227 protein-coding genes, 1 tRNA gene, 1 other RNA gene, 1 pseudogene, 2 riboswitches and 2 other annotated features (2 of these 234 only partly in view) are annotated in these 230,686 nt (G+C 42.0%); of the genes and pseudogenes, 53 read left to right on the forward strand and 177 right to left on the reverse strand.

Annotation, left to right across the window (positions count from 1 at the left end; all coding sequences use genetic code 11):
• Positions 1-825 carry the start of a VanW family protein gene (locus tag OW255_RS12385; RefSeq protein WP_268114267.1) on the reverse strand. 891 nt of this gene lie to the left of the window's left edge, so the window shows 825 of its 1,716 coding nt (coding positions 1-825); it begins with the start codon at positions 823-825; its stop codon lies beyond the left edge, outside the window.
• Between the two features lie 181 nt (positions 826-1,006).
• Here OW255_RS12385 and OW255_RS12390 point away from each other — a divergent pair, with 181 nt between their 5' ends.
• Positions 1,007-1,864: a PHP domain-containing protein gene (locus OW255_RS12390; RefSeq protein ID WP_268114268.1), complete on the forward strand. Its 858-nt coding sequence runs from the start codon at positions 1,007-1,009 to the stop codon at positions 1,862-1,864.
• Here OW255_RS12390 and hemB read toward each other — a convergent pair whose 3' ends face one another.
• Complete coding sequence (hemB, locus tag OW255_RS12395; RefSeq protein ID WP_268114269.1) at positions 1,865-2,848, reverse strand: porphobilinogen synthase; 984 nt, start codon at positions 2,846-2,848, stop codon at positions 1,865-1,867.
• A gap of 131 nt (positions 2,849-2,979) precedes the next feature.
• On the opposite strand from hemB, the gene OW255_RS12400 reads away from it, so the two are divergent.
• Together OW255_RS12400 and OW255_RS12405 are read left to right on the forward strand one after the other, a co-directional pair.
• A complete protein-coding gene (locus OW255_RS12400; RefSeq protein ID WP_024835624.1) occupies positions 2,980-3,234 on the forward strand; it encodes a hypothetical protein in 255 nt (84 codons plus the stop codon).
• 103 nt (positions 3,235-3,337) lie between these two features.
• Positions 3,338-3,574: a hypothetical protein gene (locus OW255_RS12405; protein ID WP_024835623.1), complete on the forward strand. Its 237-nt coding sequence runs from the start codon at positions 3,338-3,340 to the stop codon at positions 3,572-3,574.
• 55 nt (positions 3,575-3,629) lie between these two features.
• On the opposite strand, the gene OW255_RS12410 is transcribed toward OW255_RS12405, so the two are convergent.
• Positions 3,630-4,778 carry an AI-2E family transporter gene (locus OW255_RS12410; protein WP_268114270.1) on the reverse strand — a complete coding sequence of 383 codons (1,149 nt, stop codon included), beginning with the start codon at positions 4,776-4,778 and terminating at the stop codon, positions 3,630-3,632.
• Positions 4,765-5,943 carry an alanyl-tRNA editing protein gene (locus OW255_RS12415; RefSeq protein WP_268114271.1) on the reverse strand — a complete coding sequence of 393 codons (1,179 nt, stop codon included), beginning with the start codon at positions 5,941-5,943 and terminating at the stop codon, positions 4,765-4,767. The genes OW255_RS12410 and OW255_RS12415 overlap by 14 nt, the downstream gene beginning before the upstream one ends.
• Positions 5,944-6,097: 154 nt before the next feature.
• Here OW255_RS12415 and OW255_RS12420 point away from each other — a divergent pair, with 154 nt between their 5' ends.
• Entirely contained in the window at positions 6,098-6,337 is a 240-nt protein-coding gene (locus OW255_RS12420) for a hypothetical protein (protein ID WP_024835620.1), read from the forward strand.
• A gap of 56 nt (positions 6,338-6,393) precedes the next feature.
• Here OW255_RS12420 and OW255_RS12425 read toward each other — a convergent pair whose 3' ends face one another.
• Positions 6,394-6,543 (reverse strand): hypothetical protein, encoded by a 150-nt coding sequence (locus OW255_RS12425; protein WP_166429789.1) that lies wholly within the window; start codon positions 6,541-6,543, stop codon positions 6,394-6,396.
• Positions 6,544-6,619: 76 nt separating this feature from the next.
• Between OW255_RS12425 and OW255_RS12430 the strand changes: the two genes are divergently transcribed.
• Both OW255_RS12430 and OW255_RS12435 read left to right on the forward strand, forming a co-directional pair.
• Positions 6,620-7,180 (forward strand): hypothetical protein, encoded by a 561-nt coding sequence (locus OW255_RS12430; protein WP_024835619.1) that lies wholly within the window; start codon positions 6,620-6,622, stop codon positions 7,178-7,180.
• A gap of 50 nt (positions 7,181-7,230) precedes the next feature.
• Positions 7,231-7,518 (forward strand): hypothetical protein, encoded by a 288-nt coding sequence (locus OW255_RS12435; RefSeq protein ID WP_024835618.1) that lies wholly within the window; start codon positions 7,231-7,233, stop codon positions 7,516-7,518.
• Between the two features lie 54 nt (positions 7,519-7,572).
• On the opposite strand, the gene OW255_RS12440 is transcribed toward OW255_RS12435, so the two are convergent.
• From OW255_RS12440 to OW255_RS12470, 7 genes are all read right to left on the reverse strand, one after another.
• On the reverse strand, positions 7,573-8,199 hold the full coding sequence (locus tag OW255_RS12440; RefSeq protein WP_024835617.1) for a DedA family protein: 627 nt from the start codon (positions 8,197-8,199) through the stop codon (positions 7,573-7,575).
• A 176-nt stretch (positions 8,200-8,375) separates the two neighbouring features.
• Positions 8,376-8,633, reverse strand: coding sequence for a hypothetical protein (locus tag OW255_RS12445; RefSeq protein ID WP_024835616.1), 258 nt, complete (start codon positions 8,631-8,633; stop codon positions 8,376-8,378).
• Between the two features lie 254 nt (positions 8,634-8,887).
• Positions 8,888-11,302, reverse strand: coding sequence for a leucine--tRNA ligase (gene leuS / locus OW255_RS12450; protein WP_268114272.1), 2,415 nt, complete (start codon positions 11,300-11,302; stop codon positions 8,888-8,890).
• 90 nt (positions 11,303-11,392) lie between these two features.
• Positions 11,393-11,641, reverse strand: a binding site (T-box leader).
• A 52-nt stretch (positions 11,642-11,693) separates the two neighbouring features.
• Entirely contained in the window at positions 11,694-12,611 is a 918-nt protein-coding gene (locus OW255_RS12455; protein ID WP_268114273.1) for a CPBP family intramembrane glutamic endopeptidase, read from the reverse strand.
• 150 nt (positions 12,612-12,761) lie between these two features.
• The gene (locus OW255_RS12460; RefSeq protein WP_024835613.1) at positions 12,762-14,864 is read right to left on the reverse strand and encodes an elongation factor G; all 2,103 of its coding nucleotides are present in this window, start codon (positions 14,862-14,864) and stop codon (positions 12,762-12,764) included.
• 155 nt (positions 14,865-15,019) lie between these two features.
• Complete coding sequence (locus tag OW255_RS12465; RefSeq protein WP_268114274.1) at positions 15,020-15,412, reverse strand: hypothetical protein; 393 nt, start codon at positions 15,410-15,412, stop codon at positions 15,020-15,022.
• Positions 15,413-15,455: 43 nt separating this feature from the next.
• Positions 15,456-16,436, reverse strand: a complete 981-nt coding sequence (locus tag OW255_RS12470) for a reverse transcriptase family protein (protein WP_268114275.1) — start codon at positions 16,434-16,436, stop codon at positions 15,456-15,458.
• A gap of 411 nt (positions 16,437-16,847) precedes the next feature.
• On the opposite strand from OW255_RS12470, the gene aroF reads away from it, so the two are divergent.
• The 3 genes from aroF to aroA are packed head-to-tail and all read left to right on the forward strand — an operon-like array spanning position 16,848 to position 20,249.
• Positions 16,848-17,864: a 3-deoxy-7-phosphoheptulonate synthase gene (gene aroF, locus OW255_RS12475; protein ID WP_024835610.1), complete on the forward strand. Its 1,017-nt coding sequence runs from the start codon at positions 16,848-16,850 to the stop codon at positions 17,862-17,864.
• Entirely contained in the window at positions 17,861-18,958 is a 1,098-nt protein-coding gene (locus OW255_RS12480; protein ID WP_268114276.1) for a prephenate dehydrogenase, read from the forward strand. Before aroF ends, OW255_RS12480 begins: the two co-directional genes overlap by 4 nt.
• A 13-nt stretch (positions 18,959-18,971) precedes the next feature.
• Positions 18,972-20,249, forward strand: a complete 1,278-nt coding sequence (aroA, locus tag OW255_RS12485; RefSeq protein ID WP_268114277.1) for a 3-phosphoshikimate 1-carboxyvinyltransferase — start codon at positions 18,972-18,974, stop codon at positions 20,247-20,249.
• A gap of 174 nt (positions 20,250-20,423) precedes the next feature.
• Here aroA and OW255_RS12490 read toward each other — a convergent pair whose 3' ends face one another.
• Positions 20,424-20,936, reverse strand: coding sequence for a cysteine hydrolase family protein (locus OW255_RS12490; protein ID WP_268114278.1), 513 nt, complete (start codon positions 20,934-20,936; stop codon positions 20,424-20,426).
• A 200-nt stretch (positions 20,937-21,136) separates the two neighbouring features.
• Positions 21,137-21,382: a binding site (T-box leader), on the forward strand.
• 94 nt (positions 21,383-21,476) lie between these two features.
• Here OW255_RS12490 and OW255_RS12495 point away from each other — a divergent pair.
• Genes OW255_RS12495 through OW255_RS12505 form a run of 3 tightly spaced genes read left to right on the forward strand, consistent with a single transcriptional unit; the run spans position 21,477 to position 24,181 of the window.
• A complete protein-coding gene (locus OW255_RS12495) occupies positions 21,477-22,490 on the forward strand; it encodes an ABC transporter substrate-binding protein (RefSeq protein ID WP_024835606.1) in 1,014 nt (337 codons plus the stop codon).
• A gap of 40 nt (positions 22,491-22,530) precedes the next feature.
• Positions 22,531-23,415 carry an ABC transporter permease gene (locus OW255_RS12500; protein ID WP_035317574.1) on the forward strand — a complete coding sequence of 295 codons (885 nt, stop codon included), beginning with the start codon at positions 22,531-22,533 and terminating at the stop codon, positions 23,413-23,415.
• Entirely contained in the window at positions 23,408-24,181 is a 774-nt protein-coding gene (locus tag OW255_RS12505) for an ABC transporter ATP-binding protein (protein ID WP_024835604.1), read from the forward strand. The genes OW255_RS12500 and OW255_RS12505 overlap by 8 nt, the downstream gene beginning before the upstream one ends.
• Before the next feature lie 123 nt (positions 24,182-24,304).
• On the opposite strand, the gene OW255_RS12510 is transcribed toward OW255_RS12505, so the two are convergent.
• The 9 genes from OW255_RS12510 to OW255_RS12550 all read right to left on the reverse strand — a co-directional run bounded on the left by OW255_RS12510 (position 24,305) and on the right by OW255_RS12550 (position 34,540).
• Positions 24,305-26,251: a glycoside hydrolase family 127 protein gene (locus OW255_RS12510; RefSeq protein WP_268114279.1), complete on the reverse strand. Its 1,947-nt coding sequence runs from the start codon at positions 26,249-26,251 to the stop codon at positions 24,305-24,307.
• Positions 26,252-26,281: 30 nt separating this feature from the next.
• Positions 26,282-27,313, reverse strand: a complete 1,032-nt coding sequence (locus tag OW255_RS12515; RefSeq protein WP_268114280.1) for a LacI family DNA-binding transcriptional regulator — start codon at positions 27,311-27,313, stop codon at positions 26,282-26,284.
• Positions 27,314-27,346: 33 nt separating this feature from the next.
• Positions 27,347-28,198, reverse strand: a complete 852-nt coding sequence (locus OW255_RS12520; protein ID WP_268114281.1) for a carbohydrate ABC transporter permease — start codon at positions 28,196-28,198, stop codon at positions 27,347-27,349.
• Between the two features lie 12 nt (positions 28,199-28,210).
• Positions 28,211-29,131 carry a carbohydrate ABC transporter permease gene (locus OW255_RS12525; protein ID WP_268114282.1) on the reverse strand — a complete coding sequence of 307 codons (921 nt, stop codon included), beginning with the start codon at positions 29,129-29,131 and terminating at the stop codon, positions 28,211-28,213.
• A 22-nt stretch (positions 29,132-29,153) separates the two neighbouring features.
• The gene (locus tag OW255_RS12530) at positions 29,154-30,437 is read right to left on the reverse strand and encodes an ABC transporter substrate-binding protein (RefSeq protein WP_268114283.1); all 1,284 of its coding nucleotides are present in this window, start codon (positions 30,435-30,437) and stop codon (positions 29,154-29,156) included.
• Between the two features lie 392 nt (positions 30,438-30,829).
• Positions 30,830-31,855 (reverse strand): sugar kinase, encoded by a 1,026-nt coding sequence (locus OW255_RS12535; RefSeq protein ID WP_035317851.1) that lies wholly within the window; start codon positions 31,853-31,855, stop codon positions 30,830-30,832.
• Positions 31,856-31,952: 97 nt separating this feature from the next.
• On the reverse strand, positions 31,953-32,984 hold the full coding sequence (locus OW255_RS12540; RefSeq protein WP_024835597.1) for a sugar kinase: 1,032 nt from the start codon (positions 32,982-32,984) through the stop codon (positions 31,953-31,955).
• Positions 32,985-33,018: 34 nt separating this feature from the next.
• Positions 33,019-33,669 carry a bifunctional 2-keto-4-hydroxyglutarate aldolase/2-keto-3-deoxy-6-phosphogluconate aldolase gene (locus tag OW255_RS12545; protein WP_024835596.1) on the reverse strand — a complete coding sequence of 217 codons (651 nt, stop codon included), beginning with the start codon at positions 33,667-33,669 and terminating at the stop codon, positions 33,019-33,021.
• Positions 33,670-33,778: 109 nt separating this feature from the next.
• Complete coding sequence (locus OW255_RS12550) at positions 33,779-34,540, reverse strand: IclR family transcriptional regulator (RefSeq protein WP_024835595.1); 762 nt, start codon at positions 34,538-34,540, stop codon at positions 33,779-33,781.
• 214 nt (positions 34,541-34,754) lie between these two features.
• Between OW255_RS12550 and OW255_RS12555 the strand changes: the two genes are divergently transcribed.
• Entirely contained in the window at positions 34,755-35,756 is a 1,002-nt protein-coding gene (locus OW255_RS12555; RefSeq protein WP_024835594.1) for a LacI family DNA-binding transcriptional regulator, read from the forward strand.
• Between the two features lie 27 nt (positions 35,757-35,783).
• Positions 35,784-37,181 carry a glucuronate isomerase gene (gene uxaC / locus OW255_RS12560; protein WP_024835593.1) on the forward strand — a complete coding sequence of 466 codons (1,398 nt, stop codon included), beginning with the start codon at positions 35,784-35,786 and terminating at the stop codon, positions 37,179-37,181.
• A 61-nt stretch (positions 37,182-37,242) separates the two neighbouring features.
• Here uxaC and OW255_RS12565 read toward each other — a convergent pair.
• The 13 genes and pseudogenes from OW255_RS12565 to OW255_RS12625 all read right to left on the reverse strand — a co-directional run.
• A pseudogene (locus OW255_RS12565) lies at positions 37,243-37,512 on the reverse strand ((Fe-S)-binding protein); the annotation flags it as partial.
• Between the two features lie 18 nt (positions 37,513-37,530).
• Positions 37,531-38,106 (reverse strand): electron transport complex protein RnfA, encoded by a 576-nt coding sequence (locus OW255_RS12570; protein ID WP_268114284.1) that lies wholly within the window; start codon positions 38,104-38,106, stop codon positions 37,531-37,533.
• 11 nt (positions 38,107-38,117) lie between these two features.
• Positions 38,118-38,822 carry an electron transport complex subunit RsxE gene (gene rsxE, locus OW255_RS12575; RefSeq protein WP_024835590.1) on the reverse strand — a complete coding sequence of 235 codons (705 nt, stop codon included), beginning with the start codon at positions 38,820-38,822 and terminating at the stop codon, positions 38,118-38,120.
• An 11-nt stretch (positions 38,823-38,833) separates the two neighbouring features.
• Positions 38,834-39,448 carry an RnfABCDGE type electron transport complex subunit G gene (locus OW255_RS12580; protein ID WP_268114285.1) on the reverse strand — a complete coding sequence of 205 codons (615 nt, stop codon included), beginning with the start codon at positions 39,446-39,448 and terminating at the stop codon, positions 38,834-38,836.
• 1 nt (position 39,449) lies between these two features.
• Positions 39,450-40,373, reverse strand: a complete 924-nt coding sequence (locus tag OW255_RS12585; RefSeq protein ID WP_268114286.1) for an RnfABCDGE type electron transport complex subunit D — start codon at positions 40,371-40,373, stop codon at positions 39,450-39,452.
• Positions 40,370-41,707: an electron transport complex subunit RsxC gene (gene rsxC / locus OW255_RS12590; RefSeq protein ID WP_268114287.1), complete on the reverse strand. Its 1,338-nt coding sequence runs from the start codon at positions 41,705-41,707 to the stop codon at positions 40,370-40,372. Before rsxC ends, OW255_RS12585 begins: the two co-directional genes overlap by 4 nt.
• Before the next feature lie 373 nt (positions 41,708-42,080).
• Positions 42,081-43,943, reverse strand: coding sequence for an ABC transporter ATP-binding protein (locus OW255_RS12595; protein WP_268114288.1), 1,863 nt, complete (start codon positions 43,941-43,943; stop codon positions 42,081-42,083).
• Positions 43,944-45,683, reverse strand: a complete 1,740-nt coding sequence (locus OW255_RS12600; RefSeq protein ID WP_024835585.1) for an ABC transporter ATP-binding protein — start codon at positions 45,681-45,683, stop codon at positions 43,944-43,946.
• A 4-nt stretch (positions 45,684-45,687) separates the two neighbouring features.
• On the reverse strand, positions 45,688-46,191 hold the full coding sequence (locus OW255_RS12605) for a MarR family winged helix-turn-helix transcriptional regulator (protein WP_024835584.1): 504 nt from the start codon (positions 46,189-46,191) through the stop codon (positions 45,688-45,690).
• Positions 46,192-46,542: 351 nt separating this feature from the next.
• The gene (locus tag OW255_RS12610; RefSeq protein WP_024835582.1) at positions 46,543-46,752 is read right to left on the reverse strand and encodes a hypothetical protein; all 210 of its coding nucleotides are present in this window, start codon (positions 46,750-46,752) and stop codon (positions 46,543-46,545) included.
• Positions 46,745-47,305 carry a hypothetical protein gene (locus tag OW255_RS12615; RefSeq protein WP_197029645.1) on the reverse strand — a complete coding sequence of 187 codons (561 nt, stop codon included), beginning with the start codon at positions 47,303-47,305 and terminating at the stop codon, positions 46,745-46,747. The genes OW255_RS12610 and OW255_RS12615 overlap by 8 nt, the downstream gene beginning before the upstream one ends.
• Before the next feature lie 277 nt (positions 47,306-47,582).
• Positions 47,583-48,155 carry a thymidine kinase gene (locus tag OW255_RS12620; RefSeq protein ID WP_268114289.1) on the reverse strand — a complete coding sequence of 191 codons (573 nt, stop codon included), beginning with the start codon at positions 48,153-48,155 and terminating at the stop codon, positions 47,583-47,585.
• A 71-nt stretch (positions 48,156-48,226) separates the two neighbouring features.
• Positions 48,227-48,715 carry a hypothetical protein gene (locus OW255_RS12625; RefSeq protein ID WP_268114290.1) on the reverse strand — a complete coding sequence of 163 codons (489 nt, stop codon included), beginning with the start codon at positions 48,713-48,715 and terminating at the stop codon, positions 48,227-48,229.
• 137 nt (positions 48,716-48,852) lie between these two features.
• Between OW255_RS12625 and OW255_RS12630 the strand changes: the two genes are divergently transcribed.
• Both OW255_RS12630 and OW255_RS12635 read left to right on the forward strand, forming a co-directional pair.
• On the forward strand, positions 48,853-49,455 hold the full coding sequence (locus OW255_RS12630; protein ID WP_268114291.1) for a DUF2238 domain-containing protein: 603 nt from the start codon (positions 48,853-48,855) through the stop codon (positions 49,453-49,455).
• A 166-nt stretch (positions 49,456-49,621) separates the two neighbouring features.
• Complete coding sequence (locus tag OW255_RS12635) at positions 49,622-49,822, forward strand: cold-shock protein (protein ID WP_024835577.1); 201 nt, start codon at positions 49,622-49,624, stop codon at positions 49,820-49,822.
• A 240-nt stretch (positions 49,823-50,062) separates the two neighbouring features.
• Here OW255_RS12635 and OW255_RS12640 read toward each other — a convergent pair whose 3' ends face one another.
• The 9 genes from OW255_RS12640 to OW255_RS12680 form a co-directional block, all read right to left on the reverse strand.
• Positions 50,063-50,761: a class I SAM-dependent methyltransferase gene (locus OW255_RS12640; protein WP_268114292.1), complete on the reverse strand. Its 699-nt coding sequence runs from the start codon at positions 50,759-50,761 to the stop codon at positions 50,063-50,065.
• 277 nt (positions 50,762-51,038) lie between these two features.
• Positions 51,039-52,493, reverse strand: coding sequence for a serine hydrolase domain-containing protein (locus OW255_RS12645; protein ID WP_268114293.1), 1,455 nt, complete (start codon positions 52,491-52,493; stop codon positions 51,039-51,041).
• Positions 52,494-52,513: 20 nt separating this feature from the next.
• Positions 52,514-53,041 carry a GNAT family N-acetyltransferase gene (locus OW255_RS12650; RefSeq protein ID WP_268114294.1) on the reverse strand — a complete coding sequence of 176 codons (528 nt, stop codon included), beginning with the start codon at positions 53,039-53,041 and terminating at the stop codon, positions 52,514-52,516.
• A gap of 282 nt (positions 53,042-53,323) precedes the next feature.
• Positions 53,324-53,719 (reverse strand): RidA family protein, encoded by a 396-nt coding sequence (locus OW255_RS12655; protein ID WP_024835572.1) that lies wholly within the window; start codon positions 53,717-53,719, stop codon positions 53,324-53,326.
• Positions 53,720-53,954: 235 nt separating this feature from the next.
• Entirely contained in the window at positions 53,955-54,593 is a 639-nt protein-coding gene (locus OW255_RS12660) for a hypothetical protein (RefSeq protein ID WP_268114295.1), read from the reverse strand.
• A 175-nt stretch (positions 54,594-54,768) separates the two neighbouring features.
• Positions 54,769-55,110, reverse strand: a transfer-messenger RNA (tmRNA) gene (gene ssrA, locus OW255_RS12665).
• A gap of 88 nt (positions 55,111-55,198) precedes the next feature.
• Complete coding sequence (locus tag OW255_RS12670; protein ID WP_024835570.1) at positions 55,199-56,242, reverse strand: ribonucleotide-diphosphate reductase subunit beta; 1,044 nt, start codon at positions 56,240-56,242, stop codon at positions 55,199-55,201.
• A 52-nt stretch (positions 56,243-56,294) separates the two neighbouring features.
• Positions 56,295-58,553, reverse strand: a complete 2,259-nt coding sequence (locus tag OW255_RS12675) for a ribonucleoside-diphosphate reductase subunit alpha (RefSeq protein WP_268114296.1) — start codon at positions 58,551-58,553, stop codon at positions 56,295-56,297.
• A 103-nt stretch (positions 58,554-58,656) separates the two neighbouring features.
• The gene (locus OW255_RS12680) at positions 58,657-59,604 is read right to left on the reverse strand and encodes a tRNA dihydrouridine synthase (RefSeq protein ID WP_268114297.1); all 948 of its coding nucleotides are present in this window, start codon (positions 59,602-59,604) and stop codon (positions 58,657-58,659) included.
• A gap of 141 nt (positions 59,605-59,745) precedes the next feature.
• Between OW255_RS12680 and OW255_RS12685 the strand changes: the two genes are divergently transcribed.
• Entirely contained in the window at positions 59,746-60,663 is a 918-nt protein-coding gene (locus OW255_RS12685) for an N-acetylmuramoyl-L-alanine amidase family protein (RefSeq protein WP_268114298.1), read from the forward strand.
• Positions 60,664-60,753: 90 nt separating this feature from the next.
• Complete coding sequence (locus OW255_RS12690; protein WP_268114299.1) at positions 60,754-62,427, forward strand: S8 family peptidase; 1,674 nt, start codon at positions 60,754-60,756, stop codon at positions 62,425-62,427.
• 64 nt (positions 62,428-62,491) lie between these two features.
• Here OW255_RS12690 and rd read toward each other — a convergent pair whose 3' ends face one another.
• From rd to OW255_RS12725, 7 genes are all read right to left on the reverse strand, one after another.
• Positions 62,492-62,653: a rubredoxin gene (gene rd / locus OW255_RS12695; RefSeq protein WP_024835565.1), complete on the reverse strand. Its 162-nt coding sequence runs from the start codon at positions 62,651-62,653 to the stop codon at positions 62,492-62,494.
• Positions 62,654-62,747: 94 nt separating this feature from the next.
• Positions 62,748-63,092, reverse strand: a complete 345-nt coding sequence (locus OW255_RS12700; protein WP_268114300.1) for a cupin domain-containing protein — start codon at positions 63,090-63,092, stop codon at positions 62,748-62,750.
• A gap of 10 nt (positions 63,093-63,102) precedes the next feature.
• Positions 63,103-63,444 carry an arsenate reductase family protein gene (locus OW255_RS12705; RefSeq protein WP_024835563.1) on the reverse strand — a complete coding sequence of 114 codons (342 nt, stop codon included), beginning with the start codon at positions 63,442-63,444 and terminating at the stop codon, positions 63,103-63,105.
• Positions 63,445-63,508: 64 nt separating this feature from the next.
• The gene (locus OW255_RS12710) at positions 63,509-65,131 is read right to left on the reverse strand and encodes a mannitol dehydrogenase family protein (RefSeq protein ID WP_024835562.1); all 1,623 of its coding nucleotides are present in this window, start codon (positions 65,129-65,131) and stop codon (positions 63,509-63,511) included.
• Between the two features lie 12 nt (positions 65,132-65,143).
• Positions 65,144-66,226: a mannonate dehydratase gene (gene uxuA / locus OW255_RS12715; RefSeq protein WP_268114301.1), complete on the reverse strand. Its 1,083-nt coding sequence runs from the start codon at positions 66,224-66,226 to the stop codon at positions 65,144-65,146.
• Between the two features lie 198 nt (positions 66,227-66,424).
• Complete coding sequence (locus tag OW255_RS12720; protein WP_268114302.1) at positions 66,425-67,099, reverse strand: GntR family transcriptional regulator; 675 nt, start codon at positions 67,097-67,099, stop codon at positions 66,425-66,427.
• A gap of 136 nt (positions 67,100-67,235) precedes the next feature.
• The gene (locus OW255_RS12725; RefSeq protein WP_268114303.1) at positions 67,236-68,354 is read right to left on the reverse strand and encodes a 5-methyltetrahydropteroyltriglutamate--homocysteine S-methyltransferase; all 1,119 of its coding nucleotides are present in this window, start codon (positions 68,352-68,354) and stop codon (positions 67,236-67,238) included.
• A gap of 148 nt (positions 68,355-68,502) precedes the next feature.
• Here OW255_RS12725 and OW255_RS12730 point away from each other — a divergent pair, with 148 nt between their 5' ends.
• A complete protein-coding gene (locus OW255_RS12730; protein WP_268114304.1) occupies positions 68,503-69,432 on the forward strand; it encodes a LysR family transcriptional regulator in 930 nt (309 codons plus the stop codon).
• A gap of 43 nt (positions 69,433-69,475) precedes the next feature.
• Here the strand turns inward: OW255_RS12730 and OW255_RS12735 are convergent, their stop codons facing one another.
• The 18 genes from OW255_RS12735 to OW255_RS12820 all read right to left on the reverse strand — a co-directional run bounded on the left by OW255_RS12735 (position 69,476) and on the right by OW255_RS12820 (position 86,490).
• Positions 69,476-69,907: a BMC domain-containing protein gene (locus OW255_RS12735; protein WP_024835557.1), complete on the reverse strand. Its 432-nt coding sequence runs from the start codon at positions 69,905-69,907 to the stop codon at positions 69,476-69,478.
• A 33-nt stretch (positions 69,908-69,940) separates the two neighbouring features.
• Positions 69,941-70,438 carry a EutP/PduV family microcompartment system protein gene (locus OW255_RS12740; protein WP_024835556.1) on the reverse strand — a complete coding sequence of 166 codons (498 nt, stop codon included), beginning with the start codon at positions 70,436-70,438 and terminating at the stop codon, positions 69,941-69,943.
• 4 nt (positions 70,439-70,442) lie between these two features.
• Positions 70,443-70,808, reverse strand: a complete 366-nt coding sequence (locus OW255_RS12745; RefSeq protein ID WP_024835555.1) for a BMC domain-containing protein — start codon at positions 70,806-70,808, stop codon at positions 70,443-70,445.
• 265 nt (positions 70,809-71,073) lie between these two features.
• Positions 71,074-72,948: a DUF4914 family protein gene (locus OW255_RS12750; protein WP_024835554.1), complete on the reverse strand. Its 1,875-nt coding sequence runs from the start codon at positions 72,946-72,948 to the stop codon at positions 71,074-71,076.
• 778 nt (positions 72,949-73,726) lie between these two features.
• On the reverse strand, positions 73,727-75,001 hold the full coding sequence (gene purD, locus OW255_RS12755) for a phosphoribosylamine--glycine ligase (protein WP_268114305.1): 1,275 nt from the start codon (positions 74,999-75,001) through the stop codon (positions 73,727-73,729).
• Positions 74,998-75,600: a phosphoribosylglycinamide formyltransferase gene (gene purN, locus OW255_RS12760; protein WP_268114306.1), complete on the reverse strand. Its 603-nt coding sequence runs from the start codon at positions 75,598-75,600 to the stop codon at positions 74,998-75,000. The genes purD and purN overlap by 4 nt, the downstream gene beginning before the upstream one ends.
• Positions 75,594-76,619, reverse strand: coding sequence for a phosphoribosylformylglycinamidine cyclo-ligase (gene purM, locus OW255_RS12765; RefSeq protein ID WP_024835551.1), 1,026 nt, complete (start codon positions 76,617-76,619; stop codon positions 75,594-75,596). Before purM ends, purN begins: the two co-directional genes overlap by 7 nt.
• Before the next feature lie 26 nt (positions 76,620-76,645).
• Positions 76,646-77,164: a 5-(carboxyamino)imidazole ribonucleotide mutase gene (gene purE, locus OW255_RS12770; RefSeq protein WP_024835550.1), complete on the reverse strand. Its 519-nt coding sequence runs from the start codon at positions 77,162-77,164 to the stop codon at positions 76,646-76,648.
• A gap of 237 nt (positions 77,165-77,401) precedes the next feature.
• The gene (locus tag OW255_RS12775; protein WP_268114307.1) at positions 77,402-79,213 is read right to left on the reverse strand and encodes a methyl-accepting chemotaxis protein; all 1,812 of its coding nucleotides are present in this window, start codon (positions 79,211-79,213) and stop codon (positions 77,402-77,404) included.
• Between the two features lie 129 nt (positions 79,214-79,342).
• Positions 79,343-81,427, reverse strand: a complete 2,085-nt coding sequence (locus OW255_RS12780) for an aminopeptidase (RefSeq protein ID WP_024835548.1) — start codon at positions 81,425-81,427, stop codon at positions 79,343-79,345.
• Positions 81,428-81,431: 4 nt separating this feature from the next.
• Positions 81,432-81,752, reverse strand: a complete 321-nt coding sequence (locus OW255_RS12785) for a hypothetical protein (protein WP_024835547.1) — start codon at positions 81,750-81,752, stop codon at positions 81,432-81,434.
• A complete protein-coding gene (locus tag OW255_RS12790) occupies positions 81,721-82,212 on the reverse strand; it encodes a VanZ family protein (protein ID WP_024835546.1) in 492 nt (163 codons plus the stop codon). The genes OW255_RS12785 and OW255_RS12790 overlap by 32 nt, the downstream gene beginning before the upstream one ends.
• Positions 82,213-82,290: 78 nt before the next feature.
• Positions 82,291-82,440, reverse strand: a complete 150-nt coding sequence (locus OW255_RS12795; RefSeq protein WP_024835545.1) for a hypothetical protein — start codon at positions 82,438-82,440, stop codon at positions 82,291-82,293.
• Positions 82,441-82,452: 12 nt separating this feature from the next.
• Positions 82,453-83,127, reverse strand: a complete 675-nt coding sequence (gene pyrE / locus OW255_RS12800; protein ID WP_024835544.1) for an orotate phosphoribosyltransferase — start codon at positions 83,125-83,127, stop codon at positions 82,453-82,455.
• A gap of 45 nt (positions 83,128-83,172) precedes the next feature.
• Positions 83,173-84,075 (reverse strand): dihydroorotate dehydrogenase, encoded by a 903-nt coding sequence (locus OW255_RS12805; RefSeq protein ID WP_024835374.1) that lies wholly within the window; start codon positions 84,073-84,075, stop codon positions 83,173-83,175.
• A complete protein-coding gene (locus OW255_RS12810) occupies positions 84,076-84,852 on the reverse strand; it encodes a dihydroorotate dehydrogenase electron transfer subunit (protein WP_024835373.1) in 777 nt (258 codons plus the stop codon).
• A gap of 9 nt (positions 84,853-84,861) precedes the next feature.
• The gene (gene pyrF / locus OW255_RS12815) at positions 84,862-85,779 is read right to left on the reverse strand and encodes an orotidine-5'-phosphate decarboxylase (RefSeq protein WP_024835372.1); all 918 of its coding nucleotides are present in this window, start codon (positions 85,777-85,779) and stop codon (positions 84,862-84,864) included.
• Positions 85,780-85,833: 54 nt separating this feature from the next.
• On the reverse strand, positions 85,834-86,490 hold the full coding sequence (locus tag OW255_RS12820) for a YkgJ family cysteine cluster protein (RefSeq protein WP_024835371.1): 657 nt from the start codon (positions 86,488-86,490) through the stop codon (positions 85,834-85,836).
• 199 nt (positions 86,491-86,689) lie between these two features.
• Between OW255_RS12820 and OW255_RS12825 the strand changes: the two genes are divergently transcribed.
• Complete coding sequence (locus tag OW255_RS12825; protein WP_024835370.1) at positions 86,690-87,103, forward strand: Hsp20/alpha crystallin family protein; 414 nt, start codon at positions 86,690-86,692, stop codon at positions 87,101-87,103.
• A gap of 63 nt (positions 87,104-87,166) precedes the next feature.
• Here the strand turns inward: OW255_RS12825 and OW255_RS12830 are convergent, their stop codons facing one another.
• Positions 87,167-87,940 (reverse strand): nitroreductase family protein, encoded by a 774-nt coding sequence (locus OW255_RS12830; RefSeq protein ID WP_024835369.1) that lies wholly within the window; start codon positions 87,938-87,940, stop codon positions 87,167-87,169.
• A 34-nt stretch (positions 87,941-87,974) separates the two neighbouring features.
• Complete coding sequence (gene pepF / locus OW255_RS12835) at positions 87,975-89,759, reverse strand: oligoendopeptidase F (RefSeq protein ID WP_024835368.1); 1,785 nt, start codon at positions 89,757-89,759, stop codon at positions 87,975-87,977.
• Positions 89,760-89,898: 139 nt separating this feature from the next.
• On the opposite strand from pepF, the gene OW255_RS12840 reads away from it, so the two are divergent.
• Entirely contained in the window at positions 89,899-90,666 is a 768-nt protein-coding gene (locus OW255_RS12840) for a GNAT family N-acetyltransferase (protein WP_024835367.1), read from the forward strand.
• A gap of 2 nt (positions 90,667-90,668) precedes the next feature.
• Here the strand turns inward: OW255_RS12840 and OW255_RS12845 are convergent, their stop codons facing one another.
• A complete protein-coding gene (locus OW255_RS12845; RefSeq protein WP_024835366.1) occupies positions 90,669-91,304 on the reverse strand; it encodes a GNAT family N-acetyltransferase in 636 nt (211 codons plus the stop codon).
• Positions 91,305-91,491: 187 nt separating this feature from the next.
• Between OW255_RS12845 and OW255_RS20845 the strand changes: the two genes are divergently transcribed.
• The gene (locus OW255_RS20845) at positions 91,492-92,271 is read left to right on the forward strand and encodes a PocR ligand-binding domain-containing protein (protein WP_081752265.1); all 780 of its coding nucleotides are present in this window, start codon (positions 91,492-91,494) and stop codon (positions 92,269-92,271) included.
• A gap of 44 nt (positions 92,272-92,315) precedes the next feature.
• Here the strand turns inward: OW255_RS20845 and OW255_RS12860 are convergent, their stop codons facing one another.
• The 6 genes from OW255_RS12860 to OW255_RS12885 all read right to left on the reverse strand — a co-directional run bounded on the left by OW255_RS12860 (position 92,316) and on the right by OW255_RS12885 (position 98,639).
• Positions 92,316-93,044, reverse strand: a complete 729-nt coding sequence (locus tag OW255_RS12860) for a YebC/PmpR family DNA-binding transcriptional regulator (protein ID WP_024835364.1) — start codon at positions 93,042-93,044, stop codon at positions 92,316-92,318.
• 162 nt (positions 93,045-93,206) lie between these two features.
• Complete coding sequence (locus OW255_RS12865) at positions 93,207-94,613, reverse strand: hemolysin family protein (RefSeq protein ID WP_024835363.1); 1,407 nt, start codon at positions 94,611-94,613, stop codon at positions 93,207-93,209.
• 94 nt (positions 94,614-94,707) lie between these two features.
• Positions 94,708-95,055: a type II toxin-antitoxin system PemK/MazF family toxin gene (locus OW255_RS12870; RefSeq protein WP_024835362.1), complete on the reverse strand. Its 348-nt coding sequence runs from the start codon at positions 95,053-95,055 to the stop codon at positions 94,708-94,710.
• 115 nt (positions 95,056-95,170) lie between these two features.
• Positions 95,171-96,358, reverse strand: coding sequence for an alanine racemase (alr, locus tag OW255_RS12875; protein WP_024835361.1), 1,188 nt, complete (start codon positions 96,356-96,358; stop codon positions 95,171-95,173).
• A 7-nt stretch (positions 96,359-96,365) separates the two neighbouring features.
• Positions 96,366-97,889: a bifunctional ADP-dependent NAD(P)H-hydrate dehydratase/NAD(P)H-hydrate epimerase gene (locus tag OW255_RS12880; RefSeq protein ID WP_024835360.1), complete on the reverse strand. Its 1,524-nt coding sequence runs from the start codon at positions 97,887-97,889 to the stop codon at positions 96,366-96,368.
• A 93-nt stretch (positions 97,890-97,982) separates the two neighbouring features.
• Complete coding sequence (locus OW255_RS12885; RefSeq protein ID WP_024835359.1) at positions 97,983-98,639, reverse strand: redox-sensing transcriptional repressor Rex; 657 nt, start codon at positions 98,637-98,639, stop codon at positions 97,983-97,985.
• A gap of 155 nt (positions 98,640-98,794) precedes the next feature.
• Between OW255_RS12885 and OW255_RS12890 the strand changes: the two genes are divergently transcribed.
• On the forward strand, positions 98,795-100,708 hold the full coding sequence (locus OW255_RS12890) for an ABC-F family ATP-binding cassette domain-containing protein (RefSeq protein ID WP_024835358.1): 1,914 nt from the start codon (positions 98,795-98,797) through the stop codon (positions 100,706-100,708).
• 41 nt (positions 100,709-100,749) lie between these two features.
• Here the strand turns inward: OW255_RS12890 and OW255_RS12895 are convergent, their stop codons facing one another.
• The 3 genes from OW255_RS12895 to OW255_RS12905 form a co-directional block, all read right to left on the reverse strand.
• The gene (locus tag OW255_RS12895; RefSeq protein WP_024835357.1) at positions 100,750-101,490 is read right to left on the reverse strand and encodes an NADPH-dependent oxidoreductase; all 741 of its coding nucleotides are present in this window, start codon (positions 101,488-101,490) and stop codon (positions 100,750-100,752) included.
• A gap of 32 nt (positions 101,491-101,522) precedes the next feature.
• Positions 101,523-101,888, reverse strand: coding sequence for a DUF1304 domain-containing protein (locus tag OW255_RS12900; protein ID WP_024835356.1), 366 nt, complete (start codon positions 101,886-101,888; stop codon positions 101,523-101,525).
• A gap of 140 nt (positions 101,889-102,028) precedes the next feature.
• A complete protein-coding gene (locus OW255_RS12905; RefSeq protein ID WP_024835355.1) occupies positions 102,029-103,105 on the reverse strand; it encodes an N-acetylmuramoyl-L-alanine amidase family protein in 1,077 nt (358 codons plus the stop codon).
• Positions 103,106-103,290: 185 nt separating this feature from the next.
• On the opposite strand from OW255_RS12905, the gene OW255_RS12910 reads away from it, so the two are divergent.
• Entirely contained in the window at positions 103,291-103,524 is a 234-nt protein-coding gene (locus tag OW255_RS12910) for a hypothetical protein (RefSeq protein WP_024835354.1), read from the forward strand.
• 166 nt (positions 103,525-103,690) lie between these two features.
• Here OW255_RS12910 and OW255_RS12915 read toward each other — a convergent pair whose 3' ends face one another.
• From OW255_RS12915 to OW255_RS12985, 15 genes are all read right to left on the reverse strand, one after another.
• Positions 103,691-104,251, reverse strand: a complete 561-nt coding sequence (locus OW255_RS12915) for a divalent metal cation transporter (RefSeq protein ID WP_051464593.1) — start codon at positions 104,249-104,251, stop codon at positions 103,691-103,693.
• Positions 104,163-104,576: a divalent metal cation transporter gene (locus OW255_RS12920; RefSeq protein WP_197029641.1), complete on the reverse strand. Its 414-nt coding sequence runs from the start codon at positions 104,574-104,576 to the stop codon at positions 104,163-104,165. Before OW255_RS12920 ends, OW255_RS12915 begins: the two co-directional genes overlap by 89 nt.
• A gap of 264 nt (positions 104,577-104,840) precedes the next feature.
• Positions 104,841-106,118: an adenylosuccinate synthase gene (locus tag OW255_RS12925; protein ID WP_024835353.1), complete on the reverse strand. Its 1,278-nt coding sequence runs from the start codon at positions 106,116-106,118 to the stop codon at positions 104,841-104,843.
• A gap of 100 nt (positions 106,119-106,218) precedes the next feature.
• On the reverse strand, positions 106,219-107,112 hold the full coding sequence (locus OW255_RS12930) for a LysR family transcriptional regulator (protein WP_268114308.1): 894 nt from the start codon (positions 107,110-107,112) through the stop codon (positions 106,219-106,221).
• A 65-nt stretch (positions 107,113-107,177) separates the two neighbouring features.
• A complete protein-coding gene (gene purB, locus OW255_RS12935; RefSeq protein WP_268114309.1) occupies positions 107,178-108,608 on the reverse strand; it encodes an adenylosuccinate lyase in 1,431 nt (476 codons plus the stop codon).
• Positions 108,609-108,690: 82 nt separating this feature from the next.
• Complete coding sequence (gene purF / locus OW255_RS12940) at positions 108,691-110,133, reverse strand: amidophosphoribosyltransferase (protein ID WP_024835350.1); 1,443 nt, start codon at positions 110,131-110,133, stop codon at positions 108,691-108,693.
• A 25-nt stretch (positions 110,134-110,158) separates the two neighbouring features.
• Complete coding sequence (gene purC / locus OW255_RS12945) at positions 110,159-110,866, reverse strand: phosphoribosylaminoimidazolesuccinocarboxamide synthase (RefSeq protein ID WP_024835349.1); 708 nt, start codon at positions 110,864-110,866, stop codon at positions 110,159-110,161.
• A gap of 146 nt (positions 110,867-111,012) precedes the next feature.
• Positions 111,013-111,375 carry a hypothetical protein gene (locus tag OW255_RS12950; protein ID WP_268114310.1) on the reverse strand — a complete coding sequence of 121 codons (363 nt, stop codon included), beginning with the start codon at positions 111,373-111,375 and terminating at the stop codon, positions 111,013-111,015.
• A gap of 174 nt (positions 111,376-111,549) precedes the next feature.
• Positions 111,550-111,858: a hypothetical protein gene (locus tag OW255_RS12955; RefSeq protein ID WP_024835347.1), complete on the reverse strand. Its 309-nt coding sequence runs from the start codon at positions 111,856-111,858 to the stop codon at positions 111,550-111,552.
• A 76-nt stretch (positions 111,859-111,934) separates the two neighbouring features.
• A complete protein-coding gene (gene dapB, locus OW255_RS12960) occupies positions 111,935-112,693 on the reverse strand; it encodes a 4-hydroxy-tetrahydrodipicolinate reductase (protein WP_024835346.1) in 759 nt (252 codons plus the stop codon).
• Positions 112,694-112,722: 29 nt separating this feature from the next.
• Positions 112,723-113,607 (reverse strand): 4-hydroxy-tetrahydrodipicolinate synthase, encoded by an 885-nt coding sequence (gene dapA, locus OW255_RS12965; protein ID WP_024835345.1) that lies wholly within the window; start codon positions 113,605-113,607, stop codon positions 112,723-112,725.
• A 197-nt stretch (positions 113,608-113,804) separates the two neighbouring features.
• Positions 113,805-113,980, reverse strand: a riboswitch (Lysine riboswitch).
• 20 nt (positions 113,981-114,000) lie between these two features.
• Entirely contained in the window at positions 114,001-114,507 is a 507-nt protein-coding gene (locus tag OW255_RS12970) for a cob(I)yrinic acid a,c-diamide adenosyltransferase (protein ID WP_024835344.1), read from the reverse strand.
• 127 nt (positions 114,508-114,634) lie between these two features.
• On the reverse strand, positions 114,635-115,261 hold the full coding sequence (locus OW255_RS12975; protein WP_024835343.1) for a single-stranded DNA-binding protein: 627 nt from the start codon (positions 115,259-115,261) through the stop codon (positions 114,635-114,637).
• Positions 115,262-115,463: 202 nt separating this feature from the next.
• On the reverse strand, positions 115,464-117,305 hold the full coding sequence (gene typA / locus OW255_RS12980) for a translational GTPase TypA (RefSeq protein ID WP_024835342.1): 1,842 nt from the start codon (positions 117,303-117,305) through the stop codon (positions 115,464-115,466).
• A gap of 223 nt (positions 117,306-117,528) precedes the next feature.
• Positions 117,529-118,185 carry a YigZ family protein gene (locus OW255_RS12985; protein WP_024835341.1) on the reverse strand — a complete coding sequence of 219 codons (657 nt, stop codon included), beginning with the start codon at positions 118,183-118,185 and terminating at the stop codon, positions 117,529-117,531.
• 173 nt (positions 118,186-118,358) lie between these two features.
• On the opposite strand from OW255_RS12985, the gene OW255_RS12990 reads away from it, so the two are divergent.
• Positions 118,359-121,010, forward strand: coding sequence for a transglycosylase domain-containing protein (locus OW255_RS12990; protein WP_268114311.1), 2,652 nt, complete (start codon positions 118,359-118,361; stop codon positions 121,008-121,010).
• 67 nt (positions 121,011-121,077) lie between these two features.
• Here the strand turns inward: OW255_RS12990 and spoVAE are convergent, their stop codons facing one another.
• The 13 genes from spoVAE to OW255_RS13055 form a co-directional block, all read right to left on the reverse strand.
• Positions 121,078-121,434 carry a stage V sporulation protein AE gene (gene spoVAE, locus OW255_RS12995; RefSeq protein WP_024835339.1) on the reverse strand — a complete coding sequence of 119 codons (357 nt, stop codon included), beginning with the start codon at positions 121,432-121,434 and terminating at the stop codon, positions 121,078-121,080.
• Positions 121,435-121,457: 23 nt separating this feature from the next.
• Positions 121,458-122,474: a stage V sporulation protein AD gene (spoVAD, locus tag OW255_RS13000; RefSeq protein WP_024835338.1), complete on the reverse strand. Its 1,017-nt coding sequence runs from the start codon at positions 122,472-122,474 to the stop codon at positions 121,458-121,460.
• 31 nt (positions 122,475-122,505) lie between these two features.
• Positions 122,506-122,958, reverse strand: a complete 453-nt coding sequence (locus tag OW255_RS13005; RefSeq protein WP_024835337.1) for a SpoVA/SpoVAEb family sporulation membrane protein — start codon at positions 122,956-122,958, stop codon at positions 122,506-122,508.
• A 31-nt stretch (positions 122,959-122,989) separates the two neighbouring features.
• Positions 122,990-123,418 carry a stage V sporulation protein AB gene (locus tag OW255_RS13010; protein WP_024835336.1) on the reverse strand — a complete coding sequence of 143 codons (429 nt, stop codon included), beginning with the start codon at positions 123,416-123,418 and terminating at the stop codon, positions 122,990-122,992.
• On the reverse strand, positions 123,405-124,031 hold the full coding sequence (locus OW255_RS13015) for a stage V sporulation protein AA (protein ID WP_024835335.1): 627 nt from the start codon (positions 124,029-124,031) through the stop codon (positions 123,405-123,407). Before OW255_RS13015 ends, OW255_RS13010 begins: the two co-directional genes overlap by 14 nt.
• Positions 124,028-124,189, reverse strand: coding sequence for a hypothetical protein (locus tag OW255_RS13020; RefSeq protein ID WP_166429786.1), 162 nt, complete (start codon positions 124,187-124,189; stop codon positions 124,028-124,030). The genes OW255_RS13015 and OW255_RS13020 overlap by 4 nt, the downstream gene beginning before the upstream one ends.
• Positions 124,190-124,252: 63 nt before the next feature.
• Entirely contained in the window at positions 124,253-124,966 is a 714-nt protein-coding gene (gene sigF / locus OW255_RS13025) for an RNA polymerase sporulation sigma factor SigF (protein WP_024835334.1), read from the reverse strand.
• Positions 124,967-124,971: 5 nt separating this feature from the next.
• Positions 124,972-125,406 carry an anti-sigma F factor gene (gene spoIIAB, locus OW255_RS13030; protein ID WP_024835333.1) on the reverse strand — a complete coding sequence of 145 codons (435 nt, stop codon included), beginning with the start codon at positions 125,404-125,406 and terminating at the stop codon, positions 124,972-124,974.
• A gap of 10 nt (positions 125,407-125,416) precedes the next feature.
• A complete protein-coding gene (locus OW255_RS13035) occupies positions 125,417-125,758 on the reverse strand; it encodes an STAS domain-containing protein (protein WP_024835332.1) in 342 nt (113 codons plus the stop codon).
• A gap of 100 nt (positions 125,759-125,858) precedes the next feature.
• Positions 125,859-127,175 carry a tetratricopeptide repeat protein gene (locus tag OW255_RS13040; RefSeq protein ID WP_268114312.1) on the reverse strand — a complete coding sequence of 439 codons (1,317 nt, stop codon included), beginning with the start codon at positions 127,173-127,175 and terminating at the stop codon, positions 125,859-125,861.
• A gap of 11 nt (positions 127,176-127,186) precedes the next feature.
• Positions 127,187-127,327 carry a hypothetical protein gene (locus tag OW255_RS13045; protein ID WP_166429785.1) on the reverse strand — a complete coding sequence of 47 codons (141 nt, stop codon included), beginning with the start codon at positions 127,325-127,327 and terminating at the stop codon, positions 127,187-127,189.
• A complete protein-coding gene (locus OW255_RS13050) occupies positions 127,314-128,645 on the reverse strand; it encodes a bifunctional folylpolyglutamate synthase/dihydrofolate synthase (protein WP_035317559.1) in 1,332 nt (443 codons plus the stop codon). The genes OW255_RS13045 and OW255_RS13050 overlap by 14 nt, the downstream gene beginning before the upstream one ends.
• Positions 128,646-128,901: 256 nt before the next feature.
• Positions 128,902-129,285, reverse strand: a complete 384-nt coding sequence (locus tag OW255_RS13055; RefSeq protein WP_024835329.1) for a RidA family protein — start codon at positions 129,283-129,285, stop codon at positions 128,902-128,904.
• 181 nt (positions 129,286-129,466) lie between these two features.
• On the opposite strand from OW255_RS13055, the gene OW255_RS13060 reads away from it, so the two are divergent.
• Entirely contained in the window at positions 129,467-130,081 is a 615-nt protein-coding gene (locus OW255_RS13060; protein WP_024835328.1) for a DUF1836 domain-containing protein, read from the forward strand.
• 42 nt (positions 130,082-130,123) lie between these two features.
• Here OW255_RS13060 and OW255_RS13065 read toward each other — a convergent pair whose 3' ends face one another.
• Entirely contained in the window at positions 130,124-130,423 is a 300-nt protein-coding gene (locus OW255_RS13065) for a YerC/YecD family TrpR-related protein (RefSeq protein WP_024835327.1), read from the reverse strand.
• Positions 130,424-130,506: 83 nt separating this feature from the next.
• On the reverse strand, positions 130,507-131,316 hold the full coding sequence (locus OW255_RS13070; RefSeq protein ID WP_024835326.1) for a Cof-type HAD-IIB family hydrolase: 810 nt from the start codon (positions 131,314-131,316) through the stop codon (positions 130,507-130,509).
• Between the two features lie 151 nt (positions 131,317-131,467).
• Between OW255_RS13070 and OW255_RS13075 the strand changes: the two genes are divergently transcribed.
• The 3 genes from OW255_RS13075 (at position 131,468) to OW255_RS13085 (ending at position 134,506) form a co-directional block, all read left to right on the forward strand.
• On the forward strand, positions 131,468-131,599 hold the full coding sequence (locus OW255_RS13075; RefSeq protein WP_268114313.1) for a hypothetical protein: 132 nt from the start codon (positions 131,468-131,470) through the stop codon (positions 131,597-131,599).
• Positions 131,600-131,672: 73 nt separating this feature from the next.
• Complete coding sequence (locus tag OW255_RS13080; RefSeq protein ID WP_024835325.1) at positions 131,673-132,680, forward strand: ABC transporter substrate-binding protein; 1,008 nt, start codon at positions 131,673-131,675, stop codon at positions 132,678-132,680.
• Positions 132,681-132,823: 143 nt separating this feature from the next.
• Entirely contained in the window at positions 132,824-134,506 is a 1,683-nt protein-coding gene (locus OW255_RS13085) for a flavin monoamine oxidase family protein (RefSeq protein ID WP_268114314.1), read from the forward strand.
• A 70-nt stretch (positions 134,507-134,576) separates the two neighbouring features.
• Here OW255_RS13085 and OW255_RS13090 read toward each other — a convergent pair whose 3' ends face one another.
• Positions 134,577-135,812: an L-lactate MFS transporter gene (locus OW255_RS13090; RefSeq protein ID WP_024835323.1), complete on the reverse strand. Its 1,236-nt coding sequence runs from the start codon at positions 135,810-135,812 to the stop codon at positions 134,577-134,579.
• A gap of 219 nt (positions 135,813-136,031) precedes the next feature.
• Between OW255_RS13090 and OW255_RS13095 the strand changes: the two genes are divergently transcribed.
• The 10 genes from OW255_RS13095 (at position 136,032) to OW255_RS13140 (ending at position 148,462) form a co-directional block, all read left to right on the forward strand.
• Positions 136,032-136,979: a 2-hydroxyacid dehydrogenase gene (locus OW255_RS13095; RefSeq protein WP_024835322.1), complete on the forward strand. Its 948-nt coding sequence runs from the start codon at positions 136,032-136,034 to the stop codon at positions 136,977-136,979.
• Between the two features lie 336 nt (positions 136,980-137,315).
• On the forward strand, positions 137,316-138,062 hold the full coding sequence (locus tag OW255_RS13100) for an OB-fold protein (protein ID WP_024835321.1): 747 nt from the start codon (positions 137,316-137,318) through the stop codon (positions 138,060-138,062).
• A 124-nt stretch (positions 138,063-138,186) separates the two neighbouring features.
• Positions 138,187-138,885, forward strand: a complete 699-nt coding sequence (locus tag OW255_RS13105) for a flavodoxin family protein (protein WP_024835320.1) — start codon at positions 138,187-138,189, stop codon at positions 138,883-138,885.
• 95 nt (positions 138,886-138,980) lie between these two features.
• Complete coding sequence (locus tag OW255_RS13110) at positions 138,981-140,654, forward strand: S8 family peptidase (protein ID WP_024835319.1); 1,674 nt, start codon at positions 138,981-138,983, stop codon at positions 140,652-140,654.
• Between the two features lie 91 nt (positions 140,655-140,745).
• Positions 140,746-142,422, forward strand: a complete 1,677-nt coding sequence (locus OW255_RS13115) for a S8 family peptidase (protein ID WP_268114315.1) — start codon at positions 140,746-140,748, stop codon at positions 142,420-142,422.
• A gap of 65 nt (positions 142,423-142,487) precedes the next feature.
• Positions 142,488-142,931 (forward strand): DUF6512 family protein, encoded by a 444-nt coding sequence (locus OW255_RS13120; RefSeq protein ID WP_268116608.1) that lies wholly within the window; start codon positions 142,488-142,490, stop codon positions 142,929-142,931.
• A 108-nt stretch (positions 142,932-143,039) separates the two neighbouring features.
• Positions 143,040-144,035: an SPL family radical SAM protein gene (locus OW255_RS13125; protein WP_024835316.1), complete on the forward strand. Its 996-nt coding sequence runs from the start codon at positions 143,040-143,042 to the stop codon at positions 144,033-144,035.
• 313 nt (positions 144,036-144,348) lie between these two features.
• Positions 144,349-146,574, forward strand: a complete 2,226-nt coding sequence (locus OW255_RS13130; RefSeq protein WP_268114316.1) for a methyl-accepting chemotaxis protein — start codon at positions 144,349-144,351, stop codon at positions 146,572-146,574.
• A gap of 170 nt (positions 146,575-146,744) precedes the next feature.
• Entirely contained in the window at positions 146,745-148,001 is a 1,257-nt protein-coding gene (locus OW255_RS13135) for an Nramp family divalent metal transporter (protein ID WP_024835314.1), read from the forward strand.
• A 71-nt stretch (positions 148,002-148,072) separates the two neighbouring features.
• A complete protein-coding gene (locus OW255_RS13140) occupies positions 148,073-148,462 on the forward strand; it encodes a DUF6483 family protein (protein WP_024835313.1) in 390 nt (129 codons plus the stop codon).
• Between the two features lie 65 nt (positions 148,463-148,527).
• On the opposite strand, the gene OW255_RS13145 is transcribed toward OW255_RS13140, so the two are convergent.
• The 9 genes from OW255_RS13145 to OW255_RS13185 all read right to left on the reverse strand — a co-directional run bounded on the left by OW255_RS13145 (position 148,528) and on the right by OW255_RS13185 (position 157,805).
• Positions 148,528-148,725, reverse strand: coding sequence for a DUF1858 domain-containing protein (locus OW255_RS13145; protein ID WP_024835312.1), 198 nt, complete (start codon positions 148,723-148,725; stop codon positions 148,528-148,530).
• On the reverse strand, positions 148,726-151,143 hold the full coding sequence (lon, locus tag OW255_RS13150) for an endopeptidase La (protein ID WP_268114317.1): 2,418 nt from the start codon (positions 151,141-151,143) through the stop codon (positions 148,726-148,728).
• Between the two features lie 107 nt (positions 151,144-151,250).
• The gene (locus OW255_RS13155; RefSeq protein ID WP_024835310.1) at positions 151,251-151,814 is read right to left on the reverse strand and encodes a TetR/AcrR family transcriptional regulator; all 564 of its coding nucleotides are present in this window, start codon (positions 151,812-151,814) and stop codon (positions 151,251-151,253) included.
• 217 nt (positions 151,815-152,031) lie between these two features.
• Positions 152,032-152,727 (reverse strand): tryptophan synthase subunit alpha, encoded by a 696-nt coding sequence (locus OW255_RS13160; protein ID WP_024835309.1) that lies wholly within the window; start codon positions 152,725-152,727, stop codon positions 152,032-152,034.
• On the reverse strand, positions 152,727-154,007 hold the full coding sequence (locus OW255_RS13165) for a PTS ascorbate transporter subunit IIC (RefSeq protein WP_024835308.1): 1,281 nt from the start codon (positions 154,005-154,007) through the stop codon (positions 152,727-152,729). The genes OW255_RS13160 and OW255_RS13165 overlap by 1 nt, the downstream gene beginning before the upstream one ends.
• Positions 154,008-154,050: 43 nt before the next feature.
• Positions 154,051-154,326: a PTS sugar transporter subunit IIB gene (locus tag OW255_RS13170; RefSeq protein ID WP_024835307.1), complete on the reverse strand. Its 276-nt coding sequence runs from the start codon at positions 154,324-154,326 to the stop codon at positions 154,051-154,053.
• Complete coding sequence (locus OW255_RS13175) at positions 154,323-156,356, reverse strand: BglG family transcription antiterminator (protein ID WP_268114318.1); 2,034 nt, start codon at positions 156,354-156,356, stop codon at positions 154,323-154,325. Before OW255_RS13175 ends, OW255_RS13170 begins: the two co-directional genes overlap by 4 nt.
• 134 nt (positions 156,357-156,490) lie before the next feature.
• Positions 156,491-156,784: a DUF4491 family protein gene (locus OW255_RS13180; RefSeq protein ID WP_024835305.1), complete on the reverse strand. Its 294-nt coding sequence runs from the start codon at positions 156,782-156,784 to the stop codon at positions 156,491-156,493.
• Between the two features lie 232 nt (positions 156,785-157,016).
• A complete protein-coding gene (locus tag OW255_RS13185) occupies positions 157,017-157,805 on the reverse strand; it encodes a hypothetical protein (RefSeq protein ID WP_268114319.1) in 789 nt (262 codons plus the stop codon).
• 262 nt (positions 157,806-158,067) lie between these two features.
• On the opposite strand from OW255_RS13185, the gene OW255_RS13190 reads away from it, so the two are divergent.
• Positions 158,068-158,754 carry a response regulator transcription factor gene (locus OW255_RS13190; protein ID WP_268114320.1) on the forward strand — a complete coding sequence of 229 codons (687 nt, stop codon included), beginning with the start codon at positions 158,068-158,070 and terminating at the stop codon, positions 158,752-158,754.
• Between the two features lie 124 nt (positions 158,755-158,878).
• Entirely contained in the window at positions 158,879-160,030 is a 1,152-nt protein-coding gene (locus tag OW255_RS13195; RefSeq protein WP_268114321.1) for a sensor histidine kinase, read from the forward strand.
• A gap of 51 nt (positions 160,031-160,081) precedes the next feature.
• Here the strand turns inward: OW255_RS13195 and OW255_RS13200 are convergent, their stop codons facing one another.
• The 6 genes from OW255_RS13200 to nirJ2 form a co-directional block, all read right to left on the reverse strand.
• Positions 160,082-160,927, reverse strand: a complete 846-nt coding sequence (locus OW255_RS13200) for a 2-oxoacid:ferredoxin oxidoreductase subunit beta (protein WP_024835301.1) — start codon at positions 160,925-160,927, stop codon at positions 160,082-160,084.
• Complete coding sequence (locus OW255_RS13205) at positions 160,924-162,591, reverse strand: 2-oxoacid:acceptor oxidoreductase subunit alpha (RefSeq protein WP_024835300.1); 1,668 nt, start codon at positions 162,589-162,591, stop codon at positions 160,924-160,926. The genes OW255_RS13200 and OW255_RS13205 overlap by 4 nt, the downstream gene beginning before the upstream one ends.
• Before the next feature lie 141 nt (positions 162,592-162,732).
• Entirely contained in the window at positions 162,733-163,497 is a 765-nt protein-coding gene (locus OW255_RS13210; protein WP_024835299.1) for an ABC transporter ATP-binding protein, read from the reverse strand.
• A 14-nt stretch (positions 163,498-163,511) separates the two neighbouring features.
• The gene (locus OW255_RS13215) at positions 163,512-164,537 is read right to left on the reverse strand and encodes a FecCD family ABC transporter permease (protein ID WP_024835298.1); all 1,026 of its coding nucleotides are present in this window, start codon (positions 164,535-164,537) and stop codon (positions 163,512-163,514) included.
• Positions 164,497-165,441, reverse strand: coding sequence for an ABC transporter substrate-binding protein (locus OW255_RS13220; RefSeq protein ID WP_268116609.1), 945 nt, complete (start codon positions 165,439-165,441; stop codon positions 164,497-164,499). The genes OW255_RS13215 and OW255_RS13220 overlap by 41 nt, the downstream gene beginning before the upstream one ends.
• Positions 165,442-165,443: 2 nt before the next feature.
• Positions 165,444-166,454, reverse strand: coding sequence for a putative heme d1 biosynthesis radical SAM protein NirJ2 (gene nirJ2 / locus OW255_RS13225; RefSeq protein ID WP_024835296.1), 1,011 nt, complete (start codon positions 166,452-166,454; stop codon positions 165,444-165,446).
• 203 nt (positions 166,455-166,657) lie between these two features.
• Between nirJ2 and OW255_RS13230 the strand changes: the two genes are divergently transcribed.
• Complete coding sequence (locus tag OW255_RS13230) at positions 166,658-167,074, forward strand: winged helix-turn-helix transcriptional regulator (RefSeq protein ID WP_331485625.1); 417 nt, start codon at positions 166,658-166,660, stop codon at positions 167,072-167,074.
• Positions 167,075-167,150: 76 nt separating this feature from the next.
• Here the strand turns inward: OW255_RS13230 and OW255_RS13235 are convergent, their stop codons facing one another.
• Positions 167,151-168,614, reverse strand: coding sequence for an NADP-dependent glyceraldehyde-3-phosphate dehydrogenase (locus tag OW255_RS13235; RefSeq protein ID WP_024835294.1), 1,464 nt, complete (start codon positions 168,612-168,614; stop codon positions 167,151-167,153).
• A 558-nt stretch (positions 168,615-169,172) separates the two neighbouring features.
• Between OW255_RS13235 and citC the strand changes: the two genes are divergently transcribed.
• Positions 169,173-170,219, forward strand: coding sequence for a [citrate (pro-3S)-lyase] ligase (citC, locus tag OW255_RS13240; RefSeq protein WP_024835293.1), 1,047 nt, complete (start codon positions 169,173-169,175; stop codon positions 170,217-170,219).
• 49 nt (positions 170,220-170,268) lie between these two features.
• On the opposite strand, the gene OW255_RS13245 is transcribed toward citC, so the two are convergent.
• Complete coding sequence (locus OW255_RS13245; protein WP_024835292.1) at positions 170,269-170,871, reverse strand: FMN-dependent NADH-azoreductase; 603 nt, start codon at positions 170,869-170,871, stop codon at positions 170,269-170,271.
• Positions 170,872-171,239: 368 nt separating this feature from the next.
• Between OW255_RS13245 and OW255_RS13250 the strand changes: the two genes are divergently transcribed.
• Positions 171,240-171,386 (forward strand): FeoB-associated Cys-rich membrane protein, encoded by a 147-nt coding sequence (locus tag OW255_RS13250; protein ID WP_081752261.1) that lies wholly within the window; start codon positions 171,240-171,242, stop codon positions 171,384-171,386.
• Between the two features lie 68 nt (positions 171,387-171,454).
• Here the strand turns inward: OW255_RS13250 and OW255_RS13255 are convergent, their stop codons facing one another.
• The 3 genes from OW255_RS13255 to OW255_RS13265 all read right to left on the reverse strand — a co-directional run bounded on the left by OW255_RS13255 (position 171,455) and on the right by OW255_RS13265 (position 174,371).
• The gene (locus OW255_RS13255; protein ID WP_268114322.1) at positions 171,455-171,994 is read right to left on the reverse strand and encodes a flavin reductase family protein; all 540 of its coding nucleotides are present in this window, start codon (positions 171,992-171,994) and stop codon (positions 171,455-171,457) included.
• Between the two features lie 124 nt (positions 171,995-172,118).
• The gene (hcp, locus tag OW255_RS13260) at positions 172,119-173,756 is read right to left on the reverse strand and encodes a hydroxylamine reductase (protein WP_334308242.1); all 1,638 of its coding nucleotides are present in this window, start codon (positions 173,754-173,756) and stop codon (positions 172,119-172,121) included.
• 183 nt (positions 173,757-173,939) lie between these two features.
• Positions 173,940-174,371: a DUF488 domain-containing protein gene (locus OW255_RS13265; RefSeq protein ID WP_024835289.1), complete on the reverse strand. Its 432-nt coding sequence runs from the start codon at positions 174,369-174,371 to the stop codon at positions 173,940-173,942.
• A 92-nt stretch (positions 174,372-174,463) separates the two neighbouring features.
• On the opposite strand from OW255_RS13265, the gene OW255_RS13270 reads away from it, so the two are divergent.
• A complete protein-coding gene (locus OW255_RS13270) occupies positions 174,464-175,891 on the forward strand; it encodes an amino acid permease (protein WP_024835288.1) in 1,428 nt (475 codons plus the stop codon).
• Positions 175,892-175,899: 8 nt separating this feature from the next.
• Here OW255_RS13270 and OW255_RS13275 read toward each other — a convergent pair whose 3' ends face one another.
• The 23 genes from OW255_RS13275 to OW255_RS13385 all read right to left on the reverse strand — a co-directional run bounded on the left by OW255_RS13275 (position 175,900) and on the right by OW255_RS13385 (position 198,827).
• On the reverse strand, positions 175,900-176,595 hold the full coding sequence (locus OW255_RS13275) for a GntR family transcriptional regulator (protein WP_024835287.1): 696 nt from the start codon (positions 176,593-176,595) through the stop codon (positions 175,900-175,902).
• 67 nt (positions 176,596-176,662) lie between these two features.
• Complete coding sequence (locus OW255_RS13280; RefSeq protein ID WP_024835286.1) at positions 176,663-177,574, reverse strand: selenium metabolism-associated LysR family transcriptional regulator; 912 nt, start codon at positions 177,572-177,574, stop codon at positions 176,663-176,665.
• Positions 177,575-177,616: 42 nt separating this feature from the next.
• A complete protein-coding gene (locus OW255_RS13285) occupies positions 177,617-179,074 on the reverse strand; it encodes a BCCT family transporter (protein WP_024835285.1) in 1,458 nt (485 codons plus the stop codon).
• A 120-nt stretch (positions 179,075-179,194) separates the two neighbouring features.
• Positions 179,195-180,613: a betaine reductase selenoprotein B gene (gene grdH, locus OW255_RS13290; protein WP_465245366.1), complete on the reverse strand. Its 1,419-nt coding sequence runs from the start codon at positions 180,611-180,613 to the stop codon at positions 179,195-179,197.
• Positions 180,528-181,853, reverse strand: coding sequence for a glycine/sarcosine/betaine reductase component B subunit (locus OW255_RS13295; protein WP_024835282.1), 1,326 nt, complete (start codon positions 181,851-181,853; stop codon positions 180,528-180,530). Before OW255_RS13295 ends, grdH begins: the two co-directional genes overlap by 86 nt.
• 59 nt (positions 181,854-181,912) lie before the next feature.
• A complete protein-coding gene (gene selA / locus OW255_RS13300) occupies positions 181,913-183,292 on the reverse strand; it encodes an L-seryl-tRNA(Sec) selenium transferase (RefSeq protein WP_024835281.1) in 1,380 nt (459 codons plus the stop codon).
• 26 nt (positions 183,293-183,318) lie between these two features.
• Complete coding sequence (gene grdD, locus OW255_RS13305; protein WP_024835280.1) at positions 183,319-184,479, reverse strand: glycine/sarcosine/betaine reductase complex component C subunit alpha; 1,161 nt, start codon at positions 184,477-184,479, stop codon at positions 183,319-183,321.
• Between the two features lie 4 nt (positions 184,480-184,483).
• Positions 184,484-186,022, reverse strand: coding sequence for a glycine/sarcosine/betaine reductase complex component C subunit beta (gene grdC, locus OW255_RS13310; RefSeq protein WP_024835279.1), 1,539 nt, complete (start codon positions 186,020-186,022; stop codon positions 184,484-184,486).
• An 84-nt stretch (positions 186,023-186,106) separates the two neighbouring features.
• The gene (grdA, locus tag OW255_RS13315) at positions 186,107-186,577 is read right to left on the reverse strand and encodes a glycine/sarcosine/betaine reductase complex selenoprotein A (RefSeq protein ID WP_242842174.1); all 471 of its coding nucleotides are present in this window, start codon (positions 186,575-186,577) and stop codon (positions 186,107-186,109) included.
• Between the two features lie 110 nt (positions 186,578-186,687).
• A complete protein-coding gene (gene trxA, locus OW255_RS13320) occupies positions 186,688-187,014 on the reverse strand; it encodes a thioredoxin TrxA (protein WP_024835277.1) in 327 nt (108 codons plus the stop codon).
• A gap of 14 nt (positions 187,015-187,028) precedes the next feature.
• Entirely contained in the window at positions 187,029-187,958 is a 930-nt protein-coding gene (trxB, locus tag OW255_RS13325) for a thioredoxin-disulfide reductase (RefSeq protein ID WP_024835276.1), read from the reverse strand.
• Positions 187,959-187,988: 30 nt separating this feature from the next.
• Complete coding sequence (gene selB, locus OW255_RS13330) at positions 187,989-189,854, reverse strand: selenocysteine-specific translation elongation factor (RefSeq protein WP_024835275.1); 1,866 nt, start codon at positions 189,852-189,854, stop codon at positions 187,989-187,991.
• Positions 189,855-189,894: 40 nt separating this feature from the next.
• Positions 189,895-189,990: transfer RNA gene (locus OW255_RS13335), tRNA-Sec, on the reverse strand.
• A gap of 112 nt (positions 189,991-190,102) precedes the next feature.
• Positions 190,103-190,366: a putative Se/S carrier protein gene (locus OW255_RS13340; RefSeq protein ID WP_024835274.1), complete on the reverse strand. Its 264-nt coding sequence runs from the start codon at positions 190,364-190,366 to the stop codon at positions 190,103-190,105.
• Between the two features lie 36 nt (positions 190,367-190,402).
• Positions 190,403-191,023, reverse strand: coding sequence for a sulfurtransferase-like selenium metabolism protein YedF (gene yedF / locus OW255_RS13345; RefSeq protein WP_024835273.1), 621 nt, complete (start codon positions 191,021-191,023; stop codon positions 190,403-190,405).
• A 20-nt stretch (positions 191,024-191,043) separates the two neighbouring features.
• Positions 191,044-192,147 carry an aminotransferase class V-fold PLP-dependent enzyme gene (locus OW255_RS13350; RefSeq protein ID WP_024835272.1) on the reverse strand — a complete coding sequence of 368 codons (1,104 nt, stop codon included), beginning with the start codon at positions 192,145-192,147 and terminating at the stop codon, positions 191,044-191,046.
• Between the two features lie 65 nt (positions 192,148-192,212).
• Entirely contained in the window at positions 192,213-193,121 is a 909-nt protein-coding gene (locus OW255_RS13355) for a selenium metabolism-associated LysR family transcriptional regulator (protein ID WP_024835271.1), read from the reverse strand.
• A gap of 47 nt (positions 193,122-193,168) precedes the next feature.
• On the reverse strand, positions 193,169-194,200 hold the full coding sequence (gene selD / locus OW255_RS13360; protein ID WP_268114323.1) for a selenide, water dikinase SelD: 1,032 nt from the start codon (positions 194,198-194,200) through the stop codon (positions 193,169-193,171).
• Positions 194,201-194,553: 353 nt separating this feature from the next.
• A complete protein-coding gene (locus OW255_RS13365) occupies positions 194,554-195,309 on the reverse strand; it encodes an acyl-CoA dehydratase activase (protein WP_024835269.1) in 756 nt (251 codons plus the stop codon).
• A 3-nt stretch (positions 195,310-195,312) separates the two neighbouring features.
• Positions 195,313-196,467 (reverse strand): double-cubane-cluster-containing anaerobic reductase, encoded by a 1,155-nt coding sequence (locus tag OW255_RS13370; protein WP_268116610.1) that lies wholly within the window; start codon positions 196,465-196,467, stop codon positions 195,313-195,315.
• Positions 196,468-196,521: 54 nt separating this feature from the next.
• On the reverse strand, positions 196,522-197,259 hold the full coding sequence (locus OW255_RS13375) for an amino acid ABC transporter ATP-binding protein (RefSeq protein WP_024835267.1): 738 nt from the start codon (positions 197,257-197,259) through the stop codon (positions 196,522-196,524).
• Between the two features lie 20 nt (positions 197,260-197,279).
• Positions 197,280-198,137: a transporter substrate-binding domain-containing protein gene (locus OW255_RS13380; protein ID WP_024835266.1), complete on the reverse strand. Its 858-nt coding sequence runs from the start codon at positions 198,135-198,137 to the stop codon at positions 197,280-197,282.
• Positions 198,138-198,164: 27 nt separating this feature from the next.
• Positions 198,165-198,827, reverse strand: a complete 663-nt coding sequence (locus tag OW255_RS13385) for an amino acid ABC transporter permease (protein ID WP_024835265.1) — start codon at positions 198,825-198,827, stop codon at positions 198,165-198,167.
• Positions 198,828-199,174: 347 nt separating this feature from the next.
• On the opposite strand from OW255_RS13385, the gene OW255_RS13390 reads away from it, so the two are divergent.
• From OW255_RS13390 to OW255_RS13410, 5 genes are read left to right on the forward strand one after another with little or no spacing between them, the layout of a single operon-like run.
• Positions 199,175-199,843: a metal-dependent transcriptional regulator gene (locus tag OW255_RS13390; protein WP_024835264.1), complete on the forward strand. Its 669-nt coding sequence runs from the start codon at positions 199,175-199,177 to the stop codon at positions 199,841-199,843.
• 14 nt (positions 199,844-199,857) lie between these two features.
• Entirely contained in the window at positions 199,858-200,790 is a 933-nt protein-coding gene (locus tag OW255_RS13395) for a metal ABC transporter solute-binding protein, Zn/Mn family (protein WP_024835263.1), read from the forward strand.
• Between the two features lie 24 nt (positions 200,791-200,814).
• A complete protein-coding gene (locus OW255_RS13400; protein ID WP_024835262.1) occupies positions 200,815-201,573 on the forward strand; it encodes a metal ABC transporter ATP-binding protein in 759 nt (252 codons plus the stop codon).
• A 14-nt stretch (positions 201,574-201,587) separates the two neighbouring features.
• Entirely contained in the window at positions 201,588-202,511 is a 924-nt protein-coding gene (locus OW255_RS13405) for a metal ABC transporter permease (protein WP_024835261.1), read from the forward strand.
• A complete protein-coding gene (locus tag OW255_RS13410; protein ID WP_024835260.1) occupies positions 202,495-203,613 on the forward strand; it encodes a metal ABC transporter permease in 1,119 nt (372 codons plus the stop codon). The genes OW255_RS13405 and OW255_RS13410 overlap by 17 nt, the downstream gene beginning before the upstream one ends.
• A 53-nt stretch (positions 203,614-203,666) precedes the next feature.
• Here the strand turns inward: OW255_RS13410 and OW255_RS13415 are convergent, their stop codons facing one another.
• From OW255_RS13415 to OW255_RS13460, 10 genes are all read right to left on the reverse strand, one after another.
• A complete protein-coding gene (locus OW255_RS13415; protein WP_024835259.1) occupies positions 203,667-204,683 on the reverse strand; it encodes an AI-2E family transporter in 1,017 nt (338 codons plus the stop codon).
• Between the two features lie 142 nt (positions 204,684-204,825).
• Positions 204,826-205,845, reverse strand: a complete 1,020-nt coding sequence (locus tag OW255_RS13420) for a GDSL-type esterase/lipase family protein (protein ID WP_024835258.1) — start codon at positions 205,843-205,845, stop codon at positions 204,826-204,828.
• A 27-nt stretch (positions 205,846-205,872) separates the two neighbouring features.
• Complete coding sequence (locus OW255_RS13425; RefSeq protein WP_024835257.1) at positions 205,873-207,267, reverse strand: MBOAT family O-acyltransferase; 1,395 nt, start codon at positions 207,265-207,267, stop codon at positions 205,873-205,875.
• Between the two features lie 211 nt (positions 207,268-207,478).
• On the reverse strand, positions 207,479-208,870 hold the full coding sequence (locus tag OW255_RS13430) for an alanine/glycine:cation symporter family protein (RefSeq protein WP_026890027.1): 1,392 nt from the start codon (positions 208,868-208,870) through the stop codon (positions 207,479-207,481).
• Positions 208,871-209,014: 144 nt separating this feature from the next.
• Positions 209,015-209,111: riboswitch (glycine riboswitch) on the reverse strand.
• A 162-nt stretch (positions 209,112-209,273) separates the two neighbouring features.
• The gene (locus OW255_RS13435; RefSeq protein WP_268114324.1) at positions 209,274-209,999 is read right to left on the reverse strand and encodes an aminoglycoside phosphotransferase family protein; all 726 of its coding nucleotides are present in this window, start codon (positions 209,997-209,999) and stop codon (positions 209,274-209,276) included.
• A 166-nt stretch (positions 210,000-210,165) separates the two neighbouring features.
• Complete coding sequence (locus OW255_RS13440; protein WP_268114325.1) at positions 210,166-212,301, reverse strand: glycoside hydrolase family 95 protein; 2,136 nt, start codon at positions 212,299-212,301, stop codon at positions 210,166-210,168.
• A gap of 169 nt (positions 212,302-212,470) precedes the next feature.
• Entirely contained in the window at positions 212,471-213,916 is a 1,446-nt protein-coding gene (locus OW255_RS13445; protein ID WP_268114326.1) for a glycoside hydrolase family 1 protein, read from the reverse strand.
• Positions 213,917-213,928: 12 nt separating this feature from the next.
• Positions 213,929-215,755, reverse strand: coding sequence for a beta-glucoside-specific PTS transporter subunit IIABC (locus OW255_RS13450; protein WP_268114327.1), 1,827 nt, complete (start codon positions 215,753-215,755; stop codon positions 213,929-213,931).
• Between the two features lie 68 nt (positions 215,756-215,823).
• Positions 215,824-216,666 (reverse strand): BglG family transcription antiterminator LicT, encoded by an 843-nt coding sequence (licT, locus tag OW255_RS13455; protein ID WP_268114328.1) that lies wholly within the window; start codon positions 216,664-216,666, stop codon positions 215,824-215,826.
• Between the two features lie 234 nt (positions 216,667-216,900).
• Positions 216,901-217,203, reverse strand: coding sequence for a DUF3892 domain-containing protein (locus OW255_RS13460; protein ID WP_024835250.1), 303 nt, complete (start codon positions 217,201-217,203; stop codon positions 216,901-216,903).
• Between the two features lie 195 nt (positions 217,204-217,398).
• Between OW255_RS13460 and OW255_RS13465 the strand changes: the two genes are divergently transcribed.
• On the forward strand, positions 217,399-218,121 hold the full coding sequence (locus OW255_RS13465; protein WP_268114329.1) for a ferric reductase-like transmembrane domain-containing protein: 723 nt from the start codon (positions 217,399-217,401) through the stop codon (positions 218,119-218,121).
• Between the two features lie 224 nt (positions 218,122-218,345).
• Here OW255_RS13465 and OW255_RS13470 read toward each other — a convergent pair whose 3' ends face one another.
• From OW255_RS13470 to OW255_RS13495, 6 genes are all read right to left on the reverse strand, one after another.
• Positions 218,346-218,561 (reverse strand): hypothetical protein, encoded by a 216-nt coding sequence (locus OW255_RS13470; RefSeq protein WP_024835248.1) that lies wholly within the window; start codon positions 218,559-218,561, stop codon positions 218,346-218,348.
• Positions 218,562-218,630: 69 nt separating this feature from the next.
• Positions 218,631-219,083 carry a MarR family winged helix-turn-helix transcriptional regulator gene (locus tag OW255_RS13475; RefSeq protein ID WP_268114330.1) on the reverse strand — a complete coding sequence of 151 codons (453 nt, stop codon included), beginning with the start codon at positions 219,081-219,083 and terminating at the stop codon, positions 218,631-218,633.
• Entirely contained in the window at positions 219,076-220,110 is a 1,035-nt protein-coding gene (locus OW255_RS13480; protein ID WP_268114331.1) for a methyltransferase, read from the reverse strand. Before OW255_RS13480 ends, OW255_RS13475 begins: the two co-directional genes overlap by 8 nt.
• A 293-nt stretch (positions 220,111-220,403) precedes the next feature.
• Positions 220,404-220,886 carry a flavodoxin family protein gene (locus OW255_RS13485; protein WP_268114332.1) on the reverse strand — a complete coding sequence of 161 codons (483 nt, stop codon included), beginning with the start codon at positions 220,884-220,886 and terminating at the stop codon, positions 220,404-220,406.
• Between the two features lies 1 nt (position 220,887).
• Entirely contained in the window at positions 220,888-221,643 is a 756-nt protein-coding gene (locus tag OW255_RS13490; protein WP_268114333.1) for a 4Fe-4S binding protein, read from the reverse strand.
• Complete coding sequence (locus OW255_RS13495) at positions 221,624-222,205, reverse strand: PadR family transcriptional regulator (RefSeq protein WP_268114334.1); 582 nt, start codon at positions 222,203-222,205, stop codon at positions 221,624-221,626. Before OW255_RS13495 ends, OW255_RS13490 begins: the two co-directional genes overlap by 20 nt.
• Before the next feature lie 430 nt (positions 222,206-222,635).
• Between OW255_RS13495 and OW255_RS13500 the strand changes: the two genes are divergently transcribed.
• Together OW255_RS13500 and OW255_RS13505 are read left to right on the forward strand one after the other, a co-directional pair.
• Positions 222,636-223,205, forward strand: a complete 570-nt coding sequence (locus tag OW255_RS13500) for a 5S rRNA E-loop-binding protein (RefSeq protein ID WP_024835242.1) — start codon at positions 222,636-222,638, stop codon at positions 223,203-223,205.
• Positions 223,206-223,306: 101 nt separating this feature from the next.
• Positions 223,307-224,170, forward strand: coding sequence for a sigma-70 family RNA polymerase sigma factor (locus OW255_RS13505; RefSeq protein WP_268114335.1), 864 nt, complete (start codon positions 223,307-223,309; stop codon positions 224,168-224,170).
• Here OW255_RS13505 and OW255_RS13510 read toward each other — a convergent pair.
• The 6 genes from OW255_RS13510 to OW255_RS13535 all read right to left on the reverse strand — a co-directional run.
• Positions 224,165-225,226, reverse strand: a complete 1,062-nt coding sequence (locus tag OW255_RS13510; protein ID WP_268114336.1) for a bifunctional transcriptional activator/DNA repair enzyme AdaA — start codon at positions 225,224-225,226, stop codon at positions 224,165-224,167. The genes OW255_RS13505 and OW255_RS13510 overlap by 6 nt on opposite strands.
• A 204-nt stretch (positions 225,227-225,430) precedes the next feature.
• Positions 225,431-226,141, reverse strand: a complete 711-nt coding sequence (locus OW255_RS13515) for an MBL fold metallo-hydrolase (protein WP_268114337.1) — start codon at positions 226,139-226,141, stop codon at positions 225,431-225,433.
• Positions 226,142-226,152: 11 nt separating this feature from the next.
• Complete coding sequence (locus OW255_RS13520) at positions 226,153-226,425, reverse strand: HPr family phosphocarrier protein (RefSeq protein WP_024835238.1); 273 nt, start codon at positions 226,423-226,425, stop codon at positions 226,153-226,155.
• Positions 226,426-226,528: 103 nt separating this feature from the next.
• Positions 226,529-229,171: a glycoside hydrolase family 127 protein gene (locus OW255_RS13525; protein WP_268114338.1), complete on the reverse strand. Its 2,643-nt coding sequence runs from the start codon at positions 229,169-229,171 to the stop codon at positions 226,529-226,531.
• A gap of 113 nt (positions 229,172-229,284) precedes the next feature.
• Entirely contained in the window at positions 229,285-230,199 is a 915-nt protein-coding gene (locus OW255_RS13530; protein ID WP_268114339.1) for a non-reducing end alpha-L-arabinofuranosidase family hydrolase, read from the reverse strand.
• A 369-nt stretch (positions 230,200-230,568) separates the two neighbouring features.
• A protein-coding gene (locus tag OW255_RS13535) for an AI-2E family transporter (RefSeq protein WP_268114340.1) crosses the window boundary here: on the reverse strand, positions 230,569-230,686 show its end. Its footprint extends 956 nt past the window's final position; 118 of the gene's 1,074 nt are visible here — the last part of the coding sequence; its start codon lies beyond the right edge, outside the window; it ends in the stop codon at positions 230,569-230,571.

Raw genomic sequence — 230,686 nt, forward strand, 5'->3', positions numbered from 1 at the left:
ACTGTTTGATGTGGTTGTGGTTGTATAGGTTCCAATCACCTTATAAAGCTGCTTCGCCTGAGCTTCTGTGATCTTAGGCGCTACTTCCTTGCCAGTGGCAGGAATGTCAGCCTTGAAATTCTTTGTCTTAAGCTGTGTAAGTATGTCAGATGTCAGCTTATCCTGATCAATGACAACTCCATTCTGCTCTCCGGCATAGACAAATTCTCCGGTTTTCTTGTCGAATCCGGATATGGAACCGTTTTTCGCCGCTACATCCCATTTTTCAGCAATGGCCTTAACCTCTGCTTTTACCTCTTCATCCATTCCTTCAAGGCTTAAAGTATAGCTTTCTTTTGGTTCCTTCGTGTATATCTCTTCCAGCAGAGTTTCAACCTTGCTGTCTAAAAGATTCTTTAATTGATACTCTTCTTCTTTATAAGTAACCTTCATCTGCCACGGATACTTTTTTTCTATAGCCTCACGAGCCTCTTCCCTGGACATACCGGTGATTGAAATATCATCCACTTTTACGTCCTTTTTCAGTTCCGTTTCAGAAACCGTTGATGAGATTACCTCTGTATCCTTGGTCTTTTGTCCGACCACCTTAACAGCTGCCATAACCCCCATCACTGAGGCAACCGCAATAATAATCCCCAACAGCACTTTTGTAACGCCGTATTGGGGCCCTCTTCTTCTTTTCTTTCCACGTCTCGGCTGATAAGAACTGTTCTGCCGGTAGGACTGACCGGTTCTGCGGCTTGTCCCCTGCGTGTTTCTTCTGCCTTCGTTTTGGGAGGAACTGGTTCTTCCCCCGCCTCTTTGTCTGTTATCCACCTGACTCATTAATTTCACCTTTTTACATGATTATGTATCTTTACATTGAGTAGTATACCATACTTTGTGGGAAATGCTATTACGATTTTATGAATTTTCTTAATTAGTTTTCGTGTTTTTTCTACATTTTACAGAACGTAAAAAACATGTTACTATAGTGTTACCAAACTATTTCATTTTGGAGGTTTTTATGAATCTTGTCGATTTACACGTTCATTCCAATGCCTCGGATGGCACCCTAACTCCCACCGAGGTGGTGTCACTTGCCGTCAAAAAAAAGCTGAGTGCCATCGCTCTCACAGATCACGATACCATTAACGGTCTTTTGGAGGCAATGGAAGCTTCTCACGGACAGCCTGTTGAGATTATTCCAGGCATCGAGCTTTCCTGCGTCTATAAGGGACAGGAAATTCATATTCTGGGACTTTTTGTAGATTTTTCTGATCCAGATTTTACGTTAAAGATTCATGGGCTTAAAAATATCCGGGACAAAAGGAACCAGGAAATGATCCGCCGCTTTCAGGATTCTGATATGATGATCACGTTAGAAGAAGTGACCGCCGGGAATCCAGAGACAGTCATAACCCGTGCCCATTTTGCCCGGGTGCTCTATGAAAAAGGATACGTAACATCTATGGATCAGGCATTTAAAAAATATCTGACCTACGGCAGCCGCTTCTGCCCCAGAAAGGAAGACATCACTCCAGAGCATGCCATGAAGATTTTGACGGATAATCATGCCTTTCCGGTTCTGGCCCACCCTTACCAATACCATCTGGGAGATAAAAAAACAGAGGAACTGGTAAGCGATTTAAAAAACCTGGGGCTCCTTGGCCTGGAGGTCTACCACTCTTCCAATAATACCTACGAAAGCAGCAAATTAAAAAAGCTTTCAAAGCAATACGGTCTCTTTCCTACCGGCGGTTCTGATTTTCACGGCACCAACAAGCCAGACATTGACTTAGGCTGTGGACGTGGAGGACTTCGTATCTCTCACCTTTTGCTGGAAGACATCAAAAAGTACCGTCTGGAGAGCATGGGGCTTTAATCAGCCGATTTTTCCTTCTTCCATATAATGAGCCAGCTCCATAGCAAAATAGGTAATTAAAATATCTGCGCCTGCCCGGAAGATGCTGACAGCAGATTCACAGATTATCTTTTCTTCGTCAATAAAGCCTGCCTTGGAAGCTGCCTTAATCATGGCATATTCACCGCTGACACTGTAGGCAGCTACTGGTACTTCATGACGGTCTGATACTTCTCTTATAATATCCAGGTAAGAAAGGGCTGGCTTTACCATGATAATGTCAGCTCCTTCTGAAACATCAAGATCCGTTTCCCTTAAGGCTTCTTTCCGGTTATGGTAATCCATCTGGTAGCTCTTCCGGTCTCCAAAGGAGGGAGCCGATCCGGCAGCATCACGGAATGGTCCGTAAAAAGCCGAAGCGTATTTGGCTGAATAGGCCATGATTGGCACATTGGAAAATCCGGCTTCATCAAGAGCCTCTCTCATGGAACCAATCCTTCCATCCATCATATCCGATGGGGCAACCATATGGGCTCCTGCCGCCGCATGAGAGACTGCAATGCGGTTTAAGTACTCCAGAGTCTTATCGTTATCCACACTCTCTCCGCAGAGAATCCCGCAGTGGCCATGAGACGTATATTCGCACATGCAGACATCCGTAACGATGTATACGGAAGGATAATTATCTCTGATCGCGCGAATCGCTCTCTGGACAATTCCCTGATCATCAAACGCCTGGCTTCCGCATGCATCCTTCTTTGCCGGAATACCAAACAGCATCAGCTTTTCCACACCAGCTGAAACCAGCTGATCCATAATGAGGGGAAGTTTGTCCACACTATAGCGGAACTGTCCTTCCATAGAGGATATCTCCTCTGCAATTCCTTCACCATCTATCACGAACAGAGGATATATCAGAGACTGTTTGGAAACTCTGGTTTCCCTGACCATTCTTCTCAAAGTATCAGATGTCCGCAGCCTTCTTGGCCTGTATAATAAATCCATTTATCTTACCTCCCTTTTATTCCTGTCCTATTATACACCCTCTTTTAGAAGATTCAAGTAATTCTTGCAGTCATATGAAAAATTGCTTATAATGGTATTTGTATAATACGAATCAGAAATGAGGTACCATTATGGAAGAATTTTATCAGGCGATTGAAGATACGATCCGCATGACAGGTTATAACGGCCCGGTAAACGGGGAAGAGATTTACAATGAGATCAGCGATGAAATAGAGGACAAGGAACCTGGCGCTTATGTATTCATGTCCAAAAAAACAGATGATGTGTTTTATGAATACAAAATACAGATATTTGAAGACCAGTTCAACTTAAGCGCAGTTGATATTCATACACCCACCCAGGTTTATCACGCAGACTTTGATTAAGACCTTTCTAACAGCAACTTCATATTGTACTTTTTGGAAAACATTGGTATAATGAAAGCGTAATAACATTAAGATTTTACCCCTAGCCCAAGGAGGGATCTATATGAAAGTTCATAATATTAAAGATGTTGAAAAGTTTTTCAGTGTCATTGAGCAGTGCAAGGGAACAGTAGAATTGGTTTCCGCGGAAGGGGACCGAATCAATTTAAAATCCAAACTAAGCCAGTATCTTTCTATGGCTACTATTTTTTCCAACGGCTTCATTGATGAGCTTGAACTGGTTGCTCATGAACCTGAGGATGTGGAACGGTTAATTAAATACATGTATCAAGGAATCTAACAATAAGAATCCCTGGAGCTTTTGAGGCTAAGCCGCCGAAGCTCCAGGGATTCTTTTATGGTTTTATGAGTTTTTTCGTTTTAGCCTGATTTCCTTTGCTTAATCTGTGATTCACAGCTTCCCGCAAAAGAGTATACACAACAGAAGTTATAGGAATAAATATGAGCATTCCCACGATTCCCATGGTGCTGCCTCCAATGGTTACTGCGACCAGCACCCAAATAGATGGAAGTCCCACAGAATTTCCCACAACATGAGGATAAATTAAGTTTCCTTCGATCTGTTGAAGAACGAAAAATATAATGACAAAAACAAGTGCATTGATAGGCTGAACCATCAGCATAAGGAATGCTCCGATTACACAACCAATAAAGGCGCCAAACATAGGGATCAGTGCCGTAAATGCAATTAATACGCCAATTAAAAGGGCATATGGAAGCCGGAAAATGGATAATGTCAAAAAGAACATACTTCCAAGAATCACAGCCTCCAGGCACTGTCCCGCAAAAAAGTTGGCAAAGGTCGTATGAACCAAATCCAAAATTTCCAGGGTACGCACTGTCAATGCTTCCGGCAGATAGGCCTTCATCAGCTTTTTAAACTGGCGTGATAGATTTTCCTTCTGAAGAAGAATATAAATAGCAAAAACAAAACCAATGAAGAATGTGGTCACACCGCTGATAATTGAGATCGCAGCTGAAAAGGTAGAGGACAGAACCGTTCCTGCTCCATTGGACAAGAAACCAACAATTTGTTCTATAAAAGTTTTCCAGTCGATCTGTATATTGTTAATGTAATCAGCAATCTGCGGGAACTGTACAAACAGGCTTTCAGCCTCAGTCTTGATACCTGTCAAAAACGATGGCAGGCTATTTTGCAGAATCACAAGTGTATCAATCAGCTGCGGCATCACAACAAAGGTAACAAGAACTACGATTCCTACCACAAATACGATTGATATGATGAGACTTAATGGCCTTAAGAGCTTACTGTCTCTCTTAAGAGGAATTACCCCTTCAATCGTCCGCATGGGAAGGTTAATGATAAACGCCATTACGCCACCCAGTAAAAAAGGTGTGAAAAACCGAAAGATTCTGACAGCGAAACTGAAAACGCTCCGATAGTTAAATCCTATGACAACGGCTGCCACTGCAAAAACGATCAGCCAGCGAAGCTTCTTGATAGTACTATCATTTAATTCCATCCTTGTCTCCTTTTAATTCATTCTCAAATATTTCCCGGATGTCAGCAAGGGAGGCCTGAAAGGTCCCCTGGGCCATAAGTGCATTTCCTCCACCCCGTCCGTTGCATTTATGATTCATTGCTTTTGAAAGGGAGCGCATATCCCTGCAGCTGCTTCCTGCTGCATACTGATATGCATCATCGTCTCCAGAACACAAAAGAACTACACTTCCTTTTTTCTCTTCATACAGCATGGTACATAGCTGCCTGAGCTGAATCGGGGTCAAGCCCTTTTCATAAACAAAAAGCGGCTCATCAGATTCCGGGTACTCCAACACCTTCTTTTCAAAAAGCTCTTTAAAGAGGCGGCCGATGGTACCCTCCTTTTTCATGCTCTCTTCTTTCAGCTTGTCCACAGCTTCTATAATTTCATCAGGCTTAGTGGATAAAAGAACAGAGATACCGGATACGGATTTCATTTTATTACGGTAATCAAGAAGAGCCAGCTTTCCGCATCGCAGTGTCATTCTTACTCCGCCTTTGTAATTCATAAGACCTGTCACCTTAATGACCCCGATCTCTCCTGTGTACATAACATGAGTTCCACAGCAGGCACAAACATCTCCCTCTTTTATTTCTATGATACGAACCTGACCGCTTAATTCTTTTTTACTGCGGTAATCCAAAGAGGCCAGCTCATCCTTTGATGGACAGGTTTCCACCACTGGTATGTTTCTCCAGATTAAGTCATTGGCTTCCTCTTCTATGGCTTCTGCCTGTTCCCAGGTAAGGACTCCGTTAAAATCTACGGTTATCTCATCCTTCCCCATATGGAATCCTACATTATCATAGCCATAATGCTTATGTACAATGCCGGACAGGATATGCTCCCCGGTATGATTCTGCATATGGCAGAATCTCCGCTCCCAGTCTATGGTTCCTGTTACGTCACTTCCCGGTAATAACTGCATATCTGTAATATGAACGATACCTTCCGCTCTCTCCCGTACATCAAGCACCTTTGCCTCACCAAGTGTTCCTGTATCCGCTGGCTGTCCGCCGCCTTCCGGATAGAAGGCTGTCCGGTTCAGTACTATTTCATACGTTTTGTCCTTTCCTGGTTTACAGTCCAGGACTCTGGCTTCAAATATCTTTACATATGGGGTTTCATAAAACAATTTTTCCATCTTCTGCACCTCATTTTCCTGTTGTTACTAATTATACACAACAATGGGATAAGTTCAATCATATGAAATATAAATTTTTTCGAAAAATGTGGAAACAGTGGCAAGCTAATATTCATACACTTACATTGTAAACAAAATATTTGGAGGAACCAATATGAGTGATCTGGCAGCAACTAACTGTGGATGCGGATGCGACAACGGAGGATGTAATAGTGGATGTGGCTTTAATATTATTTGGCTTATCCTGATCCTTTGCTGCTGCGGCGGCAACAACAACGGTTGTGGTAATGGTTGCGGTGGTAACGATGGATGTGGTAGTTGGATTTGGATCATCCTTCTCCTTTGCTGCTGCGGCGGTAATGGTTTTGGTGGCGGCAATAACTTCTGCTGCTAAAAACGAACATAAAACATGGGCCCGATTCTTTATGGATCGGGCCCTGTTTTCATCCTTTAGCGGCTTTGGCTGTTTTCCTGGCCTGGCCTCATATACGGGCCCTGGTTGCCGCTTCCCTTTACGGGATTACGTGTCTGTTTTCTCTTCATACACTCATCATCAATTTCGTATACCGAATTACCATCTATAATTAATCGGCTTCTCATATCTACATCACTCTCCTGTAATACTAATATATGCAGCTGCATATATTGTCAACAAGAAAATCAAGGATCTTATGCTATGAACAACGAACAAAATATGCGCGCTAATGATCTGGACTCCCGCATCGAAAATAATCATCTTCAAATGATGAAGGCTGCCCTTCCTTTCATGAATGTTCCACAACAGCGTTTCATCTCTTACTTTGTTAAATTTAATGAGCTGCAGCGTACCATTAACTTATTTGAAGATGAGGAAGTCGCTACCATGGGAATCTGCTCTGCAGGAGACCGTCAATCACCGGACTCTCCCATTGAAATGTTAAATACGATAAAGCCCTTTGCAAGCCAGAGTGAGCAAGACCAAATTGACCTGATCTTAAACTTTTTCCAGGGATTTCGAATTGCAGGGGCTTACCAGGATTTTGTCCCCACTTCCAGCGTCCCGGTACAGGCACAGGCGCAGTCACAGACACCGAACCAATCCGATGGACAAAACAAGAACCAGAATCCCAGACGACAGAACAACAATCCATTAGGCAGAATGTCTTTCGATCAGCTAAAGAATTTTATTCCTCCAGAACAGCAATCCAGGTTTGAAACCATGCAGCTGATGATGTCCGCCATGCAGCAGATGAATTAACCGTTACCAGATAAACCGATATATCCACACAGAAAGGAAGAATGCAATCCATGAACGCAAACTGGAAACAGGACCCAAGGCTTAAAAAGATGAATCCCCAGAAAATTGCTTTACTAAATGAATTTGCCAACCGGGTAGAAAAAACTCCAAAAGACCAGCTTATGACAACCCTTCTGTCATTGAATGCAGAAGCCAGCCAGAGAGGCATTCAGTTTAATGATGAGGAGACAGATCTTCTTATCTCTATTATGAGTGCCAACATGACCCCCAATGAACGGAGCCGCATGGAAACTCTGCGCATGCTTTCAAAAAATTTAATGAACCGGAATAAAAAATAAAACAAAGGACATTATGCATGATTATAACCTCAGGCATGATGTCCTTAATTTCCTTTATTCTTCTACCTTCGTCTCTTTGATCCGTTTTTTTAGGAACAGAAGGAATGCCGCTCCGCATACACAAAGTACACCTGCACCAATGATAGAGGTCGCAAATCCCAGTTTATGTACGATTGCTTCCCAGTTGTTTCCTGCCGCCGCTCCCAGATTTACCAAAATCAGATTCCAGATGAGGGAACCTATGAAGGTAAATGCAATGAATACTGGCAGGTTCATTTTAGATGTACCGGCTGGCAGTGAGATCAGGCATCTTAAGACCGGAACGCATCTGCAAAACAACACGGAATACTTCCCCTTTTTCTGAAACCATTCAGAGGATTTATAAATATCATCTTTTTTAAATCCAAGAAACCTTCCTACTCTGGTATCTACCAGAGCAGCCAGCCTATCTTCTGAGATAAAGCGGCCGATGCCATAAAGCCCAAGGGAACCTACCACAGACAGGATCGTAGCGTCTAAAATGACACCAGGTACTGTCATGGCTGACTGAGTCGTCATAAGCCCTGCAAAGGTAAGCACAAGTTCCGAAGGAACAAAAGGGAAAATGTTTTCCAGTACTACAAAAACCATGATCGCAAGATATCCATAATGATTCATGGCCTGAACAATAAATTGATCCATTTGAATGCCTTTCTATGAATAAGGACATTATCAGCCATATTTCTATGACATAATGTCCTTATTGAATGTTATTTGATGAAATGCAAGTAAACATTTCAAACGATATTCCAAGTATATGCTACCGGGAATCAATAGTCAAGGCTTAATGGATCGATATGGCAATGATACCCTATCCCTTAATTCTCATTTAACAGGCCAAACAGCTCCTTCTCATCGCAATACATACCGCTTCTGGAAAAATCATCAACCAATTTATTTATCATATAAAGCTGAGCTTCTTTATCCCATTTGCTAAGTTCATTTCTTATCATGTCAAGTCCGCCTTGCTTTGCTCTGTAACGATCCTTTAGACACTCAAAATAGTATTCGTATTGATTGACAAAATATTTATTACTTACATCCTTCATCTTCTCCAAGTCCTGTAATGTTTTCATTCGTACCCTCCCACATGTTTACATATTAAATGAAATCAAACGTATGTTATCCGGATTTTAATGCAATCCTTGACAGCCAGTTCAATTATACTTCCTATCTTATTTTCATGCAATAATTTCCTAAAAAATGCCAAAAATTTTACAGTACCCCTTGAGACTCAAAGAAAAATAAGGCAAAAAACAAGGACATCTTAAGCCATATGCTTACAGCTTAAAATGTCCTTATCTCATAAATGACGTTCTATCTCTGATGATTATTTACAAACAATATTGATGATTCTGCCTGGAACGTAAATTTCTTTCACAATGGTTCCTGTCATCTTATCAGCGATTAATTCCTTGCCTGCTAAAATTGCATCTTCCTTTGATACGTCAGCCGGAAGCGTTACTAAGGCTCTTGTCTTACCATTTACCTGTACTGCGATTTCAACTTCATCATCTTTCATGGCTTCCTGGTCACATTCCGGCCACTGAGCATGGAAAACAGAATCGGTTCCGCCAAGCTGTCTCCATAATTCTTCTCCGATATGAGGTGCAAATGGAGCAAGAAGAACCACAAAGGTCTTAAGAGACTCTTTATCAATGCCACCCGTTTTCTTCGCAAGCTCGATAAATTTGTTGTTGTATTCCATAAATCCGGATATGACTGTATTTAAGTTAAACTGGTTAAATCTCTGGTCAATATCAAAGATCAGCTTATTGCGAAGGCGGATCATCTCTCTGGTTGGCTCTACATCCTTTGTACTGCTTTCAGAAACCAGATTCCAGAAACGATTTAAGAAACGGCTCACACCCTCGATACCTCTGTCATCCCATTCTGCATCAAGCTCTGGCGGACCAACGAAAAGCTCATACATACGAAGGGAGTCACAGCCATAATCACGAACCAGCTCATCAGGAGAAACCACATTTCCCTTTGACTTGCTCATCTTAATGCCGTTCTTACCGGTAATCATACCCTGGTTGAACAGCTTTACAAACGGCTCATCAAAATCTACCACTCCGATGTCATTTAAGAATTTAGTGTAGAAACGGGAATACAGAAGATGAAGCACAGCATGCTCCACTCCACCAATATACATATCTACTGGAAGGTATTTGTCTGCTCTTTCTCTGGATACCAGCTCCTTGTCGTTGTGGCTGTCTACGTAGCGAAGGAAATACCAGGAAGAACCAGCCCACTGAGGCATGGTATTGGTCTCTCTTTTTGCTGCGCCGCCGCACTGAGGACAAGTGGTATTTACCCACTCCTCAATATCTGCCAGAGGTGATTCACCAGTTCCGGTAGGCTGATAGCTTTCTACCTCTGGTAAGGTAAGGGGAAGCTGATCTTCCGGCACCGGCACATTGCCGCAGTGCGGGCAGTGAATGATGGGAATTGGCTCGCCCCAGTAACGCTGTCTGGAGAATACCCAGTCACGAAGCTTGAAGTTTACGGTTTTCTTGCCAAGGCCTCTTTTTTCGATCATGGCAGGAGCTTCTTTTTTAAGAACAGAAGATTCCATTCCATTCCATTCTCCGGAATTGATCATGATTCCGCTGGCATCGGTATAAGCTTCTGTCATGTTTTCGATTTCTTCACCGTCTTTTGCAATGACCTGAACAATAGGAATCTCAAATTTCTTTGCAAATTCAAAATCTCTGTCATCATGAGCCGGTACACACATAATAGCGCCGGTACCATAATCAGCAAGGACGTAATCAGAAAGCCAGATTGGCACCTTGGCACCGTTTAAAGGATTGATGGCATAGCTGCCTGTAAAGACGCCTGTCTTTTCTTTGTCCTGAAGACGGTCTACGTTGGATTTCATGGAAGAATCATAAATATATGCTTCTACCGCTTCCCTTTTCTCTGGAGTGGCAAGGGAAGCAGCAAGTGCATGCTCTGGTGCCAATACCATAAAGGTAGCACCAAATAAGGTATCAGGTCTTGTGGTATATACGGTAATGGCGTCCTCTTTTCCCTCTACCTTGAAATCGATTTCAGCACCATAGGATTTGCCGATCCAGTCAGACTGCATCTTTTTAACCTTATCAGGCCAGTCAAGCTTATCTAAGTCATTTAACAATCTGTCTGCATAAGCAGTGATCTTTAACATCCACTGTCTTAAGTTCTTCTTCGTTACAGCCGTTCCGCATCGTTCACAGCTGCCGTTTACTACTTCTTCGTTGGCAAGACCTGTCTTACAGGAAGGACACCAGTTGATCGGGAATTCCTTTTCATAAGCCAGTCCTTTTTTAAACATCTGAACAAAGATCCACTGGGTCCACTTATAGAATCCCGGATCCGTCGTATTCACTTCCATATCCCAGTCATACACTGCTGCAATTTCATTGATCTGGCGTTTGATATTGGAAACGTTTTCTGCTGTAGACTTTGCTGGATGGACTCCCATCTTAATCGCATAATTTTCCGCAGGAAGTCCAAAGGCATCCCAGCCCATGGGATGAATGACATAATGTCCTTTTAAAATCTGATAACGGCTCCATACATCAGAGATTACATATCCTCTCCAGTGACCTACGTGAAGGCCGCTGCCTGACGGATACGGAAACATATCCAGACAATAATATTTCGGTTTTTTTCCATCATTCACATTAATAGGGGCTTTTGCCCAGTTTTCCCGCCATTTCTTTTCAATGGCGCTATGGTTGTAAGATGCTGCCATAACATTTCCTCCTTTTAACAAGGGATAACCCTTTCATCTGATGCCTGGGGAACCAATAAAAAAAGCGCCTCAGGCCATCTAAAAATCAGCCATAGAGACGCAGGTTCATCCGCGTGGTACCACTCTATTTCATACAATACTCGTATGCTCTCAAACGGATATGAGCTTCATATCCTCCCGCTATAACGGTCGGGTGTCCGGCAATACCTACACAAAAAATGTTTTTCCTTCAGTATGCTACTCAAAGGCGAGTTCGGCTGTCCTCCCCAACCGGCTCTCACCTGCCGCCGGCTCTCTGCATGTTTCAGACCGCTTACTATTCCTAATCACTGTATTTATGCTAACTGTAAATGTAACATAATTGGAGAATTGTGTCAACCGAATTTTACCGTTACCCTGATATCTGCGAAAGAACAAAGGTTACAGTAGAAATCAGAAAAAAGAAAATCATTCCGAAATTTAAGAATAAGATTCGAACACTCCCCTTCCCCCAGGTCTCGTAAGGTCCTGACTGAAAGATAAGATTTTTACGGTTCTGGAAGAATACTACGATTCCGGCAGCTACTGCCATAAGCATGATAAGAGAATAAAAAGCAATCAGCCATGGAACCTCCTGAACCTTTAACCCAACGATGGAACCAATAAAATTGATTGCCATATGAAAAAGGATTGTATAACGGAGTCTTCCCGTCCGTATATAAATATATGCAAATACAATGCCAAGAAAAAATGCATAAAAGAACTGATAAAAATTGCCATGGCTCAGTCCAAAGATAAACGCTGATACGAGTATGGCTGCTTTGTCACCATATAACCGAATCCGGTCAATTAAAATCTTACGGAACAGAATTTCTTCAAATACAGGTGCCATCACTACCATAACGGCAAAAATAGCCCAGCCGCTTAAACCGTTTAAGATCTCCTCCACAGGATTTATCATGGGCCTTCCCTGCAGAACTGAAATAACCTTCATCAATGCCAGCCCAATGAGATTCCCAAGATATAAGGCGCTTATACAGATCAAAAAGCCTGCAAGCAGCATTTTCCGGCTGGCTCTTTCTGAATTCGCTCTTTGAGCCACAGGCATATCCCGGATGATCAGGTACGATATGGCACCTCCCACCACATAATTAGCCAAAGAACTAAAGAATACGTACCAGTTACCCAAGGGAATATTAATTCCAAATATTTGCAATACCCCTACGACGGTTCCAAAACCAAGCTGTAACAAAAGAGTTGTGGCTATGAATGCTCCGTACCCGATGCCGATTCTGGAAAATGCTTTTACTATCATTTTTTTGTTTTCCAATTTTGCTTCTACCTCCTGCTAATTAAAAATAGTTTATCACAGCCAAGGAAAAAGCGCAATTCTGCAGAGGAATCAAAATCTATAAAGTACAGCAGGAGGCGGCATAAATATGCCGCCTCCTAATTAAATAATTCTTAGGATTTTATTGATTTATACCGTTCCCTTATCAACCTTTGCTGCCCGCTCTTCCACCTCTTTCTTCTGGATATCACCAGGCGCAAGTTCGTAACGGCTGAATTCATATTCGAAGGTACCCATTCCGCCGGTCATGGACCGAAGGTCTGTATTATAACCAAACATCTCGGAAACCGGTATATCCGCTTCGATGATCTGTTTTCCGTGATGATCGGAATTCATGCCAAGCACACGGCCTCTTCTGCGGTTTAAATCTCCCATAACGTCTCCTGTAAATTTATCAGGAACTCTTACTTTCAGGGAAGCGATGGGTTCTAACAGAACAGGATTTGCATCCATAAAGCCTTTTTTAAAGGCCATGGTTGCCGCCATCTTAAAGGCCAGCTCTGAGGAGTCTACAGGATGATAGGAACCATCAAGAAGCGTTGCCTTGATGCCAACCACCGGATACGCTGCCAGCGGGCCTTTTTGCACGCATTCTGCCACGCCCTTTTCAACAGCCGGGAAATAGTTTCTCGGCACCGCTCCGCCAAAGACTGTCTCTTCAAAGATATATGGCTTTTCCAGATCACCGGAGGGTTCAAAGGACATCTTAACATCTCCATACTGTCCATGTCCTCCGGACTGCTTTTTATATTTCCCCTGAACTTCCACTTTTTTACGTATGGTCTCCCGGTACGCAAATTTAGGCTTGCTCAGTTCAATCTCTACTTTATAACGGTTTAACAGCTTGCTTACTGCTACTTCAAGCTGCTGGTCTCCGATGGCATATATAAGGGACTGACGGTTCTCTGTATCATTAACCACCTTTAAGGTCCAGTCTTCCTCTGTGAGCTTTGATAGGGCGTTGGATACCTTATCATCATCACCCTTTGTTTTCGTCTTGTAACGCATATAAGTATAAGGAGTTGAAATCTCTGGCTTATGGTATACAATAGGCGCAGAACGAAGTGCTATGGTATCTCCTGTCTGAGTCACATTAAGCTTAGAAACGGCTCCGATGTCTCCTGCTTTTAACTCAGAAACTTCAATGGCTTCCTTTCCTCTTAACACATACAGTTTTCCGATCTTCTCCTCAGAATCCTTGTTGACGTTAAATATAACGGAATCAGGTTTTAATGTGCCGGTACAGATTTTAAGAAGAGAGTATTTACCGATAAAAGGATCCACAATGGTCTTAAATACCCGTGCCGATAAGGATACGTTGTCATTGTACTTGGCCGTGAACCGTTCTCCTGTGGAAATATCCACGCCAATGCATTCGTAGTGATCCGGCGATGGGAAGTATTTGTCAATTGCCTGAAGCACCATCTTGGCTCCCTGGGCGTAAAGACCTGATCCTAACATGACCGGAACAATATTACCTTCTGTCACATGCTCTCTCAATGCAGATGAAATCTCATCCAGTGTGAATTCATCTCCTGTAAAATAACGCTCCATGTATTCTTCGCTTGTTTCAGCCACCGCTTCCATAAGAGCTTCACGGGCTATTCCCAAGTTCTTCTGACTGTATTCCGGAATCTCACATTCCACATAGTCACTGTTGGTCGTGAACCGTCTTCCGGCCATTTTTACCACATTGACAAAACCTATGAACTTTTCATTTTCACGAATGGGAAGATGGAACGGTGCTATCTTCCTTCCAAATTCCTTTTCCAGCTTTAGTAACAGTTCCCTGAAACTCGCCTGGTCGTCATCCATATTGGTTACAAAGAAAAGCCTTGGAAGCTTGTACTTCTCACACATCTCCCATGCCTTATATGTACCAACTTCGATTCCTGCTTTGCAGTTTACTACAATCACGGCTGCATCCGCCACACTGATGGCCTCTTCAACCTCTCCAACAAAATCAAAATACCCGGGAGTATCAAGTAAGTTGACCTTTATTGGCCCATCTTCTCCTTCATACTCCAAAGGAATCAGAGAAGTGGAGATAGAAAACTGTCTCTTTGTCTCTTCTTTGTCATAATCGCTGATGGTATTACCGTCGACGATTTTACCCATTCTGCCGATGGCTCCGGTCACGAACGCCATTGCTTCTGCCAGGGTGGTTTTACCGGCTCCCCCGTGCCCGAGTAAGGCGACGTTACGGATCTGTTTGGTTCCATACACGTTCATAAACATTCCTCCTGTTCCGTATTTAAGTCTATGATAATATTTTACTAAAAATGTCGTATAATTGCAAGCATGTCATGCAATTTGTACAATTATTTTTCGACATTTTTCTTTTTATACAAAAGAAAAGAGGGCTCAGCCCTCTTTCTCCGTCAATCCTATTCATAAAAGCTTTTATCCAGCTTTCCACTTGATTCAAAATAATAGTATGTCTGCCCTACATAAGCTGGGCCCGTGACCATATGGCCGTCCTTCTCAAAATAATACCAGTCATTGCCCACCTGCTGCCACCCGGTTACCATATAACCGTCCTGATCAAAATAATACCATATATTATCCACTGCACTAAAACAACCTTTTGCATAGGAACCGTCACTGTTTTTAAGTTTCCAGCCGTCCTGTTCCTGCTGCCACTCACACCACGAAACTACAGAGTCTGTCTGAGCCATTGCCTCAATCTGTACAGGGGACCCAGGAATCCATATCATGGCTCCAATAAAGAGCGCACAGCGTGTCCCGTAGGCGGCCAGTCTTTTCCATCGTGTTCTCATATCTTCCCTCCACCTGTTTTTTCTATTATACCAGACAAGCCTCTTATGTTTCAAGTATACTTTGTATTTTTCCCTTTGCTTTTGCAAACCATATATCATCAGGATTGATATAGAGAAGATACTGGATCTTTCCAAGAAGGGAACGAAGATACCGGCGCTCTCTTTCCTCATCCGGTTCCTCTCTTCCTGTCACTGCAATATGGGATTTGGCTCCATATTTTAAGCAGTAAAATACTTCCTGGCGCAGTTTTCTCCGGTATTCCGGAGAGACCTTAGGTTTTCGATTGACTACAATACCAGTAACCGTCTGTCTCCTTCCCCAGGAAATAATTCTTGTCTTTCCCTGATTTAAGGAAAAGCCCATATCGTTTAAAAAACCAGATACCTTCCGTATCACCGGACCTGGCTGAAAATCTCCTGAGAATGTCATATCATCACAGTATCTGGTATAAGAAATATTCCTTTTTTTGCACCACACCTTCATATAATCATCAAACGGTCTCATAACAAGATTGGATATTGCAGGGGAAGAAGGTGCCCCCTGTGGCAGATAATCCCGATAACAGCACAGAGCCGTAAGCATAGTTCCCACGGATGGTGGAAAATACCGGCCTGAAAATGCACTGTTTAAGACCATGGGGAAGGTAATGCTTCCAAAAAAGTCTTCAATATCCATTTTTAGCACCAATTTCTTTCCTGTATGGACTGATGCATTGGTAAGAACTGAAGTGCCCTTTCGGTAGGCAGCCGCACAGGAAGACACTTCAAATTCGGATAGCACATGTTTTGTTATGTTTCTCTGAATCATTTTTAATAGATCATCTGGTACAAGAAGCTTGCGCTTTGTTCCATCGCTTTTTGGTATCAGTACGGTATGATAATGACGCTCCGTATGATTGCTTATGGCATAGAGGCAGCCAATCGCCTTTTCATCCGGCCAATCCTCGCTAAGAAGTTTAAAAGACAATAGCATGTCCCGGCAATGCTCCGGCGTACTATATTTCCAAAGTTCTGTCCCATACATAGACCAATTCCTCCGCTTCGTCAGTCAACCAGAAGTATATCAGCAGAAGCAATACTAAAATGATACCGTAAGATGCGAAGACGTACGCACGCATGTGTCCCGCACATGCGCATGCACATGCAATGTGCGGTGGTACTTCGCAGCAGCTTGCGGTCTATTATGATCCTATGATGATCCGGACAGCGACTCGCTGCCCGGCCGAATGCTTAATCCGGAAAAACTATTGCTTCTGCTGTTATGTGAAATATTTTATCACAGGATAAAATTTTAATCCATCCTTTTCATGGTAAATGCCCATAAAACGCCAATATACGTTAAAGTGTTAAACTTTAAAGTATAAAAGCGTTGACAACAAGAACCCTATCGGATACAATGGGGATTAAATATTTGAAAAAAGGGAGAACATAGTTTATGATAATCATTATGAAGCCTAATGCTTCCGAGGAAGCTGTACTTAAAATCAAGCAAATCATTGAGGAAAATGGCCTTCAGGCACATTTGTCCAAAGGGACTCAGGTTACCATCGTAGGTGTTGTTGGTGACAAATCAAAGCTGCAAAGTGCAAATATTGAACTGATAGAAGGTGTTGATAAAATCGTATCAGTGACAGAAACTTACAAACTAGTAAACAAAAAGTTCCATCCCGACGATTCCGTGATTTCTGTTGGTACAGCAAAAATCGGACCGGGACATTTTACCATGATGGCAGGACCATGTGCCATTGAAAACCATGACATGCTCATGGAGACTGCTTTCGCTGTAAAAAAAGCTGGCGCCCAGTTTTTAAGAGGCGGTGCATACAAGCCAAGAACCTCACCTTACGCATTCCAGGGCCTGGAAGAAGAAGGCTTAAAGTTCATGAAGGAAGCAAGGGAAGCGACGGGACTTAATATTATTTGCGAAGCTACCAGTTTACGTGCACTGGAAACTGCAGTAAAATATGTTGATATGGTACAAATTGGAGCCCGGAACATGCAGAACTTTGAGCTTTTAAAAGAAGCAGGCAAGGCCGGTGTTCCTGTTCTTTTAAAAAGAGGATTATGTGCCACCATCGATGAATGGCTGAATGCAGCGGAGTACATTGCTTCTGAGGGAAATCCTAATATCGTTCTCTGCGAACGAGGCATCCGTACTTATGAGACTGCTACCAGAAACACGCTGGACATCAGTGCAGTACCAGTCATAAGGTCCAAGAGCCATTTACCAGTTATTATCGATCCAAGCCATGCCACAGGCGTACGTGCTTACATTGAGCCTATTTCAAAGGCATCACTGGCAGTTGGTGCTGACGGACTTATCGTAGAGGTTCATCCTTGCCCAGCCTGCGCATTGTCAGACGGTCCTCAGTCTCTGACCTTTGAACAGTTCGATCATCTTATGGATGAGCTTAAGCCTTATGCAGAACTTTCCGGGAGGAATATGAAATGAGTGAAGCTTCCATTGCCTTTATCGGGCTTGGTCTGATTGGTGGCTCCATTGCCAGGGGGATCAAGCGTATGAATCCTGATACTAAAATCATGGCATATATGCGATCCAAATCCAGGCTTTTAAAGGCCAGAGAAGAAGGAATCGTAGATGTCATCTTAGATGGAATCGGGGAAGAACTGAATGAATGTGATTTGATTTTTCTTTGTGCTCCTGTGGAATTCAATGCAGATTACTTAGATAAGATTAAGCCCTTTCTTAAGCCAGGGGCCATTATAACCGATGTTGGCAGCACCAAGACGGATATTCACGAAGCGGTTATTCGTCTTGGCCTGGAGCACTGCTTCATCGGAGGGCACCCAATGGCAGGCTCTGAAAAGACAGGATTTGAAAATTCCTCCGTCCATCTTCTTGAAAATGCTTATTATATCATTACTCCTACTGCCCTCTCCACAGAAGATCAGATCAATCGAATGGTGGATATCGGGAATGCCATCGGTTCCATTCCACTGGTACTGGATTATAAGGAGCACGACTTTGTGGTGGCGGCCATCAGCCATCTGCCTCATATTGTAGCTTCCAGTCTGGTCAATCTGGTGAAGGATTCCGATAACAGCCAGGAGCTGATGAAGCGCCTTTCTGCCGGCGGTTTCAAGGATATTACCCGAATCGCATCTTCTTCCCCAGAGATGTGGGAGCAGATCTGCATGACCAACAGTGGGAACCTTTCCCTCATCCTGAAACGCTACATTGATTCTCTAAATGATATCGTAAAGGTGCTGGAGGATAAGGATAATCAGTATATCCATCGGCTGTTTGAGACTTCCAGAGATTACAGGGATTCCTTTTCAGAAAAAGCCAGAGGTCTTATTGAACCTGATTATACCTTTACAGTCAACATGGCGGATGAGGTGGGAGCTATTTCCACACTTGCCGTTATTTTAGCAGCTAAGGGCATCAGCATAAGGAACATCGGCATTAACCATAACAGAGAGCACGGAGAAGGCACTCTAAGAATTGCATTTTACGATAAAGAAGCCATGGACAACGCTTGGAAGCAGTTGGAACGATATCATTATGACTTAATACCGAACTAAGAGAGGTTACTTTATGAAATTTACAAAAGCCTCCCCATTAAAGGGAGAAATAACCATTCCAGGAGATAAATCCATATCTCACCGCAGCGTTATGTTTGGCTCCATTGCAAAAGGAACCACAGAAATCACCCATTTTCTATCTGGCGCTGATTGTCTCTCCACCATCTCCTGCTTTCAAAAAATGGGTGTTTCCATAGAGATAAGCGGAGATTCCGTGATTGTAGAAGGAAGGGGCCTCAGAGGGTTAAGAAAGCCTTCCGACACTCTTGACTGCGGCAACAGCGGTACCACTACCCGTCTCATTTCCGGCATTCTGGCTGCCCAGGATTTTGATGTTACACTGACCGGAGACGAATCCATAAGGAAACGGCCTATGAAGCGGATTATGGAGCCCCTTTCTCTCATGGGAGCCCATATAACAAGTATTAATAATAATGGTTGTGCCCCTCTTTCCTTAAGCGGAACGAAGCTTCACGGCATTCACTATACCAGCCAGGTGGCTTCTGCCCAGATAAAATCATCTATTTTATTAGCCGGCTTATATGCAGAAGGAGAAACAAAGGTTACGGAGCCTTATATTTCCAGAAACCATTCCGAAATCATGTTAAAATACTTCGGTGCAGATGTGAGAACAGAAGGAACCACAGCCTGTATTGCTCCGCCTGAGGAATTATTCGGAAATAAAATCAATGTGCCGGGTGACATCTCTTCTGCTGCTTTCTTTATTGCAGCAGGACTTATGGTTCCAGGCTCTGAAATCCTCATCCGAAATACAGGCATCAATCCCACCAGAGACGGCATCCTTTCTGTATGCCGGGATATGGGCGCCGACATCACGCTGTTAAATGAAAACACGGATTCCGGCGAGCCAACTGCCGATATTCTTGTTAAATACTCTTCTCTTCATGGCACAACTATTGAAGGAGCTATCATACCAAGGCTTATCGATGAGCTGCCTATGATCGCTGCCATGGCTTGCTTTGCAGAGGGAGAAACCATTATAAAGGATGCCGCAGAATTAAAAGTAAAGGAATCCAACCGGATTGAAGTCATGGTCAGGAATCTTACTGCCATGGGAGCTGATGTTACCGAGACAGAGGATGGCATGATCATTCGTGGCGGCAAGCCCCTCCACGGGGCCGTCATCGACAGCCAGCTGGATCACAGGATTGCCATGACCTTTGCAGTTACCGGATTATGTGCAGGCGGTGAAACAGAGATTCTGGGGTCAGAATGCGTTAATATATCATATCCTGGCTTTTATAATGATCTGGAAATGCTGAGACGTTAAAACACAACCTAGGAATGTAATATTGCGATACCTCTACTATGATAACAAACAAAACCAATGGTGCTTAATAAATAAGATACGCATGGATTTGAGTTTACCCTATTGGAAACTCAAATCCATGCGTATCTTTCTTTGCCAATATTTAACTAGGGTGTGTTTTAAAAATGCACGTAATCAGACTACCTCTATGTGACATACCTTCATAGCATTTAACGCATTCTCATGGCTTTGCGGGGTCACTCCTGCGCAACAGGAGGAATCCACACGAATAGGGGTCTCCGGTGAAAATGCCTTAAGGAGAAGCGCATTGGAAATGACACAAATATCGGTACAAAGCCCCACAAGCTCTATGGATTCATAATTCCTGCCTTTGATATATGCGCTTAATTCGTCACTCCCGAACGTTCTTTTTTCAAATCGCTTTCCTTCATAATCCTTCAGAGAGCTATGAAGTTCCCATCCTTCGCTTCCCCTGATGCAGTGTAGAACCGGCAGTTTTTTCCCTTCCTGTGTATCTAAGTAGTTTTCTTCATGAGTATCCAGGGTAAAAACCACATCGTCAGCCGTCGCCATATATTCTTCTATTTTTTCCTTTACCCTGGGGACAATGGACAAAGCTTCCCGGGTACCTAGAGAACCATCGATAAAATCCTTTTGCATATCCACTACAACCAGCAATCGTTTCATAAGCAAAAACCTCCAGTCACAATTTATATTTCTTTATCTTAAGCATGAAACATTCCATGTTATGTGCGTATATTATAACAAATTCCTTATGTATCATGCAAGTCTTCTAAGGGCTTCCAGATATGGAAAATTACTTATTGAGGTTTTTTCAAATACATATTGACAAAATGACTTTAACGCATTAAGATAGTGACTAATAAAACAAACCGTTGAAAAAGAGAAGTAAGCTTTCCCTGCGATATTTCAGAGAGCCGCCGTTGGTGCGAGTGCGGTATAAAGCGGATAGCCGAATGGACTTTTGAGGGCGGCCCTGAACCTAATTGTTTGTAGGGGCTGACGGATTCCACAACCGTTATTACTGGTGGCATATATGTTAGTATATGAAAAGTGGGCTTTTTTTAAAGTCAATTTGAGTGGCACCGCGGATTGTATAATTCGTCTCAAGTATGTAGAACTACGTACTTGGGGCTTTTTTTATTTCCAGGAAACTTAATATTCATTGACTCTCTCAACGTAAATCAATTTAGGAGGACATATTTTATGAAAAAATCTGTTAAACTGTTAGTAATCACAGCGATTGCTGCCGCTGCACTCTCTGCCTGTTCCAAGGCTCCTGCAAAAGACTCAGCCTCTTCTAACGAAGGAAACTATACCATTGGTATCGCTCAGTTTGCAGAGCACGGTTCTCTTGATAACTGCCGGGAAGGCTTTATCCAGGGCTTAAAGGAAGAAGGAATCGAGGACGGCAAAAACCTTACCATTATGTACGAAAATGCTCAGGCAGATGGAGGTACCGGAAGCCAGATCATCAATAACTTTATTGCAAAGAAAACAGATCTTATCTGTGCCATTGCAACTCCTATGGCACAGGCTGCTTACAGCGGTGCAAAAAAGACTGACATTCCAGTCATCTACACTGCTGTCACTGATCCAGTTGCCGCAGCACTGGCGAAGGAAGACGGAAGCTCTGTGGGAGAAGTAACAGGAACCAGCGATAAGCTTCCAGTGGAAAAACAGCTTGAGATGATCCGCAAAATTCTTCCTGACGCAAAGACCATTGGTATTCTTTACAGCACGAGCGAAGTAAACTCAGAGGCTGCCATTGCAGAATACAAGAAGGCTGCTTCCAATTACGGCTTTGAAATTGTGGAAGGACCAGTCTCTGCTACTGCTGACATTCCTCTTGCAACAGATAATCTTTTAGGAAAAGTTGACTGTTTAAATAATTTAACTGATAATACAGTAGTAAGCTCCCTTCCTCTTATTTTAGACAAAGCAGGTAAGAAAAACATTCCTGTTTTTGGAAGTGAAATTGAACAGGTTAAAATCGGCTGTATCGCTGCCATGGGCCTTGATTATGTGGATTTAGGAAAACAGACTGGTAAAATGGCTGCAAAAGTATTAAAAGGCGAAGCAAAAGCAAGCGAATTAAAGTATGAAGTGATCAAAGACGCAGCATTCTACGGAAATACAAAAGTAGCAGAAAATCTGGGAATCACCTTACCGTCTGAACTTACAGATTCCGCAGCTGAGCTTTTTAAAGAAATCAAATAAAGAGATTGATGAATAGGAACATATTGGAGGAAGTTATATCATGTCAATTATACTTGGCGTTTTAGAAGAAGGCCTGGTCTATGCCATTATGGCACTGGGCGTATACATTACCTATAAGATCCTGGATTTTCCGGATCTGTCCGTAGATGGCACCTTTCCCTTAGGAGGCGCACTCACTGCAGTTTTAGTTCTGGCTGGTGTCAGTCCTTTAACCGCTCTGCTCCTTGCGTTTGTTGCAGGTGCCCTGGCCGGGTGTATTACGGGTATCATCCATGTCAAATTAAAGGTAAGAGATCTTTTATCCGGTATTATTGTCATGACAGCACTTTACTCCGTTAATTTAAGGCTGGCAGGAAAGTCCAACGTCCCGTTTTTTAACAATGATACTATTTTTGAGAATTCTTTTATTAACAACGTGATTCCACAGGGACTTTCTGATGTAAGCGTCATTGTCATACTGGCTGTTATCGTACTGATCGTAAAGGTTCTCCTTGATCTGTATTTAAAGACCAGATCCGGCTATCTGTTAAGAGCTGTGGGTGATAACGAGACCCTTGTCACCTCTCTTGCCAAAGACAAGGGAACCGTTAAGATTCTTGGCCTTGCCATTGCTAACGGCCTTGCTGCTCTTGCTGGTTCTGTATATTGTCAGCAAAAGGGATTTTTTGAAATCAGTATGGGTACTGGTACCATCGTCATCGGCCTTGCCAATGTTATCATTGGTACAAAGCTTCTGAAACGGTTTGGAGCTATTAAAGCAACCACTGCTGTTATTATCGGCTCCATCGTATACAAGGCCTGTGTATCCATAGCAATCTTTTTTGGAATGGAAGCTTCCGACTTAAAGATCATTACTTCTGCTCTGTTTTTAGGAATCCTGGTAATAAGCAACGGAAGAGAAAAGAAGGTGAAAAAACATGCTTGAGCTTCGTGACATTAACAAATACTACAATCAGGGAACCGTCAATGAGATGTGCCTGTTTCAGAATTTTAATCTGACGATTCAGGATCAGCAATTTGTGTCTGTGGTCGGGAGCAATGGTTCCGGAAAGACTTCTCTGTTAAATATTATTTGCGGAAGCATTCCATTAGACAGCGGTTCCATTGAAATCAATGGCTCAGACATTACCAATATGGCCGAGCACAAGCGTCTCCGCCGGATTGGAAGAGTCTACCAGAATCCTTCCATGGGAACCTGCCCCAATATGACTATCCTTGAAAATATGGCAATTGCCGATACCAAGGGAAAGCCCTTTAATCTTCTTCCGGGCACCAGTAAGAACCGAATTGATTTTTATAGAGATCAGCTCCGTACCCTGGGGCTTGGCCTTGAAGACAAGCTGCATGTTAAGGTAGGCGTATTATCCGGAGGACAAAGACAGGCCATGGCCCTTTTAATGTCCACTATGACCCCCATTGAATTCCTCATTTTAGATGAACATACCGCAGCTCTGGATCCTAAAACAGCTGAAATCATCATGGAACTGACGGACCAGATTGTTAAGGAAAAGCAGCTGACTACTATCATGGTTACTCACAACCTGCGTTATGCAGTGGAGTATGGAAACCGTCTCCTCATGATGCACCAGGGCAATGCCGTGGTGGATAAGGCCAATGAGGAGAAAAGCAGCTTAAATATCGAATTCATTTTAGATAAGTTCAATGAAATAAGCATTGAATGCGGAAATTAATCAAATAGAAAAAGCCTGAACCATGTATCTGAACTGGCCTCCATTCATTAGACGAATCAGTCTAACATATGGAGGGCCAGTTCATTTTTTGATTCAGCCTTATCCTTGATTCTTTTATTTCTTTTAATCCTTTTCTCTCATCCAGACAATCATCTCTCCTTCGCCCCGGTTATTCCAGGAGGAGTAAGGGACTGCTTTAAATTCTGCTTCCTTATAGACAGGCCTCTCCGCCTCATAAAGGGAGCTTCCTGTTTTCCCATAGTCAATACGTGCCCCTTTTATTCTGGCGCATAAAGTCCCCTTTAAGAGCTGATGATCAAACTCTTCCTTTGGCTCTATCCTGGTATCAATGACTGCGGTTGAAAGATAATCCCCGTTATCGGCCTCTTCCAGGCAATAGACCACCGGCCCTTTCATCAGGCTGATTCTTCCAATATTATGACGTACCCTGGGATTGGATCTTACGTAACGGAAGGGAACCTTCAGTTCAATCACTACCTCCTCTTCCTTTTTCCACAGCCGTCTTATATGTACATATCCTTTTTCTGGCTGCGGGGATTCTTCTTTTCCATTGATTCTCAGAACGGCCTCCTTACAGTAGGTTGGAATTCGTATTGCAAGAGTAAATTCGCTGCCCTCTTCCTGAGGCTTTACAAAGAGAGTTACCTTTCCACTTTCAGGATAGTTGGACTCCTGCCTTACATTTACGTTTCTACCTGAAAGCTGGCAGTCAATGCTGCTCTGTATGAAAAGATTGACATAGATGGTATGTTCGTCCACCGCGTATATGTAATTTCCAAGGGAAGCAAGGGTTCTTGCAATGTTGGGAGGACAGCAGGCCACACCAAACCATAACTGTCTGGTTGTTTTTACGTGGCGATAGGTGGGATTTTTCTTTACTGTCTCCGGCACCATTTCCAAAGGATTTACGTAAAAGAAATGCTTTCCATCCATTGCAATTCCAGAAAGAAGGGTGTTATATAAGGCTTTTTCTACGATATCCATGTACTTTCCATCTCTGGTGAGATGAAACATTCGGTTGGAAAACATGGCAAGACCTACCGTTGCACAGGATTCTGAGTAATTCGTATCATTGGGCAGGTCGTAATCACCAGTGAAGCGCTCTCCATAAGACGCGGACCCAATGCTGCCGGTTATATACATCCTCTTGTTTACAATATTATCCCAGAGCGTTTCACACTGACGAAGAAGATCTTCATCCTGGTATTCATAGGCCAGATCAGCCATTGCGCTGTATAAATAAACAGCTCGGACTCCATGGCCTTCCGCAGTCATTTGTTCACTTAACGGCATATGCGACTGATTATAATCCAGGTCGAAATCTTTAAATTCAGGGAAAATGTAATTGCCATTTTTGATACAATCCTCATTTAGAAAATAACAGGGTCTTTCCCCTCTTGTTCTTACAAAATAATCCGCCAGACAAAGATAGTTGTTATTTCCTGTAATCCGGTATAGCTTTACCAGGGCAAGCTCCACTTCAGGGTGACCGGGATAACCATGAATCTTCCCTTCCTCCGGTCCAAAGACCTGGCAGATATAATCAGCAAGCTTGCATACAACATCCAGAAACTTTCTTTTCCCGGTTGCCTGATAATAGGCCACTGCTGCCTCAATCATATGGCCTGCGGTATAAAGCTCATGTCCTTCAAATAAATTTGACCATCTTTGATTGCCGGTAATGGTATAATACGTGTTTAAATACCCATCTTCACATTGAGCTTCTGCAATCAGATCAATGGTTTGATCTGCTGCCTCCTCCAGCCTGGAATTTCTATTTTTATTTAAAGAATAAGCAACTGCCTCCAGCCACTTTGCAGCGTCTGTATCCTGAAACACCATGCCCTTATGCTCTCCGGTTTCTTTCCCTGCTGCGATACGGAAATTCCTGATACAATAGCTTTTTTCTGCACCTTCCACTCTGTCATTAATAAGTTCCCACTGAAATGGTAAGATCACCTCATCCACAAGATTGATATATTTTCCCCAAAATGAATCTTGTATTTCAATATGTTTTAAATCCACACTTGTCAGTTTATTTCCCTCCATACCTTTCCCTCGCTCTGCTATCTTTTTTCCTTATTTCAGTTTTTTTACAGACTCTCCTTCAATCAGAGCACAAGGAAGCGTTATGCTCACTTCCCCCACACTGGCCCCGCTTATGCTCTCAAGCAAAAGCTCCATGGAGCGGTACCCCATCTCCTGCAAAGGTCTTTCCACCGTTGTGATTCGTGGCGTTACGTATTGAATGATATCTGCGTTATCAAAACCGGTAACAGATACATCATCCGGAATCTTAAGCCCCAGCTCTTTTGCCGCATCACAGACACCAACTGCCATATCATCATTCATGGCTACGATTGCGGTGGGGTGATTGTCCTTATCCAGCAGTTTCTTCGCTGCTTCTTTTCCTTCCCGGTAGTTCCAGTTTCCACAGGTTATATTCTCCTCTTTCAAGGTGATACCAGCTTCGTTAAGGGCTTTTAGAAGGCCACGATATCTAAGTGCAGCTGGTTCTGACTCCTTTAATCCGTTAATCACCCCAAACTCTCTGTGACCATGTTCGATCAGCATCTGCGTCATTTGATAAACGGTCTTTTCATTGCTGTAACGAACCGATGACCCTTCTCCGTCTGTATAACAGTAGCAGTAGACCACTGGTTTTTTAACATTTCGCAGAATATGGCTGATCTTCCGGTCGTGCATCCCTACGTAAATAATGCCATCAACCTGCATTCCGACCATGACATCCAGTGCTTTATCAATATCCTTTTGATAATTGGAAATGTGATCGAATTGAGATTCAATTTTATTTAACAGCCTTAAATTGCTCAGTACAGTATTGTATCCTCTTGCCTCTGCAATTTCGTTGATTCCGTCAATAATATAAGCGGTATGCCATACCGTTACATCCTCTACAATGACACCTACCAAAAAGGATTCATTCCTTCTTAAACTCTTTGCCAGGATATTGGAACGGTATCCGGTTTCCTTAATGATTTTCTCTACCTTTTTTCTGGTCTCATCGCTCACCTGTGCCGTATTATTCAGTACATACGAAACAGTTGCTACTGACACACCGGCCATGGATGCAATTTCTTTTAATGTCATGGGGCTCCCTACTCTCTCTTTCCTTTTTCCTGTTTATCCCTTCAAACCTGACGTTTTAATGCCTTCCACTAAGAATCTGGACCCAAATAAGTAAAGAAACATAGGTGGCAGAATCATTAATGTAGAGGCAGCCATAATGGAAGGCCAGTTGATTACAAATGCATTACCAGAAGTATACATAAATGTGGTCATAAGTGCAATGGTCAGAGTCCTCCATTTATCACTGTTTATATAAAAAACCGGCTGAGTCAGTTCATTCCACCAGAATACACAGGATAACACACCAATGGTGGTAAAGGTGGATTTAGACAGAGGAATCAGTATACGAAAAAAAATCCCTATTCTGCTGCATCCATCCATAGTAGCAGCCTCATCTAGTTCCCTTGGAATGGAACGGAAAAACTGACGGAATAAAAATACGTTATATGGATAGGCAAAAAATGCCGGAACAATCATGGGAAGCAGAGAATCCAGCCAGCCGACCTTACCAAACATAATATACTGAGGAACAATCAAAGCGATATTAGGAATCATCATAGTTCCTACAATAAGAGAAAATATGAGATTTTTCCCTGGAAACTCCATTCTCGCAAGAGGATAAGCCACCAGTGAGGAGGATAATAACGTTCCCAGAGTGGTTCCTGCCATCAGAAGCACTGTATTTCTAATATAGAGCAAGTAATTAGAATGATAGAAAATATATTTAAAATTTTCCAGCGTTCCCTTTTGGGGTAAGAGCTCTGAAGATGTGGTAAATTCAGTTAAGGTTTTAAAGGAACCAGTGCTTACCCATATAATTGGAGAAAACATTATAATTCCAACCAGAAGTTTCAAAGTGAAAATCAAAATCCGGCCAGCTCTTTTTCTTGTTTTTGCTGATTTCATGCCCTCTCCTCCTTAAGTTTCATAATATACAATCTTCTTTGAGATTGCAAATATACCAATTCCAAAACAACAGGCAATCAGGAACAGTATGACTGACATGGCGCAGGCATAGCCCACCTTCATATTGCTAAAGGCTTCCTTGTAAATTAAAAGGCTCAGCACCTGAGACATTCCATTGGGATCACCATTTTCTCCGGTCAGAGGGTATAAAAGAGCAAAGGAGCCATTTAATGCGCTGATACAGCCCATAACTGCATTAAAAAGCACAATCGGTGATATCATGGGCAAGGTGATCTTAATAAACTTCTGCAACGGATTGGCTCCGTCTATATCGCATGCCTCATAAAGTTCTCTGGGCACATCATTCAATCCAGAACGAAATATGAGCATCATCTGACCGGTATTATATGTAAATAACGTGATGAAAAACAGCGCCACATAGACTGTACGGCTGTCATACAACCAATTGACCATAACATTTTTACCTGTTATTGCAGAAATGATTCCATTTAAAAGCCCTGCTTCTTTTCCAAATATGGTACGAAACGTATAGGCAAGTGCTACCGTCGGAATTACCGACGGTAGAAAATAGCAAAATTGAAACAAACCATTGAGCTTTTGCTTGTAATTAAGGAGCAGTGCCATAACCACTGCCCAAATGGTAGTTACAATCATCATAACTATTGTAAAAAACAAGGTAACCCAAAGGGAATTCCAGAAGGTACTGCTTTGAAACATATTGATATAATTTGCAAGGCCTATGTATTTTGAAACACCATTGAGCTTCCGGTTGGTCAGGCTGACAGCAAATAAAAAAATGATTGGAAACAGGGTAAAACATACAAAGCCAATCATCCACGGAGCGCAAAAAGCATAAGCTGTCAAATGATTGGCAAGCCTTTTCTTTGCCGCCTTACTGCTTATTTTTTCCATGTTCTTTCACTTACCTCCCAGACTAGTAACCAATGGTTTCCCGTGCATAGGCATCCGCTTTTTTCACTGCCTCTTCTGGAGTTTTCTGTCCCAGAACTGCTGCATTAAATTCACTGATCGCATTATTGGTGACTCCTGACGGAAGACAGGTATATCCAAATACTCCGGCCTTTAAGGAATCGGTCATGGCTTCCCAGTTTTTTACAGAGGAAGCGCTCTCCACCTTCCAAGCCCCCTTTTCTGCAATGGACTTGATGGCAGAAGGATTGCCGCTGGCCTTTGAGTTAATGGTCTGTCCCTCTTCCCCCATAAGATATTCAATCACCCGGAATGCTGCATCCTTGTTTTTGCTCTTTGAATTAATGCTGTAAAAGCCGGTATGAAGGGTATTGTATTTTACCTGATCCGTTGGTATGGTTGCAATATCCCACTGAAAGGAAAGGCTGCTGCCATAGGTTCCTATATTCCAGCTTCCCTGCCAGCTCATAGCGGCTTTCCCTGAGGCAAATATATCTGCTGTATCAGAAGAAGGTTCTGGCATGATTCCGTTCTTTGTCATAGCCGCCACGTCTGTGACAAAGGAGACTGCTCCGTCTCCAATTACCATCTCTCCCTTGGAAGGATCGTATACCTTATCTCCTGCCCCTCCGATTCCGGCCCACCAGGTCTGTGTATTGGGAAGTGCAGAGCCATATTGCTCTGTGGTGCCGTCAGCCTTCTTTTTCGTCAGTTTTTCTGCTGCGGACTTATAATCTTCATAGGACCAGTCATTTCCCGGGTATGGAATCCCGGCTGCATCAAACATATCTTTGTTATAGAAAAGAAGCTCTGTAGCCGCACACCATGGCAGACCGTAGGTTCCCCCAAGCCCCGCTGATAAGGAAGATACCGCATCAATAAAATCTCCGGTCTGAATCGAAGAGCTCTTTAAGTAATCGTCCATGGGAATGATGCCTCCTGCCTTGGCAAAATTGGCAATATCATTCTCCCAGATTACATAGATATCAGCGGAATCATCGCCTGTGGAAACCATCTGGTTTAACTTTGAAGAATAATCACTTTCCGGAATCACCGTCACTTCCACCTTAATTCCAGTTGCTTTTTCCGCCTGCGCATACATATTCAGCGCCTCATTCTTATTCGGTTCATTCCATACTGCTATGGTAACCTTCTGTCCTTCCTCTTTTTTCGTTTTTTCTACTGATGATGCCCCAGTCGTTTCCCCTCCTTTTGAGCTGCATCCGGCCAATACCCCCACGATTGCCGCTGCCAGAAAAATACGTCCCCATAATTTCTTCCTTCTCATTCATCTGTCCTCCAAAAATTATTTTTTATTTAATCGTTTAAACTGACAGGTTTTTAATTCGCCGAAAGAGAATAACGATTCTATCAGCGGATTTTTATAGTTTAAACGTTTAAATTGATATTTATATGATATTTGTTGAACATTTTATCTAGTATCACTATATTATATTATCCATATTTTGTCAATTATGTATTATTATTTGATCGCAAATCTTTTAAATTATATCTTATTAATTTAAAGGTTTAAATAGCACAGGCAAAATCAATAAGTCGCCATAGTCTCACTTGCCCTTATAAAACACGTCCTTTCATGAAACAATTATTCTGAATACCACAAAACAGGCGGGTAAGAGTCTAAAAACTCTTCTCCGCCAGTTTCATGGTATTACTATCTTATCGGCTCATTTCGCTCTGAGGCCCTTTATCATTGTGTTCCCGGATAACCGTATTTACTTCGCTTAAATCTGAGGTAGGCAGATCACCTGGTATGGTATTCTTTAAGGCTGCTGTGGCATTGCCATACTGAACTGCCTTCATACAGTCTCCACCACTGCTTAAAAGGCCATATAAAGCTCCTGCAATATAAGCATCTCCGCTTCCAATTCGGTCAACTACATCAATGTTGTGGTATGGTTCCTCTTCATAGTATTCATCTCTCGAAGCATCATATATAACAGACCCAAAGGTATGACTCTTGGGGCTATGTACGATTCTTTGAGTAGATGCTACAATCGAAATAGGATAATCCTTTGTAAAGCTCTTCATCATCTCTTTGACCGTTCCCTCTTTTTTAAAGGTCAGTCTTGCCGTATCTTCCGAGCAGAAGAATATATCCACATAAGGGAGAATCTCCTCTATGCAGGCTTTCGCCTCCTCACCGGTCCATAAATTTCCACGGAAATTTACATCAAAGGAAATGATTGTTCCTGATTCCTTAAATTTACGGATCATATCAATGGCAGTCTTCCTGGTATTCTCACAAAGGGCAAGGGTAATGCCCGTAGTATGAAAGCAGGTAGTTGCCTTATACATTTCGTCAGGAAATGAATCCTCATTAATATAGACAAAGGAACTGTTTTTTCTGTCATAAACAACCTTTGGTTTTCTTGGATAAGCCCCATACTCATAATAATAAAGCCCCAGCCTTGCGTTGGAACTCTGATCATATACAAAATAATCATCACTGATTCCATAGGAACGGACTTTATTCTTTGCAAACTTTCCCATATCATGAGCTGGAAGCTGGGTAACCAATCCGGTATGAAGTCCTAAAAGAGCAGCACCTACTGCAACGTTCAACTCCGCTCCCCCAACCTGTTTCTGAAAGGAATCGCCTCTGACAAGCCTCTCCACGCCTGCCGGAGACAGACGCAAAAGCAATTCACCAAGGGTTAATAAATCAAATGGTCTGTCGCTCATACTGATATTTCCTCCATAAGTTTTAAAAAAGGGGGTCATTCTACATGACCCCCGATGTCTTTTATCCCTTTTTAATGGCAGGAATCCGTTCCGATCATTATCTCTGAACGCGTCCTGATCCGTCTCCGCCTGCCAGAGTCTCAACATCTTCTCTTGTAACCAGGTTAAAGTCTCCAGGAATTGTGTGCTTTAATGCAGAAGCTGCTACTGCATATTCAAGAGCACCCTTGAAGTCTTTTTTATCTACCATTCCGCAGATTACGCCTGCTGCGAAGGAATCTCCGCCGCCTACACGGTCTACGATTGGTGTTACATGATATTTTCTGGAGTGATAGAACTCACGAGTTGCACCATCCATGATACAAGCTGACCATCCATTGTCAGATGCAGAGCGGCTCTCACGTAAGGAGCTTACTACATACTTAAAGCCGAACTTGTCGATCATCTGATTGAAGATATCTACATAGCCCTGTAACTCAAGCTCTCCGCTGGTTACATCAGTGTTGCCTGGCTTAAATCCAAGAACCTTTTCCGCATCCTCTTCATTACCGATACAAACATCAACGTACTGCATTAAGTTTGTCATAACCTTCTGAGCTTTTTCAGAAGACCATAATTTCTTACGGAAGTTTAAGTCAACAGAAACTGTTACGCCGTGAGCCTTAGCTGCCTTTAAGGCAGCCTCAGTAAGCTCTGCTGCGCCGTCACTTACTGCTGGTGTAATTCCGGTAAAGTGAAACCAGTCAGCGCCTTCAAAGATCTCATCAAAGTTGAAATCAGAAGCTTTTGCAGTAGAAATAGAGGAATGTGCTCTATCATAAACAACAGTAGAAGCTCTCATAGCAGAACCTGTCTCTAAGAAATAGATACCAAGTCTTTCTCCGCCTCTTGCAATGTGCTTTGTTCCTACATTATATTTTCTAAGCGCTGCAACTGCACACTCACCGATTGGATTCTTCGGTACAGCAGATACAAACTCAGCTTCATGTCCGTAATTTGCTAAAGAAACTGCTACGTTAGCTTCTCCGCCGCCGTAGTTTACATCAAACTCATCTGCCTGAATAAATTTTTCATTGTTCGGGGTAGATAATCTTAACATGATCTCGCCCATGGTTACGATCTTTGCCATTTTGTACTCTCCTTAATTCTTAAGTTAGTTTTAATTATTTGCGTGCTGCTGCTACTGCTTCAACAAATTCTTTTGCCTTAGCGGTAATTGCTGCGAAATCGCCTGTTTTAGCGCCCTGTGTTAAACTGCTGCCTGTACCAACTGCATATGCGCCAGCTTTGATCCATTTGTCAACGTTATCAACATCAACACCACCGGATGGCATGAAATCACCCTGTGGAAGAGGTCCTTTGAAGGAACTGATTGCAGATGGTCCCATGATATTGCCTGGGAAGATCTTGATGATGTCACAACCAGCTTCTAATGCTGTGATTGCTTCGGTTGGTGTCATAACGCCTGGAAGCATTGGTACTCTGTAACGGTTGCAAAGTTTGATTGTATCTACGTTTAAGCCAGGGCTTACTACGTAGTTTGCACCTGCAAGGATTGCTGCTCTTGCTGTCTCAGGATCAAGTACAGTACCTGCGCCAATGACAACATCCTCATTACTCTTATATTTTTCAGACATTTTTGCGATGAATTCGATTGGATTTCCTTCATCCATAGTCATAGTGATCTCAATAAAGTTAATACCGCCTGCGATGATTGCGTCAACTACTTTTTCACCCTGCTCCAAGTTCTTAGCACGAACAACAGCTACGAGGCAGTCTTTTTTCATCTTAGATAAAACCTGTTCTTTTTTCATGATTCTTGCTCTCTCCTTCTCTTAATTCGTATATACGAAACAACTTCATATTTACGATTCTTATACTTGAATATTAATCGTTTCTACTGATTTTGTCAACAGGTATTCCTCATATTTTTCCAAGATATCCTAATAACCTGGAAACCTCCATTGCCTTTTGGGAAATCAGTTTTCCAAGTGCTTCATAATCCTCCACAGGCTTATAAAGGGTGGACATACTAATCGCTCCCAGCACATTGCCGTCCCTGTCAAAAACCGGAGCGCCAACGCACTGCATATGCTCTTCCATCTCTCTTGCGTCAAAGGCATATCCCCTCTCCCTCACTTCTTCAAGTTCTTTAAGGAGCTGGTCTCTGTCCTTTATGGTGCGCTCAGTAAATTGGGTGAATTTAATCCGGCTGATCATCTGTTCCCTTTTTTCATCCTCGCTGTAAGCAAGAATGACTTTTCCAAGAGAGGTACAGTACATAGGATTCTTTGATCCCACAGTTGCTGTGGTGATGATCGGATTTTCCGGCTCAAATTTACATATGTACACGACATGATGATCGGAAGGTACTCCGAAGAAGACTGTTTTCCCCACTTCTTTTGCAAATGCCTTAAGAATCGGTTCAATGGTGCCTATAAAATTAAGATTATTCGTATAATTGACTCCAATCCGGTAAGACATTAAGCCTATGGTGTAATTCTGCTTCTGCCCCCGCTTTACATTTACCATACCCATCTCTGCTAAGGTAGTAACAATATCATAGGCGCTTGTTTTTGGCAGATCCAGCTTTTCACAGAGATCATCTAATGTGGCACCTTCCGGTGACCGGGAAATAAGTTTTAAAATATCCACTGTTCTTTGAGTGGTCCGATTGAGTTTCATGGCTTGCCTCCGTTTCTACTTCTTAGTATACTCCTGAAAAACAAAAAAATGCAAGTCAATTTTCGTATATACGAAGATTTTGAAAGCATTTACATTATAATCCACTTTTATTGGGTTATTTCTACAAAAAAATAAATCAGGGATTGTATTATTTATCATAATTAGGTATAATAAGTGAGGTATGTAAATACTTACAATTACGGAGGTGCTGCTTTTGAATATCTATGATGTTTCCAAACATGCCCACGTTTCGATCGCCACCGTTTCCCGAGTTATCAACGGAAATCCCAATGTCAGTGAAAAGACCAGAATGCGGGTACTTGCTGTTATGGATGAGCTGGGATATACCCCTAATGTATTCGCCAGGAGCCTGGGGCTTAATACCATGAAGACCATTGGAATCATGTGTTCTGACTCTTCTGACCCATGGCTTGCAGAGGCCATCTCCTACTTAGAAAAGGAGCTTAGAAAGAACGGATACGATTCCATTCTCTGCTGCAGCGGCTATTTGCCTGAAACAAAGAAGAAATACTTAGAACTGCTATGTTCCAAGCGGGTGGATGCCATTATACTCACTGGTTCCCATTATATAGAAGCAAAAGCAAAGGACAATGCCTATCTTTTAGAGGCTGCCAAAGATATTCCGATTATGCTGGTCAACGGACATCTTGACGGGGAACAGATTTACAGTACTGTCTGTGACGACCAGGCTGCTGTATACGATGCTGTCTCAAAACTGATTAAGGCAGGACGTTCCTCCATACTTTATCTTTATTCCGGAAACTCTTACAGCAATTTATTAAAGCTTTCCGGTTACCGTAAGGCATTGACTGATTCCGGTCTGCCCATTCGTGATGAACTTCTGGTTATTTCTCCAAAGGATATTGATTCCGCCATGGAGCATCTTAAGCTCCTCTCTTTAAAAGGTATCCATTTTGACGCTGTCTTTGCAGCCGAAGATATTCTGGCCGTGGGTGCTGTCAAATATGGAGAGCAGGCCGGACTTAAAATACCTGAGGATATTAATATTATTGGTTATAATAACTCCATTCTTTCAAGATGTACGACTCCAGAGCTCACCTCTGTGGACAATAAAGTGGAGTCCATCTGCACCACCACTGTCCATACCCTGATGAAGGTGTTGAACAATGGAAACGTACCGGCAAAGACAACTATAACTTCGGAGTTAATCAAACGAGGTACTACTAATTTTTAATCATATATACAAGGAGGACTCACTAACATGAAACAATTTATGGACCAGGATTTCTTACTGTCTACCGATTCCGCAAAATCACTTTACCACACCTATGCAAAGAATATGCCCATCGTAGACTACCATTGCCACATCAATCCTCAGGAGATTTTTGAAGACCGCAAGTTCGACAACATCACTCAGGTTTGGTTAGGCGGCGACCATTATAAATGGCGTCAGATGCGCTCTAACGGTGTGGATGAAAAATATATAACCGGTGATGCTTCCGATCGTGAGAAATTCCAGAAATGGGCAGAGACACTTTCTAAGCTCATTGGTAACCCGCTCTATCACTGGAGTCATCTGGAACTTCAGAGATACTTTGGCTATACCGGCTATTTAAATGGCGATACTGCTGAAGAAGTATGGAATCTCTGCAACGAAAAGCTTCATGAGGCATCCATGAGCGCACGTAATATCATTAAGCAGTCCAACGTTACTCTGATCTGCACCACCGACGATCCAGCTGATTCCTTGGAATGGCATCAGAAGATCGCAGCAGATACTTCTTTTGACGTAAAGGTGCTTCCTGCCTGGAGACCGGACAAGGCAATGAACGTAGAAAAGCCTGATTTCGCTTCCTACATCGGAAAATTATCAGAGGTCAGCGGAATGGAAATTAAAGATTTCTCTTCCTTAAAGGCTGCTCTTAAAAACCGTATGGAATTCTTTAAGAACCAGGGTTGTTCTGTATCTGACCATGCTCTTGAATATGTGATGTACGTTCCGGCAGACGACGCTGAGCTGGAAGCAATCTTTGCAAAAGGACTTGCTGGAAAAGCCATTTCCAAAGAAGAAGAACTGAAATTTAAAACTGCATTTATGTTATTCGTAGCAAAGGAATACAATCGTATGGGTTGGGTGATGCAGCTTCATTATGGCTGTAAGCGTGATAATAACGCTATGATGTTTGAAAAACTTGGTGCTGATACCGGCTTTGACTGCATCAACAACTATGCTCCATCCGCTCAGATGGCTGACTTTTTAAATGCATTAAGTGCTACCAACGAGATTCCGAAAACCATTCTTTATTCCTTAAACCCTAACGACAATGCTTCCATCGGAACCATTCTTGGCTGCTTCCAGAGCGAGTATCCTGGAAAAATTCAGCAGGGTTCTGCCTGGTGGTTTAACGATCACAAGGTAGGAATGACCGAGCAGATGACCTCACTTGCAAACCTTGGCTGCCTTGGCAATTTCATTGGTATGCTTACTGACTCCAGAAGCTTCTTATCTTACACAAGACACGAATACTTCCGCAGAATCCTTTGCGAATTAATCGGAGGCTGGGTAGATAACGGAGAATATCCAGATGACCAGAAGGCATTAAAGGAAATCATCGAAGGAATTTCTTATAACAACGCAATCAAATACTTTAATTTCTAATAGTAAAAACCCCCTGGTATGCGGTTAGCCGCACCAGGGGGTTTTATGTTTAATTTTGATTCATAATTTCACGGATTTTATCCGCTGTCTTATCCCTGCCTACAGGACAGCCCGTAACAGGGGCACTGCCTTCTGCAATGGCCTTCGCCAGTGCATCACAGCCTGCATAGCCGCACCGTCCGCAGTTGATTCCGGGCAGTGCGCCTCTAACCAAGATTTCTATTTTATCAGTCTCTACTTTGAATTTCTCACTGGCAACCCCAAGGAATAGACCAACTAAAATACCCGTTCCTCCTAAAACAGCAGCCGCAGATAACATTCCAATTATCATGAGCAATCTTCTTCCTTTCTATATAAGCCCTGCAAACCCCAAAAAAGCAATTGCCATAAGTCCCGCAGTAATTAAAATAATGGGAGAACCCTTGAAGGATTCTGGGATGTCATTATATTTAATCCTTTCCCGGATTCCAGCCAGCATAACAATTGCAATGGTAAATCCCGCGGAGATACCGATTCCATTTACAACGCTTTGTAAGATTCCATAGCTTTTGGAAACATTGGTAAGAGCAGCTCCAAGCACGGCACAGTTGGTGGTGATCAGGGGCAGGTAAATACCCATGGTCTTATGAAGAGGCGGCATGCTTTTTTTCATAAATAGTTCGACAAATTGAACCAGAGCCGCTATTACCAGAATAAATACCATGGTCTGGAGATATTCTAGGTGAAGATTAACCAAAATCCCATTATAAATCATACTGGTAACCAGAGAAGAAATGGTGATAACAAAGACCACTGCACCACCCATCCCCGCAGCCGTTTTTACATTCTTTGACACCCCAAGAAAGGGGCATAAGCCTAGAAACTGGCTAAGTACCACGTTATTTACCAGGGCAGCGCCCACGGCAATTAACAACAGTTCTTTCATCCTTTAACCTCCTATTCTTTTCCTTGTCCTTGTTTTCCTTTTCCACTTTTAGGCACTTTATGGTTGGAAAGCTCTCCACAAGAGCCACAGCCAGCACCGCAGGCACCAGAAGCACCATTCGTCGCAGATGGAGCCTTGAATTTATTTTGTAAGGCAGTCAGTACAGCAAGGGCAAAGAACGCACCAGGAGCCAGTACAAACGCAGTAATGTGATATCTCTCTGGTATCACCATCATGCCAAGGACAGATCCTGCACCTAGTATTTCACGGACAAAACCGATTAAGGACAGAGCAATGGTAAAACCGATTCCCATTCCCAGTCCATCAAATGCAGATACTACAATACCATTTTTAGATGCAAAGGACTCGGCTCTTCCTAAAATGATACAGTTTACCACAATGAGGGGAATATAGATTCCCAGTGCTGTGTAAAGGGAAGGGACATACGCCTGCAACAGCATCTGAACGGTTGTTACAAGAGCGGCAACGATAACGATATAAGCCGGGATCCGGATATTATCTGAAATAATCTTGCGAAGAAGGGAAATTAGGATATTGGAAAATATCAATACCAGAGCTGTTGAAATTCCCATTGCAAAACCGTTGATTACAGAAGTGGTAACAGCCAGTGTGGGACACATTCCAAGCATCATTACAAAGGTTGGATTCTCCTTCCAGATGCCGTTCCATATTCGTTCCATATTATGATTCTTCATCTCTTCACCTCCTATTGGTCAACGTTTTGATACATAAGGTATAGTGCAGCATTCACTGCATTGGTAACTGCACGGGAGGTAATGGTGGCTCCGCTTATGGCATTAATTTCACCCTCACCTGCATTGCCAGACTTTGTTACGGTCAGACTTTCTCCTGACTTACCTGCAAACTGGCCCTTAAACTCCGGCTCCTCTGCTCTTTGACCAAGACCAGGAGTATCATTTAGTTCCAGCATTTCAATTCCTTTAATCGTCTTATCAGCATTGATTCCAACCAGGATCTGTACCAGTCCATCATAGCTGTCATTGGAATGAGAAGTAACTACATACCCGAGAACTGATCCGCTTTTATCCACAGCCTGCAATGCCTGATCTAAGCCAACATTACCGTAATCCTGTGATGGAAGCTCTTCATTGCTCTTTTTTAATGCATCCGTAAGTTTATCATCAGCTTTGAAATCAACCGCATCAGGAAATACAGTTTTGTAGGCTTCCAGATGAGCTGCAATCGCTGACTTATTAATCGTATCTCTGGTCAGCTCATGAACACCACCAAGAATCAAACCGGATATTACAGTAATTGCAAATAAAATTAAAGCATCTTTTAAAATTTGTCCATATTTCATCTTATCTTTTCTCCCTTCCTAATGGAATCGGGAAAGAAATTTCCTCAATTAACGGTACCAATAGGTTACTAAGGATAATAGCATAAGATACTCCTTCCGGAGATCCTCCAAATAACCGGAATAAGCCGGTTAAAATTCCCAGAAGTATTCCAAATAGTATCTGCCCTTTACTTGTGATTGGACTAGAGGAATAATCTGTTGCCATAAAAAATGCACCAAAGATGACTCCGCCCCCACATAAATGGGCAAGAACATAGCTTATATCCTGCTGTCCGAAAATAAATACAAACAAGGCAAAGGTAATGAGATAAGCTGCTGGAATTCTTAAGGTAATTACCTTGCGAATCAACATATAAACAGCACCGATCAACAGGGCAATTACAGATACTTCCCCCATGGATCCAGGTATTTTTCCAATGAACATGGCGGTTAAATCAACCGATTGTCCCGCTTTTAAAGCAGCAAGTGGAGTTGGGCTTACAACCGCGTCATGGTATGTAAACGTAGTCATCTCCCCTGCAAAAGATATCAGTAGAAAACATCTGGCAGCCAGGGCCGGATTCATAAAATTCTGACCGATGCCGCCGTAAAGCTGCTTTACAACAATTATCGCAAATATACCGCCTAAAAATGGAATCCATAAGGATATGGACGGCGGCATATTAAGTCCAAGAATCATACCCGTGACCAGAGCGCTTCCGTCACTTACCGTAACTGGCCTGTCCATCAGGGATTGATAGACAAATTCACTGAGCACACAGGAGATTACACTGATAAATAAAATAAGTGCTGCTTTTATACCAAACTGGTAAACGCCATATGCAGATGCAGGAATCAAGGCAATTGCAACATCAAACATAATGTTTGGAGTCGTTACCTGGGACCTAGTATGTGGTGATGATGATATCGTTAATGATTGAGTCATTTTTTCTTCCTCCTGACCGCTGTTTCTGCCTCAGACAGCCTTCGATTCATGTTTATGAAGGTCTCAGTAAGCGGGATTCTGGCCGGGCAGATATAGGAACAGCTTCCGCATTCACAGCAATCTGTTCCTTTTAATTTTAAATACCGTTCGGTGTCTGAGTGGACCGCAGCAATTACCATTTGCTGAGGGACGATTCGGCCTGGACAGACACTTACACATCTGGCACAGCGAATACAAGACGTTACAGGATCAAGGGTTCCCTCATCATCTGCCATACAAACTAGTGATGACGTTACCTTCGTAACGGGGATATCTATATCCTCCAGAGCCTTTCCTGTCATCGGGCCACCAGAAATCAGCTTTTTAGGCTCCATTTTAAATCCACCCGAAGCTTCAACCAGCTGTTCATAGCTGCTTCCAATTCTTACATTATAGTTTTGGGGATTTTCAATCGCGTCTCCGGTAACAGTTATGATTCTCCGAATCAGAGGCGTGCTTTCTGCCACCGCGTTGTAAATGGAAATCACGGTGTCAACATTGTCTACAATACAGCCAACCTCCGCAGGAAGCATGTCTGCGCTTACTCTTCTTCCGGTCACACTCTGGATAAGAGTTCGCTCCCAGCCCTGGGGATACTTAGTCGACAACGGACATACGGTGATTCCAGGCTCGTCCTGAACCAGCTCTTTCAGTCTTTTGATTGCTTCCGGCTTGTTATTTTCAATGGCGATGACGCCCTTTGCATGTTCAAACAAACGAAGAATGATACGAAGCCCTTTTATAAGCTTCTCCGGTTCTTCCATCAGCATACGGTAATCCGAAGTGAGGTATGGCTCACATTCTGCTCCATTTACAATGACCGTATCAATTTTGGCGTCATCTCTTGGTGTTAGTTTTACATAGGTAGGAAATCCTGCCCCTCCAAGACCCACAATACCAGATTCTTTTATAATATTCCGGATCTCTTCCTTTGATAAGGCTTCAGGATCCCTTTTTATGCCGAAGGATTCCACAGACTTGTCCTCACCATCATTTTCAATAATGATGGACGGAACCATGGAACCACCTGCTGTTTTTCTTGGTTCAATGCCTTTTACAGTTCCTGATACAGAACTAATAATACAGGCTGAAATAGCGCCATCCATTTCACCAATCTTCTGACCCATTAAAACCTTATCCCCTGTTTCTACCAAAGGTTTTGCGGGAGCACCGATATGCTGGGACAAAGGAAATACCATCTCTCCCTTTGGTTGAAGCAAGACCACCGGTTTATTTTCAGACAATTCTTTTCCTTCATAAGGATGAACGCCGCCTTTAAATGTAGGCAAACCCATCTAACTACCCCTTTCTCTGCAAACACTTTTAATTTCACCAGTATACCATAATTTGTCATTCGAAACAACGAAAAATCTAACGTCAAAAAATGACACTATTGTTCCTATCTTACCATTATATTTTATTTCATACTTATTTTTCTATTCCTTTTTTCTCAAAAACAGTTATTTTCTTTAAAAATTGCGAGCCTGGCATGACGTGAATCATCATTAATTTGTTGATGGGTTATTGATAATTTTTCCTTATTTATGTCCTGTGCTTCCTAACTGGTAAGATTTTTTATGTAACATGACCCAATTTCCATTAAAACAAAAAATCAGGAGCATGGTAAAATTATCTCCATGCTCCTGATGTCAGACAGTCATAACTGTATTAATCCAGTTCTACTGCTCCTGTATAAAGTTGGTAATAACGGCCTTTTTGAGCCAATAAATCCTCATGATCTCCCCGCTCAATGATCTCACCATTTTCCAGCACCATAATGGCATCGGAATTTCGAACGGTTGACAAACGGTGAGCTATGATAAAGGTGGTCCGATCGGCCATCAACCGGTCCATTCCTGTTTCAATATGCTTTTCTGTTCTGGTATCTACAGAACTGGTAGCTTCGTCAAGGATAAGAATCGGTGCCTTCGAAATAGCAGCCCTTGCTATGTTTAAAAGCTGCCTCTGTCCCTGGCTTAAATTTGCTCCATCTCCCTCTAGCACCGTGTCGAAACCGGAGGGAAGCCGCATGATAAAGGAATAAGCGGAAGCTGTTTTTGCAGCTTCGATGACTTCTTCATCGGTGGCATCCAGTCTTCCGTAGCGGATATTTTCCATAACAGTTCCGGTAAATAAATGAGTGTCCTGGAGAACCATGGCAATATTCTGTCGCAGATTCTCCTTTTTTAAATGACGGATATTCTTGCCGTCAATGGTGATTTCACCACCCTGAATATCGTAAAATCGGTTAACCAGATTGGTGATGGTAGTTTTTCCAGCTCCCGTCGATCCTACAAAGGCAATCTTCTGGCCGGGTTTTGCATAAAGACTGATGTCTTTTAGTATCACCTTATCCGGGTTATATCCGAAGGTAACGTTCTTTAACTCTACAAAACCTTTCATTGGCTCCAGAACCTCAGCATCCTTATCATCTTCTGGTTCCGGCTCTTCATCCATGATGGCAAACACACGCTCTGCTCCTGCAAGTGCAGAGAAAACATTGCTGAGCTGCATGGATATTTCATTGATTGGACGGCTGAATTGTCTGGAGAAGGATAAAAATACGGTGAGACCACCCACATCAAAGCCACGGAGCACGCATAAGAGTCCGCCTACGCATGCAGTCAGGGTATAGTTAAGCTGGCTTAAATTTCCCATAACAGGCATAATGACTCCGCCGAAAAACTGAGCATGTATCATGTTATTTCTTAAATCTTCGTTTAAAATTTCAAATTCTTCTTCCGCCACATCCTCATGACAGAACACCTTTACTACCTTCTGGCCGCTGATTGTCTCTTCAATATATCCGTTTACAGCTCCTAAAGAAGCCTGCTGGGCTGAGAAGTATTTCTGGCTCCTCATTGCGATTGCCTTACCCGCATTGATCATAATGGGAACAAGGACAACCGTTACAAGGGTCAGCCAGATATTGGTATATATCATAAGAAGCAGAGTTCCTACAATACTAAGCGCTCCTGAAAAAAGCTGAACCAGGGTAGAGCTTAACATCTGTCCAATGGTATCCACATCGTTGCTGAAACGGCTGATGAGATCACCATTGTTATTGGTGTCATAAAACCGTACCGGCAATGTCTGCATTTTACCAAAAAGATCTTCTCTTATTTTCTGCAATGCATTCTGGGCAACGGTCAGCATAAGCCTGGCCTGTACATAGTTTGCCGCTACACCGATCAGCATCACTGCTGCCATTAACAGAATTCCTCTTAACAGACCTGGTACATCACCTGGGCTTCCATCGGTTGGTGCAATGAACTGATTAATAATAGGCCTTAGCATGTAGGCTCCTGAAAGCTGTGCCAGGGTTCCAACTACAACGGCAAAAAGAGCCGCACCCATTCTGATTTTGAATTCATTTAAATAGGACAGGAGTCGTTTGATGGTTGCTTTTGTATTCTTAGGCGTTCCAGTCTTCATCATTTTTTTCCCGCCCATGCCGCCTTTATGTTTTGCAGGAGGCAGAGAACGTCCATAACGCCGCTTTAAACTTTCAACTCTTTGTGCATTATCCATTTATGCGCCCACCTCCTTTTTCCGGTCTCTCTGGGAAAAGTAAATCTCCTGATATGCCTCACAAGACTTCATTAAGTCATCGTGTGAACCCATGCCAACGATTTCCCCTTCATCTAACACAATTATCTTATCTGCTTTTTCTACGGAACCAATTCTTTGAGCTATAATAAACTTTGTCGTATCCTTTAAAGTAGTCTGAAAGCATTCGCGTATTTTAGCTTCTGTTGCCGTGTCCACTGCAGAGGTGCTGTCATCTAAAATGAGTATTTTAGGTCTTTTTAACAGGGCTCTAGCAATACAAAGCCTTTGTTTTTGTCCGCCGGATACATTGGAGCCGCCTTGCCCAAGATCGGTCTCATAACCATCTTTAAAGTTTGTAATAAACCCGTTGGCCTGGGCGCTTTCAGCCATCTCTATAATATCTTCCATGGTGGCACTCTCGTCTCCCCACCTTAAGTTCTCTTCTATGGTACCTGAGAATAAGACATTCTGCTGTAAAACCATGGCAACACTTTCTCTTAGATTTCTAAGAGAATAATCCTTCACATCGATGCCATCCACCAGTACTTTACCCTCATCAGCGTCATAAAGCCTTGGAATCATCTGCACCAGAGACGTTTTACCGCTTCCTGTGGACCCGATAATACCAATAGTCTCCCCCGGTTCTGCAGTAAAACTTATTTTCTTTAAGACCATATCTTCCTTACCTTTAAGATACTGGAAGCTCACATCCCTAAATTCGACTCTGCCCTCTGTTACGGTAGCAGCTTTATATGCTGCGTCTTCATCAGATAAATCAATCTCTGTACTTAGAACTTCATTGACACGTTTTAAGGATGCCATGGCGCGTGAAGCCTGTAAAAATACCATGGACAGCATCATAAGGGACATTAATATCTGTACAATATAAATTGTAAATGCAGTTAAATCACCTACCGGCATCTTACCTGCAATAATTAAATTTCCCCCATACCAAACAACGGCGATGGTCGTGATATTCATAGCCAGCATCATGACCGGAAAAGCTGTAATTACAACCTGCATGGCTGCAAGGCTGCCTTCCTTTAAATCCCGGTTGGTATCGCTGAATTTTTCTTTTTCAAAATCTTCCCGAACAAATGATTTGATGACCCGGACATTGGTAAGGGCTTCCTGTACACCAGAATTTAACCGGTCGATTTTCTTTTGCATTGCCTGGAAGCGGGGATATGCCACTGTTAATATAATGGCAATCGCAATCAAAAGAAGGGGAATTACCACAAGCAGTATCATCACCAGCTGACGGTTCATTAAATATGCCATAATCAGACCGCCGATCAGCATACCAGGTGCACGAAACAAAAGACGAAGGCTCATCATGATTACATTCTGTATCTGCTGAATGTCATTGGTCAACCTGGTAATCAGTGATCCTGTGCTGAAATCATCAATATTCTTAAAGGAAAACTGCTGGACCTTATGAAAGATGTCCCTTCTCAAATCCGTACTAAAGCTAATGGAGGCCTTAGCAGAAAAATAAGCTCCTCCGATTCCTCCCAAAGCCATCACTGCCGCAATACCTACCATGATGGCTCCTGCCCGCATGATATAACCGATATCCCTGCCGGCAACCCCATTGTTGATGATCATAGAAGTGAGCTTAGGAAGTATAATTTCTCCCAAGACCTCTGTAAGCATCAAGATGGGAGCCAGTATAAATGCCGCAAGATAGGGTTTTATATATTTCCAATATTTCTTCAAGCAATCAATCCTCTCTTTCTGTCATATCCTTATCCATAGGAATTTCAGTTAAATTTTTGTAAATTCGATTCATAAATTGTTCCATGACAGTCAATTCATCTTCTGAAAAATCATGAAACATCTGGGACTCTACGTTCTTAAAAAATTCTCTGCTGATCTTGACCATATGCCTGCCTTCTTCTGTCAGGCAAAGTTTGTTGATACGATTATCATTCTGATCAACAATCCGGGTAATATATCCTCCCTTTTCCAACTTCTTTACTGTCACCGCTATGGTGGCAGTTGATACATACAGGCGCTCGGCCAGCTCCTTTTGTGATAGATTGGTATGGTCTGCCAGTATCATTAATATCTGATGCTGGCTGCGATATACACCGGTATATTTTAAACGCATCTCCAGAATGCAGCGGTGCAGTTTCATGATCTTCATATAGCTGTGCATTACACTTCTCCGCTTGGAATGAGGGTTTTCGATGTGTTCGTCCTCAGTTCCGCCTACTGGTTTCATTTGATCCTCCCCTTTCCGTTAGCTGATTAATAATTAGCTAATTAACTATATCAGAGTATAGCACTGTCTATATTTATTTGCAACTGTTTATTTACTGGAAAATAAATGAAAATTTTTATCAGTTTTTGTCACTATTACCTATATAGAGTCATTCTGACTTGCCATAGATCTATCATTCCCAGAATTTTAAAGTATGATGTTATTAAGTCATTTGGATGTTTTAAGAATTTCCTATAAAGACATGATTTTGAAACATTTGAAAGAACAAATGATATGTATGCCTTGTCCTGCTTATTTATAGAATCACAAAAATAAAAGGGGAATGTACGGTCATCCTGAAAGATAAACATACTATTCCCCTTTTAATAGTTTTAATGCCTCTATTTCTGTAATCACTTCATAGCAGTCGAATTCCGGAGCATCCGGATAAAAGTATCCAAGGGAGAGGCCGCGTCTAACCCATGAGCCTTGCTCATAACCAAAGAACTGCCTTCCTTCCTGCTTAATTACAGTTCCCTGGTTTTCATAATCGGTCAATTTCAAAAATCTGATTTCATTCATGAGTTTTCACCTTTTCTATGCCCTTCGGAATTTCCATAGAATCAGAGAGTTCAAACATCTTGTCACCCAATTCTATGTACTCTTTACTGCTTACATCTCTCATAGGCCTTTGTTTTTCGTATAGTTCATGCATCTTCCCATTTTTTATCTCAAAACTCTCAGGAGTGTGGTACTGGAGTTCAAAGGTCAGTCCATCAGGGGACCGCATAATGGTATTGATTCCATTGTAGGGATTCTGCCTGTCAAGCCAGTAGTTTTTAATCTCAACCGTATTATAACCTGAATCTGTGTACAGCTCAATCACTTTTGAGATTTTTTCTACCAGTTCTTCTCCGGAGGCGGTATAGGTATATCTTAAGATATCCTTTACCTCATATCTGCTTGCCTTTGGTCCGCTTTTTCTCCGAATTTTCTTTAGATAAGATTTTCTTGATTTGATCCTGCATTCAGTCCCTGCCATGCTCATCCCAGCTTCTCTGGCTGCTTTTGAGACTTGCTTTGTGATTTCAGGCTCCTTTTTAATGGTTCGGTTGTAATATAAGATTCCTTTCATTTGGGCTGCAATACTCCCTCTTTCCTTTGATGATTCTCTGTAATGGCTACACATCATGATATCCAGTGAACATTTATGCAACTTTTTTTCTCTTCGCATTGCTTTGTAATTCCTTTGGCATTTTTATCATATGATTCAGAATATGCAGGAAATTCGAAAATGTGAAAAGTATTTTAAATTTATAACAACAAAGGCCTTAGAGTATAGATTCTTTCAATATAAAAACCGCAAGCGAATTATGATATGTCCGCTTACGGTTTTTTGTACATCCTATCTTTTAAATATCTTCTTTTATTTTATTTTCATTATAATGCTTCCTGCAAAGAGAAACATACTTATCATTTGCTCCCAGAAGTATCTGTTCCCCATTTCTAAGAATGTTTCCATTCTGATCGAGCCTGGCGTTCATAATTGCATTATTGCCGCACCAGCAGGCAGTCTTTAATTCCTCCACCTCATCGGCCAGCTCTAAGAGGCGAGTGGATCCAGGAAAGAGATGGGAAGTAAAATCAGTTCTAAGCCCATAACAAAATACGGTGATATTATAATTGTCAACAATGTATGCTAAAAAATCAATGTCTGATTCCATAAGAAATTGAGCTTCATCTACTATAATTACATCATATCCCTTTATTACTTCCGGTTCAAAGCCCTTAAGCTGGGAAAATAAGATGCACTCAGCCTCAAGTCCTACTCTTGACTTGATCTTTTTAATATCATCACGGGTTTCGATGTCTGGCTTTATCAGTAATGCCTTTTTCCCCTTTTCTATGAAATTGTATCTGGTCATCAGCGCATTGGCCGTCTTTGAACTTCCCATTGCACCATATTTAAAATATAATTTTGCCACCTTTTCCTCCTTATGCCATCTCTTTTGAAGTAAAATTCTACGTTTTATCCCCTAATATCTTCTTATGTAGTTTAACGCCTGAGCCTAGCCGAATTTTCTAACAGCCTGGCGATTCTGGATTTACTGAAATTGACTTTCACCAATCGCCTCATAAATTCAAAAAGGGGGTAAGACAATCTGACGTAGTAATAATTAATATATTCTAAAATGGAAAAGATGTAAACAGCTATGCCAAATATTAACCTCTTTTCCGTAACTTCTGCACCAAGGAGGACTACAATGTATGCGATTAAAATACCTCCGTCAATGATACGAAATAAGCGGTATATGTTTGCTATCGGCTCCATATTAAGTGCTCTTCCATTGATTCCCCATAGAGTGATACCCCAAAATATACTTCCCTGTATCAGTATGATGCTGCAGCATAAAATAGGATAAAAGGCCACCATTGAAAATGAGAGTTGAAATTTTCGAATCCAGATCATATACAAAATCAAAAAAGAGATTCCAGAAAAGCCTTCCAAAATAATAAGTTCCTTTAACTCATTTTTTACGTTCAACGATTAAACCTCCTTTCAATCAAAGATTATACCATGAATACCATAGAATCGTAAGCATCTGACTCATTTTATATAATTCCACTTGTAATTACATACTTTCTCTGTAATCGCACATACTTAAATTGCGAGGTGATGATATGAAACTTATGTATCTCTTACAAATTATTTTTCGTTGCACTTTACTTGCTTTAGCCGTATATCATGGGGCAAAACGAGAAGCCAGATTCATGAAATCGGCTCTTCTTGTGTTTGCCATGACCTTTCTGCCTGCACTGATTCATGTTATCTTACGTGTGGAAATAGATTCGTTCAGCATACTTATTTATCTGGTCATCCTGTTTATGACTTTATATCTTGGTGGCTCCTTAGGTTATTATGACAGATTCAGCTGGTGGGACCGCATCACTCATTTTCTCTCCGGAGCAGCATTCGTAGGCTTTGGAATCGCCACAATTCGTGCAGGGTCTGATATAACAAAAATACTTGTCATTTTATTTGGATTTAATTTTTCCATCACACTTCACGTCTTTTGGGAAGTGTTGGAATACGTAAGCGATTGTGTCCTCCACGGAAATGCTCAACGATGGCAGAAATTTCATATTAATAAAAACCATGTATCTAATATTCACTTATCAGAGAAGGCAATTCAGCCTGCCGGACTGGTGGATACGATGAACGATTTTAACTGTTGTATAGTTGGCGCTGTATTGGCCTCGGCGGTCTGGTGGTTTTTCTTATAAATAACCGATTGACTTTTATTGTGCATTATGATATAATCCATTTGTATTTTAAATAAAGTTTTGATTTCGCATATATTTGTAAGTCATTATTTATTGATGATTTACAAGTATATGCGATTTTTTTATCTTCGCAGAAATACATTATAATTTTAAGGAGGTATCTTTTATGAAAAAAGGTACAGTTAAATGGTTTAACGCACAAAAGGGATTCGGCTTTATCTGTGATGAAGAAGGAAACGATGTATTCGTTCATTTCTCTGGTCTCGCTATGGAAGGTTTTAAGTCTTTAGAAGATGGTCAGTCAGTTGTATTTGAAACTACCCAGGGCAATCGTGGCCTTCAGGCTGTTAATGTTCACATCGCATAATCTCTCACCTATTTTAATTCATCACATCTAACTTATTTATCTTGTTCAAAATACCAAATTGATAAGTGAATATGTTTCAAGACTGATTATTAAATAGTCAGAGCAATGTTAATAATTACAGCTAAGTCAGCAGGGTTTATATCCATATTCCTTGCTGACTCAACCTAAAAATAACATATTAATGGTATCATAATATAAACTATGGGCTAACATGTTAGCTGGTAGTCTTTTTGCGTCCTTCTATTTGTTGGTACATGTTAAGAAATATTGAATCATAGGGCCAACTTTTTCTTTTTTCTCTATTTTAAAATAATCCCGGATGTATTGCTCAAATTCTTCCGGTGATAAATCATACTTATCTTCTCTACCTAAATACGCTTCAATCTTCATGGTAATTGAGAATTCAGGAGACCCTAAGTCTGGAACGTCCAGAACGAATTTTCCGTCAGGCTTTATAATCCTGTGCGCCTCCAAAATCACTTTCTCCACAAAATCTTTTTCAAAGTACTCCAGGGAACCAATACACGCTCCAATATCAAAAAAGCTTGTTTCAAATGGAGTTTGATGCATGCTGCAGCATTGAAAGGAACCTACTGATAACTGTTTTTTTTCAGTGAGCTTCTGCAATAATTCAATGGTCTTACTGCTTATATCTACCCCATGATAGGTGGAGGGCCAATCTTTATATCCGCCATACAAAAAATTCAAGCAACAGCCAAGATCAATAAAATTCATTTTGCTGGACGGAGATAAAAAATCAACGATTTCCGTACGGCTGCTGTCTGAGAGGCCTACTTCTTGTCTCATTTTTAGAAACAGCTCATATTCAGGATCTTTTGTTATGTATTCCGGAAAATTCTCATAAGAGTCAATGCCTTTTCTCCCAAGTTCAATGCCTTTATCATAAGATGCCGCCACTAATTCTAACTGCTTGTTCACTATATTTTCCCCCTTATTACATTTTGTTTTATGATTGATTTAGAATACCATATTTCCCCAGACAGTCAAATTTCCATATCTAAAAATATTTACTATAAGAATCCGAGGGAAAAGGAGTTTCCAGCCCCAGTACTCTTGGCCATAGTTTGGCATCATCTATTACAAATCCCATTATCATTCCCATATGTGTATGAAGATGGCGGTGCTGCGCTAATATTAAAGTAAATCTGATTGCTCCATATACTTCCTCACCGGGATTATTTGTAGATGGTTACGCTTAATCGTCTTTTAAACGGGTAGTGTTTGCAATGTATAAAAACCATGTAATACATGTGGTTAACAACGCCAGTGATATGATCGCTGTAAGAATACTATATGTCTGCCAGACAAGTATCATCGACCACCTATTTCCGATTAGCAGAGGAATAACCCAAATCAATACTGTAACTACCAGACAACTGGCGGTTGTTATTATGCCATTTTGGGTCATTTTCTGATGATAGTACTTATTCTTTCTATACAATCCTAAAAAGAAGAACAGGCCGGCAAACAGACAGCATATAATTGTGGCTAATGACAAAGCGATATCAAGCAACTGCGAGCTGCTGATTTTATAGGTTTGAGACTGTTTCCCCTCTAATATTTCTTCTACTTGCATCACAAGATTGGTGTTCGTATTTACACCATTGGTCAACAGGCATACGGCGATGTTTTTCTTTGGCAAGAGTAACACTTTCGTGGAGAAATTGGGGTTGCCTCCCGGGTGCTCCAAATAAGATTGGTCGGAATTTACATACCAGCCCGCCCCATAAAACATACCGTTATCATCCGTGACTGACAGATTTCCTTGATGGGATTTTTTGATTACCTTATGAAATACTTCAGGTATATCCTCCACCGCTCCCATCTGTATGTTCATCCAGCGTGCCATATCTTTGGTGCAGGAAATGATATAACCCGCTGGCTTATTTCCTGCAAAATCCGGCGCATCGTACGGAACTGTAATGAAGAATGACGAGCGGTAGCCCTGTGCCAATTCTCCGGTGGCTTCGGCCTCTGTCTTATAAACATATGTTTGATGTAAACCTAATGGTTGAAGCACTTGTTCTTTCATGTAATCTTCGTAGCTCTGACCCGAAACGGTTTCCATAACCAGTCCCAACACGTCATAATTAACAGTTCCATATCGACACTGCTCGCCAGGAGAAAATGACAACTCAGCTCCTGAAAGCATTTCCACTGTCTTACGCAGCATATCCGGCGTGTTCCCTTGTGGAATGTATTGACTGTGACCGCTATTCGTTAAACCGCTGGTATGGTGCAGAAAGTCATTGAGTGTAATATTTTGCATATCAATGGGCCTCCCCTGATACTTTAACGTAAACCAAGGTAAATACTTTTGAATGGAATCGCTCATTGACAGCATCCCTTTTTCTTCCATCAGTAAAATCCCCATACCAGTAAAGGCTTTACTGACCGAAGCAAGCTCATAGAGAGTATTTTCACTGGCAAGCAATCTCTTTTCACGGTCCGCGTACCCGGATGAAAAATAGAATACCTCATTATTTTCCAGTATTGTCATTGACATTCCCGGAACACCGGATATACGGCAGGCATCATTAAGCAATGTTTGTATGGAATCAGATTCGGAATCCGACAATGCGTAACTTATCATTGGGAATTTCGAGATAAGAATAAGTGCTGTCATTATAAGAATAATAATTTTTTTCATAGACTCTCCGTTTTAGAAAATTAACATTTAATCCAGTATCGATGTGTGATTTTCCCATTGTAAGGAACTTCATTTTCCAATATTGCTCCATTCTTTTTCATTGTTGCAATGGAGGCTAAGTTATCACTATCGACGGTTAGAAGAACCTTATCTAATCCGATTTTTCTGGCTTCAAACAATGCCAGCCTTAACATTTCAGCGGCATAACCTTTTTTTCGTTCTGATTTTCGGACACAATATCCGATATTTCCATAATATAGATACATCTCTTTTTTTAGATTATACCTAACATTAATCATTCCAATTAACTTTCCATCACACTCTCTTATAGCCATGAACTCATAAGAAGGGGCTTTTCCTGGTTCTACTGTTTCTTCCCTTTGATTATTATGTACTTTTAAAAGCCATTCCTCAATATTACTCATTGACTGTAAGTTCTCTGTGCCGTATAAGGTATCACCGCTTTTACAAAACTCTTCTTTGAATTCCAGTATCTTATCCTTATATTCTTCGGACGGCAACACCAGAAATAGTTCAGATTGATTCATATGATTCTTTACCTCCAATACGCCCATCTCCATTCTAATTATTATCTTTATTATAGATTTGGCAGAGTAATTTTACAAGTTAATTAAACAGCAAAAAATAATCCGAATATTTTTTTCAAATTCAATACTAAGTTACATTATCTCTAACTATATTTATATTTTTTTTTACTTATCATATTGCTACTACTTTATAAAGAAAACACCTATCGACCATAAATCGACAGGTGTTTTCTTTAGCATTGTATTTGCTTATAATATTAAATCAGGAATAAAAAAACCAAATTATTTTGCTGCCCATATTTCAATTTCTAATTTTATCTCTTCTAATCCTAAGGCATTAACATAAGCAACCGTCATAGAAGGATAAGGCGTACCAAAAAAATCATCATAAACCTTATAAAAATAATTCCAGTCTATTGCTTCAGTTGACCATATATTGACCTTGACCACATGATCTGGGATGAGATCTATACTCTTTAATAAATTGGATATATTTAAAAATGTATTATTTACTTGCTGATTAAACTCATCAGGAAAGTTACCATCTAAATCCGCTCCGACTTGTCCGGAAAAAGTGTAAAATGTTGCATTTGGCTCAATTTTTGTTATATGAGTATAATTCCCTACTGCTTTACTCACTCCTGAGGAATCTAGTCTACTAACTACATTATTGTTCACTTTAATAATCCTTTCTGTTTAGGGATAAAATAATTTCTACCATTATATATTGCACATAATATATAATTATCCGTTGATAGAAATTTATTTATCAAAAACAGAGATGGAATTTTTATGATGTTCAATACTTCTTGAACATAAGAATTGTATCATTCCGCCACCTCCCACGCCCCCATTGTATCGATTAATAAGGGCTTTGTCAAGTTGTGTTCTAGAACCAGTAATAGGTTAATTTTTATATCTTAGGTTTTGCAGCTTCTAATTGCTTTTGTTTGATTTCATGCCGGATGTCATTATCGATCTCGTTCAAATCTTTGACCGTTGAACTTGTATAACCCTGATAGTCAAACTGTAAAGCTCTATATTCTTCGCCTTGTAAAATAAAAAAAGTTAAACTAAAACTGGATTCCGTGAAATCATATTTATAACCATCAGACGTAGAAGATGCCTTGGAGAATACATAATATCGATATCCATCGTGATCAATTTCACAAATTTTTGATAAATCCTTATTCAATTGATTTTTGTCATTTGATATTTTTCCATAAACAAATAAATCTTCATCAAACCCAAGTAAGGCTTCATCATCCATTTCACTAATATTAACCTTAGCAATTACGTAAGGTGTATAAGTATCATTATCATCTGATTTTTCCTGATACAGTTCACATGATAAATACGGAAGAGTATACTTCTTGTATTCCATGTCATATGGAAAACTTCTCAAAGTAAATGTGACTCTCTTATCTTCCTCGTAAAACGTAGCTTCGCCCATGGATTCAGCTATAATTTGTGATACCTTGCTATCTTTTGAACAGCCTGTGATGCAAATAACACCTAGAGTCAGTGCTATTGTTAAAAGGTACTTTTTCATCGTACGCCCCCTAATAATAAATTTCCCGTGTGATATCACGTGACACTTATAGGTTTTATTATGCTCTATTTGGTAAATTGTTTCAACTAATAAAAAAAGAGCCCCTGGAAATAGGAGCATTTTCAAATGATACAACACGTAAATTAAAAAAGCCTAGCATATGCTAGACTTTTTTTAGTGGAGCAGACGGGAGTTGAACCCGTGTCCAAAAACCAATTCCCTGTTCTTCTACTATCATAGTCAGTCTATTGACATTCCCTCCGCTGCACGGGAACTGACACCCTTACAGCTTCAGTAGCTTCATAATACGTCCGTGTACTCAAAGCTTTGTACACGTCGTTTCTCACATAGTCGATGCCGGGATCTTAAAGTGTGAGTGCCTTAAGGCCGACAAGCAGCTTACGCTGCTAAAGCTAATTTATTATTGTTAGCGTTTATATTTAGGTTTGCCATTTGACGCATCGCATACGGATAGCTTCACCAGCTGCATAGCCCCTGTCGAAACCAGTACTGCCCCTGACTGGTACTCTCTACAGAGTATTATCATATTAACACGAAAAAAAATGTTTGTCAAGGTCAGTACTTTTGCTGGATTCAATCTCCTGTTATAAGTCATCGATGAGCGCACTGCTCTTTGCGTATGCGGTACTTCTGGCTTCGAAGAAGTCTGTTTTAATCAGATTGGCGTTGCTGTACTGGCTGACCCAGGACATGCTTTCCGGCTCTCTTTCATGGCCTTCATATACGGGGTCCCAGCCGAGGCTATGGCATCGTAAATTCCCAAGATACTTGATATAATCCGTAATCATCTGAGATGTCAGGCCAGGCACCTCATCTCCAATGGCATAACAGCCCCATTCGATTTCCTGCTCACAGCCCTCACGAATCATGTTTCGGTAGATTTCCACACATTCCTTAGTAAAAAGCTGGGGTTCTTCTTTTTTCAGTTCCAGTATCATACTGCGAAACAGCCACAAATGAGTATTCTCATCCCGGTTGATATAACGGATTTCCTGAGAAGAGCCTGTCATCTTTTGATTTCTTCCTAAATTATAAAAGAACATGAAACCGCTGTAGAAATAGATTCCCTCCAGTATAAAATTGGCAATCACTACCTTTAAAAAAGCAAAAGGACTTTTGTCATTTTGAAATTCGTTATAAAGATTCCCGATAAAAGTATTGCGTTTCAGCAGATAGGGATCGCTTTTCCACTGATATAACACTTCATTTCTTGTCTGTGGCTCACAGATGGTATCAAGCATGTAGCTGTAGCTTTGACTGTGAACCGCCTCCTGAAAGGTCTGAATGGAAAGGCAGAGGTTGATTTCATTTGCAGTCACATACTCTCCGATGGCCGGTAGATTTGCCGTCTGTATGCTGTCTAAAAACACCAGAAATGACAATATCTTATCGTAAGCTCTCCGCTCTGACTTACTAAGCAGGGGATAGTCCTTGGTATCTCTGCCTAAATTGATTTCTTCGGGTATCCAGAAATTATTCATGGCCTGTCGGTACCAGTCACTTACCCAGGAGTATTTCATATTGTTAAAATCATTGAGATTTGTGGTATTGCCGTTAATCATTCGGCGGTTCCTTACATCAATATCACCGTCCGGATTAAACAAAGGCCGTTTCTTTAATTGTTCCATAAAGGTTTTACCAACTCCTTTTCCTTTTTCTTTGTCTGCTTAGATTGATACATTAACTGGAGCAGGCTTCACATTCCTCTACTTCCAGACTCTTGGATCTTACATAATAGATGGTCTTTACCCCGGATTCCCAGGCCAGAATGTAAAGATTTAACACCTGGCGCAGGGTGTAATCGTTGGTAATGTAAAGATTCATGCTTTGGGCCTGGTCCACATGCCTCTGGCGGACACCAGCGGCCCGAATGGACCATTTCTGATCGATTAAGTGAGCATTTTTATATCTCCAAAATGTTTCAGGTGTCAAGTCAGGGGCCACACGGGGAACAAGGCCATGTTTCTTTTCTTCCAGATAGTAACGGCTCATAACAGGATCAAGGCCTGCTGTCGTGCCGGCGATCATGCTGGTACTGCTGGTGGGCGCAATCGCCATTAACCAGCCATTTCTCATACCAGAGGAAGCAACCCTTTTACGCAGGTGTTCCCATTCTGGTGAATCATAGCGGCGTTTGGAAAAATAGGCTCCTGTCTGCCAGTCACTGCCATCAAACCTTTCATAGCTGCCCTTCTCCGCCGCAAAATCACTGCTGGCTTCAATCGCAGCAAAATTAATGGTCTCAAAAATGCGGTCTGCAAACTTAAGATGGTCTTCTGACTCCCATGCAATCTGATTCTTTGCCAGCATGTGGTGATATCCGCTTACCCCAAGGCCAATGGGACGATAACGAAGATTGTTAAGCTTTGCATAAGGCACTGGAAAGAAATTTAAATCAATGACATTGTCAAGGGCTCTCACTGCACTTCTGGTAAGCTGAGTCAGCTCTTGCGGGTCACTTAGATCAATATTACCAAGGGAGAGGCTGGCCAGGTTACATACCACAAAATCTCCAGGTTTTGTAACCGTAACCACTACCGTTTCTCCGTTGATGGTCTCGTAGCGCTGCTCAATTTCTTCTACTCCACTCATATTTTGAGCAATTTCCGTACAGAGGTTGCTGCAATAAATGATTCCGCTGTGTCCATTTGGATTGGCTTCATTTACAATATCCCGGTTAAAGGCAAATGGAGTTCCTGTCTCTACCGCACTTTTCAATATAAGGCGGATTATATCTTTGATAGGAATGACCCGTTTCTGAATGCGGCTGTCACTTATACAGTCCAAGTACCGTTCCTCCCAAAGAGCGCCATAGGAGTCCTCCAGTGACCAGCCCTTTACAGATAGAATCTCGTGGGGGCACATAAGATGCCAGTCCCCTTCTATATTCTCCTTTACCATCTTCCAGAAGAGATTGGGATAGCAGACAGCTGGAAAAACATCATGGGCCTTCATACGGTCATCTCCATTGTTGGTCCTGATGGCCAGAAACTCCGGCAGATCTTTATGCCAGGCATCCAGATATACGGCTACCGCTCCCTGACGTACCCCTAACTGATCTACCGCTACCGCAGTGTCATTGGCAAGCTTGATCCAGCGAATCACCCCGCCTGCTGCTCCCTTAAACCCACGAATGGTACTTCCTGCCGCACGAACCTTACCGAAATAAAGGCCCATGCCACCTCCAAATTTACTTACTTTAGCAAAGCTGTCTATACTCCGGTATATTCCGTCAAGGCTGTCCGGTACTGTGTCAATAAAACAGGAAGAAAGCTGATGATAAGGCTTTCTGGCGTTGGATAGTGTTGGAGTTGCCATGGTCACTTTTAAAGAGCTGAGCATATCGTAAAAGCGTTTTACCCAAGCCTCCCGGTCGCTCTTCTCTTCCATAGCCAGATGCATGGCGATGCCCATAAACATCTCCTGGGGCGTTTCCATGGGGACATTCTGGCGACTTCTGATTACATACCGGCTAAGAAGAAGCTCCAGCCCAGAGTAATTAAGGCAATGATTTCTTGACGGATCTATGTACGCCTCATAGCGGTCAATTTCATTCTTAGTGTAATGTTTTAGTATATAATCCCCGTAAAGCTCTTCCTTTGTTAGAACACATATCTTCTGGTAAAAGCTTTCAATCTTCTGCAGCTTCAGCTCTTTTTTCAGGCCCAGCTCAAATTGTAGCATTAATAGCCTGGCACTAATGTATTCCCAGTCGGGTGCTTCCTGTGTGGTCAGCTCCACGGCTGCCTGAATAAGCACTTTAAACCGGTCAGAAATGGTTTCCTCCCCTTTATAAAATGCCATAAATTTATCATATAAATGAACAAGGCCATAGGATGGGTCCTGCCACTTTTCCTCGATGCCCTTTAGCACTGCTAAAAGCTCCGGCACATCTTGAAATAATTGTAAAAGCTCTTTGTTTTTGTCTCTTATATCCATAGATCATTCCCGCCATTCTGTCATATATAAATTAATACCAATAACTGTTATCAGATGTACTATAAGAATATACCACAAGATATAGTTTAATTCAACTATCCAATCACAAAATGTTCCATTTTAATTCCAATTCTTCAAACAGGGATTCTACTGCATTTTTATAATCCAGCAGGTTCTGGGACTTACGGATCTTTTTAGCATGCTTATCCCCTTCTAAAAAAATCTGTATCATATAGGCCCAAAGCTCCTTCATTTTAAACAGGACATTTCTATCCCCGGAAATGATTTCTACATACCCGGACAACACCTCATCATGGAAGGCCTTTAATCGTTTTTTATCTGGCTTGTCCCCACGTTTAAAGTCTCCTGCCAGTCCAGGATTCACAATCAATCCTCTTCCCATCATGACCCGGTCAATGGAAGGGAAGTCCCTGATAAACGTTTCATATTCTCTGGTCACAGATAAATTGCCATTATAACAAAGGGGATTTTTACTGGAAATGAGAGCTTCTTTAAATACTAAGAGGTTCGGCTCATTTCTATAAAAATCTTTTTGGACTCTGGGATGAATAATCAGCTCGCTTAAGGGATATTTATTAAAGATTTCCATTAGATGGGAAAACTCATCGGGATGGTCTTTTCCAATTCTTGTTTTGATGGAAATTTTTATATCAAGAGCTGCAAAAATCTCTTCCAGAAAATGATCCAGTTTATCCGGCTCACCAATAAAACCGGAGCCTTTGCCTTTTGACACAACCGTTGCAGACGGACAGCCTAAGTTTAAATTAACCTCCTGGTAGCCGTACTGTTTCAGTTCTCCTGCTGCCCATACAAAGTCTTCCCACTTATTCGTTAGAATCTGAGGAATGACTTCCAGACCCTGATTGTGCTCCGGCAGAAAATCATTTTTCTCTCTGGAAGAGAACACCCGGTGCTGGGTCGGCACGATAAAAGGGGTAAAATATACATCTATGTCCTTAAAATACTTACGGTGGGCATTCCGGTAAATGTAACCGGTAATCCCCTCCATAGGTGCGAAATAATATTTCATTTTATAAGCCTCTCTCTCCTGCTTTTTTTCAACGATTCCATTTTATCATAACAGGGAAAGAAATCAAAGAAGACCATTTACAAATTCTTTCCAGTAGTGCTATAATATGAGATAAAATGCTAATATTCGGGAGGATCTGTCATGATCAATTTTAAAAACGTATTAACGGCCTCTGCCAGTGCCTTATTACTGGCAACTATTATCTCCACTGCCGCCATTACTACCGCATATGCGGAAGAAGAAACAGGGCCAGCGTTTGCTCCTCCAATTACAAAAATAAGCGGACCGGAAATCGGGCCAGGCGCTAACCGTTCATCGAAGCTGGTGGTGGTTTTAGATCCAGGCCACGGCAAAGTTGACGGACATTATTCCGGTTGCAATTTTGAATATAACGGAACCAAGTATTACGAAGATGAAATCAATATGAAAATTTCTACCTATACAAAAAAATACTTAGAAGAGAATACGGACTATGCAGTCTATTTAACAAAGGACAGCGTGGAGAAAACCGTTCCATTAGAGCAAAGAGCTGCATTTGCGGCTTCTGTCCATGCGGATCTCTTTGTCAGTCAGCATGTGGATTCAGCTCCGGGCAATGGAGTAACTAAAAATGCCTATGGAGTAAGCTCCATGGCACCGAAAACAGGCCGCTTCAACAACGAACTTGCCCTTCAGTCCCAGGAAGCCGCCAATACCATTTTAGGACAGCTCAGCTCTATAGGGCTTCATAACAGAGGTCTGATCCTTAGAGATTCTCAAAATGGAACCATGTTTCCAGACGGAAGCCTGGCGGATTACTATGCAATTCCTCGTTACTCCCAGATGTATGGCATCAGAGGATTTATCATTGAGCACGGATTTATTAATCACACCAGCGATTTGACCTTGTATCTCTCCACGGAAGAGTCTTATAAAGCCCTTGGAGAAGCAGATGCCAAGGGAATTATAGAATATTTAAAGAAAGCCGGTAAGTCAACCTTTACCACAACGACAGAAGCTGCACAAGTACCTCCAGTTGAGGGAGCACCCGCAAGCGTACCTGCAGGACCAGCTGCTTAAGCACCACAAACAGACAACCAAAACTCATAATCTAAGCCCCTCTGCATAATATATAGCATATACTTTGCTAAATTGGCAGGGGGGTTGATTTTGTCCAAAATTCTAGATAATGGTTACTACGACTTAATGATCACTACAGCTCTGGCTCCCACTTATGATACGGGTGACAACATTACATATTTGAACCGTCAAAACTCGCTGCTCCATATTCCCATTGGAACCCCAAACCCCTGTGATTTAGGACGGCATTCATCCAGCAGTTTCCCGGCTTTGTATACCCAAACTTCCACGGTCAGCCTTGAAAAATCCGGTGTTACTACAGTTCAGAACAATCCTGACCTTGCTCTTTTTGGAAGCGGAGTGTTAGTGGCCGTTATTGATACGGGCATTGATTACAGGCATAAAGCATTTAGAAACAGCGATGGAACCACACGAATTGTTTCCATCTGGGATCAGACCATACAGACCGGCACCATTCCTGAAGAATTTACTTTTGGATCTGAATATAGCAGAGAAGTGATTAATACTGCCTTAAGTTCAGAAGATCCTCTTTCCATTGTTCCAACAACAGATACCAATGGGCATGGTACAGCGATCGCAAGCATTTTGGCTGGAAGCCCTGATGAAGAGCAGGACTTTAGGGGAGTTGCTCCGCAGGCGGAATATATTATCATAAAGCTTAAGGAAGCGAAGGAAAGCCTAAAAACTATCTTCTTTGTGCCTCAGGATAAGAAATGTTATCAGGAGTCTGATCTTATTCTTGGCACTCGCTATGCTGTAACTGTTGCGGCTCGCTACAATCGTCCCGTTGTCATATGCATTGCCATGGGCAGCAGCCAGGGAGGGCATACAGGCAGAGGGCCAATCAGTGATTATCTGGACCACCTTACACTTCTTCCAGGCACTGGAGTCTCTGTATCTGCTGGGAATGAAGGAAATGATCAGAGGCATTATTTTAATTCCACTGCCGCTCCTCCGTTCTATAATGATGTGGAACTTAGAATCGGAGAGGATGACACCATGTTCTCCATGGAAATCTGGTCCTTTTCTCCAGCCAGGCTTACCATTGATATATCTTCTCCAAACCGCGAATCCACACAGCCCATTTTTCCCACGTTGAACCAATGCAGGAGATTTACCTTCATATTCAACCAAACTGCAATCTATGTAAATAACACGATCTTTGAAGAAAAAACCGGAGATCAAATGATTCTACTTCGTTTCAGTAACCCTCTTCCCGGCATCTGGTATCTACGCATTCAGGCAACTGATAATGAGCCCTTTTCGTTTCATTCCTGGCTCCCTGCCGGAGACCTTATATCAAACGGAACCTTTTTCTTAAACTCTAACCCGGATACGACCATTACTTCGCCTGGAAATACAAGACACACCTTGGCGGTCACTGCCTATAATCAAAATAACGATAGCATTCTTCCTACCTCCAGCAGAGGTTATACAAGAACCGGCCAGATCAAGCCAGATATTGCAGCACCAGGGTATCAGCTTACATGTGCTGTACCAGGAAATCTATACGGCACAGCCACAGGTACAGGCGCTGCTGCTGCCCATGCTGCAGGAATTCTTGCCATGGTCTTTGAATGGGCTATTGTAAGAGGAAATTATTTAAGAATGACCGGAAATGATGCCAATCGTCTTATGATAAGCGGAGCGGTCCGCAATCCTGCCTACTCATATCCCAATAATATCTGGGGATACGGTCAGGTAGAGGTAAATCGTCTGTTTGAACGGCTTTTAGCCCCCTAATTAATACAAAAAATAAAACCTTCAAGTCAGCTGACTGCTCATCAACTGCTTGAAGGTTTTATCTTTATTCTTCTACTACGAACATATCTTTACCTACACCACAAACTGGGCAAACCCAATCATCTGGAATATCCTCAAATGCTGTACCTGGCTCGATTCCGGAATCTGGATCACCGATTTCAGGATCATATACATATCCGCATGGCTCACAAACATACTTTGCCATTCTAGTCACCTCCTTTATTCACAATGTGTATCATTTATAGCATATTATACCATTTTTATCAATAGGTTTATACATTTTTTCATGGACACACTGTTTATAAGAAGTCTTCCCTCATAGGAGTGAAAATATCAACCAGGATTCCTTTTTCTAAACAAACGCAGCCATGGACGATGCCATCCTGCTTTAACAGGGTGTCTCCGACCTTTACAACTTTTGTCTCTTCCCCAATGGTAAACTCAAAAACTCCGCTTGCCACATAAGTGATCTGAGTGTGGGGGTGATGATGAAGCTTACCAATGGCACCCGTTTCAAAGTGATTTTCCACGCACATCATCTCATCGCAATATGCCAGTAACTTTCGCTCCACACCTTCTGAAGCCTGCTCGCCCCTGATTTCCTCATTAAATACCCATTTCTGTCCCTTTTCCGGTTTTCTCATTACGATCTCCTTATTCCCAGCCCTTCCAAATCTCTGGTTGATACCCCACGGTTGCCATCTTTCCATTCCTTACAATAGGGGTTTTTAAAACCTGCTGGTTTTCCAGAATCTTTTCGTCCTTGTCTTCCTCCGCGGTGTACTTAATGAGAAGAAGGGTATCCTGATCCCGGCAATCGGTGCAAAGCAAGGCATCCCTGCCTCCTACTGCCTGTCTCACACTTTGATATTCCCCTTTGCTCAAACCCTTTTCCTTTAAGTCTATGAACTGGTATTTGACGCCCCGCTCTTTAAAATACCGCTCCGCCTTTTTGGTGTCAAAGCATTTTCTGGTTCCAAAGATTTGTATATTCATGGTCTGTCTGCCTTTCAAACATGTTCTGATTCATGTCCTATTTTAGCACAGAGAATCATCAAATTCAATGAGAGGACTCTAAATATTCATGCAGCGTCCGACGCACTGCACCTGGTCCGGCAATCATCTTATGAAGCATTGTTTCTATTTTATCGGAAAGCCCAGCGTTTACAAGGTCGGTGCCAAAAAGTACGGGATTTGAAAGGACTCCTTGTAATCCATCTTTCATGGAATCTGGCTCCCCAAATTTTATATCCTTTAACTGCTCTTTCAGCTCAGGAAGCATAGGATCGCTGCTGATTTCCATGGTATTTCCTTCGTCATCCACTTCCAGAAGATAGCGAAGCCAGCCGGCAATGGCAAGAGGAATGGCTGTTAAATCATCCACATTCAACGTCTCATCCTCCATATAGGCTTTAATGGTCTCACCAAAGCGGATGGGGATCTTCTGGCTGGTATCCGTAGCAATTCTCTGAGGAGTATCTGGAATAAATGGATTGGGAAGTCGATACTCAATGACCTCTTTTAAGAAATCCACTGGCTTTAAGATACCAGGATTAGTCACTACCGGCATACCCTCCACATATCCAATCCGCTCAACAAGGGCTTTTAAGTCCTCATCCTTCATCTCTGCTGCAATGCTGTTGTATCCAAGAAGACAGCCGTATACAGCTAATGCCGTATGAAGTGGATTTAAACAGGTAGTAACCTTCATTCGCTCTGTTTTGTTCACCGTATCCCGGTCAGTCATATAGACCCCAGCCTTTTCAAGGGCAGGTCTGCCAGCTGGAAAACGGTCTTCTACTACAAGATACTGTGGAACCTCTGCATTCACGAAAGGAGCAATATAGGTGTTCTTGCTGGTGATAACAGGTGCCATATCCTCAATTCCGTCTGCTTTCAGTGCCTTTTCTACTACTTCAGCCGGTCTTGGTGTGATTTTATCAATCATGGACCATGGATAGGATACTTTGGATTCATCCTCTGCCCATGCCTTAAACTCTGTTGGTGCAAAGCCTGCTTTTACCCATGCTTCTGCAATCGTTACCACGCTGGATTTCAGTTTTTCACCATTATGGCTGCAATTATCCATGCTCACAAGGGCAAGGGGATAGCCGCCTGCCTGATAACGTTTTAAAAGAAGGGCTGTTACTACGCTCATGGCGTGAGATGCTTTTTCCGGTCCTTCCTCCATATCCTTTTTCACAAATGGGAAAAATTCGCCTTTAAAGTCAGTAAGGGCATAGCCTTTTTCTGTTATGGTAAAGCTTACCATCTGAAGAGACGGCTTTTCAAAGGCTTTGACCAGATAACCAAAATCTTCTGAATTTTTAGTATCCGCTTTCACCCCTTTTGCAATGCTGGCGATTACCTCCCGCTCCATGGTGCCATCGGGCTTTAAACGCACCATCATGGTCATGTTGTCGTAAGGGTGGTATATTTTATCAATGATATCAAAATCAAAGGTATCTGCTGCAATGATACCGGTCTCTTCCAGTCCTTCTTCTAAAAGACGCTGCTGCAGTTCTGCAATAAAACCTCTGAAAATATTACCTGCACCAAAATGGATCCATCTTGGCGCCTCCTCCGTAGCCTGTACCATACGATCCCAATCGTACTCAGGGAGCTTTACGGAAATCTGTTCAAAGGCTTCCCGGTTCTTTAGACATGAACGATTCAGCTTCATAATATATTCCTCCTATCTTTTGTTTTTATGGGATTTGTCAATGGCTTCCCATAATCCCAGCAGGTAATTTGCTCCGATCGCCCGGTCATAAAGGCCATAGCCTGGACGGGCCTGCTCTCCCCAAATCATTCGTCCATGATCAGGCCGGATATATCCCTCAAATCCAGATTCATAAAGAGCGTTTACAATCTCATACATATCCAGATCGCCGCAGGAAGAAAGATGTGCCGCTTCGTCAAAATCCTTTTCGGAAATATGCTTTACATTGCGAAGATGGGCAAAATGAATCCGCTTCATTCCGCCGAATTCTCTCATCATTGCCGGCAAATCATTGCTTAGATCGCTTCCCAAGCTTCCTGTACATAAGGTGAGTCCGTTATATGGGCTTTCATTTAATGAAAGGAAGGTGCGGATGTTCTCTGCATTTGTTATGACTTTTGGAAGTCCGTACAGCGGCCAGGGCGGATCGTCGGGATGAATGGCCATCTTAATATCGTATTTCTCCGCATAAGGAATGACTGCATCCAGAAAATACTTCATATTATCCCAATACTGCTCTCTTGTCATGCTCTGATAGAATTCAATGTCCTGAGCCATGGCATGAAGACGTTCCGGTTCCCAGCCCGGCAGAGAATAGCCTCTTGCTTTTCCTTCCATGGCTTTTGCCATCTTTTCCGGATTCATCTGAAGCACTTCTTCATGGCGGTAGGCCATGACGCTGCTTCCGTCTTCCGTCACATAGGACAAATCACTTCTAGCCCAGTCCATGACCGGCATGAAGTTATAGCAAAGGCATTTCACCCCTACATCTCTTAGATGCTCCAGGGTCTTTTGATAGGCTTCAATGTACTTATCCCTGGTGGGCAGGCCCTTTTTAATATCTTCATGGATGTTTACACTTTCAATTACCTCCATCTCAAGACCAGCCTCATGAATCTCATCTCTCAGGGACTTAAGTATCGGAAGCGGCCAGACCTCTCCTACCGGTATCTTTGGAAGGCAGGTGGCTACACCCGAAACACCTGGGGTCTGACGGATCTGGGCCAGAGTAACGCTGTCATCCCCAAAAGGGAACCAACGCATGATCATTTTCATGGTCTATATCCTCCATTTCTAACATAGATTTTATAACTTGTCTTAAGTATATAACTTGTATACTAGTATTTCAATCTTTATTTTAAATAAATTTTAAAATAATTTTTATCTAACCTGCACAAATTGGAATGGGTACAAAAAACGGTAATAGAAGGAATGTTCCTTTTATTACCGCATTCATTTTTAGTATGGGAAAAATTACTTAAAATATCCAGGATACTCGTTTCGCAATGCTTCTTCATCAAATTTATATCTGGACAGATGCTTTTCCATTAAGCGTTTTGCCTCTTCTCCATTTTTCGCAGCGATCGCCTCTACGATTTCCCAGTGGTCAGAGATTGTCTTTAGATCCTTAACTGCTGACAGGGACATACTGCGCACCCGGTCAAAGTGTATGGTGATGCTGTCCATGAGATGGTAGACCTGATCCTTGCTGGTGATATGAAACAGCATTTGGTGGAATTCATTATCCAGCTCCAAAAGCTTCTGAGGAAAGCGGTTTTCCATATAAAACTCCTGAAGCCTCACGTTCTCGGTAAGAGCAGCGATATCCTGCTCCGTCGCCATACGACAGGCCAGCTCGACCACAGCCCCCTCCAGTACATCCCGCATAAACCGTGCTTCTTCAACCAGCTCATAATCTATAAAAGCAACCGCACTGCCCTTTTGCGGATACACCTCGACGATTTTCACCCGGGAAAGCTCAATCAAAGCTTCCCGCACCGGAGTCCGGGATAAATTCATCTCAGCAGATAATTCATTCTCACTTAACATGCTGCCTGGGATCAGATCCAGGTTAATGATATTCTCCTTTAACATACGAAGAGCGTACTCCCGCCCAGTTTCTTTTACGTTTCGTTCTGTTAGCCTCATTGTCAGCCCCCTTTTTTTTCATCTATTTTAGAATAAGCGAAATGAGGACGGCTGTCAAGCACTGGTATACCAGCTGTTCAAAAGAAAAAGTGCTTCAGGAGCCTGGCTCTCATGCAGCACTTTCTTACGTTTTTATTTACCAGATTTCTTCTGAAATCTCTTTTACCAGTCTTAACTTATTCCACTGATCTTCCTCTGTTAATATATTGCCCTCCTCGGTAGATGCAAAGCCACACTGAGGACTTAAGGCAAGACGCTCAAGAGGAACGTATTTGGAGGCCTTTCTGATCTTTGCAATGATCTCTTGTTTTTCCTCCAGCTTTGGAGATTTTGAAGTAATGAGGCCAAGAACTACCTGCTTGTCACCATCTACATACTTTAAGGGCTCAAAGTCGCCAGAGCGGTCATCGTCATATTCCAAATAATATGCAGATACATGCTCCTCTCCAAATAAGAGGGGCGCAATGGGAGCATATCCGCCGGAAGAAGCCCAGGTAGAGTGATAATTTCCTCTGCACACATGGGTGTTGATGACCAGATCTTCTGGCTGGCCCTCTATGGCAAGATTATTGACTCTGACATACTTTTTAGCTTCCTCTTCCACAGATTTTTTTCCGCTCTGTCTGGCCTCCCAGTATTTTGTATCGCAGAACATTCCCCAGGTGCAATCATCAAACTGTACATTTCTGCATCCTGCCTCATAGAGATCAGCAAGGACAGTCCGGTAAGCTGCCGCAATATCCTGAATCAGACTTTCCTCGTCTTCATAAATGGCTTTGGTTCTTTCCAGATTGTCTCCCCTTTCAAGCTCTGCCAAAAACTGAGCCGGAGCAGGTATGGTCTGCCTGGCTGTTACATTATCATCTTCAAACAGCTTTACAAACTTGAAATGCTCCACAAAGGGATGATTTTCTCCAGAAATTTTTCCTAAAAGGCCTGCGGACTCTCCTCTCGTCACCTCATCGTGAAATGTATAACCATGGGACAGTTCCAGCTTTTCTACGCCTTTAAGCCCCCACATAAAATCAAGATGCCACCAGCTTCTTCGAAATTCTCCATCTGTAATTACGGGAAGTCCAACTTCCTTCTGCTTTTCAATCAGTTCCTTAATGGCTTTGTCTTCCGTTGCTCTTAATTCCTCTGCAGTAACAGTTCCATTTTTAAAACCTTCTCTTGCTTCTTTTAAATACTCCGGTCTTAAGAAGCTTCCAATAATATCAAATTTAAAAGGGGCTCTATTTTTTATCTGACTCATATTTTAATCCTCCATGTTTTCTTCTCTTTCCTAAATAATATCTTATGATGGAGAATCTGTAAAATTCTATTAAATTATAGCCTGATATAGTTTTAAACTATAGCGATCTGTGGTAAACTACAAAAAACCCCAAAAGGAAAGGACCCCCATGACCTTACAACAGCTTCGCTACATCATAACCATTGTCAACTGCGGTTCCATATCAGAAGCAGCCAAACAACTGTATATCACTCAGCCCAGCCTTTCAAATGCTGTGAAGGAGCTGGAACAGGAGTATGGTATCTCTATCTTTAACAGAACCTCCAAGGGCATTTCTTTATCCTCCGATGGGACGGAATTTCTTTCCTATGCCAGACAGGTGCTGGAACAGACGGATTTAATGGAGCAGCATTACTTACACAAAAAACCTTTGAAACGAATCTGTTCTATTTCCACTCAGCATTATGCCTTTGCCGTAAATGCGTTTGTAAATCTGGTGTCCAGGCAGGATCATGAGGAATACGAATTTACCCTTCGGGAAGCCAGGACTTATGAAATCATTGAAGATGTGAAAAATTTCAGAAGTGAGCTTGGAATCTTATATCTGAACGATTTCAATGAAAAGGTTTTAAGAAAATTGTTTAAAGAAAGCGGAATTTTATTTCATCCTTTATTTGACGCATCTCCTCATGTATTTATAAGCTCTTCTCATCCTCTCTCTTCCAGGGAGTTTGTTACAATGAATGATTTGGATCCATTCCCATTTCTGGCCTTTGAACAGGGAGAAAAGAACTCCTTTTATTTTTCTGAAGAAATACTTAGTACGGTTCCCCGTAAAAAAATCATCTATGTCAGCGACCGTGCCACCCTCTTTAACCTGCTCATTGGCTTAAATGGCTATACCATATGCAGCGGAATCTTAAACAGCAATTTAAACGGAGATAACATCATAGCCATTCCATTAAAGACCACTGAATATATGAGGATTGGCTGGATTGAAAATCCCAGAGTTCATTTAAGCATCTTTGCGGAAAATTATCTGGAAGAACTGAAACGCCTGATTCTGTGTGACGGCCTTCAACTGTGTAATGAGGAATGATACGATAAAAAGCAGCATTGCCTTTTTTGACAATGCTGCTTTTTTATCGCTCCGTTACCGGGCAGGTCTTATATTTAAGTTCTTCTTTAAAGTAAGTCACAATTTCTTCCACAGCCGTTTTAACTTCAATCCGGGGGCCGGTAAGTATTAAAGTTCCACTGAACCGATCCAGGAAGCCAATGGTAACATCTGCACTTTTCACCCCGATATCTGCCCCTATCACAGCGGATTCCGGAGGTGTTATATTAATGGTCCCTATGGACATACCAGTAAAATCAACATCAGCATTGGTACCGATGTCAAGTCCCAGATTCCTATATACCGACGCCTCGGAAACACCAATTACATGGGCCAGAGAAATCTCCCGTCCTGCCACAGTCATATTAACCACGCGCCGCCGTCTGGTACTTGCAGATCCATTTCCCTGTGCAAAGACACTTAGTACGTCCATTTCAGTTTCTATCTTATCTGACATCTTATCACACTTTCATCCTTGATGTTTTACTGCTTATAAATCCCACTCCCGAAGGCCTTTTTCCTGGGCCTCCATAATTTCTTCCCAGGTCAGTGCTTCTTTTTCTTCCTTTAAGAAGGAAAGGAGATCATCCATTCCCTCCCCCGTTATGCTGCTCACAGGAAATATCTTCTCACAGCCAGCTTCCTCCAGCCATTGTCGGACCATAGGAACCTTAGCATCCTTGCAGTCGATTTTTGTAATAATGCCGATGACCGGCCGGTTGCAGGCATTGGAAACACCGGGAGGAAATAGGTTAAAAGGTTCATTGGCGCTGCAAAGAAGACCTATGACGTCTGATTCATAGGTAAAACAACAAAGGCCCTGGAGGGCCAGATTTTTATTTTCCACGTATTCGCCTGGCGTATCTATGGTAATATCCCAATGATTGACGTACTGAGTCTTATGATAGACCACCGGCTCTCCTTTTAATGCCTGAGTGAGGGATGTTTTACCGGCTTCACTCCTGCCGCACAAAAATAATTTCTTCATAGCATCACCGCTTTGTAATCGGACAGGTCACGTATCCTAAGGAATTGTGAAAATAATCCACAATTTCCGTGATTGCAGCCATTACATCTGCGATTTCCCCTGTGATGATAAGAGTTCCGCTGAATCTGTCTGCAAAGCCAAGATAAATATCTCCGCTCTTTACTGCAATATCAGAAGCTATGACTGCGGATTCCGGAGGCGTCATGTTCATAATTCCAATTGCAGAGGAACGGTAATCAATCTCCGGATTAAGGCCCAGTTTGCGGTATACAATTGGCAACGGACCTCCAATGATATGTGCCAGCGTGATCTCTCTTCCGGCTACGGTTTCCTGTACGATGCGGATCTGCTCTCCGTTTTCTTTTTCCATTACAACCACCTCATTTTTTCTAAAAAGTATATCTATGGATTAATTATAACCATTGACCATGAGGGCAATGTCAATGGTATAATGCATAAATTCATCCCGTTTTTATTGTAATTTACTTATTTTCCTATGCTGAAAACGAAAATATTATAAATAATACCGGAAATCATTTTGACTTCCTCTATCCGTTTTTCTCTCCTGAGTAACAAGCTTCTCAAACAAGCAAAAAACCTTCCCCATAGAAGGAAGGTTCTTTGTTTCTTACTATTTAATATCTCATAGGAATTACATTCATGTAATCTTCTACGGTAGCTCCGTTATAGAACATCTCAATAATTTGTCTTCCCAGAGGATTTAATTCTTCTGTGTTAAACTGCTCAAGTTCCTGCTTAAAGAAATCTGTCAGTATCTTTGCACCGGCATCGTAGCCTTCCAGACCAACTTCCGGCTGGGTTTCAGGTCTTAAGAATGCTCTGCTGATATACTGTCCATCAATCTTTAAGGATTCCAGACCAAAGCCTAATAAAGGACAACGGCATTCCACCAGATGCTCTGGCTTAAACTTCGCGCTTCCACGGCGTGCAATGTATTCTCTGGATACCCACTGAGGCATAAAGCTTACTTCATAAGCTCCAATATGCTGGTTAGGGATTAATACATACCGGGTATTGCTGGAATTCACGATCTGATCCAGAAGAAGATTTGCCTGGGTTACTCTCTTACCAGTTGCGAATGGCCAGTAGGATCCAACACCTTCGCTTGTCATCTCCAGGGAGTCGATAATGCTTGGGTTATTATAACCACGGGGTGCAACCAGACGCCACAGCCATGCCAGTGCAGGAGGCAGGACCTGGAAGATTCCCATGATACCATAGGATGGATTCTCCTTGGTACATGCAGGAGTTCGAACACCAAAGCTTCTCACATCTACTTCAACAGTTCCCTGATAAGCTTTCTCGATCATCTTTCTCGGCAGGATAACTCTTGGGTTAGGACATGGCTTTCCATTGGAATCCAGCGTATGCTCCCATGGAAGGCTGGTTGCACCAGGAATTGCCTTCATATTTAGATAGACAAGTGGTTCTTTCGTCTGAATCAGTAATTTTTCATACTGTGGAGAAGATCCATAGCTCTTGATATTATCAAGACGGATAAACCAGGATGACTCTGCATCAGCTACAACCAGTTTCTTGCTTTCATTCTGGATATTCGGAGGGCATAAAGCCATATCGTCAGTTACCGGAATCAAATCACAGGTCTCGCTGAGTACAAGATAATTCTTTTCTCCAGTGACCGTGTTGGTTCCAAATACAGTTCTTCCATCCATCTCTCTGTGGATATCCTCGATCATCTCACTTTTTCCACCACCAGAAGCACCTTCATGCATGATTACGATCTCATTGTCGTAAGGAGTAATCACCTTAACCGTTGAGGCATGTGCTGTTACCCAGCCTTCCGTCTCTCCGATATTTAACAATACGCCGTAGATACCTTTCTTTGCACTTGGTCCTGGATAAAGGTTGTAAGAATAAACCTCGTGAATACCGTCAAGACGGTTATGGATGACTGCCTGCTTTCCATTAAAATGCGTATGACGGAACGGAGGTGCCAGATAAACAATTGCTTTTAAATCAAAATCAGTGATGTCATCAATATTTTCAAATCCCTGAAGGTCTGCTAATCCAGCAGCAAAAAAGCCTGCATTTAACGGAGAGATGAGTACAGAATCATAACCGTATTCTACCCCGCCTGATTTAAACGGGAAGAAAATCAGCTCCTGTTCTTTCAGCCATTCAAAGGTTTCTGTTCTTAAGGAATCAAAATTGCTATGAAAAACCTCCTCATATCTTGGTTTATCGGTAGGTTTGTTATCTGCAATGTACATACAGTTTGGATCACGTCTTCTCATGTAATCTTCTACATAATTAACTACGATACCATTGGTACAGCGGGTTGCAGTTGCTTCCAGTACCCTGCCTTTGCCCTTAACATCATATTCGATCTCATACTCGTTATTTGTCCCATTTCCCATGGCAAGCTCGATAAGCTCTTCCCTCGTCTTTGGAACAATAACCCCTTTGGAATGGTTCAATATTTCCTGTACATACTCCGGCAAATTCAATTTACGTAAACATTCAAGCATTTTTTCCTCCAATCCTGCGCATATCTATGCACATCTTACACTTAAACCGAAGGTTCCTCCGATCAAAGCTAGTAGTTAATTACCCAATTTCCCAAGTATTACTAATCCCCTTTTAAAGCGGAAACATATAGTTAATAATTTTTCCTGAAATCCTTTCCTGTCTTTCTTAGAATCCATTTTCTCAAACCAGTTCCTTACTTACTATGAATCATTGATCAGCCTCCTTTACGGCTAAAATTATAAAAAGCCGATATCCAAAACTTGGATATCGGCTTACCTACAACTTAGAACAATCCCTACTTTGTGATGTCTTCCGGTACTATTTAACTGTATTAGGCGTTTCTTAATATCTATTCACAGTTATAAGAATAACCATTCACCTGTTTTGGTTTTATATCAGAGTGGGTACTTGTGATTACAACATCCATGATATCCGTTACTATTTTCAAATGTCTTCGTTTGTTAAAATAAGTAAAATCCTGTATATAAAAAACCGTTTGTAAAGGCTCCGCCATTCTGATACAATTGCGAAAAAACGCCTGTATCACTGACAATTATGCGATTATGAACCAGCTGGTACCTATAGAATTACAGCATCCGACTCATGATAAAAAATGTAGATTTCCAGAATTTGTCCATGATATGACATACACCTTTTATATGCTCCATATACATCACGCATTAGAAATAACATATCATGAAATAGGCATCATGTCAACGATTTTTTAACAAACCAGGCCATTTTTATTAATATTTATTAAGATATTATAAATTTCATTCAGACATCATCAATTGCTTTTCCAATATCATTTCTCATGTATTTATTTTCAAAAGAAACCCACTGGGCAGCTTCATAGGCATGCTTTCTCGCTTCTTTTAGGTCCGAACCAAGAGCAGTGATACCAAGAACCCTGCCTCCATTTGTGACAGGTTCCCCCTTTTCATTGAAACAGCTGCCAGCATGGAAGGCATAATAGCCGTCTTTTTTTCGAAAGCTTGAAAGTCCTTTTATGGGGAAGCCCTTCTCGTAGTGCTCCGGATAGCCATTGGATGCCAGAACCACACAGACCGCTGCATTTTCTTCAAACCGCAGATCAATCTGATCCAGGGTTCCGTCAATACAGGCTTCAAATACTTCCACTATATCATTTTTCATACGGGGAAGCACTACCTGAGTCTCAGGGTCACCGAATCTGGCATTGTATTCAAGGACCTTAGGCCCGTCTTCTGTCAGCATGAGCCCAAAGAATATGATGCCCTTAAACTCAATCCCTTCAGACCTTAATGCCCGAACGGTTGGCTCATAAATATGCTTTTGGCAATAGTCTTCTATTTCCGTCGTATAGAATGGGCTTGGAGAAAAAGTACCCATTCCTCCTGTGTTAAGTCCCTCATCCCCATCCTTCGCCCTTTTATGATCCTGGGCAGAGGTCATGATCTTAACGGTTTTTCCATCAACAAAAGAAAGAACCGATACTTCCCGTCCGGTCATAAATTCCTCGGCCACAATCCGGTCACCGGAAGAACCAAACTGCTTATCCAGCATAAGAGCTTTTACTCCCTCTTTGGCCTCTTCCCTCGTATTGCAGATGAGAACTCCTTTTCCAAGTGCCAGTCCGTCTGCCTTCAGTACAATGGGCATTCTGGCGGTTTCTAAGTAGCTTAAAGCCTCCTCCGGGGAATCAAAGGTCTCATATCCAGCAGTGGGAATCCCATATTTTTTCATCAGATCCTTAGAAAAGGATTTAGAACCCTCCAAACGGGCAGCGTCTTTATTCGGTCCAAAAACACGAAGACCTGCTTTTGCAAATGCATCTGCTGCGCCAGCAACCAAAGGATCGTCAGGGCCTACTATGGTCAAGTCAATCTCATGCTCCCTGGCAAAAGCCACCTGTCTGTCAAAATCCAGAACAGAAATATCCACACACTCTGCAAATTCTGCAATCCCAGCATTTCCAGGTGCGCAATAAATCGTTTCAACCTTTGGGCTTTGAGCTATTTTCCAAGCAATGGCATGCTCTCTTCCGCCGCCTCCTATGATCAGAACTTTCATCCTATCTCCTCCTGTCCATTTGCAATCATATGAATGGCCTTGGGCAAAATGACCCATTCTGCCTCTTCCATCACTCTTTGTTGGAGTTCCTTCGGAGTATCTCCTTTATGCACCTCTACTGCTTTTTGAAGAATAATTGGTCCGGTATCCGTTCCCTCATCTACATAATGTACAGTTGCTCCCGTTATCTTCACGCCCCGCTCCAAGGCAGCCTCATGGACCTTCAGCCCATAGTATCCCACGCCGCAGAATGCTGGTATGAGAGACGGGTGTACGTTAATAATCCGATTGCGGTATTTTTTAATCATGGCCTCTGGTATGGCAACAAGGAAACCGGCAAGAACAATAAGATCAAGCCGGTATTCATCGGTTTTTTCAAGCAGGGCGTGATAAAACTCTTCTCTGCTATCAAAGTCTTTGGGGGAAATACAAACCGCATCAATTCCACGCTCTCCGGCCCGTTTCAGTGCATAAGCATTCTTATTGTTACTTATGACTACATTCACTTCTGCGTTTGTAATGGCTCCTTCTTCAATGGCATCTAACACGGCCTGAAGATTGGTGCCTCCCCCGGAAACAAGTACGCCGATCCTTAGCATAGAGTCACACCCTTTTCGCCCTCAGCTGTGCGTCCGATAACATAAGCAGTCTCTCCAGCCTTACCAATGGCTTCCATGGCTGCGTCCACATCCGTTTCATCCACTGCCAGAATCATTCCAATTCCCATGTTGTAGGTGTTATACATCATCTCTTCTGCAATGTCACCCTTCTTTGCCATAAGCTTAAAAATCGCCGGCACTTCATAGCTGTTCTTTTCCACTATTGCAGTGATACCATCTGGAAGCATCCTGGGAATATTCTCATAAAAACCACCGCCGGTAATATGGCTGCAAGCCTTGATTACCACACCGCTTTCCTTTACACTCTTAAGAGCTTTTACATAAATCTTTGTAGGAACTATGAGGGCTTCTCCAAGTGTTTTACCAAGCTCCTCATAATAAGTGCCAAGGCTTTCTTTGGAAACATCAAACACTTTGCGGACCAGAGAAAAACCGTTGCTGTGAACACCGGAGGATGCAATTCCTATGAGTACGTCTCCAGCCTTTAAGGAAGCTCCCGTAATTAAATCCTTTTCATCCACTACACCAACCGCGAATCCTGCAAGGTCATATTCATCTTCCGGGTAAAAGCCTGGCATCTCGGCAGTCTCTCCACCGATCAAAGCTGCACCAGCCTGCTTACAGCCTTCTGCAACTCCGCCTACAATCTCAGCGATTTTTTCCGGGAAATTCTTTCCGCAGGCAATGTAATCAAGGAAAAATAAGGGCTCACCGCCTGCGCAGGCAATGTCGTTGACACACATAGCCACACAGTCAATGCCTACGGTATCATGCTTGTCCATAAGAAATGCCAGCTTAAGCTTAGTCCCAACCCCATCGGTACCAGAAACCAGAGTGGGTTTTTCCATATTTTTAAATGCTGACATGGAAAATGCGCCTGAGAATCCTCCAAGGCCTCCAAGTACTTCTGGTCTCATGGTTTCCTTTACATGCTTTTTCATCAATTCCACTGACCGGTATCCGGCCTCTATGTCAACTCCGGCATTCTTATAATCCATACCTTTTTTCCTCCGCTTCTGATATTTTACTTTTTCATCTGGGCTACATATTCCTTATAACCGATCTGGTCCAGCTTTTCGGCCTTCTTCACAACATCGTTCTTTAAATTCTCAGAATAGTCCTTTAATCTCTTTAAAAGCTCTTCATCACTGGCAGCCAGAATTTTAGCAGCCAGAATACCTGCATTGGTTCCTCCATTAATGGCAACGGTAGCTACCGGTATGCCAGATGGCATCTGAACGATGGAATAAAGAGAATCCACTCCGCCAAGATCAGAAGTTTTCATGGGTATTCCGATGACTGGCATTGGAAAGAGAGCTGCACACATGCCTGGAAGATGAGCAGCTTTACCGGCACCGGCAATGATTACCTTTACTCCTCTTGCCTCTGCTGTCTTTGCATATTCAAAAAATATATCAGGCTCTCTGTGGGCTGAAATTACAGTCATCTCGAACTCCACACCAAGCTTCTCTAAAATCTCTGCCGCCTGAGCCATAATAGGCATATCAGAATCGCTTCCCATAACAATTGATACCTTTGCCATAGTAAATTCTCCTTTTCGCTTTGTATGATATGATAATTCATTATTAACGGTTATATCATTAATTAGTTTAATTAATATATTGCGCTTATAAATCAATCACTACTTATTAATTATAATACTAGTTTTTCTCTCCTTCGTCAATGGTTTTCTTTTTATTTTTAAGTATATCCAAAATGGCAAAAACAATGGCGCATGACAGGAAGTTAATCCTTCCGCCATGCGCCTCACTATGTAATATTAATATTTGCTGCCACCATAAGAAGACGTATCTTCAAAATATACCGGATCAATTTCTATCTGTGGAAGCTCAGCTTCTTCCTCATATTGTGTAATCTGAGACAAAGGCTCTTCTTTGGCAGTAACACTTTCACTTCCATCGTAGAGTCTAAACTGCTGTACCAGCCCCTTCATAATCTGGGCCTGGCCCGACAGCTCTTCGCTGGCTGCCGCACTCTGTTCTGCCGTTGCTGAATTTGTCTGTACCACGCTGGAAATCTGGTCGATTCCCTGGGTAACCTGATTGACAGCAATTGCCTGCATATCGGAAGCTTCTGCAACATTCTCAATAATCGTGTTGATGCGCTTTGTTCCTTCTACCACCTGCTGCATGGATTTTGCTGTCTCCGTGGAGATTCTGGTGCCGTTTTCTACTGCATGCATGCTCTCTTCAATGAGTAATGTGGTATTCTTTGCTGCTTCCCCAGACTTGCTGGCAAGATTACGTACCTCATCAGCAACGACTGCAAAACCTTTCCCTGCCTCACCTGCCCTGGCTGCCTCTACAGCAGCGTTAAGGGCCAGAATATTGGTCTGGAATGCAATATCTTCGATGGTCTTAATAATCTTACCAATTTCATTGGACTTATCGCTGATCTGCATCATGGCCTGATTCATCTCTACCATCTTCTCATTGCTGGCCATTACATTCTGCTCTGCTTTCTCAGCTTCCATTCGGGCTTCTTTGGCATTCTGAGCATTGCTGTTGATCTGGTTTGAGATATCGTTAATCGTAGCCGCAAGCTCCTGAATGGAAGACGCCTGCTCTGTTGCTCCCTGAGACAGGGCCTGGGCACCAGAAGAGACCTGCTCCGAACCACTAGCGACCTGATCAGCTGATTCATTGATGCGGAAAAGAGCATCGCTTAAATTATTACGGATATTACGAAGTGCTTCCATAATTGGCTCATAATCATAGACATACTGCTCTCTGCACTTAGACCCCACCTGGAAATCCCCAGAAGCCATTGCGCCTAACAGATACGTAATATCATCAATGATATTGCCTATATTTGATATCGTCTTTCTCATGCTGTCTGCAAGACTTCCAAGCTCATCCTTTGACTCGTAGTTTAAATCCACATGCAGACTTCCCTTTGACATCTCTCCGGCTGCCTTTTCAATCTCACGTACCGGCTTTACAATACTCCTTGTAATGGTAGTTGCAAGCACTATAGTTGCAACCGCTGCTAAGATCTGAAATAGAACAATGATGATCTCAGACACCATCATAAGGGACTGGGACTGTTTATAGTCCTGATCCGCGCTGGCCTGGGCGGTATCGCTGATCTTCACAAGATCATCCTGCATTTTGTTGAACAGCGGTTCCAGCTTATCAAAAAAAAGATTGGAAGCCTGACGGTTTTTATTCTCCTTTGACTGATTATACACCTCTTCCTTAAATGGCTCTGCCTCTTTTAAGGTATTGGCAATATCATCAACAAGAGCCTGATCCCCTTTGAAGTTCTCCCTTAAATACTGAATTCCTTCGTCAAGCTTTTTAAAATCACCTTCTGCGGTCTCAATGTACTTATTCGTTGTATTAATATCAAGACTCATGGTCGCATAGCTTACGTTCTTGGCAGAAGACTGTAAATCTCGTCTCATATCAGCCGCCAGCAGGGTAATCTCATGACCATTATTATAAAACTTTACAAATTTACTGTTATTTGTTATTAAGCCATACAAAGAAGTACAAGAAACAATCAAAAACAAAGCAAAAACAATTCCAAACGCAATTGTAATTCTTTTACCAATCTTTAAATTTTTCATCTAGTTCCCTCCATGAGATATCATCTTTCTTTGTATCTTCTATGCCATTATCGGCATCTTAGTGGAATTCTTAAGTATTTTTACATTTTTTCTGGCAATCATTGTATTTTTTTGTTCAGTTTGTATTATTTATGACTGAGAAACCTCTAATAACGGAAGATTTAACTCCTCAATTCCGTCTAACACAAACTTACCGTCCTTAATAATCGCAACTCTTTTGCCATCTTTCGCTACGGTTTCAATGGTATCCAGCTCTGCATAGGGAATGGTAATATCCGTGTGACAGCTATAATACGCCTTTGTTAAATCCAGCTTTCTAAGCTCTGACACTTCGTTATCCCTGGCAATCACTTCTTTTCCATTGGGATTATACACAGGACTGTCCTCTGACCAGCTGTAACACGTATCTCCCACTGCAAAATGAGGTCCCATCTTCTCTACAATTAAAATAGGAAGCTTATCCAGAATACCAAACTTTCTTGCCATCTTATAAGCCGTGGTATTGGTTCCAATGGCAAACTCTCCCATAGGAAGGGTTTCGTGATTCTTTAATATCACCTGCTTTATCAAAGCTTTTCCCTGGCTTGGATCTTCAAAATTGCTACAGGAATAATCCTTAATCATACCGTTTTCAAAGGTCATCATAAGGTCTTTAAACTGAAAATCACCAATGTATACTGTACTTACAAACAGCGTACCTTCTGTACCGGCAAGCACTGGGGACGTGAACACTTCTCCCAGAGGGATATTCACATCAGCCACACAGTTCTCGAAATTGGTTTCTTTTTCCCTGTTATTAAGGGCGTGAAGAGCCACCCGTAAGTTAGTCTTATTATCCCCGCTTCCGGTCACCTCCACATACTCCGCTTCGTCAAGGGCATCGATGATAATCTGCTGAAGGTCTTTATACTTTTCATAATCCAGAGTATTGATGGCAATGGTCTCATCAAAAATCTCTTCAAACCGTTCTCCGATTTCAGGAACAGGGAACGCAATAATGGTAAAACTGATTTCATCTCCGCGGACAAACTGGTTTACGATTCTTGAAGATTCGTTGGCCATCTCTGCCGCCAGTTTTTCCTGCTTTGCATCAAGGATATTTGCCTCGGCTTTATTCACTGGCTTAAAGCCTTCTTTTCCAAAGGTCTCCATAACTGCAGGTCCTGCGAACTCAGAAGCAAGGTCCTTATAAGTTTCATAGGCCACCTTCATCACAGCAGCTCTGCGGTCCTTAAATGCTTTATTTAAATAGATAGCATTGTCATAGCGGTGATCGTAATCATACTGCCGGTTGGCAGACGTTCCAAAAAATCCGCCTCTGCGTCCCACGTTTACATTTACAGACCAAACGGCTGCACGGCAGAGAATAATTTTAAGGCCCATCTTTTCAAAATTTTCCATGGCGTATTTAATCATACGTTCAAATCCAAGCTCGTAACGGATCTGTACCGATTTTTTCTTTGATAAATCCCTGCCCATGACCTCAAATCCCTTGCGATAACCCTCGGTGTAAGTGTCTGCCATGAGGCGGACTTTTTCCTCTGGAAGTGAATTTAAGTAAGCGGCTATCTTAAGTTCCGAATCGGAAATATAATCTCCAAAGTAATAGAGATAACGAAGGTCATTAAGATCATTCTCCTTAATAATATCCGCTGCATAGGATAAGGAGGGATCAAGGCTTTCCCTGATCCGATATGAAACCGTATGGTCAGTATAATCACTGACAAACCAGTAGAGAACTTCCTTAATGGCAGAAACCTCCGGAGCCTCTTCTTCAAACATATTATAAATTTCTATAAAGGCTTCATTTAAGATGGTGATATCTGTAAGCCTGTATTCGTGTACAAAAATAATGTCGCCCCGTATTTCCTTATACAAATAGGAAAGGAGCTTTCCATATTCTTCTCCCAGCTTGACTGCCGCATAGGCTGGGTCTGCATAGCTGTGCTCATAATTTCCCGGGAAAATATCCTCATACAGCTTATGATTCCAGGTCTTTAACTCCTCAATGGAAGCGGCCTTTTGCTTTCCTTCTTCCAAAAACTGATAGTATTCTCCTATCATCTGAATGAATGAAGCTGTCTTTTTAAAATAATCCAGATATGGTTCCTTCACCGTATCTTCTAAAACAATTTCCTTAATTCTGTCCATTGACAGTTCAAAACGTTCCATCACAGTTTCATTGTCCTGTTGAAACATCTTGCGATAATCCATAGTACTACCCCCTTATTCCTATTATAATGAGTACCACCCAGAGAATGACAAGGACAGCACTGACTGCTATGCCAATCTGGGCCAGTATATATTTCTTTTCCTTTTCAAAAAAGGAAAGGACGCCGTAACCAATGGAAAAAAAAGAGATCAACAAACTGCAAAAGCAGACAGCCGCAACATTAAGCTGCGCCTGCCCTGCCGCCATTACAGAGCTTGTGATTCCAATGATTCCCAATACCAGCGCTCCCACAGAAAGTCCCAGGGACAGAAAGCTCTTTTTCGCAAAGGGCTTTCTAATGTAGGATACTTTTTTCTGCTTTTTCACGCCTTTTCCTCCTTACTCTTATGCGCTGCACAATCTTATACAGAATATAACCGAGGATACCTCCGGCCGTGTTTAAAATCATGTCGTCCACATCAAAGCTGCCAACTTTAAACACAAGCTGAATGGTCTCAATACTTAAGCTGAAAAGAAAGCTTAAAAGTACCGTATTAAAAAAACGGCGGCTCCTGCGGCTAATGACAGGAAGGAAAAAACCAAACGGCATAAATCCTGCTATATTTCCTACGATATTAAGAAGAAAAGACTCCAGTCCAACCACTTTTCGGTAAACAATAAAACGCCGTATCTCCTTGAATGGGACCAGGTTGTAGGCGTAATTTTCCCGGATATGACTTCCTCTTCCGAAATAATCAGAAAAAAACAGAAAGTAGACCAAAAAGATTACGTATACTAAAAAGATTACCCAGCCCATCTTCTGCCGCTTTGTCGCATTTTTAATCATAACAGCTCCATCTTTATAAAAAGAGAAAGGCTGCTGGAAAACTATTGTTTCCTACAGCTTCCTCTAAACTTAATAACATTAGAATGTGATTTCAGATTTTCTTTTCAGTAGAAATGCTCCATTGATGATGGATATAATTCCTGCAGCAAGGCCAATTACAGTTACAACAATACCAACTCCAAGGCTTAACGCTCCTACATTTCTCATAGTCTTGTAAACTCTTTCCATATCAGGCTCTCCTTATCTCACTCCATAGATTTCATAATAAGTATCAATCGCAGCTTTCAGAGCATCATCAATGATGATTTTACCGTCATATTCTCTATTGTATAAATGTTCGATGACCTCTGCCATAGAAACGATGGCTGACGCCTTAAATCCATACTTTTCCTGGATTTCATCAAGGGCGCTTTTATCACCCTTTCCTTTTTCCATTCGGTTTAGGGAAACCATAAGTCCTAATATTTCTACATCTCCCTGTGCCTTAATAATAGGAAATGTTTCTTCAATGGATTTACCAGAGGTGGTCACATCTTCAATAATTACCACACGGTCCCCATCCTTTATAGGACTTCCAAGAAGAATTCCTGTATCGCCATGATCCTTTTCTTCTTTCCGGTTGGAACAATATTTAATTTCCTTGCCATAGAGTTCATGAAAGGCAATGGTCGTAGCAACACTTAAGGGAATTCCTTTATAGGCAGGCCCGAATAATACGTCAAAATCATCGCCAAAGGTTTCGTGTATGGCCTTTGCATAATATTCTCCCAGTTTTTTTAACTGGGCTCCTGTTACATAAGAACCTGCATTCATAAAAAATGGCGATTTTCTTCCGCTTTTCAGTGTAAAGTCGCCGAATTTAAGAACATTGCTGTCCACCATAAATTCTATAAATTCCTGTTTATACTGTTCCATTTTTATCCTCTCTATTCAAAAAGTTCTTGCTTAAATTCCTGTCATCTACCTTACAGCACCGATCAGTTCCTTAATATCTTTCACACCGTATCGCTCCATATAAGCCTCAATGCCTTTAACCACCTCTTCGGCTGCATATGGATTTCTGAAATTGACGGTTCCTACAGATACCGCAGTTGCTCCTGCCAGAATAAATTCGATGGCATCATTCGCATCCATAATACCACCCATACCGATGACTGGAATCTTCACTGCATTGGCTGCCTGGTATACCATACGGACTGCAATGGGTTTAATCGCGGGACCGGAAAGTCCGCCTGTTTTATTGGCAACAGAAAAGGTACGGCGGTTAATATCGATCTTCATTCCAGTCAATGTGTTAATAAGGGAAATAACATCAGCACCGCCAGCTTCTGCCGCTTTTGCCATGACTCCAATATCAGTCACGTTGGGACTTAATTTCATGATAACCGGCTGCTTCGCATACTTTTTTACGTCACGGGTAATGGCTTCCACTGCTTTTGGATCCTGTCCGAAGGCGATTCCGCCCTCCTTCACATTGGGACAGGAGATATTTATCTCCAGCATATCCACCGGCTCCTCAGAAAGCCGCTCCACTACTGCAAGATAATCTTCTGTTGTCTTTCCGCAGACATTGACGATTATCTTTGTATCATACTTCTTTAAAAACGGAATGTCTCTTTGAGCAAAAACCTCCATACCAGGATTTTGAAGTCCAATGGCATTGAGCATACCGCCATATGTTTCCGCGATTCTTGGCGTAGGATTGCCCGGCCAGGGCACATTTGCAACGCCTTTTGTGACGACAGCACCAAGATGACTTAAATCAAACATCTCACTGTACTCTTCCCCTGAGCCAAAGGTTCCAGAAGCTGTCATAACAGGATTTTTCAGTTCAATTCCAGCCAGATTTACTTTTGTATTCATCTAAAAGTCTACCTCCTCTGCCCGGAATACCGGGCCGTCTTTGCAGACCCGCTTATTATGAACCATGGAATGCTCATCCACCTCACTGCTTTTGCAGACACAGGCCAGACACGCACCGATACCACATGCCATACGTTCCTCCAAAGAGAGATAGCACTCAATTTCGTTCTCCATGGCATATGCCTTTATCGCTTTTAACATGGGGGTTGGCCCACAGGCAAAAATTACATCTGCGCTCAGGCCATGCTCTCTCACTGCGTCCAGTACATTCCCTTTTGTTCCCTGACTGCCATCTTCTGTGGCTACAAAGGTGGTACCATAAGGAGTGAATTCATCTTCCAGGAACATGGTGTCCCGGTAACCAAGAATAATCTGTTTTTCACAGGCAAGATGCTTAGACAGCTCCAGCATAGGAGGGATTCCAATTCCTCCGCCTATGATGAATGCCCGTTTTCCTGCTGCCCCGGGTTCCAGAGGGAAACCATTGCCCAGGGGGCCAAGGATCTCTGCATAATCCCCTTCTTTATAATAGGAGAATTCCTCTGTACCACTGCCTAACACCCGGTATACAATTCGGATCAGGCCCTTTTCCCTGTCAATCTCACAAATACTGATGGGACGGGGCAGAAGTTTGGAATTATCCTTTGTATACAAAGAAATAAACTGGCCTGGTACTGCTTCTTTTGCAAACTTCTCTGTTTCAATCCACATGCTGTATACGCCATCAGCCAGCTTATCCTGACTGGCGACTCTTGCTGATTCCATTACTTTCGCCATGATGTCCCCCTATAATACCCGGTTGATGTCTGTTACCATATCGATGACTGCCTGCCTTGAGGCCTCACCAAAGTGCTCTGCACCATATTTCTTATATTTATCCTGCTTATATGCAGCGATGATTCCTCTGGAGGAATTTACCACAGCGCCTAATCCATCTTCATTAAAACAAGGTTTTAAATCCTCAGCAGTTCCGCCCTGGGCACCATAGCCTGGAACCAGAAAATAAGTATTGGGCATAAGCTTACGGAGAATTCTGCTCATCTCGGGATAAGTGGCTCCTACCACTGCGCCTACGTTGCTGTAGGTTCCGTCCATGGACTGGGCACCCCATTCTACTACCTTTTCGGCTACCATCTCATACAAAGGACGTCCATCAATCAGCCGGTCCTGAAATTCTCCACTGGAGGGATTGGAGGTCTTAACAAGAACAAAAAGTCCCTTGTCCTCTTCCTTACATACGTCCACAAAAGGTTTCACGCCATCAGTTCCCAGATACGGATTGATGGTAAGAAAATCTGTCCCAAATGCGGTGAAACGATTGCTTCCTACCTGTACTTTACCAATATGAGCCGTAGCATAAGCAGATGAAGTAGAACCGATATCGCCTCGTTTTGCATCGCCAATCACAAGAAGGCCTTTTTCCTGACAATAATTTACTGTTTTTACATAAGCCTGCAATCCTTCAATGCCAAACTGTTCATACATGGCAATCTGAGGCTTTACGGAGGGGATTAAATCGTATACATGATCTATAATTTCTTTATTATACTGCCAGATTGCTTCTGCAGCACCTTCCAGAGTCTCACCAAACTCTTCCAATGCCTTACTTAAGACATGTTCCGGTATATAGTCAAGCATGGGGTCAAGTCCTACACAGATTGGTGCCTTTGTCTTCTGGATTTTTTCAATTAATTGCCTGATCATTGTCTCCTCCTGGGTTCCATTTATTCTTATTATTCTCTATTCTTACCAATTCTATCATAAGAAGGTACTCGCTTCAAGCCTTCTTTCAAACTGACTATAAAAATCCTGTTCCATTTGATAGGGTATCAAATAAAAGTTTTTTAACACATACATGCTCACCTGATTAGCAAAGGATGGGTCATTTTCTGTCTTGATGCGTTTTTCTAAATGTTTCAAATAATGATACCATTTTAGCACAAAGGCTTCGTACTGTTTTACATCAGATGTATCCAGCCACTTTTTTACCTTGACCTTTGTCCGCTCTTCCATTCTGCACTCATGCAATTGGAGAATATACTTCATTTCCTGTTCCCCGTAAACCCTGCCTAAGGGAAACAGACGGCAGATTCCAGGACGGAAGCTATGGATGCTGCATCTTCCCTCATGATTTAGGAAACTGCATCGTTCATCCTCACCTGCCATTTTTAGATTGGGAAGTACGATTCCATCAACTACATTTAATTCAAGCTTATCCTGAAGCAATGCTTCCATGGTACAGGATAGATTCTCACACAAACGGTAACAATCAAGAGGATCCAGGGTGACAGATTGTCCCATCCCCTGACAGCAGTCAGAACAGCCCCTGCAATCCTTGCAGTCTGCCTTTACCATATCATTTATGCCATATAATTTCCCATCGGAAATCTCATTTAAGTCAACTTCCCGTTTCATGGATCCCATTCCTCACTTTAAAATATTTCAAACATGGTTATTTTATCATTTTCTATTCATACTAGCAACGTAGTTTCAATGAAAAATATTAGCACTCACCTGTTGACAGTGCTAACAATGTGTGTTATATTACATATATAACAAATAGAAAACACCAATGAGTGGTGCTGCATCTATCGAATGAAAAGGAGGAACTGATATGTTATTATCCAGAAGAAACAATTTATTTGATGACTTTTTCAATGATCCGTTTTTTACAGATGCATACTTCAACAAGCAATCCTTAATGAAAACCGATATTGAAGACGGCGGTGACCATTATGTTATAGATATGGAACTGCCTGGCTTTCAGAAGGAAATGGTAAAGGCAGAGCTAAAAGATGGGTATCTCACCATCCTTGCTGAAAACAATTCAGAAAATAACTCCGACGAAGAAAAGAACTATATCCGCAGAGAACGGTATCACAGTTCTTTAAAAAGAAGCTTTTACGTAGGAACCAAAATCAGACAGGAAGATATCAAGGCATCGTTTGAAAACGGAATCTTAAAGCTTATGCTTCCCAAGGAAGCTCCTAAGGAAATTGAAGAAAACCGATATATTCCAATTGAATAAGCATGCAAAAGGAGAAGGTCCATACCATCGGACCTTCTCCTTTTTATACGAGATAACATATAATCAGCAGTTGAATTCTTTGACATACGCAGTCGTAACATAAGTCCCGCTTTTAAAGGACTTTTTAAGCATTGTCTCTTCGGCTTCCAGCTTGATGTTCATCCACATCTCTTCCGCGGCAATGGTTAGATGGGACAGCATAATCCCGATACTGATATCACGCATGGAAACTAAGGGCGCAGAAGGCAGAAATTCTCTGCAGGCAAAGATATAAATCCTGTCGTGGTATACAATAAACCGCCAGGGCTGGTTATTCATAGCCGACGGAGACAGCCTTGCTGCTTTTAAAATATTTTTCATTGGCTCACCGATTTCTTCCTTAAATACACAAAGTTCCTTTAATGGTAAGCGCTTTGCCGTAGCCGGATCCCGGTACAGAAGTGTTTTTGGATAGCCAAAAGCAACTGCAACGACCTGCTTAACCCCTTCCATCTCATGACCAGTGATTCTGGTATTCCCCAGATAGCAGGATCCAATGCCTTTCCCTGTCATATATAAGAGAATCGGCTCCAGAATATATCCTGCGTTTGTCAGATACCCTTCTTTCTCCTCGGAATAAAATACCAGATAATAGGGAGCCTCTACTTTCCATAAGCCTTTTACCGGAAGATGGCCATCCAGGTTGTCGCATATTTCCATTTTCACTGAAATGTCCGCATGAAGCTTCAATACACAGTTTCCGAAATAAAGTATATCCTTTAAAAGCTGTTCCGGAATCTGTTCCTTTTTAAATTTTCTGATGGATCTTCTTTTAAATATCATCTGATAAAGATTCATACCTGCTCCCCTCTTTCCCAACCAGCAATTGGACCTAAATCAGCCCTCTCATTTCTTTTAATAGCCCGGCAAATACCAAAAGCGCATCCTTTACCGGCTCTGCTGTGGACATATCCACCCCGCAAAGCTTTAATAAGTCTATGGGAGTCATGGAATTTCCGCCGCTTAAAAATTTAAAATAACCCTCAATTACTTCCTGATCCCCGGAAAGGATCTTGCTGCTGATGGCTACAGCAGCAGAAAAGCCTGTAGCATACTGATATACATAAAATGGCGTATAGAAATGAGGAATTCTGGACCATTCGTAATCAATCTCGGGATCAACCACCATATCCGGACCAAAATAAAATTCATTGAGCTTATGGTATGTCTGACCAAGAAGATCCGCCGTCAGTATCTGCCCCTCTTTTACAAGGCGATGGGTCTCAGCCTCAAACTCCGCAAACATTGCCTGACGGTAAAGGGTTCCACGGAAGCTATCCATAAAATGATTTACCAGATAAGCACGCTCACTCTTATCTTTCGTTGTATCTAAAAGGTGGCGGATTAAGAGAGCTTCATTACAGGTGGAAGCCACCTCTGCAACAAAAATCTTATAACCTGCATCCACATAGGACTGATTTTTATCCGAAAACCAGCTATGAAGTGCATGCCCCATCTCATGAGCCAGGGTAAATACGCTGTCTAAGGTTCCATTAAAATTAAGGAGAACATAAGGATGGATTCCATAAACTCCCCAGGAATAAGCTCCGCTTCTCTTTCCTTCATTCTCATACACATCGATCCATCGGTTATCAAATCCTTCTTTTAAAAGAGCCAGATATTCCTCTCCCAAAGGCTTTAGTCCCTCCAGAACCATGGTTTTCGCTTCGTCAAAGGATATTTTCTTTTCTTCCAAAGATACCATGGGCACGTATAAATCATACATATGAAGTTCATCTACTCCGAGAGCTTCCTTACGAATGGAGACGTACTCATGAAGATAGGAAATCCCTTCCCTTACAGCCTTAATCAAATTGTCATAGACTTCTTCCGGTATTTCATTCTCGGATAGGGAATGTGCCCTTGACGATGAGTAATTTCTTGCAGATGCATAAAAAGCTGCCTTTTTTACATTGGAAAAAAAGGTAGACGCAAGTGTATTTCCAAACTGCCTATAAACACTGTAAAGCGCCTCAAATGCTGACTTTCGCACGCTTCTGTCCTGTTTTTCCATAAGGGCGATATAGTTACCGTGGGTAATTTTAACCGGTTCCTGGTTCTCATCAAGAATCTCAGGGAATTTGGCATCTGCATTATTGAACATATTGAAAATATCAGATGCCCCTGACGTCGCTTCCAGGGATTTTGCAAGAAGGGCCTCTTCCGCAGCGGATAAGGTATGCTCCTTCTTTTTCATAATAATTTCCAGGGTTCTTTTATAACGCTTTAGCTCCGGTATATTCTCCTGGTATTCCCGAAGGGTATTTTCTGGAATTGTCAATATCTCAGGTACTAGAAAAGCAGAAAGACTGGCCGCCTGATAGGATAAGGCTCTTGCTTTTGCTGCAAATTCCTGATATCTTGCATTCCCTGTATCTTCATCTGACTTCTGCTTTCCATATACGAACAGAGTCTCTATCTTTAAGGATACCTCCTCGTCAAATTTCAGACAGGAAAAAAGCATCTCGCCGGAATCTGCAAGATGTCCTTCATATTTTTTATAACCTGCAATTGCCTGCTCTGTTTCACGGAATAAATCCTCCCAGGCTGTTTCAGACGGCAATATATCCGCCAGGTTCCAGGTGTCGCTTACCGGTATTTCATCTCTCTTTTTCAATGATATCCCTCCAACTGCTTTACTTGTGTTTATTCTATCACCCATATTTCAAAGAAACAACTGGAAATATGGAAATATTTCATTGAATTTTCATGTTTTTTTGTATTATACTATAGGAAAACAAATCAGGAGCCATGATATGAATGTAATCCGCACCAATGCCCCCAGTCAAACACAAAAAAATGATGCAATCACGCTACAGGAAGTTTGCAGAAGCCATGATCATATTTCTCTGACACTTCCAATGGAAGAAGATTGTATTTACTTCTTATTATACGACGAAGAAACCCTCTTATCCGTCCTCTGTGCATTTTTTACCGAAAATATGGATTATGAATGCAGTGGATTCACTCACCCCGGACACAGACAAAAAGGATATTTTACCAAGCTGATCGAAACGCTTTTAGATGAAACAGGAGACAGTGATTTGATTTTCCCCGTAGATGAATCCTGTAAGGATACCATCCACGCATTACAAGCCATGGATGCTTCCTTTTGGTATCAGGAACACATCATGGAACTACCGCTGACCCAATCCATAAAGACAAGCCGTCTAAAAGAGGGGTCTTCTTTTGATGCCCTCTCCCTCTCCATTGCCTCTTCTCCGGAAGAGACCCCGATTCAGTGCGTCTTTTTGCTTGATGGAAAGCAGGTGGGTTCCTGCTGTCTCGACGCTCTGGAACATGGAGCTTATTTTTATGGTTTTGAAATATCAGAACCTTATAGAAACCAGGGGCTGGGAAGTGCCTGCCTTTCTCTTTTTTTAGATACGTATTTTGCCCATCCCAATGCAAGACGATACAAAAAGTTGTTTCTCCAGGTTTCCGGTCTTAACAAGCCAGCCATTTCACTCTATAAAAAAGCAGGATTTCAGATCACTGAAAGCCTGTCCTATTATGTATATTAAACTCAATTATGATAACGAATCAAGCAATACTGTTTTAAGTTAAATTGCTTTTCAACTACTTCATATAGTTCAAAGCCAAAATGCTGATAATAAGAAACATTCCCCTCGTTATGGGTTTCCAGGGTGATTATTAGCTTGTTCTTATCCGCATATTCCATCGTTTCCTTTAACAGAAAGGCAGAAATGCCATGATGCTGCATGGTAGGTCTCACCGCAAGATATATGATATGCAGCCTGTTTTGGGTATGGAGCTTTTCTGTCCATTTGGAGTTTAAATAATCCCTGAACTGAAAGAAATTCCACAAGGTTTTAAGAGATGGGTCCTCCTTAATCAGATACCCTTTTGTCTTTACATATGCCAGGGCCTCCGAGACATAACGTTTTAAGGAATGAAAGGATTCTGATTCATCCTCCACTACGATAATGCCATGAATTTCTTCGCTGTCTGCATAAATCTCACAGGTAAGAAGAAATTCTTCCATATCGCAGGCGAACAGCTCCGGCAGTAAGCGGTCTCTTGTCTCCTTATCAGGAATAAGCCTGCTATAGAGAGGATCGGATCCAAAGCATTCCGTAAGCAGTTCCTTTAATTTGTCCACATCAACTTTTTTTACCCGGTACAATCGGTCACTGTCCATAGTCTTACGCCTCTTTTTCTTCTTTTTACTACTTTTGACACGGTCGATTGCAGCACAATCGTTTGCCTTGTTCCATGGGTTTTTACAAACTATATTCCATCTTCCTTACTTGTATTTACTCTACTAATATTATATAATAATATTTACAATCGTTTCCAATTCTTATAGGAGAAGGCGGGGAATACATATGATAGACTTAAGAAAATTTATTGATCTTGATGCGCTTCAAAAAATCCAGGATCAGTTTTCCGAGGCCACGGGTCTGGCAGCCATCGCAGTGGATGGAGAAGGCAAATACCTAACCAAGGGAAGTAATTTCACAGATTTTTGCATGAAGCATACCAGAAAGAATGAAGAAGGGGCAAAGCGGTGTCAGAAATGTGACGCAGAAGGAAGCGGCACTTATTACTGCCATGCAGGGCTGATGGATTTTTCCACAGATATCATCGTTCATGGAGAGAAAGCTGGAGCCATTATCGGGGGACAAGTTTTACCAGGAGTTCCAGATGAAAACAAATTCAGGGATATTGCCAGAGAGCTTGGCATACCAGAAAACGATTACCTGGCTGCTTTAAAAAAGGTTCCGGTTCGTTCGGAATCCATGATTCGGGCATCTGCAGAGATGCTTGGCAATGTAGTAAATCAGCTGGTCAACTTAGAATACATGAAAACAGTAACGCAAAAAAGAAACGATATTCTCGATGTGGAAATTGAACATATTCAAAAATCATTGGATGAAGTCACAGAAAAGACCCGGGATCTGCAAAAGGTTGCCTCCATGGAAAATATACTATCCATAAACGCCTCCATTGAAGCCGCAAGAGCCGGGGAGGCTGGAGTAGGATTTGCTGTGGTCGCAAGGGAGTTTGGTGAAATCTCAAAAAACTCAGGAGGTGTCTACCAGAGAATTCATGAGCTGGTTGGATCCATAAACACGTCTGTTAGTAAGTTAACTGGTACCATATAGGAAAGAGCGGGAAAACTTTGTTTTCCCGCTCCTTCTATTCTTATTTATTCGTCCCAGTTATGATAGGTCGCCTGTACATCATCTTCCGCATCAAGAAGGTCTAAAATTCGGTTCATCTTCTTAATGGAATCTTCATCGGTAAGCTCGGCCCAGGTCTGAGGAATCATGGTGATATCTGCTTCAACCATAGGAATTTTCGCTGCCTCCAGCGCTTCTCTAACCGCACTGAACTCTTCTGGTGCAGTTACTACTTCAAAGCTGTCCTCTTCCTCAGAGAAGTCTTCGGCGCCAGCATCCAGAGCGATCATCATAAGCTCATCCGGATCCATATCACATTCTTCTTTATCTATAATAATCTGACCTTTTTTATCAAACATAAAGGAAACACAACCTGGTGTTCCTACATTACCGCCGCCCTTAGTAAATGCATTCTTTACATTTGCCGCCGTACGGTTTTTATTGTCTGTCAATGTATCTACGATAATTGCGACTCCATTGGGGCCGTAACCTTCGTATGTAATGGTTTCATAGTTGACAGTACCAGCATCACCAGCCGCTTTTTTGATTCCGCGGTCAATGGTATCATTCGGCATATTGTTAGCCTTGGCCTTTGCAATCACGTCACGGAGCCTACTATTGTTTGCAGGGTCTGGTCCGCCTTCTTTTACTGCAACTGCAATCTCCCTGCCGATGACAGTAAAGATCTTACCTTTTGCAGAATCGTTTCTCTCTTTTTTGTGTTTGATATTTGCGAACTTTGAATGTCCTGACATTGTTTAAAGCACTCCTTTTCTTTCTCTATTTCGTCCTTTATTTTTCAGAAAATACATCTTTTCTATTTTAGCACTTATTATTTCATCTGGCAAGAAAAAATAATGCACAGTCTCCGGGAGTTCCTGCATAACAGCGGGAATTCTCTGGAGACTGTGCAAGTATTAAGTCAGAGCTTCGGAATGTTCCTTCTCTGTTTCCATCTTATTTAACGAATCCTCTTCTGCCTTAGGCTCATCGGTTTCTTCTTTCCGGACCAGAATTGACTGAATGATTTTATTTTTCACCTGGAGAATCTTAAACCGGTATCCAAGAATTGATACCTCCGTCTGTTCTCCCTCCTGAGGGATTCGGTCCAGCTTTGAAATCAAAAGGCCGCTTATGGTATCGTAGGAATCAAAATCCTCTTCCTCAAATTCAATATCCAATGCCTTTTCCACATCTTCCAGAAGCGTCATACCATTCATGATATAGGAACCATCCTCGGAAGGAATAATATACTCCTCATCCAAATCATATTCATCTAAAATATTGCCTACAATTTCTTCCAGAATATCTTCCATGGTAACGATACCTGCCGTCTGGCCATACTCATCTACCACAATTACCATATGAATTTTCTCGGACTGCATCTCTTTAAACAGTTCGTTGATATTTCTGGTTTCCGGAATAAAGACAGCCTCTCGCAAAAGACCTTCTATCTCCCACAGCTTCCGGGACACATTCTTTCTGTGCTCCACGGCAATTAGGGCATCTTTCATATGAAGGATACCAATGATGTCATCCACATCTTTTCTGTAGATGGGATAACGGGAATTAAGCCCTTCCTTGAGAATAAAATCAACTGCTTCCCGAAGGGGCATATCTCCATCCAAAGCCACAAGGCTTTTTCTATGAGTCATGATATCACCGGCCTCTTTGTCGTTTAGCTCAAAGATGTTGGTAATCATCTCCGCTTCCCTGGCCTCTAACACGCCTTGCTCATGACCCTCGTTAACCATAGACATGATGTCCTCTTCTGTAACGTTCTCATTATCATTTGCCATACCGATTCCAAGCAGTTTCAAGACAAAAAATGCTACCAGGTTTGCAAGCCAGGCCACTGGCCTGACCGGAATCATAAGGATGCTTACTACCGGCAAAAGACCAAATCCCCACTTTTCTGGATTCTTTGCTGCACAGCGTTTCGGTATAATGATGCCAAAGCTGATGAGCATTACAATCAGTGCCAATGCCACTACAAAAAGACTTAAAAGAGAGATCCACTTTCCAGGAAATGCATGATTTCCAATTAAAATATTCTCTAAGTTAGCTCCCAGCTCTTCCAGTACAAAGGCTCCGGTAATCATACCGATTAAATTAGTAGTAATCTGAATGGTATTTACGAAAGGCGTTGGTCTGTTAACAATATGTAACAGCTTCCTGGCCTTTTCACTCCCATTCTCCATCTGGTGCTCCAGTTCGCTTGAATTCACATTTTGGATTGCTGCTCCAAAACCATAAAATATTGCGTCTAATACGATAAAAGCAATAAAAATAATCACGCGTATAAGCGGATTGCCATCGTCCATTCTAACTATCGACTCCTTTTGTTCATTATCATTCGTATTTTTCATGCAACTAATTAAAAATATACCATTTTATCAGCATTCCGTCAATAATGAACTATGTACCCAGTTCCAGGCTGACCCTCAATGCACAGTCCACTTCCTGCTGAAGTTCTTCATCGATATGGCAAATCTTCTCTTTCAGCCTCTGCTTGTCAATGGTGCGCAGCTGCTCTAGAAGAATTACCGAATCTTTAATCATGTCGCATTTTTTTGTATCGAGCTCCACATGGGTGGGGAGCTTAGCCTTGTTCATTCTGGAAGTAATCGCTGCACAGATCACCGTTGGGCTGTGCTTATTCCCTATGTCATTCTGTATAATAAGAACTGGGCGAATACCGCCTTGTTCAGAACCTACCACCGGTCTTAGATCGGCATAATAGATGTCTCCACGTCTGATTATCACATTCTCACACTCCGTCAATTTATTTAAGTCTATTATTGACCTTCTTTGACTCGTGTATACACTTAAGTTTTTCCACCGCATACCTTATGATATGTTTTGGACATGGAGTTTGTTATCACACCTTTTGAAACCCTTTATAAATATCATCAAAATAATCCTTGGTACCTACGACCTCGCCTCCCTGAATATAGACTCTCGGGACCCGTTTGCCGATATCACATAAAATTTCGTAATGAAATCCACCGCAGGCTTCTGCTATGTCCTCTACGGTAATCTCATTCTCTCCGTGTTTCCCAATCAAAACAGCTTCGTCATCTTCCTCCACGCCTTCAATGTCTGTGACATCAACCATGAACTGATCCATGCACACCCTTCCAAGAATTCTGGCTCTCTGCTCCCGGATCAGTACCTCACCTTTACCGGAAAGATTCCTGGGATACCCGTCCCCATATCCAACGGGTATGGTGGCTATCACCATTTCTTTATCCGCAACAAAGGTGCCTCCATAGCTTACGGCTGTACCTGGTGCAATTGTTTTTATGTAAGTAACGACGCTTTTTAACCCCATGACAGGTCTAAGCTTTACGGTCTCTTTGTCAACCTCATGGGAAGGATAAAGGCCATAAATAGAGATGCCGGCCCGGACCGCATGGAAATTAGCAGCTGGTAGATCCAGGATGCCTGCACTGTTGGAACAGTGAAGGATGGGAATTTCAACCCCTCTTTCCAAAAGAAGGTCTGTAAATTTCCGGTACGATTCCATCTGCCTGTTGGTAGCCGTTTTATCTGTCTCATCTGCCTTTGCAAAATGAGTGAACAATCCTTCCACTTCAATCCCTGAAAGACTTTTTATCTTCACCGCCTCGTCGGCAGCTTCCTCCGTTACAGGAAGTCCGATCCGGCTCATACCAGTATCCACCACTAAATGAATGACAGCTTTTTTCCCTGCCCTCAGAGCTGCTTCTGAAAGGAGGCTGGCTCTTTTATATTGAAACACTGCCGATGCAATTTTGTACTCAACCAAAAGGTCGTAGCCGTCAGCAGGAACGACACCAAGCACCAGAATGGGCTTTTCAATGCCGTGCTTTCTTAGAATAACCCCTTCCTCTACGGTAGCGACTGCATATCCCCACACATAAGGGTCGATTGCCATGGCAACAGGAACCGATCCGTGTCCATAACCATCTGACTTCACAACGCCGATCATCTTCGTTCCTTCTGTCAGATTTGCTCTCATGGCCTCCATATTGTGCCTGACTGCATCCAAATCCACCGTTTCAAAAACCCTGCCATATAATCTCATCTTCCTGTTACCTCGTTTGCTCCTGCAATATTGTATAAATTTCTTCTGTCAGCTGACTTGCTAAAAGACTGTAACTTCCGTATTTTTCCCGCACGGCATCTCCGGCCCGCCCATGAAGCCAGACCCCCAAAGCTGCCCCATCGGATTCCTCAAGCCCAAGAGCTAAAAGCCCGGCTATGATCCCTGTTAAAACATCACCGGATCCTGCTTTTGCCATGGCACTGTTTCCAGAGGAATTTACATAGGTCCTCTGATCCTTTAACGCGCCTATGGTCACGGCATCCTTTAATACACAGGTGATGCCAAAACGGTCTGCATATTCCCTGGCTGCTGCGATTAGATTCTTCTTTATGGCCTCCACCGAGCTTCCGGTCAGTCTTGCCATCTCCCCAAGGTGGGGCGTCACTATAATATTTTCAGTGAAATATCCGGTCAGATCCGGATGATCGGCAATGGCACCCAGTCCATCTGCATCCAGGATAATCGGGACATAGGCGTTTGTAAGCACCTCTTCCACCAGATTCTTTACATAAGGCTCACGCCCAAGTCCAGGCCCAAGAACGATGACACTGGCCCACTCACACTGTTTTTTCAATAGTTCCTTAAAAGAGGCCGTATCTGCCTCTGCTTCCTCCGGGTCATACGTTGCAATAATCGCCTCCGGAAGCCCCGACTGAAGAATTGTACGGTTTTCTTCTATTGTAAATATCTTCACAAGGCCCGCCCCGGTCCGGTAAGCTGCAAGGGCGCTTAAGTAGGCTGCACCGCTCATATTACGCCCTCCCGCTACGACCAGGACCTTGCCGAAGCTGCCTTTGTTGGAATAGGCAGGACGCAAAGGAATTTCCTTTGTATCCCCAGATTCAAAGGTAAAAAAACTTGGCCTTATGGCGGAAAGACTTTGAGCAGGAAAACCGATGTCCGCTACCACAACCCTGCCACTGTAGCCTTTTCCTGGATATAGCATGGTTCCAAGCTTCTCAAAACCAAAGGTGACCGTCACATCAGCCCGTAACGCTGTCCCCATAATCTGTCCTGAATCTGAATGTATACCGGAGGGAATATCCACTGCTACCGTAATTTCAGGTCCGTAAGTGATGACCTTTTCCATAATTTCCTTATAGGTACCAAGTACCTCCCGGTTAAGACCAACGCCAAACAGTGCATCTACAAAAAGATTGCACTCTCCAGGGGGAAATTCCGGGAAGTTTACCAATTGGACCCCAATCTTTTCGGCTATGTCAAGCTGCGCCAGCCATTCTCTGCTACCACTCTCCCTCGTTCCAGCCAGGATTGCCCAGATCTTGTATCCTTTTAAATGAAGGAGCCTTGCAACGGCAATGCCATCTCCGCCATTATTTCCATTGCCGCATAGAACCCAGATATTGCTTTTCTTATTAACCAGTGCTTCTATCTCACTGACAACGGCCAAAGCCGCCCGCTCCATAAGAACCAGAGAAGGGATTCCAATGGTTTCTATGGTATAGCGATCCACTTCTTTCATCTGATCTCCTGTCACCAGATTTCTCAAAATGCATTCACCTTTCTTTCATATAGAAAACAGCCGGCAGCCAAGAGTTCTTCCTCTTTGTCTGCCGGCAGGCTCATTCACTATTTATCCAAATTATCTGTCCTCCAGATCAGCAGTACCATCCTGCATGCTGCATACTCGGTAAGACAGACGCATAAGACTTTCTGATAAATGTACATTCTCTACTACAACATCATCAGGTACCGTTAAATCTGTATGGGCAAAATTCCAGATAGCCTTGATTCCTGCCTGAACAAGGCGGTCTGCAATTTCCGGCGCCTTGGTCTTTGGTATGGTCAGGGCTGCAATCTGGACGTCATTCTCTCTCACAAAGGTTTCCAGATCGTCCACGCTTCTAATTTCAATTCCACGGACAACAAGCCCGATCAGACGCGGATTGATATCGAACATTCCTTTAATCAGAAAACCACGCTTTTCAAAATTGGCATAATTGGCAATGGCCTGACCTAAGTTTCCAGCACCAATAATGACAAGATTATGCTGCCTGTCGATTCCCAGTATCTTAGCTATCTCTGTATATAAATATTTCACATTATAGCCATAGCCCTGTTGACCGAACCCACCGAAGTTATTCAAATCCTGACGGATCTGAGAAGCGGTCACCTTCATTCGTATGCTTAAATCATTGGAGGAAATCCGTTCCACTCCTTCTTCCAGCAGCTCTCCAAGATATCGGTAATATCTAGGAAGCCTGGCAATCACTGCTTTTGAAATTTCTTTATCTGCCACATCTTCACCTTCTTTTACTCAGAATAAACTATCATTATTATAACTTCACGTCAAAATAATGTCAAACTAGTTTTTCTATTGAATCCTTGAAAAAACAAAAGACCTATATTATACTAATCCTATTGTCTTACACTTATTCGGGAGGAAATAAAAACATGATTTTGTCATGCAGTAACATAAGCAAAGCATTTGGAAGCAATGAAGTCATAAAGCACGCTTCCTTTCATATAGAGGAGCACGAAAAAGCAGCAATTGTTGGAATCAACGGCGCTGGAAAATCTACTCTATTAAAAATCATCATTGGAGAGATGCCTTCCGATGAAGGAGAGGTTGTCATCTCCAAAGGGAAAACCATGGGATACTTATCCCAGCATCAGGACCTTTCTGGTGAGCGCACTGTTTTTGAAGAGGTCCTTGAAATCAAACGGCCCATTATTGAGATGGAAGCCAAAATCCGCCAGATGGAACTGGATATGAAACATCTTACAGGTGATGCGCTTAATGATATGCTATCCTCCTACAGCCGGCTGAATCATGAATTTGAACAGCAAAACGGTTACGCCTATCAAAGTGAGGTTACCGGTGTATTAAAGGGACTTGGATTTGCCGAGGAAGATTTCAAAAAACCTGTCAGTGCTTTATCTGGTGGACAAAAGACCCGTGTTGCTTTAGGACGTCTTCTTCTGTCTAAGCCGGATATCATACTCCTTGACGAGCCCACCAACCATCTGGATATGGAATCCATTGCCTGGCTGGAGGGCTATCTCATCAACTATGACGGCAGCGTAATCATCGTTGCCCATGACCGTTACTTCTTAGACCGTGTGGTTACAAAAATTGTTGAGCTTGATAATGGCATTATGAGTGTTTATCAGGGAAACTATACGGATTACAGCGGCAAAAGAGCCATGATCCGGGAAGCAAAGATGAAAGCCTATCTCAATCAGCAGCAGGAAATCAAACATCAGGAAGAAGTAATCACCAAATTAAAATCCTTTAACAGGGAAAAATCCATCCGCCGTGCAGAAAGCCGGGAAAAGATGCTGGATAAAATAGAACGCCTGGATAAGCCCAGCGAAGTAAATGATGAGATGAAAATCAGGCTGGAGCCCAATATCATCAGCGGAAATGATGTTTTGACCGTACGGGATCTAAAAAAAGCCTTTGACCAGAATCTCCTGTTCGATCACGTGGATTTTGAGATCAAGCGTGGAGAACGGGTTGCCATCATCGGCGGCAACGGCACAGGAAAAACAACTATTTTAAAGATGCTCAATGGCATTCTGGGCGCAGACCAGGGTGAAATTGTATTAGGCTCCAAGGTACATATCGGGTACTATGACCAGGAGCACCAGGTTCTTCATATGGATAAAACTCTATTTGATGAGCTTCAGGATACGTATCCTTCCATGAATAATACCCAGATCAGAAACATACTGGCTGCCTTCTTATTTACCGGTGACGATGTGTATAAGCGGGTCAAGGACTTAAGCGGAGGAGAACGGGGACGAGTCTCTCTTGCAAAGCTTATGCTTTCTGAGGCCAACTTCCTCATCCTTGATGAGCCTACCAACCATCTGGATATTACCTCAAAGGAGATTCTTGAGGAAGCACTGAACAATTATACAGGAACTGTACTTTACGTATCCCATGACCGTTATTTCATTAACCGGACCGCTACAAGGATCCTCGACTTAACCAACCAGACTATGGTAAATTATATCGGTAATTACGATTATTATCTGGAAAAAAGAGAACTGATGACAAGCCTTTATGCGGCATCCCCTGTAACAGCTGATGATACCAGGGAAGATACCTCTGAAACAAAGCTGGACTGGAAGGCTCAAAAAGAAGAACAGGCCCGCTTAAGAAAGCGCCAGAACGAGCTTAAGAAGATTGAGGAAGAGATTCACAAGCTGGAGACCAGGGATGGAGAAATCGACCAGCTTCTTGTTAAAGAAGAAATTTTTACTGATGTACCAAAGCTTATGGAACTGAATCAGGAAAAAGATGCCATCGGAAAACAGCTGGAGTCGTTATATCAGCAGTGGGAGGAACTGGCGGAATAAAACATCAGGCAGCCGAAGATTCGGCTGCCTGTATTTATGTTCTATTTATCATTCAAAAATTTCTGTTTCTTCAAAGTCGGATACACCTCTGGATAGTATATGCTCTGGTAAATACTGGAGGTGAACTTGCTCCAGTTCCCTTCCTGCTCCCGGCCTATCTCTTTTAAGTAGTCTTCCATATTTTTATCATACTGTTCCATGGACTCTAAAAGACCACTGGTATGATAGAATTCCTCGTGCTTAAAGGTATCAAAGGGAAGCCTTGGCTTCTTATGAGAATGATCCTTCGGATATCCTAAAGCAAGACCAACGGCAGGATATGTGTATTCCGGAAGCTTTAATAATTCAATCAGCTCTGCTGGATTCTTTCGCACCCCACCAATGGGAACGATTCCAAGTCCCAGAGATTCTGCCGAAATAATAGCAGCTCCCATCTGGAGTCCTGCATCAAAGGTTCCAACCATGGTTCCCTCTACACTTTCATGGATCGCTTGTGTAAGACCATTCTTCTCAGCAGCTAATTTTGTCTTGTAAAAATCAATAAGAAACAGTAAAAATACAGGAGCATTCTCAATCCAGGTCTGGTTTCCTGTATACTCAGCTATTTTTTTCTTGGTATCTTTGTCTTTTATTACAATGACAGAAGTCTGCTGCCCATTGATGGAATTTGGCATAGCCTGAGCTGATCTTAAAATTTCATCAATTACTGCATCGTCAACCTCCTTGTCAAGAAAGCTTCTTATGGATCTGTGGTCCTGAATTAATTTGATTGTCTCGTTCATGTTTTCTCTCTCCTACTTTTTTATTTTCCTCATTACGGGATTAATAAAACTCCTAATAGTACCAAAAGTGCCGGCAGTGCCTGTTTGAAAAAGATTGACTTTGAGGAAGTCAGAGCACCGTAGCTTCCGGCAATGACGACGCATAACAGGAAAAATACTGCGATGTTCGACGCCCATACGGGATCCCCAATGAATAAGGACCAAATAAGGCCGGCAGACAAAAATCCATTATACAATCCCTGATTTGCCGCAAGACCCTTTGTCTTTTCAAAAAGCGTATGGTCTATAGAGGTAAATATACGCTTACCGGTTGTTGTCCATGCAAACATTTCTACCCAAAGAATGTACAAATGCTCTGCTGCAATGACAGCTATTAATGCTTTTGTTAACAATGCCATCGTTTCACTTCCTTTTAATTTCATTAAATTTAATTGCATAAAATCTATGTATTGATAATATACCATCTACTGCCATATGTCAATCATAATTTCACTTATTTATACGACAAAAGCGGCCCCGGTTCGCCCAAAGCCGCTTATCAATCTATTTTCTGCTGATACAAAATGTCTTTTAATATGCGAATTGCCTCCGGAGCTGCCGCCTCCATCTCCGATCTTGTGTAAGGGGATTCCACATAGGCGCCTAACAGCTTACCAAAATAAAATGTCATATCATCGGAATAGTAATCCGGTACGTAAACAAAATCCTCCAATAGATCACGATACATCATAAGATCCGTGCCTGATTTGCTGTTACTTTTATAACAGCCAGAAGCATAACCGATATACTCACCGAATGCCTCGGAAAGCTCACCCGGGTTGCAGATCTTAATCTTTTTATAATTGATATCCAGCTTATGACCTACGTAATAGATGCCGTTTCCTGTCATTGGCGCTTCAAAATACTGCTTATCCGGATAATAAAGAATCTGCCAGCCCTGGTCAACAAACTTCTTGACCCACTGTCTTGGAACGTTTTTAGAGGATTCTGTAAATGCCTCTTTTACATCGGCAGGCAGACTATAAGAGCTTTTCTTCGCCTTTACAATGATATCCAGCTCCCGGTTTCGTATCCCCTTCTCATCCATATAGGCAAGTCCTACATACTGATTGGCAGCCATTTGCCCGTTATCGAAAAAATAGTAACGATTTCCAGATATGTTCTTATAACCGGAGGAAGCCATCTCTCCTTTTGTAGAGAACCAATACCAGCTGCCGTCGTCATCCTCAAACCAGCCTTTTTGCGCCTTCCCATCCTTACCGTAATAATGCCACTTTTCATCATCTTCATTGTAGCACCAGCCAATCTCCTGCTCCCCGGTTTCAGCAAAGCAGTACTCCACTCCCTTGATCTTCAGCCAGTCCGTAGCCATATAACCATCGTTGTCAAAATAATACCAGCTGCCGTTTATACTTTCCCAGGTATTCCTTTTAAAGCCTCCCTGGCTATCTACGTATTTCCAACCATCAAAATCCTTATGCCAGTTCCACTCTGTTTCCGGAGCCAAAGATTGGTCGCTTAATGGTATAGAATCTGTTTCCTCTGCGGCAGATACCGTGACACAACCCAGGCTTATGAGGATACAGACAGACATCGTTATCCATGTTTTCTTCAAGGATTGTAACACCCCTTCCAAGCAGTACCTGTTATTTAATAGAAATTCTACTATAATTTAGGTAAAAAGTACAGGTGGGAAGCCATAACTTTTTATTAAGATTCTGTAAGGGCTTCTTTCCATTTTCCATTTTATGAGATATAATAGAGACAATACTCAGGTTCAGAAAGCGAGGTACCTTACCTATGAAATGGAAACGCCCTCTGGCCGTGATTGGAATCATCTTAATCATGTCCATGTATATCATTGCATTGTTCGCTGCATTTTCCCGGCATCCGGATTCAAAGAACTGGCTGTTGGCTGCTATATTCTCAACGGTTGCTGTTCCTGTCTTTCTATATGTCGTGCAGCTGGTAGCCCGCATCTTAAAGCCGGAGAAACGAGATATAAAAAGCAACCGGGATGACAAAGAAGCTTAAAATTTCTATAGGGAATGTTGGGAGATGTTTCAAAGAGCACTTCCAGCATTTTTTGTTGCAATAAAATACATCTATAAGAATTCCTCCCTCATGAGTCATGCCAAAGCCTCATATTTAGCGGTTGGAAACCTATAGATGTATTCTAATGATAACAAGACATTTCTGTTTAGAATAGTGCTGCCATAGAATGGATAAATTTTGGTACTGCACCAGCTAAAGCATATATGGTCACAAATAAATAGAATATGTAGCTGATAGTCATACAGATCTGTAGTGCCCTTGGTTCTTTAATCCCACGGTTAATATCCTTTCTCCAGATCATCCTTGTAATAAATAATCCTGCAACAGGTGTTGCTACCCCAGTGGCAACATTGGATAAATAGATCAATTGTACCGGAGATTTTCCATAGCTGAAACAAATGGCCGTACCAATGGCAAGAACAATCATGGAACCAATTTTAATGTTTTTTCCATCCAATGCCGTTGGCTGATTCACACCTGCACTAAACAGCACAACTCCTCTTGCAGTATTTCCTAAAATAGCGGAGAACGCTGCGGAAAGGAGGGCAATCCCCATAACAAACGGAGCTGCATTTCCCAGTACCGGAATCAGCATAGCGGCCAGATCAGCCGGAGCGTTAATGGTGGCTCCCGTGGGATTCATGACGATGGCGCCAACCAGGATAATTGCAATACTGATAACGACAACTCCAAAAATATGTGCCATAAATTCCAGTGGTTAACGAGGCACTGGAACCAATGAATCCAATGATCACCGGAAGACTCCCCGCTGGGAACTTCCACTGAATAAGTCCTCTGGCTGTTTCTCTGGTATCAGGCCCCCCAGACATTACTAAAACAACCAGAAAAGCAATTGTCATAGCACATAGTGCGACCATAATTCCTTTTTCTATCTTGTTATAAACATTCTTGGAAAAATAGCAGAATATTACAGCGGCCATGATAATAACAGCACCCAGCTTCCAGTTGATTCCGAAAATCAAATTCATTCCGGCTCCGATGCCAGAGATGTTTCCTATTGTAAAAAACATGCAGGCTAAGAATGTAGCAATGCCAACAAATCCACAGCCATGAAAATGGGAAGTAAGGCGGTTCAGCTTTTAATCGGGGAAATGGAGTCAGAACAGGAAATCGTGCCGGCATACCAGCACATTATATTACACGCTTCTTTAGCAGAACGGGAAACAACATAAACATAATCGCTTGAAACGTAAACTCTATCATATAAAAAAACGGAGAACAGGACCGGGCATATGCTCTTATCCTTGTTCTCCGTTTTATTTAAAACGTTTATTTTACTTACGATAAATAATCTCATCTCTTCCAGGACCATTTGAAACCATAGTAATTGGTGTCTCCAGTTCCTTTTCAATGAATTCGATGTATTTTCTACAGTTTTCCGGAAGCTCTTCGTATTTTGTAATTCCACGAATCTCACATTTCCAGCCAGGAAGTGTGGTGTATACTGGCTTCGCTTTGTTAAGCTTAGAGGTTGTTGGGAAATCCTTTGTGATTTCACCGTCAATCTCATATCCGATACATACTGGAAGCTCATCAAGATAACCCAATACATCGAGTACTGTTAAAGCAACCTCTGTAGCTCCCTGAATCCGGCATCCATATCTGGAAGCAACGGCATCAAACCAGCCCATACGTCTAGGGCGTCCTGTGGTCGCGCCAAATTCGCCGCCATCTCCGCCTCTTTTTCTCAGTTCATCCGCTTCCTCACCAAAAATCTCACTGACAAATGCGCCGGCACCAACTGCACTGGAATATGCCTTAACAACGGTAGTGATATTTTTGATTTCATATGGAGGAATTCCAGCACCAATAGCACCATAAGCTGCAAGGGTGGAGGAAGAGGTTACCATCGGATAGATTCCATGATCCGTATCCTTTAATGATCCAAGCTGGCCTTCCAAAAGAATGCTCTTTCCTTCCTTAATTGCATCATGAAGATACTTGGATACATCGCATACGAACGGTTCTACCATCTCGCGATACTCTAAAAGAGTCGCGAGCAATTCGTCTGGATTAATCAATGGCTTATGATATAAATGCTCTAAAAGAATATTTTTTGTTTCACATACACGAACTACTTTTTCTTTTAACGCTTCCTCATCAAACAACTCGCTTACCTGAAAACCGATCTTTGCGTATTTATCTGAATAAAATGGAGCAATTCCTGATTTCGTAGAACCAAAAGACTGTTTACCAAGACGCTCTTCTTCATACTGATCAAAGAGAATGTGGTATGGCATCAGAATCTGTGCGCGGTCAGATACAAGTACCTGTGGTCTTGGAACGCCCTTGCTTACCAGATCACCCACTTCCTTTACAAGAAACGGAATGTTTAATGCAACACCATTGCCAATGATGCTTGTTGTATGATTGTAGAATACGCCGGAAGGCAGAAGGTGTAGCGCGAACTTGCCATAATTATTGATAATTGTATGACCAGCGTTGCTACCTCCCTGGTAACGTACAATAATATCAGATTCCTTTGCCAGCATGTCTGTAATCTTGCCTTTTCCTTCGTCGCCCCAGTTGGCGCCTACGATTGCTCTTACCATTTGATTGTTCCTCCTTCGAGTGAAAAATACCTTTTACTTCTATATGATATCGTAAAGAGCCACATAAGTAAAATCAATATTATTTATATTTGTCATAATCTTAGCTTATATCATTATTCATGAGCTGCAATAGCCCCTTGCCAGCCGGTGACACAGGCGTTTTTTTATCTGTAATAATGGAAAAATGACGCTTGGGCATTTCCTCCTGAAACTTTAATTGTATCAGATTTCCCCGTTCCAGCTCCACCTTTGCAAATCCCGACATCACACAACCAATCCCAAGGTTTCGCATGGCAAACTGTACGATCATATCACTGGTGGACAGTTCAAATTCCGGTTCCAGCTCCACACCTCTCTCCGCCAGGAATCCATCCATAAACGCTCTTGTACTCGTATTTTTCTCCAGAAAAATACAAGGAAGTTCTTTTAAGTCTTCATAGTTAAGCTTTTTCCCTTTCAAATACCGAAACTTATCTCCAGCTACAAAAACATTCTCTATTTCCTTTACTGGGGTGGAAATGACCTCAGGTCTTGCATCAAAAGGAGTACTCACCACTCCAAAATCAATTTTTCCCTCATAGAGAAAGCGAAGGGTTTCCGAGGTTGGTCCGTTGGATACCGTTACCTTAATTCCAGGATGAAGCTCATGGAACTTTTCGAGATATGGAAGCAGATAAAATTGCAGGGTCATATCGCTAGCCCCAATTCGCACCTCACCGGTATCCAGCCCCTTCATACGGCTAAGCATATTCTCCCCATGCCAGATGCTGTCCAAACCGGTTTTCACATAATCGTAGAAAAATTCTCCTTCTCTGGTCAGCCGGACACCTTTCGAGGTCCTTAAAAAAAGCTGGCTGTCTAAGGCCTGCTCCAATTGTCTCACCGCCTGACTAACCGCCGGCTGGGAGATGCACAGCTTTTCTGCTGCCAATGTTATACTTCCCAGTTGAGCCACATAATAAAACACTTTATAGTATTCCAGATTAATGCTCATGAATTCCTCCTGATAACGACAAAAGGCAGGCAGACTAAAATAATTTCAGTCTGCCCGCACTATGACTACACGTTAATTTCTGCTGTCATACCAAGGATCTCTTTATTCTTCTCAAGAAGAGGATTGATAATCTCCTCCAGATAGTTGGATACCTGATATGGGGCACAGCCAACGTATTTTTTCATCTCCATGCTCTTATTTAAATCTTCAAGCGTCAGATTAAAGGTAGGATCTGCTGCAATCAGCTCCAGAAGATTATTGTCAAGACCACGCTCTTTTACATTACGTCCCGCTTCCATGGATAACTCACGGATTCTCTCATGAAGCTCCTGGCGGTCTCCTCCAGCCTTTACAGCGTCCATCATAATGTTTTCTGTTGCCATAAATGGAAGTTCTGCCATCATATGCTTTTCGATTACTTTTGGATAAACAACAAGTCCATCCACAACATTTAAGTAAAGATCTAAAATTCCGTCAATGGCCAAAAATCCTTCTGGAATGCTAAGGCGTTTGTTGGCAGAATCGTCAAGAGTACGTTCAAACCACTGAGTGGAAGAAACAAGCATTGGGTTCATCACATCTGCCATTACATAGTTGGAAAGGGATGCAATTCTCTCGCTTCTCATCGGGTTTCTTTTATATGCCATGGCAGAAGAACCAATCTGGCTCTTCTCAAAAGGCTCTTCAATTTCCTTTAAATGCTGTAACAGACGGATGTCGTTGGAAAATTTATGGGCGCTCTGAGCAATCCCTGCTAACACATTGACCACACGGCTGTCCACTTTTCTGGAATAGGTCTGTCCGGAAACCGGATAGCAGCCGGCATATCCCATCTTATCCGCTATCAGGATATCCACCATCTTTACCTTTTCCATATCTCCGTCAAACAGCTCTAAAAAACTTGCCTGCGTTCCTGTCGTTCCTTTGGAACCAAGAAGACGAATGGAATCTAATAGAAAATCTAAGTCTTCTAAATCCATGGTCAAATCATGAATCCAAAGAGTGGCACGCTTTCCTACTGTGGTTGGCTGTGCCGGCTGGAAATGAGTAAATGCCAGGGTAGGCAGTTCTTTGTATTCATCTGCAAATTTTGCTAACTCTCCAATTACATTAATCAGCTTCGTTCTCACAAGCTTAAGGGCCTCTGCCATTACAATAATATCCGTATTATCCCCAACGTAGCAGGATGTTGCTCCTAAATGAATGATGCCCTTTGCCTTAGGACACTGAACACCATATGCGTAAACATGGGACATAACATCATGACGGACCTCTTTTTCCCTTTGTCTGGCCACATCATAATTAATCTCATCCTGGTGCGCCTTTAACTCTTCTATCTGTTCTTCCGTTACTGGAAGACCCAGTTCTTTTTCTGCTTCCGCAAGTGCAATCCAGAGCTTTCTCCATGTCTTAAATTTCTTATCCGGTGAAAAAATGTACTGCATCTCTTTGCTGGCATATCGCTCAGACAGCGGGCTTTGGTAACGATCTGTCATGTTTCCTATATTCCTCCTTGGGTGATGTTAATGTAATGGTATCATATTTTTAAACATTTGGGAAGAGGAAGGGAAATCGCTATTATTTGTTGTATTCTCCCCTGATATCCTCTTTTGGCGGTTCAATGGGATAATTGCCGCTAAAGCATGCGGTACAGATAGGCAGTCCTTCTGCCATGCCTGCAAGCCGCTCAATCTTCAAATAAGAAAGAGAATCCGCTCCCAAAAGCTCCCTGATCTCATCAACGGTCCGGTTATGGGCAATGAGCTGGTCCTGGTCTGGAATGTCGGTTCCAAAGTAACATGGGTGTAGAAACGGAGGAGCACTGATCCGAACATGTACTTCTTTTGCACCTGCTTCCCGAAGCATATTGACGATAAGTGCACTGGTGGTGCCTCTTACAATGGAATCGTCAATCATTATGACACGTTTCCCTGCCACCGCCTCTTTTAAAACATTTAACTTGATTCTTACGGAGGATTCCCGGTTGCTCTGCTTTGGCTTAATAAAGGTTCTGCCCACGTAAGAGTTCTTTACAAATGCAGTTCCATAGGGAATCCCTGACTGAAGGGAATAGCCAAGAGCTGCTGCATTGCCGGATTCAGGCACTCCTACTACAAGATCCGCATCGATAGGCGAATCCATAGCCAGGGCACGTCCTGCACTGATTCTGGCATGATAAACACTGACTCCGTCAAACACACTGTCAGGTCTTGCGAAATAAATATATTCAAAGACGCATCTTGCTTCTTTTGATTTATCCTTTGAACAAAGGCTGGTATCCGATTTAATGCCTTCTTTTGTAATGGTAACAATCTCTCCTGGCCTTACGTCCCTTACAAACTCAGCTCCAATGGTATCAAGAGCACAGCTTTCCGATACGATAATATAAGCATTGTCTCTCTTTCCAATACATAATGGTTTGAAACCATAAGGATCTCTGGCCCCGATCAGTTTACGTGGGCTCATTACCACGAGAGAATAAGCTCCCACAATCTTTTTCATGGCATTGGCCACAGCTGCCTCAACAGAAGGTGTTTTTACACGCTCCCTGGCGATGTGATAAGCAATTACTTCGGAATCTATGGTGGTCTGGAAGATAGCTCCGTCATACTCAAGCTCTCTGCGCAGCTCCGGTGCATTCACCAGATTACCGTTATGAGCCATGGCAAGAGTACCCTTTACATAATTAAGAACAAGAGGCTGTGCATTCTCTCTGGTACTGCTTCCTGCTGTGGAATAACGAACATGACCTACTCCGATATTGCCATGAAGGCCTTCTACTATCTCTGGAGTAAATACCTCATTACATAACCCCATCCCTTTATGGGCACTTACTTTCCCTTTGGGACCTTCTGTATCGCTGACGGCAATTCCGCAGCTCTCCTGGCCTCTGTGCTGTAAAGCAAATAATCCGTAATAAATGGTAGATGCAACGTCAGCGCCGTCAAAATCATACATACCGAAGACGCCGCATTCCTCATGCAGCTCTTCCTCAATGTTGAAGTTCAATTCGTTACTCATCTAATAATTTTCCCTCTCTGTGCGTTTACTGAATTCCAAGACGGCGGAAAACTTCCTCGTATGCGCCTTCCACATCTCCCATATCTCTGCGGAAACGGTCTTTGTCCAGTTTTTCATGGGTATCCTTATCCCATAATCTACAGGTGTCCGGAGAAATCTCATCAGCCAGAATGATGCTTCCATGATATCGGCCGAATTCTATCTTAAAATCAATGAGATCAATATTTAAAGCGTCAAAATATTCAATCAGCACTTCATTTACCTTAAATGCATACTTTGAAATGGCATCAATTTCTTCCTGAGTTGCGAGGTTTAGGGCAAGTGCGTAGTAATCGTTGATAAAGGGGTCTCCCAGATCATCGTTTTTATAGCTGAATTCAAGAGTCGGACAAGAAAACTTTATGCCTTCTTCCATTCCCATCTTTTTGGCGAAGCTGCCGGCGGAGAAATTTCTGATAATTACTTCAAGAGGTACGATCTCCACTTTTTTTACCGCTGTTTCACGGTCATTTAATTCTTCTACCAGATGCGTAGGAACACCTTTGGCCTCTAACTTTTTGAAGATAAAATTGGTCATTCTGTTGTTAATCGCACCTTTTCCAACAATAGTGCCTTTTTTCTGACCATTAAACGCTGTAGCATCATCTTTATATGAAACAATTAATACGTCCGGATCTTCCGTCGTATAAACCTTCTTTGCTTTTCCTTCATACAGCATTTCTTTTTTCTCCATGGCATCCACCTGTCCTTTTCTGAATTAATTTATAAGTTTTTCAAATAAAACTCTGGTGTTTCAGTAGAAATTATAATACAGTAAAAATAGGAATGCAACTGATTTTCTTATTATAAATACTAATGACCAACCCATGGTTCTGTTTCTCAATCAGGTTTTAAGAACGTTGAACGCTCTACCTTCTTCCAAAGTTTCACCTTTCCTTCCTTTAGATCCAGGAAAAATCCACTTTCCTTACTTTCGCCTTCCCTGCCAGAGTTTAAGCCATTGTCTTTTGTCTCAAGCTCCAGCTCCTGATTCATAGAAAACAAAAATCTGGAATAATAAAGGATGTCTTTTTTGTATTTCGGAAAAAGGAGGAAGGATTCTAAAAATAAAAGCAAAATTAAGCAGATTCTGGCAGAATATAATAAGCCCTTTCCTTTGTCAGCAGTCAGATGAACATTTCTCCAGGGCTTTCTTCTATGGTTATAACAATAAACTCTATACTTTTTAAATCTCTCTGTCATAAAAAACGACTCCTGAAAAAGCAATTGATTGAGGGGAACAATGATATGGGAAAGGTTGATAAGTAAAGAAACAGCCTAAAATGAGGCGAGATATGTTGCACTTAATTATACCTTATAACAAAAAAAGCTTCAAGCACAAAATTTTGCCTGAAGCTCTTTCCATTATAATCCAGTTTATTTCGCTACTGTAGTCTCAGTGGTTGGCTGGCCATTGCTTTCGCCTGTAATTTTGTCCACACCTTTTTCTACATCATTGACAACACCATTCACAACTCCAGTGCTTTCAGTTCCTGCTCCAGCGGCTCCTGATGTAGTTTCCTTTGCTGTTGAAGATTCCATTTTAGTAGCTGCTGCTGTGGTTGTTGTTGCTCCAGTGGTAGCTGCGGAAGTACCGCCGTTTTTCTTTGTTGTTCCGCAAGCGGAAAGAGACAAAACTGTAATAATTACAAGAAGGGCAATAACATATGGTTTTATTCTTTTCATAATACATTCTCCTTTCATTTTCTACGATTAGTATGTGTAAAGGCAGAATGAATTATAGTGGAAAATTTTGGAAAATTTAGGATTCGATTACATCTTTCATGGTATATAATCCCGGTCCTTTTCCTGCCAGGAATTTTGCAGCAGATACGGCTCCCTGTGCAAAAATCGCCTTGGAATAAGCAGTGTGATTGAAGGTAACCACTTCGTCTTTTCCTGCAAAAATCACATCATGCTCTCCTACGATCGTACCACCGCGTACCGCCTGAATTCCGATCTCTTTCCGATCTCTGGCTTTTCTTACCTGACTTCTGTCATAAACGTAATGGTATTCCTGGTCCATTGCTTCATTAATAGAATCTGCCAGCGCCAGCGCAGTCCCGCTTGGAGCATCCAGCTTCTTATTATGATGCTTTTCTAAAATTTCAATATCAAATCCAGCAACAGCAAGTACTTCTGCAGCTTCCTTAACCAGCTTCATAAGCAGATTTACACCCAGAGACATATTGGCCGACCGAAGTACTGCAACATGATTAGAAGTCTCTTCTATCTTTTTGATCTGTTCTTCCGACAGACCAGTGGTACAAACCACTACAGGAATCTTATGGTCCCTGCTATAGTCAAGAAGTCCATCCACTGCTTTGGCAGAAGCGAAGTCAACAATCACATCAGCTGGAACATCACATTCTTCCAGGGAAGAGAATACGGGATAGGAATCATTCTTCCTGTCCTGTGGATCGATTCCTGCCACAATCGTAATATTCTTTTCTTCTGCTGCAAGCCCGGTAATGACCTGTCCCATTGCCCCGTTGCAGCCGTGCATTATCATCTTAATCATGTTTTCCTCCTAAGTATATCTTTTACCGATTATAAAATTCCATACTCTATCATGGTTTTTTTCAAACACTCCTGATTCTTCGGTTCCATCTCTGTAAGAGGCAGTCGAAGCGGTCCTGCATTCTTACCCATTAAATTTAAGGCAGCCTTAACTGGAATTGGATTCACTTCACAAAAGAGAGCATTGATCAGAGGAATGGCATCAAGCTGTAATTTGGCACTTCGCTTTACATCACCGTCAAAATAAGCCTGGCAAATCTCATGAGTCTGGGAAGGCGCCACATTGGAAAGGACTGAGATCACACCTTTTCCGCCAAGGGATAAGATAGGTACGATCTGATTGTCGTTGCCGGAATATACGTCAGCCTTTCCGTCAGTTAAGTACATTAAGTCTGCGATAGCACAGAAATTGCCGCTTGCTTCCTTTACGCCTAAAATATTCGGCACATTCAGGCATAAATCAGCTATGGTCTCTGCTTTAATATCCACACCGGTTCTGGAAGGAACATTGTATAATAAAATAGGAATCTTTACCTGATCAGCAATGGTTTTAAAATGAATTTTCAAACCCTTTTGAGTTGCTTTATTATAGTAAGGAGACACTAAAAGAAGTCCGTCAGCACCATATTTTTCCGCCTCCTGGGACAGATAAACTGCGGTATCGGTACAATTAGAGCCTGTTCCGGCAATTACTGGAATTCTCTTTTTGGTTACCTCACATACGAATTTGATCACATCCACATGCTCCTCATGAGTCATAGTAGAAGCTTCTCCTGTAGTCCCACAGGCTATGATGGAATCCGTTCCTCCTGCAATCTGTTCCTCGACCAGCTCTTCCAGCTTTTCGTAGTTTACTTCTCCGTTTTCCTTAAATGGTGTTACCAGCGCAACACCGGCGCCTTCAAAAATTGCCATGATCTCATCCTCCTGATCCATTTTCATCATACATAGTAAACCTTCATCCGGCAAAAAAGCCTTCTTACTGTTTTCCTGTAGGCAGTCTCCAAAAGCCACCAGGTGTATTGGCTGGCGCATTTGAATGGCTGTAAACGAAAAAACAGAGCTGACAGCAGGGTCAGCTCTTAAAGTGCAGAATTTGGTAATATCATCTCTCTTTAAGTAGCTCCCCATCCAACTTGGATGACAGTCATATGGCTCTTAACCATATGCCCAGAACGGATACGCTCAGGACGTACCGAACTTCGGCGTCTCTTCCTTCCCTCTGCCCTCATCTGTACCTGATACATCGGACAGAGTACTAATAAGCAACGCAACCTCTACTCTATTATGTATGTTACCATACTATCATTATTGTTTTGTGTTGTCAACTTTAACATGATTGATTTCCAAAATGCTGTCAACATAAGGTTCCATCTCTTTGGAAAATACCTTACCGGTCAATATGACCTCCATGTCATCAACCTTTGACTGTAACAGGCGGATCAGCTCCTCAGCCTCTACAATGTTTTGGTCCAGTATTCCAAGAATCTCATCGAGGATCAGTAAATCGCATTCCCCTGTGGAGAGGACTTTTCTGGCGAAATTAAGACCATTGCGGATGTTCATCCGCTCCTCTTCCTGCTCTTCCTTTGACAGATTTTCAAAGAAACCATCACTTTTTTCGAAACGGAATATCTTCATCTCCGGTTCCAGGCGCTTGATAATATCAAGGGAACCCCTTCCGGTACAGCCTTTTAAAAACTGTATAATGATAACACTCCTGTTTTTCATAAGAGCTTCGATTCCCATACCAAATGCAGCTGTGGTCTTTCCTTTTCCTTCGCCGCATATTACTTGTATCGTACCTCTATTCATCCTTTCGCACCTCATAACAGCTAAAATGCAATAACATACATATTACGTTAGAACCTGCTTATAGTATCATAATTTTAAAACTTTTGCAAGTTTTCTTACCATTTTCTTAATATATGAGTCACAGTTTTTACTCTGTACATTCCAGTTTGCTAACGGAGACTTCATAAGCAATGCGCTTTTCACATTCTGTCTCACTTAATTTTTTGGTATACTCCCTGCTTTGAACCCTGCCCCATACCTTAACTCTGGTGCCTACGTTAAAACCGGAAGCATATCTGGCATTTCTTCCCCATGCAATACAGGGTATGTAATCGGATTTTCCATAGGGCCGGTTCACTGCCAGCAGCAAATCAGCGATTTCCCTTCCAAGGGGAGTCTTTCTATAGATGGGAGCTTTACATATGTATCCATCCAGTAAAATCTGATTGGTCTTTGTATAATCGGTAAATTCTTCCATAAAATGGATCTCTCTTACAAACACAGAAAGCACCAGGCGGTTTTTCGTTCCTTCATGGCGATTGTATGAACGGAACTGTCCAACTGCCTCGATTGTACATCCAGAGTAATCTCCATTGACATCGATCAGGCGTTCTGAAATCATGAGAGGTATGACATCAGCTTGATCGCTTAAACGGTTTACTGCCAGATCCACCATATAGAATCCTTCTCCAAACACCTCATGGCTAAAGGTGAAGCCGGAGACAATCTCCCCGATAACGCTTACTTTGTTGTTTTCAATCATTTTTTCTGACATTGTATTTCTCCTCTTCTTTCACTTATTTGCTAATACGCTTCACAGCTATTATTAAATTTATGAGGCAGAACACACAAAAATGATATAAAACAATCCAAAAATATCGACAGGACCAGGCATAATGCACAAAAAATAATGGGGAATGCTGGTCCAACACCGTTTTCTCGGCGATGAACGTCAGCATTCCCCATGATATTACAGATTAACCTAAAGATTTTTTATTTGCAGTTGTTCTTTTTCTTACGGTCGGGTCAAGAATCTTTTTTCTGATACGAAGGCTTACAGGAGTGATCTCTAAAAGCTCATCGGTATCAATGAAATCAAGACACTGCTCTAAGCTCATATCTCTTGGAGGAGTCAGCTTAAGAGCATCGTCTGCACCAGAAGAACGAGTGTTGGTCAGCTTTTTGGATTTGCAGACATTGATTTCCATGTCTTCTGCCTTTGGATTCTGTCCGATAACCATACCAGAGTAAACCTTTACACCTGCGCCAATGAAAAGAGTACCTCTTTCCTGAGCATTGTAAAGACCATAGGTAATGGATTCTCCTGATTCATAAGCGATTAAGGAACCGGTCTTTCTGTAAGAGATTTCTCCCTTAAATGGTGCATAACCGTCAAAAGCAGTATTCATAATACCATTTCCCTTAGTATCTGTCATGAATTCCCCACGGTAACCAATAAGACCTCTGGAAGGAATGGAGATTTCCAGTCTTGTATAGCCGCCGTTGGCAGGACTCATGCCCTGAAGCTCACCCTTACGGCTGGTAAGCTTTTGAATAACAGCTCCGGTAAATTCTTCGGGAACATCGATGTAAGCGATTTCCATAGGCTCAAGCTTCTGATTTCTCTCATCATAATGATAGAGAACCTCTGCCTTACTAACTGCGAATTCAAAGCCTTCTCTTCTCATGTTTTCGATTAAAACAGATAAGTGAAGCTCTCCTCTACCGGATACCTTAAAGCTGTCCGGAGAATCTGTCTCTTCTACACGAAGGCTGACGTCTGTATTTAATTCTCTGAACAGACGCTCTCTGATATGACGGGAGGTTACGAATTTTCCTTCCTGACCAGCGAGAGGGCTGTCATTGATAATAAAGTTCATAGCAATGGTAGGCTCAGAAATCTTCTGGAATGGGATAGCTTCCGGATTCTCTGTCGAGCAGAGGGTGTCACCGATATGGATATCAGCAATACCAGAGATGGCTACGATTGCACCGATGGAGGCTTCCTGTACTTCTACTTTATTTAAGCCTTCATACTCATAAAGCTTACCTACTTTAACCTTGCGGAATTTGTCAGGTTCATGATGATTTACGATAACACAGTCCTGATTGACACGAATTTTGCCGTTATCCACTTTACCTACACCAATACGGCCTACATACTCATTGTAATCGATAGTACTGATTAATAGCTGAGTAGAAGCATCCGGATCACCTTCTGGTGCTGGAATCTGGTCGATAATGGTCTGGAATAAAGGAGCCATATCCTCTGATGGGTCATCCAGAGTCTTTTTCGCAAATCCTGATTTCGCAGATGCGTAAACAAATGGGCAGTCAAGCTGCTCTTCAGTCGCATCAAGATCCATAAGAAGCTCTAAGATTTCTTCCTCAACTTCTTCTGCTCTTGCTTCCGGACGGTCAATTTTATTGATACAGGTAACGACGGAAAGTCCCAGCTCTAACGCTTTTCTAAGTACAAACTTTGTCTGAGGCATAACACCTTCATAAGCATCAACGACTAGAACAACACCGTTAACAAGCTTTAAAACTCGTTCTACTTCTCCACCGAAATCGGCATGTCCAGGTGTATCAATGATGTTGATTTTGGTATCTTTGTAGTGAACTGCTGTATTTTTTGACAGAATCGTGATTCCACGCTCTCGTTCAATATCATTGGAGTCCATGACGCGCTCCATAACTTCCTGATTTTCACGGAAAATACCGCTTTGCTTTAACAAGGCATCTACTAATGTGGTTTTACCGTGGTCGACGTGGGCAATAATTGCCACATTTCTTACGTCTTCTCTTTTCATCTTCATAAAATGTACTCTTCTTTCTCTTCTTTCAACAAAGAATGCCCCCCAGCCGTCAAAAAGCACAGTGCCAGAGAACCTTTTTATAATACAGGTTCTGCTATCCTATATCATAAAAAACTAAGGACATTTTTGCCCTTAGTTCCATTAACATTATCACAATTAGCAAGTATAACATCCAGCTTTTCATATTGCAAGATTTTTTTCTTGTTTTTTTATAGGAACGTTCCTATTCCTCAAACAGAATCACTTCCTTATTCAGTATGCTGTAATAGACTTCAAATAATTCAGTCATCACAGCTTTTCCGCTGGTAGCCTCTGTAATTTCGGCATTTAATTTGCCAAGCTTCTCATCCGGCACAAGTACAATGAGTTCCACCCGGTCCGTATAATTACTTTCCAGCGTTTTCATATCCAACTGGCCAAGAATGTACTGTATTTTACCAATTCCATTATAATCTGTCAGGATGGAAACTTTTTTTGCCGGTTCGATGGTAAGCACCGTACAGGCATTCAGTCCTTCCTTTACAGCACTGGAATAAGCTCTTACAAGGCCGCCTGTCCCTAAGAGAGTTCCTCCGAAATAACGGGTCACCACCACACAGATATTGACGATATTCTCTCGTTCCAGAACATCTAACATGGGCTTTCCCGCCGTCTGGCTGGGTTCTCCGTCATCACTGGAACGTTTTTCTTCCCCGTTCTTTCCTATGATCCAGGCATAGCAGTTATGGCTGGCATCCCAATATTTCTTCCTAAGCTCATCAATGAAAGCCGCTGCTTCCTCTTCTGTTTTTACCGGCCGGAACGTTGCAATAAAACGGGATTTTTTCTCTGTAATCTCTCCCACTGCTCCTTCATATAAAATCCGGTAAGCGTTTCTCATAAGCATCCTCATTTCTTCCTTATTTCCTGATCTCGGAAATTTTCTCTCATTATAACTAAAATTGTGTCACCAATCAAGCCTGCATGTATATTTCCCCATTTTTTCTCCGAAAATGGTAAGTGTTGAATTGCTATACAATTTTTGGTATAATGAACCGGTAAAGGAGGTTTCCTATGAATTACGGCAAACACGCGACAGAGAAGAAAATTCGATCTGCCAATTCAAAAGCAAGGAAATATACCACCAAGGTTTTTCTGGCTTTTATAAAAAGTCTATTTGTACTATGCTTATTCGGCGGTATTGTAGCTGCCAGTGTGGGAATCGGCATGGTAAAAGGAATCATAGACAATACTCCTAATGTAGATATCTCTACAATCGTACCTAATGAATACGCTTCCACCGTCTATGACAGCGCAGGCAATGTAACAGAAACCCTGGTTACAGCTGGTTCTAACAGAGAGGAAGCTACTTATGAGGAACTTCCAAAGAATTTAATAAATGCATTCGTAGCCTATGAAGATTCCAGGTACTGGGAGCACAACGGCATTGACTTACGGTCCATACTCCGGGCCATAAGAGGTGTTCTGACTGGCGATTCTTCCGCAGGTGGAGGCAGCACCATCACCCAGCAGCTGATTAAGAACAGTGTATTTGGCGGCGGCATGGAAAAAAGCTTCGGAGAGCGGCTGGAACGTAAGTTTCAGGAATGGTATTTAGCGGTCAAGCTTGACGGTGCCATGTCAAAGGAACAGATTATTACCAATTATTTAAACACCATTAATCTGGGCAATAACACCCTGGGCGTAAAGGTAGCCGCAAAGAGATATTTTAATAAGGATGTAAAGGATTTATCCCTGTCAGAATGTGCTGTTTTGGCTGGAATTACACAGAATCCTTCTAAATTTAACCCAATTTCAGAACAAAAGGCCAACGCTGCCAAGCGGAAGGTAATTCTTCAATATATGAATGACCAAGGCTATATTTCAAACGATGAGGAAGAAAAGGCTTTGGCCGATGATGTCTATTCCATAATCCAAAATGTGGACACGGCTGCCAAGGAAACTTCCACTCCCTATAGCTACTTTACCGATGAGCTTGTAGAGCAGGTCATTCAGGCCATGAAATCAGAGCTTGGATATACGGAAACACAGGCCCACAACATGCTCTACAGCGGTGGACTTTCCATTTATACCACCCAGGACCCTAATATTCAGTCCATTGTGGATGAAGAAATCAACAATCCGGAGAATTATTCGGCTGCCCGCTATTCCATTGAATACCGTCTTTCCGTTACTCATAAGGATGGCACCACCAAGCATTATTCTGACAAAAACGTCTTAAGCTTTCATAAGGAGATTAAGAATCAACAATTTGACGGCCTTTATAATAATGAGGATGAAATCAATGCGGATATCAATGATTACAAGGCAGAAGTAGTCAAAGACGGGGATACCATTATCGGGGAACGGCTCCATAAGACCCTGGAACCTCAGGCTTCCTTTGTCCTTATGGACCAACATACCGGTGAAGTAAAGGCAATCAGCGGAGGAAGAGGTCCAAAGGTCGCCAGCCTCACTTTAAACCGGGCCACCGGCACGTTTCGTCAGCCTGGTTCTACCTTTAAGATTCTTACTTCGTTTGCGCCTGCTATGGATACAAGCGGTGCAACGTTAGGAACCGTTTACTACGATTCACTTTATAAGGTAGGTAATAAAACATTTTCCAACTGGTATAGCTCTGGCTATCAGGGATATTCAAGCATAAGGGATGGTATCGTCTACTCCATGAATATTGTTGCAGTCCGCTGCTTGATGGAGACCGTTACGCCTCAGCTTGGAGTGGAATATGCCAAAAACTTTGGAATTACGTCCCTTACGGATACAGATTTTAATCCGGCCCTTGCACTTGGAGGTATTACAAAGGGCGTTTCTAACCTGGAGCTGACCGGAGCTTTTGCTACTGTGGCAAACGGCGGCGTTTATACAAAGCCTGTATTTTTCACAAAGATTCTGGATCACGACGGAAAGATCCTGATTGAAAACAAGCCGGAAACCCACCGGGTGTTAAAGGACTCTACTGCGTTTCTCCTGACAGATGCTATGGCAGACTCCATGAAAAGCAGCAGGAAGTTTTCAAGCAACGGCCCGTCTTCAACCAGTACGGCTGCCAGCATACCTGGTATGTCTGCGGCTGGAAAAAGCGGAACTACGTCAGCGAATAATGATATCTGGTTCGTGGGATACTCTCCCTACTATACTGCTGGTATCTGGGGCGGATGTGATGACAATCAAAAGCTTACCAAACAAAATGGTGGTACCTCGTTTCATAAGGCAATCTGGCGCAAAATAATGACCCGGGTTCACGAGGGCATGTCAGATCCCGGCTTTCCAGTCCCGGACAGTGTTGAAACGGCCCAGATTTGCAGAAAATCAGGAAAACTTGCTGTTACAGGTGTCTGTACCGATGATCCCAGAGGCAATGCCGTATATACAGAATATTTTGCAAAAGGGACAGTTCCTACGGAAGTATGCAACAATCATGTAAGGGCAACGGTTTGCTCTGTTTCCCACAAGCTTCCAACTCCTTACTGCCCAGTACGGACCACCGCAGTATTTATCGCACTCCCTTCCGGAGATGAAACAGCTACTGATGATTCGAAATATGCAATGCCTGGCTATTGTACCATCCATTCCGCAAATTCCTTTATCATACCACCGGGCAATGATACGGAAGTTCCTGAAGCAGGAGAAGACAGGCCCAGTCAGTCCCCGCCAGGATATGTACCCCAGACTCCAGGTGGAGTGTTTGGACCATGGGGATTTTAATTGAAAGATAAGATATATAAATGTAAAGAGGAACGCTACTATTTCAGCGTTCCTCTTGCTTTTTTTATTAACTCTTCATCTTCGGCTTAAATATGACAGAGCCAAGATATCCAAAAATCAATGCACCTGATATGCCTACTGCGCTGGCAGTAAATCCGCCTTTAAATATTCCAAGGAACCCATCTTCCCCCATGCTCTTCCATACGCCCTTCCAAAGGCTGTTACCAAAGCCAAGAAGTGGAACCGTGGCTCCGGCTCCTGCCCATTCTGCAAAGGGCTGGTAAATTCCTATGGCACCTAATATACTTCCGGTGACCACCAGGAGCACCATAATGCGCCCAGGCATAAGTTTCGTGTTGTCCATCAAAATCTGAATCAGTGCACAGATCAGACCCCCTACAACAAATGCTTTCACGTAGTCCATAGCGTTCTCCTTTCTTCTTTTGATTAGCTGCCTATATGCTCTATTACCACACCGTGTGCAATTCCTGGAATCGACTCTCCCTCATTGAAGCTGACCGTGGATAAAAGTGCGCCGGTGGGTACAAATAAAACCCGCTTCCACTCTCCGCTGTGCACCTTGGGAAGAATGTAGGAGCACAGTGTGGAAGCTGCACAGCCGCAGCCGCTTCCTCCATTATGAGTATCCTGAGTTTCACTGTCAAAAATCTCAATTCCACAATCCGTATGAACGCTTTCCAGATTATGGCCTTTATTTTTCATGAAATCCAGTAAAATGGTTCGTCCAACGCTTCCTAAATCTCCTGTTATTATCTTATCATAGTAGGACTCATCTACATTAAAATCTTCAAAGTTCTGCTGGATGGTATGAAAGGCCGAAGGTGCCATGGCAGCTCCCATATTCATGGAGTCTTTAATGCCCATATCCACCATACGACCGGTTGTAATTCCTGATATTGCTGCGATGCCTTCATTTTTATTTTTTCCAAGAATCACAGAACCACAGCCCGTTACGGTCCATGAAGATGAAAATGGTCTCTGATTTCCATAGCTTAATGGAAAACGAAACTGTTTTTCCGCCGTAGCAAAATGACTGGAGGCCATAGCCATAACTTTATCTGCAAAGCCACCTGCAACCGCCATGGCTCCTAGATTTAACGCCTCTCCCATGGTGGAACAGGCACCGAACAAACCAAACAACGGAATCTCAAGATCTACGGTTCCAAATGAGGTTGCAATCAGCTGTCCCAGCAAATCTCCGGCAAACAGATAACGTATATCCTTTCTTCTTATATCTCTTTTTTCAATGGCCAGATCAGCTGTCTGCTTCTGGAGCGCACTTTCTGCTTTTTCCCAGGTATCGGCTCCAAACATATCATCCTGCTCTACCATATCAAACAATTTACCAAGGGGACCATCCCCTTCCTTTTTGCCTACAATGGAAGCCATGCTTTCAATGATCGGCGGTTCCTCAAATTTGATACTTGCTTTTCCTAGCTGCATATTCTCTCTCCATTTCTCTGATTGTTCATTCCTACAGTATGCCAAAAGCCTTTAATACATAGGCGATGACTCCAAGAATCCAGGAGCTTAAAATCCCATATAAAATAACAGGTCCGGCTATGGTGAAAATCTTACAGCCAATACCAAATATCTGTCCTTCTGACTTAAACTCAACGGCAGGTGCTACCACTGAATTAGCAAAGCCTGTAATTGGCACCAATGCACCAGCTCCTCCGAATTTTACAATTTTGGGATAAATATTAAAACCGGTCAAAATCACACTGGCTGCAATCAATAGTAAGGTAGTCCATGCGGAAGCAGCCTCTTTCTCCAGCCCTCCGTTCATAAACATGTTTGTACTGAACTGACCGATGGTACAGATGATTCCTCCCACCAGAAAAGCTTTTACGATGTTTGGCCACTTTTTATTTACTGGCGTTACTTCTTTTACATAAGCTTCATAAGCTTTTTTGTTAATTTCCATTTTTTCCTCCATTCTGTATGATCGTTCCCGTTTATTTTCCGAACCGTTCGGCAAAAAATACTAGAGACCCTAGCAGCTTGCCGATTCCTATGGAAAGAATAATGTACTGCAAGCCTACTCCAAGATTAATTCTTCGGCAAAAAATAGGCAGCGCCTTTAATGTTTCTGCTAAAGACATGACTAAACACCCTATGAAAACGCCTACGGATAAACCGTAGATTCCCAGCACCAGATTTCCTCCATAACCGATCGGAAATTTATAAAGATCCAGGACATTTCCAGTGATTCCGCCTAAAATAATGCATGTTTCAAAAAGAATAATGTGATTACTTGTCTTCGTTGCACTGATAATTCTGGGAAATATTCCAATCATTACCAAAAATGCAAAAACGCCGGCTGCGATAATGCCGCCAGCGCTTAACCCGATCAGACAAAGAAATACTTCATTAAGAGATATCAATGTCCTGCTCCTTTCTTCCATCGTTCTGGATTAAGGTTTTGCTGACGTTGTCCTCGTAAAGCCGCATTTCAACCTCTATAGGTGTCGGATCGGAAGTAATCTTAAACTTTGCAAAATGATTAAAAAAGCCTATAATTCCAAGGGCCAGACCTACAGAATAGCTGACTTCCAGTATTGTAAATCCACTGGACTCCTTCCTCATAATGATTTGATAGATTTCCTTAAAAACATCTCCTACGCTGACGTCATTGTTAAATGTCATAATTGCAAATGAAGCTCCACAAAAGGAAATAATGCATACTACAATGGTTTTAATCCATTGCCAGACCCAGTTGGGCTTTTTCTTTTTGTGGTAATCAATGATGTAATTAACTTCTCCCACATTATTTACAGAGATAGAAGGATCCATCTCCACCAGCTTTTTGATAACGTCAAGAGTGCTTTCAATATAACGTTCATTCTTATCCAGGTGAATGGTCTTAATGCGCAGAGCTTTGCATTTATTCATAACAGCCGTATCATCACAGTAAACATCTGCTACGTCCTTTAACTGGATCTCCTTATGATGAACCTCTGTGATCTCGCTGATATTTAAGTAAACGGTTTTGCTCATAACATCATCATCCCCAATCCTGGAAATGCCTTTACAAGAGTACCTTCCTTTTCAAGCCCATCCGGCATAACTGCAATCATATACCAGATAGCAACCGCAATTGCAATCAGGCACAAAACAAGTAACGCCATGACCAGCTTATGTTTTACGGATTCCATACGTGCTCACATCCTTTTCTCTGGTTTTTCATGTTTAGTATGAGCCGTAGGATTTTTTTTATTCTATAATTTTTCTCGCATTTGCTTTAAAATCTTTTTTTCCAGTCTTGAAACCTGAACCTGGGAAATGCCAAGTTTTGTCGCGATTTGACTTTGTGTTTCATTGTAATAATAGCGTCTGATGATGATCTCTCTGTCTTTATCCGAAAGCTGAGAAAGCAGATCCCGAAGCACCATGCGATTTAAAAGTTCTTCCTGGGCTGAGCTTTCCTCTTCGATCTTATCAATGAGCAAAATGCTGTTTTCATCATTTTTATTGACAGAACGGTATAGAGACTCTACCTCTGCTCCTGCTTCAATGGAGGCCGCAACTTCTTCTTTACTGGCCCCGATTTCTCCGGCGATCTCCTCCACCGTAGGTTCTCTTCCAAAACGAAATATGAGTTCTTCCCGGACGCGCTTTACCTTAAGAGCCGTTTCCTTGATGGAACGGCTGACCTTTATGATTCCATCGTCTCTTAAAAAACGTTTGATTTCACCTGTTATCATAGGCACTGCGTACGTAGAGAATTTTACATCATAGGATAAATCGAACTTATCAATTGCTTTCATCAGTCCGATAGATCCAATTTGAAATAAATCCTCTGGTTCGTAGCCGCGCCCCGTAAATCTGCGCACAATACTCCAGATCAAGCCGAAATTGTCGGTTACAAGCTGATCTCTTGCCGCTTTATCTCCTTCGTGAGCCATTTCTATCAATCTCATGGTCTCATCCATAAGGCTCACCCGCTGATCTTCTTTTTCATGGTCACGGCAGTTCCTTCTCCTGGCGCCGATAGTACCTCCACCTGATCCATAAATGCTTCCATGAAGGAAAATCCCATTCCTGAGCGTTCTCCATCCGGATCCGTGGTATACATCGGCTCCATTGCCTGCTTAATATCTGGTATCCCTACCCCTGTGTCCCGGATAGTGATAGAGATTTCCTGATCAATAACCGCTACCTCCAGGTAGATGATTCCTCCTTCTCCCCGATATCCATGAATGACTGCATTGGTAACTGCCTCCGACACGGCTGTTTTCACATCATCCACCTCTTCCAGAGTCGGATTGAGTCTTGCCATAAAGACTACAACTGCGACTCTGGCAAACTCCTCATTTTTCGATAAGGCTTCTAATTCCATTTTTAGAATTTCTGGTTTATTCTGTTCAGACATATGTTCCTCCTCAACCTGTGACTGCAGCTTCTTTTGAGTCATATAGTTTCATTAATTTTAAAATGCCTCCCATTTTAAGAATGCGGAGAGCCTGGGCTCCTGCACCATAGATCGCAACGGTTCCCCCGCTTAAAGCCATTTGTTTATAACGATTCAGCAAAATTCCTAAACCCGAAGAATCCATAAATCTGGTTTTTGAGAAGTCAAACAAGATGCGTTTGATATAGTTCTCAGACAGGATTAAATCGGTTTCATATTTAAGCCCTGAGCAGTTATGATGATCCAGCTCCTCCGGCAGATGTACGATCAGGGTATGACCTTCTGCCTCATATGTAAAGTGCGGTTGATTCATATGCAATCTCCTCCATTCCTAATTTTCTGCCCGTAATAGAAAAAAAAGACACTACAAAAAAAGTGTTTTCTTCTGTAGTGTCTTTCTTTAATACTGCATCTTAAAAACCGCGTTCGGTTTTTGCCTTAGTTGTTAATTCTGGGTCCTTGCTGTTATTGATAACATCGGAGAACAGTCCATTGGCCTGATCCTTTTGTCCCATTCCTTTGTAGATAACTGCTGCCTTATATTTAGCCTGCCAGCTTGCTGGCTTTAGCTCAAAGCACTTTGAGTAGTAGACAAGAGCAGTAGGGCTATCTCCTGCTACCATGGATTTGTCTCCAAGGCCTTCCAGGATGGTAACGCCATTTTCTGCCATATCTTTTCTGATTTCCCCTATCACAGCCTGTACCCCTTCTGCCGTTATCAGAGTCGGATCCAAACCGGCATACAGCTTAACTGCGGTTGGAAAATCATTCTTTTTGTAAGCATTGAGAATGCCGATGACTGCCTGATACTGGGCAAGAATGTTATCTGCATTGTTGGTCAGAGAGGCAAGGGAATCCTCTGCTGCCTGTTTCTCTGTTTTTAAAGTCTCAAGCTGATCATTCAAGCTATCGGACTTTTTATTGGCCTGACTTAATTGCTCGCTGTATTTTGAAATTTCCTTATTGTGGTTTTCGTTGATTGACTTTGTCTGGGCCGGCATGACCAGAAAAAAGATGACCGCTGCTCCTAAGACAAGTCCTGCCAAAATATTTAATACCGCCTGATCCTTGGTATTCTCCCGGTAGCTGGGTGGAATGATTACATCATCATCTTCCATCTGCCTGTGGGATACGGCATTTTTAAACTTCCGCTTTTCCGGCTCTCGTTCTGGTTTTACCGCCACTCCAGTGGTCTTTAACAGCGACTTATAATAAAGGGCCTTCGGATTGTTGCAGTCCATCTGAAGGACCTTATTGATGGCCTTTGATGCCTTATGGTAATCTTCTCTTGCAATGCTTAAAAGAGCGAATAACAGCTGAGCTTTTATATAGCCTGGCTTTCCTTCCACAACCTTGTTAAGCTGTAAAATCGCCAGATCTTCGCTGCCATTTTGCGCATAGACCAATGCCTGGTTAAACCTTCGCACCGTGCGGCGCTCATTATCCATGGTTCCTTTTTTTCGCTGTATCTCTCCCAGATAATAATCTGCCCGGTTGTCTTCGGGCTGTAGGTTCATACTGATTACCCACTGTACAAGAGCATCGCCCACCTCTCCGACCTCATAATAAATGAGTCCCAGAAGGTTCCTGGCATCTGTCATATACTTATTGAAATGCAGGCTTTTTTTCAGACATTCTGCTGCTCCGGTCAAATCCCGCAGCCTTGCTCGTTCCAGTCCCATGTTGTAATAGCTGTTTGCAATCACACGGGTTTTTCTTTCATAATCCATATTTTAACCGCCTATTCCTTGCTGACTTCTTTTATAAGACCCATCATGATATCATTCATATCTGTAAGATCACTTTTCACAATGGCATCTTCCACTGCATCTACCTCAAGGCTTGGCCTGTATTCATTCATTTCAGCTTCAAAATCTATCATAGTTGTTCCTCCTTAAAACCGCTTTTATCTCACCCATCAGATAGAGGGATCCTACACAGAAAACCAGGCAGTCTTCATCCTTTTCATGAAGCAGAGCTTTCAGAGCTTCTTCCACAGAAGAATATCCCTTTACCTCTCTTTTACAGACCTCCTGAAACTCATTGAGCAGAATATCTGTATCAAGTCCTCTTTCTGAATCCATATGCGCCACTGCCACCTTGTTTATTGGCAGCGATTCTGCAATTTTTTTTATCATAAGACCGTGAGCCTTATCAGCAACTGCGGAAAACAGAAGATCTGCTTTCTTTTGCCTTGTTTGGCACAGGCTTACTGCTGCTTCTATAAACGCTTCAATCCCAGCCGGATTATGGGCTCCGTCTAAAAACACCCCTGGCATGACTTCTTCCATTCTGGCCGGCCACCGCATATTGGAGAAGCCTTCTTTGATTCCTTTTATGTCTCCTATCCCGGCTGCTAATAAAGCACGGAAGGAAAGAAGGGCATTCATCACCTGATACTCTGCGTGGGAAGGAATGAATAATTCATGGTAATCTCCATTGATGTCTGAAAGTCTGACACCATATCCCTCATCCCTTTGCTCTATAATCCGGTATCCCTGCTTGTCCACCGGATAGAAGGATACCCCCAGCTCTTTTGCCCTGTTTCGGATCACGAACGATGCCTTTGTATCATTATCGTCGAAAACGACCGGTACACCTTTTTTTATAATTCCAGCTTTTTCTCCGGCTATCTTTTCTATGGTATCTCCTAAATATTCTGTATGGTCCAGACTAATAGAGGTAACTACCGAAACAATGGGGTTCCTTACGACGTTGGTCGTATCAAGTCTCCCTCCCATACCTGTCTCCAGGATAACGTAATCCACTTCAGCCTCACGGAACAAATCCATAGCCATATAAAAAAGAAATTCAAAATAAGTGGGATGGCAAAATCCCTTTTCCATCATCCCCTCAGAAAGCTCTTTGATCCGCTCACAGCTTTTAGAAAAAGCAGCTTCCGGAACCATCTCTCCATTGATACAAAAACGCTCTCTGATATCAACCAGATGGGGAGATGTAAACGTTCCCACCTTAAAACCTGAGCTTAGCAAAGCAGACTGGAGAAATGCACAGACCGAACCTTTTCCGTTGGTTCCAGCCACGTGAAAGATTCTCATGTTCTCATCCGGATCTCCCATTTCGTTTATGAACCTGCGGATGTCTAAAAGGGAATTCTTCTTTTTTGCCCACATTGGAATCCGGTCTAAGTATTCTTCTGCTGTTTCGTTCACATTCATCGTAAGAGTACCAACTTCCATTATTAAATTAATCCTAATTTTCTTCCTAAAGGTAAAAACTTCCCCTCGATTCGTAATAGAATCTATCGAACTTCCTCAATTTATTATAATATAAGTCCGTCAATATGCAACCCATTTCTTTCGCAAAAAGCCCTTAATTTCTACAAGCAGCCCCGATTTTACTCTTGGAAGCGGAATATTTAAAAAGGGGAGCACCGCATCCTTACCTGCTGTACTCCCTTTCATCTTTCAGTTATGTTTGATTCTATCAGGCTTTTTATTCTCCCAAATAAGCAACTGCTTCAATTTCAATCAGTGAATCTTTTGGAAGAGCAGCTACCTCAAACGCAGCTCTGGCAGGATATGCACCTTCGAAAAATTCAGCATACACCTCATTCATAGCACTAAAATCACTGATGTTTTTTAATAATACTGTTGTTTTTACGATATTAGCCATGGTAAGACCATCACTTTCCAGGATAGCTCTGATATTTGTCAAAGCTTGTCTTGTCTGAGAAGCAATATCTTCACCTGCAAATGCTCCAGTCGCAGGATTAATGGGAAGCTGTCCTGAAATAAATACCATATCACCGCAGCGCATTCCCTGAGAGTATGGTCCAATCGCTGCCGGAGCCTTTTCCGTCGCAAGTACTTTTTTCATAATTGTGTATCTCCTCTCCTAAGCTAAATGAATAGTTCTAGATTATCATACATTCTTTAAAAGTCAAGAATATCTTATTTATCACCTTTTACCTCTTGTCATCTGGTATTGAATACTATATAATATGACAAAGGGCATCATCCCTTATGTGTGGCATTCTGCACACAGAACGGAGGAACATATGAAAACAAACGACGAAAGAATGCAGGATATTTTAGAGCATCTGAAATCTCTTCAGCATATAAAGCCGGAAACTATCCCTAACATTGATTTATATATGGATCAGGTCACGACATTCATGGATGAGCATTTAAAAGATACCAAACGCTATCCTAATGATAAGGTTCTTACAAAGACCATGATCAACAACTATGCAAAGAACAATCTTCTCCCGGCTCCTAATAAGAAGAAATATACGAGAGAGCACATTCTTTTACTGATATTTATCTATTATTTTAAGAATCTTCTTTCCTTCCATGATATTGAACAGCTTTTTAAACCAATTACGGATAAGCATTTTAATACACCCGAAGATCTGCCTTTGGAAGAAATCTACAAGGAGATCTTTTCTCAGGAAGAATCTGAGCTTAGCCGTATTAAAGAAGATATTATGGATAAATTCGAAAAATCAAAGACTGCATTTTCAGATAAGAACTTAGACCCTGAGGATCAGGAATATCTTCAGCTATTCTCCTGGATCTGCGGGCTCTCCTTTGATGTATATCTAAAAAAGCAGGTCATTGAAAAGCTTATTGACGGTTTATCCGATACGGATTCTTTAAAGAAGAAAAAATAAAACATAACAGGGGACAGCCAGATTAGGCTTGTCCCCTGTTTTTTAATCCTGTCTTCTTTCCTCTAAACGTTTAAAGACCATGTCATATCCGTCATTTCCGTAGTTTAATGACCGGTTGACACGGCTTATGGTTGCAGTAGAAGCACCTGTCTTTTCTGCAATCTCCAGATAAGTACGGCCCTCTCTCAGCATTTTAGCCACTTCATATCTCTGGGATAAGCTTAAAAGCTCATTCACCGTACAGACATCTTCAAAGAAAATATAACACTCTTCTGGTGTCTTTAAGGATAGTATGGCCTCAAACAGATGGTCCACCGCATCTGTCTTAATTTTTTTATTCATAGTATTATTCAATCCCCTTTTTTTAACTTTTACTCTTAGGTACATTTTAACATATTAAAGTTTTAAAATCCACCCCTGGACTGTCAGGATAGCATAAATTTTTCTATCACATGAGCAATTCCATCGTCATTATTTGAGTAAGTCACATAATCAGCTGCTTTCTTTACGGGAAGAACTGCATTATCCATGGCTACCCCAAGTCCGGCATATTCAATCATGGACAAATCATTATACCCATCTCCGCAGGCAATCATCTCATCCTTACTCATGGAAAGGCGGGATAACAACCTTTCTAGGCTTGCTGCCTTATCGATTCCTTTAGGCAGTATCTCCAGAAAAAATGGTTCAGAACGGTAAACGCTGTAATCACGGCCTAAAAATGCCTTTACCTTTGGCTCCACCATCTGGAGAATCTCTCCCTCTTCCAGCATCATGAACTTAACCACCGGAAAGTTGGCATAATTTTCCATATCCTGGACTTCTTTTACCTTCAGCTTATTAATGAAGGCCTCCTTTTGAACGTATTCATCAGAAGCATTGGGAGTAATGATAACATCATCTTCATAGGTAAGAACATTCACCCCATGGTCTTTGGAAAGTTTTATAATCTTCTCATTTGATTCTACAGGCAGTTCTTTTGCAAAAACTGTTTCACCTGTTTTTACATCAATGATCCGGCCACCATTAAAGGATAAGACATATCCACCTGTCTCATGAAGCTCAAGCTCTCTGGCAAGAGGCATGATGCCATAGGTGGGGCGCCCGGAGGCCAGAACAATAATACCGCCCTGTCGTTTTAATTCAAAAAGTGCCTCTTTGGTCCTGGGTGTAATCTCTTTGTTCCGATTGGTAAGAGTCCCATCCAAATCCAGCACGATCATCCGATAGTCCATTGTATTTCTCCTGCTTTTGTTAATTTACCATAGCAGTATACCACAATTTGTCTTCTTATTCCAATGTATTTTATAAATTTAATAATTAAGGGAACATAGGCAAAATCGCCTTCATACAATGGTACCAGAACGAAGAAAAAGGGGGATCCATGTGAATCGGCTTATTGTTTATATCCTGGCTGCTTTCATGGTTGCCGCTGCCTTAACAAGCTGCAGGCACTCCTACAGAAAGCAGATTCGTCCTCTTTTCTCTCAAATTTCCTGTGAGAATGTAAACTTATAATTTTTTATAAGACAAGGTACCATTTCAGACCTTTTTAATACTATGTAGTATTAGATTCCCTAAGGAGGATTGTATGAGAAAGGTTCTACACTTTTTTCTGACCGCCATGTTCACCGGAGCTGCCATCGTAAGCCTGGCAGGCTGCGGTTCCAAAGGAACGTCATCCGATTTAACTCCGGTAACCTTAAATGAAGTCGCCCATTCCATCTTCTATGCACCTCAATATGCAGCCATTGAGCTTGGATATTTTAAAGACGAGGGCATTGATTTGACCCTTGTGAACGGAGCAGGTGCAGATAAGGTCATGACCGCCCTGATTTCTGGAGACGCTGATATTGGATTTATGGGATCGGAATCCAGCATTTATACTTATGCCAACGGTGCTGATGATTACGCTGTGAACTTTGCCCAGCTGACTCAGCGTGCAGGAAACTTCCTTGTCGGAAGAAGCAGCCAGCCTGATTTTAAATGGGCGGACTTAAAAGGCAAAAAAGTACTTGGAGGAAGGGCCGGGGGAATGCCTCAGATGGTATTTGAGTATATATTAAAGAAAAACGGCATGGATCCAGCCACAGATCTTTCCATTGACCAGAGCATTCAGTTTGGTCTGACCGCCGCTGCTTTTACAAGCAACGATGCCGATTATACCGTTGAATTTGAACCATTTGCCACTGGCCTTGAAAAGGAAGGAAGTGGCTATGTCGTTGCTTCCCTTGGCGTTGATTCCGGATACGTTCCTTATACCGCCTACAGCGCAAAGAAAAGCTATATAAAGAAGCATCCTGAGACTGTACAGAAATTTACCAATGCCATTCAAAAGGGAATGGAATTTGTAAATACTCATTCCTCTGATGAAATTGCAAAGGTAATTCAGCCTCAGTTCAAGGAAACCGATGTTAAGACCATTGCTGTCATAGTAGAACGCTATAAAGCACAGGATTCCTGGAAAAAGGATACTGTGTTTGAAAAAGACAGTTTTGAGCTTCTGGAAAATATCTTAGAAGAAGCTGGTCAGCTGAAGGCACGGGTTCCCTATGAGGACTTAGTTACCACTGAGTTTTCTGAGAAAGCAGCAAAATAAGCAAAAATAATTAAGGGGACATTGCCAAAAGCAAATGTCCCCTAAGTGTTCCCTATCGCCAATCGAAAAAGTACTCCTGTTTGTTATATTAGGAGAAAAATTCCAATACATTGCAATTATAGTGATATTATGAGGTATAATCTATGGATATTCCATTAAATCAGGTATTGAATCCAACCAATGAACAACGACAGGACATGATTAAAAATTCTTTGGAAGCGGCTGGCCGGCCGGAAGATTACGAATACATTACCCGCTTACTGAGTCCTCCTCCGGATATTACAAATTACGCACAGCCAGGAGAATTGAAGGGTGTAAAAATAGGCGTCATAGGAGGTGGCCTTGCCGGTTTATCCACCGCCTTTGAGCTTCGCAAGCTGGGAGCCGATATTACCATTCTGGATTCCAATGACAGGCGAATCGGGGGAAGAGTTTATACTTATTATTTTGATGCAGATGGTAAATATTATAACGAATTCGGCGCACAAAGAATACCGGCTACCCATGAGACCACCTGGCACTATATTAATTTATTTGGTCTAAATACACGTCCTCTGTCTGTCAGGCGGCGCAACAATTTTTTATACGTACATAATACCCGTTTAAGGACCACTGATTCCATTGAACAGATTCTTTATCCCTTATACGATTTGACTCCCCAGGAAAGAAACACTCCCTGGGCAGAGCTTACTGACTATGCCTTCTTATATATGATGATGCAGCTTCCGCCTGATATCCGGGCTCAGCTTATACAGATTTTACCGGAATATTCCCCGGAATATCTGACGTTTACAAACTATACCGTCCGGCAGACTCTGGAAAACCTGGGATTAAGCCAGGGAGCCATCAGCTTGATCTCAGGAGTGGATCCAGGAACCGGAGCTCTGTTTGATATCAGTTACGCCGAAAACGTTCACGAAGAATATACCCTGGATTACCGCAACACCTATAACATAGAAGGCGGAATGGTAAACCTGCCCTACGCCTTTGTAAAGTCCTTCTTTACTGACAATTTAACACAATACGAAAATATCCCCGTCTCACAACTAGGCACGGTCACCTACCGGCCGGGGCAGACAGTCACAGGTATTTATGAGCTGCAAAACAGCAATCAAATTGTCCTGGCGCATCGAAATGTCCGGGATTTAAGCAGAAGCGAAGATGCTTTTGATTACGTAGTATGTGCGATTCCTTACTCCACATTGAGAGAAGTGGATATTAAGCCTCGATTCAGCAATCCAAAAATGCAGGCCATATTAGAATTTAATTATACCAATTCTCAAAAAACTGCCTTTTTGTGCAAAGAACGATTTTGGGAACAGGATACCGATTATGGCCGGATGGTGGGAGGATTTTCCCAGACAGATCTGCCGATTCAATATATCTTCTATCCTGGAGATCACCTTCTATGTCCTGATGTCTCCTCCTGCTCCCCAAATGAGCCGGGAGTACTGACAGCTTCCTATAATTATCATCTAAATGCAACAAGAGTGGGAAATATGGAACCAGTTCTTCGATATGAACTGATTAAAGAGAACGTAGAGGAAGTTCATGGATTGCCAGGAGGATTCTTAGATTCCATTGTAAAAGACCATAAGACAGTGGTTTGGGATAATGAACCTTTTATCCGGGGTGCTTTTGCACAGGCACTTCCAGGTCAGAAAGAATTGTTTTCTTATGAGATGTTAAAGCCTGAATTTAATCAAAGGATTTTCTTTGCCGGAGAACATCTGTCCACAAAACATGGCTGGATGCAGGGGGCGCTGTATACAGGTATGGAGGCAGGGAATCAGCTGGCGAAGGCTTTTCACAGTCAGTCTTATTAATATGCTATTAAAAAATATAAAACCCAGAACATCCACCTGTTTATAAGTTGGATATTCTGGGTTTTCCAGTTTATTTTGTATTTTTACGTAATGCCCGGTAAACAAACGTCAGCACCAATCCAAGAACTGAGAATAACATTGCAAACAGAAATGCATTCTGGTAGGAACCGCTGGCATTGTAGATGTAGTTTAAAATAATCGGTCCAATCGTACCGGCAAAAGCAAAGCCAATAAACATAATACCATAGTTCACACTGTTGTTCTTTGGACCAAACTGATCCGCAGTAAAGCCTGGGAACACACCCATAAAAGCACCAAAGCAGATACCGATGAGACAGATTGCAATATAAAAGGTTACAACGGATCCTTCTCCGGATATATACATGAGAATAAGGGCAATGATAGAGAATATACAAGCTAATCTTAAGGTATTAATTCGTCCAATCTTATCGGATATGGTACCAGCTAAAACTCTGCCCAATACATTAAATAAAGCCAGTACAGATACTGCAGCGGTTGCAGCTGCTGCTGACATACCGATCATCTTCTGCGCAATAGGTGATGCCAATGGTATAAACATCAAAGCGGCAAAAGCACCACATGTTAATAATATAATCATAACGTAAAAAATTGGAGTCTTAAGCATACCTTTCCAATCCATGTTAACAGGAGCTTTTGCATTTCCTTTAAGAGCTGGCGGTGTCCAGCCATCGGGTATAAAATCAGCCGGGCATTTTTCAATAAAGAATGCACTGCCGCATACAATCACAGCAAATACCACACCGATAATCTTAAAAGCGGTGGTTGGACCAGTCGCACTCATAATCGCTGCTGCGATTGGTGGAATAATCACCGAGCTGATTCCAAAGGTTGCTGTTGTAAGTCCTCCTACAAGACCCCTTTTGTCTGGAAAGAATTTAATAGAGGTGCTGATGGTTGCGCCGTATACCATTCCAAGTCCAAGACCAAGCAGTAATGAGTATGAAAAAATCAGGAACCCTACACTATTTGCAAATCCAGAAAGAAACATTCCACCGCCAAACATGAGCCCACCAATTAAAACAACAAGCTTGGGCCCTAAAGTATCATTAATCTTACCTCCACCAATCATAGTGATAGGACCTACCGCATTGGCAATTACAAATACAATAGACAAATCTCTAGCTGTCAGCTTTACCCCATTTAACTGACTTAAGTACTCCGCCATTGGACCTGCTAATACGCTCCACGCATACAAGGAACCGATGCATAAATTGATAAAACAACTTGCAACTAAAATAATCCAACGTTTTTTCGTGAAGTTCATTTAATACCCTCCCATATTGTTATTTTTATAACAATATTTATAACATATATTGTTCCATATGTAAATGTATACATGCCTGGCAATTTATATTCATGGGTACCAAATTACCAGGATTTGTCTATCTCCTCTTTTTTAATTCATTTCACAGTGGTATAATTTAACAAGCAGGGCCTGATTATCTTAGGTCCCGAAATTTATCATATGATCGGAGTAACGCTTATGAATATCGTACTGCTGGAATCACTTGGGATTCCAAACAACCTGTTAATGGAATGTGCAAGACCGCTGATGGAGGCCGGACACAGTTTTACTGCCTATGAAAAAGATACAAATCCACAGGTTCAGATAGAACGTGCCAAAGATGCTGATGTGATTATGATTGCTAATATGCCTCTCTCCAAAGAGGTGATTTCTTCCTGCAAACAGCTTAAATTCATAGATGTAGCCTTTACGGGTGTAGATCACGTAGATTTAGAAACGGCTGAAAAAAAGGGAATCAAGGTGAGCAATGCGGCTGGATACTCCACAGAAGCTGTTGCAGAGCTGTCAGTATGTATGATGCTTTCTCTTCTTAGAAATGTTCCTCAGGTGGAAGCCCGCTGCCGGGAAGGAAAAACAAAAGAAGGATTGGTCGGAAGTGAAATCATGGGGAAAACCGTTGGCATCATTGGCATGGGCGCAATTGGTACAAGAACGGCTGAGCTTCTAAATGTATTTGGCTGCAAGATATTAGGCTTTAAACGCCATGTGACAGGAAAAGAGCCATCCTTTATAAAATTCGTTTCATTCGATGAGCTGCTCTCCCACTCTGACATCGTCAGCCTCCATTGCCCTCTAAACGAAGAGTCCCGCCATCTAATCAACAGAGGAACCATTGAGAAAATGAAACAGGGCGCTTATTTAATCAATGCAGCACGTGGACCTGTAGTAGATTCTCAGGCCCTGGCTGATGCCTTAAATTCCGGTTATCTTGCTGGAGCAGGGATTGATGTGTTTGAATCAGAGCCTCCTCTGGATACCAGTCATCCACTGCTTCACAGCAAAAACACCATTGTGACTCCCCATGTAGCATTTGCATCGGCGGAATCCATGGAAGCAAGGGCAAAGATTGTTTTTGATAATATTGCTAAATGGATGGACGGAAATCAGACGAATATAGTTTTATAGAAAGCACAAAAAACTTCAAACTTAGCCCCGTTACTTCCATATAATAAACAGCCAAAACACCGGAACTCCAATGAAAAAGGAATTCCGGTGTTTTTGTTCTGCGTAGCAAATCCTTGAGGAAATTATTGTATTTAAAATCTAGAATGTAGTAAATTTTTATGAATTTATACGAATTACCCTCTATTTCTTGTACTTACTGATTTTTCATGGTATTATAAGGGGCGTAGTTGGAAAAATCAGGTAATGTAACCAGATTTGTAACAGATATAGTCTGTTTCACTTTAATTAATTTAGCCAAAGGCTTTTTTAATAAATACAAGAAAAGAGGAAACGAGTATGGATACCCAAAACACAAACAACCAAATTACGCCCCCAGAGGCACCAGAAAAAACGCCATTTTATCAGACAACATGGTTTATTCTGCTAACAACATTTTGTTTATGCCTCCCAGTAGGTCTGTTTTTAATGTGGAAATATAAAAAGTTCCATGTAGGCGTACGCATTGCACTTACAGCATTCTTCTCATTATATTCAATTGTATGGATTGTTGCGGCTGTCCTTCTAGCGGTACAAGCACCAACAAGCAAGGCATCCAGCTCCGCCTATTCAAAGTATAATATGGAAACAACTGAAGAGATACCGCTTGAATCAGAGAAGGAAACAACTGCAGAATCTTTTGAGTATAAGACGGAAGAAACTACGCGTGCAGCCTTAGAAGAGACAACAACCGCAGCTGCAATGTCTGAACCTACGACTTCTGCTGGTGATATTTACGATGTTTCAGCCAATGATATGATTAATGATTATTCCACAGATAGTGATAAAGCGGACTTGCTTTACAAGGGGAAAACTTTGCGCATAACAGCCACCGTCTATAACTTGGAGAATGACCGCTCAGACATAGCCGTTATCAATTTTAGCCGTACTGACAAGTTTAGTGCTTATTTTGTAAGATGTGAATTTACTGACCCTGCAGAAATCGCAAAAGTAAAAAACTTACAAAAAGACGATACCGTTACTGTTGTAGGTGTCAGCGACGGCTACTTTGTTGATCCTATATTAATCGATTGTAAAATTCAATAACTTTATAACAACAGCAGTCACTGAGCATAGATTATGCAGACAGTGGCTGCTTTTTTTACATCTTTGCAAATTTAAAACACAATGTGGTATACTTCTACTAAGTCACAAAGCAAGGAGGAATTCCATGAAAATTACAGTAGTTACCGGTACGGAGCAAAAAGGCTGCACATACCGGATCAAAGAAACTTTCTTAGGTGCATTGGGCCCAGGCCATGATATCACCGAATTTTATCTGCCCAGGGATCTTCCTCACTTCTGCTCCGGCTGTAAAGTCTGCTTTTTTAAGTATGAAGCGCTCTGTCCTCATGCAGATTACGTGGTTCCCATCTGGAATTCCATGCTGGATTCGGAACTGCTCGTCTTCGCTTCCCCGGTTTATGCTCTAAGAACAACAGCCCAGATGAAAGCTCTGTTAGATCATTTATGTGTCCATTGGATGGTGCACAGACCAGATGAGAGAATGTTCCATAAAAGAGCTGCTATTCTTACCAATGCGGTAGGTGCCATTCAAAAAGGGGCGCAAAGGGACATTCAAACCAGTCTTACGTGGCTTGGTGTTTCTCAGATTCGGACCTTGGGCATCGGACTGATGGAAGGTATTATCTTTAACCAGTTATCTGAGAAACGGCAAAAGGAGATCCTAAGAAAAGTAGTGAAATTTGCTGAGAAGTTTAAGAACCAGGCTCCTCCAAGGCAGGGATTAAAGGTCAGAGGACTCTTTGCCATCTGTAAGATGATGCATCAGCAGGCGGCCAGAAAAGAGACTGTTTTATCTGCTGATAATGAATACTGGGCTAAGAAGGGCTGGATAAAAACTCCATAAAATTACATGGATAAACCATGGCGGTCGCTCATATTAAATTCCTGTCTGCATAATATAGAACAAATGCTTCTATCGAATCAGGCTGGGGGGCTAATTTGGAAAAAATTATAGATAATAACTATTATGATCTTATTATCAATAACGTCTCGATTCCCACGTATGATTCGGGCGATAACATTACCACGATTAATTTTAGACACTCTCTGCTTAATATTCCTGTTGCAGAATTTAATCCCTGCATCCTTGGCTCCTTTCCTTACCATAACTTTCCTACCTTATACACTCCTACCTCTACCATCAGCATTGAAAAATCGGGAATTGGAACGGTTCAACGTAACCCTTTTCTTAATCTTTTTGGAAGAGGCGTTATCATCGGTATCGTTGATACGGGAATCGATTATCCCCATCCTGCCTTTTTATATAATGATAATACTACCAGGATACTATCTATTTGGGATCAGACAGTGCAAGATGGCAGTCCTCCCCAAGGCTTTACCTTTGGAACAGAGTACAACCGGGATATCATTAACCTGGCCTTAAGATCAGAAAATCCCTTAACCATTGTCCCGACGAATGATACCAACGGACATGGAACTTCCATTGCAAGTATCATTGCAGGAAGGCCCAATGAGGAGAACGCATTTTCAGGAGTTGTACCGGAATCGGAAATGGTAGTGGTAAAGCTAAAAGAAGCAAAGCCAGTGACCAAACAAATAATGTTCGTTCCAGAAGATAAGCTTTGTTATCAGGAATCTGATATTATGCTGGCATTAAGGTACTTGGAAAGCTACGCTTCCGCCGCCAGCAGACCCATTGTCATCTGCATTGCCCTTGGCAGCAGCATGGGCTCACACGATGGCAGCAGTGCTTTAAGCAATTATGTAAATTATCTTGCCAGAATACCCGGAATCGGCCTATCCGTATCCGCCGGCAATGAAGGGAGCAGCCGCAGGCATTATTTTAACAGCACCACGAATGCCCCCTTTTATAACGATTTTGAATTAAGAATTGGAGAGAATGACAAGCTGTTTTCCATGGAGATCTGGCCTTATGCATTGGGCCGGTTATCGGTTGATATTTCCTCTCCCAACAGAGAATCTACTCAACAGGTCTACCCAGCCATCAGTGACTGCAGAATGTTCGATTTTATATTTACTCCCAGTAAACTATGGGTCAATAATTTTCTATTTGAGGAAGAAACCGGCGATCAGCTGATACTGGTACGCTTCCAGGATGCTCTGCCCGGGGTCTGGAGAATCCGCATTCAAAGCCTGGATAATTCCCCTCTGTCCTTTCATGTATGGCTGCCGTCAGGAAATTTAATCTCCAATGATACCTTTTTCCTGAATCCCAATCCTGATACTACCATTACCTCTCCCGGAAATGGTATCAGCCAGATGACGGTTACCGCTTATAACCAGTTTGATGAAAGTATACTGCTAGAATCTAGCAGAGGGTATACCAGAAACGGTCTTGTCGCACCGGATATCGCTTCTCCAGGCTATCAGATTCCCTGTGCACTGCCTGGAAACCAATACGGGACTCTCACCGGAACCGGCGCTGCCTCCGCTCATGCCGCAGGTGCGATGGCTATGCTCATGGAATGGGGGATTACAAGAGGAAATTATACACTAATGAGTGGATACGATGCAAACCGCTTAATCATAAGAGGTGCCAGACGTGACGAATCTCTCATTTATCCTAACAACATATGGGGATATGGAAAGCTTGATGTTAACAGTCTATTTGAGCGTCTTACAAATATCTGATAGATTTACACATAGGATGACCGCTCATAAAGGGCATTGCCTCGCATAATATATAGTATACGCATCATCAGGATAGTCAGGAGGCTGGATTTTGAGCAAAATTTTAGACAATGATTACTTCGATCTTATCATTAGCAACATATCTGTCCCGGCCTTTGATACAGGCGATAATATTACATTTCTCACTGATCGCAGTTCTTTGGTTCATATTTTGAGAAGTGAGATGGATCCCTGCATTCTGGGCAGCCAGCCATACAATACGTTTCCTGCGCTCTTTACCCTTGAATCCATTATCAGCATTGAAAAATCAGGGATCGGAACGGTACAACGTAATCCTTTTTTAAGTTTGTACGGACGGGGTATTATAATTGGTGTTATAGACACTGGCATTGACTACCTGCATGAGGCATTTCGAAATAATGACGGCACTACCCGCATCCAATCCATATGGGATCAGACCGTACAGACCGGAACGATACCGGAAGGATTTACCTTCGGAAGCGAATACACCCGGGATACCATTAACGAGGCATTGCGTTCGGAAGACCCTCTTTCCATTGTTCCTACGGTAGATACCAATGGCCATGGCACTGCAATTACAAGCATCATTGCAGGAAAGCCGAATGAGGATGAGTCATTTTCCGGTATTGTAACGGAAGCTGATATTGTGGTTGTAAAATTAAAGGAGGCAAAAAATAATTTGAAGGAATTATTTTTTGTCAAACCGGAGGCTTACTGCTTTCAGGAATCAGATCTCCTTCTGGGAGTCAGGTATCTTCAATCTATAGCACAAAAAATTGGCCGTCCCATCGTAATCTGCGTTGCCTTAGGAAGCAATCAGGGAGGACATGACGGCCGTGGAGTCTTTAGCAGTTACTTAACCTACCTTGTGCAGCTGCCTGGATTTGGTGTGTCTGTGTCTGCAGGTAATGAAGGAAATAAAAGGAGACATTATTTTAACAGTACTACGACTGCTCCCTATTATCATGACTTTGAATTAAGAGTCGGAGAAAATGAGCCTGAATTCTGGATGGAGATATGGCCTTATGCACCAGAACGAATTTCCATTGATATTTCTTCTCCCAATCGGGAATCCACCCAAAGGGTCTTTCCTACCATCAATGACTGCAGGGAATTTAATTTTATTTTTACCCAGAGTCTTATATGGGTCAATAATATTGTATTAGAGGAAGAAACCGGTGACCAGCTGATACTGATTCGTTTTCGAAATCCTGCTTCCGGCATATGGTATTTTCGTGCCCAGAGTGTAGGCAACGAACCTTTTTCCTTCCACTGCTGGCTTCCCAGCGGGGATTTGATTTCCAATGAAACCTTTTTCTTAAATCCTAACCCGGATACTACCATTACTTCTCCCGGAAATGGTACCAATCAGCTGACTGTTACTGCCTACAATCAGCTGACAGACAGTATACTGGGAGAATCCAGCAGAGGCTATGCAAGAAATGGTCTTGTAAAACCTGATATCGCAGCACCAGGCTTTGAGGTCCCTTGTGCTGTTCCAGGCGGCAATCTATATGGAACCATTACCGGAACAGGAGCCGCCAGTGCTCATGCAGCTGGTATTATAGCAATGGTAATGGAATGGGCGGTACCAAGAGGAAATTACCCATCCATGACCGGCAATGACATCAACCGTCTTATTATACGCGGTGCCAGGCGGAGCACGACAGAAATTTATCCCAATAATGTATGGGGATATGGTCAGATTGATATTAATAACTTATTCCAGAGTCTTACAAACATCTAACAAAAAAGGAGGAAAGGCATATCAAAAAATACGTTGTAATAATCGGAATTATATTTGTATGGGTCATAGGGACCCTGTTTCACTTTGCCTATGAATGGTCAGGAGAAAATCCGGTGGTTGGACTTATATCTCCTGTCAACGAATCGGTTTGGGAACATATGAAGCTAATCTTCTTTCCTATGGTGATATTTGGCCTTCTGAAAAAAGATAAGGAAACCAATACCTGCCAGACATCAGCCTATTATGCAGGCATGTTAACAGGCACGTTCCTGATACCAGTGGTTTTTTATATCTATACAGCAATTCTTGGAAAAAGCAGCCTTATTTTTGATATATTATTGTTCTACGTCTCTGTTTTTATTGCTTTTGCAATCAGCCTTTATTTTTCAAAGAACTGTCTTCTTCAAAAATATAATAAATGGTTATTTGCTGCTGTTTTATTATTAATGGCTCTATTTTTTGTTTTCACTTATGCTCCGCCTTCGCTTCCCATTTTCATGACCTCATAAAACCTATTTGTAATGTTGTCTATTTTTTACTGTGATTTTTGTGCAAAATTTTATGGAAGCTTCCTATTTTTCCACACATACTAATTTTAGAAAAATAGGAGGTATGCCATGTTTCCGGATAAGATATATTACGAGCCTGACTCATTAAATTATGAGCTGGGCCAGACGTTAAAAGAAAAATACAGTGATGTTCCCTGGGTTCCCATCGAGAGTCATAATAAAATAGACGAATTAAGGACAAGACCCAATAAAGATTTTCCAGCCCTAAAACGGATTATAGTCATTGGTGTCCGCAAGACCCATAACTACGTTCCCAACCATAAAGTCTCAGATTTTCTTGTTCCTTACACCTCTTCCGGCTGTACTGCCATGTGTCACTACTGCTATCTGGTCTGCAATTATAATAAATGTGCTTATCTTCGCCTGTTTGTGAACCGGGATCAGATGCTTAAGAAAATTATGGATCACGGCATTCGCTATCAAAAAGACTTTACCTACGAAATCGGCAGCAATAGTGATTTAGTCCTTGAAAACACCATAACCGGTAATCTATCCTGGACAATTGAAAATTTCAGCATGAGTCAATATGGCTTTCTCACCTTTCCTACAAAGTTTAATCAGGTGGAACCTCTTTTGGGATTAAACCACAGAGGCCGTGTCATCATGCGGATGAGTGTAAATCCTCAATCCATTATCAGCCGTTTTGAACCTGGCACCTCCAGCCTTACTGCAAGAATCACAGCCATAAACCGCATGTGCGACGCCGGCTACCAGGTGGGATTGTTAATAGCTCCTGTTATCTTAACCGAAGACTGGAAAACCTTATACGGGGAATTAATAGACACTCTATCCCAGCTTCTGTCGGATAAGGTGAAAAAACAGGCTCTCATAGAAATTATCTTTATGACCTACAGCTACGTTCACAATGCGATTAATACAGAAGCCTTCCCTGATTCCGATCAGCTTTATTCCAAGGAAATGATGACTGGCCGGGGCAGAGGAAAATACTGTTATCGTAACGATTTAAGAGCGGATGGCGAGATCTTTATGAGGCAGCAGATTGAAGAAAAATTAAAAGAAATGACAATCTTATATGTCGTTTAATCCTAAGAGAATGCCCGGAAATTATCCGGGTATTCTTGTTGTTTACGAATAATTAGTGATAAAAAACCGTTACAATTTGTAGATTACTCTTATGTATGCATAATTATAGTAACTTTTTTTCATTTTTCCTATTATTTTATTGTCGATTCATGTCGAATATATTGATGTTGAACAGACTTTATCTGAATAAAAAAAAGAAAGGAGGTTATTCTCTTATATTTATACAAAATTTTTACTGCAACCCGTGCAGTATATTTTTTGTCCAGTGATTGGTATATTTTTCCAATTATTTGATTAAGGGAGCATAACACTTATGAAAAACAAGAAAAAATTGAAATTCAACGATTTTAAGCTTGCAACAAAAATGTCTATTATAACGGGCGTAATTCTTGCAGTGAGTTTGACTCTGCTGATCGCTATTTCTGCAATGCAGACAAGTATCTCATTGTCAAAGGCAATCAACGGAGAATTTAGCGGGATTGCCGCTAAAAACGGACTTATGGTACAATCCATGGTCAGCGGCGCTGCCGGTACCGCAAAAGAATTACAGGAATACTTAAACAATGTATACAGCGGAAATAAAACCGCTGCCGGAGTATTTAACGGGGAAAGTATTCAAAGCCATATTTACAATGCACAGCTGACAGAATCCAATTATGCAATTGAGACCTATGTGATGAACTCCGCATGGGCGGCCCTTAACAATAGTGCTGATCTTTACGGTATTGGTGCCTTTTTTGAGCCTGGCCAGTTTGACTCTTCAGTCAAAGATTACTCTGTGTACATGGACAGGAATGACGCAAAGAATAAAACAGCACAGTCTCTAGGCGCATACAGTGAGTATTCAAAGAATGATTATTACAAAATTGCCAAGGAGACAAAAGCTCCCTATATCACTGACCCATTTGATTACAAAGGAACCATGATGAGTACGGTTGCTTACCCCATTATGAAAGGGGATAATGTAATTGGAGTTGTTCTTGCAGATATCAGCCTTGCTAACTTTTCAAAAATCAAGACAACAGATGCAAAATATCCTACCATGTATGTAGATATTTACACAGAGGACAATATCATCTCTTTTGACAGTAAATCCAGTGATAATATTGGTAAGAAGCTGGAAGAAATGCTGCCCGCTTCCCAGTACAATAAAATTACAGAAGCCCAGAAGTCAAAGCAAGAGTTCCACGTTGATACAAGAAGAGACGACGGCACCTTTGAATCCAGACATTACTACCCCATTACCTGTGAGTCACAGACCTGGTGGGCCTCAAGCACCCTGGAAAAGAATGATTTAAATAAAGATGTCTACTTAATCGTTGCAATCATGATTGCAATGGCTGCTATTGCCACTGCTATTATCATTACTGTAATTACTACGGTTATGAAGCGAACCCTACGCCCTATTGAGGGAGTCGTGTCCGCAGCTTCTGATATTGCTGCCGGTAATCTTGATATCCATCTGGATATTAAATCCCAGGATGAGATTGGAATTCTTTCTAAGAACTTCCTTTCTATGGCAGAAAACTTGAAGCTGATTATCCAGGATATCAATTACGTGCTGGGCGAAATGAGCAACGGTAATTTTAGAGTAACTACCTCAAAAGAGGATCAATACGTTGGCTCTTACAAAAACATTTTAGAAGCAATGCACAACATACGTTTAACCTTAAGTGATGCACTGTTAGAGATTGACCATGCATCCGAACAGGTATCAACCGGCGCGTCTCAGGTATCTGATGCTGCTCAGGCTTTAAGCCAGGGTGCAACAGAACAGGCCTCCAGCATTGAAGAGTTATCTGCTACCATTACAGATATCTCCAATCGGATTAAAGAAAATGCTGCCAACGCCACTGAGGCCAATACACTGTCTCAGGAAGCCAGTGAAGGCGTATTAAGCGGTAATCAGAAGATGGCTGATATGATTGCAGCTATGAATGATATTGCCAGCACCTCCAATGAAATCGGTAAAATAATAAGGACCATTGATGATATTGCATTCCAGACCAATATTCTGGCACTTAACGCTGCTGTGGAAGCTGCAAGAGCCGGTTCTGCGGGCAAGGGATTTGCAGTGGTTGCAGATGAAGTCCGCAACTTAGCTGGAAAATCTGCGGAAGCAGCAAAGAATACCACACTCCTCATTGAAAATGCAATTACAGCCATTGGAAATGGTACTAAGATTGCAGGAGAAACTGCAGAAGCCCTTCGTCTGGTCGTGGAAAAGTCAAATGTCTCCGCCGTTCGTATTTCCGAAATTGCAGAGGCCTCTACGGCGCAGGCTGAGGCTGTTATGCAGGTCACAACCGGTATTGACCAGATTTCTGCTGTAGTGCAGACTACTTCAGCAACATCAGAAGAAAGCGCTGCTACCTCTGAGGAATTGTCTGCTCAGGCAGTTACCTTAAAATCTCTGGTAGGAAAATTCAAACTGATGGACTCTCACTCCAATGGCTACATGGAAGCACCAAATGAAACCATTTTGCCGGAGGAATCTTTGGAAGAAGAACATCAGAATCATTCCTTTGGAAAATACTAATCCATCTATTTTAGAAAGAACAGGCGTCTTCGATATCAGAACTGATATGGAGGACGCCTGTTCTTTCTAAGAATACAATCAAATACATGTGGGATTTTCATGATTACCATAGATAAATCGGATTGACAATAAAACTGACCGGTATTAAAGTATCATTGGAGGTAACAAATATGAATCTTAAAAATATTTTGAATACAAAAGAACATCACCCCACCTTTGGCTTAAAAGAGTTATTAGGATATATTGGACCCGGACTCCTTGTGACCGTTGGATTTATTGATCCTGGTAATTGGGCCTCTAACATTGCCGCAGGGTCTGAATATGGATATAAGCTTCTGTGGATGGTAACCCTATCAACCATTATGCTGATACTTCTTCAACATAATGTAGCCCATCTTGGTATCGTAACTGGTGATTGTCTTTCAGAAGCAGCCAACAAGCATCTAAAACCCTGGCTGTCTAAAACCATTCTTTCTACCGGTCTTTTAGCGGCAGTATCCACTGCTATGGCAGAGATTCTGGGAGGTGCCATCGCACTGAACCTGCTATTTAAGATGCCGATTAAATTTGGTTCAGTTATCATATTAATAGTAATTATATTTTTTCTATTTACAAATTCATATAAAAAATTGGAAAAGGTCATCATGGGCTTTGTATCCATCATCGGCATATCTTTTTTATACGAGCTAAGCGTCGTTCATGTGAGCTGGCGGGAAGCTTTCGTCGGCTGGACCACCGTTTCGTTTCCTGCCGGCTCTCTTCCAATTATTATGTCTGTGTTAGGAGCTGTTGTCATGCCTCATAACTTATTCCTTCATTCGGAGATCATACAGAGCCGTCAGTGGAATCTGGAGGATGATGCGGTCATTGATAAACAGTTAAAGTATGAATTTCTTGACACATTATTTTCCATGATCATAGGCTGGGCCATTAACAGTGCCATGATAATCCTCGCGGCCACCACCTTCTTTACTCAGGCGGTAAAGGTAGAGGAGTTAGGTCAGGCACAACAGATGCTGACTCCACTGGTTGGTCCCTTTGCAGCGATTATCTTTGGCGTCGCACTGCTTTTTGCCGGTATCTCCTCCACCATGACAGCCGGGATGGCAGCAGGAACCATTTTTGCCGGAATGTTTGGAGAGCCATACGATATTAAGGACAGACATACGAAAATCGGTGTTGTTGGAATTCTTGTCATTGCAACCTTACTTATATTCTTTATAACAGATCCCTTTAAGGGTCTGGTTTACAGTCAAATGTTACTTAGCGTGCAGCTTCCTATCACCGTATTTTTACAAATTTATTTAACCTCATCCAAAAAGGTCATGGGAAAATACAAAAACAGTCTGCTAAATAATATCGTTCTCTGGTCCATTGCAATCATACTTACCGTATTGAACATAATGCTTTTCTCCAGTTACTTGTGATTCTTTACTTTTTTAACTACTTATGTTAAAGTAAATCATATCTGAAACTTACGAAGAATAAGGAGAAACCAATGCTCACAGATGATTACGCAACAAGGATGACCAATAGTGTGGTCGGTACGTTATTAAAGCTGATATTTCATATAGAATTAGGGAAGAACGAAGATACTGCATGGAAGGATGAATCGTACTTTGAGACATATCACCAGCTGACAAAGATGATTGATGAGGGTCAGATCAATGAGGCGGAAAACCGTTTGTTTGATTTGTTAGACCCAAGCAATACAGAGATTTTTAAGATGTCTCTTATGTTCTATTATTATATGAACGATAAGGACGGCGACTTCCTTGAAAAGAACAATTATACAAAAACAGAGATTACCGATGGTCTAAGGCATGTTTCAACCCTTTACGGCTACGAAAGCATGGCAGAAGCCCTTCTCGGACAGGCATCGGAATAAATAATAAACTGCACGGATACAAAGATTATTTCTTTGCACCCATGCAGTTTTTCATTTTTTATGTCTTACTTTGACATATGGCTATTCAGTTTTTCCACAAGCGCATCGACCGGAACGCCATGTACCATGCAAGCCTCTTCCAGGCTCTCCATGGTTGAGGACGGGCATCCTAAGCAATGCATTCCCATTTCAAAAAAGAAGGGTGCTGTGGTCTGGTCCTCTCTTAAGATTTCACCAATTAATGTTTCTTTCGTCACTGTCATTTAAATTACCTCTCTTCTTAAATTAGTTTTACCAGAATCAAATGCCTCTAACAAACGTCCGCTTCCTTCCTTTTGCATAAGTACCTGCTCCAGTCTTGGAAGGGAAATACCAAGCGTCTCCTTCAGCACATCCTCTACAGTTTCTACTGCAATAACGGTCAGGTCTTTCTTGACCTCATCAGGCACATCGTTTAAATCCACCAGGTTATCTTTTGGAATCAGAACCGTTTTTATACCTGCCCGCTGTGCGCCTAAAAGCTTTTCTTTTAATCCGCCGATAGGAAGTACCGCACCTCGCAAGGTGATTTCTCCTGTCATTGCCAGCTTTGAATCCACCTTATGTCCTGTGACCAATGATGCCAAAGCCGTAAATAGTGCAATACCTGCGGAAGGTCCATCTTTTGGTACTGCTCCAGACGGCACGTGGATATGAAGATCCTTTTCCTTAAAATTAAAGGTGTTCATAGGTAGCCTTGATTTTAACAGACTCAGGGAGATTCTTGCAGATTCCTTCATGACATCTCCAAGCTTTCCGGTTAAGATCACATTACCATTCCCCGGCATATCTGTTGCTTCAATAAAGAGAATCTCTCCTCCCACCGGTGTCCAGGCCAGACCCGTGACCACTCCTGGCGGATTATCATTCTGGGCCTTTTCGTGGCGGGAAACTTTTCTTCCAAGAAGTTCTTCTAAATCCTCTTTCTTAATGGTAAACGGTCCGTCGCTCTTCTTTGAAACAATTCTCTCGCCAGCAATCCTTGCCAGAGTGGCAAGCTGCTTTTTAAGACCTCTGACTCCGGCCTCTAAGGTATAATCACTAATAATCTTTTTTAAAACATCATCTTCTAAGATTAGCTGATCCGTTTCAATTCCATGGTCTTCCAGCACTGCCGGAAGAAGATGATCTTTCCCGATATGGAATTTCTCTTCTATCGTATAGCTGGAAATCGGAATTACTTCCATACGGTCTAAAAGCGGAGCTGGTATGCTCTCTAAGGAATTGGCTGTTGCAATAAAGAATACATCAGATAAATCATAGGGAAGGTCCATGTAGTGGTCGGTAAAGGTAGAGTTCTGCTCTGGATCAAGCACCTCTAAAAGAGCACTGGAAGGATCTCCGTGGAATCCACCTGACATCAGCTTATCCACCTCGTCCAGCACCATGACTGGATTGGTATGTCCTGCCTTTTTGATACTCTGTATGATTCTTCCCGGCATGGCTCCCACGTAGGTTCTCCTGTGGCCACGTATTTCTGACTCATCTCTGACACCGCCAAGGCTTAACCGGGTATATTCTCTGCCAAGGGCTTCTGCGATGCTCTTTCCAAGACTTGTCTTTCCTGTTCCAGGAGGACCAACCAGCAAGAGGATGGAACCCTTTTTCTTTTTATTCAGCTGCATAACCGCCAAATGCTGTATGATTCTGTCCTTGACCTTCTGAAGGCCGTGATGCTGCTGGTCTAAGATACGTCTGGCTTCCTCAAGGTCAACCGCCTTTGCCTCCTCCTTCTTCCATGGAAGGGAAATCAAAAGCTCCAGATAGTTTTTAATTACATTGTAATCCATCTTATTGGGTCCCTGGTCATCCAGCTTGTTATATTCCTCAAGGGCTGCTTCCTTTACCTCTGGGGGCATTCCTGCCTCCTCAATCCGGCTTAAGTAGTCTGGTTCCTTTTTGCCTCCTTGTTCTTTCCCTTCGTTTAACTCCTCCTGAATTGCCTTAAGCTGCTCTCTCAGTACGGTTTCTCGATAGTAACGATTGGTACGCTCGGAGAACTTTTCTGATATCTCCATCTGGAACTGAATCATCTCTTTGTTCTTTAACAGATGATCCAGGAAACGGAGACCCCTTTCTTTTTCTGACTGCATTTCCAATAGCTCATACCGCTCAATAGCAGGAATCTGGAGGAACTGGGATAAGTATACGATCAGGGAGTTTAAATCGTCAAAGCCTTCTACGATTTTCTGGTACTGCTCTCCTCCCGTGAACCTGGAGCTGATCTCACCGCTGACTTTCTTAATGTATCCCACCATTTCCATTTTGTTTTTCTCATCAAGATCTTTATGATCCGGGGAAATCTCATAGGAAGCAAGCATGATATCGTCTTCTTCATGCAATTCTTTAATCTCTACCCGATCCAGTAATTTAACGGAAAGCCGTACCCCTTTTTCACCTCGTTCCAGGCTGATTACTTCGAATGTAACACCAGTACGGTAAAAGTCCTCTTCTGCCTTCCTGGTCTTTCCAAAGTTCTGCTTTAAGGGCAATGCTATTTTAACCGCCTCTTCGTTCTCCAGATACTCTGCCAGTCCATCATCCAAAAGCTCCATATGAATCGAAGTTACGACATTAGGCAATAAAACTTTATATGAGACTGGAAAAACAATTCCTAATTGATTATTTAAGTAATTTTTCATAGTTTTATCCTTTCTGTGCGTAGTCTAAAGTGAATGTTCATTTATGATTGAATATTTTTTTGCGAGATTTTCTGCAATTTCACTTGCAAAACAATCCCGCCTTAATACTAACGCAATAATATATACTGTATCATCTCTATCATCTCTTCCAGCAGCTCTTCCTTCTGGTCTCTGGTCTTTCTGCTGTCAACTGCTATGGCCTTTACAGGCTGGAACATAATCGCCAGAATATTATCTTCTCTGTAGTCTTTGATCATATTCTGCTTTTTCATATCCTCCACAAGACTGTAGATGTTACAGATGCCCTTCTTCCCGGTACACTTGCCACCAAGAGATGGGCAATTGGAGAATTGCTCTACAAAACTGAATATCTCTTTATTCTCTAAAATATAGCTGTAATAGCTGCGAATGAGGACTTCAATCTGCTTCTGCCCTTCCATCTTTCTGTCTATGGAATCCAGTAGATATCCATATATTTCTTCTGAATATTCCATGTAGATGTCGTGAAGCATAACATCCTTATTCTCAAAATAAATATATACCGTTGCCGGCGAAACCCCTGCCATCTTAGCGATTTTAGAGACAGAAGTGCCATGAAAGCCCTCCTGAAGGATCAGCTTAATAACTGCTTCTTTAATGCTTCTCACTTTTTCGTCGTCTTTCTTTCTCATGTCATCACCTCTATGATTTTATAATAAATGATCATTCACTTATTGTCAAGTTTTTTTTATCTCCATGTAGTTGCTTTTAACTTGGAACAGGCAGACTACCCCCAAAATAAAGAAATCCCCGGCATGCCGTACTCGCATCCCGGAGACTTCTAAATTCATTTCCAAACCTGTTGCTCTATGATAACACTCCCCTTGCTATTACTCACAACAGTTTTTTCTATACTGCTTCCTTCAATTCTTCCATATAAGCAGCGAGGGCATCCATACCACCCATTTGGTAACGCTTTATAAACTCAGTTCCTATAATGGCACCATCTGCGCCATTCCTCATCACTTCTTTTATATCCTTAGAGGACTTAATCCCAAAGCCTACAAACGTCGGTACAGCCGATAAGGACTTCACCCGTTTGACCACCTCAATATATTCCGTTGGGAGAGATTCGAAGGAACCTGTTTTCCCCTCTCCCGATACCACATAGGCAAATAACTGGTTATGCTCAAGGGCTGTAGAAAGTGAATGATCGTCACAGGATTTACTTAATACGGAGATTTGATTAGGAAAGGTTTCCGGCGGATAATCTCCATCTACACACAAGAAACCATGGTACAGCTCCTTTGGTATCTCCTTCAGGCGAAAATGCTCCACGCCTTCTTTATAAGTCATGAGTACTACTTTAAACCGAAAACGTCTTTTGATTTCTTCTAATGTGTCTACCACATCTTCTGGGGTGATGTTTCGGGTCAGTATTTCCTTTTGAATATCTTTGATGACAGCACCATCCATAAAGGGATCAAAAACCGGTATTCCAAGTTCAAGATATCCGGCCTCTTCCTGATCCAGGAGCTCCAGTATCCGGAAGAAGTTTTCCTTATCCGGATAATAAAGCGGAAGGTAAAACACTAAATTCTTCATTACATACCTCCAAACAATTTAAGCAATAATCCTAAAATCGGGCCATAGAAGGAGTAATCTGTTTCACTTAAGATACGCATGATCGGTGCATAGCTTCCAATCATCGGAAGAAGCAGGGCCTGTCCGAATATAAGAATCAGACCATTGACAAAGGAACCAATAATAGCTCCTCTTCGTCCGCCGTGAGCGTTACCAAAGATAGCTGTAATCGCACCGGTAAAGAAGGTAGGAATCAGTGCCGGGAAAACAACGACCGGATAATTGATAAAGCCAAGGATCAGCATACCGATCAGGCCTGCTACTAAACTGGTGAGGAAGCCTAAAATAACGGAATTTGGATAGTTAGGGAACAACAGAGGGATATCAAGTCCAGGTACAGAGTTAGGAATAATTTTATTGGCAATTCCGTGGAATGCTGCAATAATCTCGGAAAGCATCATTCTTACACCTGTAATGATAACGGTTATCCACATACCAAAGGATACTCCGCGCAGGATGCTGAATACTATAATATCCTGACCACTTGTTACATTTTCACGAACCCATGCTGGTCCTGCAATAAGGCTTAAAACAAAGAACAGTATTGTCATTACAATGGTCAGTGAAATGGTCATTTCTCTTAAGAAGTTAAGTTTTTTTGGTACTTTAAGATTCTCAAGATCATGTTCCTTGTTTCCAAATGCTTTTCCGAGAAGAGAGGAAATAAGGATACCTACGGAACTGGAATGGGCCAGTGTAAAGCCCTCTCCTCCTTTTACTTCCTTCATGAACAGGGAAACGTATGCACAGGAAAATGTCATATAAACACCAAGAATCAAGGAACCGATTAAAACAAGGGGAACAAAGGAAAGGCTTGTTCCAAATTTTAAAAGTGCTGCAATTAATCCTGCGTAAAAGAAGGATACGTGTGCAGATAAGTGTACGAATTTAAAACGGGTAAATCTTGCAAGAAGAAGATTCACAAGAAAACCTAAGGCAAAGATGAGTGCCATCTCTGTACCAATTCCAGATAAACTCTCACTGGATGCTGCTCCGATGTCAGCAGAAGCTGCCGGAACGTTAAAAATCTTGGAAATCAGGCCCTGGAGAGGCAAAAGTGCCATACCAAGCGTCTGCCCTCCTACATTAATCATGGTAAAGCCGATCATTGTTTTGATTACACTTGGAAGAATCTGATCCCAGGTCTTCTTCTGAGCAGCCATACCAACGATTACAACGATACCAATAATAAATACGGCCTGGCTGAATACATTATTAATCAGATACATGAATACTCCCATATTTATCTCCCTTCTAAGGCTTATCTAAGCCCCTTTCAGTAAATTACTTCTTATTAATTGCCTCCAAAAGCTGTTCTTTTAAATACTGCTTGTCCATCATATTGTCGATTCGGATGATGTGAGCTTTGGAATCTCTCAGTACATCTGCGAAATCAGATGTTGTAATTAAAATGTCATAAAAATCAGGGCTGACAGATCCAATGTCAGACGCATCAACGGTTGCTTCAATCTTTTCTGCATCAAGAATCTGCTGAGTGAATAAACGAAGCATCATAGAGCTTCCTACACCTGCGCCGCAAACTGTTACAATCTTAATCATAATGAACCCTCCTTAATAATTTCTAATATTTGTTCTGCATTTTCAGCCATGGTAAGGCGTTCTACCTTACTTTCATCCATTAGTATATCCGCTAGTTCTGTAAGAGCCTTTAGATGAGACTGATGGTCAATGGCACATAAGCCAACTACGATCCTTACTGGATCATTCTTTGGGTGACCGAATGGAATCGGCTCTTTTAAGGTTACAATGCTAAGTCCTATATCCAGTGCACCTTCTTCTGGTCTTGCATGGGGCATTGCGATTCCTGGGGCAATTACAATATAAGTGCCGTTTACCTCCACATTTTTTATCATGGCCCTGATATAAGACTCGTCTGCCAGACCTTTGTCTACCAGAAGTCTGCCGCTTTCTGTTACGGCTTCATCCCGGCTGGCGGCTTCAAATTTTGCTGAGATCAGCTCAGTGGTTAAGATTTCTTTTAACATAGGTTGGTAAATTCCTTTCTTTAATTGTGAATTTTCTGTAATTCCCAAATATATACTCAACTCATTTTTTAATGGGGTCAGCTGGTTCTCCTCAACCTTTACATATTTGTGAATAATGTTCATCACGTCGGATATATGAATCTTTGCAGTGAGAAAGGACAATTGATTCTGTATTTCCTTGATATCATAGTCAGAAAGATAGGGGGTGACCTTTAAGACCGGGATATCTCTAAATTGAAATGGCACCGTTGAAATGATGAAATCCGGATAATGCTCCTTTAGCCACAGTGCCGCATTCCTGACACTAAAGGTTCCAAGTATGTTTACATGGAACATGGATTGCAGCCTGCTTTTTAATATTTCGGAGGTACTGATTCCGGCATTGCACACGATGATTACATTGGGTGTTCTCCGGACCTGTTTTTCATTTCGTTCGATGACCGAAGCAAAAAACAGGGTAAAATAAGATATTTCATGCTCATTGAACGTTACCTTCAACTTGTCCTCTAACACCCTGACTCCCTGTTCCACTGCCTTGTTAAGTCTTGAAAAATGATCCAGAACGTATTGGAGCAATGGATTTTCTGCCCAGTCAGAGGATAATGCTCTCTTATAAGCAGGACGCAGGTGATTGAGAAGTCCCTCATAAAGTTTGGAATCCGTTAAAAACGCTTCAAAGCCATATTCCTTTTCCACTGCCTCGATGAACTCGTTGGTCACCAGATGAAAAGGCAGCCATTTTTCTGACAAAAGCTCCTCGTATTTGACTACCGAGGCTTCTCCCAGCTTATTGGCCAGGTAAAAGCAGTCATCAACCGGGACCTCTCTCTGAAAAAGCTCTTCCAGCTCTTTCTTTCGTTCTACAAAGGTAATCTCTTCTCTGGTAAGGGGTTCCCTGGGACCTTCCGGAAATCGCTTTCCAATGGAAAGTCTGGCATAGGTGACCCAAAAAGTTACCAGCATCCGCTGAAAAGATACATCACTTAGTTCCACATTGAGCCGCTTTGCCACATCATCCAGAAACGCCTCGCAGGAGTATAAAAACCGGGAGCTTCTCTTTTCTAATTTATCTTCGAAGAACAATGGGTCCTCGCTGATGGTCAGTATGAGAAGGTTTCGGATGCTTCGCTCATTTCCGGTAATTTGATAGCCCTTAAATGGCGTCGCTTCCATTCCAATGGTATGATAACGGAATATTTCCTTTATTTCCTTTAAATCTCCTAACAGGGTGTTTCTTGAGATATCCAGCTCCTTTAGAAGATCTTCTACGGTAAATTGGTCCCCGGATAATAAAATGGCTTCCATCACACGCAGACGGCGAAATCTTTGATTGGATAAAACAAAATCAGAAGTGGAACCGATCAGCTCTTCAAATTCAATCATCAAAGGTTCCTCATAAATCAATCTTCCTTTATCTGCTTTGATGACCGGATATTCGGCGGCCTCCAGCATTTCATTTAATTTTTTTATATCGCTGTATATGGTCCTGGTACTTACAGCCATCTGCTGCGCCAGCTCCCGGACGGTAAATTCACGTTTGTTTTGGCAAACCAGCAGGAATATGTTTGGAAGTCTGTTTTCCATTGGTTCCTCCTTTATGATGAAAGTATAACATTTGTGCAAAACCATCAACAAATCCATTTTGCTTCACTGATTTTGAACAGATATGTATATGGTGTATTATTGTCTGTTTTTCTATCTTAAAATATTAGATAACTTTACTTTTTCTCTTTTTTCTTTGGATTCTCAGGAAACCAGCCTTTTTCCACTCTCTGCTTCTGCTCAAAAAGCTCGTTGATACTCCACAGAAGAGAAAACCCCATAACAGCCGATAAGCAGGAGGCCGCAATGTTGGTCAAAAAAAGTGACAGGCCAATAAAAGCGATTCCTGTAATCAAAAATAAAGGCCATACCTTTGTGCCAAAGTAATACTCCGATTTAATTACCACCGGATGTAAAAGTCCGATGATCAAAAATGTTCCGATTCCAGTGATTAATCCCTGATAGTTCATAAGCTCCTCCATATAGATTTACCCTTATTACTGGGTCAATCTTTTTCGTTTTTATTTTATCTTATTTACCATTGGATGGAATTATACAATATACAACTGCTTATTGATAGGCATAAAAAAAGCAAACTGTCCCCTAACAGTGAAACACAGGCTCTTTTTCTGTGCTTACTATTAGGGGACAGCTTACCCCTTTTGCGCTGCTATATAGGAAATTTTAATAAAATCAAAGATTCTATGATTCTAAGTCAGGGGCTTCAGGATGATTACCACGAGTTTTTTCAGGCATCGCTGCCTTAATGGCATCAGCCTCTGTTTGTGTAATAACACCCTCATTCACCATTTCTGTAAACAGATCAATCCTTTCTTTCTTGTTATCAGAAGAAAAATATTCCTTTTTTTCTGCTTCGGTCATAGCTTCCAATTTGGCTCTCTCGGCTTCTCTTTCGGATTCAAGATTGTTTAAATAAGCTATAATCTTGTCAGATGCCTCCTGATTTATGGTTCCGGCAGATACAAGACTGGCAAGATTGTTTTCAAGGGAGCCGAAGCCTCGCTTTCTTTCTCCATCTTCCTTCTTGTGTTCCGGCATAGCTGCCTTTATTGCGTCTGCCTGGGTCTGGGTAATGATTCCCTCACTCACTAAATTTGAGAATGTATTACCTTTCTTTTCTTCCTTCTTTGCGGAGAAGTATTCTTTTCTTTCCTCCTTTGTCATAGCATCCGTCTTGGTTTTTTCCTCTTCCCGGATTGCTTCCTGGGCTTTCAAATACGCAATCACCTTATCGGCAGTTGCCTGATCTATGGTTCCGTTTGCTACAAAGCTTTCCAGACCGCTCTGGTCTAATCCAAAGCCACCCTTATGATCACGTCTGCCAGCTTTTCCTTCGGCTGCAGTTGAATCCGTCTGTGAGGAACCTGCAGATGATGCCGTCGTATTTGCATATACGATAGCGCTGCTTCCAATTGTTATAGATGCTAATGCAAAAGCTAATAATGAATAATTTTTAATGTTTTTCCTCATGTAATCATCTCCTTACATATAATAGTCAACAGTTGCTTTTAACTTTTATTGATACTGCCTCCTTTCGTTTACTCTTCCCAAATCATACCAGTTAAATTTGACGGACTTATGTTTGCAATCTGATTTTCCTCTGAATTTTAAGGCAACTTCCTGTCCTTTTGTTCCAGATAAAAATTTCAGTCTATTTTCAGGTAGAAGACAAAATAACGCCATTTCTATGTTATATAATAAACCGATGCTGTTAAAAAGAGGAGTTGAGTATATGGCAAAATTATTACTATGTGACGACGAGGCTGCACTGCGTGCCGTCCTTAAGCGTTATGCTATTTTTGAGAAACATGATGTGGTGGAGGCAGCAAATGGTATGGAAGCAATTTCGCTGTGCCAAAAAGAGTTCTTTGATATTATTATTATGGATGTTATGATGCCGGTGCTGGACGGCTTTTCTGCCGTGAAAGAAATACGCAAAACTAGTCAGACCCCAGTCATCATGCTTTCCGCAAGGGGCGAGGAATATGACAAGATACTTGGTTTTGAAATGGGAATCGATGATTATGTAGTAAAACCTTTTTCCTCAAAAGAAATTATGCTGCGGGTAAACGCTATTTTACGCCGCACCTCCATAAGCACTACCACTGTACTCGAAGATAGGAACCATATTATATATGAAAAGGAAGGACTTCGGGTTGATATCACTGCCTACAAGGTATTTATTGATGATAATCTTGCAGAGATGGCTCCTAAGGAATATGATCTTCTCTTCTTTCTTATACACAATAAAAATATTGCTGTTCCGAGAGAGCGCATTCTGTCAAAAGTATGGGGGTATGATTACTTTGGTGATGACCGGACCTTGGATACTCATATGAAATTATTGAGAAAATCACTTGGTCCTTACGCCAGATTCATCACTACCTTGAGGGGGTTTGGGTACCGGTTTGATGGATAAGATAAAATTACAATGGAGAATGTTTGCGTTTTTGCTGGGTTTTTGTGCTCTTCTACTGGTGGTGCTTTGGTTAATGCAAACCGTTTTATTAAACAGCATGTACAAAATGGTCCGAAGATTAGAAATGGAACAGGCAATAAAAACGGTGGAACGCAGTATAAACAGTCCTGATCTGCAAAACGTACTTGTTACACTGAAGGATACAAAAGAAATTACCGTATCCCTTGCCGATGAGAAAACTCCACGGCCAAAGAGAAGGCCTGAAAGTAAGCATAGAATGGAAATAACTCAGGTGAGAAATTTTACCCTGGAAGACGGGAAGACCATATCGTTATTGTTTAATGCAGTGATCACCCCTGTAAATGCAACCCTGACTACCCTGAAGCTGCAGCTTTATATCGTTACAGGTATTATGATCATCCTATCTGTATTTCTTGCTCTGCGAATCGCTAAAAAGGTTTCAACCCCCATAGCCGAGACCAACAAGAGTGCTAAGGCTCTGGCCTCCGGCAATTACAACGTCAGCTTTAAAGGCCATGGGTTCCTGGAAATTAAGGAGCTTTCTGATACACTAAATACCGCAGCGGCAGAGCTTCGCAAAACGGAAAACCTCCGGCGGGAATTAATGGCCAACATTTCCCATGATCTGCGGACTCCTCTTGCACTGATTTACAGCTACGCCGAAGTGATGCATGATTTCCCTGATGAAATATCTCAAGATCAAACTCAGATTATTATGGATGAAACGAAGCGGCTAAGCTCTCTGGTCAATGACATAATGGATGTATCACGTCTGGAAACCGGGACTATGGAAATTAACAAAAGGACTTATTCCATCACCAAAAACATAAGCCAGACCATGGAACGGGTCGCTGAGCTTGTCCGTAAGGATGGGTATAAGCTTTCTTTTGATTACCAGGAAGAGGTCTATGTCAACGCTGATGAGATAAAAATCACACAAGCTATTTATAATCTCCTGATCAATGCCATTCACTATAGCGTACTTGAAAAGGATATCGTGATACGCCAGATTTCTTACAAAGGCTTTATCCGGATTGAGATTGAAGACCACGGTTGCGGAATCGCACCTGAGGACCTTCCCTTTATCTGGGACCGCTATTATAAAGTAGATAAAATACATAAACGAGGCATCACAGGGAGTGGTTTGGGACTTTCCATTGTAAAAAAAATCATCGATCTCCACGAGGGTACCTGCGGCACAAAATCCAGTCAGGATAAAGGGAGTGTGTTCTGGTTTCAGTTAAAGTCAGGGTAAAAATCCATACAAAAGGATTTCTACCCTGACTTTTCTTTGCCATAAACCTATTTAAATAAAGCTTTGAATCAACTCGTCTAGCACATGGGGCTCTCTTTCCTGGTCAAGGAGCGGTTTTCCGTCTCTTAAGAGAGCATGCTTTTTGTGGAAATCTGCCTTATCCTCTCTATAGATAATTCCAGTTGGAATCTTATCATCAAGGCCCATTGCAATTCTCATTGCCTCCAGCTTATCGGAAGGGTCATAATCCTCCGGTAGAGGCATAACAGCATTTTTATAATATGCGAATGTATTGATCTTATTAAAGGTAATACAGGGCTGCATAATATCCACATATGCGTAGCCTGGATACTCAATGGCTGCTTTCATAAGGGCTGTCAGCTGCTTGGCATCACCGCTGAAGCCTCTGGCTACAAAGCCGGCTCCTGATGCCAGGGCCAATAGCATTGGGTTTAAGGGAGGATTAATGTTGCCCTCAGTCTGTACCCCTGTCACATGACCTTCCGCTGTGGTTGGAGATGCCTGCCCTTTGGTCAGACCATAAATCTGGTTGTCATGGACAAAATGGGTGATATTGACGTTTCTTCTGATGTTATGGATAAAATGGTTTCCTCCTTCTCCATAAGAATCCCCGTCACCGGAATTGACGATTACGGTAAGCTTTTCATTGGCTATCTTAGCTGCCACTGCCGCCGGCAGTGCTCTGCCGTGGAGGCCGCAGAAGCTGTTGGCACTGATGTACTGAGGTGTTTTCGCTGCCTGCCCGATTCCTCCAAGCATCAGCACCTCATAAGGATGCTTTCCCAACTCCTCCAAGGCTGTTTTTAAACTGTTTAATATGGAAAAATTACCGCAGCCAGGACACCAGGCTGTTTCATATGTTTTGAATTCACTCATGACTTTTTACCTCCTTCCAGTAATTGTTTCACGATTTCTTCTCCTGTGATCTGACGTCCGTCATATTTTAAGATGCTGTCGTCACAGGCAATTCCTGTTTCTCCGCGAATCAGGGAAGCCAGCTGACCGGTGGCATTCTGTTCTACATTAATCAGCTTTCTGCCGCTGGCATATTTCTTTAACCGTTCCTGGGGAAGGGGATAAATGTCTCCGAATACTAAAGCTCCATAGCTGCCGCCATTCTTATTCAGGGTCTGAACTGCTTCCTTTATGGGTCCGTAAACAGAGCCCCAGCCAAGGAGAAGGGTGGAGCAATTTTCATCACCAATAAATTCAGGCTCTAAAAGTTCTTCGCATAGGCCCTTTAATTTCCTCATGCGCTTTTCCACCATCTGGTTTCTTACAAGGGCAGATTCTGTGATCCAGCCTCTTTCATCGTGCTCGTCACTGTCAGCTGCCACCAGATGCTCTGTCTTTCCAGGCACCAGTCTAGGAGAGATTCCATCTTCTGTAATCCGATAGCGTAAGTACTCCCCTTCTGCCTCAGTGGCATGGTCTGAGAAGGATATCCGGGAGAAGTCGTAAGGCTTTACACAGGCCGTTCCATCGCCAAGATACTGGTCACTCAAAAGAATGACTGGTATCTGGTATTTTTCCGCCAGATTCAAGGCTCTGGCTGTCTGATAAAAGGCATCTTCCTGGGTCCGCAAAGCAATGACCATTCGGGGAAATTCTCCCTGAGAAGCAGAAATAACAAACTTTAAATCACTTTGTTCTGTTCTGGTGGGAAGACCTGTGGCAGGTCCCGGCCTCTGTACATCTACCACCACAAGGGGGATTTCTGCAATTCCGGAAAAGCCCAGGGCCTCTACCTTAAGACAGAAACCGCCTCCGCTGGTTCCAGTCATGGCTCTTGCGCCTGCAAAGGAAGCACCAATTGCCATATTGACAGCTGCAATCTCATCCTCTGCCTGCTCCACCAGTACTCCAGCAGAATTTCCTACAGATGCCAGATACTCAAGAACGGCTGTTGACGGTGACATTGGATAGGCGGAATAAAACTTAAGGCCGCCGGCTACTGCTCCTAACCCTAAGGCTTCACTTCCTGAAATGAGCATATAATCCTGAAAGCCTCCGTCAAGATGCTCAAACAACGGTTCTACCTTTCCATAGCCTGCCTCCGCTGCTTTTACATTCACCTCCAGAATCTGGTTCTTCATCAGACTCTTCATCACCTCTTCCACATAGGTGAACGGCTCTCCAAATAATTTTAATACTGCGCCGATTGCAACGCTTCCTGATGCCCGCGCATTCCCAAGTTCTTTTGCAATCTGAGTCATGGGAAGCTTAATAATATTTAATTCCGGATCTGAATAATCCAGACTGATGTCACATAATATAAAACCTTTTCCTTTTAATTTGTCTTTATGTAATACAATGGTTTCCTCATTAAGTGCTATGATTCCATCCAAAATATCGCTGTGAGAAGTAATCTCTTCTGTTCCAAAACGCAGGAGGGAAAAGTTATGGCCTCCCCGAACCCGTGACATGAAATCTCTCGTTGTAAAAATATAGTAACCGGAACGCTTTAACAGCTTTTCCAGAATAGATACTGTGGTGTCAATGCCCTGTCCGGCAGCACCGCCAATCAGAATATTATACATAAGCTTACCTCCTTGTATTTTTCACTAATTATAACTTAATTCGACAATATTTTCAATATTATATATATTATCTTTAAAAGTTTTATTATTTGTTTATTATTTGTTTATTTTCATTGCATTTTTCCGAGAAATTACCTGATGTTATCTCTTCAAATAATAAAACTGAGATTCCTCCTCCTGTGAAACGCTTTGTATTTTCACGCCAAACGTTTCGCCAATTCGTTCATGAAGTCCCTGATCGGCTGCAGAATTAAAGCTGACAATCCTTCCCTGATCCATTAAAATCACCTGATCGGCATAATTTAGTGCCAGATTCATATCGTGAAGGACCATGACTACCGTCTTTCCCATCTTTTCATTCAGCTCCCGTATCAGCTCCATCATATCGTAGGAGACGTTGATATCCAGATAAGCAGTGGGCTCATCTAATAATATTACAGGGGTATCCTGAGCCAGTATCATGGCAAGGAATACCCTCTGCCGTTCACCCCCGGACAGCTGACACATAGGTTTTTCTCTAAACCAATTACAATCCGCCATTGCTATCGCCTGTTCTGTTATGAGCTGATCCTCATGAGAGGCCGGTTCTAAAAAAGACTGATAAGGGTACCTGCCAGAACGAACCGCCTGTTCCACCGTCATATCCGGTATGTGGCTGCTTTGCAGCAACACGGAGATTTCTCTTGCAAATAGCTTTCGCCTGATGGAGCTGATATCCTGGCCTTTTAAAATTATTCTTCCCCGGCTGGGCTTTAACAGACGGGCTAAAAGCTTGATGACCGTACTTTTTCCGCTGCCGTTGGGGCCTATGATAGCCGTTATCCTTCCCTTTTCAAAGCTTATGTTCATATCTTCAATAAAGGGAATCTTGTCGTAGGAATAAGCCACGTGCTCAAACCGGATCATAGACTCCTCCTTTTCTAACCACTGATACGGTTCTTCCTGCTTTTTAAAATCAGATATAGAAAGCAGGGACTCCCAATCAACGACATAAAGATTCCTACCGGCAGCTCATAGGGCAGAAACATGGTTCTTGAGAGCAGATCGCAGACAATGACAAACCAGCCCCCTGTCAGGGCACTGGCAGGAATTACAAACCGGTTATCCGTGCCAATGAGCAGCTTTACACCATGGGGAACCAATAGTCCTACAAAGCCGATCAGCCCACAAAAGCTTACCGCCGCACCGGCCAGGATGGAAGCCACAGCCAGATACAGGCATCGGCTTACGGGGACATTCATCCCAAGGGTTCTGGCATAATCACTTCCAAGACTTAAAAGATTTAATCCTTTGGAAGAAAGAACGGAAAGTATCAGGCCAAGAAAAATAAGAACAGAGGGACAGGCCAGAGCTTTAGTGGTCACAGAAGAGAGGCCTCCCGCCAGGAAATTGCCTGATCCTACATAGGCATCGGGATATAAAATCATGATTGTATTCATTCCGGCGCTGAATATACTGTTTACTACAAATCCGATCAGCACCAGCATAAGCTGTGACATCTGTCCCAAAGCTCCAAAAAGAAGTACCAGCAGGCAGGCAAACATAGCACCGAAAAATGCAGCTGCCGGAAGCAGATAAAGAGAAGGAGGCAATAGAGCGGACGTCAGTAACACAAAGAATCCGGCTCCGGCATTGACTCCTATAATATTTGGGCTTGCCAGAGGATTATTGAGCACGGACTGAATGATGGTTCCGGACACAGCAAGGCCGCTTCCAGCTAAAAGTGCACCTAACACTCTGGGAAATCGTACTGTCATTATGATACGATATATAGAATCGTCAGGGTCCCCTTGTCTTAAAGTTTTTATAAGCATTGATACTCCTATGGGATTGGCTCCCAGACAGAGGCCCGCCATCAGTCCTAAAAGCAGACCTGCTGCTGACAAAAAAAGAAAGACCCATGCTTTACTTCTTTTCTCCTGAAAGAATGTTTGAAAGGTACTCATAGCTTTCCCCCCATTTTGCATCTGGTTTATATAAAAACATTTCTTTCGGCAAGATGATATAATGATTGTTTTTGACTGCTCGGAGGCCATTCCAGGCCGGATTTTTCTCCACCGTTTCCTTTCGGTTTTTATCTGCCAGTTCATCACTGTTTCCCATGGGTACGACAAAAATATAATCCGGGTCTTCCTGTATGATGGACTCCATGCTGAATTCCTTTAACAGGCTCTTGTTTTTATCTGCAATGTTATTACAGCCTAAATCCTTTAGCATTTTACCAGTCATGCACTGAGAATTTTTTACTATGGCACCTCCGGAATAAGTCACGAGAAAGAGAATCGATGGAGAGGGCAAACTGCTTTTTTTCGATAGAATGGAACCAATCTTCTGTTTGATTTCCACACCATTTTTTTCATAAAGATCCTTTCGCCCTGTAATATCTGTGCAGGTTTTCAGCATATCTAAATAATCCTCAAAATAAGTCACCTGAAAGTAAGCCGTCGTAATTCCCGCCTGATTCAGTGTATCCTTAAGTGCCACGTGTTCTTTTGTTTCGGAAGAAAGAATCACCAGATCCGGGGAGCATTCCATGATTTTTTCAAGGTTCGGACTGTTATAGGTACCAACTGTCACCATATCTTTTGGCAGGGAAAGTCCTCTTTCTTCGAAAGCATCATCGGTAACTCCAACAAGCTCTCCTCCTGCATTCAGCCAGGTCTCTGCAAAGCTTCCCATAAGGGCGACCACACGCTTTGGATTCCTGACGGTGACCTCCTGGCCTAAAGCATCCGCAAACCGATATCCTTCTAATGTGGGGGCCGGCTCCTCACTTTTATGGCCGCATCCATTCACCAATCCGGCAATCAGCATACAGAGCGTTGCAGCAATGATGTATTTGTATTTCATCTTCAAGCCCATGTCCCTCCTGCCTCAAAGCCTTTTCCGTAAGCACAATAGCTGTCCTCTCCCATATAATCCCCCTCATGATAGTACCCTGCCCTTGCCCGGCAGCCTCCGCATTCCTCTTCATAAGCACAGCCATGACATGTCCCTTTGTAATGCCGGGTGCGAAGATGATTTAATAAGCTGCTGTTTCTCCATATCTGGTCAAAGGGCTCCTGTCGGACATTGCCAGCTTCCTCTACCATATAAGCACAGGGTCTTACGGTTCCCGTTGGGTCAATGATGCAATAGGACAGTCCCGCAAGACAGCCTTTTTGAAACCGGGTCTTTACATCCATCTGTTTTGCCACTCGGATAAACTGGGGCGCACAGGTAGGCTTTATATCAATGGGCACCTGCTTTTGCTTTTCCATAATGGTTTTTAGCAGATTCTCATATTCCAGTACCTCAAGGGTGGTTCTTTCCAGGAACTTACCTCTGCCCACAGGAATGAGAAAAAACAGATAGCAGGCAATGGCGCCTGTTCTTACACTGAAATCAATGATGTCACATACCTCGTTCTGATTCCAATCCATAATGGTGGTATGAATCTGAAAGGGCAGGCCGGCCTTTTTACAGTTCTCAATGCCTTCCATGGTCAGCTGATATGCATCCTCTTTTCCACGGAAATAGTTGTGTTTCTCCTGGTCCAGGCTGTCAATGCTGATTCCCATTGCTTTTGCGCCGCATTCTTTCAGCTTTTTTGCAGTATCCTCTGTAATCAGAGTTCCATTGGTACCAAAGACCGGGCGAAGGCCCTGAGCGCTGGCATATGACACCAGCTCATAGATGTCCGGGCGCATGAGAGGCTCTCCTCCACTGAATATCATAATTTTAAAACCTGCGGCTTTGATCTCTTCTATCATTTTTTTTGCTTCTTCTGTGTTCAGTTCTTTGTCACGCCTGCTTCCGGCATCCTGATAGCAATGCCTGCATTTTAAATTGCATTGATTGGTGGTCAGCCATGATACAATCATTCTTTTTCTCCTTCCATTTCCGTCCATACATTTTGCAGCAAAGCGAAAAAGTATATGCTATTATATGTGAGGTGCCTGACCCATAGAATCAAGGCGACGGTTAAAATCATGGCCTTCGTATTTACTTTTTCTTGTGGAATGGTATAATGGAGTAGATGATTTAGATACCTGATATATTTTATATACCGAAAAGAGGTGATGTTTTGTCTACAAAAGTAATCTGCAGCAAACCAATGCATGAAGAATGCTATATGAAAGGGCAATGTTTGAAATACAACGTCTGTCCCATGGCCATGGTCCAGGAGCTTGTTTCCGGTAAATGGAAGATCCTGATTCTCTGGTATTTAAGCAGCAATACCTTACGATTCAGCGAAATCAAGAAACGGCTTCCCCAGATAACCCAGAAGATGCTCACCTCCCAGCTTCGCAGTTTGGAAGAAGATAAACTGGTAAAACGAAAGGTCTATCCGGTGGTACCTTCCCGGGTGGAATACAGCTTAACAGAGCTGGGCGAAAAAATCATTCCCATTCTGGAACTGATGCACTCCTTTGGCAGCCAGTACTTAAACGCGGAGCTTGATACGGAATACGATCAGGAAGAACGCGCCGCAGAAAACTAAAAGCCTCAGGAAGCATGAGACCCGCTTACGGTCCCATGCTTCCTGAGGCTTTTTCCTATGATAGAACTTTTAATATTTAATTATTTGACAGATTGATTACCGTTACCTTTGGTCTTGACATGGACTCAATGGAATAGCGGATTCCCTGAGTACCGATTCCGGAAGCCTTTACACCTAAGAATGGGAAATGATCCGGTCCTCTTTCTGTTTTGTTGTTGACCTGGACAGTACCTACCTCCAGCTTATCTGCCACATAAAAGGCATTGTTAATATTCTGGGTAAATACTGCGGACTGGAGACCATATTCTGACTCATTGGCAAGCTTTATGGCTTCATCCTTATCTTTTACCCGAATGATGGGAAGTACCGGGCCAAAAGGCTCTTCCCAGGCAAGCCGCATATCTGTGGTCACACAATCAAACAGCGTAGGCTGAATTAAGTTTCCGTCCCGATTTCCACCTGCCAAAAGCTTTGCTCCCTTTGCCTTGGCGTCATCCATCAGCTCGCAGACAAAATCCGCTGCTTTGGTGCTGATGAGGGGTACAATATCCACATCTTTTTCAACAGGATTTCCCATGGTAAGCTTCTCTAACTTAGGCAAAATCTTTTCAATCAGCTGGTCAGCCACTTCTTCCACCACCAAAATCCTCTTTACTGCGGTACATCTCTGACCGGAATAGGAATAACCGCCTGCAACGATATTGCTTGCTGTCAGTTCCAGATCTGCATCCTCTAATACGATAGCAGCATCCTTACCTCCAAGCTCCATTAGGAGCGGCACCATGCTGGTGATACTGGATATGTGAGCGCCAACCTCAGTGCTTCCTGTAAAGTTAATAAAATCTATGCCCTTATGAGTGGTGATATAATCTCCGATCTCACTGCCCTTTCCGGTTACCGTATTTAATACACCTGCGGGTACGCCTGCCTCTTCAAAGGCTCTTGCCAGATAAAGGCCGCATAAGCTGCCCTGAGACGCTGGCTTTAATATAACAGAATTTCCTGCCATCAGGCCTGGTGCGATTTTAGAGGCTGCAAGGTTAACGGGATAATTAAAAGGTGAAATAGCTAATACAACACCAAGAGGCTCTCTTCTTACGATGGATACCTTATTGTTCTTTCCACCTGGGAAGCTGTCTCCTGGTATGCTCTCGCCGGAGATATTTTTTGCAGTATCCGCAGTAAAACGAATAAAGTCAGCCGTTCTTTCTACCTCAGACCAGCAGCTCTTTCTGTCCTTTGATATTTCCCGGATCATTAAATCTGCCAGTTCTTCCTTATATTTTAAAAGAATATCTGCTGCCCGATATAAAATTTCCGCCTTTTCATCAATGGTAACATTTCTCCACAGCTTCTGTGCTTCTCTCGCTGTTTCTATCGCCAGATCCACCTCCTCCTTTGACATGGCCGGCACCGTCCCTAAGACTGTGTTGTCTATGGGGGACTTTATTTCAATATAAGTATCACTTTTGCTTCCGACCCATTGGCCATTTAGCAGATTCCTGTATCTGTTGTTTTCATCTCTGATAGCTGTTATCATGAAACCACACTCCTATCCTTTTATTGATATCACTCATGCCTGTCAGCCAGGCTGTGTCTTTTGATTCATGTTTTTTTGATTCTTCAGACAGTACTTGTGTCTTTATCCTTAATATTATAACATTTGTATTCTTTTATCCAGTAGGCACTATTTTGACACACAGTATCAAAAAAGTAACTATGAGTCAAAATAAGATTTTCTGGTGGTTTTATCTCATATATAGCTAAATTTTTTCAAATTTAGTCCTGTAATTGTAACATAAAGGGGATGCATTGGAAACGTTTTTAAATTACAATGAAATCAAGCTTATTTTATCCCATGTAAGTAAGCGCTTTTTGTATAGTATAAACCAAAAAATCATATCATATCAAAATCAGACGCCCTAATACAAAGGAAAATGCAAATAACTGCTCCCAGGCTATTTACATTTTTAATAGGAAATAATACAATTATTTATGAGAAAATAAAACCTGTTTCCGGTTCCGCATTTTGGGGATCCGCTTTCCTGATATTCGGTCAGGAAGGCCGTGTTAAAGGTTATCAGCAAAGGAGCAAATTATGAGTGAATATTCAATTTCTAAAGTTTCCCCCGATGATAAAAGGAGCAACCAGCTCATAGACCAGCTTCTTTTGGGAGAAGGAATCCGAAGAGACAAGAACCTGGATTATACATGTGCTATGTTTGACGAGGATTTTAACGTCGTTGCCACAGGAAGCTGCTATGGCAATACCTTACGTTGTCTGGCTGTCAGCAGCGATCATCAGGGTGAGGGTCTGATGAATCAGATTATGTCCCATCTGACCGAGTATCAGTTCTCAAAGGGCAACTCCCACATCTTCCTCTACACAAAATCAACTGCCTCTAAATTCTTTTCTGATCTTGGATTTTATGAGATTGTAAGAATTGAAGGCAAAGTAGTATTTATGGAGAACAAAAGACGGGGCTTTCAGGATTATTTAAGCCGTCTTGGTGAGAATAAAAAAGAAGGTAAGAATGTTGCTGCCATCGTAATGAATGCCAATCCCTTTACCCTGGGTCATCTTACCCTGGTGGAAAAGGCTGCTGCAGAAAATGACGTGGTTCACCTTTTTATCGTCAGCGAGGATGTAAGCCTTATTCCCTTTCCTGTGAGAAAACGCCTGATCATGGAGGGGACAGCCCATTTAAACAACATATGCTACCACGACAGCGGCCCTTACATCATAAGCAATGCCACGTTCCCAAGCTACTTTCAAAAGGACGAAACATCCGTAATCGAAAGCCATGCCCTTTTAGACCTTGGAATCTTCATTAAGATTTCAGAGTCTCTGGGAATTAACAGAAGGTACGTAGGAGAAGAGCCTACCAGCCAGGTCACTGCCATCTATAATGAGATCATGAAGGAACGGCTTCCCGAAGCAGGAATTGATTGCATTATTATCCCCAGAAAGGAAGCAGAGGGAACAGTAATCAGTGCATCGACCGTAAGAAAGCTGATTAAGGAAGGTGATTTCTCTCATCTAACTGCCTTACTTCCGGAAACTACCATACGCTTTTTTGAAAGCCCGGAGGCAGAGCCTATTATTAAGAAAATCAAAGAAGCAGAGCAAGTCATTCATTATTAAAACATTTAACGGCGGTCCCAGAAGGAACCGCCGCCATTTATTAATTCTGTTAGAATGTTTCAGCTATTTTCACAGCCTTTTCAATATCCTCTGCCACCTTTTTCTCCACGTCAACACCAATCACATCAAGCTGGTCAGCAGCTATGGTGGTAAAATCAGTAACTCCTAAGAAGGCTATGATGGTTCTTAGATATTTATCACCTAATTCAAATTCTTTTGCGATATCAGAGCTGTAATCTCCGCCTCTCGTGGTAATATTAATGGCTTTTTTGCCTTTGCAAAGACCAACAGGGCCTTCTGCTGTGTACTGGAAGGTGATAGAGGAAACACAGATATAATCGATATATGCTTTTAAAATAGCCGGAATTCCAAGGTTCCATAAAGGCTCTGCAAAAATGTATTTGTCAGCCTCCAAAAACTGATAAGCGTATTTTAAAATCGGATGATCCTTTCCCACTCCAGGAGCTGGATTGTGATATTCAAGATCCTTTTCCTCTAAAAAATGAATTCCCATCTTATATAAATCCAAAACTACTACTTCGTCGTCTGGATGATGTTTTTTATACGCTTCCACAAATGCATCTGATATCTGAAATGTTCTTGATGTTCCTTCTGGTTTTGAATTTGCTTTAATATAAAGAACTCTGCTCATAATTAAAATCTCCTTTATGTTATTTTCTTCACAAATTGATGGTTGACTTCGCTCCATTGCCATCTATTGATTAACTTCATTATAGCATTCCCCAAAAATTATGCAAGTAGGCACATTTTAGTGGTGTGGTTACTAAAAAGATACTTCCTAAAATACATATGCTCCTCTTATCTTCATTCGAATCTTCTACGGTATCCTTAAGTTACTAAGTAACTTATTGGTGCCTACTTTACGGCAGACTTCCACAGTATTATAATAACATTAAATCAATGAGCCATGTTTGTGGCTTTCATTTTAAGCTTATGGTTAGATTGACCTAACTCAAAAACGAAAAAAGATTTTGGTACATATCCAGGGAGGTGTTTGTTATGTTAGCTACTATAGTGATTAGTGCACTAATTGCAGCTTATGCAGGCTTTATTATTGTGAGAAGAATCAAAAAAGCGAAGCAGGGCGAATCCGGCTGTGGCTGCGGCTGTTCCAGCTGTTCCTGCACCAGCGACTTACAGGATTGAAGCATTGACAAAAATAAAAAAACGGATCTGGGATGGTGAAACCTACGCATCTCCCTGATCCGCTTTTCTTATTTCATGAATCGGTAACCCTTACTGTCGCCGTCTCCAATATAGAGAACCTCATCAAATGCAGGTACTTTCAATCTACCAGATTCGGTTAAGTAGGATTCTGCCACAAGACGGCCTTTGATCTTTGCCAGAATGTTGGTGATTCCCATGTGATTCTCACTTTCAATCACATCAGTCAGTCTGCATTCAATGGAAATTGGGCATTCTTCAATGATTGGAGCACTGACAACCTTAGATGGTACTGGAGTCAGATTGATGCTGTCAAACTTTTTACACTCCGCTCCTGTATTCTTTCCGCAGAAATTAATTGCTTCGATCTGGCTGCTGTCTGCAATATTGACTACAAAATCAGATACTTCCTTAATCCGGTTCAGGGCATAGCCTTTTGTACTGAAGCCAAGTGCCATCATGTCCCTTAAGGTATAGGAAGAGGATATGGTGGTTACATTTGGTGTGCCGTCCGTATCATAATAACTGACAAGAATGATCGGGAAGCCGTAATACAGTTTGTCATAAAATACATTTACCTTTTTCATCATTACCTCCATAAACTGAAACTATCTAAAAGTTATTGTAAGCCAGCACTTACACCACTATACTATCAAAAAAAGCTGGTGATGGATGTTGCCTGCGCAACGTCCATCACCAGCCAAAACAGACTGATTATGCGTTCATGAATAATTCCATATCTGCATCTACGCTTCCCATTCCAGCGATACCAAAGGTATCTACAAGAACCTTAGCAACATTTGGAGATAAGAATCCTGGTAATGTCGGTCCTAAGTGAATGTTCTTTACGCCTAAGTGAAGAAGTGCAAGAAGTACGATAACGGCCTTCTGCTCATACCAAGCGATGTTATAAGCGATTGGAAGATCATTTACATCATTTAACTCGAATACTTCTTTCAGCTTAAGTGCGATTAAAGCTAAAGAGTAAGAGTCATTACACTGTCCTGCATCTAATACTCTTGGAATACCGCCGATATCGCCAAGCTGAAGCTTATTGTATCTGTACTTTGCACAGCCGGCAGTTAAGATTACAGTATCCTTTGGAAGCTTCTCAGCAAACTCTGTATAGTAGTCTCTGGATTTCATTCTTCCGTCACAGCCTGCCATAACAAAGAATTTCTTGATTGCGCCGGATTTCACAGCGTCAACAACCTTATCAGCAAGTGCGAATACCTGATTGTGAGCAAATCCACCAACGATAGTTCCAGTTTCAATCTCATCCGGGCTCTGAAGAGTCTTAGCAAGTGCGATGATTTCAGAGAAATCTTTCTTACCATTCTCATCTGCTTCGATGTGCTTGCAGCCTGGGAAACCGGTAGCCCCTGTGGTATAGATTCTGGCAGCAACTTCTGGATTCTTTGGAGGAACGATACAGTTTGTTGTAAACAGGATCGGTCCGCGGAAGGACTCGAACTCTGTTACCTGTTTCCACCAGGCATTTCCATAGTTACCTGCAAAGTTGTCATATTTCTTAAATGCTGGATAGTAGTGAGCTGGAAGCATCTCGCCGTGTGTATAAACATCAACGCCTGTTCCCTGTGTCTGCTCTAACAGCTGCTCCATATCAACTAAGTCATGACCGGAGATAAGGATAGCTGGATTCTTTCTAACGCCGATGTTAACTGTTGTGATTTCTGGATTTCCGTAACGGGATGTATTTGCCTCATCAAGAAGCGCCATTGCACTTACTCCAAGCTCACCTGTCTTTAAGGTTAAAGCAACCAGATCATCTGCAGAGAGAGAATCATTTAAGGTTGCTGCAAGAGCTTCATAAGTAAACGCATAAATATCGTTGTTTTCTTTTCCAATGTTTAAAGCGTGCTCTACGTAAGCTGCCATTCCCTTTACACCGTAAATGATCAGCTCTCTTAAAGAACGAACATCTTCGTTTTCAGTCGCAAGAACACCTACGCTGGCAGCCTTTTTAAGCATATCTTCTCTTGAGCTTACAGAAAATACAGCCGCATCGTTATTTCCCTGATAGGAAGCGTCTTTTGCTAACTGATCTCTTAATCCAAGTACATTAACGATCTGAGCTTCAATGGCATCTGCATCAAAGTTTGCATTTGTGATCGTAATAAAAAGGCTCTTGATTACTTCATGATTGATCTTAGCGATGTCAGCAACGTTGGTATTCGTCTTTACTACGATTTCAGAAATACCCTTTACTGCATAGATAAGAAGATCCTGTAAATTTGCAACCTCTTCTGTCTTACCGCATACGCCCATGACTGTACAACCTGTGTTCTTTGCCGTTTCCTGGCACTGATAACAAAACATGCTCATATTCATTACCTCCTAAAGTAAATTATTATGCACAGCACCTTTTTTATTTGGTGCACATACTTGCCAACATTATTGTTGATTGATATAGGGTAGAGGTTCTTAAGGCACTTGCCCTGCCCTCATTCCTTGTACAGGATAACATCATCTAGGATACATGTCTGTTGTTATTACAACGTAGCACAATCTTTTTCAATTTTTTATTTCAAAATGGTTCAAAAGCATGGAATACAGGATTTCGCTGTGGGATCTTCTCTTCTTTGTTTCTGTTCCAATCAGGCAGATAGCAGAATAGGTTTCATAATTGGTTTTAAAATGAGAAAGGATATCCCTCTCCTTCATTAAGACCTGATATCCGTTCTCATACTGCTCCCATGAAGTCCAATGCTTAAGATATGGATTTAGAAGCTCATCTGTAGGGGCCAGGGCCAGATCATGGACATATGCGGCACCAGTAATGGTTCTCACAAAATACTCTAGATCTCTTTTTTTCGTAAAGCCGCACAGCTGGGAGTCATTCTTTTGCCTGATATCAAGTACCAGATCTACCTTAAATTGTTTTAGACTTTCAAAAAAATTTTCAGCGCTGGTCTCGTAGGCACTGAGTACATATAAGTTTTTCATTGGTACCTCCATTCTTATTGTATTTTCATGGTTTCGAATAACTTTGTCAATATCTGAAATAATAATACAAAAAACAAAAGCGAGGTTTCCTCATGAAACATAAAACAAAAGGTCTTTCTGCAGGCCGCTTAACGATGATGGCTCTGGGAACTGTTATCGGCGGTTCCTTTTTTTTAGGCTCATCGGTTGCCATACAGGCTGCCGGTCCGGCAATTATTCTTTCCTATCTCATTTGTGCGGTTATGGTCTACTTTATTCTGTTTGCACTTTCAGAAATGACGGTATCCAATCCTGATTCCGCTTCCTTTCGGACATTTGCATCTCAGTATATCAATAAAGGCACAGGCTTTGTCGTAGGCTGGGTCTATTGGACTGGTATGGTCATCTCTATGTCCAGTGAGGCTACTGCTGTTTCTTTACTCTTTCGGACCTGGTTTCCAACCGTCTCAATTCCTCTCCTTGGAACTGGTCTGATCGTGGGAGTTACCCTTTTGAATCTTTTAGGAGCAAAGCAGCTAAGCCATTTGGAAAGTGTTCTTTCTGCTATTAAGATTGTGGCTATTATTGGATTTATTCTGTTAGGCGGGCTGATTGTTCTTGGTGCTTTGCCAGGCATTCGTCCACTGGGAAACAGCATATTGCGCTCAGAACCGTTTCTCCCAGGCGGCTTAAAAAGTCTGGCCGGAAGTATGCTCATCGTTCTATTCACCTATGCTGGCTTTGAAATCATAGGACTGGCTGCCAGTGAGACCGATAATAAGGAAAAGAATGTGCCTCGAGCCATTCATTTGACTGTGTTCTGGCTGGTGACCCTGTATATTCTTTGTATATCCGTCCTCCTGCTTCTGGTTCCCACCAATTCCTTAAGCGAAGACGTCAGTCCAATGGTCACGGCCTTAAACCGGTATCAAATGTCCTGGGCCGGAACTGCCATGACAATCATATTAATCAGCGCAATCTTATCTACCATGCTGGCTGCCATGTTTGGTATTGGCAGAATGCTCCGCTCTCTTGTGGAGGAAGGGCTTGGTCCTGGGTTTTTAAGGGATAAGACGGATGTTCCTTATCGGGGTATCCTTTTTTCAGGACTTAGCATGATGATGTTTCTCTATGTAGGACTCTTTTTGCCTGAGTTTTATCTGTTTTTAATCAGCTCCGGTGGATTTGCCCTGCTTTTTACCTATATCGTACTCATGTTTACCCACATCCGTTTCCGAAAAAAGAACGGGAAGCCAGAAGGGAGCTGTAGGCTTTGCGGATTCCCCTATAGTTCTCTGTTTACCATGGCAGGACTCCTTATCGCTATATTCAGTATGCCATTTTTAAAAGGGCAGACCCTGGGGTTTCTGGCAGGAATAGCCCTGGTAGCTTTTTTTACCGCATGTTATGGGATATTAAAAGCCGTAAACAAAAGAAAAGCGATGCAGGGAGAAGAGCTGCCAAAAGGAACTCTCAAGCATCGCCGTATCTTAACAGAATTTTCAGAGGAACTACACCCCGATGAAGAAAAGAAACAATAAATAAATCTTTAAAGCATTTGAACCGCATTCAAATAGGAATCCATGTGTATTTGAAATGCAGATAACGCCTGCTCCAGCGAGCCGCTGCGGCAGGCTTCTATAATATTTTTATGCTCTTCGTACTTCTCCTTAGCAGAACCTAAGGTGGAAGTATCCTTATTCATAGCGGTAAGCAATTGGAAGTACTGGTTTTGCAAAATATCAGCCCTCCTGAAACTTTCTGATTTCTTCCAGAAAAACTCATGAAAGGCCAGGTCACAGGAATTGAATACAAAATTTTTCTCCTTCTCATCTGACGTATTGTCTTTCCCTAACATAATCATCTCCTGGTTCAGTGCAGATAGATACTCTAAGTCCTTCTCATTTAGAAGTTTCTTTTCAAATATAATTGTCAGCACCTGCATTTCCAATGGAATTCTAATCGAAAAGATTTCTGCAATATCCCCCATATCCAGATTGAGAATCTGGCTGCCTTTTTTGGGCGAAAATGAAAGAAATCCTCTCATATGAAGTTCTCTTAATGCTTCCCTGATGGGCGCTCTGCTTATCTGAAGTTCTTCCGACATATCAGTTTCAACCAAACGGTCTCCACTTTTTAGCTCTCCCGTAAGAATCTTATTTTTCACATAAGTGACTACAATCTCACTAAGATTGGATTTGGAATATGTGATCATGTTATTTATTTCATATGAATGAAATAGCATTTGTCCACCTCTCAATGTATTTTATGCCTCAAAAGAACATTATACTATAGATGGAAGGCAAATCAAATTAAGATTTAATCTTTTCATAATAATTCTTTGCATAATTGATGAATAGTTCCTGGGCTGGTGTTAAAACCATATCTTTTTTTAGAACGTAAAAGATATCTCTGCTCAATTCTTCCGAGTCTATTTCTACCATATTTACTAAATTCAAACGCTTATAGATGGTTGCTGCCGCCTTGGATACAAAGGAAATACCCAGACCCTTGGATACCGCTTCCACGATTCCCTGAGTACTGCTAAAATAAGCAACGACTTTCATATCCTTTTCGTGAATATTATTATTGCTAAGAAACATCTCCAGCTTTGTTCTGGTACCAGACCCGGCTTCCCGCATAATAAAGTTCTTTTTCGAGATAAAAGAGATGATTTCAGAAACCGTACGGCCCCCCGTATATCTCATGCTCTTTGGCAGGATTAAGACAATCTCATCCTTACAGAAAGCTGTCAGCTTGTATCGGCAGCTTTCTGTTTCCGTTCCAACAAAGCCAATATCATACTGATATTGGCTTAACTCTTTAAATACACCTCCACTGTCTCTTTGATATAAGTGAAAGACAATGTTTTCATATTCCTTATTAAAATCAGAAATCAATTGCGGCAGTAAATACTGGGCCGGAACGCTTGAGGCCAGAATATTTATTTCTCCTGCACATTCTTTTGTAAACTTACCCATTTCAAATAAAGACTGATCGCGCAATGCCAGCATATTCTTGGCATGTTCATAAAACTTTACCCCTGCCTTAGTCGGATACACTTTCTTTGTGGAACGAACAAACAACTGAGTGCCAATCTCTTTTTCCAATGTATTAATCTGATTGCTTAATGTTGGCTGAGTTAAGTATAAGGCTTCAGATGCTTTTGAAAAACTCTGCAGTTTGGAAATTTGTACAAATGCTTCTAATTGTTTAAAATCCATACGTTTCTCCGCTTCTCTAAAGGTTGAATTTAGTGCGCTTGATTAGTCTTTTGTATCTTCCGATTTTAATGCTTTTAACAGACAAAAACAGGCAAGCAGCATGATAATTGCCAATGGGAATGCTGCGATGATAGAAGAATTCTTTAAAGCTGCTAATCCACCTGACATCAGTAAAACAAGAGTCAGCAATGCCAAAAGAGCTCCCCAAAGAATCTTTTTCCCATTTCCAGGATTCATATCCCCGCTTGACGAGAACATGGATAATGCAAAGATTCCTGAATTTGATGATGTAATGGAAAACGTAATTAACAGGCAGATAGCAATGAAAGAAAATACCATTCCAAGTGGATATTCCCGCAAAACTACAAATAACACGGTTTCTGTTGATTCCACTGCCTTTGCTATCATTTGTTTGTCCAGGTTCAAACCAAGACTGCCAAAGATGGAGAACCACAAAAAGGATACGATGGATGGAGCAAATATTACTCCTATTACAAACTCCCGAATGGTCCTGCCTCTTGATATCCTGGCTATAAAGGTGCCCACAAATGGTCCCCAGGCAATCCACCAGGCCCAATAAAATATCGTCCAGGACCCAAGCCATGTTTTGTCTCCAAATGGATTGGAAGAAAAGCTGTCTGCCACAAAACTGTTAATATAGCTTCCAAGTGAATTGATAAAAACATTAATCGAAAGAAGCTTAGGACCGATTAAAAAGACACCAAGCATAATAGTAAATGCCAATACGAAATTAATATCGGATAAAAATTTCACTCCTTTATCAATTCCTTTTACTGCTGTACAAGTATAAATCACCATTAAAGTAAAAATAATAATAACTTTTACCATGTCTGTCTTTGGCACCTGAAAAAGGAAATTAAGGCCGGAATTGATCTGCATGGTTCCTTGGCCTAAGGAGGTGGCAAAACCAGCCACTGTGGCAAAAACCGCACATACATCAATTAATTTCCCAATGGGTCCCTTTACCCCTTTTTCTCCCAGTAGAGGAAGAAAGATACTGCTGATCAGACCTGGTGCATTCTTTCTGTACTGAAAATATCCAAGTGACATCCCTATAATGGCATAGGCTGCCCATGGGTGGAATCCCCAGTGCATAAATACTTTTTTCATCGCCAGATTGGCGGCCCCTTCATCTCCCCCAAAGCTCATATAATGAGTGAGTGGCTCTGCGGTTCCCCAGAAAACAAGGCCGATTCCCATACCAGCAGCAAAAAGCATTGCAAACCAGGAACGATTGCTGTATTCAGGTACCGAATCATCCGGCCCTAATTTAATCTTTCCATATTTGCTAAATGCAATGCCCAATGAAAAAACAACAAATACAAACATACAAAATAAGTAAAACCACCCGAAATAAGTAACAAGAAAATCCTTTGCCGCAATGGTCGCTGCTGTAAATACATCATTTGCTAAGAGGCCAAGGGCGATAAATACAGCAGTTATAAATAGCGATATGTAAAAAACAAGGTTTTTCTTCATTTAGGAACCTCCTCCTGAAAGATAAAATTTACACAGAGTTCTACAAACTTTTATTTAAGTGATAGAAAACACTTTGCTCCCGTGTGGAGAAAGTGTTTTCTATTACTTGTTACTTCTGAACTAAATTTTAACTTTAAAGACCTGAGGTTCTTCAATATCACTGGTTAAGGCATCTAATGCGACACCGACTCTGTGGTAACGAAGCTTGAACTGTTCTTCCCTGGTTGTCGCCGGATCTCCCAGCGGATAAGGGATAGAGATGGTTGGAACCAAACGGTTTACTCCAACGGTTTTTGCTACTGGGATTAAGTTCGCCATCTGAACGATGGTAATTCCTTCTCTTTCAATTTCTCTTGTCATTGTTGCACCGCAACGTGTACAAGTCCCTCATGTAGAGGTCAGAATTGCAGCTCTGATCCCATCCTTTTTTAATACTCTTGCAATTTCTTTTCCCATTCTGGAGGCTTCAGCCTGAGTGGTTCCTGTTCCTACCGTAGAGAAAAAGTATTTATAAACTCCACCAATTTTACCTTCTTTTTGATATTTTCTCATGGCATCCAAAGGCACGATTACATCTGAATCGTTATTGGCAGCCGCAGGATCAAAACCGGCATGAATGGTCATGTATTCCCCTTTGACTAAGTCATCGGTCTGGGAAATATCGTATTTGCCCCATTTGGTTGCAGAGGCAGACTGGATCCGGTCCGGATTTCCTACCGGAACAATTCCGCCAGAGGTAAGGAGTGCTACCTCCATAGTGCTTAATTCCTCTGGGGTAATGGCTGGAGCGATGGCAACACGGTCTGACTTTGGTATGGGCAGCTCTGTCTCGTAGGGCTCCCCCTTTACCTTTTTTAGCAGCATGTCAATCACACGGTCTGCTGCTGTAACCGGTGGGTCAAGCCAGATTTGTTCTCTGATTCCTCTTCCAAAGTATCCCTCTTCTGCTGCTGGAAGTAAGGTTTCTCCCTTTAACAGCTTAAGAGCAAATTTAGCCATAGCACTGACGTCTTTTTTCATGCTTGCAGCACTGGCTCCGCCCTTAAATACATACATTTCCTTACGGAACATTTCAACGCCTGGATTTTCATCATTCATTGAAGTGAGTACCGGAACGTTAAATTCCTGCTTAACAGCCTTGCAGATATGGCCGCAGGCAGAGCCGTAACGGCCGGCTCGAAAGGCCGGACCAGCAAAGAAAACATCTATTTCTTTGCCTTTCAGCATAGAGATAATGGATTTCACTGCTTCTTCGGTATTGGATCCAATAAAGTTATCTCCGCAAATAATGGTATGGGTTATCTCAACTTCTTTTCCCAATGCCTGCTGCAGAGCCATTGCAGGACCCACAAGACCTTCTCTAATCTCAGGCTTAAAATCAGCATGTTCTTCTCCGCCGATCTGGCCAAAGAACTGATTTAAGTATAAAATACCCTTCATCTTTTTCCCTCCTTTAAAATTCTGCCATTGTCTTTGTTGACCAGCCAACGACCTGATCTCCGCAGAACATCGCATTATTCTCCATGATAATAGAACCATCCTCTTTTACGGAGGCTCCCAGGATTTCATCGTTGGACCAGCCTCCTGACATTCCATCTCTTGCCAGGGCCTCCAGTTCACCTAATACGGTCTCCATCCTTGGCAGACGGATGAGCGTGGAAACATTTCCGCAGGATACAATTGCATTCTCTTTTTCATCTAAAGATACGAGAGGCTGGCTGGCCCCGTCTCGACCGGTACATTCATTGGTAAGACCTACGGTCTTTACATTGGCATTTTCCAAAGCTACAATACAGCCTGTAAAGTCTGCATCCGGGTTGCCATAGCCTTCTTCTGCTACAATTGCAGAATCTGCTCCCAGGGATTTTGCCATCTGAGCCACAAATAAGGCAGCTCTGTCTTTCTGGTCAAGAGCCACATTTAAGTTTGACATAATGACTCCAAGGAAATTAATTGTTTTTCCATGCTCTCTGTAAAGCCTGCGGATCATGGGGAGATTCTGAAAATCATAGGTAGACCACTTGGAGGAGCATGGCATAAAGGAACCGCTGATCATCGCTCCGTCTAACACCTCATTGGGGTGCATAAAGGTGGGTAGCATCCGGTTGGTATCCCAGCCGTAATTCAAATCGTTATAACCGCCCTCTTCCATCTGGGACTGAGGCTGAAGCACTAAAACAACGCTTGGAAGCTCATTTACTTCCTTGCTTCTTTTCGTCACCGGTTCCAGTTCAAAGGTTTCTACCTCATCCGGCGTTAAGTCCTTTGTGACTGCACCAATGTATTCAGCCAGGCGCATACCTGCCCACCGCAAGGCACGGTTCTTTTTCTGCTGCTCTCTCTGTTCAAAGGTTTCATCGCTGTCAGCAACCAGGACCAGGTTCTTTAACTGGGAGTAGTATGTGTATTTGGCACCCTCTCCGCCCATATCAATGAGCCCATCCTGGAATCCGCCGTAGTGTTTTCCAACCACTAAGACGCTCATATCCTTTAAAGCGTATGTGGTACCATCACCGGCCTGCATAAGATCTCCGGTCACACCTGGGAAAACAGGACCTCCTCCAACGCGGTACCGTGGCTCGATTGCCTCCTTTACCGGAACGAGACGGACCATGTCCCCAGGTGATACAATATAAAGGTCTGCTTCTGTAATATGCTCATCTTCCTTTATGACCGAAAGAGCCTCCTCTTTGTTCACCGTAAGAATCCCATCTTTTAAAGAAGTTTTATCACCAAAGCAAATATCTTTTACATAAAAATTGCCTAATTCCAACTTCATTGGGTGTCTCCTTTCAAATTCTAAGACAAACTTGCATTCTTTTCATGCAGATTAAGTCCTTATAATTGATTTAAAAAATCTGCTGCTGTCTGAATGTCTTCTTCGCTCATGGTTCGTACATCAAACAGCACTTTGTTTTTATATATCCTTGTTACAATGGGGATGGAATTCTCTCTGAGCATACGTTCCAGCATTCCTTCTGAAATTTCTGTTCGGTATACACTGACAGCATAAGAATCAAGGCAGACTCCCGGCATAGACCCTCCGCCAATCTGACTCTGGGTTTTTACCACTTCATATTCTGCTTCCTGACACGGATTCAGTAACTTTAAAAACAACCGGGCCTTCTCCTCCAGACGTTCCAATGGCTCCATGATCATATGTAAGGTTGGTATCGTTTTCATTGCTTTCTCTTCGTCTAAGTACTCTCTTAACGTAAGCTCCAGGGCGGTTAACGTAAGCTTATCAATTCTCAGCGCCCGAAGAAGATGGTTTTTCTTCATTTTGCCGATGTATTCCTTACTTCCAACTATGATTCCAGCCTGGGGACCTCCAAGCAGCTTATCTCCGCTAAAGCAGACCACATCGGCACCATCGAAAAGACACTGTTTTACCGTTGGCTCTTCTCCGATTCCATGAGCTTTTAAATCCATCATCAGACCGGAGCCCATATCATATATAACTGGAAGCTGATGCCTGGCACCGATTGCTTTCAGCCCTTCGATTGAAACCTCTTTCGTAAAACCAATGATCTTATAGTTACTGGTATGGACTTTTAAGAGCGCACCTGTATGTTCACTGATACCATTCACATAATCGGATTCGTGAGTCTTATTGGTAGTTCCCACCTCTACCAGAGTACAGCCGCTGGCCTTCATAATTTCAGGTACCCGAAAAGAGCCGCCGATTTCTACCAGTTCCCCTCTTGAGACAATTACCTCTTTTTCCCTTACCAGAGAATTTAGGATTAAAAATACGGCAGCTGCATTGTTATTTACGACCAAAGCCGCCTCAGCACCGGTTAAAAAAGTAAGAAGCTGTTCCACATGGGCATACCTTGACCCTCTTTCCCCAGCTTCCAGATCATACTCCAGATTGGAATAATAACCGCCAATTTCTTTCATTTGATCAGAAACTTCCTGGGCAAGCTTTGCTCTTCCCAGATTTGTATGAAGCACGATTCCAGTGGCATTGATCACCCTTTTTAAATGAGGCTGATTCTGCCTTTTGATCTCATCTTCAATCCGGTCCAGCAAAACGTCACGAGTGCACCCGGTGGATTCTCCCGTTACTATTTTTTCTCTTTCTGAATCTATCTCTTTTTTAACAGCCAGCTTTATCAAAACTTCCGGTGCTTTTACGGCTCGCTCTATGATCATACAACGTATTATTTCATCTACCTTTGGCAGTTGTCTCATAAGACTGTTTTTATCGGTCATTCCATCATCCTTTAAAGAAATGTATCTCAGCCAATAAATTTTTTCTGGCTTAGAATTGTTCTTGCCTGTTCCAGATTGTGTTCCCCAACAAGCACCACAGGTCCTGTACAGCCCATACCGCTCTCTGCATAGATACCCGCTCCCCACAAGCAGGTAACCGCATCTTCAAGGTCCATAATTTCAATGCCCAGAATCTCTTCTGTTACGACTTCCTTTGGTGGTGCCTTTATGGCATCGGCTGACTCTTCCCGTTTTCCTGATTTAAGCTCAAGCAGGATATCATCCAGTCCTGCCTTTCTTGCTTTTTTAAATTCTTCTGATAATACCTTCTGATACTCTCCTAAGAGCATCTCTCTGGCAAATTCAACAGCACCTTCAATCACAGGAACTCCCGATGCTCTGGATACGATCATGATCAGCTTCTCAAAACCCTCTCCAATGCCAGGGCCATAGCCGTAGCCAAGAGATTCATATTTCCCTCCTGTGGTGTAGGCAGACAAAAGCTTAGACAGTACGTTGCCGGTTAAGGAATCCATAACCATGACATCGGCAGAGGCTGTCAATAAATCATTTCCACGCATAATCATACCGCCATCGCTTCTTCCAGAGGAAGCAAAACGGATATCGTATCCATTTTCTTTCAGTTTCTGAAGAGCAATTTCTGTCTGACGAGCCCCATCCACATTTAAGATTCCAACCAAAGGCTCACTCACTCCGCAGGCTTTGGCCGTAACGATACCGTAAATGGCATTTTTTATCATTCCCTCTACCCGGTTGACCGATGAGGTTCCTGTTGTCGTCGCCAGATACATCTTTCTTCCAGCTGCCGGTGTAATCACCCGGCCAACCGTTGATACTCCGATTGGAAATGGATAATGCATGGTAACTGCCCCATAGACTTCTTTGTTTGAGAGCATTTCATCCATTTTTTTATGTCCCTCCTCTTCGGAAGAAACGAGAACGGACTCTAAATTCTCTGCTTTTACGTCTCTGGTTCCAATCACCTTTACAGTAATTCCTTTTTTAGCAGCTTCCAGGGCTGCGCTGTAAATAGTCTCTTCCCCATGCTCACTGCCAATGGCCGTAACTGCTATGGGTATCTTTTTACCTGACTGTCCGGTTTCCAGCATATGTGCCAGATCAAGAAAGGTCTCAGCGACTATTTTTTTCATTTTCTTATCAGACATAGGTTCACCCCTCATCACCCTGAAGGTGCTTTGCAAAGTCCTTTAAGGAATCAGCAATCAGCTTTCTGACGCTGGCTTCTGAAACAGACTCGTCTTCTCCGGCACCACTGTTTTGTTGAAGGATAAAAGATACTCCATCAAATAAGTTGGTCATTCTGCCAAGAAACAGACTGCCTTTTCCGATCATCATGACTCTGTTAAGCTTTTTATCCATCAGTTCCTGTCTGGCAAATCCAAGGTAGGGAACACCTGATGGGATATGTCCCTGAGTAGGTGCCCAGCCAACCAGTCCATGATCGGTAACAAAATCTGCAAGCTGTGACTTTTCAATTTCTTTTCGCATGGCTGCAAGTGCCCCAATCATTTTATAATTGGCTTCCGGTACATTGCCTGCTCCAGCGGGCTTTGTAATATCCGGGTTCTGCATTTCCACGGAGTACTTATCAATATCTGATAATTTAAGACCTACCTTTTCCAGAGGAATCGCGGTCAGGGATGAGATGACATTTTGAGGAGAGGAACCGGTTCCTACCGTATGCCTTCCTACAATATCACTGTTGATTTCCGGACTCACGCCATCGTTAGTACTAACTAACACAGCAAACCCGGCAACGCAATCTTCCAGTATGGGCATATTTTTGTTTACATGATCTTTTCCGTTCATGCCAAGCTTAGCGGTAGAACCGCCAGCGGCAACAACCACATGTTTAAAGGTTCCGGATTTCACAAGGGCAGCGGCATGTAAAAGCGCATGGGCCGGGCCTGCGCAGAAACCTCTTACATCAGAGCCGGTTGCATTCACAAGACCTGCTATTTCGGAAGCAGCTTTTGCAAAGTTACCTCCGCCTCTCTGATTCATATCACCGCATGCTTCTTCCGAGCACTCAATAACGTAATCAATCTCTTCTGCATTTACTCCTGTTTTGCTGATGAGATGTAATAAGGATAAAACACATGATGCTTTTGAAACAAGATTCTCAAAAATGACGTGGGCAGAAAGCGATTGGTCAATATCATGGGCAGCTTTTATACAGCCAACTATTTTGCCTTCAAAATACAAGGTTTCTGCATGGGTATCCTGAATTAACTGTAAAACCTCAGGCAATGCAATTCCTTTTTCAAGGGCTTTTAATAGGGCTGGATTCATAAGGCTGTGTGATTCCAATTTAGACCTTACAGAATTGGCAAAATCCAATTCTAATTTTACCAGGTCAAATACGTCACATATGGCAATCAGGCCGATGAACTCATCTTCCGGCATGATTTCTCCGAATTTACCTTCTCTTTCTGTGTGTTCAGACTTCTGCAAAAACCATGGCTGCTCGTATCCTGCCAGCTCCTGTGGCGTCATGTTTCCAATATAGGTCTGATTGGGTAGATACGCCTTACACTCTTCATAGGTGCGCAGGCTCTTATCCAGGTTTTTTAAATATTCAGATTCCGGATCAATGGTTCTTTGCGTAGTTTGTGTCGTGCCATTGTGAATGACCATATCCGGCGTATGAGCAAGAATATAACTTGCTCCCTTTAAGACACTGTACATATTTGCCTCCTAATAATAAATCAATTCCTGTAAAATGTTGTTCCTTATACCATTTCACAAGAATTGATCTGTAAAGAGAAGATACTAGTATTTACAATACTCGTCTCTTATTGTCGACATTTCCTTTATGATATCATCTACATCTAAAACCATTTCCATCATACTGATCTGCTCGTCATAAACACTGCTGTCTACTTCGTCTTTTACTTCTGGCTCACAGGCATGATATACTTTTAGTCCCAACTGGACTCCTGCTAAAGGTCCTGCATAAGTAGGGTCTCCTGCAGTAACAGTCTCAGCAGCAAGGCCAGCAGCCTCACCTTCTGCGGCACCTAAAATAACAATAATATTTTCAGGTCCATACTGTTCTGCTAATGCTTTTACCCTCTTTTGATTCTCAAGATCCATAGCACCCGCGGCCGTTCAGACAAAGCATTCTGTTGATGAGAATACTACTTCTGCGCCAGCTGTTTTTACACACTCTTCAATGGCTGGGCCGGGAATGCCGTCTCTGTCACCGATAATGATGGCTTTTTTGTCTCTAAGCATCATAATTCCTCCTTATATTTTTTATATTAACGAAAGATCACCTGGGGAAGCTCCATGCATAGCAAACAGCCCACTCAGGGATCTTGCGCTATTACCAATGTTTGCTTTTCCAGCCGTTATTCAGCTAAAGCGTATTTTTTAACCATTTCTTCTATGGTGTCTGGAGTCGCATCTTCTTTGACCAGCTCCTCCACCTTTTCCCCGCCTTTGTAAATTGCCATAACAGGAAGGCCAAGTATCTTTTGTGAGATAGCAAGTCTTCTGGCCTTTGTGGTATTTAGCTTTGTAAATTTAAGCTTATCTCCATATTCCTCTGCCAGCTTTTCCACATGAGGCAAAAGAGCCTTACACGGCTCACAGCCATCTCCAAAAAAATCCACAAAAACAAAGCCGTCTGCTTCTAAGACCTCTGGTCCAAATGTGTCCTTATCAACGATTAACATAGTAACTCCTCCTTCTATTCTGAAACATATTTTTCAGCCATGACTGCTGCAATTGCACCATCCGCACAGGCTGTAACAACCTGCCTCAACTCTTTTACTCTGATATCTCCCACTGCATACACACCTGGGATGTTGGTTTCCATATTTTCGTTGGTCTTTATGTAGCCGTACTCCAGATCCAATATTCCTTCAAAGCACTTTGACTGGGGTAGATAACCAATAAATCCAAACACACCAAAGGTGCCGTCCTCTTCATCGGCTACGATTTCTTTTTTCTCCCCGCTTTTTAAGTTCTCAACTGTCATGCTTTGAACCATACCGTCGCCGCCTATCTCTTTTACCACGGTATCCCACATAAATTCTATCTTCTTATTTTTGAATGCCTTTTCCTGTATGGATTTTGCAGCTCTTAATTCGTCTCTTCTATGGATAATGGTGACTTTACGTCCAAACTTGGTGAGATAGATTGCTTCTTCCACTGCGGTATCTCCCCCGCCCACCACATAAATTTCAAAATCTTCAAAGAAATTTCCATCACAGGTGGCGCAGTAGGATACACCTTTTCCTATGTAATCTTTTTCACCCTCACAGCCGATGGGTCTTGGAAATGCTCCGGTTGCTATAATGACTGTCTTGGCGTAATAATCACTTTTTTTGCCGTGCAGTACTTTTACATCCTTTGTAAAATCTACAGATTCCACACAGTCTGCAGCTCTCTCAATTCCAAATGTCTCTACCTGCTTTGACATTCTCTTTACCAGGGAGCTTCCTGATTCCTCTGGAAGACATCCTGGGTAATTTTCGATCTCAGATGTGATGACAATCTGTCCTCCATCCTTTTCTTTTTCAATGAGCAAAGCATTCAGCCTTGCTCTGCCTGCATAAAGACCGGCTGAAAGTCCGGCTGGTCCCCCACCAATGATTACAACATCATAAATTTTCACTTGATACCCCCATTTGTTTGAATTTGTATTTTAGACGATGATTCGATCTTCTCCCTGGCGTTTGGTATACTTTTCCTGGTCAAACCGTTCCAATAGTATTAACGCAAACTTTCGGCTGGTTCCAACCATATCCCTAAAATCCGAAAGCTTTATAATACCCTTCTCATCGAATAGATCCTTGGCTTTCCCTCTTACTCCCTCATATTGACCTCGGTCCAGTATGTATTGACCTGGGAACAGGAGTAATTCTTCCTTTAACATAAATTCAAGCACTTGCTGCCTATCTTTATTATTCTCCGTAAGCTCTGAGATGGTCATAAGCGAGTAACCGCTTAAGTGTATCCTGCCTAACAAATCTTCCTTTATTTTTTGCTGATTTTGTGTCAGCTCAGGCTTAAAATAGAACAAGGATACGAGATTTTGCTCCAGCTTTAACCGTTTTACTTCCGTCAGGTACTGCAGTAGAATCTCTCCCTGTTTTTTGTTTGGTAAATGAAACTTATCAAGGAGCTCTGCCTTTGGCATCCCGCTTCTAAGTGGATTGCTTTCATGATAGTCCATCAATATGGACTCGGCCCCGGATTGGAACCGAATCAGGAATTCTTTATGTAAATACTGCTTTCCAATCTGTATGACAGTTCCTTCTTCTATCAGATGACTAAGCTCTTTTTCCACCGTTTCTCCATTGATAAATGAAGCGATTTCTTCCAGAACCGAAAAAGGATGTCCTTTTAGGTATTCTTCCATAATTTCATCTACAGAAGAGGAATCCTTTAAACTGACAGACCTTATTAATTCTTCTGTAAATTTCTTATATCGCTGAGGCTTGGGATCAATGATCATGCCGCCTCCTATGGTGGTTACCGGGGTTATGGTTCGTAAGACGAACCGGTCTCCTTTTAATACAACAATATCGTGATCCAAAATGATCTGGGCATAGCCCTCATCTTTTGATTTCACTGTTTTGTGTGTAATCGGAACGATTTTAGCAAGTACTTCCGATGAGCCTACATAAAGCTTCAAACGGGAAAATCTCTTTAGTTCGAACTTGGTATCCTGGACGATGCGAAACTTTACATCGATGATATTTGTTACATATACACTGTCTTTTGCAGCCACCGTGTTTCCTCGTTTTAATTCTTCTAAGGAAACCCCGGATAAGTTAATGGCTGTTCTCTGACCCGCATACGCTTCTTCCACACTGTGGTCATGAACCTGAAGGTTTCGCACTTTTGCAGAAAATCCCTGGGGATAAACAGTGAGCTCATCATTCACCTTAATGACTCCCTCCATAAGAGTTCCTGTTACCACCGTCCCGTACCCCTTTATGGAAAAAACTCTGTCTACATTCATGCGAGGTTTTTTCGTAAAGCTTCGTTCCTGTATATCAGAAGTCAAACGCTCCAGTTCCCCAATGAGGGTATGAAATCCCTTACGACTGATAGAATCAACCTCAACAATCCTGGTACCAGTAAGAAACGTTCCTTTTATAAAGTCTCTGATGTCTTCTATTACCAATTCCTTAAATTCTTCATCCACCATATCGACTTTGGTAAGCACAATCAAATATTTCTGAATTCCCAAGTATCCAAGAATTTCTATGTGCTCCCTTGTCTGTGGCATAATACCTTCTGTTGCCGCTATGACAATCAGTGCGAGATCAATTCCGGTTGCTCCTGCCAGCATATTTTTAATAAATTTCTCATGGCCCGGAACATCCACAATTCCAAGATTCCGTCCATTAGGCAGCCGAAAGCTGGCAAAGCCAAGATTGATTGAAATTCCTCGTTTCTTCTCTTCTGCCAGCGTATCCGTATCACAGCCGGTAAGTGCTTTTACCAAGGCTGTCTTTCCGTGGTCAATATGACCTGCTGTCCCCACAATAATGCTATCCATGGAATCCCCCGTAAATCTATATGTAAATGTGAATTATTTTTGGCGGAAACATATGGGAATCGAACCCACCCACGGCAGTTAATACCGCAACACGGTTTTGAAGACCGGTAGGCACACCAGTTACCTCTCTGTTTCCATTCTTAGTTTGAATTGTAGATTGTCTACAATTCATATGGTAATTATATCATTCTAAAAATCATTATCAACAAAGTAATGGCTATATATTTATGCAACTTTATTGATTTTTTTTATAATTGGAATGTTACCATTGGCATATTTGTATATCCCCCTGATATTTTTTTATACACGCCCCGGGGGGTGATTCCGCCCTGATCCAACACTTGAAAGGCGAATCCACTATCTGACTCCTGTATTCGCAGACAAAGCCCGCATCCAGCCGTAATTGCTTCTGGCATAGGCATAACCTTAACAGGTATCTTTGCATCAAGTAACATCTGCTCAGCCATGATTGAATGATGAGTATTATAAAAAGTAAACAATATTTCTTCCATAAGACATTCTCCCACACGTGAATGATTAAAACGACTTTAGATGTTAATGACAGAACCTGCTGATGCCATCTGTTCCGTAATCGCCATCATGTTCACGATTTGTCCGACCCCCAGGGTCGATTTCACAGAATAGTAATCTGCACACGTTCCGCAGATTTTAATCTGGGTTCCAGCCTTCTCAAGCTCTAAAAGATCATCTAATGTATTGGCCCCCTCCACCGTAAGAAGAACGCCTGAATTAAAAAACAATACTGCCTTTGGCGGAGTCTCTAGCTGGGTGAGTGAGAACAGAAATCCTTTTATCAGAATTTTGCCAAGCTCCTCACTTCCCTGTCCCATGTAATTTTTACTAACAACAACCACTAACCCGCTATCCTTTTTCCGAATAGGAATCCCCTCTTTAACAGACTGGATCATGAGCTGCTCCTGTGCCTTGGCCGGAACCTTTATGGTAACCCGATAGCTTCCAGAATGAAGCATTTCTTCCTCGGCTGTATAGCCGTTTCCTTCTGCCATATTTTTCAAATTATCACATGCAGGCTGATTGTCTACAAGAACCTGTATTTCTCCACCCTCCAGCGCAAGTTCTGCGGCTGCTTTTTTGGCTAATACCACTGGTACCGGGCAGGCTTTTCCCATCGCATCGATTATTTTCATATCGGTTAACTCCTTTTGGATTAAGTTAAGTCGCGTAACGCTTTTATAGCAAATTCCACTTCTTCTAAGGTATTCATATGGAAGAAGGAAAAGCGGACCGCTCCCTTATCCTTCGTTCCCAGGGCCTCATGCATAAGCGGAGCACAATGTGCTCCGGCACGTACGCTGATATCATATCTTTCATTCAACTCATATGCCAGCTCGCTGCTGCCAATATCAGCTGCATTAATCGATACCACTGGAGTCCGTGAAACAGAATTAAAATCACCGTAAACGGTAATGGAGTGCATCTTCTTTAATTCCGTCACAAAATAATCTGCAAGCTCCAAAGCCTGGTTCAAAAACAGTTCTCTTTTATCACTTACATAACGAACGCCTGCCAAAAGGCCTGCAATGCCATGGCAGTTTTGGGTCCCTGCCTCCAAACGCTCCGGCATCTCTTCCGGCCCTGTTTTTGAATAGGTATTACTTCCACTTCCTCCCGTATAAAGGGGTGATATGGAAAATTCCGGCTTTACGCATATACAGCCGGTTCCCTGAGGACCATACAGAGATTTATGTCCGCTGAAACAAAGTGCAGTTATGTTCATGGCTTTCATATCAATTGGCAAAAGCCCTACCGATTGGGATGCATCCACAATAAAAAAGATGCCTTTTCTCTTACAGAGTTCTCCAACTGCTGAAATGTCATATCCATTCCCAGTTACATTTGACGCATGAGTCATTACAATTGCATCGGTATCCGGACGAATGGCACCTTCCAGCTCCATCAAATCAAGCCTTCCTTTTTCATCCACAGGAACAATCGTAAAATCTCCTCTTCGATAAATGGGTCTGAGTACGCTATTATGTTCCGCAGCAGTCGTAACAATGTGTCTCTGTATAGACCCGATCGTCTGGTTCAACGCCATGGTGGCGTTTTGACAGAATGCAACGTGTATCTCGTTTTCTCCCCCCACAAAGCGGGCAATTTCCTGCCTTGCGCTTGTTATACATCGAAGTCCTTCCATGGAAGACTTATTCACCCCTCTGGAGGAATTACCGTAGGAAAGCATTGCAGTTGTAACCGCATCAATCACGCATTGCGGCTTGGGCATTGAAGTAGCAGCACTATCAAAATACATAACTAAATCCTTTCTGATATCAGCCCTGGTCTGATATTCCTATTTTATATAGAATCTAAATTTCGTTACTGCAGTTCTTTATAATAATTAAGAAGATATGTGTGAAATAATTTTTGCACTGGCTGTAATATCATTTCTTTTTTCGATAATAAATAGAAATTCCTTTTAAACGTAAAATCTTTTAATTCAATGGTCTTTATCAATCCCATTTGGGTATACATGGCAGTCGAAGCCCGGGATACAAATGAAATACCGATGCCGCTTGAAACTGCCTGTAAAACACCATGTGTATTGTTAAAGGAACAGGCGGTGATTAATTGATCAATTGTTAAATCCAAAGAGAGCAGGATTTTTTCCAGCTCCTTTCTGGTTCCTGATCCGTCTTCTCTCATAATAAAAGGTTGAGTACGAAGGAGCTTTATCAACACCTCCGGTGATATATTCTCCGGGGTTTTAAAACCAGAAGGAACAGCAAGCACCAATGTATCGTGGTAGAATGGAGTTTGTACAAACCTGTTGCCGGAAAGCTTTGTTCCTGTGATACCAAAATCAAAAATACAGTTAGAAAGCAGCTTTCCTACTTGTTCACTGTCACTTTGCCTGACTTTAAAAAAGATATCGGGATAGCTTTTTTGAAATACAGCAATCAGGGACGGCAGCAGATATTGAGCGGGAACACTGGAAGCCAAAAGAGAGATTTCTCCTCTTATGCTGCTTCCTCCCTGGGATACCGTATGAATGGCTTCATCACGAAGAGCCAGCATGTTTTGCGCATAAACAAAAAAATCCAATCCGCTTTTTGTAGGGTAAACTTCCTTTGTAGAGCGTATCAACAGCTGTGTACCCAATTCTTTTTCCAAAGAATTAATATGGGAACTGATCGTAGGCTGAGATAAATAAATGGTATCAGCCGCTTTTGAGAAACTGTTCAGCTTCGCCACATAAACAAATGCTTCAAGTTGCTTTAAATCCATAGTGACACAACCTTTCAACCAAAAGATTCCTTCCAATATGTAATGTATTACCCTGATATAATCAGGTTTTTATCTTGACGTGTTATCACAGAGGCAACGCAAGAGCTTACGATTCCCATGTCACCCAGGTCTTTTAATAGAGCCTCAGTATCTCTGGAATCAACACTGAACAAAAGACCGCCTGACGTCTGAGGATCAAACAATATTTCCTGCATTGGCTGGGAAACATGCTCAAACCGCAGTTTATCTTTTAGATATTTTCTGTTTTTCTGACCTCCGCCTGTGATCAAATATTCCTCCGCCAGTCTATAAGCTTCTTCTATATAATGTATCTTAGAGCAGTCTACTAAAATGGTATATTCCTCTGTAACCATTTCATTTAAATGTCCTAAAAAGCCAAATCCGGTCACATCAGTGCTTGCATGTACCCGGTATTTTTTACTTGCCTCTGCTCCGTACTTGTTCAATGTCTGCATGCTGTCAACCGCTTGTTCGAAGCTTTTTATAGAAGCCTCTCCCGCTTTATAAGAAGAGGTCACCAGGCCCACCCCAAGGGGCTTGGTAAGTATAATATCATCACCAATGGAGCAATTATTATTTCTCATAATTCTTTGAGGATTTACAATGCCGGTGACTGAAAGTCCATACTTTGGTTCCTTATCTGCAATGGAATGGCCTCCGCAGAGTACTCCTCCTGCTTCTTTTACTTTTTCTGCCCCGCCCCTTAATATCTCACCTAGAATAGCAGGGTCTTCATCCTCTGGAAAACATACCATGTTAAGAGCAACCTTAACTTCTCCCCCCATTGCGTATATATCACTTAATGCATTAGCTGCCGCAATTTTCCCAAATAAATAGGGGTCTTCCACCATAGGCGGGAAGAAATCAAGGGTTTGAATGATAGCCAATTCATCCGTTAACCGATAGACAGCCCCATCATCCGATGTATCAAATCCTACAATAAGATTCTTGTCATCAAAAAGAGGTATATTTAACAATGCTTCTTTTAACATTCCCTGAGGCAGTTTGGCAATGCACCCTCCACAAGAGGTAAACTTGTTGATTTTTCGAACATCCATAACTTCTCCTTAAACCAATCTGATTTGTAAAATTGTTCCCAAATTTCCCATAAAAAATAGAAACACTGCCCCCTCCCCCGTTAGCCTGATAAACAATTATGATTGTAATGTAGATTGTCTACAATCTACATTACAATCATAATTGAACAAGTTATCTTTTACAAGCGATTAATAGTTATATAACCGGCTCAACTTATTAAAATTATCTATAATACAACACTTTTTAAGATATATTATGTGTATTTTCAACAACTAAAATGTTGTAACAAAGAGAAACAAAACAAAAAAAACGCACAATTACCTATCAGTAGTTGTGCATTTTACATTCGCTTTTTTAATATCTAAAGCTGATATTAAGCTTTTAAAGCAGCTCCAATGGCTCCAGCATAACGGGAATAATGGGAAACGTTAACAGGGTACCCCGTCTGCTGCTCCAGCACGTTTCTAAGTCCTTCCAATTGTGCCAATCCACCGGTTAAAAGAATGGGGGACTCGATTCCAATTCTTCCGGCCAGCGCCATCACTCTTGTGACCACGGATTGAACAATCCCTCCGGCGATCTCTTCCCGGCTTTTTCCCGCCGCCAGCAAGGATACAATTTCAGAATCGGCAAATACCGCGCACATACTGCTTAGGGAACAGCATTTCCCCTCTTCTAACAGCTTTGGAAAATCAGATAAATCAATCCCCATACGGTGGGCAGACATCTCAAGAAATCTTCCGGTGCCAGCCGCGCATTTATCATTCATCTGAAATGAAACTACCTTTCCATTCTCTACGGATATGACCTTGGAATCCTGTCCCCCAATGTCAATAATAGTACGAACCTCTGGCAGGAGGTAATCTGCCCCTGCTGCATGACAGGTAATTTCAGTTATTTTCTTATGAGCAAAGTCAATTCCCACTCTTCCATAACCAGTTGCTGCCACACGTATGTCTTCATCCGTTCTATTCTCCTGCTGCAATAGATCTTTAAGCACCGCTCTTGCAGTTTCTTTTGGATTCCAGCCTGTTGGCTTTACACAAGACGCGGCAATCCTGCCGCCTTTTAAAAGGATTCCCTTACAGGCGGCAGAACCGCAGTCAATTCCTACTGTTATCTGTTCCATTCTTTATAACATCTCCACAAATGCTCCGGCTCTTGTTGACAGCTGTCCGATATCAGCCGTACTATAATCAGTTTCTAATTGAAGATAGGGTATGTTTCTTTCTTTTAAAAACGTTTTTACGGTACTTGACTCTACCGCATAAGTATGACATGCCTGAAGGGTCATTTCCACCACTCCGTCTACCTTAAACTGCTCACACAGTCTTCCCAGGAGTTCAAACCGGTTGGGGTTGGGAGTCATAATGGAACAGCCAATCTGTAGGTAGTGATCTGCAATATTGGCAATAGGATCTCCCTCTTCGGAGCACTGACGGTCCATCTGCTTTGCACCGGTACAGTTTTCATATGCGACCACAACAGCACCTGCTTCCTCAATGACCTTTACGACTTTTTCCGTTACTCCTCCCATGGGACAGCCTGTAATAAGGATACGGGGAGCATCTTTCGATACTGGCCGTTCACCTGCCTCATAGGCAGCTTTTATATTATGGATGGCATTCTGGATTTCTTCTGTTTTCTCCTTCCAGTCAAATTTAAACTGAGAGCCAAATAAAATCTGGAGCTGGCGCAGACCAGTAATCGGCGGAGGACATAAGGTGCTAAGCTCATACAGCTCTTTTAACAGCCTACGTTCCTCATTGCGTTTTTGAATGGCATCTCTTAACATCTCATCGGTGATGGTCACACCAAAATCTTTTTCTACCCGCTCCTTTAGGCGAAGGACTTCAGACCTCCAAAGAGCTTTTGACTCTGGAGTGAACTGATTGCGGGGAAGCTGAAGAACATGCAGGTTTTTCTTTTTTGCAAGGAGCTCATACATCTTCACCTTGCCGTCGCAGGTTGTTTCACCAACCACTAAATCTGCAAAATACATATAAGGACATTTATCCGTTACTGCAAATCCATAGCTTGATTTAATCAGGGGACATAAATTGCCTGGCAGCTCTTTTTCCGCATCTGGAATCGTTTCATCACTGGTGGAACAAAGGCTTACCGATACCAGGCCAGCCGCCATAAAAATCTCAAGAGGTGTATAGGTACAAAACTGTCCAACGACTCCCTTACCGGAATCTTTTATTTTCTTAACTGCCAGAAATCCGTTTTTTCTTGCCTCTGCAAAACTTTCAAATACCTGAGGCAGTTCTCTTTTCATCTCAATCATGGTTTGACTCCTTTCAAATATGACCCTGTGATTTGTATATTAGAACAGTAATTATTTTAAATTGTAGTCCAGAAAGCGTTTCAGTCTCTCATCTTTAGGATTATCCAGTATTTCTTCTGGTTCCCCATCCCCCACAATGGTTCCATCTGCCATAAATAATATTCTAGTAGCAATCCTGCGCGCAAACATAATCTCATGGGTGACAAGTATCATGGTAGATCCGTCTTCTGCCACCTGTTGAATGGTGTTTAAAACCTCCCCCACCAGTTCCGGGTCAAGGGCAGAGGTCGGTTCGTCAAACAATAGGACCTCCGGACTCACTGCCAGAGCTCTGGCTATGCCAATCCGCTGCTGCTGTCCGCCGGAAAGCTTAGAGGGATAATAGTCCTTCCGTTCCAGCATTCCAACCTTTTTAAGAAGCTTTAACCCCAATTCCTGGGCTTCCTTCCTGCTTTTTCCGGCCACAATCATCAGCGCTTCCATAATATTTTCCAACGCTGTTTTATTCTTAAACAAGTTGTAATTTTGGAAAACCATGGCGGAATGCCCCCGCAGCTCCATAATATCTTTATTCCTATGATTCTTTGCATCTATGGTTGTAGATCCAATACGGATGCTTCCAGCCGTTGGCTTTGTCAGATAATTCAAACATCTGAGCAATGTGGATTTTCCAGTTCCGGAAGAACCAAGAATGGCAACAATCTCACCTTTTTTAATGGAGACATTTATATCCTTTAAAATATCTGTTTGTCCGTCAAAGGACTTCCATAAATGACTGATTTCAACCACTTTTTTACCTCTTCCTCCACTTAGTCATGAATCATTTGAGTCATATCGGAATACATCCATTTTGTAATTATCTTTGAAGTGGTTCCATCTTCCATCATCTTATCCAAGACCTGATTTACTTCTTCACAAAGCTCTTTTCCCTTCTCATTTTGCTGGAAGTAATATGCTACATTATTTGCAAGAAGCCTGGTCTCCAGAATATGAAACTTCATGTTTTGCGTCTTCTCATATTTATGGACAAGGCTGTCTGTTGTCGCCATGGCATCAATTCTTTTCAAATGAAGATCCTGATATCCCGTATCACTTGTTTCATAAACGACTACATTCCAGCCATATGTTTCTGCCATCTTCTCTACGGATACCTGGGAAGCCTGCCCCTGGGTAACTCCGATGGTAACGCCTTTCAATGCCTCAAAGGTATTGATGTCTGCTTTGTCTTCGTTCACAATCACACACTGGGCATCTCCGTAATAGGGGTGAGAAGTCAAATATTTATCCATTCTCGCTTTTGTTGTCGCAAAGCAATTTGCGGCAACGTCAACCCGTCCGGCATCCAGTTCGCCAAACAAGGATGAGAATTCCGCCTGCTTCACTTCAATATCCCAACCGGTACGTTTTGCAATCTCACTCCACATCTCTGAATCAATTCCAGTCCATTCCTTTCCATCACTGCTAAGGAGGCTGTAGGGTTCTCCTGTGCCGCCTGTGGCAATTATGACTTTACGTTTTTCGGCTGAACTTTGCTCTGATCCATTTTCTGATTTTGTGCTCTCTGCCGTTGTTTTCTCTGCATCTGCTGCTTTGGCTGAAGTATTGCTGCTGCATCCTGCAAGCGTCATTGCTGCCATTAGCAGGAGAATTGGTAATCCTTTTTTCATTTTTTTCCTCCCAATATTTGATGGTTGTCAGTACATTTCCATACATTTTCTATCCATAATCTTATGAAGATGAGAAAATCCCAAAACTAAAAGCCAGTAAATAATCATAACAGCAAGGTAGATTTCAAAGTAGCGAAAGGACTGCGCGCCTTCACTCTTTGCCTGTCCCATAATATCTCTGACACCAAGCATGAATGCCAGTGATGTTGCCTTTAAAAGATTAATCAGATCGTTAAATAAGGCCGGCAATGACACGCGAAACGCCTGTGGCAATACAATCCGTCTAATGGTCTGAAGCTCTGTCATTCCAAGCATGGCGGCAGCTTCCTTTTGCCCAGAGTCAACCGACAGAAGGGCTCCACGAATGCTTTCAGACATAAAGGCTCCGGTATTTAAGCTCAATACCAAGGCCACCGCAGTCAGCGGCTTCATATTAAGCACAATCTCACTGACTCTTGCCAGCCCATAATAAAAAAAATACAACTGAGCCACCAGAGGGGTTCCCCTTAATATGGACAAATAAAAACGGGTAAGGGGATAAAGAATCTTTATTTTATAATATCCGATAACGGCTACGGTGACACCGATGAGAATGGAGAACATTGCCGCCGTCAAGGTCAGCGTTAGCGTCACCTGTAATTTAGATGCAATCGTTGGAAACACATTTAGAAAATAAGTGAAGTCAAACAAGTTCTATACTCCTTTAGGTATGATAAATTCTAAAATAATTATATCATTGGGGTATATTGGAAACAAATTCAAAATATATATCAATCTTTCTCTCATCTATACATTTAACCAATATATAAAAAAAGATAAAAAAGAAATCCAGCCAATTTACTGAAAAATAATGGCTGGATTTCTGTAACACTTTGATTCATTTAATATATATTAGTCTCAGGAAACTTTTTTAGCCTGAGCTAACTTTTTTAATGATAAAGATAATCACTCCTATTTTTGTGATACATCTTGCACTTCTTCATTTTTAGGCATATAATATAATTAATTTAGGTATACCTAAAAATGGAGGCGATGATATGACACCAAATAAAGAAGATTATTTAAAAGAACTATATAAACTGGGCGGCTCAGAGCATCTTATCAACAACAAACAGCTATCTCAGGCTTTAAAAATAGCACCGGCTTCTGTATCTGAGATGCTTGCAAAGCTAAGTCAGGAAGCACTGCTTGTCACGGAGCCATATAAAGGAGCAAAGCTGACAAAGGAAGGAATTGAAATTGCTGTTTCACTTTTGCGTGGACACCGCTTGTGGGAGGTATTCCTTATCCGGCATCTGGGATATTCCTGGAGTGAAGCACATGAAGATGCTGAATTATTAGAGCACGTATCTCCTGTCCGGCTTACGAACCGGCTGGAGGGTTTCTTGAATTATCCGGAGTACTGCCCCCATGGCAATGCAATACCGAACCAGATGGGACAGATAAAGGAAGGGGCCTTAACACTTCTTTCCACACTTACAGCTGGTAAAACAGCCATTATAAAAAAGGTGCAGGAAGAAAAAGAACTTCTTGATTACCTGCAGACACAGGGAATTGAAATAGGAAGCCAGATAACAGTCCTTTCGGTGGATGATTATGAAGGTCCCTTTACCCTGACACTTGGAGATAAAAAAATACGGATCAGCCATAAAGCCGCCTGTCAGATTTATGTAGCTGCCAGGAGTGAAACTAAAAACAAAGAATAGAATGGAGGATATTTATGATGAAAAAATGTATGGTTTTGTTAAGTTTCTGCCTTATGACAGTAATGATGATAACAGGATGCCAAAAAGCAGAACAGAAGAAAACCAGTGATACCTTAAACATTGTAGCCACCACCACTATGCTTGCTGACTTATCCAGAGTCATTGGTGGAGAACATGTAAATGTAGATGGGCTTATGGGGCCTGGAATTGATCCCCATTTATACCAGGCAAGTGCCGGAGATGTTACATTGATGCAAAATGCTGATGTCGTTGTTTACAATGGCTTGCATCTGGAAGGAAAGATGGGTGAGATTTTTCAGTCCCTCACAGATCGCGGCAGTACCGTAATCTGTATTGAAGATGGCCTTCCAAAAGATCAATTATTATCCTGGGAGGACGACAGCTCTGTCCATGATCCACATATCTGGTTTCAGGTTTCCCTGTGGAAATCAGCAGCAAAAACGGTAGCAGACCGTCTGTCAGAAGCAGATCCCAGTCATGCCCAGGCTTATAAGAAAAACTTAGAAGCCTATACCTTAGAGCTGGAAAAACTGGATACCTACATAAGGGACAGAATCAATGAAATACCAAAAGATCAGAGAGTTCTCATCACAGCACATGATGCGTTTCAATATTTTGGCAAGGCATATGGTCTTGAAGTAAGAGGACTACAGGGAATCAGTACGGATGCGGAGGCAGGAACTGCCGATGTAAGCACCCTGGCAGATTTTATTACCAAGCGTAAGATAAAAGCCGTTTTTGTGGAATCTTCTGTTCCGCCTAAAACCATAGAGGCCCTTCAGGCGGCAGTTAAATCAAAGGGGTTTGATGTTGCCATAGGCGGAGAGCTTTACTCAGATTCCCTGGGAGGCAAAAATTCCGGCGCTGAAACCTACCTTCTCACAGTAAAAGCCAATGTTGACACTATCGTAGGAGCTTTAAAATAGTTATTTCAGTAAGGAGGAAACCATATGAAATCAAAGAAATTAGATTATGCCGTTCATATAGAAGATTTAACCGTGGCCTATGATTCCAAGCCAGTTCTGTGGGATATTGACCTTGATATCCCACAGGGTAAACTGATGGCAGTGGTCGGCCCCAACGGCGCAGGAAAAACCACACTTTTAAAAGCCATGCTGGGTCTACTGGTTCCGGTTACAGGCACAGTAAATTTTTTCAATGAAAAAGAAAATAACCTTCGCAAATTAAAAAATAAGGTTGCTTATGTGCCTCAAAGCGGAAGCGTTGACTGGGATTTCCCTGCTACTGTACTGGATATTGTACTAATGGGCTGTTACGGGAGACTGGGATTTATCAGACGTCCAGGAAAAAAAGAGAAAGAAATGGCTATGGAATGCTTACAAAAGGTAGGCATGGAAGCATTTCATAACCGTCAGATCAGTCAGTTGTCCGGCGGTCAGCAGCAGCGTGTATTCTTAGCCAGGGCTCTCATGCAGACAGCAGATATATACTTTATGGATGAACCTTTTAAAGGCGTTGACATTCAAACGGAAAAGGCAATTGTACAGCTGTTAAAGGAGTTAAGGGAATCGGGCAAAACAGTTGTGGTAGTGCACCACGATCTGCAGACAGTTAAAGAATACTTTGATTGGGTCACACTGATTAATATTAAGGTCATTGCAAGCGGCCCCGTAGAGGAAGTTTTCCATGAAAGCAACTTAAAAAAGGCCTACCGAAGCTCTGTAAATCTATTGCAGGGTGCTATGTAAGGAGGTGCATAAATATGGAACAGGTATTTACCCTTTTTAAAGACTACACGTTTCAGACCGTGGCCCTTGGCTCAGCCATTTTAGGCTTATTAAGCGGTATATTAGGAAGCTTCGCAGTCCTTCGTAAGCAAAGTCTTTTAGGTGACGGTGTGTCCCATGCCGCTTTGCCTGGTGTCATACTGGCGTTCATACTAACCGGCTCCAAGCACACGGAAGTGCTTCTTCTTGGAGCCTTGGTCTCAGGCTTAATGGCCACTTTATTTATCATCAGCATTGTAAAACATACCAGAATCAAATTTGACAGCGCACTCGCCCTTGTCATGTCTGTATTCTTTGGATTTGGGCTGGTACTCCTCACCTTTGTTCAGAAAATACCAAACTCCAATCAGGCCGGATTAAAACGCTTTATCTTCGGGCAGGCTTCTACCCTGCTGCAAAGAGACGTGATCTTTATGAGCCTGTGCGGAGTCATACTTCTTATCCTGGTACTCCTGTTCTGGAAAGAATTTAAGCTATTTATCTTTGATATGGAATATGCCAGGAGCCTTGGTCTTCCAGCCAATAAAATTAATCTTCTGCTGTCATTTATGATTGTTATGGCAATTATTATTGGCCTGCAGACCGTAGGTGTCATATTAATGAGCGCCATGCTGATCGCTCCCGCAGTTGCTGCCAGGCAATGGACCGACCGCTTATGGGTCATGGTCATGCTGTCTGCCGTCTTTGGTGCTGTATCTGGAATCCTTGGAACCATTGCCAGCTCTCTGACTGCAAAACTGCCAACAGGACCTGCCATTGTTGTGTTTATCAGCTGCATTGTCATATTCAGTATCCTGTTTGCTCCGGGAAGAGGTATCTTACAAAAGATGATTCATAGAAGGAACTTAAAACAGATGATAAAAAGAAGAGGAGGGAATGAAGATGTCTCCACAATTTGAAATTCAACTGATTGCGGTCATCGTGGCCGTTGCCTGCTCCCTGCCTGGAGTATTTCTTGTATTAAGGAAAATGTCAATGATGTCTGATTCCATTACTCATACCATTCTTCTAGGTATTGTCCTTGCCTTTTTCCTGACCCACGACTTATCTTCCCCGCTTCTGATTGCAGGAGCTGCCTTTATGGGCCTTGCAACCGTATGGCTGACAGAAACATTAAACCGTACAAAGCTCCTTTCTGAGGATGCTTCCATTGGGATTGTATTTCCCCTGTTATTTTCCATAGCCATCATACTGATTACCAGATACGCAGGTTCTGTGCATCTGGATACGGATTCCGTTTTGTTAGGTGAGCTTGCATTTGCTCCATTTAACCGAATGATCTTGTTTGGCTATGACATTGGTGCGAAAGCAATTTACAGCACACTGACCTTGCTCCTTATTAATCTGATTTGTATCATAGTATTTTTTAAGGAATTAAAAGTAGTTACCTTTGATCCTATCCTGTCCGCGGTACTGGGAATCTCTCCGACTCTCATTCATTATGGGTTGATGTTGCTGGTTTCCATGACAACCGTAGGAGCTTTTGAAGCAGTTGGTTCTGTACTGGTGGTTGCCTTTATGATTGGACCGCCTGCTACGGCTTATCTTTTGACCGATGACTTAAAGCATATGCTGATGCTCAGTACAGGAATCGGTGCTGTCAATGGCATCTCAGGCTTTTATCTGGCTTCCTGGCTGGATGCTTCTATCTCAGGCAGTATGGCTGTTATGACTGGATTTGTATTCTTTCTTGTATTTATTACGGCACCAAAAAAGGGCTTTATAAGCTCCATCCGAAGACACAAAAGGCAAAAACTGGATTTCAGCATGAAAACATTGCTCTTTCATCTATACCAACACGAAGGAAGCGAGGCAGAAAGCCAGGAAGCCGGCCTTCATACTCTTTCCGCCCATTTTCATTGGGATGAAGCGTTTACAAATAAAATTGTAAAATACTTATTAAAAGAAGGTAATGTGAGTATTGAAAATGAGGTCATAAAACTTACTACGAAAGGAAGAGAGTTGAGTGACCAGGAATATAAGGCTATATTTTCAGAATAAGTTAAGCCAGCCGTTCTTAAGTAAGAAGGGCTGGCTTTCCAATATCATTATTTTTATTTCTCTTTCACTTTAATATCTAAAATATCCAGCAAGAACATAAAAAGCGGAATCCCGAACAGCAATCCCCATACCCCGATATAATGCTCGCTGACTAACAAGATTAAAAACACCAGAAATACTGGAATCTTTGTTTTAGCTGACATTAACTTAGGATTTAGGACGTAGGTCTCCAGAGAATGAAGCACCACGATCATAACAATGACCTCAATAATCTTAATGGCACCACCGATGTTAAATGCAATAATAGTAAGCGGAATCAGTGAAATAATCACACCAGCTACAGGAATCAGTCCCAGAATGAAAATCATGGCTCCCAGTCCCAAGGTCTGAGGAAATCCCATTAGAGTCAGAGCAAGTACAGATAATACGGAGTTAATAAAAGCAATGACAATCTGTAATTCAATGACTTTACCAAAGGAATTTAAAAACTTCTTTCCATAGTAAACAGAATATTCAAAAAGAAAAGATACCTTACTATTCTCCATGTGCTTTAAAAAGCCAATAATCTCATCTCTCTCCAATAAAAAGAGGAAGCTGATTAAAAAGGAAAGAACCAGATTAATGCTGAATGTACCAGCCGTTGCAACAAAGCTGAGAAGATGACTTTCTGCCATTCGGATATATCCGTCAATCTGCTCCTTGGGAATGCTGCTAATGAGATTGATGTTAATCTCCGACTGCAACTGGTTCAAATCAAATTTCGATATCAAATTGACGATATCAAACAGCTGCTGGGTCACTTTAGGAATGTATACAATACCACTGATGGTAAAAATAAGAAGAATCACTGCATACATCATTATGGTGATCAGTTTACGGCTTACTTTTATCCTGGCATTTACCTTATCATAGATATATTTTTGCAGCTGACCGAAGATAAAGGTAATAATAAAAATAAGGAGAAGCTGATTGAACATACCCCGGAACAAATACATGAACAAAGCGAGGAGTAAAATACTAAAAACCTTTTTAACAACCGTATTACTAAAAATATCACCGAATCGATCCATCTAGAATGCCTTTCTATCCCCCAAAATACGGGTTTTATCCATTATGTACCATTTATCGTCAAATTAAGCACACTGACTTAATTATAATATAAAAAAGCAATTATGAGAATCCCCCGATTATTATAATTTTTATTTTGTTTCCTTAAGGTTTTCTTATGACTCCATGGTCCAAAAGAAACTCTGTCCAGATTTTATAGTAAGCTGCCTTTAGATGGACGTTATCAAACGTATAATCAGAAGGAATCCCACCTGTACCATCCATAATCACCTGATTTACATCAATATAGAATAAAGACGTATCATCTGCCAGAGACTGAATTGCGGCATTTCTCTCCTGTATATTTCTGTTATTGAAGATCGGATCGGAATCTGACTTCTTTTTTGATACTCCCATGATTCCTTCTATAAATATAATGGCATCGGGCTGAAGCTCCTTAATTCTTCCAATTACTTCACTATACTTCTTTGCAAAAGTCTCTGTCGTTCCTCTTCCAAGTTCATTGATTCCAAGCATGATATAGATTTTTCCAAACTTCTGCCTTTTTAGAGCCTGGTCTATGGTCATGGTCTCCCCATTTACCGTTGCAACCTTTTTATCAAATACGGAATAAACCGTAAGACCTACGTCTGCATAATATGCAGGATTTTTCCAATTGGAATACTGGGATAAGCCCACAGTCCTTGAGTCTCCGATAAATAGTGCATCATCAAAATAGCTCTCATCTACTCTTGTAAAAGGACTCTTGTTTGGGACTTCAGATGGAGGGGACTTCTCTTCTTCTACAGACGCTTCTGTCTGTTCCGGTTCCACAGCCTGGTTTTCCTGGCTATTATCCTCTGATTCCTTCAAGGCTTCTGACTCTTTCATGGCCTCTGTTTCTTTTGTGCCTTCTGTCTCTTTTGTAATCCCTGTCTCTCCTATGAGTCCAGGATCTTCAGATACTTCCGCCGGTCTCACTCCATGGGTCAGGATATCCCACGGATATCTGCCCTGTTTTAAACCTTCCAACACCACCATTAGCTGAGGGGCTTTTAATATATCCACGGTATCATCTGCGTAAACCGTATTTTTCCCTGCGAATCCTATCAAAGATAATGCCAGGGAGCTGAGCAAAACCAGGGCAAGCAGACGGTATCGTTTAAAGTCTCCTAAATGTTTCATACGCTTCCTTTCGTATTATATGTACTCCTAAAATTTAAAATATAGGAAGGGATTATTTGCCCCATTGGAAATGAAGTAAACAGAATACCAGAATATTGCCAGCAAGAATAAAGTACATGCCCAGCTGTTCTGAAATCGGTTAAATATACGTTTTCCATAAGGAAAGCAAAGAAAACCTCCAATGAGAAATATCCATTTATACTGACTGAAATACCGAACGTAGTCGTTTGGATTTACATTGACCCCCTGGTATATGCCAAACATCCTGCCCAAGTAAATCATGAGGTCTTTCAAATGATTGACCGCAAAGATAATCCAGGTAACAGGTATTACAAAAAGCATATAAAGTCTCGCCAGAATCTTTGACCGGTCAAGAAGTGGTTTATAAAAAAGCTTTTCCAGAAGAATTAACAGGAACAAAAGAATTCCCCACAAGACAAAATTCCAGCTGGCACCATGCCATAAGCCGGTAAGAATCCATACTGCAAAAAGATTGGCGGCAAGGCGTTTTAAGCCATACCGGTTTCCTCCCAGCGGTATATATACATAGCTGCGAAACCACATGCCAAGGGTCATATGCCACCTGCGCCAGAATTCCGTAATGGATTTTGACATATAGGGGTGGTTAAAGTTGGCCGGGAGGTGAAAGCCCAGCATTCTTCCCACACCGATTGCCATAAGGGAATAGCCCTGAAAATCCAGATAAATCTGGAGACTGTATGCCAGAGAACCCAGCCATGCCAGAGGAGTGGAAATACTCTGAAAGCCTATGGTCTGAATGTCGTTCCATAACAGCCCGATGCGGTCTGCCACCAACACCTTCATGCCCAAGCCAAGAATAAAATACCTTAGTCCGATCTCTAACTTAAAGATGTTATATTTTCTGACGGACAGCTCCTCTGAAATTTCTCCATAGGAAGTAATTGGCCCGGATAATATTTTAGGAAACATGGTGACATACGTAGCAAAATTTAAGAACGTAAGCTCTTCACCGATTTCCTTACGATATACATCGATCACACAGGAAATCACCTGAAAGGTATAAAAGCTGATCCCCAGGGGGAGTGAAAGATTTAACACGGGCAATTCTTTCTCCCAGTGAAACACCTGCGCTATGGCATTTATATTTTCAATTAAGAAATTTGAATATTTAAAGAAAAACAAGGTCCCTATATTATATACCAGGGATAAAAGAAGCCAGATCTTTTCATGATCCCGATGACGGATCATCTGTCTGACAATGAGATAATTGATTCCAACTGATGCTAAAATCAGAGGAAGATACCGGAAATCTCCCAGGGCATAAAAACAAAGACTTCCTATAAGAAGGACTTTGTTTCGATGCTTATAAGGCGCAACATAATAGAGTGCCAGAAATGCCGGAAAAAAACGAAAAATAAATTCTAAACTACTGAATGCCACTCTTTTGTCCTCCTCATGCTGTACGTTTGTGGCGTTTTAGATTGACCAAACAGGAACCACAAAGACCTATTATATACTTTTATTTTTAGAATGCCATTAAGTAAGCATTAATTAATTTTAAGTTTTTTTGTATATGTTTACAAAATTATAACAATTAAAAAATCCCCGCCAACCAGCCCGGTTGACGAGGATATTAAGTATATTATTTTCTTTATTTTATTTCGCTGTCATATGGCTTTCCAGCTTCCCAGTCTTTTGTCAGCTTGATGACAACTCCACCAAGTAATAGGAGAGACAGTATATTAGGTATCACCATCAGACCATTGAAAAGGTCGGCAAGATTCCAGACCAGATCTACTTTCAGCGCACAGCCCACACCTACGAAAATGGATACCATGACCGCATAAAATGGAATGGCCTTTTTACCAAAGAGATACTTCACATTGGCAAGGCCGAAAAAGTACCAGCCCATGATGGTAGCAAATGCAAAGAAGAACACACAGATAGCAATGACCACATAGCCAAAATGGCCAAAGACCTGAGCAAACGCAGACTGGGTCAGTTCGATTCCCGTTACAAACTCTCCTTTTACATCTCTGGAGCCCAGGACTCCGGAGGTTAAGATAGCAAGAACTGTTAATGGTAAAAGTACAATGGTATCCACAAAGACTCCCATCATGGCAACCAGTCCCTGTTCACACGGATTTTTTACGCGGGCAAGGGCATGGGCATGAGGTGTGGATCCCATACCGGCTTCATGGGTGAATAAGCCTCTGGCGATTCCAAAACGAATGGATTTCTGTACAGATACTCCAAGTACCCCGCCTAAAACTGCCTGCGGATTAAATGCACCGACAAAAATATCATAAAAAGCAGGAATGATGCTGCGAAAATTTACTACCATGATAATTAAGGAAGATAGAGTAAAGAACACTGCCATAAAAGGAACTACCTTTTCTGCCACAGCAACGATTCGTTTGACTCCGCCTAAAAATACAAGCAGGGATAAGATAGCCAGGGCGACTCCCACGTACTCAGAACGAACCCCAAACGCTGCTTCCATGGCTCCTCCTACGGAATTTGCCTGAACCATATTTCCCATAAATCCAAGGGCAATGATAATGAGCACAGAAAATGTAGCCGCTACTACTTTACCAGCCGGCCCTTTGATAGCCGCCCGGATATAATAGACAGGCCCACCTACCAGTTCTCCGTTTACCACAGTCTTATAACGCTGAGCCAGAGTTGCCTCCGCGTAAATAGTCGCCATACCTAAAATAGCACTCACCCACATCCAGAATACAGAACCAGGCCCTCCGGAAACCATGGCAGTTGCCACACCTGCAAGATTTCCCGTACCGATCTGTGCGGATATTGAGGTAAGCAGTGACTGAAAAGAAGTCATACCCTCTTTTTCACTGGCATCCTTTCCTCTTAAGGTAATGGAGCCAAAGGTCATACGAAAGCTTTGCTTAAACCTGCGAAACTGAATTCCTCTCGTTCTTATGGTAAAGTAAAGACCTACACCGCAAAGAACAACAATCAAAAACACATTCCATAACACTTTGTTAATACTGACAACCAAAGCCGAAAACCATTCCATACTCGTAACACTCCTTATTATTTTTGCATGGATATTCTGAAGCTGTAAATCAGAATGTCCTGAATGCATCAACAAATAAAAAAGCCAAACCAAAAATATGGTTTGACTCCGGATATGCACAAAAAGACCCCAAAAATAAATTTATAAAGGTTCTCTGTCCTTTTGCCTGAGAGATTAAAGCGGATAAATCCACCCCTTACACCTTCGGCACCCAATCAAGGGATTCTCCAGAGTTACATCCATTTATAGTCCACACCTGGTTTTCCAGGCACCTGAGAGTGTTACTCCTTCGGTAGGCTATAGCCATTTTCCTACAAACTTCACTTGTTGATGATACTTCATTTTCTATACTATCACATTAATTTAATAAAGTCAAACCACGGTTTTCATTTCTTTGTACCTTTTAAGATTCACCCGGCCTGGAGGAAATGATCACCTCTAAAAAGTCTGATATCTGCTCCCGGTCCACCTTCATATGAATCAGGTACTGATCTGCCAGTGTTGTTTTTAACCTTAACAGATCTTCTACCGCTCCCGGAATCTGAGGAACTGGAGTATATTCAATCAGAAAAACCGTCCTTGCAACGTCATAGAAATAATCTCCTGCACATACATTCATAAAATCAATGACAACCGGGTTTTCAATGCTTAAAATTACATTGCCTGGATGAAAATCCCCATGGCAAAAGGTATCCCCATCTGGAAGTTTTTGAAGCTGCCCAAAAAGACCCTCAAATTTCTCTTCAGAGTTTCTTGCTGCCCGTTCCAGATTCCGGTATAGAAAATCTTTGTAACTGGGAGCAGATGTAACCTTATGGGCCAGCATCCTTTTATGAAGCTGAGCCAGTATCTCTCCTCCCCGTTCTAAATCTTTTGTTCTTAACAGCCAGTCCAGTAAAGACTCTCCCATTACGCTGTCATAAATAATACCCAATCTTCCCTCCACCTCAATGACATCATATGCCATAGGCTTTGGAAAATCCATCTTACTGACAATTGCTACATTTGAGAATTCCCTCATAACGCTGTCTTTTGGATATCCGGAATGAAACAACTTAATAACGGTCTTACCTTCCCAATGATAGACGTCTGCTGTATTACCAATCCCCACTCGATGACCTAATTTCACGATCTGTCTCCCTTTCTTAGCCCGTTCTTCCCATTTAGTATGAATGACTTTTATGCTGGATTAACACTTTCTACGTATTTTATGATTTAAGTATGGAAAAACGGTGCAAACAAAGTCCTGATTCAGAAACTTATTTACACCGATTTTCCTAATTTCTGTTACTTCATCAATAGATCCGGTAAGTGTCAAGCTCCCCATTATCCCACTTGATATCCACTGTTTTACCGTTCTTAATTCTAAGACCCTTCACATATCCACTGTCAAACTGGGAAGGCATTGCGGGTAAAATCTTAATTTCACCGTTTCGATCCTGCACCAGCATATTTGCCAGGCCAGCAGCTCCTCCAAAGTTTCCATCAATCTGGAACGGCGGATGGGCGGACCAGAGATTTTCATAGGTGGAGCGGGTCAGCAGGGTATTTAGAAAATGGTATGCATTTTCTCCATCTCCTAACACGGCAAATAAGTTAATGATCCACGCACAGCTCCAGCCCGTATGTCCGCTGCCACTGCTCAAACGAAGGGACAAGGATTTTTTGCAGGCCTCGGTAAGCACTTTATCGCCTTCAAATAGCTCACCCGGGAACATACCGTATAGATGAGACAGATGACGATGGCCAGGCTCGCATTCTTCAAATTCCTTATTCCATTCAAGAAGCTGTCCTTTGCTTCCCACTTTAAAAGGTGTAAGCTTTGAAAGCCGTTCGGATATCTCTTCTAATATCTCATCATCCAGCTTTAAAATCTCACAGGTCCTCTTAAAGTTCCCGAACACCTCCCGAATGATAGCAAGATCCATGGCGGATGACATGGCAACAGCACAGGAGTCTCCGGTTGGAGTCTTAAACATGTTCTCCGGAGACGTTGACGGACAGGTAACATAGCTTCCTTCATATTCGTAAAGCCAGTCGATTAAGAACAGGGCAGCTTCCTTTAGAACCGGATAAACTGTGTTCTTTAAAAATTCCGCATTGGGATTATATTCGTAATGCCGGAACAGCTCACTGGTCAGCCAGGCACCACCCATCGGCCACATGGACCAGGTAACGGCTTCTTTCTCTCCATGATCTTCTCCATATGGCATGCCCATAGGATTTGTGTTGCACCAATAATCCGCGTTGTGATGGTGAACAAAGCCTCTGCAGTTATAATGAATTTTTGCTGTCTTTTTCCCTTCCTCACAAAGCTTTTTCACCAGCTCAAAATAAGGAGGCAGACATTCCTTTAAGTTACAGCTTTGAGCCAGCCAGTAATTCATCTGGGCATTGATGTTGGTGGTCCAGTTACAGCTCCATGGCGCACGGAACTGCCAGCTCCAGATTCCCTGAAGATTGGCTGGGAGGCTCCCCTCTCTGGAAGAACTGATAAGAAGATATCTTCCATACTGGAAAAACAGAGCATATAAATCATTGTCCTTCTCTCCTTTTCTCAGCCGTTCCAGCCGTTCATCTGTAGGAAGATTGATTTCTTCCCCCAGATACAGCTCCACCTTCTCATATAAGCTTCTGTAATCTTTAATATGTATCTCCTTGATCTCATCATAAGACATGGCAGGATTAAATTCTGGTTCTTTCACCGCTGAAAATACCAAAGTCACAACCGATGCCTTAGAGATGCTTATGCACTGTTCTTCCTCTTCTATGGTTCCGTCACAATGAAGAACGTTACATTCGGCATGGAACTTCATGCCTTTATCCCCCTGAATGATGGGATTTTCATGGATATCTATGTAGGATGGGTCCACATGTTCGGGACAAGTCCCTTTTATGTTTAAACCGACTGAAGTATATTCTGTTTTACAGACCATCTGCGACTCAAAGGAAATCTTGAAATCTAAGGCTGGACTGTCACATTGAAGCTTAATAAAGATTGCTTTTCCAGGATAGCTTGAAAAGTATTCCCTTGTATAGCTATGCCCTCCGGTCTGGTAGCTGACTTCTGAAACAGAGTGATCTAAGTCAAGGGTTCGCTTATAATTTGTAATGTCTTCGGTATGATTAAAGGTGAAATAAAGATTGCCAAGAGGCATATAGGATTCATTATATTCCCCCAGCATGGTCTCACGAATGACTTTCTCCGCCTTTTCATACTCTTCCTTTTCTACCAGCCTGCGGCACTCTTCCAAATGCTTTGACGCCTTATGGTTATTCTTGTCACGGTAATAACCAGACCAAAGGCTCTCCTCATTGAGTCCCAGACATTCTCTCTTTGTTTCCCCCCATATCATGGCACCAAGACTGCCATTTCCAATGGGTAAGGTTTCTTCCCATTTCATTGCCGGTTTGGTATAAAATAACTTCATCTCGCTTTACCCCTATATTCATTATTAGTTTTGACAAAGCTGATTTAGAATCTTTCATCGTATCCAGTCGTTCCCATCTGCTGCCCTTTTGATGGTCAGAGATTACATAAAAATAAGGCAGGGACGAGGATGGATGCGAAAGGATCCACCCATCCCTGCCATTATGGGTCTATATATCGGCTAAATCTCCCCCATTAGATTCAATTACCTTTTTGTACCAGTAGAACGACTTCTTCTTAAATCGCTCCATGGTGCCGTTCCCTTCGTCGTCTTTATCCACATAAATAAATCCGTACCGCTTTTTCATCTCTCCTGTACCAGAGCTTACAATGTCAAGAGCAGACCAGACCGTATATCCGAACAAATCAACTTTATTGTGAATGGCTTTTTCCATTTCACATATATGCTGTCTTAGATAGTTTATCCTATAATCGTCGTGAATGCAACCGTTTTCATCCCTTACATCCACCGCTCCAAGTCCGTTCTCAACAATGAAAATGGGCACCTGATACCGGTCATGGATTTTATTCAGCGTATAGAGAAGCCCCTTAGGATCAACCTGCCAGCCCCACTGGGTCGCTTCCAGGTAAGGATTCTTCACTCCGCCCAGGAGATTCCCCAAAGTGGTAGTATGACCTTCCTCTGTGGTGACACAGTTACTCATATAATAAGAAAAGGAATAAAAGTCAACACAGCCCTTTCTTAATACAGCCTCATCTCCTGGTTCAAAGGTAAGATTCACACCCTTTTCTTCCAGATAGCGCAGTGCATAGCCGGGATAACGTCCTTTTACCTGAACGTCTGCACAAAAGTCATTGATGATATGATCCAGTTCCTGCAACAAAAGCATATCTTCCGGCCTGCAGGTCAATGGATACATGGTAATATGGGCGATCATACAGCCTACCTTAAAATCAGGATTGATTTCCTTTGCAGCGATGACGGCCCTGGCACTGGCCAGAAACACATGGTGCAGTGCCTGAAAGCGCAGATTGATATCATCCAGGGGATTTGCCACTTCATCGTTCTCCCGGTTCATAATCCCAAGTACTTCAAGATTTCCCATAGGCATGGTGGCAAAATTAATTTCATTAAAGGTCAGCCAATATTTTACCTTGTCTTTGTACCTTGTCATGACACATCTCACATACCGTTCAAAGCAATCAATCACCTTTCGGTCTGAAAAGCCCTGATACTCTTTTACCAGGTGATAAGGTATTTCAAAATGGCTTAAGGTAACCATTGGTTCGATGCCATATTTCAGGCATTCGTCAAAGACCCGGTCGTAAAACTTAAGACCTTCCTCATTGGGAATTTCATCATCTCCGTTGGGGAATATTCTGCTCCATGCAATGGACAGCCGAAAAACTTTAAATCCCATTTCTGCAAATAATGCAATATCTTCTTTGTAACGGTGGTAAAAATCTACTGCAACATGGCTGGGATAGCTCTCATCCGGCAGGATCTTAGAAGTAAATACTCTGTTTTTCGCCCGGGACCCTGCCGTTAGATGATCACAGATACTCTCCTTTTTGCCATCAGCCTCCCAGGCTCCCTCACACTGGTTGGCTGCAACTGCACCGCCCCATAAAAAATTATCTGGAAACAATTTCATTCCTCCTGTCTGTTATAATAAGGTTATTACTTCATCGCCGCAATGGACTTTAGAACCACAGCGGTTCATCGCAACGACCTCCATATAATCCTTTGTATTTGTGACCAAAACCGGAGTATCCAAAGAATACCCTTCTCTTTCAATGGCATCCTTATCAAAAGTAATAAGAAGGTCTCCCTTTTTCACCTTATCTCCTTCGTTTACGTGTGCCTCAAAATATTTTCCATTTAACTGTACAGTATCCATGCCAATATGAATGATTACCTCACAGCCATTGTCAGACATAAGTCCAACGGCATGCCTGGTAGGAAACAGCATCATGACTGTACCGTCAAATGGAGCAGTGACCTTTCCTTCTGTTGGTGAAACCGCCATTCCCTGTCCCAAAGTTCCATTGGCAAATGCAGCATCCTTTACCTGATCAAGTGCCATGACCGTACCGGAAAGAGGACATGCAATCACTTCTTTTCTGCATTTATCTGAAAGTTCCCCTTCTTTTGTCTCAGAAGGCGCCTCATCTTTAAAGGTTATAAAGGTTACAGCAAAGCCTACAATAAGTGATATGGCTGCCGCAATCAGGGCATGCACCATGCTTTTTCCAGGCTGGGTGGGATCCAGAAGAGCTGGTATCTCAAAGAGTCCCATACCTGCCATGGTGTGATACTTTAATCCTAACGCTGCGGTTGCTGCACCTGCAACGGCACCGCAAAGACAGGAAAGAACGAAATACTTCATTCTTGGTAACAAGATACCGTAAATCGCTGGCTCGGTCACTCCAAAAAATCCGGAAATCCAGGCTGGAAGTGCAATCTGCTTTAAGGTCTTGTCTTTGCTTTTCAGCCACATGGCAAATATCATACCGGTGGTGGTAAAGGTCACGAACGTAGTAAAAGCAAGAATTGGGTCTGGTGTTCCTGATATAATATTGGTGATACATAAAACCACCAGCACAATATGAACACCAAATACAATCATGACCTGCCATAATCCGCCCACCAGAAAACCTGCGAATATCGGGCTTAGCTTATATATGGATAACACTCCCTGTGAAATTCCATTGGAAATGAGATTCGCAATGGGTCCAATCACCACAAAACCAACGGGAAGTGCGATAAGGAGCACCAGCATCGGTGTGATAAAGGTCTTTACCATATCAGGGATCACCCGGTTAAAAAAGCTCTCCAGGGGCTTAGCCAGTGCCACAATAAGAATTACCGGAAGCAATGTGGACGTATAGGTTACATTAATCATATGACCAAATAAAGGTACATCGGTGCCGTTGATCGTAGGATAGCACAGTGCCGCACCGATAATAAGACCCAGGAAGGGATTCATATCAAGTTTCTTTGCCGTGTTAAAACCGATGACAACAGGAAAGAAGAAAAAGATGGAATCTCCTATAGCGTTAAGCAAGATATAGATTCCATCGGCATCAGAGTAAAGCCCAAGGTATAAAAGAATGGAATTGAGTCCTTTTAACATACCGCAGGCGCACAGGATTCCGATGGCTGGCATCATGATTCCTGAAATAAGATCCAGAGATTTTTCCCGGAAGCTCATCTTCTTTTTTTCAGTTGCTGTTTCTGATGAAATATTAGCCAGCCTGCAGACATCTGTAAATACCTGGGGTACATGGTTTCCGATGACCACCTGATACTGTCCGGAGCTGTGCATGACTGTTATGACACCTTCCATTTGTTTGAGTGCTTCATCATCTGCAAGGCTTTCGTCTTTTAAGTTGAAACGCAGACGGGTGACACAGTGGACAAGGCTTATGATATTATCCTTGCCGCCGACTTTTTTAATAATGTCTTTTGCCAACAGGTCATATTTTCCCATTGTTAAATCCTCCATTTTTCTTTTTATTTGAAATATGAAAGTTTAGCCAACTTAATGTAACCATCTCGTCATAAAACAGTCTTATAAACAACTCGTTCGATGTGCAGGGTGAGGTAAAGCTTTTCATCATTGGAAACGTTATAGTTATATTTCTTTTTAAGAAACTCACATATCTTTTCCGCACACTCATAGGCATTCACATATTTTTTCTTTATAATAAGGAGAAGATCATCCTGTTCATCATCAAGGTAGGTCTTTCCCTCTAAGAGTCTCTGGGCGAAAAATTTAAGATGAGTGATGAACCGGAAATAGTATAAGGAATCTTCATTAAAAAATATGTGAAAATGGTACGATACAATGCTGGTGATTTCAGAGATGATTTCAGCCACCTGGTGGATATCCTGAGCACCCTTTCTGGTAACCGCTTCCACAAGGTGAATGGCAATGAATCCTGCTTCGTCTTCTGGCAATCGAAGGCAAAATTGTTTTTCTATCATCTCCAGTGCTTTCAACCCGATGTCAAATTCCTTTTTGTAAAACTTTTTTATGTCCCAGAGAATGGCGTTTTTTATCCCAATGCCTTCCTGGAATCGTTTCACAGCAGAATACAGGTGGTCGATGAGGGACAAGTAGATGGTATCATTTAAATCCACCTCCAGAATCGATGCCGCATATTCAATAATCTCTTCCCCAAGCTCCACATAATCAATGGGAATGCTTGCGACAAGCTCCTGAAACCGGTTGTTAATAAGGGGATCCGACAGGACAAAGATCTTATCAATCTTACTTTCATCCAGCTCATCTCCGTTCTTCTTTTTAAAGGCAAGACCGCAGCCCATAACAACCTTTTCCACTCCGTTTTCATCTTTTATTACGACTGCATTGTTATTGAAAATTTTGTAAATGATCATGGCCATCACCCCTGTCTAAAGTAATAAATCCTCTTGAATTTTGTATTTTTAGCGAAAAAAAACCTGTTTACCATGCTATTATAGGCAAAAAAAGCCAAAATAACATAATAAACAGGTATAGCTTGCTAGCGCAATCACCATCCACTGACTACAGTATACTGGAAGATTACATTTTTAGCAACATATTTTTTTGAATTTCAAATAATTACTATTCACTATTACTAATTTCCAGTTTTAATTTGTAACGGATGGCAAGCTGCTTAAATTATTGCTCTCACTGCCATCTGGGAGAGATTTTAAATACTCATTCCCATTCCTGGAGGAGACTCCCACTCCCTCTATGCCGCCTTGTTTGGCAAGCTCCACACCTTCTTCTTTGTTAAGGACTCTTCCATCAGAAAGCTTGTATCCGGTAACCCGTCCGCTTTCCTTTACCAGCGCAACTATCTGCTTTGCATCTGCGTTTGGGACTGGAATATCGCTAAGTGCCATCATGGGAAGATCGTTTGCTGTACCACTGAATTTGTTGTCCTCCATTATATTTCCCTCCTGTCTTTTTTCTTACTTTCTTTACATTTTAGTGTTTCAAATCCAGCTTGAATTATTCAGGTACAATTTTGCAAATAAAATACTTGACGGTGGATTATGCATGTGTTATACCTATTCTGTTAGTTATGACTAACACTAATCCGCAGCGTATAACTGCAACATCCTAAAGGAGAAAATAAATCAATGATATTTTTAATCGCACTATTGGAAGCATTTGTTTTCGTGTGTTTTTGCAAAGGTGCAATCAAAAAACACCCAGGAGTTTTTTACGTTCTTTCCGTAGCAATCATAGCATTTTGTGCCTGCTACAAGATCATGAATCTTTACACCGTTTTTCCTGAATGGACTTATACCTACATCATTTCTGTATTCTGGAGAGGTGCCTTTGCTACTGCTTTATTTGTGATTGTTATGTACATTGGCGCTTTGGATCGAAAAAGTAAAATCGTTAAGGCTTTGATGCCCATTAGAGGGTATTTATCCATCATCGCCTGTCTCATTACCTTAGCTCATTCCTTTGCCTATGGAGCTTATTACATACCAACTATGATCAATAATCCTCAGGAACTGGATCTTAGAGGAATCATAGCTCTGATCATCACCCTCCCTTTATTTACGATTATGATTATATTGATGGTTACGTCTTTTATAAAGGTGCGAAGAAAGATGAAACCTAAGGTATGGAAGAATGTCCAGAGGCTTGCCTATCCCTGGTTTGCCCTTCTTTACATATATCTAATGGTCCTCTTTATTCCCACGGTCATCGAATCTTTTGATCCTGCCTCAGAACTTAGTATGTTTTATAAGGTGAATTACATTCTGTCTGTTGTGATTTATACCCTTGTTTTTGTAGGTTATTTTATTTTGAGAATCAGAAAATATCGTCTGGACAAAGTAAGAACGTAGACCCTTTCACAATCTCTTCACACTTTTATCAAAATCCTGTCACATTTTCCAGATATAGTAAATATCACAAGAGGCGACGAACCTTTTCGTAATATACTTTTTCATACTTCAGTCGGCAGGATCCAAAGGGTTCTGCCGATCCCTCCATGTCCATATCTTGCTTATTAATATAACTGATAGAAAGAAAAGCGGCTAAGTGTCAGCCGCTTTTCTTTATTCCTTTTTTATTTGCCGTCGTGCTTATTTCCCATTTTATAATCGTCTCTAGCCCAGTTGGGGGCATTAATGGGGCCGGCTTTTTCATTTCCATTTTTTGCAGCTCCCTGAATCTCCGGCACCTTAGCCTGTTCATTTTGGGGACGGTGCATTTTTTCATGATTCTCTGTTCCATGATTGTTGGAATCATAGGGACTTGGTCTTCTCATTCCTGCTTTTGCCATGATAATACCTCCTGTCTTTCCATAGTCTCTGTATTTTCAAGGAAAGTATGCTGGGGAGATAATCCAATGTTAGAAATGATGACCCACTAAATCATTGGCATGTTTTAAAAACGTTTGTATCAGTTCCAGTTCATCTGAATTTAAGCTGTCAAGGTAATCAAACAATGGGCTGTCATACTTTTTGTGATACTCCTGATGGAGCTGATACGCTTCTTTTCCTTTGTCTGTTAAATAGAGGCAAAGTCTTTTTTTATCGTTTTCATCTTCTACTTTTTGAATCAGACCTCTTTCTTCCAGCTTATGAATGGTCTTGGCTACCACTGCCCGGGTTATACTGAAATTTCTGGCCATTTCTGAAATGAAGATACCAGGATAATCTCCCACCATCTTAATCATATGAATTTCTCCCCGGTAAAAGGTCATATCCTCTGACCCGAAATTTAAAACATTCATTTTTCCATTGGCGACCCGCTCCGTCAAACGGATAAAATCATTGACCACCAAAGTTTTTTTATCAATCATCCTGGTGTTCCTCTTCCTTTATTACCTGATAGAACTTCCCCGGCAAGCCTTTAAACATACCACCGACATCCCGCTTTTCCATGCAATGGAAGCCATGCTTCATAAGGGCCTGTTCTATGGTATTCTTTGTCAAAAGAAGATCAAGACCATCTAAATGACTGGACAGCCATCCAAGGATGCTTTCTGGCGGATTTTGATAATCTTCACTCACCTCATGGGTGACGATATATAAGTAGCCATTGGCCGAAAGCGCATGTTTTAATTTTTCAAGAAAAGAATCCAGATAATCCTTTGCAAAATCCAGTACACCGGATGCTATAATTAAATCATAGTCTTCACCAATTCCATCCTTATTAAAATCCCCCTCCATGACTTCAATCCGGGAGCTTAGGCCCCGCTCCGTTATGAGACGTCTGGGTAAAGCTGTCACCTTGGGGTGTTCAAATACCACGCCTTTGCTCTCCGGAAATGCAGCAACCAGTTCCATTGCAAATACTCCGCTTCCGCCTCCCAAATCAAGAATCTTACCTGGCTGCCGGTCTATGAACAATTCTTTCACTGCGGCAAGGAGAGACTGGACTCTGCCGGTGTACATCTCAGGAACTGTCACCTTTGCCATTTCGCAAAAATCGTATACCTCCGCACCAATATTTTGATGAAGTGTCTGGATGTCAGGACCGTTTTTTACCTTTTCGTCAATACTATGAAGTGACATCATATTCTCCCGGAACAAGAGGCATTCCCCCAGATAAAGGGGACTGGTTTCATTTAGAAATTCATTGCTCTCTGGGGTATTGCAAAAGCGTGTCCCATCCTTTTCGAGCATTCCGATGCTGGCAAGGGCATTCAAGAACAGGGAGACATTGCGCTCGTTAAGGCCTGTTCTCGCTGCCACGGAAGCTGGAGTTTCCCATCCTTCTAATTCTGTAAATATGTGAAGGCGCAGACCAGATAAAAAAAGCTCTGTGACTCTTTTTTGATGAAGCAATTTGTAATATTGACCGGGATTTAATTGTGGTTTCACCATTTTTCCACTCCTTTATTATGTGCATTTATATGACCCAAAACACTTCTTACATTTGTTTTTTATAGGTAACAAGTATCGTTTTGTTAGTTTTAACTAACCTAATTGTATGCCAAGTATACAATAGAAAGAGTTGTATGTCAAGCATACATATGACCAATTGGAAAAATGATTGTCCTTTATAATATTCCAAAAAAAATATAAAACCGATGTTACTCGGTTTTATATTTTTTTACATCAACTTCTCTCCAACAGACTTATACAGAATATATTACAAACCAATCAGATGAATCTGATTATAAGGAGCTAAAACCGCTGGCCCATGTGAATGCTTTCCGGCAGTTTTCCTCAGACTTTCTCTTCGGCTCCACAAAATCTATTTGACCGAGGAACTCATTTCCAGGAAGGGCTTTCTTTAGCTTATCAAAGCATTTTGCAGCGCCTCCCCCGCCATGGCAGGCAAATATTCCGATCCTCTTTCCTGCTATATGATATTGGCTGATCAGACTTTTAATAGGCGGTGCAAATGATCCTGCCCAAACTGGGGTGCCGATGATAACGGTATCATACTGACCCATATCAATAGGTGGGTTTATCAGCTCCGGTTCTTCCCCGAAAAGAACACTTTTTCCACCCCAAAAGAATTTCCCCACGCCTTCCTTTGGATATACCTTGCTGGTCTTTAGTTCTACCAGATCGCCTTTGATTGCTTCAGAAATCTTTTCAGCAACTAATTTCGTATTGCCTTCAAATGAAAAATACACCACCAGAGCTTTCATTCTAATTCTCCTTCTTTCTAAGAATGGTTTCTTGTTCTAACGAATGGCTTCTCTTTTGAGAAATTCCAAAACCGATGGCATGCTTCGGACAGATATCAACACATGCCAGACAACTAATGCACTCCGTGGAATCCGTGTTCCCGGACTTTACCATCCGGGAAATGTCTAATCCCATAGGACATTCTTTTGTACACTTTCCGCAGGAAACACAAGCATCGGGCTTTGGTTTTAGCCGAAACCTTGGGATGTGGAGAAAATCGGATACGGTTTCTCCTATCACCATAAATGGAGCCATCCAGCAAAGACTGTGGCACATTCCCCGCCGTCCCGTACTAATTGCAAACAGGTAAATAATCGTCATAACAATGGTATATATCATGATATAATGCCCATCGAACTTATATAAGAACAGAAAATCTCCCTTTAAGGGAAGATGTTTCATCCAGAGTAATAGAATGAGTGAAAACCATACCGCCCAGATAATATATTTTGATACGTTTTTCCCTTTGCTATTCCAGTTTCTTTTGTTAGCTCCAGAGATCATATCCTGGACTGCTCCGCCAGGGCAGAGCCAGCCACAATAGATGCGGCTGAATAAAAAAGAGAACAGAAAAAGGGAACCAAAAACCATGGCACTGCCATTGATTACCCCTGTGGAGGCAGACAAAATAATGACATAGGGTGATAACAGGAAAAAGGTAAGGGGAAACATTAACATGGAAAATGCAAGTATGCCTTTACGGATTCTTTGTCTCATGGTCTTTTTCCCCTTTCGCGGCAATGATGTCTTTTGCTTCTATGGCCCAGGCTTTCATAGCAGTATAGATATGAATTCCGCAAAGTGCTGTCAGCTTGCTGTAGGAGCAGTCAAAATCCAGCCCGCTGGCTCCTTCAATCTCTTCTATGTAACCATTCATATCCTTAATGAGTTTCTCATTCCTTTGAATAAATTCATCCAGATGACCGAGAAGCACATCTTTCGTGGTATTGTCGCCAAAAGAAATTTTAAGCAGTATTTCATATCTTAGCTTCTCGATCTCGGGCTCTTTTGAAAGCCAGTCAGAAAGCTCTTTTTTACCCGCGTCTGTAATGGTATATAAAATCTGGCCTCTGCCGTTTCTCCGTTCTGAACTTTCAGAGCTGACTGCAAGCCCCTCTTCCACAAGCTTTTTAAGGGTGGGGTAAATCTGCCCATAGCTTTCCTGCCAGAAATGACTGTACTCATTCTCCAGCCATTTCTTAATCATATAACCTGTCAAAGGCATGCGGGCAAGCATTCCCAGCATTACATATTTGGATTTTCCTGTGTTTTCTCTCATTATTATACCTCACTCTTTATATATCATCATAATATATTATAATGATATATCTGTCAAGCAAAATGAATGAGCTGAATATTCCAGCTGCCAGCCAAAGATATCTCACGTTAATCACTTGTAAAATAATCTAAGTCTCCTTACATAAATCATAAGTGCAGCTAATAAAAAGCTGATACCAAATAATACTTACAGCAGAAAAAAAAACTGATTTTTCTCTTATGTATTTTTATATTTTTACCCAAAATACAGACGATTTCCGAAATAGACTTGCTTTTATTTTATATATATGGTATACTAAAAACAATTGGATATAAAAGAACCGTCTGTTGAAGAAGGGCTTTTGTTCGTTTCATTTTATGATGAGACAATGAAGGCCCTTCTTTTTCAGTAACAGGCCTTTTATACCATACAATTCACAAGGAGGATCACAATGGACATTATTACTGTAGAGAAACGTAATGATCAATTAAAGGCAAAGCAATTGCGAAGAAAAGGCATTGTACCTTGCTGTGTATATGGAGGCGGACTCACCGATTCTATCTCAATCCAGATGGAACAAAGAACTGCCGACAAACTGCTTCGAAAATTACGACTGGGAAGCAAGGTTCAACTTAATTTAGAGGACCAGAACATAATCACACAGATCAAGGATAAATACTTTGCCAATGGTAAAGTAGAGCATATTGATTTTCAGGCATTGGACCCACAGACAAAAGTTAACAGTGTGGCACACATCATTTTGGAAAACAGTGATGTTGTTACTGGTATCCTGGATAAAATGCTAATGGAAATCCCATACGCCTCTTTACCAAAGGATATGATTGATACAGTTACAATAAGTTTAGAAGGTAAGGCTGTTGGAACAACGATAACAGTCGCAGATATTCCCGAATTCATGAATGACAGCATTGATCTGCAGGTGGATGCAGACAGCATTATATTAAGAATATCGGAAAAGAGATCTTCCGCTGTAAAGGAAGAAGCAGAAGCAGCTGGATAATGAATACTTAGAAATGATGGATTCCATAGGAGCCTTGATTGTCGATTTGCCATAAGACATGAGAGGCTCTGTGTTTTATTTCAGAAAGAAGGAGGAGTCATATGCAAGCAGCAATTCAAACAAAACAACCCGATACCTATACAGACGATTCTATTAAAATGTATTTATTGCAAGCAGGTGAATCCCCTTTGCTGACACAGCAGGAAGAACTAAAGCTCGCCAAACTTTCCGCCCAGGGAAATAAGGAAGCGAAAAACCGACTTGTCAGCTCTAATCTCAGGCTTGTCATCAGCATTGCAAAAAAACATGAGGCCTATGTACAATCCTTGACCTTACTTGACTTAATTCAGGAAGGAAACATCGGCCTTATGAAAGCGGTGGAACGGTATGATTATTCCCTGGGATATCGTTTTTCCACCTACGCTACCTGGTGGATTCGGCAGGCAATCACTCGGGGAATCGCAGACCAGGACCGTACCATTCGTTTACCGGTACATTACAAAGATGACGTGAACCTGGTCCAACTCGCTCTGCGTCAGCTGGATCATGAGCAAGGATTCTTTACCACCCAGGATGTGTCTGATCTGACAGGATTTTCTGTAGAAAAGATAGACAAGATTATGTTAAATTCTGCATCCATTATCTCACTTGATACTCCCATTGGTGATGATAATTCAGCCTTTTTAGGTGATTTAATTGAAGATAAAACCATTACATCTCCCGAAGAATGTGTAACAGATGTTATGCTGAAAGAAGAAATCAATAAGCAATTATCGTCTTTAAATCCGAGGGAGCAGATCGTATTAAATATGAGATTTGGACTCAATGGACATATCCCTCATACTTTGGAGGAAGTAGGAAACCATATTGGTGTAACAAGAGAACGTATCAGGCAGATTGAGACCAGGGCCTTAGGCAGGCTTCGCGTGGCAAAACGCAGCAAATACCTGGTGGATTTTTTATAAATCTTCCTTATGAAAGTTCTGTTCATGGTCCAGAAGCCATTGTTTCCGCTCCCGTCCTCCGCCATAGCCACCGATCTCTCCACTGGTCTGAATCACCCTGTGACAAGGTATTATAATTGCCAGCTGATTGGCTCCATTTGCATTACCTACGGCTCTCACACCATCAGGAGTGCCGATTTCAGATGCTATTTTTTTATAGGTGGATACCTCTCCTGCCGGAATTTTAAGTAATGCATTCCATACTTTCTTTTGAAAATCAGATCCTAAAAAAAAGACAGGGGTCTGAAAATGAATCAGCTTATTCTCAAAGTACAGGTTCAGCTCCTCCTCTATCTGCCTTGATATCTTAGTTTCTCCGGGTAATATAGTGGCCTTTCGCCTGTTTCTTAAACGTTCAATCTCCCGCTCCAATCCGCGCCGGTCAACAAATTCAAGCAGATATAGAAACTCTTCATCAGAAATACTCAGCATGGGACCAAGCTTTGTATTGATCCATTTGGCGTACAGCACGTTAATCTCTCCTTTTTTAATTGGTGGATTTCCCATAATTTTTGAAAAGGCATCGTTAAATCCACTGGCTGAATCATAACCAGCATTAAGCTGAGCATCGATGACCTTTTCCCCTAAACGGATGGATTGCAGGGCAAGCCCCATTCGTCTGGCCCTGGCATATTGGACAAAGGTCATACCATAGGCCTGTTTAAATTGCCGCCTTGCAGTGGCGGGGTGTGCCCCCAGCACTTTAAAGTCTTCATCCTTCCACCGCTTTTCTGGATTTTGTTCCACCATGGATACGATCTCTTTCACAAGAGGGGATAACTCATGGGGATAGGAAAGAGGGTTACAGCGTTTACATGGCCTAAAACCAGCCAGTAAAGCGGACTGAGCATCCTGAAAAAAGAGGCAATTCTCATATTTGGGCTTTTTTGCCGGACAGGTGGCATGGCAGAATACGCCTGTTGTTTTAATGGCTGCGAAAAATATACCGTCATAATTGGCATCTTTATTTACCAATGCATCATAATATTTCTTTTTGATTTTCTCATCTTCTATCATCGTTCATCCTCTTAAAAATTCAAAAGCAGAATATAATCTGCAGTCCAGTTTATCATATCATTACTATTGTTAATTGTTTCTTGTAATTATAATTCACATTATAAAGACCTTTTCTTCCTTTTGCATACGAAAAATGAACATCTATTTTTAGAAAAGAACTGCCGGCTAAATAATAGTCGGCAGTTCTTTTCTTCACCCAAAGCCCTATAAAAATTTTTGAAGAAAGTTAAGAATTTCGCTTTTCCTTACAGGTTCACTATGACCTACCACTGCAAGCTCAAACGGTATCGCACTAAGTTCCTCATAAAGCAGTTTTGTTTTCTCCAAATCCCTGTAATGATTCTGATAAAAATCATCATTGTAGACATCCCCAAGGAATATAATGTTTTCTTCTGGTACTAATATTGCCACGGAATCCTCGCTATGAGCTGATGTTAAATGCAAGCATTCACAGGTAACTCCACCTAAGTCGATTACAATTTTTTGAGCAAAGGTCAAAACGGCAGGTGCTACTTTAATCTCATCTAAATTTTCATATTCCGCCCTTATATGCTCATCGGCAAATGGGATCTCTTCTCCGGTTCGCAGCCGCTCCTTCATCTTTAAATCATTCCAGACCCAGGAAGACATTCTTGCCAACTCATCACTTGTTTTAAAGTGTGCAATTGTTTCTGCTTCCAGAGCATGCATACCAAAGGTATGATCCCAATGCCAATGTGTAATAATGCAGTACTTCGGTTTTTTAAGTCCATGATTTTCAATCAGAGAATTGTACTCTCTCACATGGTTTGCTGAATTCCCCGCGTCAATCATAACAGAAAACTTTTCCCCATTAATATATCCTAATACAGGACGATCGCTGCTGGAATCGCATTCCGTATATAAAATATGTTCTGTTAACTTTTTCAGTCTCATACCCTTATCTCCTATTCTCCGAAACCGTTTTTTGCAAATCCTTCAATTGCCCGGATTGCTTTCTCCTCATCTTCTCCACAAGCTTCAAAGGTCAGTTCATCCCCCATAGATGCATTTAGATCCATTACGGAAAGGACGCTTTTCGCATTGATCTTCCCGGAAGAGTCTCCATTTTTATAGACCATAATATCGCTTGCAAAGTCTTTGATAAATATTGACAAAAGGCTGGCTGGCCTTGCATGCAGACCAAATGGGTTTGTTACAGTTACAGTAACTATCTCCATATTTTTTCTCCTTTTACCTGAAATGACAGCTGCTTCTATAGAAACACCTCTGGTTTCAATATTAAAAGTATAATATAGAAATAGTGTATCTGTAAAGTCCACCTTATGCTTTTATGATACTTAATGTATATGTTTTCGTATTTCCATCTTCTGCAACAACTTTAAGTTCGAATACAGTTGTATCTGAGGTCAAAGTGACCCGTCTGACAGCCGTATCATCAATTAAAATATTATTCACATAGACGAGAGCATGACTGCGTTCCGGCGTGAATTTTAAATCCGCGTATTCCACATCTCTATTTACATAGCTTTTATAGGAGTCTTCTGATAAACCAGCTTCTGTTCCATTTACTGTAATGCTTTTTAAGCTGGCATTGCTGTTATAATCCTTTAGAATGGATAACGTATCAAATACACCTCCAACATAGCTGTTTCCCCGGTTGGAGAACTTCACTGTGATTTTGGATTTACCATTCAGCCAATCTTTAGGAATCTGATAGCGGACGTCATAAAAGCCTGTGGGGGTTTTCGCCTGTATCGTTTCCTGCACCAACAGACGATTATCCACGAATACATTAAAGGTTCTTCCTGCATCACCGCTATAATACTTTGCACTGATATAGTTGGTCACCGAGGGATTGACGCTCATATCATAGCTAAACCAGCCCTGCCCATCGGCTGTTCCATGGACATGGCGGTAATTATATCCGCCAAAGGAACCGCCAGAGGAATTGCCCTGTAAATTATGGACCAATTCATGCTGATCGTTGGTGACTTGAACTTCATCAATGGTCGCTTCTAGTTTTTTGGCTGCGTTCTTGCTGTTTTTGATACTCTCCTGAAATTCCGGAGAATCAATGGCTGACAATATAAAATAAATCCCATACCGGTCAGTATACCTTTTATAATGGGGGGTGAATTTTAACCGGTTGTCTTCATCTGTATTTCTTAAGGTAAATTCAAACTTTCCTGGCTTTTGTACCAGATTGTTTTTTAAGCCTGCAATCCATGCATCTACAGATGTATCCTTTATTAAAATATAGTCTTTTATCATAACGCCATCAGGTATGGTTGCCTTTGCAGATGCCATATGAGATGCAGATACCATCTTTTCGGTTCCAAGGCCTGCACTTAAAACGACTGGTCCATATTGGAAAGCAACTGCCTGTTTATTATCAGGAAGTCTTGATGCCTTAATCTCCATGGGAAGATTGAGTTCAATCTGATCTCCAGACCGAAAGACTCTGCTGATATCCACATACCCATCCTTTTTTACCCCATAGAATACCGTATTATTTATCTTAATGGTAATGTTTTTACCCTCTGCAATCCAGGAGGGCACCCTGAATTTAATGGTAACTGCGGACCCTGGTGCTGTATTTATAGTAAATACTGCCTTCTCAGATTGTGGAATATCGGAATTCTGGGTAAGTGAGAAGTTTTTCCCGATCCAATTCAGTTCTGAGCTTATATACATATTTACGTATAGATCATTGCCACTATAAAAATAAAGACTGTCATTTAATTTCGTATAATTCTCCATCCCGCTGCCGGTACAGCACCAGAATGAATTTGTTTCCGTTCCAAATAACTTAAAATATCCGGTTCCCATGGGTTTAAAATAAGTTGTCATTCCTGTTTCCGGATTGATGGCTGACATGACTTCATTGATAAATGCATTCTCATAATAATCCGCATATTTTACATCCCCGGTGACCTTAAATAATTCTCTTGCAAGCTTTAACATGTTGTAGGTATTACAGGATTCATTGTTAATGTTATTTCTTGTGGCGTCCAGCTTTAAAGGTGCCCGGAAGCGTTCATTCTCGCTGTTTCCTCCGGTCACATAGGTATGATCTCTTACTACAGTAGCAAAAAACTGAGCGGCTGCATTCAAATAAAAGCTTTCACTTCCTCCCAGGGTACGATAACGGTTCAATGCACCAACAAATTTCGGAATCTGAGTATTGGCATGGAGGTTTTCCAGTACATTCCGTCCGCTTCCGATGGCAGTAAATAAGGAATCTTCATCGAATTTATGAGCGGCTGCCAAGTGATTAGGATTCCTCGAATATTTATAAAGCTCATATAAACAATCGTTCATTCCGCCATATTCCACATTCAGCACTTTCGTTTGAAGAGAACGGTCCCATGCAGAGGTTCTTTTATAGGCCCAATCCCCCAGCCTCTCTGCAACTGATAAGGCAGTTGCATTTCCTTCATAACGATAAACATCCACAAGACCTGCGATTAGTTTGTGCATGGTATACCACGGAACCCAGTTATCTCCTGTGGCTTTTCCTTCAATAATATCAAAATGCACTTCAAAGGACGCGAATAAATAACCATTTTTGCTCTTATCCTGAAACTTTTTCAGTTGGCTTATGGCATAATCCAGCTTCTGTTTGATCTGTGCATTCCGGCTGGGATCATTTTTTCTTGTCTGCTTAAAAGCCTGGGCCATGGCAGTCAGGTAATGCCCCAGAGTATGTCCCCTTAATAAGCTCCAGCCGCCTTCCCAGCCTCCGTATAAATGAATGCCTGATGTGTTTTTAGGATCCTTTCCATCTGAAACAGCCTGATAGCCTGCCAGGAGACGGTCAACATCCAGAGAAAGAATGTAATTTAAATCCTTTTCAAGGGCATTCACATAATAGGAATCTGTAATAATCACCTGCTCCATATCAAACTCATTCAAACCGGAACCCTCTGACATAATTGAAACACTTTCTTCTTCAAACAACATAGTTTCCTCCCACCATAATAATTTTAGATTACCTTTATATGATAAATCACCCGGCGTTTTATCGCCGGGTGATTTATTATCAAAATCCGGACCTTTTCAGGCCTGTCCTGTTATCACTTGTAATTTCTGATAACTCCTAAATCCCAGATGATCTGCTGATAAGGCCCTGACAGGCTGTTCGTACCTTGAATCAAAAACTCAACTCGGTCTATATTGTTTATTTCCATCTTCTGATTATAGCCTGCACGGATAATTTCACCGTGGGATACATTGGTGGTCCATCTGTCTGCTTTGTAGCTTAAATTACCTCTCCACGCCCACTTCTCAGCAACCTTATTCCATGGTCCTCCTGCACTATTGGATGTCCATAATTCATAGTAACGTCCATCCTTTTGATCCTCAATCGTCAGGTAATACTTACCATCTGCTAAGGATTTATAGACGTTTGCGCCTTCAAAGGTATCCCCTAATGCAACGGATGGAGCTCCCCAGCCGTTAGGGAAATTAGCGAGTGAAGTTCTTCTTACATACAATTTTCCAGAACCATCACTTGGTGTATTATACATATATGCATAGGAGTTATCACAAATAACATAATAATCCCAACCCATATTTCCTGACATGCCTAAGGATTTTGGTCCTGACCAGGATTTAGGATCTGCAATATTTGATGTTGTGGCATACGCTGCACCAAATGTGCCATCCTGATAAATCAGATACCATAATTTCTTTGGTTCGAAATAAAATACCTGAGGTGCACAAAAATAGTTCTCTCCAATAGAACTCATATAGGTGCGGGGAGCATTCTTAAGGCCTGAAAGGGTGGATGCTGACGTATAAAGCATCTGCCAGCCACCGCCCTGATTGGCGCCAGTATAAAATACATGATACTTACCTCCATAATACACGATGGTAGGATCTTTTGCACCATAATAATCATAAGGTCTTGCCTGGCCATGGAAAATAACTCTCTCATCTACATACCATGTTGGGTTTGCTATCGCTGTTGCACTCATTGATTTTTTCATAAAAATACGATCTCCCTTTAATTCAGTTTTCTGCCCGGAAACATTCCATCTTTCTTTAGACAGTGAATTATTGTTCTTGTTAAACTCTGATTAACCACCTCCCTCTACCAGTTTATGCAGCCACTTCAAAAGGGCTCCATTTTACCCTCTGAACGAAAAATGAACAAATTAATATAGTATGCCGCTATGAAAAAAAGATTCAGTTAACAAAAAAGCGGCTGCACCTTAGTCGTAAACCGCCTGAAAGTGCAACCGCTTTTTCTGTTTTTAACCTGCTTAAAATCATGCGGGTCAGGGCCATATATTTATCCTGCCGAAAGCCGGAGTAGAACATTCCCCGGCACGTTTTTTAAGAGTCAAATCCAAATCCTATATATCTTCATGTTGCAGCATGTCTGCATCTGCATATCTTTCAGCTTCTAAAACAGCTGCCTCTCTGGCTGCAATCATATCATCCGTGATCTGTTTTACTATATTTACGATTGGA

It is taken from the genome of Lacrimispora xylanolytica (assembly GCF_026723765.1).
Classification (GTDB): Bacteria; Bacillota; Clostridia; order Lachnospirales; family Lachnospiraceae; genus Lacrimispora; species Lacrimispora xylanolytica.

Bases quoted from the DNA above. Each gene is read 5' to 3' on its own strand.
- purB (WP_268114309.1), bottom strand. From the start codon at position 108,608: ATGACAGATCGTTACCAAAGCCCGCTGTCTGAGCGATATGCCAGCAAA.
- OW255_RS13485 (WP_268114332.1), bottom strand. From the start codon at position 220,886: ATGAAAGCTCTGGTGGTGTATTTTTCATTTGAAGGCAATACGAAATTA.
- OW255_RS12390 (WP_268114268.1), top strand. From the start codon at position 1,007: ATGAATCTTGTCGATTTACACGTTCATTCCAATGCCTCGGATGGCACC.
- OW255_RS12795 (WP_024835545.1), bottom strand. From the start codon at position 82,440: ATGGAAAGAGTTTACAAGACTATGAGAAATGTAGGAGCGTTAAGCCTT.
- selB (WP_024835275.1), bottom strand. From the start codon at position 189,854: ATGGATAGCATTATTGTGGGGACAGCAGGTCATATTGACCACGGAAAG.
- OW255_RS12525 (WP_268114282.1), bottom strand. From the start codon at position 29,131: ATGGAAAAAATAAGCAGTAAGGCGGCAAAGAAAAGGCTTGCCAATCAT.
- OW255_RS12630 (WP_268114291.1), top strand. From the start codon at position 48,853: ATGAAACTTATGTATCTCTTACAAATTATTTTTCGTTGCACTTTACTT.
- dapB (WP_024835346.1), bottom strand. From the start codon at position 112,693: ATGATTAAGATGATAATGCACGGCTGCAACGGGGCAATGGGACAGGTC.
- OW255_RS13175 (WP_268114318.1), bottom strand. From the start codon at position 156,356: ATGGAAAACAGACTTCCAAACATATTCCTGCTGGTTTGCCAAAACAAA.
- OW255_RS13515 (WP_268114337.1), bottom strand. From the start codon at position 226,141: ATGAGACTGAAAAAGTTAACAGAACATATTTTATATACGGAATGCGAT.
- OW255_RS12805 (WP_024835374.1), bottom strand. From the start codon at position 84,075: ATGAATACAAAAGTAAATCTGGCTGGAATTGAACTGAAAAATCCTGTT.
- OW255_RS13510 (WP_268114336.1), bottom strand. From the start codon at position 225,226: ATGATAGAAGATGAGAAAATCAAAAAGAAATATTATGATGCATTGGTA.
- leuS (WP_268114272.1), bottom strand. From the start codon at position 11,302: ATGGCAGCATCTTACAACCATAGCGCCATTGAAAAGAAATGGCGGGAA.
- OW255_RS13530 (WP_268114339.1), bottom strand. From the start codon at position 230,199: ATGAAAAAATCAATGAGTGCAACAGCGATAGCAAACCCAACATGGTAT.
- OW255_RS12540 (WP_024835597.1), bottom strand. From the start codon at position 32,984: ATGGCAAAGATCGTAACCATGGGCGAGATCATGTTAAGATTATCTACC.
- OW255_RS12720 (WP_268114302.1), bottom strand. From the start codon at position 67,099: ATGAGGCTAACAGAACGAAACGTAAAAGAAACTGGGCGGGAGTACGCT.
- OW255_RS13275 (WP_024835287.1), bottom strand. From the start codon at position 176,595: ATGCTATTTCATTCATATGAAATAAATAACATGATCACATATTCCAAA.
- OW255_RS12530 (WP_268114283.1), bottom strand. From the start codon at position 30,437: ATGAGAAGGAAGAAATTATGGGGACGTATTTTTCTGGCAGCGGCAATC.
- OW255_RS13220 (WP_268116609.1), bottom strand. From the start codon at position 165,441: ATGAAATACAAATACATCATTGCTGCAACGCTCTGTATGCTGATTGCC.
- OW255_RS13135 (WP_024835314.1), top strand. From the start codon at position 146,745: ATGAATCTTAAAAATATTTTGAATACAAAAGAACATCACCCCACCTTT.
- OW255_RS13420 (WP_024835258.1), bottom strand. From the start codon at position 205,845: ATGAAACATTTAGGAGACTTTAAACGATACCGTCTGCTTGCCCTGGTT.
- OW255_RS13195 (WP_268114321.1), top strand. From the start codon at position 158,879: ATGGAACAGGCAATAAAAACGGTGGAACGCAGTATAAACAGTCCTGAT.
- OW255_RS12830 (WP_024835369.1), bottom strand. From the start codon at position 87,940: ATGAATCTTTATCAGATGATATTTAAAAGAAGATCCATCAGAAAATTT.
- OW255_RS12495 (WP_024835606.1), top strand. From the start codon at position 21,477: ATGAAAAAATCTGTTAAACTGTTAGTAATCACAGCGATTGCTGCCGCT.
- OW255_RS12700 (WP_268114300.1), bottom strand. From the start codon at position 63,092: ATGAGAAAACCGGAAAAGGGACAGAAATGGGTATTTAATGAGGAAATC.
- OW255_RS12990 (WP_268114311.1), top strand. From the start codon at position 118,359: ATGAATTACGGCAAACACGCGACAGAGAAGAAAATTCGATCTGCCAAT.
- OW255_RS12515 (WP_268114280.1), bottom strand. From the start codon at position 27,313: ATGACATTAAAAGAAATTGCATCCATGGCCGGTGTGTCAGTAGCAACT.
- OW255_RS13250 (WP_081752261.1), top strand. From the start codon at position 171,240: ATGTTAGCTACTATAGTGATTAGTGCACTAATTGCAGCTTATGCAGGC.
- OW255_RS13155 (WP_024835310.1), bottom strand. From the start codon at position 151,814: ATGAGAAAGAAAGACGACGAAAAAGTGAGAAGCATTAAAGAAGCAGTT.
- purC (WP_024835349.1), bottom strand. From the start codon at position 110,866: ATGGAGAAAAAAGAAATGCTGTATGAAGGAAAAGCAAAGAAGGTTTAT.
- OW255_RS12820 (WP_024835371.1), bottom strand. From the start codon at position 86,490: ATGAAACGGGAAGTTGACTTAAATGAGATTTCCGATGGGAAATTATAT.
- OW255_RS12955 (WP_024835347.1), bottom strand. From the start codon at position 111,858: ATGAAAAGAATAAAACCATATGTTATTGCCCTTCTTGTAATTATTACA.
- OW255_RS12500 (WP_035317574.1), top strand. From the start codon at position 22,531: ATGTCAATTATACTTGGCGTTTTAGAAGAAGGCCTGGTCTATGCCATT.
- purM (WP_024835551.1), bottom strand. From the start codon at position 76,619: ATGGATTATAAGAATGCCGGAGTTGACATAGAGGCCGGATACCGGTCA.
- OW255_RS12985 (WP_024835341.1), bottom strand. From the start codon at position 118,185: ATGAGAAACGCTTACCGGATTTTATATGAAGGAGCAGTGGGAGAGATT.
- aroF (WP_024835610.1), top strand. From the start codon at position 16,848: ATGATAATCATTATGAAGCCTAATGCTTCCGAGGAAGCTGTACTTAAA.
- OW255_RS12410 (WP_268114270.1), bottom strand. From the start codon at position 4,778: ATGGAATTAAATGATAGTACTATCAAGAAGCTTCGCTGGCTGATCGTT.
- OW255_RS12745 (WP_024835555.1), bottom strand. From the start codon at position 70,808: ATGGAAAAAGAAAACGGAGAGCAGATCCGCATCGTACAGGAAACCGTA.
- OW255_RS13140 (WP_024835313.1), top strand. From the start codon at position 148,073: ATGCTCACAGATGATTACGCAACAAGGATGACCAATAGTGTGGTCGGT.
- OW255_RS13020 (WP_166429786.1), bottom strand. From the start codon at position 124,189: ATGGAATCCGTAAAACATAAGCTGGTCATGGCGTTACTTGTTTTGTGC.
- alr (WP_024835361.1), bottom strand. From the start codon at position 96,358: ATGAGATTATATGGCAGGGTTTTTGAAACGGTGGATTTGGATGCAGTC.
- OW255_RS13480 (WP_268114331.1), bottom strand. From the start codon at position 220,110: ATGGTGAAACCACAATTAAATCCCGGTCAATATTACAAATTGCTTCAT.
- OW255_RS13415 (WP_024835259.1), bottom strand. From the start codon at position 204,683: ATGGATCGATTCGGTGATATTTTTAGTAATACGGTTGTTAAAAAGGTT.
- spoIIAB (WP_024835333.1), bottom strand. From the start codon at position 125,406: ATGTCTGAACAGAATAAACCAGAAATTCTAAAAATGGAATTAGAAGCC.
- OW255_RS13090 (WP_024835323.1), bottom strand. From the start codon at position 135,812: ATGAACTTCACGAAAAAACGTTGGATTATTTTAGTTGCAAGTTGTTTT.
- OW255_RS13490 (WP_268114333.1), bottom strand. From the start codon at position 221,643: ATGAGACAAAGAATCCGTAAAGGCATACTTGCATTTTCCATGTTAATG.
- OW255_RS12735 (WP_024835557.1), bottom strand. From the start codon at position 69,907: ATGTCAGATAAGATAGAAACTGAAATGGACGTACTAAGTGTCTTTGCA.
- OW255_RS12840 (WP_024835367.1), top strand. From the start codon at position 89,899: ATGAATGTAATCCGCACCAATGCCCCCAGTCAAACACAAAAAAATGAT.
- OW255_RS12865 (WP_024835363.1), bottom strand. From the start codon at position 94,613: ATGGACGATGGCAATCCGCTTATACGCGTGATTATTTTTATTGCTTTT.
- OW255_RS12825 (WP_024835370.1), top strand. From the start codon at position 86,690: ATGTTATTATCCAGAAGAAACAATTTATTTGATGACTTTTTCAATGAT.
- OW255_RS13470 (WP_024835248.1), bottom strand. From the start codon at position 218,561: ATGGCAAAAGCAGGAATGAGAAGACCAAGTCCCTATGATTCCAACAAT.
- selA (WP_024835281.1), bottom strand. From the start codon at position 183,292: ATGACCGATAAAAACAGTCTTATGAGACAACTGCCAAAGGTAGATGAA.
- dapA (WP_024835345.1), bottom strand. From the start codon at position 113,607: ATGGCAATTTTTGAAGGCGCCGGTGTTGCGCTGGTAACACCATTTAAG.
- OW255_RS13065 (WP_024835327.1), bottom strand. From the start codon at position 130,423: ATGAATAAAAAAATTAAGACAGATGCGGTGGACCATCTGTTTGAGGCC.
- OW255_RS12610 (WP_024835582.1), bottom strand. From the start codon at position 46,752: ATGAATGAAATCAGATTTTTGAAATTGACCGATTATGAAAACCAGGGA.
- OW255_RS12750 (WP_024835554.1), bottom strand. From the start codon at position 72,948: ATGCTTGAATGTTTACGTAAATTGAATTTGCCGGAGTATGTACAGGAA.
- OW255_RS12645 (WP_268114293.1), bottom strand. From the start codon at position 52,493: ATGAAAAAAATTATTATTCTTATAATGACAGCACTTATTCTTATCTCG.
- OW255_RS13095 (WP_024835322.1), top strand. From the start codon at position 136,032: ATGAATATCGTACTGCTGGAATCACTTGGGATTCCAAACAACCTGTTA.
- OW255_RS13400 (WP_024835262.1), top strand. From the start codon at position 200,815: ATGAAATCAAAGAAATTAGATTATGCCGTTCATATAGAAGATTTAACC.
- OW255_RS13450 (WP_268114327.1), bottom strand. From the start codon at position 215,755: ATGGGAAAATATGACCTGTTGGCAAAAGACATTATTAAAAAAGTCGGC.
- OW255_RS12950 (WP_268114310.1), bottom strand. From the start codon at position 111,375: ATGACAGAGAGATTTAAAAAGTATAGAGTTTATTGTTATAACCATAGA.
- OW255_RS13060 (WP_024835328.1), top strand. From the start codon at position 129,467: ATGAAAACAAACGACGAAAGAATGCAGGATATTTTAGAGCATCTGAAA.
- OW255_RS13100 (WP_024835321.1), top strand. From the start codon at position 137,316: ATGGATACCCAAAACACAAACAACCAAATTACGCCCCCAGAGGCACCA.
- OW255_RS12425 (WP_166429789.1), bottom strand. From the start codon at position 6,543: ATGAGAAGCCGATTAATTATAGATGGTAATTCGGTATACGAAATTGAT.
- purD (WP_268114305.1), bottom strand. From the start codon at position 75,001: ATGAAAGTTCTGATCATAGGAGGCGGCGGAAGAGAGCATGCCATTGCT.
- OW255_RS13245 (WP_024835292.1), bottom strand. From the start codon at position 170,871: ATGAGCAGAGTTCTTTATATTAAAGCAAATTCAAAACCAGAAGGAACA.
- OW255_RS12445 (WP_024835616.1), bottom strand. From the start codon at position 8,633: ATGAAAACATTACAGGACTTGGAGAAGATGAAGGATGTAAGTAATAAA.
- OW255_RS13070 (WP_024835326.1), bottom strand. From the start codon at position 131,316: ATGGACTATCGGATGATCGTGCTGGATTTGGATGGGACTCTTACCAAT.
- OW255_RS12595 (WP_268114288.1), bottom strand. From the start codon at position 43,943: ATGGATAATGCACAAAGAGTTGAAAGTTTAAAGCGGCGTTATGGACGT.
- OW255_RS13505 (WP_268114335.1), top strand. From the start codon at position 223,307: ATGCAAGCAGCAATTCAAACAAAACAACCCGATACCTATACAGACGAT.
- OW255_RS12660 (WP_268114295.1), bottom strand. From the start codon at position 54,593: ATGAAAAAGTACCTTTTAACAATAGCACTGACTCTAGGTGTTATTTGC.
- OW255_RS12780 (WP_024835548.1), bottom strand. From the start codon at position 81,427: ATGGATTATCGCAAGATGTTTCAACAGGACAATGAAACTGTGATGGAA.
- OW255_RS12545 (WP_024835596.1), bottom strand. From the start codon at position 33,669: ATGAAAAAAGAACAGGTTTTATCTAAGATGAAAAAAGACTGCCTCGTA.
- OW255_RS13285 (WP_024835285.1), bottom strand. From the start codon at position 179,074: ATGAAGAAAAACCTTGTTTTTTACATATCGCTATTTATAACTGCTGTA.
- OW255_RS13185 (WP_268114319.1), bottom strand. From the start codon at position 157,805: ATGAGGAAAAACATTAAAAATTATTCATTATTAGCTTTTGCATTAGCA.
- grdD (WP_024835280.1), bottom strand. From the start codon at position 184,479: ATGTCTGATAAGAAAATGAAAAAAATAGTCGCTGAGACCTTTCTTGAT.
- OW255_RS13035 (WP_024835332.1), bottom strand. From the start codon at position 125,758: ATGAATCAACCGCACTTTACATATGAGGCAGAAGGTCATACCCTGATC.
- OW255_RS13050 (WP_035317559.1), bottom strand. From the start codon at position 128,645: ATGGAAGTTGGTACTCTTACGATGAATGTGAACGAAACAGCAGAAGAA.
- OW255_RS13365 (WP_024835269.1), bottom strand. From the start codon at position 195,309: ATGGAACAGATAACAGTAGGAATTGACTGCGGTTCTGCCGCCTGTAAG.
- OW255_RS12435 (WP_024835618.1), top strand. From the start codon at position 7,231: ATGAACGCAAACTGGAAACAGGACCCAAGGCTTAAAAAGATGAATCCC.
- OW255_RS12915 (WP_051464593.1), bottom strand. From the start codon at position 104,251: ATGGCACATATTTTTGGAGTTGTCGTTATCAGTATTGCAATTATCCTG.
- OW255_RS12775 (WP_268114307.1), bottom strand. From the start codon at position 79,213: ATGAAAAATTTAAAGATTGGTAAAAGAATTACAATTGCGTTTGGAATT.
- OW255_RS12650 (WP_268114294.1), bottom strand. From the start codon at position 53,041: ATGAATCAATCTGAACTATTTCTGGTGTTGCCGTCCGAAGAATATAAG.
- OW255_RS13130 (WP_268114316.1), top strand. From the start codon at position 144,349: ATGAAAAACAAGAAAAAATTGAAATTCAACGATTTTAAGCTTGCAACA.
- OW255_RS12605 (WP_024835584.1), bottom strand. From the start codon at position 46,191: ATGAAACCAGTAGGCGGAACTGAGGACGAACACATCGAAAACCCTCAT.
- OW255_RS13125 (WP_024835316.1), top strand. From the start codon at position 143,040: ATGTTTCCGGATAAGATATATTACGAGCCTGACTCATTAAATTATGAG.
- OW255_RS12810 (WP_024835373.1), bottom strand. From the start codon at position 84,852: ATGGCGAAAGTAATGGAATCAGCAAGAGTCGCCAGTCAGGATAAGCTG.
- OW255_RS12860 (WP_024835364.1), bottom strand. From the start codon at position 93,044: ATGTCAGGACATTCAAAGTTCGCAAATATCAAACACAAAAAAGAGAGA.
- rd (WP_024835565.1), bottom strand. From the start codon at position 62,653: ATGGCAAAGTATGTTTGTGAGCCATGCGGATATGTATATGATCCTGAA.
- OW255_RS13500 (WP_024835242.1), top strand. From the start codon at position 222,636: ATGGACATTATTACTGTAGAGAAACGTAATGATCAATTAAAGGCAAAG.
- nirJ2 (WP_024835296.1), bottom strand. From the start codon at position 166,454: ATGATTGTATCATGGCTGACCACCAATCAATGCAATTTAAAATGCAGG.
- yedF (WP_024835273.1), bottom strand. From the start codon at position 191,023: ATGAAAATAATCGATGCGATGGGAAAAGCCTGCCCGGTACCAGTGGTA.
- OW255_RS13235 (WP_024835294.1), bottom strand. From the start codon at position 168,614: ATGATAACAGCTATCAGAGATGAAAACAACAGATACAGGAATCTGCTA.
- OW255_RS13170 (WP_024835307.1), bottom strand. From the start codon at position 154,326: ATGATTAAGATTGTAACAGTTTGCGGCGCAGGTGTAGGAAGCTCTATG.
- OW255_RS12925 (WP_024835353.1), bottom strand. From the start codon at position 106,118: ATGGTAAGAGCAATCGTAGGCGCCAACTGGGGCGACGAAGGAAAAGGC.
- OW255_RS13440 (WP_268114325.1), bottom strand. From the start codon at position 212,301: ATGAAGTTATTTTATACCAAACCGGCAATGAAATGGGAAGAAACCTTA.
- OW255_RS12970 (WP_024835344.1), bottom strand. From the start codon at position 114,507: ATGAATAGAGGTACGATACAAGTAATATGCGGCGAAGGAAAAGGAAAG.
- OW255_RS12405 (WP_024835623.1), top strand. From the start codon at position 3,338: ATGAAAGTTCATAATATTAAAGATGTTGAAAAGTTTTTCAGTGTCATT.
- OW255_RS13525 (WP_268114338.1), bottom strand. From the start codon at position 229,171: ATGTTGTTTGAAGAAGAAAGTGTTTCAATTATGTCAGAGGGTTCCGGT.
- OW255_RS13200 (WP_024835301.1), bottom strand. From the start codon at position 160,927: ATGAGTGAATTCAAAACATATGAAACAGCCTGGTGTCCTGGCTGCGGT.
- OW255_RS12730 (WP_268114304.1), top strand. From the start codon at position 68,503: ATGACCTTACAACAGCTTCGCTACATCATAACCATTGTCAACTGCGGT.
- OW255_RS12680 (WP_268114297.1), bottom strand. From the start codon at position 59,604: ATGAAATATTATTTCGCACCTATGGAGGGGATTACCGGTTACATTTAC.
- OW255_RS13380 (WP_024835266.1), bottom strand. From the start codon at position 198,137: ATGAAAAAAGGATTACCAATTCTCCTGCTAATGGCAGCAATGACGCTT.
- OW255_RS12635 (WP_024835577.1), top strand. From the start codon at position 49,622: ATGAAAAAAGGTACAGTTAAATGGTTTAACGCACAAAAGGGATTCGGC.
- OW255_RS13055 (WP_024835329.1), bottom strand. From the start codon at position 129,285: ATGAAAAAAGTACTTGCGACGGAAAAGGCTCCGGCAGCGATTGGACCA.
- spoVAD (WP_024835338.1), bottom strand. From the start codon at position 122,474: ATGCAGCTAGGAAAAGCAAGTATCAAATTTGAGGAACCGCCGATCATT.
- lon (WP_268114317.1), bottom strand. From the start codon at position 151,143: ATGAAAAATTACTTAAATAATCAATTAGGAATTGTTTTTCCAGTCTCA.
- OW255_RS13190 (WP_268114320.1), top strand. From the start codon at position 158,068: ATGGCAAAATTATTACTATGTGACGACGAGGCTGCACTGCGTGCCGTC.
- OW255_RS13045 (WP_166429785.1), bottom strand. From the start codon at position 127,327: ATGATAGATTTTGAAGCTGAAATGAATGAATACAGGCCAAGCCTTGAG.
- OW255_RS13395 (WP_024835263.1), top strand. From the start codon at position 199,858: ATGATGAAAAAATGTATGGTTTTGTTAAGTTTCTGCCTTATGACAGTA.
- hemB (WP_268114269.1), bottom strand. From the start codon at position 2,848: ATGGATTTATTATACAGGCCAAGAAGGCTGCGGACATCTGATACTTTG.
- OW255_RS13475 (WP_268114330.1), bottom strand. From the start codon at position 219,083: ATGATTGATAAAAAAACTTTGGTGGTCAATGATTTTATCCGTTTGACG.
- OW255_RS12975 (WP_024835343.1), bottom strand. From the start codon at position 115,261: ATGTCAGAAAAAATGATTGAAAACAACAAAGTAAGCGTTATCGGGGAG.
- OW255_RS12675 (WP_268114296.1), bottom strand. From the start codon at position 58,553: ATGGATATAAGAGACAAAAACAAAGAGCTTTTACAATTATTTCAAGAT.
- OW255_RS12550 (WP_024835595.1), bottom strand. From the start codon at position 34,540: ATGAAACTCAATCGGACCACTCAAAGAACAGTGGATATTTTAAAACTT.
- OW255_RS12930 (WP_268114308.1), bottom strand. From the start codon at position 107,112: ATGAGCATTAATCTGGAATACTATAAAGTGTTTTATTATGTGGCTCAA.
- OW255_RS12420 (WP_024835620.1), top strand. From the start codon at position 6,098: ATGAGTGATCTGGCAGCAACTAACTGTGGATGCGGATGCGACAACGGA.
- OW255_RS12470 (WP_268114275.1), bottom strand. From the start codon at position 16,436: ATGTATGGGACAGAACTTTGGAAATATAGTACGCCGGAGCATTGCCGG.
- pyrF (WP_024835372.1), bottom strand. From the start codon at position 85,779: ATGATCAGGCAATTAATTGAAAAAATCCAGAAGACAAAGGCACCAATC.
- OW255_RS12505 (WP_024835604.1), top strand. From the start codon at position 23,408: ATGCTTGAGCTTCGTGACATTAACAAATACTACAATCAGGGAACCGTC.
- spoVAE (WP_024835339.1), bottom strand. From the start codon at position 121,434: ATGGACTACGTGAAAGCATTTGTTGTAGGGGGTCTGATCTGTGCACTG.
- selD (WP_268114323.1), bottom strand. From the start codon at position 194,200: ATGGATGTTCGAAAAATCAACAAGTTTACCTCTTGTGGAGGGTGCATT.
- OW255_RS13180 (WP_024835305.1), bottom strand. From the start codon at position 156,784: ATGAACTATCAGGGATTAATCACTGGAATCGGAACATTTTTGATCATC.
- OW255_RS12415 (WP_268114271.1), bottom strand. From the start codon at position 5,943: ATGGAAAAATTGTTTTATGAAACCCCATATGTAAAGATATTTGAAGCC.
- grdC (WP_024835279.1), bottom strand. From the start codon at position 186,022: ATGTACAGTGTCTTAAAGGGAGCAAGTTATATTCTTGCTCATACGCCG.
- OW255_RS12440 (WP_024835617.1), bottom strand. From the start codon at position 8,199: ATGGATCAATTTATTGTTCAGGCCATGAATCATTATGGATATCTTGCG.
- OW255_RS13280 (WP_024835286.1), bottom strand. From the start codon at position 177,574: ATGGATTTTAAACAATTAGAAGCATTTGTACAAATTTCCAAACTGCAG.
- aroA (WP_268114277.1), top strand. From the start codon at position 18,972: ATGAAATTTACAAAAGCCTCCCCATTAAAGGGAGAAATAACCATTCCA.
- OW255_RS13405 (WP_024835261.1), top strand. From the start codon at position 201,588: ATGGAACAGGTATTTACCCTTTTTAAAGACTACACGTTTCAGACCGTG.
- typA (WP_024835342.1), bottom strand. From the start codon at position 117,305: ATGAAGATGAAAAGAGAAGACGTAAGAAATGTGGCAATTATTGCCCAC.
- OW255_RS13265 (WP_024835289.1), bottom strand. From the start codon at position 174,371: ATGAAAAACTTATATGTACTCAGTGCCTACGAGACCAGCGCTGAAAAT.
- purE (WP_024835550.1), bottom strand. From the start codon at position 77,164: ATGGCAAAGGTATCAATTGTTATGGGAAGCGATTCTGATATGCCTATT.
- OW255_RS13270 (WP_024835288.1), top strand. From the start codon at position 174,464: ATGAAACATAAAACAAAAGGTCTTTCTGCAGGCCGCTTAACGATGATG.
- purN (WP_268114306.1), bottom strand. From the start codon at position 75,600: ATGCTAAGGATCGGCGTACTTGTTTCCGGGGGAGGCACCAATCTTCAG.
- OW255_RS13160 (WP_024835309.1), bottom strand. From the start codon at position 152,727: ATGAAGAATTTAGTGTTTTACCTTCCGCTTTATTATCCGGATAAGGAA.
- OW255_RS12710 (WP_024835562.1), bottom strand. From the start codon at position 65,131: ATGAAGCTGAATCGTTCATGTCTAAAGAACCGGGAAGCCTTTGAACAG.
- OW255_RS13105 (WP_024835320.1), top strand. From the start codon at position 138,187: ATGAAAATTACAGTAGTTACCGGTACGGAGCAAAAAGGCTGCACATAC.
- hcp (WP_334308242.1), bottom strand. From the start codon at position 173,756: ATGAATATGAGCATGTTTTGTTATCAGTGCCAGGAAACGGCAAAGAAC.
- OW255_RS12920 (WP_197029641.1), bottom strand. From the start codon at position 104,576: ATGTTTTTTACAATAGGAAACATCTCTGGCATCGGAGCCGGAATGAAT.
- pyrE (WP_024835544.1), bottom strand. From the start codon at position 83,127: ATGGAACAGTATAAACAGGAATTTATAGAATTTATGGTGGACAGCAAT.
- OW255_RS13355 (WP_024835271.1), bottom strand. From the start codon at position 193,121: ATGGATTTAAAGCAACTTGAAGCATTTGTTTATGTGGCGAAGCTGAAC.
- OW255_RS13255 (WP_268114322.1), bottom strand. From the start codon at position 171,994: ATGATGAAAAAGGTAAATGTATTTTATGACAAACTGTATTACGGCTTC.
- OW255_RS12900 (WP_024835356.1), bottom strand. From the start codon at position 101,888: ATGGCATTGTTAACAAAAGCATTAATAGCTGTCATTGCAGCAGAGCAT.
- OW255_RS13040 (WP_268114312.1), bottom strand. From the start codon at position 127,175: ATGGATTATGAAAGAAAAACCCGTGTGATTGCAAACAGCTATTACAAC.
- OW255_RS13085 (WP_268114314.1), top strand. From the start codon at position 132,824: ATGGATATTCCATTAAATCAGGTATTGAATCCAACCAATGAACAACGA.
- OW255_RS12400 (WP_024835624.1), top strand. From the start codon at position 2,980: ATGGAAGAATTTTATCAGGCGATTGAAGATACGATCCGCATGACAGGT.
- trxA (WP_024835277.1), bottom strand. From the start codon at position 187,014: ATGTTAATCGTTGATAAGGACACATTTGGACCAGAGGTCTTAGAAGCA.
- OW255_RS12790 (WP_024835546.1), bottom strand. From the start codon at position 82,212: ATGATTAAAAATGCGACAAAGCGGCAGAAGATGGGCTGGGTAATCTTT.
- OW255_RS13215 (WP_024835298.1), bottom strand. From the start codon at position 164,537: ATGAGTACCTTTCAAACATTCTTTCAGGAGAAAAGAAGTAAAGCATGG.
- OW255_RS12910 (WP_024835354.1), top strand. From the start codon at position 103,291: ATGAAATGGAAACGCCCTCTGGCCGTGATTGGAATCATCTTAATCATG.
- OW255_RS12685 (WP_268114298.1), top strand. From the start codon at position 59,746: ATGATCAATTTTAAAAACGTATTAACGGCCTCTGCCAGTGCCTTATTA.
- OW255_RS12465 (WP_268114274.1), bottom strand. From the start codon at position 15,412: ATGAGAACACGATGGAAAAGACTGGCCGCCTACGGGACACGCTGTGCG.
- OW255_RS13445 (WP_268114326.1), bottom strand. From the start codon at position 213,916: ATGAAATTGTTTCCAGATAATTTTTTATGGGGCGGTGCAGTTGCAGCC.
- OW255_RS12580 (WP_268114285.1), bottom strand. From the start codon at position 39,448: ATGAAATATGGACAAATTTTAAAAGATGCTTTAATTTTATTTGCAATT.
- OW255_RS12520 (WP_268114281.1), bottom strand. From the start codon at position 28,198: ATGAAATCAGCAAAAACAAGAAAAAGAGCTGGCCGGATTTTGATTTTC.
- OW255_RS12740 (WP_024835556.1), bottom strand. From the start codon at position 70,438: ATGAAGAAATTATTTTTGTGCGGCAGGAGTGAAGCCGGTAAAACATCC.
- OW255_RS12430 (WP_024835619.1), top strand. From the start codon at position 6,620: ATGAACAACGAACAAAATATGCGCGCTAATGATCTGGACTCCCGCATC.
- OW255_RS12670 (WP_024835570.1), bottom strand. From the start codon at position 56,242: ATGGAACAATTAAAGAAACGGCCTTTGTTTAATCCGGACGGTGATATT.
- licT (WP_268114328.1), bottom strand. From the start codon at position 216,666: ATGATCATTTACAAAATTTTCAATAACAATGCAGTCGTAATAAAAGAT.
- OW255_RS13390 (WP_024835264.1), top strand. From the start codon at position 199,175: ATGACACCAAATAAAGAAGATTATTTAAAAGAACTATATAAACTGGGC.
- rsxE (WP_024835590.1), bottom strand. From the start codon at position 38,822: ATGAAGAATCATAATATGGAACGAATATGGAACGGCATCTGGAAGGAG.
- OW255_RS12585 (WP_268114286.1), bottom strand. From the start codon at position 40,373: ATGACTCAATCATTAACGATATCATCATCACCACATACTAGGTCCCAG.
- purF (WP_024835350.1), bottom strand. From the start codon at position 110,133: ATGAGTAACGAATTGAACTTCAACATTGAGGAAGAGCTGCATGAGGAA.
- OW255_RS13460 (WP_024835250.1), bottom strand. From the start codon at position 217,203: ATGGAGGACAACAAATTCAGTGGTACAGCAAACGATCTTCCCATGATG.
- sigF (WP_024835334.1), bottom strand. From the start codon at position 124,966: ATGGATGAGACCATGAGATTGATAGAAATGGCTCACGAAGGAGATAAA.
- OW255_RS12895 (WP_024835357.1), bottom strand. From the start codon at position 101,490: ATGAACGAGACAATCAAATTAATTCAGGACCACAGATCCATAAGAAGC.
- OW255_RS13145 (WP_024835312.1), bottom strand. From the start codon at position 148,725: ATGACAGTGACGAAAGAAACATTAATTGGTGAAATCTTAAGAGAGGAC.
- OW255_RS13205 (WP_024835300.1), bottom strand. From the start codon at position 162,591: ATGTATAATATTCTGATTGGCGGTGCTGCCGGACAGGGCATTGACACC.
- OW255_RS12725 (WP_268114303.1), bottom strand. From the start codon at position 68,354: ATGAGTCAGATAAAAAATAGAGCCCCTTTTAAATTTGATATTATTGGA.
- OW255_RS13015 (WP_024835335.1), bottom strand. From the start codon at position 124,031: ATGAGCAAAACCGTTTACTTAAATATCAGCGAGATCACAGAGGTTCAT.
- OW255_RS12535 (WP_035317851.1), bottom strand. From the start codon at position 31,855: ATGAGCGACAGACCATTTGATTTATTAACCCTTGGTGAATTGCTTTTG.
- OW255_RS12890 (WP_024835358.1), top strand. From the start codon at position 98,795: ATGATTTTGTCATGCAGTAACATAAGCAAAGCATTTGGAAGCAATGAA.
- OW255_RS12570 (WP_268114284.1), bottom strand. From the start codon at position 38,106: ATGAAAGAACTGTTGTTAATTGCCGTGGGCGCTGCCCTGGTAAATAAC.
- rsxC (WP_268114287.1), bottom strand. From the start codon at position 41,707: ATGGGTTTGCCTACATTTAAAGGCGGCGTTCATCCTTATGAAGGAAAA.
- citC (WP_024835293.1), top strand. From the start codon at position 169,173: ATGAGTGAATATTCAATTTCTAAAGTTTCCCCCGATGATAAAAGGAGC.
- OW255_RS12460 (WP_024835613.1), bottom strand. From the start codon at position 14,864: ATGAACGTGTATGGAACCAAACAGATCCGTAACGTCGCCTTACTCGGG.
- OW255_RS12845 (WP_024835366.1), bottom strand. From the start codon at position 91,304: ATGGACAGTGACCGATTGTACCGGGTAAAAAAAGTTGATGTGGACAAA.
- OW255_RS13295 (WP_024835282.1), bottom strand. From the start codon at position 181,853: ATGAAGTTGGAATTAGGCAATTTTTATGTAAAAGATATTTGCTTTGGT.
- OW255_RS13080 (WP_024835325.1), top strand. From the start codon at position 131,673: ATGAGAAAGGTTCTACACTTTTTTCTGACCGCCATGTTCACCGGAGCT.
- OW255_RS20845 (WP_081752265.1), top strand. From the start codon at position 91,492: ATGATAGACTTAAGAAAATTTATTGATCTTGATGCGCTTCAAAAAATC.
- OW255_RS12615 (WP_197029645.1), bottom strand. From the start codon at position 47,305: ATGAAAGGAATCTTATATTACAACCGAACCATTAAAAAGGAGCCTGAA.
- OW255_RS12510 (WP_268114279.1), bottom strand. From the start codon at position 26,251: ATGGAGGGAAATAAACTGACAAGTGTGGATTTAAAACATATTGAAATA.
- OW255_RS12490 (WP_268114278.1), bottom strand. From the start codon at position 20,936: ATGAAACGATTGCTGGTTGTAGTGGATATGCAAAAGGATTTTATCGAT.
- OW255_RS12480 (WP_268114276.1), top strand. From the start codon at position 17,861: ATGAGTGAAGCTTCCATTGCCTTTATCGGGCTTGGTCTGATTGGTGGC.
- OW255_RS13350 (WP_024835272.1), bottom strand. From the start codon at position 192,147: ATGTATTTTGATAGTGCTGCTACTTCAATGCCCAAGCCGCAATGCGTG.
- uxaC (WP_024835593.1), top strand. From the start codon at position 35,784: ATGAAACAATTTATGGACCAGGATTTCTTACTGTCTACCGATTCCGCA.
- OW255_RS13210 (WP_024835299.1), bottom strand. From the start codon at position 163,497: ATGATCCGGTTTGAGCACGTGGCTTATTCCTACGACAAGATTCCCTTT.
- OW255_RS13430 (WP_026890027.1), bottom strand. From the start codon at position 208,870: ATGGAATGGTTTTCGGCTTTGGTTGTCAGTATTAACAAAGTGTTATGG.
- OW255_RS13165 (WP_024835308.1), bottom strand. From the start codon at position 154,007: ATGGGAGTATTCATGTATCTGATTAATAATGTATTCAGCCAGGCCGTA.
- OW255_RS13340 (WP_024835274.1), bottom strand. From the start codon at position 190,366: ATGGAAGAAATATTGTTTACTTTTTATAATACTCATCATTCAATCATG.
- OW255_RS13005 (WP_024835337.1), bottom strand. From the start codon at position 122,958: ATGGAAATTAACAAAAAAGCTTATGAAGCTTATGTAAAAGAAGTAACG.
- OW255_RS13520 (WP_024835238.1), bottom strand. From the start codon at position 226,425: ATGGAGATAGTTACTGTAACTGTAACAAACCCATTTGGTCTGCATGCA.
- uxuA (WP_268114301.1), bottom strand. From the start codon at position 66,226: ATGAAAATGATCATGCGTTGGTTCCCTTTTGGGGATGACAGCGTTACT.
- OW255_RS13410 (WP_024835260.1), top strand. From the start codon at position 202,495: ATGTCTCCACAATTTGAAATTCAACTGATTGCGGTCATCGTGGCCGTT.
- OW255_RS13495 (WP_268114334.1), bottom strand. From the start codon at position 222,205: ATGAGAGAAAACACAGGAAAATCCAAATATGTAATGCTGGGAATGCTT.
- OW255_RS13465 (WP_268114329.1), top strand. From the start codon at position 217,399: ATGATATTTTTAATCGCACTATTGGAAGCATTTGTTTTCGTGTGTTTT.
- OW255_RS12705 (WP_024835563.1), bottom strand. From the start codon at position 63,444: ATGAATATACAAATCTTTGGAACCAGAAAATGCTTTGACACCAAAAAG.